Raw genomic sequence first — 230,686 nt, 5'->3', positions numbered from 1 at the left:
TATTTAAGTGGTTTTCCATTACTATCCTTTACTGCGGTAATATTAAATCCACCGTCAAAAGGTTCTGCTAGATATTTATTTAAAAAACCTCCTGGCGTTGTTGCCGGATCAACTCCATTTGATTGAATTAATGGAGTTTTAGAGTCCTTAGCTCGCATATTCTGATCCAATTGCACCCAAAGAAATTCTAAATCATCAGGTGAATTGTTAGTATAAGTAATGGTTTCTTTTCCTGATAGTTTTTTGTTTTTGTCATCAAGTTCAATATCCATTTTATAATCAGCCTGTTGCTGATAATAAGCCGGACCCGGGGCTCCAGAACCTGTTCTGTACATGTTGGGAGTTGCAAACTCGTCATACATTTGTTTGAATTTGTTCTGATTAGTATGCCCTAATTCACGAACATTTTTAGCCTCTTCTTGATTTTGAGCATATGAAATACCCGATATCAAGAAAGTCACCGAAAGGACTAAAAGTATCTTTTTCATTGTAATGGTTTTGAATTTAATGTTATGATTTCGCAAAGTAATTGTTTTTTAAAAGTTTAGTGATTTATTCACTAAACTTTAACATCCCCAAGCCTTTTTCTTTTTCAAGTATAAGGCTTTTGCGTTGATTTCCTTTTTTAACGTGAACAATATTCTGTTGTTCTTCAAAAAGATCCATCAAAACTTGATTTGTGATTTCTATAGTATTTAAAGAAGTAATATTCTCTATTTCTAAATAACAAATAATAAGATCGTCTTCGTATTCTTTTCCTAAAAATGTAAAAGAAACTTCTTCTCCATTCACTACAAATTGTAGTTTCTGACCAAGATATGTTGCTAAATTTTTATCTACTCCCAGGCTTTCTTCATCTTTATCTAAATTAGTAGACTCATCATATCGTTCTTTTAAAAGTTCTTCTATATCATCAACAAAAACTCTGGATACAATTTGTAACGACTGTTGTTTTGCATTATAATCTACCTGAGTTACACTTACATAAAACTTATGTGCAGTTGTAAAAGAACTTAGTGAAACAGATACTACAAAAAGAAAAAGCAGTAAGGTTTTATTCATCATCTAAAATTTGTAAAGCGTTAAATGTAATTAATTTTTAATGGTATGCATTAAAAAATTATGCCAAACTTCTTACCATTAGAAACAAAGAGTTAAAATCTATTCTGTTACTAGTAAAATTTAACTATCCGCAGAAATATATTCATTGTTTGTTTACTACAAACTCTTTTCGTTTATCTAAGAATATTTTTAATACTACATTGTGATTTTCTTTACCAAATTCATATTGAATATCACTAGTTTGAATACATAATAATAAAAAATCATATATTTTCTCTTCGGGAAGGTTGTATACTGAGGACAAAAATTGTTTGCCATAAAAATCATGAATAGCCTCTAAACTATTATTTTCTTTATCCAATTTTCTTGTTGTTTTTAAGGTTTTGTAATACCCGGATAGGTTTTTATAAGTTGCTTCAATATCTAGCCGAAACCCCACTCCATAAAACATAATTGCTTTATGCATTGGTATAATTTCTTCCATCTGAATTCCGTCATAAACAGGTATTCCAACATCTTCAGGGCTAAGCAATTCTTCTGTCTTTATATCCTTAATATCAGTATTCAAATTACCTGATAATTGCACCCCTACAATTACTTCATCTAATTCATTAAGGTTTTCTTTTAGTGTAACATTAAATTCTTTATTGTCATACATATCTTTATTTACCACAATAACCTTTAGATCGTATTGAACAGATGAAATAATAAACACATCTCCTATGGTTGCTTCTATAAAGAAAACTCCTTCTTTGTTCGTAATCGTAAACAGATTGGCTGTTTTATTAATGATATGAATCCCTTCTGAACTATCATTTCCTATTACCCCCTTTATCATTTTTCTTTGGCAAAAAACAGAAAGAAAGAGGAAATGAAATAAAACTACAGTGACGTATTTTTTCTGCACTTATGGTTGTTAAAATTCACTATTAAAGACAAACTATATCCAATCATGTTGCATTCATATAATTTTTTAGAAATCAAGCTTTAGGCCATAACAAAAAGTAGCTAATCCAGCTCTTTGTATTCTTTATAAGATTTTGCCTTTGTCTGAAAAAACTCTAATAGTGTTAACCTTTTAGAATTATCAAGAAGGTTTTTAAAATATTCATCTTTGGCGCAGTAATACATAAAATCGGTTATTAAATCTTCTGGTAATTGCAGTTCATTTACAAAGAAGGTAGTATTAAAAGTAGTTTCTCCTTTTTGTATTAATTTATCAAGATCCTCTAGTGCTTTGATCCTTTTTAGTTTTTTTAATTTTCCACTTAGATAATTAATGGGTCTATCAATTATCCCACTTCTCGCAGTATAGATTCTTCTTTGAGCAACTGTTGGTTGCGGTTTATCGCTAAACGGAAGACCTAATGTCCTATTATCTACAAAAGGTTGTAACTCTACGATACCTACATCTTTATCAAGGTTACCCGAAAGATCTGTAGTACTTATCCTCACTTGTTCTAATTGTTGTACTATGGGATATAATACAATTGTAATCTTTTTATCCTGAAGCTGATCTTGCTTAACTACAATTGATCGTATTTGATATTGAACAGAAGAAAAAACAATCGAATCTCCTGGACTTGCAGGTATTTCAAAAAAACCCTGTTCATCATTTGTTGTTCCTATTTCTTTGGTGAAATTTACAATATTAATGGCATACCCTTGTAGCGAATCGGCAACGATTTTTCCTTGAAGTTTTTCAGATTGACCAAAAGTTTGCAATGAAATAATTAGAGGTAGAAATAGTAGTAATCTTGTCATATAAATATCATCAGAAATGATCTTTATACAATACCACTACACAAAGATCTTCTCTACCAAAGACGATATAACTATGATAAAATTACAAAAGCTCCTTCTTGGCCTACTTTATTTCTTATGATAAAGCTTACTTTGATATGCTAAAAACTGTAAAAGATCGAGTTCTTTTCCAGATTCAAAATACTTTGCATTTAAGCCATTTTCTTCAGCAAAAAAGATAAAATCATTAATTTGATCTATTTCTAATGCCAGATAATCTTTAAAAAACTCATCATTATATAAATCTCTAACCCTAACATCAATATCTGAAGAGTATTTTTTCTTTTTAGAGGTTTTCTTAGTATTATAAAACAATTTAAAAAGGTTGACAAAATTAAGCCCATTAATCATTCTATCTTCTAAGAACACTTTATTTTCTAATGGAGATAACTCATCTGGTCTAAAATCATAATCGGTATCATTAATTCTCGAAGACGTTTCTTCTGCTACATCCCCTATCCCACTTTGACTAAATCCTATTTTTTTCACATCTACAGACACATTACCTGCTAAGTCATATGGGGTAACCACGACTTCTTCTAACTGGTTTACAGATTCATTAAGAAAAATATTTAATCTCTTAGTATCTACTATTCCTTTATCGACAAGTATTACAAAGTTCTGATATTGCATCGCCACAACTTCAATCCTATCATTAATACCAGCACCTATTTTAAACTTTCCGTCTTTGGTAGTAATTGTACCTTTATTAGTACTTCGGTTATAAACCACCACACCTTCTACATCATCTCCAATGGGTGCACTAATTTTCCCATGAATCATAACTCTTGAAGTAATTTGAGCTATAGATGTACTAACTATAAAGCAAACAAAAAGAACAGATAATTTTATCTTCATAACAAACGAGGTTAATTTTATTTTTTAAGATACTACATTTTTTTATTTTCACAGAAGATTTCCGGATAAGAAAACGTTAAACTACTTTTATAAAAAAAATCTAATGGCAAACTGTATTATTGCAAGTACATCTACACTTCACGGAAGTGAACCCTTGGCATATTTACAAGACACTTTAATTAACTTATACTCAGGTATTGAAGAAATACTTTTTATACCTTATGCTCGTCCGGGCGGAATTTCTCATGACGAATATACCATAGGTATCAATAATATTTTTAAAAAAATAAATAAAAGAATAATTAGCATACATATGTTTTCAGATCCTATCGAAGCTATTAAAAATGCTAAAGGTATTTATACTGGTGGTGGAAATACTTTTCTATTGGTAGATCAATTATATCGAAATGAAGTTATAGGGCCATTAAAAGAAGCTGTTCTTTCTGGAGTACCTTATCTGGGAACAAGTGCAGGAAGTAATATTTGTGGTCTTACTATGAAAACTACAAATGATATGCCTATTGTATACCCTCCAAACTTTGCAACATTAGGTATTGTCCCATTTAATATTAATCCACATTATCTTGACCCTGATCCTAATTCGACACATAAAGGAGAAACCCGAGAAACTCGAATTAAAGAATTTCATAATCTAAATTCACAACCCGTGGTAGGTTTAAGAGAAGGAAGTTGGTTAAAAGTTTATGACAATAAAATAACTCTGGAAGGAAATTTAAGTGCTAGAATTTTTGAAAAAGACAAAGAGCCCTACGAAATAGAAACGGGTAGCGCATTATCTGGATTAAATTAAAAATTATACTGTGGATTATCAACAAATACTTAACGAGATAAAATCAGAACTCCCGTCGATACACTATACCGGAAAAGTAGCTTCATATATTCCTGAATTAGCTAAAATTGAGCCTGAAAAATTTGGGATACATCTGTATTGTATTAATTCTGGTCATTATAATTTTGGAGACCATAATGACCGGTTTTCTATTCAAAGTATCTCGAAAGTATTTGCTTTAACTATGGCAATGTCATTATTAGATGATGAATTATTTAAACGTGTAGATGTAGAACCTTCTGGAGATCCTTTTAACTCTTTGGTACAATTAGAATATGAGAATGGAATTCCCAGGAACCCATTTATAAATGCGGGTGCCTTAGTAATCTGTGATGTTTTAATATCTCAATTAAAAAACCCTAAAAAAGATTTTCTCGATTTCATACATAAAATCACTGGCTGTACAGACATTGATATCAACCCAAAAGTTTTTCTATCCGAAAAAACATATAGTTACCGTAATGCAGCAGTATTAAATCTAATGAAATCTTTTGGCAATATTAAAAATGATATTGAAACCGTCCTTGATTTCTATATCTACCAATGTTCTATAGAAATGTCTTGTAAAGAACTATCAACTGCATTTATGATATACGCCAACGGCGGAAAACGATTATTTGATAATGAACAAATATTATCACCTAGAAAGGTGAAACGTATTAATGCAATAATGCAAACCTGTGGTTTTTATGATGAAGCTGGTGAGTTTAGTTATAGAGTAGGTTTACCCGGAAAAAGTGGTGTTGGTGGAGGAATTGTAGCAGTGCACCCAGGGCAATATGCTGTTGCTGTATGGAGCCCCCCTTTGAACCCCAAAGGAAACTCAGAACTGGGGATGCTTGCTTTAGAACGATTAACAACATTAACCGGATTGTCTATTTTTTAATATTATAATTTTCTAATGGTAAGATCCGCTAAAGTAAATTTTAAATAATACAAAACCCCAGATAAAAAATGCAGTATAAAAAGACTCCATAAAAAAACGTTTTTTTTCTTCTAATCTTTAAAAAACTATGGGTTTAATTTACTTTTTGCCCAGTTCAAATTATTTTTTACCAATTGATGATTAGGATCTATTTCTAAGGCTTTATTACAGGCCTCAATTGCTTTTTCATAACCACCTAAGGCAATATATGATGAACATATGTTATTATATGCTACTACACTATTTGGTTCTAATTCTAGTAATTCCATGCTAACCTCTATACATTTATCAAAATATCCTAATTTGTAATAATTATAGCTTAGGCTAAGATATTCTCTTAGGGTTAGTTTTTTGTTTTTTCTTCTGTCAACACCTTTAAGAGATACGCTAAGGTTATTTTTGGTCAAAGATGTTTCAGGTTGAATTGATAACGATTTTTCACAAGCTATTTTAGCTTCATGATACATTAATAAATTATTATAAGCAGAGCATAAATTATTATATGCAATGCTATTATTGGGATCTAATGATACTGCTTTTTTTGAAGCTTCAATACTTTTAAAAAAATCTTTCTTCTTATAATATAATAAACTTAACCCTATATACCCGTTTACCGAAGGAGTTTTAGATACTCTTTGCTCTGTTTCTAATAGATGTTTATCTATTTCATATTTATTTTTTATAATAAAACAAATCGGCGCACCATCCACTTTTATTTCATGTACAGTATTTTCTGGAGACCAATTTGCACTTTTTATATCTTTTTTATACTTCCCTTCGGCCAACATAACAATAGAATAGTCCCAATCTGGAGAATCTCGTCTTGTTAATACATATTCTAAATTTGGGCTTTTATCGAGATGATATGTTACTTTAGTTTGGCTTCCATAATACATTCGTATCCTAGGAGGATTGTCCTTATCTCCAACATTTTTTTCCAACCAATCTAAAGCTGGTTTAATAGCAACACCATAATAGTCTATCTCATAATTTCCATACGCTCCTCCTACACCTCCAATAATCGGACTAAAATATAGTGCTTGCATTGGGTGATATTGTATCATAAAACGCAATGGTTGTAATAGTAATAAGAAAAGAATCGCATAGATTCCTAGTTTTATACTTTTTATTTTCATCAATTGAATTAACCTACCCCATGAAAATGCGCTTAGTACAACGATGGGTAGTACTGAAAACATAAATTGTCTTGAGCCATCATGGCTATTGGGTTTACCAAAAATAACCAGTAACATAGGAAACACTGTAGTAAATAACACTATGGATACATAAAGCATATTCTTATTAGTATTCTTATAATAAAGTAAGGGTATTAGAAAAAAACCAATAAATACATGTAGTGGCATTGTAATAATAAACAAGTTTTTAATTGCATAATACCAGGGCACATTAAAACTACTCTGCCAATTCCCCTCAAATATCTGTAAGTTTTCAAAACCTCTAAACTCACTAGTTTTAAATAACATTTCAACGGGAACTTTTATAGGATTAGTATGTGCATATGGCCAAAAGATACTTACAGCCAAATACGCAAGTATACATACCCCGATAGTTTTACCTGCTAATAACAAGGTATCTTTTAATACAATTTTTTTGAAATTTGATTGATAATTTTCAAGCAACCACCATAATAAAACTGCTAATAAAACATATCCAATAGCAATTAGACCAATTATTCTAATATTAATAAGAATAGAAATATTAAGGATTAAGAAAAAAGCTCTTTTAAGGGATATTCTAGGAAGCTCTTTTAGTAGTTTAACAATATGAAACAGAGAAAACATATAAAATGTAGCTGCAGGAATGTCCTTTGGATTATTCATAGAATATCCAAACATTACAGGAGTTAACACTACAAATATTAATGTAAACAATCCAACTTTCCACCCTCCTAGCTCTTTTCCTAATAAGCCACAAAACAAAAAGAGTAAAAAACCAAAAATAGAATTTATAAAATTTTTAAATTCATATACTCCTACAAAGCTAAAAAATTGATGTAAGAAATTAGATGATAAATCAAAAAAGCCTCCGAAACCATTCATCCCATGATGTTCACTATCAATATCTTTATTTACATCATAATAATTTCCTTGATCATCAATTGGGCTTAAAGCTGCAGTTTCATCTATCCCTTTAAAATAATTAAGAACTCGAACTCCATGATCTTGATGAATTCTAGTATCCTCTAAAGGTCCATAATTTTGACTTAAAAAAGCCATTGTATAGCCTATTAAAACTGCAACTAGAATAAATACGTTACGATAAATGTTTTTTGGAACAACATTCAATTTCATAGGATTTGTTTTTTTGAAAAAAAACTTTTAATCAAATTAATAATTCTGCTTTGATCTTCCATATGTAAATCATAAAACAATGGTAATCTTAATAATTGATTTGCAAAAGTATCACAATTCTTAAGTTCTATATTTGTGTATTTTTCGATATAGAATGGGCTTTTATGAAGTGATACATAATGAAAAACAGAAAAAACATCATTATCTTTTAAAAACGAAATTAATCGACCTCTTTCTTCTACATCTTTACAAACTAAATAAAATAAGTGGCCATTTGAAGTTGCATAATCAGGAATTTCAGGTAATTTTAATAAACCTTCATCCTCAAGTTGTTTTAAGCCATCATAATAATTATTCCATAAAGCCTTTCGTCTGGTTTGAATCTTTTGTAGGTTCTCTAATTGTGCAAACAAAAAAGCTGCCGTGACATCTGAAGGCAAAAAAGAAGAGCCTACATCTACCCAAGAGTATTTATCTACTTCTCCTCTAAAAAAAGCAGAGCGATTAGTCCCCTTTTCCCATATAATCTCTGCTCTCTTATCGAAGCGTTCATCATTAATAACCAACATCCCTCCTTCTCCCGAAATTATATTTTTGGTTTCATGAAAAGAAAATGTAGCCAAATGACCAATACTACCCAAAGGTTGATCTTTATAATATGAATCTATTGCTTGCGCTGCATCTTCTATTACAAATAAATTATTTTCATTTGCAAAGTCCATAATTAAATCCATATCACAAGCGACTCCTGCATAATGAACAACTACAATAGCTTTCGTTTTAGGAGTAATTAGCTTTTTTAAAGAATTGGCATCAATATTTGGATTATTAGTATAACTATCTGCAAAAACAATTTTGGCGCCACGTAAAACAAAAGCGTTAGCAGTAGACACAAATGTATAGGAAGGCATAATTACCTCATCACCAGGTTTGACATCAATCAAAATTGCAGCCATCTCTAAAGCATCAGTACAAGAAGAGGTTAGCAAACAATTCCTAAAACCAACCGTTTTTTTAAAGAAATTATGACATTTTTGAGTGTAATATCCATTACCTGAGATTTTACCTCGATTTACTGCATCCTTGATATAATACAATTCATCACCAGTCATGTAAGGTTTGTTAAAAGGTATCATAGCATCTTGTCTAATTATTAATTATTTAGCATTAGAGTTCCAAAAAAGCTGAGGTATTTTATTTTCCCATATTAAGGTACCCGCTTTTTCCCAAGGAGAATCTATATTTTTATGCAATAAATCTCTTTCCCACTTAAAAGATACTTTAATTCTTTTTTTTACAATTTCAAACTCTTGCTTTTGCGCCAAATCAATAGCATTACGATGTGCCCAAAAGGAAGAATAATCTGTAAAACCTTTTTTCAAAGAATATGCATTCTCTTTAATATTAGGTGCATTTACAACCCACATCCAATTTACATATGTACCTCCTTTTAAATAATCTCCTGGCATACCTTTTTCATCTAAAATAGGTAAAAATTCATCTTTATATTTCAAACCATATACTTGATGATATCCTTTAAAATGATTATCCATAAATACTGGATGTTTACATATTCCAAAATATTTTACTAAAGATTTATCTACAAAATGCGTAGCAGTACTAGAACCAAAAAAACTATAATGTACTTGTACTTGCGAAATAATTGATAAGAAGAAAAATGACACCAGTATACCATTTCTTATTCTATTTCTGTTATAACCACGTGAATTGTCATCTTCATTAAATTTTAATAATTCTATTTTATTAATAATAGAATTTGAATTCGTGTTAAAAGTATTTTCATGTAAATTTATTTTATCAAAAAGTAATATAGGGAAACACATAGGAGAAACTTTTACAATTTTCTTAAGTAAATTTTTCCCTGTATAGCTTACATTATCAACATCTATCCCGTGTATTTTTTCTTCTTTTATTTTTACAGATTCGTTTGTTGATTCCTTACCGTAAACATGACTAATAAATTTTATACGATTAAAAATATCTAAGCTTTGAATTATCATTTTTAATTTATGAGAGCTCAAATTAGAAGCGTCATAATAAATGACAAGGCTTTCTTTTTTAGAAGCTAATTTATTCCAAATTCGATCCCACCACGAAACCGGAACCATCAGAAAATAAATAGAAAGGCAGCCAAAAGCAAAATAAGGTATTGGATATTCTATATATATTCCTAAATGAAGTCCAAGACCAATAATCAAGAATGGTATTCTAAATTTTTTATTCCAAAAAATGAAAATAAATATAAACTCAAATACTATTGTCAAGTGAGATAGAAACTTGATTAAGAATTCCTGATTAAGTATCCATTGAGCATCGGCAATAGAAACATGAGGAAGTGAAGATGGTAACCACATCCCTAATCCCCCAAGCCACATTGGAGATTGCATCTTATAGAAAATAACAGAATCAAGGTAAACTATTCCAAGTCCCATAAAAACGGGTAGTAAATAATTGATTTTTGACACTTTGGAAGGAACGTATACTAAACCTTGATTTAAATATTTTAATTTCTTAAGTATTATATCGATGGATAAAAATCTACTTATAGGTAAAAATATAAGTAGGAAATTGATTCCTATATACACGTAAAACATATGATAAGAATAATTAGTCATACTAGAAATAAATATCAGCGTAAACAAATAATTAATGATTGTTACTGTTCTTGTATATAACCCAATAATCATAAAAACAAGAACTGTCATCCATAACAACATTAACAACTTAGTATCAGGAAAATGAACATCGAGATATGGCAATCTATCGAAATAAAGCTGACGATGATTAAATATTTCGATGATTTCAAACAAAAAATTAAGACAGTATGCTATTCTAAAAATAGCCAAACCTTTTGCAGAAATTTTTTTAGTAAATATAGCAGCCATACTGCACAATTTTAATTATTAAAATGGTTTATATTTGAGTTTCTATACTATCAACACGTAATAAATCTGTTCCCTTGGTAGAATATACACCATTTTTTACAGTATTCTTTTTAATCACTGCTCCACACCCAATAATACAATGTTCTTCAATTGTAACATGATCCCTTATTGTAGCATTAATCCCTATAAAACAATTATTCTTAATTGTTATTTTTCCTGAAACAGCAACAGACGGCGCCAAAAAACAATGATCTCCAATTGTAGAATGGTGGGCGACTACAGTTCCTGACCACAAAACAGTATTAACACCTATTTTGGCACCAGGTTCTATTACACAACCATCAAAAATAAAACTATTTTCTCCTACCATTTTTGGATCCCAAATATTTGCTCTTGGACTAATGTATGTAACAAAATCATAGCCTAAATCTTTTGCTTCAAGATATAAACGTTCTCTCACCGTATTTACTTTATTTGGCCCGATTGCAATTAACAATTCATGTGTTTGAGCTGGAAAAAAATTGGTTATCTCTTCAAAATCAACAACGGGTAGATCACAAAATTTATTTACAGTTTTAAATTTTTTCTCTACAGAAAAGGCAATAACTTTATTATAATTATCTCTTTTTAAATATTGATATGCCATTTCGGCATAATCACCAGTTCCAACAATAACAATAGACTTCATATAACGATTATTTATGTATCACAAGCGTTAGTTCATAAAGATCATAAGAATGGTCAATGATAAAATTTCTCGTCATTTTTTTAACAATAAAAGAGGTTAACTTACCTAAATCTGGATAATACAATCGATCATATTCATAATCTACATGAGGTGTCATTAGATTTAAAATAACTTTCTTATTACTAATCTTAAACATATTTTCGATTGATTCAAAAACATAAATTTCCCAATCGTTTGTTTTTGAATCTAGTTTTGCATTATACGTACCAGAAGCTATAACGTAATCAAAATTTTCGGAAACGTTTTCAACATTTATTAGTTTAGCTTTATCATTACCATAGATACTATTAACCTGATCAATCATATCAGGAACTATATCGATTCCTTTATATATAAAATCAAGTTCTTTTTTTTTACAATACCCCAAATATCCTCCACCGCCACATCCTACATCAAGAACAGAGGGCTTATCAAAAAAATCTATGTATCTATTAATTATTTCAAATCTCAAGTCCTGAGTCTCTTCATTTTTCCAATCCATTCCTTTAGCTCCAAATCCATGCTCTTCTACCTGTTTTTGATAATAGTCAACTATTTTCTTCTTATTTGGTATTGGCTTCATCATAAATTTTTTTAATAATGGTTAACGGTCGTTGTTTAGTCTCTTCAAAAATTTTAGACAAATAAATTCCTAATATACCAACACTCAAAATAATTAAACCACTCAAAAACCAAATAGATAAGATGAGAGATGTCCAACCATCTAAGTAATCCTTATAAAATAAATTGGATATTAAATAATACATGGTAAATACAAAGGATGAAAAACTAATAATTAAACCTAAATAAAAGACATAAATCAACAAATTTTTAGTCGAAGAAGTAATCGCATTAACTAGCAATGCAAGTTTCCTTCTGGTACTGTAGGTTGATGTTCCTTTTCCAAGTTTTTTGACTTCAACAGGCAACTGGGTATACCCAACTAATGCAAAAACGCCTCCAAGAAATAACTCTCTCTCAGAAAAATCCTTTAAAGCTTCTACATACTGTTTATTCATTAATCTAGCCATTAAAATATTTTCCTCAATAGGAACATCTGCTAGATTATTGAATATTTTATAAAATATCTTTCCTGTTATTCGTTCTACAAACCCACCTTTCCTGGTTTTTTGTACTCCAAATACCACATCAACATTTTGCTCACTCATTTTTTTATAAAAAATAGTAAGTAGCTCTGGTTCTTCTTCTAAATCAGAATCTAGCAAAAACATATAATCACCAGTGGCATATCTCAATCCCGTCATTACAGCCTTATGATGCCCAAAATTTCTAGACAATTCTATCAATTTCACTTTATCATCAGAATTTCTTATCGCTAATACTTCTTGATTCGAATTATCCGGGGATCCATCATTTACAAAAATTATTTCATAATTATCTGTAATTTCAAGAACAACCTTCAGAGTACGATCATAAAACTCTTTAACAAAGCGTTCTGACTTATATAATGTTGTAACAATAGATAATTTCATACTTTAAAACTTTTAAGAAATTCTCTCGATTGATCACCTTCATTAAAAATTAAATCCAAAACACTTACCCCATGTTCAAAAGGAGGATGCATTTGTTGGTATTCTTTATACCCAGAATAATCTATCCACTCGATTTCTATATCATTATTTTCAAAAGCTTCTTTATCAATATATTCTTTGGCTGCCGGGCCCGAAACATAAATAAATCCATCCAATTTTTTACAAGCTTGAATTAATCTTTCATTTTTATCTCCATCAAGGTTAAGATCCCGACTATTAACAAACTTGGTTTTTATTTGAAGAATGTCGCAAATTTCATGGATAAATTTCTTGTTGATTTCACTGAGTAATAAAGTATCTGTTTCTAAATATAACTTTTCAAATCGCTCTCTATATTTCTTAAAAAAAGGAGCTTTTCCATATACCGCCTGTAAAGTTTTCCAATGCTTTACATTCCATTTGGGTAAAAAAACTTTAGTTTCATCTACTCTCTGATCAAGATGATTTTGTTTAACAGGAATAGTAATCCATTCTAACCCCTTATTAGTTTTTAAAATATTTCGATTCCGCCAATCATTTTTTGTGTATTGAACTTCATCATATAACACAAATATGTCAACCATATTGATCATGTCAAAATATCCTTTCCAAGGAATATAATTTGATTGAGATATTGCTATTTTTTTTTTCAAATATTATATAATTTAAATGCGGCACACTTATAATCATCTTAAAGACAATATTTAAATCATTGATTTACAAAAATTTACAACTTAAACATATCTTTCAAAACCAATGATCTTTAGTGGTTCTTACTAACACAATCAACTTCTTTTTTTAGTAGTTTACCAAAGTCAAAACGAGTTATTCGTTATTTAACGCCCAAATATAGTACTATTAATTTTCTATCACCACAATCAAAAATGTAGATTACAAAAATAAGAGCATCACCCTTCTTTAACACATTAATAACAAAACATTTACATTTCTCTAATTTTTAAGTTTTTGAAAAAATTATTCCTTCAATAACAAAAACAATATAAAACTATTATATTTAGTCATAATTCTTTAATTTATACTAACATTAACTAATTTCTAAATTAAGATTATAAGTACCAAAATAATTGCACCCTAATCTTATATAATTCAACAGGTATATGTTTAAAAATTTTACTTCAAAAAGCTTTGAGTTTAAATCTTTAGTCATCATACTATTTATTACTCTATTGGTATATCTAAATCATTTTGACAATCCGTTTTTTTTTGATGATTATCATACCATTACCGAAAATGAATCTATACGAAGCTTAGACAATTGGACGAGTTTTTTCTCAAATGCCGATACGTTTAGCTCTCTTCCTGCCAATAGATCATATAGACCTGTAATTACATTGATGAATGCAATTGATTATGCATTCGCAAATGGATTAAACTCTAAATATTATCATTACCATATCTTTTTTTGGTTTTTGGTTCTGATCGTTTTATTATTTCATTTAACTAAACATATTTACAAAAAATCCCTGGGAAAATATCAATGGATTACAGTTACAGCACTTTTTTCTACCGCTTGGTTTGCACTTCATACCGCTAATGCAGAAACTATTAATTATATATGTGCTCGTTCTGATTCTTTTTCCTCATTATGTGTAGTTGCCGCCGTACTTTTATACATTTACCCTTTCGGAAAAAAATGGCATTTATATTTAATTCCTGTAATTATTGGTGTATGGACAAAACAAACCGGAGTTATGGTTTTTCCTATACTATTGGTCTATATTATACTTTTTGAAAATCATTCACTAATTACTGATTTCAAAACAGATACTAAACAGAAAATAAATCAAGTATTAAAAAAAATTGCTCCAACTGCAATTATCACCACTTTCTTTTTTGTTTTCAATCAATATTATTTAACTCCTGAGTCAACAGATTCTACTAATTATGTAGTGACAAGGTTTGAATATATTAGCACCCAATGTTATGTAATCATACACTATCTTGGTAATTTTATTCTTCCAATTAACCTTAGTGCAGATCCAGATATTACGATTATAAAACCTTGGTATAATTTTAAAATACTTTTAGGGATATTGATCATTTTTGGTATGCTTTTTTTAATGGTAAAAACTGCTTTTAAAAAAGAACTGAGACCCATTTCTTTTGGTATTGCCTGGTTTTTTATTGCCTTATTACCAACTTCTTTAAATCCACTATTTCAGACAGCAAATGACCATCGTATGTTCTTCCCTTTTATCGGTCTCTTTATTGCTGTACCATGGGGAATATTGATTACTCTAAAAAAATATAATATACTCGAAAAGGATAAAAATTATACTATCGGTACTGCTGCTTTATTATTAATACTTCTTATCGGTCATGGATATGGCACATTTCAAAGGAGTGAAATATGGAATTCTGAAGAATCATTATGGTTAGATGTTACAAAGAAAAGTCCAAAAAATGGAAGAGGACAAATGAATTATGGTCTGACTCAAATGGAAAAAGGTAAATTTGATGTCGCATTAGAATATTTTAACAAAGCAGACAAATTAATCCCTAAATATTATATTCTGTATATCAATTTAGGCGTTGCATACGGAGCAAAAAAAGAACATTCTACAGCAGAACATTATTTTAAATCTGCAATACAGCTAAATAATAGCTCTCCAGCTCCAGAATTTTATTATGCACGATATCTTTCGGAACAAAAAAAATACAATGAAGCCGAGGTATATTTAAAAAAAGCATTAGTTAAAAGCCCAAATCATATTCTATCTAAGGAATTATTAAAACACATCTCAAATAAAGTTGTAACCTCAGAAGAAGAGATAAAACCCTTATTAGAAAAAATAAAAACAAATCCCGATATTGAATCTTATATCAATCTAAGCCTCATATACTATAAAGACAAAAAATATGAATTAGTAATTTCAACTTGCAACGAATTATTAAAAATAGATCCTAATAATGCTCTTGCCTATAACAATATATGTTCTGCTCATAATCAAATGGGGCAATGGAAACTTGGAGCAGAAGCTTGTAAAAAAGCATTAGAAATTAATCCTGATTATCAATTAGCAAAGAACAACTTAAAGTGGGCAACAGATAACATTAACAATTAATCAAAAAATAAAAACAATAAATAATGCTTAATAACAAAACAATAGGTGTAGTAATTCCTTGTTACAATGAAGCTACTCAAATAACAATGGTTCTTGACAGTATGCCAGACTTTGTTGATCGTATTATCATTGTGGATGATGTATCCAAAGACCAAACAGTAGAGGTTGTTATTAAATATTTAAAAAATAATACTTCAGCTTTAAAACTAACCTCTAATCTTCAAAAAGAAATAGTTCCGACCATATATAATAGAGCTGATATTGAGGTACATCAAAAAAACATAGAAGAATTAAAAAAGTTTCCCCCTATTGAAATTTTAAATAAAAATCCTGACGAAGAAAAAATTATAATTATTAAACATTTAAAAAATGGAGGAGTTGGAGCAGCTGTTGCCACAGGATATAAATGGTGCAAAGATCATGATATCGATTGCGCTGTAGTAATGAATGGTGATGGGCAAATGGATCCAAACGAACTTGAATCTATCTGTAACCCGGTTGTAAATGAAGGAATCGATTATGTAAAAGGAAATCGATTGATTCACAAAAGTGCCTGGGTGATTATTCCAAGAGTTCGCTTTTTAGGAAATTCAGTACTAAGTATCCTAACCAAAGTTGTTTCAGGATATTGGGGAATATCTGATACTCAAAGTGGATATACAGCTATGTCAAATCACGCTTTAAACTCAATTCCATTATATAACATTTATAAAAGATATGGAATGCCTAATGATGTATTAGTAAAACTCAATATTGCCTTCTGTACAATTCGTGAAGTAAAAATAAAACCTGTTTATGGTGTTGGCGAACAATCAAAATTAAATGTTATTAAAGTTTCTTTTCCTATATTATTCTTATTAATTCGCTGCTTCTTTATGCGATTGCATACCAAATATTTGATTAGAAGTTTCCATCCACTATTTTTATTGTATTGGATTTCATTTATTATTGGAATAATCAATATGTATTTCCTATATCATTTACTAGCAAACTTTTTCATCCCAGATTCTAAAACTCCAACCGATTATCTTATAATTTTCATTTTCTTAACCATTTCAGGGTTTCAATCTTTACTATTTGCTATGTGGATGGATATACAGGATAATGAAAGGTTATCTCAATAAACCTACTTTAATTCTCTTAATTGACTTAATTGAATAGGCGAAAGGTAAAACCAAATGGCTCCGGGAATAAAAGATAAAAGCTGTAATAAAAATATTATAAGAGATAGTGCGATAGCATCTTGAGAAGGAAGACCATATAACTGAAAAATTACGACTAGCGAAGTTTCACGTACTCCTATTCCTAAAACAGTAATTGGAAGTAATGTTAGCAACCCTAAAATAAAGACTCCTAAAAACAAACCTAAATGATTAATAGGTATACCCATACTCCATGCTATATAATTAAAAACACCATATATCAATATCATACTTAGACAGGTAATTCCTATAGCAAGTAAGAATCCCTTAATACCAAGAGTATGAGAATTAAAAGCTTCCCACCATGGCAAAATATATTTTTTAATTTTCTTTCGAAATATAAAAAGGACAAAAAACAGTAATAACGACACTATACCTATTAGTAGCACAGACGAATAATTATCAGGGGATTTTAAAACATTAAAATTAATTTGATAATAAAAAAGAGCTATTAAACTAAAAAAAAATAAGCAAATCAAATCAAAAATGCGATCCATAATAAGACTAGTCCATCCAACCTTCTGATTAGGTAACTGATCCTTAATATAAAACAACCTACCAAAGTCGCCTAATTTTCCAGGAGTGATATTAGCAAGAAAAAGACCTATAAAAAAAATCTTAAGTGCCTGGTAGCTATGTAATGGTATTCCAAAAGAATTGGAAATGATTTTCCATCTAACACTTTTCAGATAAAAAGCAATCCAAAAAACAACTATTGCTATGAACAAATGAGCAATCGAAACTTTTTGTATAGATACTAAAGTCTCTTCCCACCCTACCTTATATATCAAAAGGCAAAACAGAATTACACCCAAAAACTTTATCCAAAAACTAAACTTCTTCAAAATAATATATCCATATGGCACAAAATAGTAATATAGAATCTTTCTAAAAATATAAAATTCTTGAAAACTATATTTTAAATAAAAAAGGTTTCACCATTAGTAATGATGAAACCTTAGAGCGGGAGACCAGGTTCGAACTGGCGACATTCAGCTTGGAAGGCTGACGCTCTACCAACTGAGCTACTCCCGCCTTTCGCGGCGACAAATGTATTAGATTTCTTCTAAACTAAAAAACAAATAAATATTTTTTTATGATAATTTCGCGTTAAAATTTAACAAAAGCTGGTCGGAAATATTTTTTTATGTGTATTTTGGCGATAAAAATTGTTTTTTGTCGAAAAAATCATATATTTGCTTAATTGATAACAATTTAAGGAATTATCAATTTATATTTATGCCAAAAAAGAATAATTACTGTTTTAACCATATATTAATTATGGTTAAACCGTAATTTATTTGAGTTTTAATTATAAATAAAACGTAAAATATGAAGATAAAATTACCCCTCATAATCTTATTTTTATCTTTAGCAACTGCTCAGGCTCAGGTCAAAGTTGGTGATAACCCCAATCAAATAGACTCTTTTTCTATTTTAGAATTGGAAAGTACTAATAGGACATTCGTTCTCTCTAGAGTTACAACAACTCAAATGAATGCAATGACTCCATTAAATGGAGCACTAGTTTATAATACAACTGTCAATTGCGTCTTTCAATATAACAACAATAGCTGGTCAAGTCTATGTACCGGCAATGATGATCAACAATTATCTTTTAATCCTACGACAAACATTTTAAGTTTGGAAGATGGAGGAACTGTTGATTTATCTTCTCTAATATCAGCAGGCCCTATAGGACCAACAGGTGCAACTGGAGCACAAGGAACAACGGGTGCCACTGGAGCGACCGGAGCGCAAGGACCTACAGGTGCAACTGGAGCACAAGGAACAACGGGTACCACTGGAGCAACTGGAGCGCAAGGACCTACAGGTGCTACTGGAGCAACCGGAGCACAAGGAACAACCGGAGCAACCGGAGCAACCGGAGCAACCGGAGCACAAGGAACAACAGGTGCAACTGGTGCACAAGGACCTACAGGTAACACTGGAGCAACCGGAGCGCAAGGAACAACGGGTGCCACTGGAGCGACCGGAGCGCAAGGACCTACAGGTGCAACTGGAGCACAAGGAACAACGGGTGCAACTGGAGCAACCGGAGCGCAAGGAACAACAGGTGCTACTGGTGCACAAGGACCTACAGGTGCCACTGGAGCACAAGGAACAACAGGTGCAACCGGAGCACAAGGAACAACAGGTCCCACTGGAGCAACAGGAGCACAAGGAACAACAGGTGCCACTGGAGCAACCGGTGCACAAGGACCTACGGGTGCCACTGGAGCAACTGGAGCACAAGGAACAACAGGTGCTACTGGAGCAACCGGAGCACAAGGAACAACAGGTGCGACCGGAGCAACCGGAGCGCAAGGAACAACAGGTGCTACTGGAGCACAAGGACCTACGGGTGCCACTGGAGCACAAGGAACAACAGGTGCGACCGGAGCACAAGGACCTACTGGTGCTACTGGAGCACAAGGACCTACTGGTGCGACTGGAGCACAAGGAACAACAGGTGCGACCGGAGCAACCGGAGCACAAGGACCTACAGGTGCCACTGGAGCACAAGGAACAACAGGTGCCACTGGAGCAACCGGAGCGCAAGGACCTACAGGTGCCACTGGAGCACAAGGAACAACAGGTGCAACTGGAGCACAAGGACCTACAGGTGCTACTGGAGCAACCGGAGCACAAGGAACAACAGGTGCTACTGGAGCAACGGGTGCACAAGGAACAACGGGTGCCACTGGAGCACAAGGACCTACAGGTGCTACTGGAGCAACCGGAGCACAAGGAACAACAGGTCCCACTGGAGCAACAGGAGCACAAGGAACAACAGGTGCCACTGGAGCAACCGGTGCGCAAGGAACAACAGGAGCTACTGGAGCAACCGGAGCACAAGGAACAACAGGTGCGACTGGAGCAACTGGTGCACAAGGAACAACGGGTGCCACTGGAGCAACCGGAGCACAAGGAACAACAGGAGCCACTGGAGCAACTGGTGCACAAGGAACAACGGGTGCTACTGGAGCAACAGGAGCGCAAGGAACAACAGGTGCTACTGGAGCAACCGGAGCACAAGGAACAACAGGTGCTACTGGAGCAACCGGTGCGCAAGGAACAACTGGAGCACAAGGAACAACAGGTGCCACTGGAGCAACTGGAGCACAAGGAACTACAGGTGCTACTGGAGCAACCGGAGCACAAGGAACAACAGGTGCCACTGGAGCAACCGGAGCACAAGGAACAACAGGTGCCACTGGAGCAACTGGAGCGCAAGGAACAACAGGTGCCACTGGAGCACAAGGACCTACAGGTGCTACTGGAGCAACCGGAGCACAAGGAACAACAGGTGCTACTGGAGCAACGGGTGCACAAGGAACAACGGGTGCCACTGGAGCAACCGGAGCACAAGGAACAACAGGTGCTACTGGAGCAACAGGAGCACAAGGAACAACGGGTGCTACTGGAGCAACCGGAGCGCAAGGAACAACGGGTGCTACTGGAGCAACAGGAGCGCAAGGAACAACGGGTGCCACTGGAGCAACCGGAGCGCAAGGAACAACAGGTGCTACTGGAGCAACCGGAGCGCAAGGAACAACAGGAGCTACTGGAGCAACAGGAGCACAAGGAACAACAGGAGCTACTGGAGCAACCGGAGCACAAGGAACAACAGGTGCCACTGGAGCAACCGGAGCACAAGGAACAACAGGTAACACTGGAGCAACGGGAGCGCAAGGAACAACAGGTGCCACTGGAGCAACCGGAGCACAAGGAACAACAGGTGCTACTGGAGCAACGGGTGCGCAAGGAACAACGGGTGCCACTGGAGCAACCGGAGCACAAGGAACAACAGGTGCCACTGGAGCAACTGGAGCGCAAGGAACAACAGGTGCCACTGGAGCACAAGGACCTACAGGTGCTACTGGAGCAACCGGAGCACAAGGAACAACAGGTGCTACTGGAGCAACAGGAGCACAAGGAACAACAGGTGCCACTGGAGCAACCGGAGCACAAGGAACAACAGGAGCCACTGGAGCAACTGGTGCACAAGGAACAACGGGTGCGACTGGAGCAACCGGAGCACAAGGAACAACAGGTGCGACTGGAGCAACAGGAGCGCAAGGAACAACAGGTGCGACTGGAGCAACCGGAGCACAAGGAACTACAGGTGCTACTGGAGCAACTGGAGCGCAAGGAACAACAGGTGCCACTGGAGCACAAGGACCTACAGGTGCTACTGGAGCAACCGGAGCACAAGGAACAACAGGTGCTACTGGAGCAACAGGAGCACAAGGAACAACAGGTGCCACTGGAGCAACCGGAGCACAAGGAACAACAGGAGCCACTGGAGCAACTGGTGCACAAGGAACAACGGGTGCGACTGGAGCAACCGGAGCACAAGGAACAACAGGTGCGACTGGAGCAACAGGAGCGCAAGGAACAACAGGTGCGACTGGAGCAACCGGAGCACAAGGAACTACAGGTGCGACTGGAGCAACCGGAGCACAAGGAACAACAGGTGCCACTGGAGCACAAGGACCTACAGGTGCTACTGGAGCAACCGGAGCACAAGGAACAACAGGTGCTACTGGAGCAACGGGTGCACAAGGAACAACGGGTGCCACTGGAGCAACCGGAGCACAAGGAACAACAGGTGCGACTGGAGCAACAGGAGCACAAGGAACAACAGGAGCAACTGGTGCACAAGGAACAACGGGTGCCACTGGAGCAACCGGAGCACAAGGAACAACAGGTGCTACTGGAGCAACAGGAGCGCAAGGAACAACAGGTGCTACTGGAGCAACTGGTGCGCAAGGAACAACAGGTGCTACTGGAGCAACTGGTGCGCAAGGAACAACAGGTGCCACTGGAGCAACAGGTGCCACTGGAGCAACCGGAGCACAAGGAACTACAGGTGCCACTGGAGCAACAGGAGCACAAGGAACAACAGGTGCCACTGGAGCAACTGGAGCACAAGGAACTACAGGTGCTACTGGAGCAACCGGAGCACAAGGAACAACAGGTGCTACTGGAGCAACCGGAGCACAAGGAACAACGGGTGCCACTGGAGCAACCGGAGCACAAGGAACAACAGGTGCTACTGGAGCAACCGGAGCACAAGGAACAACAGGAGCAACTGGAGCAACTGGTGCACAAGGAACAACGGGTGCCACTGGAGCAACCGGAGCACAAGGAACAACGGGTGCCACTGGAGCAACCGGAGCACAAGGAACAACAGGTGCAACTGGAGCAACCGGAGCACAAGGAACAACAGGTGCTACTGGAGCAACAGGAGCGCAAGGAACAACAGGTGCGACTGGAGCAACCGGAGCACAAGGAACAACAGGTGCTACAGGAGCACAAGGAACAACAGGTGCTACTGGAGCAACCGGAGCGCAAGGAACAACAGGTGCGACTGGAGCAACCGGAGCACAAGGAACAACAGGTGCCACTGGAGCAACTGGAGCGCAAGGAACAACAGGTGCCACTGGAGCAACCGGAGCACAAGGAACAACAGGTGCTACTGGAGCAACGGGTGCACAAGGAACAACGGGTGCCACTGGAGCAACTGGAGCAACTGGAGCACAAGGAACAACAGGTGCCACTGGAGCAACTGGAGCAACCGGAGCACAAGGAACAACAGGTGCCACTGGAGCAACCGGTGCGCAAGGACCTACAGGTAACACTGGAGCAACCGGAGCACAAGGAACAACAGGTGCCACTGGAGCAACCGGAGCACAAGGAACTACAGGTGCTACTGGAGCAACCGGAGCGCAAGGAACAACGGGTGCCACTGGAGCAACCGGAGCACAAGGAACAACGGGTGCTACTGGAGCAACAGGTGCACAAGGAACTACAGGTGCGACTGGAGCAACTGGAGCGCAAGGAACAACAGGTGCGACTGGAGCAACCGGAGCACAAGGAACAACAGGAGCAACTGGAGCAACCGGAGCACAAGGAACAACGGGTGCAACTGGAGCAACCGGAGCGCAAGGAACAACGGGTGCCACTGGAGCAACCGGAGCACAAGGAACAACGGGTGCTACTGGAGCAACAGGTGCACAAGGAACTACAGGTGCGACTGGAGCAACTGGAGCGCAAGGAACAACAGGTGCGACTGGAGCAACCGGAGCACAAGGAACAACAGGAGCAACTGGAGCAACCGGAGCACAAGGAACAACGGGTGCAACTGGAGCAACCGGAGCACAAGGAACAACAGGTGCTACTGGAGCAACAGGAGCACAAGGAACAACAGGTGCCACTGGAGCAACCGGTGCGCAAGGAACAACAGGTGCCACTGGAGCAACTGGTGCGCAAGGAACAACGGGTGCCACTGGAGCAACTGGTGCGCAAGGAACAACGGGTGCCACTGGAGCAACTGGTGCGCAAGGAACAACGGGTGCCACTGGAGCAACTGGAGCGCAAGGAACAACAGGTGCCACTGGAGCACAAGGACCTACAGGTGCTACTGGAGCAACCGGAGCACAAGGAACAACAGGTGCAACTGGAGCAACGGGTGCACAAGGAACAACGGGTGCCACTGGAGCAACCGGAGCACAAGGAACAACAGGTGCTACTGGAGCAACAGGAGCGCAAGGAACAACAGGTGCTACTGGAGCAACTGGTGCGCAAGGAACAACAGGTGCTACTGGAGCAACTGGTGCGCAAGGAACAACAGGTGCCACTGGAGCAACAGGTGCCACTGGAGCAACCGGAGCACAAGGAACTACAGGTGCCACTGGAGCAACAGGAGCACAAGGAACAACAGGTGCCACTGGAGCAACTGGAGCACAAGGAACTACAGGTGCTACTGGAGCAACCGGAGCACAAGGAACAACAGGTGCCACTGGAGCAACGGGTGCTACTGGAGCAACCGGAGCACAAGGAACAACGGGTGCCACTGGAGCAACAGGAGCACAAGGAACAACAGGTGCTACTGGAGCAACCGGAGCACAAGGAACAACAGGTGCTACTGGAGCAACTGGTGCGCAAGGAACAACAGGTGCAACTGGAGCAACAGGAGCGCAAGGAACAACAGGTGCCACTGGAGCAACAGGAGCACAAGGAACTACAGGTGCTACTGGAGCAACTGGAGCGCAAGGAACAACAGGTGCCACTGGAGCAACCGGAGCGCAAGGAACTACAGGTGCTACTGGAGCAACTGGAGCGCAAGGAACAACGGGTGCCACTGGAGCAACAGGAGCGCAAGGAACAACGGGTGCCACTGGAGCAACAGGAGCGCAAGGAACTACAGGTGCCACTGGAGCAACCGGAGCGCAAGGAACTACAGGTGCCACTGGAGCAACCGGAGCGCAAGGAACAACGGGTGCCACCGGAGCAACGGGTGCGCAAGGAACAACAGGTGCCACTGGAGCAACCGGAGCAACCGGAGCACAAGGAACAACAGGTGCTACTGGAGCAACCGGTGCGCAAGGAACAACAGGTGCAACTGGAGCAACTGGTGCGCAAGGAACAACAGGTGCCACCGGAGCAACCGGAGCGCAAGGAACAACGGGAGCCACTGGAGCACAAGGAACAACAGGTGCTACTGGAGCAACCGGTGCGCAAGGAACAACAGGTGCAACCGGAGCAACCGGAGCACAAGGAACAACAGGTGCCACTGGAGCAACTGGTGCACAAGGAACAACGGGTGCCACTGGAGCAACAGGAGCGCAAGGACCTACAGGTAATACCGGACCTACGGGAGTTCAAGGGCCAACAGGTGCCACTGGAGCAATCGGAGCACAAGGACCTACAGGTGTAACTGGAGCACAAGGACCGACAGGTGCCACTGGAGCAACTGGTGCACAAGGACCAACTGGAGATCCAGCAACAAATATTGTAACCAATTTAACTCAGAATACGGGAACAGGAGTTATAACTTATACTAACGAAAATACTCCTACTGCCGATGTACAAACAGCTAATGTAGTAAGTACGAATACAAACAATCAAATTACGGTTGGAACCGATGGTGGTGCATTCTTTATCAGTCCTGTAAAAGCGATGGGGAAAGTCGCAGGTAATGGTACCGCTGCTAAAATATTGAATGCAACCGTTTCTAGAATAAATGAAGGTGATTATCAAATAACATTTACAACTGCAATGCCAGACGATGACTATATCATTCAATTAGCAATTGTGGATTGTGGAGGTGACTGCCCTGGTAATACCGGAGCAAACTATGATGATCCTGGTATCACATATTATAGTCAAACTACAACTGGATTTAGAGTAAATATAGGAGACAGCGATAATGGAACTAATCAAAAAGATGATATAGATTTAGAATTCATGTTTACTGTACTTGATTTTTAACTTAATTACTTTACTCATCTTTTAAGCAACTAAATTAGATATCTAAAAAATTAAGGTAAGAAAAAGCGTAATACTATTTAAAATGAAAAAAATACTCCTAATAGCTTTGTCATTTATGTTGTCTACTGGCATGTTTGCACAGATTGGTACAGGTGATGCTAGTGCATTAATGGGCTTACCTGCCGCTACTGATTTAGCTGAAATAAATGCAATTATTGGTCCTAGTATCGGTTCTGTAGTTTTTAATTTAGATGATCAGGAAATTTATCGATTTACTAATACAGGATGGCAAAGAAGTACTGATGATCAATTAGATTCTGAAGTAAATCTGGCAACTCCTATTGATGTTGATGAAAGCGGGTCGGCAGCTATTACCAACGAAACAACAGTTCAGGGAGTAATACAAGCCATTGCCCCTATTACTTCTAAAGCAGCAAGGATTTTTTATCCACCATCTATTGCGGTGGATGCTTCTTCGGTAGGTGCCAAACCACCTATTGATCTATATCAGGAATACATTGACCAGTTCGGATCGCCTGTAGCATCAAGTGATGCTGCCAACGCCCCTACTATCCCTACATACGCAAGAAATGAATTATATTACTATGTAACCTTTGCTGATCAAAGTGTTTTCGGAAATCCGACAACAATATCGATAGATGGTAATGGAAACATGAGCTATAGTATTGTTAATACTCCTGCAGATTATAATGCATTAATTAATGTAGTATTTGTTGTTAAATAAATTAATATCATCAAAGCCTTAATGAAAAAACATCTACATATCAGATTACTTATCATACTTTGTATGTTAGTATTTGGTAGTTCTGTTTCTCATGCTCAGGCACTGATAGAAATTGAGGTTAATTGGGCAGCATGGTCATCTGAAAACAGAGTTACTTTTAGAAATCCTTCGAATACTACAATAGCTCCTACTATCTGTAATCCTGGTGATTGTTTTACAGGTTTTTCCAATACTGCTTATAACAACATCGGTACTCCGCAAGCTTATGCCAGTGTTCCATATGGAACCGGGTACACATTACTACTAGAAGATACTTTTGGTGATGGCTGGAATGGATTTGGTAGCTATGTACGAGTCTACCAAGATGGAGTTTTAATTCTAGAGTCATTCCCTAATTTTTTTACAAATACTACACTTACATTCGATATCATCCAACCAATACCTGAAATATCTATAAATGATGTTTCGGTTGATGAAAACGCAGGGACAGCAACATTTACAGTTACACATACAGGAATAGATACTGCAAGTGGTTTTACTGTTGATTTTACAACTGCTAATAACTCTGCTACCGCTGGAGCAGATTACACAACAACTAGTGGAACTTTGTCGTTTTCGGGAACTATTGGTGATACAGAAAGTATAACTGTCCCAATATTGGATGACATTAGCACAGAAGGGGACGAAACTTATTTCATTAATTTTTCTAATGTAAGTGATATTTCAGTTGATATTACAGATCAGGGAATTGGTACTATTGTGGATATTGAAATTGAAAACCCAAGACCATATGAAGAACGCTTTGCAATTAATGTAAGAGGTAATTTTGACATGATTGGTAATACAAATCTTATCTGTGTTGCTAATTGTCCTGGAACTCCTACTACCAATAACCCTCCAGTTGTAATGGGCTATGCCAGTGTTGATGGTACTACTATAAATTCGAGTAGTGCAAATTTCACGCTACCAGCAGGAGCTACAGTTACATGGGCTGGGCTTTATTGGGGAGGTACGTATAACTCTACTTTTGTAGGAATTACAAATCCAAATCCAGCACTAAATCTTCAACAAGTACAATTTAGAGAACCTGGCACAGCTGTTTACACAACAGTAGATGCTAATATTACCAATATAGAGACTACCTCATTTGTAGGATGGAATGTATTTATGTCACATGCTGATGTTACTTCAATTGTTCAGAATTCTGGATCAGGAACATATACAGTTGCCGACATACCTTTGACAACTGGAAGTGCTTTTACTGGTCCATTTGGTGGATGGACTATGGTAATCATATATGAAGATCCTGCCGACATAACACGTAGTGTAAGTATATGGGATGGTTTTGACTTTTTCGGGTTTGGAGCCAATGATGCTTTTACAGTCACTGGTTTACTAACCCCATCTATAGGTGCTTTTGATACTGATGCCGGGTATTTTGGTTTTGATGGTGAAGCAAATCAAACAGGGGATTTCGTATCAATAAATGGAACAGCACTTTCTAACGCCTTAAACCCTGCTAACAATACATTGAATAGTACAATCTCTAAATTTGGAGTAGATATTGGAGGAAGAAATCCCAATTTAAATTTTAACTGGGGAATGGATATTGATATTTTTGATGCCACAGGTTTGGTTCCTAACAATGCAACAACTTTGAATGTTGGGCTCGGAAGCGCCACTGAAGGTATTTGGGGAGGAGTTTTTGCTGTTTCAACAGAAGTTGCTTTTCCTGCAGTAGCAAGTAAAAACTTTTCACCTGATGTTATTGGTTTTAGTGAGGAATCTACGGTTACAATTGTTTTGAACAATCCTTCTACCGGAGTAGATCTTACCAATTTATCATTAACAGATAATTTACCATCTGGGATGACAATTTCAAACTCCCCGAGTGCTACTTCTTCCTGTGGAGGAACAATTAGTGCTATATCTGGATCAAGTATTTTTTCTATTTCAGGAGTAAGTTTACCTGCAGGAAATTCCTGTACTTTTACATTTGATGTAATGGGAACCGAGATAGGATCTTTCGATAATACCGTATCATCTGCTGATATTTCAAATGATCAAAATATTCCTTTAGCCGGTACAACTACTGGAACACTTGATGTAATTGTAAAGACAGTAATAACCAATAGGAGAATTACATATCGAATAAATAACTAATATCCTAAAAATGAGATAATATATATTTTAAAGATTTTGTGTTTTTGTAATATAATTTATTAAGCATAAAATGAATAGATAAAAAATTATAGTATAATTATATTTACCCCTTATTACTATGAAAACAAACACTTCCCTAACTAAACTAACTTGTCTAATGTGCATATTATATTTATTTTCAATTCAAGGTGAGTACCAGTGCTACTTTACGAACTATTAATCTAAACTTTCGTTGGTCACAACAAATCTACAGCTATAATTATTAATTAATATAGTATTTGTTATTATACAACTATATACCACTGACTCCTTAATGAAAAAACATCTACATATCAGATTTATTATCATATTTTGTACGCTAGTATTTGGTAATTTTATTTCTTACTCTCAGGCACTGATAGAAATTGAAGTTAATTGGGTAGCATGGTCATCTGAAAACAGAGTTACTTTTAGAGATCCTTCGAATACGACAATAGCCCCTACAATTTGTAATCCTGGAGATTGTTTTACAGGTTTTTCAAATACTGCTTATAACAACATCGGTACCCCACAAGCTTATGCCAGTGTTCCATATGGAAATGGGTACACGTTACTATTAGAAGATACTTTTGGTGATGGGTGGAATGGGTTTGGTAGCTATGTACGAGTCTACCAAGATGGAGTATTAATTCTAGAGTCGTTTCCAAATTTTTTCACAAATACAACGCTTACATTTAATGTCGTTCAACCACCAGCAGAGCTAAGTATTACTGATATTTTTGTTAATGAAAATGCAGGAACAGCAACTTTTCAAGTTACGCAAATCGGGGCAACTACTGGTCCTTTTTCTGTAGATTATACTACCACTGATAATACTGCAATTGCAGGGTTGGATTATACCACTACTTCATCTACCCTTAATTTCTCTGGTACTACGGGAGAAATTATTAATGTGGTTGTTCCTATTATAGATAATTCTTATGCAGAAGCTAATGAAACTTTTAATCTCATACTTTCTAATCCCAGTGACCCAACTGTTATTTTAGATAATGCCATAGCAACTATCATTGACGATCCTGGTGACACTCCGATACAGGTAAATGCACCTTTAACACTTTTTGATGAATTTAATGGGTATTATGACTATGCCGTTACCGGAGATTCGTTTAGAAATAGCACGGTTAATGAATGTAGTATAATTGGTGCTACCACCGGAACAACATTAACTACTGCTATACCTGTTGGCGCGACTATCGAAAAAGCCTATCTTTTCTGGGCTCATTCTTCGGCTTCGCCAGATGAATCGGTAACTTTTGAAGGACAAACTGTAAACGCAGATATTATTAGAAGTTCTACTTTTGGAGGTGCAAGTCTATACGGAATGACGAGTGATGTTACTACACTAATACAAGGTATACCTAACCTTTCTGCAAATACATTTGATTTTTCTAATCTTACTATTGATAATGGAGAGCCTTATTGCTCTAGCACAGTAGTATTAGGAGGCTGGAGTTTAATGGTATTTTATACGGCTCCTAGCCTACCGGCTGTAAGTATTAATTTATATAATGGTTTTGATGGTCAGCAAAATAATAGTAACAGTTACAATCTAACTGGTTTTTTTGCCATAGGAGCTACGGGTTCTAAAACTACTATACTTTCCTGGGAAGGTGATCAGGGATTAGCAAATAATGAATCTCTCACCGTAACTACAGGTTCGGGTACATTTACATTATCGGGAGATGGAGGACAAACTGGAGGAAATCCGTTTAACTCTACAGTGTATGACAACACTGTTGGTCCGGTTGTTAATAGAACAACTCTGGGACTTGACTTAGATACTTATGATATCTCTGCTTTTATAGGCCCTGGTGAATCTACCGTAACGACTAATGTAGGAGTGGGTCAGGATTTTGTGATCTCTAATGCGGTATTACTAAAAGTCCCAAGTAACCTTATTATAGGTACTGTTTTTGAAGATGTAAATTATGGTGGCGGAAACGGAAGAGATCAAGCAACTTCATCGGGAGCACCAATAGTGGGAGCTACTGTAGAGCTCTATAATAACACCGGAACATTTGTTGAATCTACTACTACCGATACCAATGGGCAATATTCTATTGGAGGTATGCAAAATGGGACTTATAGTCTACGAGTGGTTAACAGTACGGTTAGATCTACCAGAGGTGGTGGGGCTGCTTGTACTACCTGCTACCCTATCCAAACCTATAGAAGAAATTATGCTGCATCTGTCTTTACAGATGTTACTACAGAAATAGGTGGTGCTGCACCATCACAACAGGATGTAGCGGCAGGTACTTTAGCAGGTGCTCAAAGTATATCCTCAATAACTATACTTAGTGAAGGAGTTGTAGGTATGGATTTTGGCTTTAACTTCAATACGGTAGTAAATACTAATGAAAGCGGTCAAGGATCATTGGAGCAGTTTATTGTAAATTCTAATAATTTAGATGAAACAGGATTAGATATTGAAGCTAATAGCCTATTTAATCCTGCTGCCGGAGAAGACACATCTGTATTTATGATCCCTCCTACTGGTGATGCATTAGGTAGAGCTGCGGATATAAATTTTGCTAATGGATATTTCGACATTACTATTAGCAATGGTAGTAACCTTACAACCATTACAGATACCAATACAAATATAGACGGTAGAACACAAACGGCGTATTCTAATACCAATACCGGTACTATTGGAAGTGGAGGAAGTACCGTAGGAGTATCAGGAAACACATTACCTAATTATGATCTTCCTGAGATTCAAGTGCACAGAAACAATGGAGATGTACTTCGTGTACAAGGAAATAATACAGTAATAAGAGGTCTTTCAATTTATGCAGGAAGTAATTCTGGAATTATATTAGAATCGGGTTCTTCTACAGTAGATGGAAATCTTATTGGAGTAAATGCAGACGGTCTATCATCTGGAAACATTGATTATGGAATTGAAATAACAGGAGGAACTTCGACTATCTCCAACAATTATATTGCATCAAATACAGATACAGGACTTTTTGTTAACGGAGGAACTTCGACCACTATACAATACAATGATATTGAAGCTAATGGTACTAATGGATGTGCTGATGGTATTGCTCTGGTAAGTGGCTCTGGAGTTACAATTCAATATAACTTGATCAATAATACCGCTGCAATTGGAATAGAAGGATGGAATTACCCTGGTGGTGTACTAATAAATGAAAATACAATCACGAACTCAGGTCAAAATGGAGGAATATGCTCGGGAGTTACCGAAAATAGCGGGGTACGTTTGTATGGGAATAACTCTTCAATTACATCAAATATCATTGCAAATAATGGAGGCGCAGGTGTCGTAATAACCGGAGGTAATACTTCTGGAAATTTAATTTCTCAAAACTCGATATACAACAATGGTACGTCTAGCCCAGCTCTCGGTATTGATATAGATCAAGCAACTACTGGTAATCCCGTAGGTGATGGAGTTACTATAAACGATACAAACGATAGTGATACCGGACCAAATGGAAGCCTTAATTTTCCTATATTCGAATCTATCGTAATTACGGGAAATAGATTAAGAGTAAGTGGTTGGAGCAGGCCTGGTGCTACATTAGAATTTTTTGTTACAGATATCTCTCAAGGAACAGCTAGTACTGGTGATAATCAATTGGGATTAACCCAAGATTATGGTGAGGGACAAGTATATCTTGGTTCTGCAGTAGAAGGAAGTGGTTCGGATCAGGCTTCGGGGACTTCATCATACTCAGATACCGATGGAAATGCAGATACCACAAATCGTTTCTCCTTTGAAATTACATTAGCTTCACCTTATCCCGCAGGAACATTGATAACCGCAACTGCAACATTATCAAATAGCACATCCGAGTTTTCTAACACCTTTCCTATAGGAGCTAAAACTGTGATAACTAATAGAAGAATTACATATAGAGTAAAACCTAATTAGCAAATTATAAAAATAGAATAAACTAAGTCAAAGATATTTACTCTATAATTGGTTTATTTTAAAATTCAATCTTAATCATTAAATAAGAACCTGATTATTAACTATTTAAATATAAATTTCTTACATAATAACTTAAACACCTTAAAAGAAAAAAATCAAATTTATTATCAATTATTAAAGTAAAACATTGAAAAATTATGATGAATAACAGTATCTCATTTACATTTATTCAATAAAACCCCTATATCAATCTATTTATTTTCTTATGTTTGCTTTGTCAAAATGTTTATTTTTTATGAATATGTAACTTTTCAACAAAACCATACCTTTAATCGAGCCTAAAATGCATTTCACCGATAAATATTTGCATTTTGTCGTGAAAAAGTAGTGTAATTTGCTGAAAAAGAATATATTTGCCATAACATATTTACTGTTAAACCGTAAAAACAGTATTACCCCAATATAACTATGGATAGAATATTTTTTATTGTCGTATGCCTTCTGGCCCAAGTTACTATAGCTCAACAAGCTTTTCATAACTACGGGAATATTCAAATTCACGATCAAGGTGAAGTTGGTTTCCACACTGATTTAATTAACGATGGTACGTTTGACCAAAATTTAGGTCTTGCAGGGTTTTACAATCCTACAGGTAGCCTTAATGTATCTGGTGATAATCGCCCTATTTTTCATAATATGGAAATTGATGTTGAAGACGATTTGCTGTTGGATGTTGCTGTTGGTGTAACAAACTTTCAGGAATTTATAACCGGAAGAGTACAAACTCCCAGAGATAGACGTAATGTTTCTTTAGATTATATAAATGACGCTCCTTATTTAGGTGAAAATGATGATCGATATGTAGATGGATATTCTTCTATTACCGGGGTATTAGATTTTACTTTCCCTATTGGAGATGATTTTAGACTACGTCCTATGCGTATCGAAAATCAGGCAGCGGTTAATACAGCACGAGGTGCGTATTTCTTTGAAAACCCAAACTCTCCTAATTTTTTCTCTACCAGCTTTAATACTGATAATTTTAGTAATGTATTATTTGGTGTTAGCTCTTTTGAATTTTGGGATCTTGACGGAGATGTAGAAACCAGAGTAACTCTTACCTGGGATGACAATAGTAATATACCTACTCTTGTTGATGAGTTAGAAGATCTTAGAGTTGTAGGATGGGATAGAAATTTACAACAGTGGGTAAGTTTAGGGAACTTTGCTGCCTCTGGTGATTTAAATAGTGGAGAAATCACTTCAGAATTAATGATCCCTGATAACTATGTTGTTCTTACGTTTGGTTCTTCTGATATCATATTAGACGGCGATCTGGAAATATTTACAGCAGTTTCTCCTAATGGTGATGGAGTTAATGATACTTTTATCATCCAGGGAATCGAGCAATTTTCAAATAACGAACTAACCATTTTTAATAGATGGGGAGTTGAAGTATACCGTAAAAAAGGATATGACAATTCATGGGGAGGTTACTCTGAAGGTAGAGCTACTATTGCTAAAGATGAACAATTACCAGTAGGTACATATTATTATATCTTGAAAATTGAAGGTCAGAAAGATCGTGCAGGATATCTGTATATCAATGTATAAGATTACATTTCACCAAAAACCATAATTTTGGCTCATTAATACACTATCATTTCTGTCAAATAAGAAAAGACTTATTCTAAAAAATGTAAATTCACGATACTCATAAAATAATAAATAGTTAACTTCAGATTACGTAAAGTCATTTTTTTAGTGACGTTACTAATTAAAAATTAGTATTAAATGAAGAAAACATTACTTATTATCCTGATAATTCTACCTGGAATTATTTTTTCTCAGATCGATGAATTCTCTGTTATGGGTCTTCCGACCGCTGCTACAAATGTAGAGATGAATGGCGTAACTGCCGCCACTACAGGATCAATTCTATATAATCTGGAAGAAAGTAAAATATTTGTTTTTGATGGCACAAATTGGGTAGCTACTACTAATGACAATTGGTTGGTAGATGGTAATACGGGCTTGCCCACCACATCCTTTTTAGGTCACATTGATGATGTGAAAATGGAAATCCGATCCAATAACTTACCATTATTGCAATTTGGAAGAAGACAAACCTTAGGACTAACACAAGCCATTCCTGATTACACAGATAATGATCAACCCTTGGTATATATCAACGGAGATGGTACTACATCGGCACTTCAGTTTGCAGCTGCAGGTGCCTCTCTTTATAAACCAATGTTCTTTACGACAACAAATGGTAGTTTTAGATTAAAAGGAAGTACCGGAGGAACCGACCTATTCGAAATAGGGTCAGCAGGACCTGCAAATGATGGAAAATTAGAATTTATCATTGGTGATGATGGTGATGAACAAATGGTATTTAAACGATACGATTATAGACGTGGTCAGTTTCATCGAGAGTTTTTCAGAGTACAAGGAAGTAATAATACTGCTGATGCTACCACAAGATTTGGTATTAATATAAACCCGCAAGAAGTTGCTGTAGACACTGGCTATGATGACCCTTCCTCTGGATTCAATATTGCAAACTCCACTTTACAACTCGAAGGCTCCTTTTCAACTTCGATAACCAGTACTACCGGAAATCTAACCTTAACCGAAAATCATCATACTATTCATATCACGGGAGTACATAACATAACACTACCAAATGCCAATACTTGTGAGGGTAGAATTTACATCCTGAAAAATAGCACCAATGCCAACAGAACTATTAGCACCTATCGTGATCTTACTAATTCGAATCAAACCACTATCGGAAGTGAATCTGTGTTATGGATAAAAAGTGACGGTACCAATTGGCAGCAAATTAGTAATAATTCATCTGGCTTATCCACAGTGACAGTTGATCAATCCTTTGTTTGGGCAGGACAAGTAAATGATAATGACATACATAGCAACGGAACCCTACAGGTAAATCAAGTTAGATCTGATACTGGGTGGAGTTTTGCTAATCCCAGTACAATAAGTTACACAGGAAGCCCTGATCATGTAAGAATAGATCTAATGGCTGTTGCCAATAATACAGGTAATCATTGGGCTCATCCACATATAAGAGTGTTTAGAAATGGGGCTCAAATAGGTGAAGGTAGTGGCCTTCATATGGATGATAGTGGTACCTATTCTGGTAGAACTACTACTGTTATTAGTATGGTCGATCAAAACCCAGGAACAAACCCGATCTATACTTTTACTACATTAGAGGATGATAACCGTACAATGAACAACGCTACGACTCCTAGTCTTTCTCCGGTTTCTTTAGTTGCCATTCAAAAAGTAACAGTCTCCCAATCTAACTAGAAATACTTTTGTCGTAAAAAAGCGGATGTAACAATTTTGGGGAAATTATAGGTCTTTAAATTCTAAAAGCTATACTAAATATCTAATTTTTCTTCATCAAAAAATTGTTTTTTCATAAAAACATGATCAAATGTTAACTTGACACTCTTCTTTTAAAGATGCATATTTTAATTTTTTGTGAAATGCCAAATTGATATGATGCTTTTCTGCAAAAATAATTATACATTTATCTCAACGGACATAAACAATCCTTGAAAATAAAAAACAGACCAACTTATACCACCGTTTTAATTGACAATTATAAGAATACTTAGAACTGCTACAAATCAATATAAAAAGAATAAAAAATTATAACGATGAAAGAAAAATCAGGAAAAACACAAGATCTGATCGATAAAAAATTTCTAGAGGAACGTAGTGTATTTCTTTGGGGACAGGTAGATGACAAGTCGGCTAAACATGTAATCGACAGACTTATGTACCTAGATATGGTAAGTAACAAAGAAATCAAACTATATATTAATAGTCCCGGAGGATATGTTACATCTGGATTTGCAATGTATGATACTATAAAAAGTTTAAAAAGCCCGGTTTCTACTATTTGCACAGGATTAGCTGCTTCTATGGGGTCAATTCTTCTAAGTGTTGGTGAAAAAGGCCGAAGATTTATACAACCTCATGCAAAAGTGATGATTCATCAACCAAGTGGTGGTGCCAGAGGACAAGCTTCTAACATAGAAATCCAGGCTGCAGAAATTCTTAAGACCAAAGAACTTAGTGCTCAAATACTTGCTGATAACTGCGGACAAGATGTTGAGAAAGTATTGAAGGACTTTAATCGTGATTATTGGATGGATGCTGAAGAATCATTAGAGTACGGAATTATAGACGGAATTCTGGAATAATACATCCGGAAATGATATAAATTGTAATCCGATTATACCTATGGTAAGAAGAGATTTTATTGGTATTAGTACCCTGGGAATGATTGGGGTTTTATCATCATCATTTTCTATGCTTCGATCAGAATTCTCTAAAGATGATCTTATGGGAAAAAGTAATCCATTACTTTTTGGTGATGGATATAAGCTTCGAAAAGATGCTTATGAAGCTTTTCTTAAAATGAAGACTGAAGCATCAAAAAGTGGATTCAAAATAAAAGTTGTTTCCAGCTATAGAAACTATGCGCACCAAAATCGAATCTGGGAACGTAAATACAAAAAGTTTATAAAAGAAGGGTTATCCCCTATTAAAGCAATACAAAAAATTATAGAATATTCTACTATTCCTGGTACCTCAAGACATCATTGGGGTACCGATTTAGATATTGTAGATGGTAATGCTCCACAACCCAAAGGATTACTTCTTGCCAAGAATTTTGAAGGTGATGGCCCGTTTTGCAAGTTTAAAGAATGGATGGATAAACATGCGAACTCTTTTGGTTTCTACCTTGTATATACGGATAAAGAAAACAGAAAAGGTTTTAAATATGAACCCTGGCACTATTCGTATGCCCCACTTTCTATTCCTATGTTAAAATCATATCAAAAACTAGATATTGCCGAAGAGTTAAAAAAGGCAAATTTGCTTGGTAGTAACTTTTTCTCAGAAGATTTTATCACACAATATATTGCAGAGAACATATCAGATATTAATCCCGAATTACTGTAGTTTCATAGAACTCATATTAATTTCATACTCCCTATAAAAATATCTCTTTATATTCAAAATTACCTTTTATTATTCTGCAGCAATGCTATCAGCATAAAAAAATCTTCTTTTTCGATTGAATCAAAAAATCAAAATAAGTTCTATATACTAAAATTGTACTATTTTAGTTATTTATTAAAATAAAGACCCCATACTAATGAAAACTTCTTTAATTAAATACTTTTGTGTTTTTGCACTTTTATGCACTGCTTTTTCTTGTTCTAAGGATGACGACGATAATACCATTACAGAAACTCCAAGTGAAGTTTCGATTACAGACGAAATACTAAAATTGGTAAATGAATATCGACAAACTAAGGGACTAGAGGCATTGGCAAAAAATACAACTGCCGAGCAATTAGCTGCTGATCATACACGGTATATGATTTCTAAAGGTGCTATTAACCATGATAATTTCGATACTAAATTCGATACTTTACGAGAAAAGGAAAATGCCACAGGGATGGCAGAAAATGTAGCTAGTTTTTACCCTGATGCCCAAAGTGTTGTAGACGGATGGATTAATAGCGAAGGGCATCGAAAAAATATTGAGGGTAATTATACTCATACTGGTATTGCTGCAATAAAAGATGCAAGTGGCAGATACTACTATACACAAATTTTTTACCGCTAAACTCTGCAAACTCAACTATGCAAGGTTAGCACTAATCTTGTTTCTTAAAATTAAGAAACGGTACCTCTAGTAGTTGCTTACTAAAAAGTGTTTTTTACATTTTATTAGTAAGCAACTTTTATATTTATTAACTTTAAGCTTTTTGATATTAAAATTTAATTTATAATGAGACGCGGTGGCTTAAAAATCAGAATATTAATAGGCTTAGCAATTATTGCCTTTGCATTTTTTAAAAAATGTAATAATAAAACGCTAAACCCATATACCGATAGGGTACAAAATATTAATATGACAAGTGATCAGGAAATTGCTATTGGATTACAAAGTGCTCCTGAAATGGCCCAACAACATGGAGGATTATACCCTGATCAAAAATTACAAAGCTATATCGATATGGTTGGGAACAAATTAGTCAATTCGAGTATGGCAAAACAAACTCCTTACAAATATGAATTTCATTTGTTAGCCGATCCCAATACCATTAATGCTTTTGCATTACCAGGAGGGCAAATATTTATAACCTATGCTTTATTATCCAAATTACAAAATGAAGACCAGGTTGCTGGTGTATTGGGTCATGAAATTGGTCACGTATTAGGACGACATTCTGCAGAAAGAATAGCAGAACATGAATTCTGGAAAACGATATCTACCGGGGCATCAGTTGGTGCAGATGCTGGAGGGCTTGTAAATGGTATTGGGCAAAATGTTTTATTAAAAAATGGCCGTGGTGATGAATTGGAAAGTGATAAGCTAGGCGTTTTGTTTATGATCAATTCGGGTTATAATCCTGAAGAAATGATTGGCGTAATGAAAATTCTAAAAGCTGCTGCCGGGCCTAACCGTGTTCCCGAATTTCAAAGTTCCCACCCTGATCCTGAAAATCGTATAGAAAAAATCAAAGAGGCAATACGAGAATATAGTAGTGTACAATAAAAAAACCATTGCCTGTTCATATCAACAAGCAATGGCTTCAATACTTATGACAATTTCTCTAAAAGAGCTACTGCATCCTTAGCATTAGATTGCTTTGCAAATTTCATTGCTGTATACCCTTTGCTATTTCTAGCTTTGATATTTGCTCCATTTTTTACAAGCAGTTTAATAATATCTGCACGGTTATATCGTGCAGCATACATAAGCGGTGTCATCCCGTCAGATTTTTCATTAACGTCACTGCCGAATTCAATTAATTTTTTTACCGTTTCTAAATCTCCTTTTACAATTGCCATACAAAACGGACTTGTCTTATATGCCGTAAGATCGTAATTATGACTAGCAGTAGTCACATTTGTTTCTGTAGCTAAACTTACAGAAGTAATACACATAACCAATAAGGTTGCTAAAACTGTTTTTTTCATGATGAAATTGATTTAAGTTTATTTGATTGACTTATATATAGTACGACCTTAGAATCGGCAACATGTTACACCTACTCTTGCCAAATAACAGGATTTTAACTTTCTTGTAACAAAATATTTTGATAAAAACGATACGTTTCTATACAATAAACCCGCCTACCATTATAAAAATGATAGACGGGATTTATATCGGTTTAAAAACTAATTCTGAGTAATTATTTTTTCTTAAGCTCTAATAACAAGACTGCAGCTTCTTTGGCTCCAGATAATTCTGCATATTTTATTGCATTATAGCCTTTCGCATTTTTAATATTGATTTTTGCTCCATTAGCAACCAAAAGTTTTATGATCTCTAATCGATTATAACGAGCAGCATACATAAGAGGTGTCATACCTTCTGAAAATTTATTCACTTCGCTCCCTAATTCGACCATTTTTTTAACCATTTCATAGTCGCCTTTAGCGATTGAAATGCAAAAAGGAGATACATTAATAATTTCTGTTTTTGCAACCTTATATGCATTAAGGTTTTTCACCGGATCGTTTGCTAAGACCAGACCAACCGTCATACACATTACTAAAATTGATAGCTTTTTCATTTTTTTTATCTTTATAAGTTCATTATTGATTTGCGCTATGTCAAAATTTGACGGTGCAAATGAATTACATTATTCTCACAAAAAATATCGTAATTTTAAGAATAACTTACTTTTAACCTTCCCTACATAAATTCGTTAATAATTTCACAAAAACCACGTGTCAGTTAATATTACAAAAAGGTATAAATCACATAGGAATAACATAAGCTTTTTGTGTGCTTGTGGGCGAAGTTGTAACTTTGTTTCTTATTTCATTTTTTTGAGATTTTAGGCTCAAAAAAATAACCAACCAAAAACCTTAATTAAGAATACATTATGAACAAAAAAGTAATCCTGATGATCTTGGATGGATGGGGAACATCACCCGATCCTAAAGTATCTGCAATTGATCATGCAAACACTCCGTATATCGATAGTTTATACACTCACTACCCTAATGCTTCTTTACGTACAGACGGACTTCATGTAGGTTTGCCAAATGGGCAAATGGGAAACAGTGAGGTTGGTCATATGAACCTTGGAGCTGGTAGAGTTGTATATCAGGATTTGGCCAAAATCAATATGGCAGTTAAAAACAACACTTTAAAAGAAGAATCCGTTCTTCTGGATGCTTTTCGCTATGCAAAAAAAGAAAATAAAAATGTTCATTTGCTGGGTCTGGTAAGTGATGGTGGAGTTCACTCTCATATCGATCATATTAAAGGACTACTTGACGCAGCTCACTCTTATGAATTAAAAGATGTTTTCCTTCATGCATTTACCGATGGTCGTGATGTAGATCCGAAGTCTGGTAAAACGCACATCAAAAATATTCAGGATTATATGTCCAAAACCACAGGTAAACTAGCCTCTATCATAGGAAGATATTATGCTATGGATAGAGACAAAAGATGGGAGCGTGTTAAATTAGCCTATGATCTTTTGGTAAATGGTATTGGAGAATCTAGTATTGATGCCCTCGACAGTATTCAGAATAGTTACGACAATGACATTACCGACGAATTTATCAAACCGATTATACTACAAGAAAATGGAGTTTCGGTTGCTACCATAAACGATGATGATGTTGTAATTTTCTTTAATTTCAGAACAGATCGAGGCAGAGAGTTAACCGAAATGCTTTCTCAAAAAGATATGCACGAGTATAATACCCACAAGCTTTCTTTACATTATGTTACAATGACTAACTATGATGAAAACTTTGGCGGTATTAATGTTATTTATAATAAAGATAACATTACAGAAACTCTTGGAGAAATCATTTCTAAAGCCGGTAAAACTCAAATTAGAATTGCAGAAACAGAAAAATATCCCCACGTTACCTTCTTTTTTTCTGGAGGACAAGAAGAACCTTTTGAAGGAGAATCCAGAATATTAAGAAATTCTCCAAAGGTAGCAACATATGATCTTAAACCCGAAATGAGTGCTTTTGAATTAAGAGATGCTCTGGTACCAGAACTACAAAAAGGCGATGTAAATTTTGTATGCTTAAACTTTGCAAATGGTGATATGGTAGGACATACAGGAGTAATGGAAGCTGCAATTAAAGCTTGTGAAGCTGTAGATCAATGTGTAAAAGATATAGTAACCACTGCTCTAGATAATCAATATTCTACCATTCTGATTGCAGATCATGGTAATTGCGAAACTATGATTAATCCAGATGGTACACCACATACAGCACACACAACTAATCCCGTTCCTTTTATCTTAATCGATAATGACCAGGTACAAGTAAATGATGGAGTTTTAGGAGATATCGCTCCAACCATTCTTGATCTTATGGGAATAGAAAAACCTAAGGCTATGACACAAGATTCGTTACTAAAATAATATTCAAAAATACACTAAAGAATAATTTCTTTTTTTGAAACAAGTCGCATAAAAGCACTCTTTTATGCGACTTGTGTTTTTCTGTCTTTTTATTTTTCAAAATTCTTTTGTTACCTTAACATAGATTATATGTTTTTATGTAGATAAAAAAAGTATAATTAGTACGCAGCGAAACCCAATATTCTTGGTTATACATTATATGAGTTAAGCACTAACCCTTATTCATGAATAAAAAAGAACAAGACAGACTAGTAAAAGCCTGTAAAAAGGGTAATCGGGATGCCATGGAAAAAATATACAATACTTTTGCACCGCGAATGATTGCGGTGGGTCTTCGCTATTGTGTAAATCAATCTGATGCAGAAGACATTGTACAAGAAGCTTTTATCAAAGTATTTAAAGGTATTCAAAAATACCGTCATAAAGGAACGTTGGGGAGTTGGATTGAAAGAATTGTTGTGAATTGTGCCATTGATCATTGGCATAAAATGAAAAAAACGATTCATGTAGATCATGAAGATTTCATCAACAAAAATGAGATACAGGAACTAGAAGAACCCGAAAAAGACTATCTATCTAAGGAGATATCGATAGAGAGACTACGAACCTTTATTAGTGATTTACCCGAACAGTATCGCTATGTTCTAAATCTCTATGCCATCGAAGGATATTCTCATAAGGAAATAGGAGAAATGCTTAATATTAAAGAAAGCACATCAAGATCTAACTATACCAGGGCAAGAAAGAAGCTATTAGAGCGTATGAGGAATAATGGAGTTGTAAAGTTTTAACGTTTAAAACCTAAATGAGTAACAAATGAAAGATGATAAAGACCTTTTAAAACCGCTTTTACAAGCAAAATTTAAAAGTGATTCGATTATACCATCGAAGGATAGGTTTGATGACATATACAATGCAGTACAGAAAGAAAAGGTTAAGCGTAATTATATACCTTGGTATGAAATAACTGTTATTGCTATATTACTTTGCGCTATATTCATTCTGTATTATGTAATGAATGACACTACTCCTGAAAATACCGAGATCACTCCATCACACCAAGAAAACATCGATTCTGTCGAACCAAAAAATGTTCAAACTACAATTCAAATAGAAGAGCAACCAAAAATTATTGAAGTCAAACCTGTAGAATCGAATACAGAAAATAAACCTGTAAAAACTTCTAAAACAGAAACTTTTTCTATAGACGTTACCATTTTAGAACCAGACGAAGAAAGTAACGAAAAAGGATTCATTGGGGTATCCTATATCGCTTCAGAAAAATATGCATCAACAAAAAACACCAAGTATATTAAGCTTCCCGATTCGAGTACGATGGTAATGAGAAAAAATAGCAAAGTTAATTTTAATACTTCAATACAAAGCTATAGAAGAGTTGATCTTGTTGGTACTTTATTCTTTTCAATACAGAAAAATGAATCAAAACCATTCGTGATACACGGAAACTATTGTAATGTTCGGGTTAGCGGAAATTCTTTTGCAATATCTGTAGAAAAAGATGCCGATTATATCACGCTTATTGAAGGTTCTGCAGAAATAATTCATCGTACAACTGGTAAAAAACAAAATGTAGTTTCGGGACAAAGTTTTAGTATCAACCCCCAAGGAATTATGCTTCTTAAAAGATCTCCAAATCAATTTGCCTGGAGAACTAGTGTTTTACATTATAAAAATGTTAGTGTGAATCAAATTATAAGTGATTTGGGCGAAAACTTCGATGCCAAAATTAGATTAAAACGCAGTCCTCTACTCGATTGTAAATACACAGGATCTTTTAGCAATGCAACTACCGAAAAAGTATTGAGTGAATTAGCTAAGAAATTCAATGTAAAAATAGAAAAGGAAGGCGAGATTTTTATACTTATAGGAGAAGGTAATTGTGCAAATTAGTAATTTGTATAGCGTAAATATCTTCTTTGTAAACTCTAAAAAGATATTTTAACACATCTGATTCTTTTAGTACTTCTTACTATAAATCCTTATTGTTTATATATAAAAAAACCGGCCTATAAAATATTTTATAGGCCGGTTTTTTAAACTTAATATATATTATTTATAGGTCAAAAGTTATCGTCCCTTCTATTGAAGTAAGTATAACCTCACGATCACAGGTTCCGTCGCCAAAATTAATATTAAAATTAACTCCGAAATTACTAGAATAATCTTGTGATCCCTGCACAGGATATTTAAGAAAACTCAACCCTTCAAAACATGCTGCTTTATATACTATTGGAGATCCATCAACAGATTTTGATTTTATAAAGAAAGGTTTTTGTAGATTTTCTAATGAAGAGGATTCTTTTAAAGTAATAACCTCTTGTTCTGTAAAACGGTTTTGAAAAGAAAAATTTCTATTCGTTGTATACTGATATGTTTCTCCATCAGGAGCTGTAATAACTCCATCTATTTTTACATCAAATACCGGAATATCATCGGTGCTTTGTTCTTCATTTTTTTGAGCTACTCTATACCCATCAAAAATATATCCCCGATCGTATTGCACATTTTTAAACACTGCAGAGTCCTTAAATTTAGATGGTAAATCTTCGGCTACATAGTATTCTAAACTACCTGTCCAATCATCAAATTGGCATTGGTCTCCTGTATCATTTAAAATCAATTTACTGTAATGTTCATATCCCGAAAAACCCGGAATAGGTTTTTCCTGATAAGGAATTAATAATTCGATAGAGAAACAGGTTCCTTTACTACTTTTAGAGGAGTTTTTAAGATCTATAGAAGCCTGTTCTGAAATTTTTCCGAAATCATCCATAGCCAGGTTCACAGTTTTACTCAATTCAAATGTTTCTTTATTATTTTGTTCAGAGACACTATCATCAACATCATTTTTAGTACAACTCACTACTAGGCCAAAAATCAGGGCACAAATCAATAATTTTTTCATGGTTTTCTTTTTTTAAGTGAATATTATCTTTGTTTTCTATCTATTAAACCCCGAAAAAATAAAAACGCTGCGTCGATATTTCATTATTTGTTAAACTAGTATCAAATCATTGGATCAAGCATTAGAATTTATATATATTGGCAGAGCAAACAATTGTAGATCAAAATGAAAAAAATATTTTTTTTAGCTATTACCGGTGTTCTTTTTTCCTGCGGAAGTACTTCTACTGCTACAAATGATAAAAATTCTAATGCTGAACTAACGAAAAATAATCAACAGCAAGTTTCAACTGAAAAGAAAAATAGCTCTAAATCAGATTTTTTGGTAGGCAAACAAGATCGAAAAGCGTTAGAGCAGGAGCCATATGGAAATTGGTTTAATGCCAATTACAAAAATTATACTGTCGATACCAGAACTGTAGAGAAAATATCTCCATACCTAAAAAATATTACGATTAAAGCTTTTATGGGTACCTGGTGTAGTGACAGTAAAAGAGAAACTCCCACAATTTATAAAATACTGGACGCTTCTAATTTTAGTTATAAAAATCTAGAATTAATAACAGTAACAAGATCGAAAGATACTCCCGAAGGTTTTGAAAAAGATTTAGACATTATGCGAGTGCCAACTTTTATCTTTTATAAAAATGGAGAAGAAATAGGGCGTTATGTAGAATTTGCTAGAGAAACCCTCGAAAAAGATATATTAGCGATTGTTTCTGAACACCCCTATAAACATTCTTACGAAGATTAAATAATTCGATGACACCAAAAGAAAAATTGAACGAACTTGGGCTCCAATTACCTGAAATATCTGCTCCAGGAGGGTCATATGTATCTGTAAATACAAGAGGTAATATTGCCTATGTAGCTATCCAATTTCCTATTCAAAATGGTGAATACTTATTTCAAGGCAGATTAGGAGATACCATAACGACGGATCAAGGATATGAAGCTATGAAATTATGTGCTCTTAATGTTCTTGCTCAGATAGATAAAAAAATTGGCTTTGATGCTATTGAAGGGCTCAATCATATTGATGCTTACTTTCAGTCGGGTGCTCATTGGGACGATTCTCCTATTGTAGTAAATGGGGCTTCAGATCTATTTATTAAGGTACTAGAAGAAAAAGGTACACATACAAGAGCAATTTTTGGAGTGGATAAGTTGCCTCGAAGTTTTTGCGTAGGCCTAACTACTTCATTTACATTAAAAACCACTTAAAAGTACTCTAGTCAATAGCGTAAAAAAGTGAAATATCAAAATAGAGGGTGCTGTTGAACAGAACAAGCATTATTCTTTGTAAATTTGCCTTCTTTTATCAAGGAATTGTTTACATATGATTATTACTAAAACACGTGAAGAAATAGAATTAATGCGAGAAAGTGCATTAATTGTATCTAAGACATTAGGGATGTTAGCCTCCCAAGTTAAACCTGGGGTAACTACGCTACAGTTAGATAAACTTGCAGAAGAATTTATTAGAGATCATGGTGCAATTCCTGGTTTTTTGGGATTGTACGATTTTCCAAATACCTTATGTATGAGTCCTAATGCTCAAGTGGTTCATGGAATCCCAAATAACAATCCATTAGAAGAAGGTGATATTATATCTATTGATTGCGGTGCTATTAAAAATGATTTTTATGGAGATCATGCATATACATTTCCTGTAGGTGAAGTATCAAAAGAAGTAGAACGTTTACTTCGCATTACTAAAGAATCTCTATACATTGGGATTGCTGAGTTTAAAGTTGGAAAACGAGTTGGTGATGTTGGGTATGCAATCCAGAAATTCACCGAAGAAGCTGGTTATGGAGTGGTTAGAGAATTAGTAGGTCATGGTTTGGGTCGAAAAATGCATGAAGATCCCGAGATGCCTAATTATGGACGTCGTGGGAAAGGGAAAAAATTTATTGAAGGTATGGTCGTTGCTATTGAACCTATGACGAATATGGGAACCCATCGTATCAAACAACTACAAGACGGCTGGACTATTCTTACTGCGGATGGGAAACCGAGTGCTCATTTTGAACATGATGTGGCTATAATTGATGGAAAACCTGAAATTCTTTCAACTTTTAAATATATCTATCAGGCATTAGGTATCGAATCTAATGAAGAAGATGCCTTTAGACAAGAAGTATTGACTGTATAGCATTCTTTAGTACTCAAAATCTGCATAGTGTGTAGCTTTTCAAAATGAAAAAACTATTTAAATTAGTACTTAATACTATCCCCAGGCCGCTATTGATTCGATTGAGTTATATAGCACGCCCGATATTATCATTATTTTTACGAGGAAACACATATACTGATCCAATTGATGGCAAAAGTTTTTCTCGTTTTTTGCCTTATGGATATGGTAAACAAAGAGATAATGTACTTTCTCCTTCGACTTTATCATTAGAACGACATCGGTTACTCTGGTTATTTCTAACTCATGAAACCGAATTTTTTACTACTCCCACCAAAGTATTACATTTTGCTCCTGAACAAGCATTTTATAAAAGGTTTAGAAATTTAAAACACCTTGATTATACGACTACTGATCTTAATTCTCCGTTAGCCGATGTAAAAGCAGATATCTGTAATTTACCTTTTGCAGATAATGAATATGACGTTATCTTTTGTAATCATGTTTTAGAACATATCCCCGATGATACTACAGCAATGCAAGAAATTTTCAGGGTTTTAAAACCAGGCGGGATGGCAATTCTCCAAATTCCTCAGGACCTAAATAGAGACATAACCTTTGAGGATGATAGCATTACAGATCCACAAGAACGTGCCAGAATATTTGGTCAATATGATCATGTAAGGGTTTATGGCCAGGACTATTTCGAAAAATTAAGAGCTATTGGTTTTAAAGTTGATGAGGTAGATTACACTAATATTTTATCAAAAGAGCGTGTAACAAAATACTGTCTTGCTCCTGGGGAAATCCTTCCTGTTTGTTATAAACCATAACTAAGATCAAAAAGACAGGTAAATTTTTATTACATCTCCTTAAGGATATCAAAAGTTATTTGATGATTCGTTCTAAAAAACTCTAATGAGCTCTATCGGGTATTCATGCTTTTTTATATTGAAATTACACACCTCTTCCTGGCACTGTTTATTATTTAACAAAAAATTAAAAAGGTTCGCAAAAAGTGCTATTAAACATACACTTTTGTTAAATTTTAATATTTCTCTAACATTTAGATTTGTTTGATAACAAAATAAGCGTAATTTTTTAACACAAATTTTAACAAAAATGAAATCAAACAAAAGATTTTTAGCGATTATGGTTGCTGCAACTACCATAATTTCGACATCATGTACTAAAAATGATGAGACTACTCCCGAAGAAATGGAGGAAAAAACATTAGAATATGCCAATTTTGATTATTCTTCATTCAATTTTGGAAATTTAAATTCGAATGATTTAGCTATTTCTAATGCTGATACTCATTTAATATCTTCTACAGGAGAACTTAAAGAAGGGTATATCGGTTCTGAAAAAATTCATTACCAGATTAATGATCAGGGAGATTATGTATTAGGTGGAGACATGTTATTACCAAAAGGTGTGGTTATCACTGACGAAGCAGTACCTACAGCCAAAGGAGCAATCCCATATGGAGTTAGAGGTTGGACTAATGGTGTAATCCCTATTCAATTTACTCCAGGGGTACCTAGTCAGAATAGAAACAGTATTATTCAGGCTGCCGGGGTATGGGCTAATCGTTTAGGTGTACGATTTGTATATTATAATCCTAGTATGCACAGAAACTACATTCGAGTAGTAGCAAATGGTGCAGATTATTCTCGTCTTGGGATGTATGGTGGAGCACAAGATCTTTCTACAAATGATCCGTATGTATCTGTAGCAATTCATGAGTTAGGACATGCTTTGGGACTTGCTCACGAGCATCAAAGATCAGACAGAAACAATCACATCATTGCATATGTAAACAATCCAAATATAAGTATTCAGGGCACTCAAAATTTAACTTCTTTTGATTGGGCATCGATTATGCTTTACCCTTCTAAGTCTATAGGAGGTGGAAGATACGATATGGTAAGAAGGAGTGATAACAGGCCTTTTACTAATGCAATAGAGTACGGTAGAAGAAATGGAACTTCTTACGGCCCCAGTAACTCAGATATACAAGCTTTACGTCAATTTTACTAGAAATAGACAAGTTATTTATTTCACAAAGCAGTTCGAAACATTTCGAACTGTTTTTTTTATCTATCTTAAAGTTTAGAATCACTATCCGGAAAACCATTTACAGATAGTGTTTTTAATTCCTTATTCTGATCTTCATAAATAAAGAATGCTTTGAGTTCTTGGTGTGTTTCTAAGAATTTTTTTGAACCTTCTAATCCCATCGACATTAATGCAGTCGCATATGCATCTGCTTCCATACAGGTATTGGCAATAATAGAAACCGCTAGAAGGTTTGATTTTAATGGGTATCCCGTTTTAGCATTCAAAATATGAATATATCGCTCTCCGTTTTCGTCAGTTTTATACTTTCTATATCCACCAGAAGTCGCCATAGCTTCATCGTGTAACGAAATTACTTTACTATACGATTGTGTGTCATCAAAGTTAGGGTCTTCTACTCCTATTCGCCAGGGTTTTTGTTTAATCACATTACTTCCTTTACCTCTAATCTCCCCTCCTATCTCAACCAGATAATTCTTAAACCCCTTGCTTTCAAAAAATTCAGCAAAAACATCTACTCCATATCCTTTTGCCAATGCATTAAAATCGATATACGTTTTAGGGTCATCTTTTACGATTCTATCTCCTTTCAGTGTTACTTTATGCAAACCAACCGAGAGCAATAAACTATCTATTTTAAGGCTATCTAAAGAGGCTATTTTTCCTTCTGGTCCAAAATCCCATGCATTTACCAAAATCCCAATGGTAGGATCAAAAGCTCCGTTTGTTGCTTTATGTATCTTTTTAGAAGTATCAAACACTTTTACAAAATGTTCATCGATCACTACAGTAGTATCTCCAGAGTTTATCCTGGATATATCAGAATCCTTTATATAAGTAGACATTGACCTATTGATCACATTGATCAAACTGTCATATGATTTTGAAAAATCATACTTTTTATCATCTATAAACTGAACCGAAAACGTGGTCCCAAAAGCTTTACCGTTAGTGTAATTAAGATGTAATTTAGATTCCTTTTTGCATGAGAAAAACAATCCTATTAATACAACTATACCAATTTTTCGAATCATAATTTTAGTTCAGATGAGTTTCAATGGTTTGTAGTCCTGCATATTCCAAAATATATTCTTCGTTTAAAAGTACTGGTTTATTTGGGTTTTCAGGATTTTGTAAACCAACACCTGCGTAGAATACTTTTGCTTCTTGTTCTATAGCATGTTTTTTAAACGACTCCATCCAGATAATATCATAATTATGAGGGTTATCCGGATACGAAACTGCTTTAACAAGCACGAAATATCTTTGATTAGATTTATCAATACACACAAACTGAGGATGTTTTCCCAAAGTGCTATTAATTGCAATAAATTCGAAGCCTTTTTTTTCTAATTCTTCACCTACAATATTCATTGCAAGGTTATGTAATTCTTGTTTAGTAAGTGTTCTGGTCATAGCGTTGCAAAGATATTATTTTGGAAATATAATTTAGAATTATACAACGAGTAAATTTGTAGTCTTAATTCAACCCTTCCTGTTAATCTTTCTTTGCTTACCCAACCGTAAAAAAGAAACAAAACCACTTCTACATTTTGTATTCGTTACTCGATATTCAGCATTCATTCCGGCTTCATTTTTTTACTTTAATATTTTTCATTTTCAAAACCGGTTCTCAATAGTTCTGCTGAGCCTGTCGAAGTACTATTTTTCTCCATGTCATCTCGAACGCAGTCGAGAGGTCATTGCGAGAAATCACTCAAACAGACATATTTATATCATTTACCTACCATATATATTGTAAATAATAGTATAAAATACAGCCATTATTTTATGCATTCAGAGAAATTATTGTATGTTTAATGTGATAATTTGATAGTTCTGAAAAAGTCTATAGAATTATCTTTTTAGTGTATTAAAACTCTTAACGTTTTTTTAATTGTAATAATCGTATTAAACATACCCTATGGATAATAAAATTACTTTGGCCGGATTAGATTTCGTAATTAATTTTTGTAACAAAATAAATACTCAACCTATTCCCCTGGCAGAAGTCCCACAACAATCTTTAGCTAATATATATGCCAATCCCAAAGGAGAAAGGCATTATATTGTTAATATTATTTCGTTTCTACCCGTTAAACTAGATCCCTTAAAAAACACCAGTAGCGGTTTATTTTTAAATGAAGAAAAAACCATATTCTTTAATTACAATGGAGTTACAGATGTAAAGACTACTATACATACCGAAAGTGGCTTGGTCGTGTCACGAGATTTTAATATTGTATATGATTCTACAGATCCTATCCCTTCAGAATTTGATATGTACCATATTCAGATAGATTATAAAATTGTATCGCTGAGAACACAAAGTGTAGAAGCTATTATTGTACATGATAAAAATCTAGATCCCGAAACCGATAGAGGTACTGTGACTACTGTTAGAACAACTCCAGACTAAGATGTATCGATATCGATGGTTTATTATATGGTGCATGCTTTTTGGCTGTAATTCAGCGAATAGTCAATCTCAAAAAACTGGTCTAATAGGTTTATTTTATGATCATCTGGATCAGTATTGCAATGAAAAAACTTTGGCTTCAGATTTTTGTAATGCTGTAGATTTCTATCGTAGCCATCAGCGAGATTCTTGCTATATCTATGCGAGCAGAGCGTTAGAGACTACCAATACTCAAGAGCAGCACGATATTCTAAATTACATACAAGGTGTAAGCGCTATTCATAAAAATCTGTATACCAAAGCGCTCCAGAATATGAACAGTATTTCTGAACATTTTAAATTTTCGGAACTAAAAGATCTTAAACTTGGAGAAATATATTTGATTTTAGAAAATTATGACCAATCTATACAGTATTATAAGAAATGGCTGGAACAAGACAAGGGAGGTAAAGATGATATTTTTTTAAAAGCTGCTTACCACAATCTAGGTGTATCTTATTTACATAAAAAAGAGTATGATCTTACTGAAAAATACTTTTCTAAAGAATTAGCCTTAATCAAAGAAAAAGACACTTTTTCTTTGATTATCACCAAAATGGATTTTGCTAACGCTTATTATAGTCAATATAAAGATGAGGAGGCCATTGCCTTATTTAAAGAATGCTACCAATTAGCTTCCTTATTTCATGATATCAAACTAAAACAAAATACTGCCAAAAATATGGCGGTAGTAGAAAAAAACAGAAAACGGTATCAAGAAAGTGTCGATTACTATATAGAATACGGAAAATGGAAAGATTCTATCTGGAACAGGGATAGAATCTGGGAGCTTACCGAAAAAGACAAGCAACTTGCCATTGCACAAAAGGAACAAGAAATACGGTTACAGGATGAAAAGATAAAACGACAAAAAACGCAACGTAATGGTTTAATTATAGGCAGCTCCCTCTTACTCTTGTTTATTGGTGTTCTGGGCTATTTTTATAAATTATTAATTGGTAAAAAGAAATTGATTACAGAACAGAAAGAACAATTAGATATCGCAAACACAACCAAAGACTATCTATTTTCTGTAGTCTCGCATGATTTACGATCTCCTGTTAATGCACTAAAACGACAACATGAAAAATTGTTGGATCGCATAGCCGAAAAAGATTTATTGGGAATCAAAAAAACCGCGGACACTGCAATTACCTTAACAGAGTCTACCAGTCATTTATTAAACAATGTACTGCACTGGTCATTAGAGCAAAGTGAACAATTATTTTTTGAACCCGAAACATATCCTTTAAAACCTATTCTTGAACATGTTATAAGTGATTATGAGTATTTGGCAACAACCAAAGACATTGTACTCAACACCACATTGGATCCCTCTATTTTGGCTACAGTTGATAAAGAATCCCTAAAAATTGTGCTTCGTAATATTCTTGATAATGCTATTAAATACACCCAAAACGAAGGGAAGATTACAATATCATCTGGTAATCATGCTACAAACGAATGTTTTATTGAGATCAAAGATACAGGTGCAGGTATTCCACCCGAAATTTTAGCAAAAATCAACTCATTACATGACATTACTACCGATAAAATTGATCGATCTAAGGGAGTAGGTCTTGGGTTGCTATTATGCCATACACTTATCAAAAAAAACAATGGGCAAATACTATTTGATAGTGAACCCGGTAAAGGAACAACCATTAAGATTGTATTACCCAAAGGAATTGACTAAAACCTATACGTATGATGCCAAGATTTCAAAGTTCTCCAGAGATAGGATATGATATAAGTACGTATAAAAACGAAACTTTAATTGGTCTTCGACAAGCTACCATTGACGTATTTCATAATGATTTGTTTTTCATAAACTTATATACTCTTAAATTTTATCTAATTTCCTTTGATTTGGCTTTCTGTTCATTTTCTTTGCTTGCCCGGCAGCAAACAGAACCAAAAGAAAAGGCACTTTTTTCAAGGTATTTTTCAGTTTCACTAAAAACCAGATTTATTGTGCTAAAATCTTTCCAAGGCTTCATAGATGTTGCAAACGCAAAACAAATCTTATACTGGTGAAAAAAGATTTCAAAGCTCTGCTTTAAAACGTCAGCTTAAACACTGGATGAAATTTTATTGGATGTCTCAGACTGCCAATGCAAAACTTAACTTAAGGGTATTAGCGCTGGAGCAAAAAAATCCTTTAAAAAAGGAAATTTATAGTTCGTTCTAATACTTTAATTATTTATGTAACTTTATATATGAAAACATTAGGATTATTAGTATTAGAAGACGAAGATGAAGAAGCTAAAGAAATTTCAGAATTTTTGAGCGATCATAATTTTGAAGTTACGAGAGCCTCAACCATACAAGATGCCGAAAAAAAAATACAGGATCATTTTTTTGATATGATCATTTTGGATATTATGATAGACGGGAGACCCGATGGTATTGTTTTGGCACAACAGATTAATGAGCAACAACTCAATATTCCTTTTTTATTTTTGACCAGTACGCAGAGTAAACATTTTTTTGACTTGGCTAAACTCACACAACCTGCAACCTATTTGCTTAAACCTTATAACACCTTAGAGCTTCTATTTTCTATAGAGCTTGCTATCGAAAAGCACTATAAACAATCTAACACCTTAAGTTTTAACTCAGAAAATGCAGTATTGAGTCCTACTTATATTTTTGTAAAAAAGAATAAAAGTGTTATGAAATTAGCTATAGAATCTATTCATTATATTGAGGTAAAAGAAAAATATTGTAATCTGATAAGTAAAGAAGGTAATTTTTTGATTAAGCTGTCCTTAATAAAAGTAAAAGAGCTATTATCGAATCCAGATTTTACGCAAGTGCATCGTAATTTTTTGGTCAATATTAAAAAAATTAAAGAAATCTATTTTGAAGACAATCTTATTATATTAATGAACGATGCCAAAATTCCATTTAGCGAACGTTATAAAGCTTTATTTATAAAGGATAATGATATATTAAACTAACCGAATTGTATTATTAAGATATATACTATTAACACTAATTAAAACAAATACATTATACTTTTAGTAAATATGGCTGCTCCTGCCATAATGGTAAACCCCCATTTCACCATCAACAGAAGCAGCATATTTTCTATAAAAACTAAATGTATGAACGTTTCAATTTTATTTAACTAAACACAAATTCTATTCATGCTATAATCGCAAAACACCAATCTTTATAGTTCATTTTCACACTGCTACTTCCTTCTTTGTGCACTTTTAATTGGTTATCAAATCGGGTTTCATTATCATTTCCACAGTAAAATTAATCAGATTTACGCTACCTCGTAAAAGGAATGTCATAAGCGTTAAAAACTAAAGCATAAGTGTATCTAAATTGGGTATAACATATAAGAAATCATCTCATAAAATGCAATCAAATATTTACTTAAACCTAATGAATTGCGCTTTTTCAAAATAACAACTTGGTGTATAAACAGGTTTGTTTTTGTCAAATTTAACTTTATGAAAGAGCGTATTGACTGTTACTGATTCTATATAACTATATAGATCACATTGCTTACCAAAATCACTTCTCATTTGAAAAACATTATGATTTCATTTTAACATTTATAAACTTTCTGCGGATTTAAATGAAGATAAATGTTCCTTACAATCATTATCTATTTAGAACCAACTTGAGAACTCTAGAAGATTTTGTCCTTTAAAAACATCTATAATTATCTATTGATCTTTATAAAACACAACCAATCGTCCCTAATTCATAAGAATTCGTCACAAACTTCTTATTACTCTGCCATTTAACAAAATATTAGTAAACAAGAGTATAACCCAAAAGGTCTATTACACAAAATCATTAATTACAAAAATCAAAAATATGAGAACAGCATTTTTATTTTTTACACTAGTATTTACATTTTCCGTTACATTCGCTCAAGAGGAATCCGGCTATGGTTTTAATAAGAGTGATTTTTTTGTCTCGGGTACGATGGGTTATAATAATTCTAAATACAGAGGCGATTTTGAGTCAACAGAAAAAGGACATATACTTATCATTGAACCTGAAATTGGATTTTTTATTCACTCTAACATTGCTATTGGCACACGATTAAGTGTGTTAACCAATACATCTAAAAACTCTAATGATTATGAGATTGAAGAATCAGGTTATGGTGTTGGTCTTTTTGGAAAATACTTTTTCACTCCAAAAAAGAAGTTTAGCATATATGCAGAACTCTCAGCTGCTTATCGAACTTCGGAAAGGGAACAAAAAATCACATTATCAGATCAAATTGAGACTCGAAAATCAGAAAATAAAGGGTACAACATTGCAATATCCCCAGGAATGCAGTTTTTTGTTTCAAAAAGATTAGCATTAACCTCAAGAATCGGAAGTATAAGCTATAACAGTTCAGATAACGAAAACACAAGTCAAAACGGTGAAAAATTCAACTCTGATGCAAAGAATTTCTCTATCAATTTAGGGTTAGACAACATTTATTTTGGAGTTTTATATCGATTTTAACTTTTAAATAAAAAACCCGATACATTAATGTATTGGGTTTTTTTAGTATTTTTAAAACACCAGTAAAAGATTATTTTTTTAATTAACTTATGTTGCATAAAAAAACTAATTTCTGAAATACAGGTATCATTATATTTAGCTCCTTTTGAATTTACTTCAATACTCTCGAATTTTATTGCCAACCCAGAATCCAGACTTCCTCCTACCCATACCGTTTTATCATTGTTATCGATAAGGTTTTCTGTAGAATATGTATTTTTTTTGCCCTTTGTAATGTACTTGAAACTTTACACTCATACTCATTAACAGATAATGGTTTTAACGTATACATCTCATAATACAATTCGTTAAATAGAGAAATCATCTCATAAAAATGAAATCAAACATTTATTTAAACCTAATAAACTGCGCTTTTTCAAAATAATAACTTGGCGTATAAACAGGTTGGTTTTCGTCAAACCTATACCATGGGGAGATGGTGGTATCTTCAAAATTTTTTAGCAGGCATACATTCTGAGCTGGTGTATTTCCCTGAGCCAAAAGATACATCTTATCTCCTTGATCATTTATGATTTCGTCTACTATGATTTCGATATGGCCAGGAGAACCAGGTTTGACAAGCATATCACCAATTCGTATATCTTTTACCAGTACTTTTTGTAGTTCATTATGCATTGATAAGGTTCCTGCATAAGTATATATAAGATTTAAATATTTATAGAAATTAGCTTTAGAATCATTGGGTGATGCCGTTTTATGAAATGTTACTTTGTTTCCGTTTATTTTTGGTCGATACCCTTGTGCATATTTGCGCCACGAACAATAATGACCTGAAGTAAAATTAAACCCAATTTCATCTTTTCTGTTTTGCTCCCACAAATATTCTGATCGAATTCTCATCAATGCATCTGCACATTGTTGTAATCCATTTGATGGAACTGGGACTTCTAGAATTGCTTCGTGCCAATGCTGTGCAAAATATTCGCTATCATCATAATTTATAATCTTGCTACCATAAGATTTTAAGGGATAATGACGTAAATATTCCTGAAAAGAGCCTGACATATATTCTGTTCTCTTATACCCATCAGGAATCATAACTCGAGTTGAGATAGAATCTCCTTTACTATTAATATAACTTGGTTTTGCAACTACATCTGTAACGATACCTTTTACATGATTCGTTACCATTTTTCCTTTTGATGTATTCTTAAATACTAAGACTAAAGCAATAATTACAACCAGAGATACTATATATTTCTTCATAAAACCTCATTTACACTCAAAAATAAAAAAACCAGTACAATTGCTTATACCTATTTACAGTGAAATAATTTATTTATCCCGTTGTGTATTTAGAAATTAATAGCATAAAAAAGCGTCAATTCGAGTGTTTTTTTGAAGCATAGCGTAGAAAAAATGTATCGAGAACAGCTTTTTTGATTCGAAATTCTTGTCATCCTGAGTATATCGAAGGGCTCGATACACTTCTTCCTTTGGTCAAAGCACTCGAACTGACGAATTTCAAATCAAAAGATTTCAAATGCACAACGAACGGGTAATTTATTTAAAAAAGGTATATAAATATTTAATGGTAAATATCTGATTATTGTATTCTGGTAAGTTTGGGGTTGTTAACTGCCTGTCTATGTTGTAATCCTGATTATAAACCAGGTATATATCATGACCATCCTTAACATTGTAGCGCAATCGGGCACTTGTAAGAAATTGATCAGAAACCGAATTATATTGGCCTATTACACTACCAGAAAGATGAAGATTATATGCCCAATTAAGTTTTGTCTGTATAACATGTATCCATTCTTCTGTATTTTGTTTATCAAATACGATATGATTTGCTTTCCAGGAAGATTCTATATTGAAGTGTTTTCCAAAATTTATGGTTGGTTTGATTTCTAATTTCAAGTTGGTTCCTTCATAAAACGTACCGTATTCTATAGCGATAGGAAATTGAATATTACGCTGGTTTCCCGGAGAGTAGGAAGCTCCAAAATAATAAAACATATAATCCCCAATAGGAGCTTCGAGCGTATTTGTGAAACGTATAGGTTTTTCTAAATTTTCATACTGTAATTGTCCAAAAACAGTAAAACTATCTCCGTTAAACAATCTTCCTGTCCAAAAACTCCTATTATACCATGTAATAACCTTTGAAAAATCTGTGGTATAATATAAATCCGAATTCATCAGAGTCCATCTTGTATACTGAAACAAAGCTTCATCTTTGTTACTATTGTAATTTCCATAATTTAAACTCCCATAAAAATTATGGTGTTTTTCTCGTAATAAAAACCCCATTCCCGGATTATATTGCTTACCAGAAAACTCATATGCTGCTCTATAAAACAATCCATCTTGTTTACGTTTATCTAATAATAATGAAACTCTGGAATTTTCGGCCAAATCATAATCATTAGTGTCTTTCTCGACAGTAGTCGATACTGATGGAATAAAATATAGACTTTTAGGCAAGCTAAATACACCATCAAAACCTATTGCAGTATTAAAATAATCCTTTCTCAAACGATTGGTAGCCATAAAACCTACAAAAGACTTATCATTAAGCACTTTATTCCTAAATCGTAATACACTAAAGTTCTCTGATGATATACTACCTTCATCACCCAAATTCACTCCTTCAGTTTGTAATGAAAGAAATCCAACATCAGCATTTCTGACCTGTCCCGTTAACCGTACTCCTCCAATTATTGGAGTTAGCCTTCCGCTATTGATACCTATAGTTCTACTATAAAACAATTGTGACAGTACACCGGCATTAAAATCAAACAACCCCGCTTGTTCTTGGAAAAATTTTCGTTTTTCTGGTAAAAAAATATTTACTCTATTATTAATATTAACGATTTGATCATCAATTTCTACTTGAGCAAAATCTGTATTAACGCTAATATCTAAAGTAAGTTTTGGTGTAATACCATACCGTACATCAATACCAGCTTCTATATTATTATCATTTTGTTTTCGATACTCATCACTATCAAAACTATAAGAACTCCCAACAGAACCTAGCGCATAGGGTGTTATTTGCAATTGTTTTCTTGGGTTTAAGCCATCAAAAACTATCGGTTGATATAATGATGGTGTTTCTGTAGCATTTGGAATATTTTGTGGTGGTAATGGTAATATTCTTACACTTCTGTTACGGTGATTTTGCGTTCTAACTACAGATATTCCTGCTTTTATTTGATTTTCTTTTTTTACAAATCTTAAATTTGAAATAGGAATCCTATACTCTGCAGACCAGCCTTTTTCTGTAATTTGAGTTTTCCCCTCCCATATCATATCATAAGATGGATTAAACGTAGAGTCTCCCAAAGGAATTCCATCATTAGAGATAGACATATCATACCGACCCCCAGAAGGATATATACTAAACACCAAAGCATTCTTTTTGGTTTGATTAGGGTCTATCCCAAAAGCAATAAAATCGTCACCATACCATCCATCTCTAAGTAAATTTCTATTAATTATTTTATCTGGCTCTGGTTCTTTGGCATCTACTCCTAGATATATAAAACTGTCATCAAAAGTTATTTGTACTGTCGTTAAACTGTCCTTTTGATTCCAATTTGGAGTAAACTCATGAAATAAAAAAGTATGATTTCCTTTCCATTCTTCATCATTAACATATCCATCTAATATAATTTTGCTATTCGTCTTTTTGATTATGATTTCTGTATTTTCCTGACCAAAAGAATATGAGCAGCATAAAATGCTACAACATATTAATACAATTCTTATCATGCTTGTTTTTTAACAAACATCTGATATGCATATTAGTTTTAAAAAAGAAAAGGGGTAATATGAGGTGATAAAAGGGTAAAAAGAGGAGTTACCTACATCACCAACGATGATCGGTAAGTTCTACTAAGTTTAATTTTTTTATTATCTGTAAGTGTAATAATACCATCTCCGTTTTTATTTTTTTGAATACAGTTAACATATTTAATGTTTACCGCATATGATCGATGTACTCGTTTAAAATCAGTACCATTATACTCGTTCAAAAATGTTTTCAGGCTTTGATATCTAACAAATCTCCCTTCATTAGTATTAAAAACTATACAATTATTCGATGCCTCTATAAATTTTATATCCTCGATCGGAATGATCTTTTTTGTATTTCCATAAGTTAAACTTATAAAATTAGTATTCGAATTAGATGGCGTTGGCACATTACTTTCTCTAGGAGCCTCTTTTTTAAGATTTCTCTGCATACTATAAAACACCAATGAAAAATAACACAGAAGATTTAAAGCTATATTATTGGTTAAGCTTGCATTTATAAAACTGAAGCTTGGCGAAGTACATTGATACACATATAGCATCAGAAACAAAATTAAAGCCTGACTTACCAATATATTTAAAACACTTGTAAAAATTGCCATGCCACTATGGGCCAATATATGCCTAGGAGTTGTAAATAGATTCCAATATCGAATGGTACATTTTATTTGAGGCATGGCTAGGTTCCAAAATATAAAGCTGGAAACTGCAACGGCAATAAGTTCTGAAAAACAAACAATTTGCAGACTTTCCTGAAATAACCTTCCTATTAACAGGTTTACTATTGAAAAAGCCGAAATTAAAGTAATCCTTGACCTCATTATAACTAACATTGAGTGTATAAAAATATTAATAATCTGAGTATCATGATTCAACAAAAGGTTAAAATTATCTTTTGCTATCGAGAGAAATAAATATACATATCCAATTTTTTGACAGGAGGTGTTATGTATTTCTACAAAAAAACCGATACTTAAAAGCATCGGTTTTTTATTTATATTATGAAGTGGTTTAAACTTTTTTCAATATCTGAAAGATTATTTTTATCCTCCAAAATCATCGAACCTAATATGTTCGTCTGGGATACCAAAATCTTCTCCCATTTTCTGTACTGCCTTATTCATTAATGGTGGCCCACAAAAGTATAGTTCTATATCTTCTGGAGATTCATGATGATTTAGGTAGTTATCGATTACACAGTTATGTATAAATCCTACAAATCCATCTCCTTCGGCATCGATATCACTTTTAACTTTCCAATTATCTTCTTCTAATGGTTCTGATAATGCAAGGTAAAATTTAAAGTTAGGAAAGTTTTTCTCTAAGTCATAGAAATGATCTAAGTAGAACAATTCTCGTTTAGAACGACCACCGTACCAATATGTTACTTTACGACCAGTTTCTAAAGTTTTGAATAGATGATACAAGTGAGAACGCATTGGTGCCATACCTGCTCCTCCTCCAACGTAAAGCATCTCTGACTCTGATTCATTGATAAAGAATTCTCCGTAAGGGCCAGAAATAACTACTTTATCACCTGGTTTTTGAGCAAAGATATAAGATGAAGCAACTCCTGGGTTTACATCCATCCATCCATTTTCAGATCGATCCCATGGTGGTGTAGCAATACGTACATTAAGCATAATCTCTCTTCCTTCTGCAGGATAAGAGGCCATAGAATAAGCACGCTCTACAGTTTCATCATTCTTCATTACTAATGGCCATAGACCAAATTTATCCCATTCTGCCTGAAACTTATCTGGAGTTTCATGTTCTTCTGGGTGAGCAGTGATATCTATATCAGAATATTTAATCTCACATTGTGGAATTTCAATCTGAATATATCCTCCTGCTTTATACCCCATATCCTCGGGAATACGAACCACAAATTCTTTGATAAAAGACGCTACGTTATAATTACGTACAACCTCGGCTTCCCATTTCTTAATTCCGAATACTTCTTCCGGAACTTCGATATTCATATTTTGTTTCACCTTAACCTGGCAAGCTAAACGTGCTCCATGTTGTAACTCTTTACGAGAGAAATGCGGAGTTTCTGTTGGCAACGCTTCTCCTCCACCTTCTAGCACGTGACATTCGCACTGAATGCAAGTTCCACCACCACCACATGCAGATGGTAAAAATATTTTTTGAGCTCCTAAAGTAGATAGTAATGTACCTCCCGAAGCTACTTCAATTTCTTTTTCGCCATTAATGGTTATTTTTACTGGTCCAGATGGTAGTAACTTATCTTTTGCAAATAATAAGATTCCAACTAAAACAAGAATCAGCACCAAAAACGAAATAATGGTTATCGCAATTGTTCCACCGGTAGATGCTAAAAATATCATAATTATTTAAGTATTGTAACGTTAGTATTTTCGGCTACTTCTTTTGTAGTCTCTTTTTTTTCAACCTGAACAGCTTTAGGTTCTTTCTTTTCTTCTTCATCCCCTCCTGTTAACATTCCTCCGAAACTCATAAAACCAATTGCCATTAATCCTGTAAGAATAAATGTAATTCCTAATCCTCGTAAAGGAGCTGGTACATTAGAGTATCTAATTTTTTCACGGATTGCTGCGATAGCAAGAATAGCTAAAAACCATCCTATACCAGATCCTATACCATATACGGCTGCATGGGAAATCGTTGCAAATTCTTTTTGTTGCATAAATAATGATCCTCCAAGAATTGCACAGTTTACTGCAATTAATGGTAAAAATATACCTAAAGAATTATATAATGATGGTGAAAATTTCTCAACTATTATCTCTACCAATTGTACCATAGTTGCAATCGTAGCAATAAACAATATAAAGGTTAAAAAACTTAAGTCATAATCTGCATATTCTGGTCCTAACCATACTAGAGCACCTTCTCTAAGAATATACTTATCTAATAAAAAGTTTAATGGGACTGTAATTGCCAATACAAATATTACTGCAGCACCTAGTCCTACTGCAGTAGACACTTTTTTAGATACAGCAAGGTATGAACACATCCCTAAGAAGAATGCAAATACCATATTATCTATGAAGATCGATTTTAAAAATAATTCTAAATATTCCATGTCTCTTTATTTTAATGATCTTCTATTAATGCTTTATTTCTACTTCTTTGAATCCAGATAATGATTCCTACTGTAATTAATGCCATTGGGGCCAATACCATAAATCCATTATTTTCATATCCCAAAGCATATAATCCTGTTTTTTCTATAGGATCTCCTAATACTTTAGCACCAAACAAGGTACCTGATCCTAATAACTCTCTAAAGAAAGCTACTATAATCAATAGCACTCCATAACCGGCTGCATTACCAATTCCATCAAGAAAAGATTTCCAAGGCCCGTTACCCAAAGCAAATGCTTCAAAACGTCCCATGATAATACAATTGGTAATAATCAATCCTATAAATACAGAAAGTTCTTTACTTAAGGTATAGGCAAATGCTTTAAGGACTTGATCTACTATGATCACCAAAGCTGCCACTACTACTAGCTGAACAATAATTCTAATTTTTGAAGGGATGATATTTCTCATCAAAGAAATAACCACATTACCTATTCCTAATACAAAGATTACCGAAATTGCCATTACAATTGAAGGTTTCAATTGTGCAGTAATCGCCAAAGCAGAACATATTCCTAATACCTGAATAGTAATTGGGTTATTATCGGCAAGAGGGTCTGTTAGTAATTTCTTGTTTTTCTTTGAAAACAAAGGCTCTTTAGGCTCTTTTACTTTAACTTTTTCTTCTGTTACTTCAGCCATTTGTTATTTTTTTAAAGTTTCGAAATAAGGTTGATACATCTTTATTCCCTTCTTTACCATTGCTGTAACACCATCTCCTGTTATTGTTGCTCCTGCCATGGCATCTACTTCATTATCACTTTTATCTTCATTTTTAGGATCTGCATTTCCTTTTTTTACAGTAATTCCTTTATAGTTTCCAGATGCATCTAATATACTTTCTCCTATAAAATCATCTCTAAAATACGCTTCTTTAATATTAGCTCCTAATCCTGGAGTTTCTCCTTTATGGTCAAAAAATGCTCCTTTTACGGTTTTAAACTCTTTATCTAAAGAGACATAACCCCAAATTGCATCCCAAAGACCATTACCCCTCATAGGAACTACATAAAACTCTTCTCCGTCTTTCTTACCTATAAACAAAGGAAGTTTTCTTTCATAATTAGGATCCTGCTTTACTTTATCATTTTCCTTTTTCACTTCTATACTAAAAGCATCACTTGTTTTCTCTGCAGAACTACCAGTAATGATATATTGCTCATCACCAACATATTTATCGAACAACTCCTGTGCTTTTTCTGCAGGCACAAATTCATTAGGATCTTCGGTATCTGCAATACCCATTGCAAACAAAATATTCTGCTGTTTTTCTGTACGCTTATTAGCATCTATTCTTCCTTTCAATGAAGATGCAGTAAATGCCAATAATGAACCAACCACAACTACCATTGCAATGGCAAATATGATCGTGTATGAATTTTTATCTGTATTCATCGCCATGATTAAGCCGTTTTTAGTTTTAAACGTTTCATTCTTTTCTTGATATTACCCTGAACCACATAGTGATCAATAGTTGGAGCAAATACGTTCATTAATAGAATTGCTAGCATTACTCCTTCTGGATATGCAGGATTAAACACTCGAATAAGTATTGAGATAAATCCAATCAGGAATCCATAAATCCATTTTCCTTTATTAGTTTGCGATGCTGTTACCGGATCGGTTGCCATAAAAACAACCCCAAAAGCAAATCCACCAATAATTAAATGATGCCAGAATTCTGTACTCATAAGGCTATAAAACTTACTTCCTTCATTAATCCATTCTGCACTTACTACTCCATTAAAGATTAATCCCATTACCAAAGCACCTAATACGGCACTTACCATAATTCTCCAGCTTCCTATCTTTGTAAAGATTAAGAATAACCCGGCTAACAAAATTAATATTGCAGAGGTCTCTCCTACCGAACCTGGTATAAATCCTAAAAACATATCCGAAACTGAATAGGTAAGTTCTTTTCCTTGAGCTAAAGCACCTAGAACAGTTTCTCCAGACATTGCATCAAGTTCTGCTCCTCCTGCTATTTCGTTTGCTCTTTCTACTGCACCATGCACCCATACCTTATCACCCGACATCCAGGTTGGATATGCAAAGAATAAGAATGCTCTAATGGTAAGGGCAGGGTTTAGAATATTCATCCCTGTTCCTCCAAATACTTCTTTACCAATCACAACTCCAAAAATAACTGCAACAGCTAACATCCATAATGGAGTATCTACCGGTACAATTAAAGGAACTAGCATCCCTGTTACAAGATATCCTTCTTCTACTTCATGTTTTTTAATAACTGCAAACAAAACTTCTACAGCAAGTCCTACTCCATAAGAAATAATTACTAGTGGTAATACTTTCCATAATCCTACTGTAAGATTATCCAAAGACCAAAACCCTGAACTAAAAAAACCATTAGTTACGGCTTCTATCTCTCCTGCTGCTAAGTGATGCTGATATCCAGCATTAAACATTCCAAATATCAAACATGGTACTAAAGCCATGATTACAGTATTCATGGTACGTTTCAAATCATCTGCACCACGAACATGAGCACCAGAATGTGTGGTCTCATTAGGTAAATATAAAAACGTATGAATTGCATTAAATGCAGGGGCAATCTTTTTGTCTTTATACTTAAGTTTTAGTTTATGTAATTTATCTTTTAATCCCATAGCACTATCCTATTTCTTTTAACATTAAGTCTAACCCTTCTCTTATAATTTGTTGATGTGGTTGTTTAGAAACACATATAAACTCTGTAAGAGCAAAATCTTCTGGAGCTACCTCATACATTCCTAATTGTTCCATTGCATCTAAGTCATTTACCACACATGCTTTAAGTAATTGTAGCGGATAAATATCTAGTGGAAATACATTTTCATAATTTCCTGTAACTACAAAAGCTCTGTGTTCACCATTTGTATTGGTGGTAAGCTCATACTTTTTGTTAGGAAACAACCAGGAAAAAGTAAGTGCTCTAGAAGGTGAAATCTTATTAAAAATAGGTTTATTCCATCCAAAAAGTTCATAATCATCTCCTTCGGGAATAACTGTTATGGTATTATGATAATATCCAAGGTAACCATCTGGTTTTACATTTTCTCCGGTAAGTACATCTCCGCTAATCACTCTAATATTTCCTTCATCATGTACTCCAGAAGCATATACTACAGACGATACTTCGGCTCCGATTTTAGTTTTAAAATATTTAGGAGTTTTAACAGACGACCCAGCCAAAGCTATGGTTCTTTCTGCATTAAATTTCCCAGTTAATAACAATTCTCCAATAACGACTAGATCTTGTGGATTTACTACCCAAACTGTTTCTCCTTTATTAATAGGATCTATTTTGGCTATTTGTACACTCACATTTCCTGCAGGGTGAGGCCCCGAAACATTATGAATTGTACTATTCTCTAGGCCAGATAGTGGTGAATTTCCATTTTTACCAACAGAAATATGCACTTTACCTTCAGTTAATTTGCTTAAAGCAGTAACTGCAGCTTGAAGTTCTTTTTCTTTTCCTTCTAATACATAATCACTATCTGCTGCCAAAGGAGCAGTTGTATATCCTGAAACAAAAATAGCTTTTGGAGTTATATCAGGATTAGCAATTACATCATATGGGCGTTGTTTAATAAATGGCCAGCAACCTGATGCTAAAAGGTGGGTTTTAATGTCGTCCCCACTCATAGAATTCACATCCTTTGCACCAAAGTCTGCATGTTTCTGTTCTTTGTCTCCAAGAATCTTAAAAGCTAAAATCTTTCTTTTGGCACCACGTACAATCTCTATTACCTCTCCGCTTATAGGAGAAGGAAAAAGCATTTTTTCATTAGATTTTGAATAAAAAAGTGGTTCGCCGGCTTTAACTTCTGTACCTTGTTTAGCAACAACCTTTGGTACTATACCGTGAAAATCGTCAGGCCTAATTGCGTAAACATTACTTCTTATGGCATCTACAGTAACTTTCTCTGCTTCGCCAACAAGCTTAATGTCTAAGCCTTTTCTGATACGAATGTCTTTTGACATATTTGTAGTCTATGTTAATTAACTAAAAAAATCGTGCAAATTTACTAATTAAAACACGTAAGTGAAAGCTGGTTTTGTTATAAGATATTATTTATAATGCTTCTAAATAATGATCTGCGACTCAAAAAAACACTCTTTATTCTTTAGGCACACATTTTGCTTATATTTATACCCGTAATTCTTTATATGATGTCACTAAGATTTAAATCATCCCTACTACTTCTACTACTGCAGATTGTTGCTCCTTACACCTTTTTTGGTCAATCTACTGTAAACGAAGTCAATACTGCCGATCACATTAAAACAATCCAACTACTAACAGGCGCAAAATTCTCTGGAGTACCTATACTTAAACTCGGAGATCCTTTTAGAATCACTTTTGATGATATTAATGGTGATGAATCTGATTATTATTATAGAATAAGTCATTATAACTTTGACTGGACACCTTCTTCTTTATATAAAAATGAATATCTGGACGGTTTTGATGAAATTAGAATTGTAACCTATGAAAATTCTTTTAATACACTACAGATGTATAGCCATTACAGCCTAAGTATTCCTAATGAAGACACCAGAAGGCTTAAAGTAAGCGGAAACTACCTCATAGAAATATACGATGAAGATGATGAAGTTGTATTCTCTAGAAAATTTATTGTCTACGAACCTTTAACATCTGTAAAAGTATATACAAAAAGATCTAGAGATCTCAAACATATAGACACCAAACAATCTGTTCAATTCGAAATAAACTCACCAAATGAAATTTTAAGAAACCCTCGAAAAACAGTAAAAACTTTGGTGATGCAAAATAACGATCTCAAAAATGCGATTACTAATTTGGTTCCTCAATTCACCATTGCTAATAGTCTAGTATACAAATATGATCAGGAGTCTAGTTTTTGGGCAGGAAATGAATTTCTATTTTTTGACAGTAAAGACATTAGAGCATCTACAGTGAGCACACGAAGCATAGAACTAAAAGACATCTATCACAACTACCTGTACTCTAATCGAGTTAGAGCTAATCGAAGATACACATACAATCCCGATATCAATGGTAATTTTGTGATCAGAAACCTGGATGCCGAAAATAATAATGTCGAAGCAGATTATGTATGGATGCACTTTTCATTAGAATGCTACGAACCTCTGGAAGGGGGAGAAATTCACCTTTATGGCAATTTCAACAACTATACTCTTGATAAATCAACACTGCTTCAATACGATAAAGAAAGCGGTGGATACTTCAACAAAAGCATTTTTAAACAGGGGTTTTACAATTACAAATATGTCCTCTTAAGACCAGACGGAACCATAGATCCAGGTTTTATTAGTGGTAATTTTGATGAAACCGAAAATGAATATACCGTAATACCTTATTATAGGGCTCCTGGAGCACGCTACGATAGGGTTATCGGAAAAGGAACAGGGAACTCTGCTACTATTACAAATTAGGATAATTGCATTCATTTTTTAGATTTCTTAGATTCTTTTTACTCTATAACGTCAAAAGAAATCTAATTTATTACTAAGTCAATTTGTCTATAAACTTTATTTTTTCTAAAAGATTCACCAACGCTATATCCCATCTCCTAAAAGACAATTAAAAACAATAGCGGTCTCCTGAACAATTAATCAGAAGCAACATATTTTAGACAGCATCTCCAACAGATTTCACTACTACACATACTAATCCTTGGTCGCACACTAATTCTATGTGATTTATTAAATACAACCAAATTAAACCATACAATAAAATCAGTTTTTTTATTGTTTACATTATTATAACTCTCTTAAAACCACTCATAATGAAAACTTTACTTAAAATTCATCTATTTATTATAATCTTGCTATTTATCTGCGATTATACTCATTCACAAATCACTTACAAATCTATTTTCCCTAACATTAGCTTTGAATTTCCTGTAGAAATTCAATGTATAAACAATGGATCAGATCGAATGTTTGTTGTAGAACAAAACGGAAAAATTAAAGTATTCCCGAAAAATGAAAATGTAACCTCATCGCAGGTAAACACCTTTCTTAACATTACAGATCGTGTTCAATTCTCTAACGGTCAAGAATTAGGCCTTTTAGGTTTTGCTTTTCATCCTAATTATAGTAGTAACGGCTATTTCTATGTATACTATACTAAAAACAGTCCTGTTTCTGGAATTTCTACACGAATGGTACTATCACGTTTTTCAGTTAGAGCAGACAATCCTAATCTTGCAGATCCAAATAGTGAACTCATACTCTTCCAATTTGACAAAAATCAAGACAACAGCAACCATAATGGAGGAAAAATAGGGTTTGGCCCAGATTCTTATCTTTACATCTCTTTTGGAGATGGTGGTGGAGCAAATGATCCTAAACTTAACGGACAAAACAAAAACACTGTATTTGGTAGCATTTGCCGTATTGATGTTGATCTTGACGGAAATAACCCGGTAGAAAGCAACCCAATTTTACCGAATGGTAATTATGAAATTCCAAGCGATAATCCATTTGTAGGAACTGATGGGTTAGATGAAATCTATGCTTATGGGATTAGAAATACCTGGAAATTTTCTTTTGATAAACCTACAGGAAGAATGTGGGGAGCAGATGTAGGGCAAAATGCATTTGAAGAAATTAATATTATCAAAAATGGTAAAAATTATGGCTGGAGTAGATTCGAAGGCACCTCTGTAGCCAATAGCAATGTAATTATCTCAGGCCCAGTAGAGTCTCCCGTATTCAATTATAGCCAAAACCAGGGAGATGTATCAATTACTGGAGGCTATGTCTATAGAGGCTCTAAAATTACTAGTTTAAACCCTGATATCAATTCAAAATATATTTTTGGTGATTATGTAAGTGGTAGAGTTTGGGCATTAAATTATAATCCCTCTACAGGAAATACTTCTAGTGAATTATTATTTAAAACCAATGGATTATACATCTCTTCTTTTGGTCTGGACACAGAAGGAGAATTATATTTTAGTAGTTATGGGAACAATGCTAAAATATACAAACTTGTTGATGGAAATACTTCACCTCCAGGTACTGCAGTAAATGGAATCGGATCTTGGACCCCGCTAAGCCAAGGAGTTAACGGAGTTGTGCAAGCAATAGCATCAGATTCTAATGGAAATATATACCACGGTGGCAATTTTAGTAAAGCAGGAGCCATAAATGCTAATAATATTGCTGTATGGAATAAAAATACAGGTTGGTCTACTCTGGGCAGTGGGGCAAACGGCGGTATTAACACATTAAAAATTGCTCCAAACGGAAATCTTTATGCAGGTGGAGTTTTTACCGAAATTGGTGGAATTAGTGCCAATAATATTGCAGTATGGAACGGGTCACAATGGTCAGCTTTAGGTTCTGGAATTGATGGAACAGTTGCTGCAATAGAAACCAATAACAACAATAATGTTTTTGTTGGTGGAGTATTTAAAACCATTAATGGAACTACAGTAAGAAATATTGCTAAATGGGATGGCAGTCAATGGTCTGCCTTAAAAGATGTAACAAATCAAAAGTCAGGAACTAATAATGAGATTAGGTCCCTAGCAATAGGAAGCGATGGAACTCTATATGCAGGAGGTAATTTTGATGAAGCCGGAGGTAATACGGCCAAAAGAATTGCAACATGGAACGGATCTAATTGGGGAACATTGGGTGATGGAACTAGTGGATTTGTTGAAGCTATAACAACGACCTCAACTGCTGTCTATATTGGTGGAAATTTTGCTCTTGCAGGAAATACAACTGTAAATAGAATTGCCAAATGGAACATTGCATCCAAAAGCTGGTCAAAACTGGGTAATGGAGTTAGCAATAATGTTCGTTCATTACTTCATGACGGAACTCATTTATATGCTGCCGGGGCTTTTACTACAGCTTCTGAAGGAAATACCAACAAGATCGTAAATAACATTGCACAATGGAACGATAATACTGGATGGAAAGCTTTGGGAACAAATACCAATGTTGGCGTAGATATAACTATAAACTCCATTACATTCTCTGCAGATAAAAAAGATATATTTGTGGGTGGTAATTTTTCTAAAGCAGGGGCCATAAATGCTAAAAACACTGCTTCATGGAGCAACTCATCAAGTACCTCATGCACAGCAACTGTACCTACAGGAGTATCTTCTTCGGCTGTAGGAGTAGACACTGCTACTATAGGATGGACTGCTGTAGCTGGTGCAACTTATGATGTAAGATACAGGCAAACCGGAACAACAAACTGGACAACTTCTGCCGAAAACGGAACTTCTAAAGTGATTTCTGGATTAAACCCATCTACTGCCTATGAAGTACAGGTAAGAAGTAAGTGTGCCGATGGAACAACTTCTAATTATAGTGCTTCTGTAAACTTTACAACTACAGATGTACAACTTAACTACTGTCCATCTAATGGCCAAAGTGTAAATGATGAATATATCAGTAATGTAAAATTAGGAACCATCAATAAAACATCAACTGGAGCAAGTGGTGGATATAGTGATTTTACTGCTGAATCTACTAACCTATCTAAAGGTAATGCCAATACCATTACCATTACTCCTACTTGGACAGGAACTAAATATAATGAAGGATACTCTGTATGGATTGATTATAATCAAGATGGAGATTTTGCCGATACAGGAGAACAAGTATGGACCAATGCTGCGTCACAAACAACGCCGGTAAGTGGTAACTTTACTGTACCTTCAAGTGCAAAAGATGGAAGTACAAGAATGAGAGTATCTATGAGATACAATACCATTCCCGGCCCTTGTGAATCATTTAATTATGGTGAAGTAGAAGACTACACAGTAGTGATCGGAGGATCTACTGGTGGCGATACTCAAGCTCCTTCTGCTCCAACTGGATTAGCAGCTTCTAATATGGCACAAACAACTCTTACCCTATCATGGAACGCTGCTACCGATAATGTAGGTGTAACTGGATATGATGTGTATCAAGGATCTACTAATCTTGGATCGGTAACTGCAACTACAAGAAATATTACTGGATTAACCGCTAACACAGCATACCAATTTACGGTAAAAGCTAAAGATGCAGCAGGAAACGAATCTACAGCAAGTAATACTTTAAATGTAACCACTGCAGGAGCATCTGCTACGTATGATGTAAAACTGCGTATTACTTTTGATAACTACCCTGAAGAAACAAGCTGGGAGATTAAAGATAGTAACAATCAGGTAGTACATTCTGGAGGAACATACCCATCTCAACCTGATGGTTCTACCCTTAATATAACCAAAACGCTGGATGCAGGATGTTATACGTTAGTATTTAAAGATACATATGGTGATGGTATTTGCTGTAGTGTTGGTAACGGTTCTTACGAACTAACCAATAGTGCGTCTGGTGCAGTACTAGCTTCTGGAGGATCATTTACTTTTGAAGATACTAAAAACTTCTGTGTAGGTAATGTTGCAATGCATAACTTTAATAGAGATGTGAAAACAGATTTAGAAAGCTCTGACATTGTTATTCACCCAATTCCTGCAAAAGATTTCATTATAATCAAAATGAATAATTTTAATGGGTCTACATACAGAATCGTTAATAAAGCAGGTCAAACAGTAAGGCGCGGTAAAATGTCTGCAAACAAAATAGAATTAAACAATTTACCATCTGGAATGTATTTTGTATCGGTTAAATCAGATACTAAAACCATAACCAAAAAGCTTATTTTAAAATAAATAAAACCCAAGGTTTAAAAAAAATAAATAATCCCTTAAATTTTAAGGGATTATTTATTTTTTTTAAACCATCTTCTTCATCTTACTTCATACATAAAAAGATCATAATAATCCAGAACTTTTATGTTACAACAAAATATTATTACTTTTAGCCTCACAAGGAAAATACTATCAACTAAAAATGAAGGAAACGGGAAGATTCTTAAAAGAGTATCGCGGTAGCGAATGTCTTAATTGCGGTGTACCATTAGATGTTATTGATCGATATTGTCATAATTGTGGGCAAATTAACACCAATAAGAGATTATCACTTAAGGATTTTTTTAATGAGTTTTTTGCCAGTATCTTTTCTTATGATTCTCGTTTAAGACACACTATTATTGCATTACTTTTTAAGCCTGGAAAAATCTCTAAAGAATACACCCAAGGCAAAAGAGTAAAATACGCAAATCCATTTCGGTTTTACCTTAGTGTTTCTATCATCTTTTTTATCATTAACGGTTTATTTATTGATTTTGATGGTTTTAGGACAGAAGTTGAAGATAAAGCCAACTTCGGGAAAGATGCTATTACCGAGATCAAAAAAAGCATCAAAATGGATGATTCATTAACGCAGAAAATTAATGATCAAATATTAGCAACTAAAGGTATTTCTAAATCTGACAAAGAAAAAATTAGTGAAGGAATTCTAAAAGCTGAGGGACTTCCTTTACTAAATGACAGCCTAACCAACCCAGAAGAAGTCACCTATTATTCGCAAGAACAGATTGATAGTATTGGTTTTTTTAAAAGAGGCTTTAAACTATGGTCTATGTATGAAGATTACTATGACAAAACAGAAGAGAAATCTACTTATAGAGCTTTATCAGAGTTAAAACATGAGAAAAACCAATACAACAAATACATCTACCATAGAGTTTTAAAAACCAAATCAATAGAAGAGAATTACGGGCAAGAATTCTTTGAATTCATATTTAATAAATTACCCTTCATTATATTCTTCTTTCTTCCTTTTTTCGCCTTAAGCATTTGGCTCATATACATTAGAAGACCTTTTAATTATATGGAGCATCTTGTATTTATATTTCACACTCAAACCATGTTTTTTATCGTCATAGGGTTATCAATTTTGATTGCGAAAATCACCAACATTAATACTCTTTTTGGGATTGCAATGCTTGTTTTCTTATTTTACCTATATAAAGCTATGCGAAAATTTTATAACCAAGGAAGAGTCAAAACAATTGTTAAATTTCTGCTTGTGAACGTATTATTTTTTATCTTAGCAGGCATAGGTTCTATATTAACTATAATAGGATCGGTGTTTATATTTTGATATGGTACAGCAAATTACCAGAGGAATAAAAATTTCGGTGGATACGACTTTTGAAGGTACGTTCTATAAGAACTATAAGATTCACTTTGCCTTTGGTTATCGAATTACTATAGAAAATCAAAGTAAAGATTCTGTACAACTTACTTCTCGTTTCTGGGAAATCAAAGATGCTTTAAATAATACTGAAATTGTAGAAGGAGAAGGTGTAATTGGTAAAAAACCTGTTTTAAAACCTGGTGAGTCCCATACGTATAATAGCGGCTGCTTACTTAGTTCACCTTTTGGAGCAATGAAAGGGCACTACAATATGGTTAATTTTACATCTACCAGAAAATTTAAAGTCATGATTCCTGGCTTCAAATTAAGCGCACCTTTTGCACTTAATTAACAATTCTTTTTATCAATTCGAACCTGATCTTCTTTCCGTTTTGCTCTACATGGCAGTGCTTACAATTAGAATCATATACAAAACGATATTTCTTTAAGATATTAAAATACCCCTCTACTACAGCAAAGAGTCCCTTAAAATCCTCTTTACCACATTCTGTATATCTCCTAATCTCGAATAGATCTTTTTCTAAAGATTTATTTAATACAAAATACGCACTACTACCAGTACCCGAAAGAAAATGAGCATTTTTCAAAACTTCTTTCGGACTCACTGTATGATTATGTTTGGTTTCGGGTATATTTTTATCAAAATAATTAGTAAGGTTTTCTTTAAAAACAGATCCCGGATACACATGCAACCTCCCTTGTTCTACTTGATAAATCGGATTACCTATGGCTGCTTTTTCTACATTTCCCAGAGGGCTAGGTGTAAATAGTTTATTACGCAATAATGGTTTTCTGATTTTAGCATAATCTGTACTTGCCAAAATCGTATCGGTAACAATTCGGGAACAATTGCTTCCTTCTTTTCCAAAAGCTTTATAAGGAATACTTCCTTTCTCCTGAACAGATAACACATAATCTCTTGCCTCCTCATAATAAATATAGTCACATACCGATGCAACTAATCGGCCATCACCATGTGTTTTATCAGGATTTGCTTCTAACCAAAGTAAAAACTCCTCTATATTACCTAATTTTTTCTCGGGTGTAATAATAGCTTTAAACGGAATAAGCAATTCTACATCGGTAACGGCACTTCTTACCCTGCCATACCCTTGCGGAGTAATATATCTTCCAAAATCATAGTATTCGGCCTGGCCTGTTTTGTTTTCAATTAGAACAAAAGCAGCATGCCCGGCTTTAATATAACTATGTTTTCCTAATCCCAGTGCCAAAAGTACTTTGGTCGAAGGTTCATCTGAGTGTTTTACAAATGTATCAGGATAAGCAAGTGAAATTATTTTACCTGTATAATTCAATTTTGCATAAATTTAGATAGTTTTCTTAAGCTGTTATAGCTTCAAAAACAACAGTGCTTACTTCTTTATTTTGCAGATTTTCGTATCGCATAGAAAGTTCTTCTTCATTCTTTACAACTTGAGTAATGCTTCTGGTTTTCAAGAACCCTCTATCTATTTGAAGATCAACATCCTTATCTCCTACTCCTGCATTCTTATGAAAATCTAAAAGTGTTCTCGGAGATAGTACATTCTGGTTTTCATGAGAAGCAAACCACTTTTTACGTGTTGCTTTCATATCTTTAGTATACAAAGTAGAAGATGACCATATATGGGTTTTCTTTTCTAATCTCCTAAGATGTTTTTGTTGTCCATCCCAAACTAGTTCAAAAAGCAAAAGATCAGATTGCCAATTTGCAGCTACAATTGTAAAAGGCTCTACCCCTTTATAATTATATGCATGAATTGCCTTCTCTAAATCATCGGCTCCCAATAAATCTCTCACAACAACTCCTCTACTCTGTCTATATGACGACGATCTTTCATGAATTTCGAACCCGCCATTAAGCAAGCAAATCATAGTATTTTTATCACTAACACCAATCCAGGTGCCACCAGCAACTGCATCTTTAGGAAACAGCATCCTGGTTTTATTTACCTGATAAAATTCAGGAAATAGTGTTTTTCGATTTACCGCCTCATCACGATTAGAGGTTAGTATAAAATTATTTTCTTGAGTTGGGACTAAGGTAACTGTACACATAAATTTTGGGTCGGCTAAATATCTCACAACTTACAAAAAAAATACATACTCTATATCTTTAGATGTCAAATGAAGAAGTAACTTTTCATATCACCCTTTGATTATTCTAAAATAGCCTGCAATACAAAAGGTGAACATAACCCTAAAAACATGAAGAAGAAAATATGAATTCGAGCATTTTACAGATTTTTTTGGTATAAAAGGTTAAAATAGATTTTAGCCTATATAATTTTCTATCTTTGCTATCTTAAATAACAAATTCATTAGATAAATACATCTTACTAATTTAAATTAACACATTACATCATGGGAAAAGGTTTTTTTCAAGTTCCTACTGCAATAAACGAACCTATAAAGTCATATGCTCCCGGAACACCGGAAAGAGAAGAAGTTCTAGCAGCGTATGCCGCAATGTATAATACTACCGTAGACGTACCTTTATATATTAATGGTGAAGAAATAAGAACAGGTGACACTGCTACGATGTCGCCTCCACACGATCATCAGCATAATCTGGGGACTTATCACAAGGCAGAAAAGCAACATGTGCAAAAAGCAATTGATACCGCACTTGAAGCCAGAAAGCAATGGGCTGACTTAGCGTGGGAACAACGTGCTGCTGTATTTTTAAGAGCTGCAGAACTTATTGCAGGACCATACCGTGCAAAGATTAATGCAGCTACTATGCTTGCGCAGTCTAAAAATATTTTTCAGGCAGAAATTGATGCTGCATGTGAGTTTATAGATTTCTTACGTTTTAACGTAGAATATATGACTCAGATATATGAAGATCAACCAGATTCTACATCTGGTGCTTGGAACAGATTAGAATACAGACCATTAGAAGGATTTGTATATGCAATTACTCCTTTTAACTTCACTGCGATTTCAGGAAATCTTCCTGCCAGTGCCGCACTAATGGGAAATACTGTAGTATGGAAACCAAGTGATAGTCAGATCTATTCTGCAAAAGTTATTGTAGATATTTTTAAAGAAGCTGGTGTACCAGATGGTGTGATCAATGTTGTATATGGAGATCCTGTCATGATTACAGATACTGTTTTAGCTAGTCCTGATTTTGCAGGAATACATTTTACAGGAAGTACTCATGTATTTAAAGATATTTGGGCAAAAATAGGCACTAATATTCATAACTATAAAACCTATCCAAGAATTGTAGGAGAAACAGGTGGTAAAGATTTTATCATGGCACATCCTAGTGCAAATGCAAAACAAGTTGCTACTGGTATTTCTCGTGGAGCATTTGAGTTTCAAGGGCAAAAATGTAGTGCAGCATCCAGAGCTTATATCCCAAAGAGTTTATGGGCAGATGTAGAAAAATATCTAAAAGAAGATGTCAAGTCTTTTAAAATGGGATCCCCAGAGGATATGAGTAACTTTATTACTGCAGTGATACACGAAGGATCATTTGACAAGCTTGCTAAATATATAGATCAGGTAAAAAATGATGCAGATGCAGAAATTATAGCTGGTGGTGGGTATGATAAATCCAAAGGATATTTTATTGAGCCAACTGTAATAGTAGCTAAAGATCCAAAATACACTACAATGTGTACAGAATTATTTGGTCCTGTTATTACAATATATGTTTATGAAGACAATCAATGGGCTGAAACATTAGAACTGGTTGACGGAACCAGTGAATATGCTTTAACTGGAGCAATTTTCTCTACAGATCGCTATGCGGCTGCAGAAGCAACTAAAGCATTAGAAAACTGTGCCGGTAACTTCTATATCAATGATAAATGTACAGGAGCAGTTGTTGGACAACAACCTTTTGGTGGAGCCAGAGCTTCGGGAACAAATGATAAAGCAGGTTCATACCTCAACTTATTACGTTGGGTATCACCTCGCATGATCAAAGAAACATTTGTTTCTCCAGCAGATTACAGATATCCATTTTTGGGAGAATAATCTCAACAAATTATATATAAAAAAAGTGCCAAATGGCACTTTTTTTTGTTTGGGCATACCACTTAAAACCTCTAAATTTACTCAAAATCACACACCAACTTAATATGAAAAAAATAGTAATTGTAGGAGGAGGTATTGCCGGCCTTGCAACTGCAAGAGTACTTCAAAATCAAGGGTATTACATCAAGATAATTGAAAAACAGCCTGAATGGCAAATATCCGGAACCGGATTATATTTACCTTCTAACGGAGTTGTTGCTTTAGACAAAATAGGACTTGCTGCTACCGCAAGAGAGAAAGGGTTTATTATAGATTATCGCAATATAAAGAACGCCAAAGCAGAAGCGATACTCGATTTGGATCTCGAAAAAATATGGGAACGAGAAAAACCGTGTCTGGGCATAAAAAGAAAAGCACTTCATGACATTCTTATTGATGGATTAAATACTATTGATATCTCTTTTAACACTACTATTAAAAATTTAAAAGCAAATCCAAATTCTGTAGCAATAGAACTATCAAATGGCTCTAAAGAAGAGTATGATCTGGTTATCGGCGCAGACGGATTATACTCTAAAACCCGAAACCTGGTTTTGGGAGATATCCCATTAAGAAAAGTAACTACTCAAGTATGTCGTTTTATCATTAAAAAGCCAAAAGATATCAATTCTTGGACTTTATTTATAAGTTCTGTAGGGCAATTTCTTATTATCCCTGTCGATAAGAATTCGGCATATTGTTATGTAAATAGAAAAACAAAAGGTTTTAAAACATATGACAAAAGGCAATATATGGAGCCTTTTAAAAAATTTGCTTCTCCGGTTCCCGAAATTCTTAACGAATGGAATCCTGATGACGCCTATTGGAATGACCTAGAAGAGCTTCCTAAACTACCGGTTATGGGCAGTGGCAGAGTTGTTCTCATAGGAGATGCAGCCCACGGGATGCCTCCTTTTATGGCACAAGGTGGTGCTTTAGCTCTTGAGGATGCTATTGTATTATCTGGCTTATTAAAAAATAACGATTGGAACACCATGGCCTCTACATTTTCAAAAAATAGGAGTAATCGTATAGACTGGACCAGAGCACGCAATCAAAAGCGCGAAAAACTTTCAAAATTACCTTATTGGATTGCTAAACTAGGATTAAAAAAAGTAGGAGAAAAAAACTGGACCGAAGATTACAAACCCCTTGCCAAAATTCCGAATTGGTAGATTTAAATAATACATGTATCTTTTCCTCTAAACAAAAAAACAACATATCGCAACCCAGTATGATTATAAGAACAGCTATAATAGAAGATCTACCTATTCTTTTGGATTTTGAACAAAAAATCATTGAGGCAGAGCGCCCAATGGATCCTACATTGATACAGGATAAAAAAATAAGCTATTATAGTGTTAAGGATTATGTTTTATCTGATCACACAGAGGTTGTTGTTGCCGAGATTGAAGGAGAAATTGTTGGAAGTGGCTATGGGCAAATACGTGACCGAAAAAACTTCTTTAAACAAAAACAATTGGGCTATATCGGTTTTATGTATGTAAAAGATCAACATAGAGGAAAAGGCGTTAGCCAGGAAATTATAAAATACCTATGTGATTGGTTTGCAAGTAAAAATCTAGAAGAAATACGCCTTACCGTTTATGATCAAAATCCAAGAGCTATACGAGCTTATGAAAAAGTTGGTTTTAAAAAGCATCTTATTGAGATGCGAGTTAATCTAAAGGACATAAATTAATGCATATATTTTAAAGATATATACATTATCCTTTCTTCAAAAAAAATGAATGTATAAGGTTTTAACTTACAAATCAAACACTCTTTTTTACTTCAATATTTTTTTCATCTTCTTTACCAGTATTAACCCCAGATCCCCAAACACACAATTGACTTAATATAGGCAACAATTCCTTCCCCCTTTCTGTTAAAGAATATTCGACTCTGGGGGGAACTTCTGCAAATGATTCGCGCTTCACAACCTCTTTTTGTTCTAATTCTTTAAGTTGTTCTGTTAACACTTTTCTGCTAATTCCTTCTACAAAAACCGTTAATTGCCCAAATCTTAACTTACGTTCTCCTAAAACATAAATAATAATAGGTGCCCATTTATTTCCTATAATATTCGTTGCGTGAATCATTGGACAATGATTTGGATTATGAATTAATTTCCTGCTCATAATTCTTAATTTTTGGTTAAACAATCTCCATTAGTTACATCGAGGTTACCATTTTTTAGAATACAAAAATACAAATGTTTCTTTTAGAAACTATTAATAATTACTTTTATAAACTTTTAATACAAAAAATATACAAAATGAAAATTTTTCAACCATATTCCTTAGGCTCAATTACTTTAAAAAACCATATTGTCATGGCTCCTATGACCCGTAATAGAGCAATCAAAAATATCCCAAATGATATTATGGCATTGTATTATGAACAACGTTCTAATGCAGGCTTAATTATAACCGAAGGAACTTCGCCATCTCCTAATGGATTAGGGTACGCAAGAATTCCCGGAGCTTTTACCAATGCTCAAATTGAAGGGTGGAAAAATATTGCTTCAAAAGTACATAACAAAGACAGTAAAATTTTTGTACAATTAATGCATTGCGGAAGAGCTTCTGCGACTCCAAATTTACCAGAAGGCGAAAAGGCTATAGCCCCATCAAGCATACAGTTAAGTGGAGAAATTCACACCGACTTATCAGGAATTAGTCCTTATGCTATTCCTGAAGCTATGTCTATAGAACAAATACAAAAAACTCAAAACGAATACATACAAGCGGCAACCAATTTAGTATCAGCAGGGGTCGACGGAATAGAGCTTCATAGTGCAAATGGTTACTTACTTGATCAATTTTTAAATCCAGCATCTAATGTTCGTAACGACGAGTACGGAGGTTCTTATAAAAACAGAACTCGTTTCTTATTAGAATTAACACAAAGAACCATTGATGCTATTGGCGCAAATAAAATAGGTATACGAATCTCTCCTTATGGTGTTTTTAACGATATGCAAGGTACATATGATGATTTAGTAGAAATGTATAGCTACTTAGCAGCAGAGTTGTCAAAACTTAATATAGCATATATTCACATCGTAGATCATCGCGGTATGGGAGCACCAGATTTCCCTACAGATATTGTTACGACACTTAAGAATATTTTTAAAGGAACAATTATCACAGGAGGAAATATAAATACCGCAGAAGAAGCTCAAGCTGTATTGGACAAAGGAAGTGATCTTGCTTATATAGGAAGACCATACATATCAAATCCTAATCTTATTGAAAAATTAAAAAATAACACTGCTTTAACCCAACCTATTATGGACACTTTCTACACTCCTGGTGAAGTAGGGTATACAGATTATTAATAATAAATAGTTAAAACAATTGTCAAAAAAGGAGTTTTTGATTCGTTTAAAACTCCTTTTTCTTTATACTTTATACTTCAGCGGTAAATACACCACTTTTTTTGTTTCAAAAAATTCCTCTTCAAAATAATCAGAAAGATTGTGTTGTATTGCTTTAGGAAACAAAGCTAGTTCCTCGGTAAGATCACCTCCTTTAAGGTATAAAATTCCGTTTTGCAATTCGTGATTGTTTTTTTTGGCAATATTTTTTCGTACCCACTTTACAAAATCAGGCATATTAGTTACTGCACGACTTACTATAAAATCAAAACGATGATCAAAAGTACCTGCTCTTCGCTGCTCTGCTTTAATATTATGTACATCTAATGCTTTTGCCACTTCATTAACCACTCTGATCTTTTTGGCAATAACATCAACCAAATAAAACTGAGTCTCGGGAAATAAAATCGCTAACGGAATCCCAGGAAAACCACCACCTGTACCCACATCCAGCACATGTGCTCCTGGTTTAAACTCTAGAATTTTCGCGACTCCTAAAGAATGTAAAATATGGCGCTCATACAAAGATTCAATATCTTTACGAGAGATCACATTAATTTTAGCATTCCATTCTGTATATAAATCTCCAAGTTTAGAGAACTGTAATCTTTGTTCTTCAGTTATGTTCTGAAAGTATTTTTGTAGAATATCCATCAAATAGTAATTAAAGCACAAAAATACACCTTAAGATGAGATATTTTACTTCTTTTTAGGAACTTAAAAAAATTTAAATACCTAACTTTACCCAATATAATTATGATCAATATCGTTTGATCATAAACCTCAATGCTCATGACTGCACCAAACATACGTTTTAGTAGAGAAGATTCTGCTAAATTTTTTAAAACATTGAATAAACGTGTAAATCAATATTTTAAAGACAACAATATTAAACGAACAGGAAACTGGCGATTACACATTAAAACCATCGTTATGTTTTCTCTTTTTCTAACTCCTTATTTTTTAATTCTTACCCTTAACATTTCGCAATGGTGGATGCTACTACTCACAATAGTAATGGGAGTAGGAATGGCTGGCGTGGGTATGAATGTAATGCATGACGGTAATCATGGCTCATATTCCTCAAAAAAATGGATCAATAAACTAATGGGAGGCAGTATGTATATTCTGGCAGGCAATGTATACAACTGGCAGGTACAACATAATGTTTTACACCATACATATACGAATATTCATGGCCATGATGAAGATATGGATGCCGGTCGGGTAATTCGTTTTACAAAACATTCAAAATGGAGACGTTTTCATAAGTTTCAGCATTATTACTCTATATTTCTTTATGGTTTACTAACTTTTAACTGGGCGTTGACCACAGATTTTAAGCAAACTAAAAACTATCTTGCTCGTAAGCTTTCTTACGGTAAATTACCTAGCCCATTAAAACAATGGAGTACTGTAGTAATAACCAAAATTATTTATCTTTTGATCTGGATTGTAATTCCTATGATCATTATGTCTATCGCATGGTGGAAAATCTTAATAGGATTTTTTATAATGCATTATGTTGCAGGATTAATATTAAGTGTAGTATTTCAATTAGCACATATGGTAGAAGAAGCACAAATGCCAGTACCCGATAGTACAGGAACCATGAAAAACACCTGGGCCGTACATCAGTTATTTACTACAGTTAATTTTTCTACAAAAAACAGGTTAGTAAATTGGTTTACTGGCGGTTTAAATCATCAGGTAGAACACCACATTTTCCCTCATATAAGCCATATTCATTATACTAAAATCTCTAAAATTGTAAAACAAACAGCTTTAGAGTTTAATTTACCATATAACGAGTACAAAACCACACGCAAAGCTATTATAGCCCATTTTAAACACCTTAAAGAAATGGGGATGAAGCCTGCCATACAATCATAATTTTTATTTACCAGATAAAATGAGCACACAAGTATCAGAAATGAGCATACAATTATCAGACAAAATCAATGCGCTTAAAGCATCAGCTACATTAGCAATGGCTGCAAAAGCACGTGAACTAAGAGCCGAAGGGAAGGATATTATCGGTCTTAGTCTTGGAGAACCAGATTTTAACACTCCGGATTTTATTAAAGAAGCTGCTATACAAGCTGTAAATGACAACTACAATTCATACACACCAGTTGATGGATATGTAGCGTTGAAAGATGCAATTATTACTAAATTTAAACGTGATAATGGTCTTACTTATGATCATTCTCAAATAGTTGTTTCTACCGGAGCAAAACAATCTCTTTATAATGTTGCTCAAGTATACATTAACCCGGGGGATGAAGTAATTCTACCATGTCCTTACTGGGTAAGTTATAGTGATATTGTAAAACTTTCTGGAGGAGTTCCTGTTGAAGTAAAAACTTCTATTGATACGGATTTTAAAATAACCGCCGAACAGCTCGAAAAAGCGATTACACCAAAAACCAAAATGCTATGGTATAGCTCTCCTTGTAACCCAAGTGGATCTATTTATAGTAAAGAAGAACTAAGAGCTCTGGCTGATGTACTACAGAAATACCCTAATATTATAGTAGTAAGTGATGAAATATATGAGCATATTAATTATGTTGGTAGTCATGCTTCTATGGCACAATTTGAGGATATGTACAACAGAACGGTAACTGTTAATGGGGTTGCTAAAGCCTTTGCTATGACAGGATGGCGAATAGGATATATTGGAGCACCTGCTTCTATTGCCCGAGCATGTAATAAAATGCAGGGTCAGGTAACTAGTGGAGCGAATTGTATTGCCCAACGTGCTGTAATTACTGCTCTTGAAGCTCCGGTTAGTAAAATCCAGTATATGGTTGATGAGTTTAAAGAGCGAAGAAAACTAATACTAGGCCTGTTATCTGAGATTCCTGGGTTCGAATGTAATGAACCAGAAGGAGCATTTTATGTTTTTCCTGACATTTCATATTACTTTGGTAAAACATTACAAGGACACGCCATCGAAAATGCTACAGATTTTTCAATGTTCTTATTAGAAGAAGCGAACGTTGCCACAGTAACAGGTATTGCTTTTGGAAATAGCAATTGTATTAGAATATCATATGCTGCTAGTACAGAAGAAATCAAAGAAGCGATCAAAAGAATTAAAGAAGCCGTGAGTTAATAATGTAACGGTTTTAACTTTTTTATAAATATGCCAATGCCTATAAAATAAGGTATTGGCATATTTTTTTAGCAAACGTTAAGTAAATTTTAACCTTATTTTACAATTTTTAAAACTGCCTTCTATACTAAATAAACGAAATTAGAGTTATACTTTTGCCATATCCCGAATATTAGTTTTACAAAAAACAAGTATTCAAAAAGAACCAACTTAAAACCAATTGTTATGGATACTCTAGAAAAGGAACGTATCGTCAAAAAAAATGTCCTTGAAATCTTTAAAGAAAACTTTGACGTCACTCACACAGATGATGAAATCTTAAACATCAAACCCGAAAAAGAGTTTAGCGCTAACTACATTAGATTTTACGAATCAATATTAGATATTTTTCTAATTGAAGATGGAGAGCTAAAAAGCATAAAGGGAACTGTAAAAGACACTATCAAAAAAGTTGCTGAATTATGGCCAATAGTACCAAATTCTTCTGCAACCTGGGAGTGGCAAATGCAATAAGCCAAGTTATTTTATTATCTATTTCGCCAAAAAAACGGAGTAAGAAGTATAAGCACTGTAAAGAGTTCTAACCTTCCTATTAACATAAGGAAGGAGCACCACCATTTTCCAAAGGCTGGTAACACATCGAAGTTATTTACCGGGCTAAGTTTTCCAAAAGCAGGCCCAACATTACCCAGAGAAGAAGCTGCTCCACCAATTGCTGTTTCAAAATCTAATCCTAATGCACCTAAGACCACAGAACCAATAATAAAAGAAAGCATATATAAGATAAAAAATGCCAATATATTAAATACAATTTCCTTAGAAACAGATCTTCTATTATATCTTACCGGTAATATTGCTCTGGGATGCAGTGTTCTTTTAAATTCTAAAACTCCATTTTTAATAGTTATTAAATGTCGCACTACTTTAATACCTCCCGAGGTAGATCCAGCAGAACCGCCCAGGAACATAATTCCGAAGAAAAAAACTGTTAAAAATGATGTCCACATTGTAAAATCTGCACTTACAAAACCTGTAGTAGTAATTACTGCAAGTACTTGAAATAGTGCATGACGAAAAGCACTTTCTGCTTCTCCCCACACCATTGGATGATCAATAGAGGAAATAGACATATCTGCCTTACTATATATTACAAGAGTAGCTATTGCTGTAAATATGATAACAGAAAGGGCATAAAATTTAAATTCTTCATCTCTTATAATTTTTTGAACCTTGCCTTTAAATCCAAAATAGCTAAGCACAAAATTCATTCCTGCCAAAAACATAAACAGTATGATGATATATTGTATTAGCGGTTGATCGTTCCAATAGGCAACACTTGCATTTTTAGTAGAAAACCCTCCTGTAGACAATGTGCTTAATGCATGGTTTATTGCATCAAAGAAACTCATCCCTGCCAGTTTTAAAAGAATAGTTTCTGCAACCGTATATCCAAAATAGATCAGCCATAATCGTTTGGCAGTATCTGTAATTCTAGGGTGTAATTTATCTGCACTTGGCCCAGGTGCCTCTGCAGCAAACAGTTGCATTCCTCCTATCCCTAACAAGGGTAAAATAGCAATGGCCAATACAATAATTCCCATGCCTCCAATCCAATGTGTTAAACTACGCCAAAACAAAACTCCTTTAGGAATAATCTCTATTTCATTAAGAATAGACGCACCTGTGGTAGTATATCCCGACATGGTTTCAAAAAAAGCATTCGTAAAAGATGGTATTGCTCCCGAGAATAAGTAAGGTAAGGTTCCGCTAAGAGACATAAATATCCAGCCAAAAGTTACGACAATATACCCTTCTCGCTTATTGATTTCTTTTTGATGCTCTCTCGTTAAAAACATTAAGATAATCCCAATAAACATCGTAGCTAAAGATGCCATCATGATCTCTAAAGTAACTCCATCTTTATAGATAAAACTAATACCAGTGGCGATTAGCATAAACCCGCCGTTACAGAGTAACAACAGCCCCATGATATGTGAGATAATCTTATAGTTTAATCTGTACATCTTAAAGGAAAAGCTTTTCTATTTTCTTAATAGATTTTGGCAAACAACATACCACTACCCGGTCTCCTGCCTGAATATAAAAATCTCCCAGTGGGATCATTCCTTCTTCATCTCTAATAACTCCAGCAATTATGGCAGAACGTGGAAAATCTAAATCTTTGATTAAATTATCACTTACTTCTGAAGAAGATTTAACAATAAACTCTAACAGCTCGGCATTCATATTATTAAGTTTGGTCATTGCTACAACCTCACCTTTTCTAATAAATCTAAAAATATTGTTTGCAGCCAGAAGTTTCTTATTAATTAAGGTATCTATACCTATAGAATGAGACAGCTGGAAATAATCCATGTTTTCTACTAATGCAATAGTTTTTCTCACTCCCTTAGACTTAGCTACCAGACAAGACATTATATTGGTCTCAGAATTACCTGTCACCGCTATAAAGGCATCCATCCCATCTATACCTTCTTCTTGTAGCAGCTCTACATTTCGCCCATCACCATTAATAATTAAAGCATTAGGTAATTCATCGGCAAGATCAAAAGATTTTTCTCTATCTTTCTCGATAAGTTTTACTCTAAATTTGTGATCACAAAGGTCGCGAGAAGTCTTATATCCAATCTTACTCCCTCCCAGAATCATTACATTCTTGATTTGTTCTTTAACTTTTCCGGTTAACTTATACAACTCTTCTACTCCACCTTTAGAAGTTACAAAATAGACTTGATCTCCTTCTTTAAAAGTAGTATCTCCTCTAGGAATTAATGTATATTGAGTTCCTGAGCGTTGAATTGCGATAGGCATAAAGTGTAATTCTGGAAACACTTCTGCTGCTTCTCTTACCGTTTTACCAACAAATAATGCTTCTTTAGATAAGGTTGTTCCTACCATCGTTAACGCACCATTCTCGAATTCGTAACTACCATGAAATGCGGATTGACTAAGCAATAATTCTATTTCACTAGCTGCCAATGCCTCTGGAGAAATAAGCTCATCAATACCAAATTTAATAAACCCTACTTCTTCTTTATTTTCTATAAACTCTGTATTCGAAATCCTGGCAATAGTACGTTTAGCTCCAAGCTGTTTTGCCAATACACATATTGTAATATTGGTCGTTTCGCTAGAGGTAACACTAATTACCATATCTACATTATCTACTCTTGCTTCTTTTAAGATAGCAATTGAAGTCGAATCTCCTTTAATAACTCTAATATCAAGGTGAGTATCCGCATAGTTAAGGCATTCCTTATCTGTATCTATAAGAGTAATGTCCTGGGATTCAAACGAGAGTAATTTCGCCAAATGAAATCCTACCTCACCAGCTCCGGCGATTATGATTTTCATTGGTTTTGTTTATTGTTTTCCATCTAAAGATAAAATCAAACTAAGACTAAATACTACACTTCAAAATAACAAGAAGTAAGGTCTTAGAATATAAAAGCGTACAAAGATAATGTAAATTGACTAACTGGTAAAATTTGATGATCTCCAACTTCAATTCTGATATTTCTGATCTTGTTTTTTATCATTCTGTAATCAAAAATCATGGCTTACAAAACCTTTATTATGGAACAAAATCACATTTTTTTGCTTAAACAACAAAACTCAGGATTAGTTCAATATCAAAAATGTATATTTGCCTAAATTTTTTTTAATGTCAGAAAAAATAACTCCATATAAAGATAAGACCCGGTCTAAAAAAGAGCAGGTCGCCGAGATGTTTGATACTATTTCAGAGAATTATGACGGGTTAAATCGTGTTATCTCTTTTGGCATTGATGTAAAATGGCGCAAAAAAGTAGTGAAACTTGTTAGTAAAACAAATCCTAAAAGAATTTTGGATGTTGCTACAGGAACTGGTGATCTGGCTATAAATCTATCAAAAACAGGGGCATCAGAAATCATTGGTCTTGATATTTCTACAGGAATGTTAGAAGTTGGAAGGCAAAAGATTGCAATAAAAAAATTAGACACCATTATTAATATGGTACAAGGAGATAGTGAAAACCTTCCTTATGATGAAAATTATTTTGATGCGATAACTGTAGCTTTTGGAGTACGAAATTTTGAAAATTTAGAAAAAGGACTTTCAGAGGTATTTAGAGTTCTTAAACCCGGAGGGATTTTTGTAGTTTTAGAAACTTCTATTCCTACCAAAACCCCATATAAACAAGGATACAAGTTTTATTCGACAACAATACTACCGCTTGTCGGCAGGTTATTCTCAAAGGATAAATCTGCTTATTCCTATCTAAGCGAAAGTGCTGCTGCTTTTCCTTATGGAGAAGCCTTCAACAATATTTTGAAAAAAATCGGGTTTATAGAAGTCAAAGATAACCCACAAACTTTTGGTGTCGCTACAATTTACACAGCTACAAAATAATAGCACCATAATAAATGAGAGGGTTAAACCATTAAAAGGTTAATTTTAATTTAGATGAAAAGAATATTTATCTTAATAGTTGTTTTAATATGTACTCAAAACATGAGTGCACAGTTATTTTCTAAAGAAAAGGTACAAAACCTTCAAAACTTTGATAAGCCAAGATTCAGTTATGGCTATATTCTTGGATTTAATCTTTATGATTTTAATTTTGATTATACGACTGATGCCCCAGAAACCGATATTATACATGATGAATCTATAGGTTTTAGTGTAGGTCTTTTAGGGAATCTAAGGTTAAATGATTATTTTGATCTTAGATTAGAACCTATGGTTACTTTTAACACTCGAAATCTAAGGTTTTCGAATCCTCAATTCACTTCTGATTTTGAATCTGTACGAGAGGTTAAATCAACATATGTACATGTGCCGTTATTGTTAAAAATATCGACCAAAAGAATCAATAATATTAAGCCTTTTATTGTTGGAGGCGTTTCTACCTCTATAAACTTATCTAGTAACGAAGATAATCCCGATGATAATAGTGTAGGACAATTTAGAATGAAAACCAATACTAATTATTATGAAATTGGTTTTGGTATAGATTTATATTTGCAGTATTTCAAATTTACTCCATCTATAAGAGGAGTTTTTGCCATGTCTGATGAATTGATAAAAGATAATGACCCTAATAGTCCCTATACTTCGACTATTGATAAAATGTCGACAAGAGGGATTTTTATAAATTTTACGTTTCAATAATTTTACTTAGTTAAGATCTTCTAAATTCACTAAGCACAATAGCTGTTGCAGTAGCAACATTTAGGCTTTCTGTTTTTTGATCTGATCCAAATTGCGGAATCGTTATCCTATCTTTAACAAGGCTTTGGATATCTTCAGAAATTCCATTTGCTTCATTACCCATTATAACAATAGCATCTTTGGGTAATTTCTCGGTATAAATAGAGTCTCCATTCATAAAAGTGCCAAAAATCCTAGAATTTGGTGTTTCTAAAGTTAAAAATTCCTTTAAATTCACATAACTAATATTTACCCGTGTAATAGATCCCATTGTAGCTTGTATTACCTTGGGGTTATAACAATCTACAGTTTGCAAAGAGCATACCAAATCTTGTATCCCAAACCAGTCACAAAGACGAATTATAGTTCCTAAATTACCAGGGTCTCTAACATCATCTAATGCCAAAATCAAACCACTTGAATTTGTTTTTTTTACTTCCGGGATATGAAATACTGCCAATGCAACTTGTGGGGTAGTTAAAAAACTAATCTGTTTTAACTCCTCCTCTGTAATACCATACTCTAAGGTTGTAGAAACATCAAAGATTCCTACCTCTAATGTAAAGAGAGAATGAAGCTTAAGATTAGCTACAAGTAGCTCTTTAATTACTTTTTTACCTTCTGCAACAAACAATCCATGTTGTTTTCGGTACTTTTTTTGATATAAACTCTTTATTAGTTTCTTTTGGTTTTTGCTAACCATACAAATAGTGTATTTTTGAATCAATGAATGAATACAGGTTGAAACACTTTCTGACAAAAATATTATTAATTACTTTAACTAGCATCTTTTTATTTTCGTGTAATGCGGTAAAGAGAGTTCCCGAGAGTGAATATCTTTTGAAAAAAAATCAAATTTATGTTGATAGTGCCAAAACTAAGAACCCAAAACTATACAATCAATTATATCAAAAACCCAATATTAAACTATTAGGAATCCCTATTAGGCTTCACATATATAATTTAGCCAGTGTAAATCAAGATTCTTTATATCAAGATTGGTTAACAAGAAAACCCAAACGAGAAAAACGAATTACTAAGTTTCTTTCAAAAAAGCAAGTAGATAGATTAGGTGTAGGATTATCACGTATTAATGAATGGCTTAAAAGTACAGGAGAGCCTCCTTCAATTATTGACGAATCAAAAGTAAAACGCTCTATAAAAAGGTTACAAGCTTATTATTGGAATAACGGATGGTTTAATATTGAAGCAGATTATAAAATTAATACAAAAGATAACAAAACTGCAACGGTAGATTATTATGTAAAACCGCACCAACCCTATTTTATTGATTCGCTTAACACTAGAATAGAATCCAAGGTTGCGGACTCTATTTACCAACTTAATACTGAAAAATCTACAATCATTTCAGGAAAACAATACAAAACTCTGGATATAGAGGCAGAACGAGAAAGATTAACATCATTATACCGAAATTCTGGACTCTATCACTTTGAAAAAGAATTTATAAAATTTGATGCCGATACAATTAATACAGGTCACAAGGTAAATCTAAATTTACTCATAAAGAATCGTTCTATTACCTATGGAGATTCTACTGCCAGAATTCCCTTTAAGGTTCATAAAATAAGTAAAGTGAATATTTTTACCGATTATTCATATCAAAATCGAAATCAAAACCCCAAGGATAGCACTTTTTACAAAGGATATAACATCTATGGGTATGACAAAATAAAATACACCCGTAAGGCAATTACAAATTCTGTTCTTATCACCCCTGGCGAAATCTTTAGAGATAAAGACCGTACAAATACTTATAACCAAATTAATAACTTAAGAACATTTAAATACCCTAACATAAATTATGAGATTGATCCCAATGATCCATCTGGAGAAAATCTTATTGCTAGTATTCTATTAACTCCAAGAAAAAAATACAGTACAAATATCGATTTTGATGTATCGACTTCAAATATTCAGGCTTTTGGTATTGGTTTTGGAGGATCTCTTTTGATACGAAATGTTTTTGGAGGTGCCGAAATCTTAGAGATCTCGGCTCGAGGAAGTATTGGTTCTTCTAGTGATGCAGTAGATGGTGGTCAAAAATTCTTTAATATATCAGAAGTAGGAGCAGATATAAAACTATCATTTCCAAAAATACTTTTCCCACTTAGAACCAATAAAATTATTCCAAAACACATGTCACCGACCACCAATCTTATTTTCGGAATGAATGTTCAGCAAAATATTGGTCTTGACAAACAAAATGCTACAGGAGTATTTAATTATCGATGGAAACCCAACAATATCCTAACCAATCAATTTGATCTTATTAATATACAATACGTTAGAAACTTAAACACTAGTAATTACTTTAACATTTATAACACTTCATTTAACAGGCTTAATAATATTGCTACAAGAGTTCTTGAGGTAGATTCACCATTCTTTTCTCAACCAGATACAGATACTCCAAATATAGACAATGCCGTATTACACATACCCAGTGGAGCAAATGGTTTTATAGCACAATCCTTAAGCCCTACCCCCGATCCCGATTTAACACCAGATCAATTACAGGAGATTCGAAATATCAATGAAAGAAAGGTAAGATTAACCGAAGACAACTTAATATTTGCTTCGAGTTACACATACACAAAGAACAATAGAGAAAATCTTTATGATGAAAGTTACTCGAGATTTAGAGCTAAAGTAGAATTAGCAGGTAATGTATTAAGTGCTATTTCGAACATATCGGGATTAAAAGAAAATTCTAATAAACGTTTTGAAGTATTTGGTGTAGAATTTTCTCAATACGCAAAAACAGAACTAGACTATATAAAACATTGGGATTTAGGAAGAAAAAGTGTAGTTGCCTTTAGAGCTTTTGGAGGAATTGCTCTTCCTTATGGTAATTCTAATAGTATTCCTTTTGCACGAAGTTTCTTTGGTGGTGGGCCCAATGACAATAGAGCATGGTTGGTATATGATCTGGGGCCAGGAAGTACTGGCGGAAGAGATGAATTTAATGAAGCTAATATGAAAATTGCGCTAAATGCAGAATACCGATACAAAATTTTGGGATCATTGCATGGAGCATTATTTATTGATGCCGGAAACATTTGGAATGTTCTTGATAATGTAGAAGAAGAAGATGCTACGTTTTCAAAATTAGATGATATACGGGAAATGACCGTAGGAAGCGGTTTCGGGTTTCGATATGACTTTAATTTTTTCGTTTTAAGACTTGATATAGGATTTAAGACTTTTAATCCAGCCAGAGACCAGGATAAACGATGGTTTAAAGGATATAACTTCTCTGAAGCTGTTTATAATTTTGGGATTAATTATCCTTTTTAGTTCATCTATATCCTAGATAATTTAATTAGAACATAAAAACACTCGCATATCTCATTTTTGTAAAAAACCAATAATCGTAATAATTAAAACAACCACAACTCTACCCGTTTTAATGATTATTTTAATCCTATCGGTTTCCGTATAATTTTACTATTTTTGTAGCCTTATAAACCAAAACTAAATTATGAGTCACAACATCAAACCAGGAGTTGCTACAGGAGACGAAGTCCAGGCAATTTTTAAATATGCAAAAGAGAAAGCTTTTGCATTACCTGCAGTTAATGTAATCGGTTCTAATTCGATTAATGCAGTTTTAGAAACTGCTGCAGAGTTAAATTCTCCTGTAATTATTCAATTCTCTAATGGGGGGGCGCAGTTTAATGCTGGAAAAGGCCTTTCTAATGAAGATCAAAAGGCCGCAATAGCAGGAGCAGTTGCAGGTGCCAAACATGTACATTTAATGGCTGAAGCCTATGGAGTACCCGTAATTTTGCATACTGACCACTGTGCAAAAAAACTACTTCCCTGGATCGACGGCCTATTAGATGCCGGAGAAGAATTTTACAGAGAAACCGGAAAACCATTGTACAGCTCACATATGATCGATTTATCTGAAGAACCAATCGAAGAAAATATCGAAATCTGTGCAGCATATTTGGCTCGTATGAGCAAAATGGGTATGACCCTAGAAATCGAGCTAGGAATCACTGGCGGTGAAGAAGATGGTGTAGATAATAGCGATGTAGATGATTCTAAGCTATATACGCAGCCAGAAGAAGTTGCCTATGCCTATGAAGAGTTAAGCAAAGTAAGTGATAAATTTACTGTAGCAGCAGCCTTTGGTAATGTGCACGGTGTATACAAACCAGGTAATGTAAAATTAACACCTAAAATACTTAAAAACTCTCAAGAGTTTATTTCAGAAAAATATAAAGTCGAACATAACCACATCGATTTTGTATTTCACGGAGGAAGTGGCTCTACTATTGAAGAAATAAGAGAAGCAATTGGATACGGAGTTATTAAAATGAATATTGACACTGATCTGCAATTTGCATTTAATGAAGGTATTCGTGATTACATGACCAATAATATTGAATATCTGAAGACACAAATTGGTAATCCTGATGGATCAGAAGAACCCAATAAAAAGTATTACGATCCTAGAAAATGGTTACGAGAAGGAGAAATTACCTTTAAGAACCGTCTTAAAAAGGCATTCGAGGATTTAAATAATGTAAATACATTATAGAAGACTGAAAACTTAAGCTGAAACTCCTTAAATGAGTTTCAGCTTTTTTTAATTATAACAAAACTATATGGCTTGGTTTAAGAGAACACAAAAAGGTATACAAACTGCTACCGAAGACAAAAAGGATGTCCCTAAAGGACTTTGGTACAAATCTCCAACGGGAAAAATTGTAGATGCAGAGCAACTCGAAAAAAACTTCTATGTAAGTCCAGAAGATGGATACCATGTAAGAATAGGTAGTAAAGAATATTTTGAAATCCTATTTGATGATAATAAATTTAAAGAGCTTGATAAAGGTGTTACCTCAAAAGACCCTCTTAAATTCGAAGACAAAAAGAAATATGTTGACCGTCTTAAAGACGCACAAGAAAAAACAAATTTAAAAGATGCGGTAAGAACAGCAGTAGGAAAATCCTATGGTAATGATTTAGTTATTGCATGTATGGATTTTGCATTTATTGGAGGTTCTATGGGTAGTGTAGTAGGTGAAAAAATTGCAAGAGCTGCCGATTATTCCCTAAAACACAAAATTCCATTTATGATTATTTCCAAATCAGGTGGTGCTCGTATGATGGAAGCTGCATTATCACTAATGCAATTGGCAAAAACATCTGCCAAGTTAGCCCAATTAGCAGATGCAGGAATACCCTATATATCATTATGTACAGATCCCACAACTGGGGGTACAACAGCTTCTTTTGCTATGTTAGGTGATATTAATATTGCAGAACCAGGAGCATTAATTGGATTTGCCGGACCACGTATTGTAAGAGACACCACAGGAAAAGAATTACCCGAAGGTTTTCAAACCGCCGAATTCTTAAAAGAACATGGGTTTTTGGATTTTATAACTCCAAGACATGAGCTAAAACAAAAGATAAACTTATATCTAAGTTTAATTTTAAATCGTCCTTTGGCAAATTAAGATATAATATATCTAGTTATATATAAAAGGGCTCGACTTTAAGTCGAGCCCTTTTATATAATCACATCAAAAACTTACAGATCATAGTCGAATCTCACGTTCTTCTCCATTATCATTAGTAAATACAGCCAAATTATCGCATACTCCTTTACCATAATCTAATGAACCACTATAATTTGTTCGTACTAACTCAACAACACCACTCACCAAGAACCTGCAGCTAGCCTCTCGTCGTAATGGTGTTGTAATTGTAGTACTATGTGTGCTTCCGTTCTTGAAATTAGTTTCCCAGGCACCTGTAATTAAGAATACATTATCTCCCCAATTACCATTAAAAGAACCTTCAATCCATTCGCGAACCTTTGATCCTGTCCTAGTTGCCTGCGTTCCATCAGCAAAAGTAATCGCCAAATCAAGATTCATTGTATATTGAGGATTACCGTTATCGTTAGTTTTTTGCCTGGTTACTGTTTTAGATCCAACAAATTGCATATCATCAATAAAAAAGTCCTCGAGCGTATAGTTAATAATTTTTGTCATTGCTTCTGTATCTACCACATATGACATATTAACCTTTCCCTTTACGATACGACCTCCTCTAACTTCGCACCCTTCAGAACCAAAATCTACAGTTACCTCTTTAGAAGTATCTGTAACTTTAATGGTTATAGTTGCACAGTCCGGTATAAAAGGATGTATTGGGCTTTTTACAGCACTTTCCTCATATTCATACACTTGTAAAAATGTATCGCTTATTACCTCGGTTGTATTGTCTACTTTGGCATTAAGTTCGGTTTCTTCGGCAGTAAAAGATGTTACTAACTGATCTTCAGCATCATCTTTATTACATCCAACTAAAATCAAAAAAAATAATGTGATTAAACTAAATTTAGATAAGTTACTTTTCATAATATTTAATTTTAACGTTACCCTACTAAGACTATATATTATGCAAAACGTTTAATTGCATTATGTTTTTTTATATAAAATGCATTTCTAACCCAAAAAATATTATATTTGCACGCTAATAGCAAAGAGCTATTGATACATAAAAATCATTTAAATAATATTGGAATGTATTTAACAAAAGAAGTTAAAGAAGAAATCTTCGCAAAGCACGGTAAAGGAAAGAACGACAGTGGTTCTGCAGAAGGTCAAATTGCATTGTTTACACACAGAATTACTCATCTTACTGAGCACTTAAAAAAGAATCGTAAAGATTATAACACAGAGCGTTCTTTGGTAAAGTTGGTAGGAAAACGTAGAGATCTGTTAGACTATCTTATTAAAAAGGATATCATGAGATACCGTGCAATTGTAAAAGAATTAGGATTAAGAAAGTAATAAAAAGAGGCTGCGTGCCTCTTTTTTTTATATTAAATATATTAAAAAACATTTGTACTTCACTAGAGTACAAATGCATGCCTTAGTTTTTCATTGGTCGCGCAATTACTACAACAACAACACAACCTTGTCCGTCCGAGTAAGACGGAAACCAATGTTTAATTAAACATATCAGGATTATCTATACGATAACGCTGATACGTTAGAATCAAAAAAATTATGATTCCAAAAGTTTATAAAGAGGTCATTGACCTTGGTGACGGTAGAGAAATTTCTATCGAAACCGGAAAATTAGCAAAACAGGCTCATGGTTCTGTTGTTGTACAATCTGGCAAGTGTATGTTATTATGTACAGTTGTTTCAAATTACAAACAAAGTGATGTCGATTTTCTACCATTAACAGTAGATTATAGAGAGAAATTCGCAGCATCTGGTCGTTATCCTGGTGGTTTCTTCAAAAGAGAAGCAAGACCAAGTGATGGCGAAGTACTAACCATGAGATTAGTAGATCGTGTATTACGACCACTATTTCCAAAAGATTATCACGCAGAAACTCAGGTGATGATTCAGTTAATGTCGCATGATGAAAATGTAATGCCAGATGCAATGGCAGGATTAGCAGCATCTGCCGCGATACAATTATCTGATTTCCCTTTTGAATGTGCTATTTCAGAAGCACGTGTAGGACGTGTAAATGGTGAATTTATCATCAACCCTACAAGAGCGCAGTTAGAAGAATCAGATATCGATATGATGATTGGTGCTTCTGCAGATTCTGTAATGATGGTTGAAGGAGAGATGAAAGAAATTAGCGAAGAAGAAATGGTAGAAGCTATCAAATTCGCTCACGATCATATAAAAATACAATGTGCTGCTCAGCTTAAATTAGCAGAAGCCTTTGGAAAAAAAGAAGTTAGAGAATACGACCCAGAAAGAGAAGATGAAGACTTAGCAAAGAAAATTCATGAAATGGCATATGACAAAGTATATGCTGTAGCAAAAGCAGGATCTTCTAAAAAAGAACGTGGTTTAGCTTTTTCTGAAATAAAAGAAGAAATAAAAGCTACGTATTCTGAAGAAGAGCTTGAAGATTTTGGAGATCTAGTATCTAAATATTATTCTAAAGCAGAAAAATCCGCTATTCGTGATCTTACTTTAAACGAAGGGTTACGTCTGGATGGTCGTAAAACCGATGAGATTAGACCAATCTGGTGTGAAGTTGATTATTTACCATCAACTCACGGATCTTCTATATTTACACGAGGAGAAACTCAAGCACTAGCAACAGTAACTTTGGGAACTTCTAGAGAGGCAAATCAAATTGATATGCCATCTTATGAAGGAGAAGAAACATTTTACCTTCACTATAACTTCCCTCCTTTCTGTACTGGTGAAGCAAGACCTATACGAGGAACTTCTCGTAGAGAAGTTGGTCACGGAAACCTGGCACAACGTGCCCTAAAAGGAATGATTCCTGCCGATTGCCCATATACTGTGCGTGTAGTATCAGAAGTACTAGAATCTAATGGTTCGTCTTCTATGGCAACTGTATGTTCTGGAACTATGGCATTGATGGATGCCGGAGTACAAATGGTGAAACCAGTTTCTGGTATTGCAATGGGATTAATTTCTGATGGTGAAACAGGAAAATATGCAGTTTTATCTGATATCTTAGGTGATGAAGATCACTTGGGAGATATGGACTTTAAAGTAACCGGTACTGCCGATGGTATTACTGCTTGCCAAATGGATATTAAAGTAAAAGGTCTTTCTTATGAAATTTTGGTAAACGCATTAAAGCAAGCTGCTGATGGTCGTATACATATTCTAGGAAAATTAACAGATACTATTGCAACACCAAACGCAGATGTAAAAGCTCATGCTCCAAAAATGGTAACCAGAACAATTCCTGGGGATTTTATTGGTGCTTTAATTGGCCCTGGAGGTAAGGTAATTCAAGAATTACAAAAAACTACCGGTACAACTATAGTAATCAACGAAGATCCTGTTACCGAAGAAGGAAATGTAGAGATTCTTGGTACAAGCCAGGAAGGAATTGATGCTGTATTAGCAAAAATCGATTCTATTACTTTTAAGCCTGTGGTTGGTAGTGTATATGAAGTGAAAGTAATCAAAATGTTAGATTTTGGTGCTGTAGTAGAATATATGGAAGCTCCTGGTAATGAAGTTTTACTTCACGTTTCTGAATTAGCATGGGAACGCACAGAGAATGTTAGCGATGTTGTAAATATGGGTGACGTCTTTGATGTAAAATATTTCGGAATTGATTCTAGAACTCGTAAAGAAAAAGTATCTAGAAAAGCATTATTACCAAGACCTCCAAGACCTGAAGGTGATAAACCAAGAGGTGATAGAAAACCTCACAGAGATAAAAAAGAAAATTAATTTTTCTATACTATTAAAAAAACGCCTTCAAAATTCTTGAAGGCGTTTTTTGTTTCATTCAGATGCCTACCTAAACTCTTAATACACTTCTCTCCTACATGTTCCTTTATTATTGACATTGGGATAAATTAGTTAATGTTACGCAACCATTTAAAGTCTACTAGTCTATTAGACAAAGACTTTAAATAATGTAATCATGACAACATTTAAAACCCTACTGCTTAGTGCCCTGCTAATTTCTATGGTTTCCTGCCATAATGAATCCTTTGATTTATTTCCGGATAATGTTCAAAAAATAGAAACAGATTCAGAGCTATTTAACTCGTTAAAAAATATTTCTAAAAATAAGAATGAAGATGATCAAACGATCTGTATCACTTTTGTTTACCCTTTTAATGTATATCTTTTTAATGAAGATTCTGAAATTGTAGATAGTAGAATAGTTTATGATAATATTGATTTTGTAGGACTTCTAGAAGAGTCAGAAGGAAGTAATGACGCAATAGGACTAAGTTATCCTATAACTACCATTCTAGAAGATGGCAGTTCCTTTAGCATACAGGACAATACCGAATTAAAAAAAACAATCGAAGCTTGTATCGAATCAGAGATTATTATCTATTGTAATAGAATATTAGAGAAAAATTGCGTTTGGGAAATCACCTCATTAACCAATAACCAAAATTATAATGAGGCATTATTAGATTTTTATGATGACGGAACCGGTATTTTTTACGATAAAGGTAATGCGTATAGAACCTCGTGGGTATCTTTTTTCCTTGAAGGTAAACTACATATTAATATCCATCTTGAAGGAGATTCTAAAACAGCCAAAGATTGGAATTTTGATTGGAAAGCCTTGATACTAGATGATGAAACTGTAGAAATATCTAGTGAAACCGATACATACATCATCAAAAGACAATGTAATGTCGAAAACTTATGTGATTATGTAGAATTTAAAGAATGTGAATTGAAAAATTTTGAAGATACCGCCAATTTTGTTTTTAATGATTACAAAGACTGTATTCTTTCTTTTCAGGAAAATGTAGATCCTTCTTTATTAACATTATCATTTTATCAAACCTATGAACATGCAGAACAAGAAATAAATATATTAGATTCATCTGCTTATCTAAACACAACTAATCCCCAATTAGTTTTTGTTACAATCAAAAACACAGACACCAACGAATCTAAAATAATTAGAATAGTTTTATTTGCTGAAGCCTGCGATAATAATGATGAGAGTTAATTATTATTTTTAGCAATCTTTCCTTAAAAAAAGGAAAGATTGCTTTATTTATACCATAAAAAGCACGTTCCTGTTATTAATTACATCTTTTCGTCCCATTTACGCAACCATTTAAAACAATTCAGTCTAAAAGAGTAAACTAGTGATAATTTATGTGTTATTTCAAGTATCACATAATGAAAATCGAATTCTTTCTTATTTACAAAAAAAACATTTCAGATTTCGAACCATAATCTTTATTAAGCTTAAAACCAATTGGACACAAGAAAACTAATCAAAAAGTGCCAAAAAAATAACCGGAAAGCACAAAGTGAATTATTTCACCTTTATAAGGACACACTTTTTGCTTTGAGTCTTAAGTATTGCAAAAATTACAATGAAGCAGAAGATAATTTACAAGACTCTTTTATTACAATTTTTAAAAAGATAAATCAATATAATTTTAAGGGTTCTTTTGAAGGGTGGATGAAAAGAATAACGATTAATAAAGCTATCGACAAGTATAAAAAAGCGCCTTTTACTGATATAAATATAAACAAAGAGAACATCGCAGATACTAAAATTGATTCTGAAACACTAAACCTTTCATTAGATGAATTACTAAAATACATACAAGAATTACCGGATAGATATAGATTAGTCTTTAACTTATATGAACTCGATGAGTATTCTCATAAGGAAATAGCCAAAATGCTACATATTTCTGAAGGAACCTCAAAATCGAATCTACATAGAGCAAAAGTTATATTGAAAACCAAAATAACATCTAATAATAATTGTTTAAAAAAAATTGCAATAAGTAATGGCTGACCCAAAAGACATAGGAAAAGCTTTTAAAGAAAAACTTAAAGGTTTTGATCAATCACCTAGTAATTTATCCTGGGAAGATATTGAGCCTAAGTTACCCAAAAAAGAAAATGATACGCTTTCTTATTGGACAAAAGTAGTAGGTGTACTTATATTTCTCTTATTATTAATACTTTTTGCAGCCGATACGTATAATGGTAATATCATCACAAAAAACCCAACTAATACCAATATAAAAATCCCAGTAACTCTAGAAGACTGCAACGAAGTAGATCCAAAAAATAGCAAACTGCAATTACCCGGTAATGAAATTATTACAACGGTATCGGCATCACCCAAATCAAAACCTGATATCAATGACGTCTACAACAGTGCAATAGAAAATAACTGGTCTATATTAAATAGTGAAACTAATAATGGTATTGGTTTGTCATCAAATAAAAATGTCTCGAATTCTAGTTTTATAATAACCAGAAAAATGCCTCTTTCTACTCATAGAACTAGTAAACAAGAGCCCCGGGTAAAAAATAGTGCCAATAAAGGTGTCGAAGAAATAAAAAGTACCCAAAACTCTACTAATTATAATGCAAAAACTAATCTTACAAATAAAAGAACATCAATATCCTCAACTTCAATTACAAACCAAACAAAAAATAAATCGGATAAGATTTTAAACAATAGTCGTAACAGAGCTAAAAACGAAAATCTTAAAGAAAATAAAGGTGATTCCTTAAAAACCCTAATAGCATCCAAAAAGAATACGTTTATCAATAATCGTAAAAAAAAGGATACATTGGTATATATGACCCCTATAGAGAAAAAACCATTTCAGAAATTTAGTATCGGAGTACATGTTACCCCAACATATGCAATAGCCCCTAATGGTTCTTTGGTAAGCAACCACCTTGCGAAAAACACAAATCGTGGGAGAATAAGCTTAAGTTATGGTGTTCTCTTTAAGACATACTACACAGAAAAAATAGCACTAAGGGTTGGATATAATCGATTAAAATTAAGTAATAAAATAAAAAATGTACCAACTGATCAATTACCTATTATACTTAATGATTTGGGAATAATCTTACCAACAAATAATACTATAGAAAATCCTGAAAAGATAGATCTAATACAAAAGACTATTTATAATGAGGTTTTATTTGGGTTACACTATCAAATCTTAGATAATCAAATTAGCACTGCGCTAATAGGAGAATTAGGTTTTCTATTTCTTCATGAAAACAATATTAAAATACATACTACTTCTAATAATTTTAAATTAGGAAGCAATACTAATATTTTGAAAAGAAATTTCAGTATAAATATTGGAGCAAATCTTCGATATAAGCTATCGAAAAAAATATTTTTCAATGTTGAGCCATTACTGAAGTATCAATTAAAAAATGCAAGTCAAAATTCTGAAAGTTATCGACCTTTATACTTTACAATCCAAACAGGAGTTTCTTATGAGTTTTAAACCATATTAATACACCACATTGTTTTCTACATTCTTTATGAAATTCGTTGTTTTTTGAGTCTTTTTAAAAAAAACAACGAATTTCATAAAAAATAACCAAATCGCCTTACAGCCTTTATTAACAATAGATAACAAGCAAATCAAAAGAATATCTCTCATAAAAAAACAATCTTTTTGTAACATTTCTATAACATATTACGTATAATAGATAAAAGGCCCTAAATATTCACAAAATTAAATTTCAAGGAGAACTATAGATGAGACAACTTAAAATTACGAAGCAGGTAACAAATCGTGAGACTGCATCGCTAGATAAGTATTTGCAAGAGATAGGAAAAGTAGACCTTATTACTGCAGATGAAGAGGTGGAATTAGCTCAGCGTATAAAAGCTGGTGATGAGAGAGCTCTTGAAAAACTAACAAAGGCTAACCTTAGATTCGTAGTTTCGGTTGCAAAACAATATCAAAATCAAGGACTTACTCTTCCCGATTTAATTAATGAAGGTAACCTTGGATTAATTAAAGCTGCAAAACGTTTTGATGAAACTCGTGGATTTAAGTTTATATCCTATGCTGTATGGTGGATTCGTCAATCTATCCTACAGGCATTAGCAGAACAATCTCGTATTGTTCGTTTACCATTAAACAAAATTGGTTCGATCAATAAGATCAATAAAACATATGCTTTCTTAGAGCAATCACATGAGCGCCCACCAAGTGCCGAAGAAATTGCAAAAGAATTAGATATGACCATCAACGATGTTAAAGAATCGATGAAAAACTCTGGGCGCCATGTAAGTATGGATGCTCCCCTTGTTGAAGGAGAAGATTCTAATCTCTATGATGTATTAAATTCTGGAGAGTCACCAAACCCTGATAGAACACTATTACACGAGTCTCTTCGTACAGAAATAGAGCGCGCTCTAGAAACACTTACTCCTAGAGAAGCAGACGTAATACGATTATATTTTGGTCTTGGAGATCAACACCCAATGACTCTTGAAGAAATTGGAGAAACTTTTGATCTTACACGTGAACGTGTACGTCAAATCAAAGAAAAAGCAATTCGAAGATTAAAACATACATCTAGAAGTAAAATATTAAAGACTTATTTAGGATAAATTCCTAAATTGCGGTTACAAACAGTTTTATAACATAACTGTTCGTTTTTTGATTGATGAATGACCTCCGGCTGATTACCGGAGGTTTTTTCTTACGGTAATCCGTAAAAACTTTACGGGAACCCATAAAAAAAACATTTTTACACATAAATATTACAAATTCCCCTAACAGAACCCCCAATATTCTAGCAAAAGTATCTCAAAATTCGTATATTTAAGTAGCTACCCCCCTCTTAATATATTATTCGCCATGAGATATATAATAAGTTATGTTAGCACCGTAAATCCAAACATATCAAATTCTGATATGACAGAGCTTATGGATTATGTTAGGCTTAATAATAATGCAATTGGTATTATGGGGATATTGATATATTCTGAAGGAAATTTTTTTCAAATTCTAGAAGGTGAAGAACAAACCGTTAAAATGATGTTCGAAAAGATAAGAAAAGATTATCGACACCATAATATCATTAAGATGCTGGATAAAGAAATCATAAACTCTTCCTTCTCAGAATCTCGCTCTTCATTTACAGTAATATCTGATCATTACAATCAAAGTGAGTTACATCAATTCTTAAAAAAAGAAGAAGAACATAATCCAGAACATTATAAAAGTATTTCATATTTAGCTCAAAAATTCATGAAATTCAATTAACTACAGACTATCATAAGCTTTCAAAATAGAGCTTTCTCTAATTACACAACCTATGCCATTTATCACCTAAATTTATTTATAAAAAGAGAATTCCTCTTTTTATACATTAAATAAGAAAAATTTATGCTCAGCCAAATTAGATATCAAGTATACGAAGAGCTACCGTTTATTCTTTTCTGAAACAGTATAGAAAAAAGAACATTTTATTATAGTAAATTCAAAGGATAAATATATTAAATAGTACTTTTGCCGGAAACAACATAGATTTATGGCTTCAAAACGTATAGCCCCTTCAGTATTAGCTGCAGATTTTGCTAATTTGCAACGTGATGTAGAAATGATTAACAAAAGTGACGCAGATTGGTTTCATATAGATATTATGGATGGCGTTTTTGTTCCCAACATTTCTTTTGGGATGCCTGTTTTGCGAGATATCGTAAAACATGCTACCAAGACAATTGATGTACACCTTATGATTGTTGACCCCGATCGATATATTAAAACTTTTGCAGATCTGGGAAGTAATATTCTTACTGTACATTATGAAGCTTGTACACATCTTCACAGAACATTGCAAGCTATTAAAGCAGAAGGAATGAAAGCGGGCGTTGCTATAAACCCACATACCAATGTAAGTTTACTAGAAGATGTTATTAATGATATAGATCTGGTATGCATAATGAGCGTAAACCCTGGATTTGGCGGTCAATCATTTATCGAAAACACGTATAAAAAGGTAAAACAACTTCGTGAAATTATTGTACGAAATAATGCAAGTACATTAATTGAGATTGATGGAGGAGTAACCAATAAAAATGCAAAACAACTTATAGATGCCGGAGCAGATGTATTAGTTGCCGGTAGTTTTGTTTTTAAAAGTACTGATCCTAACCAAACCATTAAAGAATTAAAAGAGATCATAAACACTTAGTCTATACAAAATGGAACAGAATCCTATTCCGTCTTTTGATACCTGGACATCAATTTTCCTAATCGTAAGTTCACTAGGGTTCTTTTTAAGTATTATTTTAAGTATTCGTAAAACAGGAAGGATCAATAACCTTCCTGTTATTTTACTTATCTTAGGTTTTTCTTTTATCCTACTTCAATACGTATTTTTCTGGACTAACTACGGGTCTGTATATCCTTATTTTTATTTTTTTGACTCTAGCTGGTATCTCGCGTTTGGACCTCTGCTGTATGTGTATATTACAAGATTTTATAGTAAAAATTTCAAAATAAGATGGTATCACTTTGCACCAGCAATCCTATCATTTATTATTAATGGATACTATCTTATTGCATCAGAAGGTTTTCAAAACCTTAAAGATTATAAAGGTGATTTTCTATTTTATCTTTTTTGGTCACTTCGCTCTCCCTGGTTGGTAGCTTTATCGTTAATAATTTATATAATCATCATAAAAGATTTTATCACCTTTCATAAAAGTGATAAAAATTCTCAATACGAAATGATCAGAAAAAAATGGTCTACTTTCCTTATCAATTTATTCTTAGTCTTTATTATTGCCTATATAAGTTATTATGTATTAGTTAAATTCTCTTTTTTCAACATTCATTGGGATTATGCAATTTCTTTCTCAATGTCTATAGCTATCTACGGCATTGGTTATATGGTATATAAAGAACCTTCTATCTTTAACGGAGAATTATTATCTAATCTATTTTTAAAAGAAGAAAATCATCAGGAATTAACCGAGTCTACCAAGGATGAGTTTTACGATATCTTATTATCATATATTAAAACAAATAAACCCTACTTAAACAATGATTTACGTCTAGTGCAATTAGCAGATAATATCGGTTTTTCTAGCCACATACTTTCTAAACTTATCAACGAAAAATCTAAGAAGAACTTTAACCAATTTATAAACGAATATAGATTAGAAGAAGCTAAAAAACTACTTCTAGAAAATTCTGAAGCTAGTATTAAAACGATTTATTTTGATGTTGGATTCAATAACAAAGCTACTTTTAATACTGCTTTCAAAAATAAGTTCAATTGTACTCCATCTGAATATAAAAGAAAAAAATTAGAAGTTCAGAATAATTAATACCGGTTATAGCTTGAACACTATATTAATGGTATAAAAAGGTTAAAAATTATAATTCTAAACCTATTCCCTTTCTGTTTTAATGAACTTTAATCTTATAACTCTTAAAAATCTTGAGCTTATGAGAACTTTAATTTTATTCATTTTTTACAGTTTTACGATTACCACTTTTGCGCAAAAGTTTACACTTATAAAAGATAGTATTAATCCTATAGTATCTGATTCGACTATTCGAGGAACCTATTTTGGCACAGGGTGGACAGATATTGATAATGATAGTAATTTAGATCTATTTTATGCCGGAACCATTTACAAAAATCTTGGGAATGGAAATTTTAAAATTGCAGATGGTAGTACAACAATCCCTACTGCCACATCACTTAACAGTTGTAGCTGGGCAGACTATGAAAATGATGGAGATCTGGATCTAATCTATTCACGGTTTACGGCACCGTCTACCTTACAAACCAGAATTTATGCTAACGATGGTAACGGTAAATTTACAGAAACAAATACAATTTTAAACACAATTAATTCTGCCACCTGGAGTGTACAATGGTGTGATTATAATAATGATAGTAATATTGATTTTATTTTAACCTTTGCCGACTTATTTCTTGGGGCAAATCGATTTCCTAATCGATTATATCGAGGAAATAGTGATGGTACGTTTACCGAAGTAACAGAGCCCTACGACTTTCTAACAGAAAAAGCAGCCTACACGGTATCTAATTGGACTGATTATGATGAAGATGGAGATACAGATCTATTCATTGCCAGTGGTCCTGCCGCTGGTCCAACAGGCATCAAACACGATTTTCTATTTAAAAACCTGCAAGTCGAAACCGGAAGCGAAGGATTTGTAAAATTAACCAATACCGATCTCTCATTTGCAGAAGATCCACAAGATGGGCAATGCTATAATGCAATCGATTATGATAACGATGGTGATCTCGATATTTGCCTTACCAACTATTCTGGAGTCGAAAACAAATTTTATATTAATAATTCTGGTGCATACCAAAGTACCAATACCCCATTTACCGCTGGTAACAATCAAAACCTAGCCAATGCCTGGGGAGATTTTGATAATGATGGTGATTTAGATGTCATCATTACAGCTTCTAGTGTAATGGGTAGTGGATATTTTGTTAATAATGGAGATGGAACTTTTACAGAAAATAATGCTAATCTTATTAACACAGCCACTTCTGGAAATTCTACCGGGGCAACTATTGGGGATTACGACAATGATGGTGATTTGGATTTCTTTGTTGTCGGTCAAGGCGTAAAAGGGCTTTTTAGAAATGATTTAGCAGTAAAAAATCATTTTGTAAATATTAAACTCATTGGTAATCCTTCAAATAAAGCCGCTCTAGGTGCTCGATTAGAGTTAACAACCAAAATCAAAGGAAAATTGGTAACGTTAAAAAGAGAAGTCTCTGCCTCAAATACATTTATGGGGCATAATAGCTTACGAGTTCACTTTGGACTGGGTAAAGCACCAAAAATCGATAAATTAACGATCTATTGGCCATCAGGAAATGTAGATACATATACAAAACTGAGAGTAAATAAATTTTACACCATAGAAGAAGGTAAAAAAAAACCAATTGATCCACCTATAAAAAAGAGAAACGACAATAATCCTAAAATAATCGTATATCCAAATCCTTCTAAAAACATAGTGAAAGTCAAAATTGATACTATAAAAACAAATACTCCAATTACAGTTAAAGTACTAGATGCCTCGGGGTTAAAAGTTTCGGAAACCAATTTTAATATCAATCAGGAAATCATACTAAACACTGCTTCTTTATCGCCAGGAAATTACTTTTTGAACATTATGTTAGAGGAAAAAACAGTTGTGAAAAAATTAGTTATCAAATAGTAGCTAACACGCTACTTAGAACTAGGTGAGGTTCTGTTATGAACCTCATCTTTTTTGCTTTAGAGATTACAAAAATCACTAGTTTTACAAGAGTAGAATAAGGTATCGTTCTAAAAGTTAGAATTAGAACCTTGTCAATATGATTTTTAATGAAACATATAGATTTGATAATTGTTGGCGGTGGACCTATTGGTATAGCCTGTGGTCTCGAAGCAAAGAAAAAAGGACTTGATTATTGTATTATCGAAAAAGGAGTCATCACTAATTCCTTATACAACTACCCTCTTAACATGCAGTTTTTCTCGTCATCAGAAAAACTTGAAATTGATAATATCCCGTTTATCAGTAATGAAGCCAAACCAAAACGCAATGAGGCTCTTGAATACTATCGTAGGATTGTAACTTCTAACCACCTAAACATTAATCTGTTTGAAAAAGTTAGTACCGTACATAAAAAACAGGATGTTTTTCATATCAAAACCGATAAAGAACAATATACTTCTACTTATGTAATCATTGCTACCGGGTTTTATGATCTTCCTAATACTATGGATGTCCCGGGAGAAAATTTAGCTAAAGTTTCTCATTATTATAAAGATCCTCATTTTTTTGCTAAACAAAAACTAGCCGTTATTGGTGCAAGTAATTCTGCAGTAGATGCAGCTTTAGAATGTTATAGAAAAGGTGCAGAAGTAACAATGCTGGTTCGCGGACCAGAAATTGGAAAACGTGTAAAATATTGGGTAAGGCCCGATATCATAAATCGTATTGAAGAAGGGAGTATCAAAGTCTTCTATAATGTTACTATAAAAGAAATAGTACCCAAAAAAATCGATATCCAAACACCGCAGGGAGAATTTAGTATTCAAAATGATTGGGTATTGGCACTAACGGGTTATAAACCAAATTTCGAATTTCTACAAAAAATAGGAATCCAACTCTCTAACGATGCCAAATTACATCCTCAATATAACGAAAAAACAATGGAAACTAATATCAAAAATCTCTATTTGGCAGGAGTAATATGTGGTGGTATGGATACTCATGTTTGGTTTATAGAGAACTCGAGAATTCATGCCAAAACAATATTAAAATCTATTACCGAAGGAAAATAGCAACAAAAAAACCAGACTAAGTCTGGTTTTACTATTTATAATAACTGTTGATTATTCTCTAGAGAGAATACTTAATATATACCAAAACAATAGCATTAACGAGGCAAATAATCCCAATGATGCTCCTACGTATTGGTCTTCAGAATATTTATGTACCATATTAGAGGTTTGATATAAAATCGATCCAGAAGCAAGAATTACCACCCCAACACTATACCAAAGACCAAGATTAAATCCAAATAATATTCCCGCTGCAATCAGTCCTATTGCAATAAAAAAACCAATTGCAAGTATCGATTTTAAAAACGAAAAATCTTTTTTGGTAATTAAAACAACAGCAGAAAGCCCTGTAAATAATGATAGGGTTAAAATTGCTGCTTGATTAAGAATATTAGCGCCTCCACTTTCTGCAATCATCATAGCTATCCCAATAAGCGGAATAAAGATAAAAGCTTCAGCTACGACATATAATAATAATCCAAAATATTGTTGATTAATATTATGATTCTTAAATGCCATTTTTTCTGCATAATTTGTTGCCAGCATAAAACCACCCAGCATAACAAGCCATCTCCATCCTTGTGTCATAGAAAAAGCAAAGTTTACAATAGGTTCTATTTGAAAAAATATCCATTCTACGATTACAAAAAGTAAAACAGCCATAGCAAGATGGGTATAGGTCTTTTTATAAAAAACAACCCTTTTTTCGTCAGTGAGTGAACTAACGGGTAATATTTGCTGAAATTCTTCCATATATGTATCTATAAATTAAAATTATTTATGGTTATAAATATAATTGTTTCTTAAGAATGACATCATAATTAATCCTCAAAATATCTAAAATTAAACATCTGTACTACATAATAATATATCTCAGGGAATTGACTTTTTAACTCTTTGGGCGATTCCATAAAAACTTCAACCAGAACTGCAATAAATTCGAATTTATCGGTATATGCATAGTCTCTCAATATCTTAGAATCCACTATCTTTTTCCTTATTTCTTCAGCACCCAGATACTTTTCTAATAATAAAAAAGTATCATAAAAAATTTCACAACTAATATTATTGTTTTTTATAGAGTTATAATGAATAGCATGTGTTATTTCATGAACTCCCAAACTTTTTCCTTTGTCCAGGTGTAAATTTCCTTTTTGAAAATCTTTCCAAGACAAAGCTAATGCCTTAGATATGGGATTAAACTCTCCTATGTTTTCTGTTTTGTTTAAAATCGAATAGAATGATGTTGGGTATAAAACTATTGTGTTTAAATATTCTAATAGATAATGACGCATCCCAAAAGTAAGCTGCGTAACCATAATAGTGACTTGCATACGCATAAAATCATCGATAACTAACCCATCTCTACCTACAAAACGAGTGTTTTCAAGAAACCTAACTGTTCTATGTGCAAAAAATCGTTTTCTTTTTTTATCGAGAGTAGTATAAAAATCATTCTCATCCAGGAACGCCTGTAAATGCAGTGGTAATTTCTTCGGAGTAAAATAAAGGTGAATGAAATAGGGCTTTTTCTTATACTTTACATAAACTGATTCTAAATATCGTAAAACATAATATATACATATCGAAACAATCCCAACGGTAACAAACACCCCAAGTATATTTTGGAATAATGTGTTAGAAGGCTCTTCTTCAACCAATAATAAAGATACTATATAAAGATTCAAAAAAGGACAATGTAGGTTAAGGTTATTAAAAATAACGTTTTAGAAGCAAAAATGGTATTAAAATAACAATTTAACATAATCAGTCCTATTTTACACACTACCAGTTTCTTATATTTTTATAGTAAATACGGCTAAACATCAATATACTTACTCTTATCAAAAATTTAACTATTTAGCATAGACTTGGGAATGAAATTTGATTCTGTTTAGCAGTTAGTGTCTAATTTTTTAAAACCAGCACCCCCTAACACGATTAAAATTACAGCCAATAATGTTTTCATTTAAGAGGAATCCCCCAGACTCATTAAGGAACTTAGATCAACTTTATAAAAATGTTATCTCAAAGCTCCCCATTGCTAATCGAATTAAATATTGCGAATCCCTAATGTATCGTACAACAGAAGATATATCAAACTCTAATTGTAGATTTACAAAAAGAAAATTAAAAAAACTCCTAAAAGCTACCGAAATGGAACTGCAGGAACTTAATACCAATTAAGTTCTGTTTTTAAGGAACTGGACATTATATCAAAATTACGTATAGGTAGAACGGGGTTATGAAATTTTCTCATACCCTTTAAGATTGGTAATTCCCCAATTTTCTAGTTCTTCTTTGTTCCATAATTCTGGAAAAAATATACGTCTTTGATATCTTGGATGCATATACTTATGCCAATCACTACCCCCGGTTGCTTCTACATTTTCCTTTCCATGATCCAAGTATTTTGCTGCGGCATCATAATGGTGCATTACCCAATTAATGTTTACCGTATGATCATAATGGCGCATAGCATTAATCAACTCGGTATTTTTCTGATATTCTTCAGGGAGCTCTTTAAACTTTGTCCATAAATTAACCGTATTATATTCTTTCATCCATTCAATCAATTCTTTTTTATACTTCGTTTCAAAATTGATCATCAATTTACTCTTCTTACCGGTCTTATGATCCGTGCCTGCTGCCTGCCAGTACATATTATCAAAAGCATACTCATAAGGAGTATTTCTATCTATTGTTTTTCTGAATCTAAAATCGATTAGATTAATGAGCTCTGTAGAAGCAATCTCTATTTTACGATATTGTGCAGATTGAAACCCACTTGCAGGTGTTAATGTATCTCTAAATTTCATATATTGATCAATCTCCATCCCCTCTCCCATAATATCAAATGAATTCGAAAGCATATCAAAATATCGACTCACACGCATAAGATGCATTTCGAATTTCTTAGGTTCTATATTTTCAGTATGAGAAATTTGACTCATTTCCCAAAGAATCATTTTAAACAATAATTCATTGATTTGATGATACATGATAAATACCATCTCATCTGGTAATTGTGTTCGTTGGGTTTGTAGTCCTAACAAGGCATCTACCTGAATAAAATCCCAATACTTCATAGGTTCTGCATACAATAAGCCAGATAGATGTACATCGGGGTCCTGCCCCATTGCTTTATATTTTTTGTCTATTGCTTTTAATAGTTCTTCTCTATTCATAATGTTGATCTGTTTAATACGGATTTAAATATGACCTCGATATAATTCTGTTTTTACTATGCTTAACAAAATCATTCGCGATAGGACAATCATGCCAAATGAGTATTGTTATGAAAAAACTCAAATAGCAGGTAATACACTAATAATCAAATTAAAATTATTATGAAAAAGGAGATTTTATATTAATGTAATTCGCAACATTAAGTACTAGGTAGGTAGACCGATTGTAAATAGAATTTTTAGCCTTACTCATTGTATCGTATTTTTTATGAATCCATCCCTTTTTTAAAAAATAGGTTTCAGGAAACTACACTCATCTTATTGATAACAATAATCATTTTCTAGGGAACACTCAAAGGTAATAAAGTGATCAATAACTCGCTACAAAGTTATTAATAAATATTAATGATACTTTTTATGAAGTATCATTTCTTTACTATATAGACAAAAACCCCAATACATAATTTTTACCGTTTTACCACTCACCAAACCTGGGGTATTAACACTGAAAAAATACAGCCTAAACACCTTTCATTAAGGGTTTTACACACCTTGATATCTATTGATTTCTATTTTATTTTTATAATCTTCATTAATCCATATTAACTAAAAAAAGTATATTATGATTATTTCAATGCAGGGGGATTGGAATGTTAAGGTAAAAGCAAAATCTGCTTCTTATCCTCAAAGATTTATCGTGATCGGAGCTGATACCGGAAACGGAACTCACTCGGGAACTGTAGGAACTACGGTTAATGTAACAGGTGATCAATGGGCAATTGCCATACAAAACGATCCGGGAGGAGGATATCAACAATCTGATACCAAAATTAAATTTCCAAAAACCATCGGAGGCAACCACTCTTTCGAAATTCTATCTAATGACGCTGGAGGTGATTCAGATTTTAACGACTTGGTGCTCGAATGTTCTACACCAGTAAACATTAATGATTTTCTTATTTATGGTCATGTTTCCATGTATAGCGGAAGATGTTTATTTAACCCATGCTGGAGAGGACCTTTTGTAATTGACACCTATGTTGGTTTACTCGAGGCACTAAAGAATACTAAAATCAAAAGGTATATAGAAAAATTATATCCAGAGAGAATTCCTGAGGATATAGGTCCTATTCCACCAGATCCTGCTCCTTTTAAACCTATCGTAATTGATTTAGAAGGACAGGCTACGAAACCAAAAACCGAATTACTATATCAAAGGTTAGAGAATCCTGATTTGATAACTAAGAAAAAAGAAAAAGCTTCTGAATTTGCTGCTACAAACTACAAGCTTATCAGTTCTAGAAAACGAGAAGTTTCGCTGGTTGATGCTTCAAGAGTAAAAGATCTAAGGTTGGTAAAAGCTATTGAGGGGTTATATTTTAGATGTAATACAGAACCCGCAAATAATATTACATTAACTTTTGAGGAATACGACCGTACAGCTGCAGAACTAGCAGGAGATGCCTATACCGGAGAAGGAAACAGAAGATTGTTAGGAGATACTATTACCGATATGAATGGAAACTATATTTTCAGGTTCTCATTCGATATGAGTTTCCCTGGGATTGAAGATTCTAGTGATCAGGCTCCAGGCGAAGACATTAATGTAGTTGCATATCCAGATGTTATCGTAAAAGTTACTAGCCTTGCTCCTAACAATGTTTTATATGAAAGTGCTCCATATTATAATATTCCAAACAAAAAAAGAATAAACCTTTGTTTGCCAAAATCACAAATACAACCTTCGTCTGCATGTTTTAATGGAAACTTGATTGGTAGCTTAGGAAATGTTTTCATTGGAGGGAATCAAAATACAACAGCTTCTTTTTTCCCATCTCAATTGCACCGTAATGGTTTTAATAATGACTTAGAACCAAGCGGTAAAATCTCGGTAAATAGTAGTCTGGCAGGTTTCAAAATAGATTGTGCTGCTTGGGGAGGTACTATAGATATGACTGGTTGTATGTATGATGTGAGTAAGACAGCCACACAAAATAAAATCAAATGGTATACCATTCGTATAAAACGTTCAGGAACTATTCCTTGGGTATTTGTTAGTCAAAATTACAAGCACCCTCGTTATTCTAAACGTAATTTACCTAATTATAACGGTGATGATGTGGGTCCATTTTATAATCAACTCCTAAAAGTTGATGGTGGTCCTGCCGTGAGTGTACCCGCCTACAAGAATATTCAGAGAGAAATGAATGTTGATCATATTGACTGGGTACCAGATAAAATTGGTCGCTACATGCAGCTTAGAACTAGTATTTATGATAAAGTACAAGGTGAAACTAAACCAGGAACATTCTATGTACGTGTAGATGGTTATGACAGTAATGGTAATCCAGTAGCCAATGCCACAGATATGGTTGCATTGTATATTCATAACAAACCATTAAATTTTAATCTATCTGCTCTAACTTTTGCAGACACCTCAATTGTAAATGCAGGTTGCGGATTATATCGATTAGAAGATTATGAACTTAATACCGAGATCAATTTCAATTTTAGAGCAAATGATCCATATGGATTTGTTGATTCTTATGCTCTAACGATGAGCAGATGTCCTGGTCCGATGATTGGGTTACGAGTTAATACGCCTAACCCACCTCTATCTGATACAGTTTCTGGAGATACTATATTTTCTTCGGGAAATGCATCGGGGAACGAACCTCATGCCTGTGTCGGATATAGTGGAACTCTTCAGGAATTTTCGGATGCCGGGTTAATCAATGCAGGAATACAACCAGCATTAACAGAAGGAGGATGGATAAAAGCTAATGAATATTTTACTCGCCTTTCTTTTCATCTCACTGCTCGTAAACGAATTACTAATGGATATAATAGTGGACTTAGTAGTTTATATCAAGCTCACAGAAGTATTTTGATGGAACGTATAAACTTACCAACTCCATAACCAATGGATTGGTTCATATTTATTCTAAAGGGGCTTTGCATCTGGAGAATTACACATTTGTGTAGTGCCGAAGACGGCCCCTTTGATATCATTATTACCATCAGAAAATGGCTAGGGCAAGGACTTTTTGGGTCCTTATTAGATTGTTTTTATTGCCTTAGTATATGGGTAAGCTTACCTTTTGCAATATGGAAAGGAGAAAGCTGGAGTCAAATACTCTTGCTTTGGTTTGCATTATCAGGGTTTGCTTGTTTGTTAGAACAAGCTACATCAAAACAATAATTAAAAAAAGAAAATTATGTCATGTTGTTCACAAAAACGTTTAGAACTAACCAGAGCACTCAATCCTAAAAAAGGGTCAAAAGAAAAACCTTCTTTGCCTCTTCTGAAGAATGTAAATACAAAGTTTAAATACACAGGAAATACTGCATGGTTTTATAGAGGTGTATCAACTCATATTCGATATCATTTTAAGTATCATGGACATATTATTACTATTGATACCAAGGATGTATCTGCAGCCATGGCCGAACCTCTCTTAGAAAATATTGTTTAGGGTTTAACATCATCATCTGTTCTTAAGAACAAAGGGGCAAATCACAAATATTAATAGTTAGTTACTCCCTAATTTTCTTGCTATAAATCTAATCACGGATCCTTTTCCAATATGATATTTACCTTCGTTTAATAAAACTTCTTCTTCCTCTAATACTACTATTTCATAATTTTTGAAGTCGGCTATTATTTCTTCTTTAGAGTATAGCATATCAATATCGTTTGGACCTCCAACCTTAGGATTAAGCTTTCTAAGGTGTATATGATTTTTGCTAAAAGCTTCTAAAATAACGATACCGCCTTCTTTGAGATAGTCGTCTAATTTCTTGTGAAACACTGACTTCTTTTCGGCAGAAAAATGAGCATATACAAGTCCTATCATATCAAATGTTTCTCTTTTAAATTTGAGTTGTTCTAGATCTCCTACAATATACTCAAGAGTTACATGATTCTTTTTTGCCAGTTGTATTGCTTTTGACCGCCCCTCTATACTTAGGTCGAATGAAGTTACTTTCCACCCAAGTTGCGCTGCAAATACTCCGTTACGCCCCTCCCCGTCTGCTGGCATCAATATAGATCCTGGTTCAAATTTCTGAAGCCATTCTTTAAAAAACACATTAGGTTCTTTGCCATAAGCAAATTCTTGATCTTTATACCTATTATCCCATTTCTGATTCATATCGATTCGGTTTACTTTTACTAATACATAAATTACTATTCGTTATTTATGTACAAAAATAATTCTCGTCATCATTCAAAGAATAGGATAGATCTGTAATTTAATAGGACTTACACCAAGTTATATTTTGGACAAACAGTTTATCTAACAAAAAAAACATTTCTATTTTCTCGTAGAAATAATAACCGATTTGATTTCATGAATATTCTCTTCTATATATATACGAAACCACAAGTTATTGCTTTCACAATTTTTATTTAAACAGATAATCCCAAGGTGTTATATAAACTAGCTGTTGTCATAAGTCGTTTAATAAGTAGGATATTTTCTTTTAACTGTATATCGAGTAATTTTTGTTCCCGTGAGTTTATAATAAATAACGAGCTTTCTCCTAAAAAGAATTTGCGTTCTTCTGCTTTAACTAACGCTTCATAATCTATGACGATATTTCTTATTAATTGATTTTGCCTAGTAAGTGAATTAATCTCTGCATAAACAGCATCTATTTTATTTTGAAGAGTGACCGCTGTCGATGCTCGTTCAAGATTGGCATCTTGTAATTTTAAATTAGCCAATCGTAAATCTCCTCTTGCTTTGCGCAAAAATAATGGTAAACTAAAATTCACAAATGCTTTGTAGTTCGTAGTATTAAAAGTGCGTATTTGATCAATTTTTGGTGTTAAGAAATTATACTGAATATTTATTTTAGGCAATAATTTATTTAGTTTTAAAGAACGCTCTACGGTAAGCCCCTCAATTTTGGCATCAAGACTTAATAATTTAGGGTGATTGTTAAGTAATCCCGAAGTATTCGTAATGCCATCTAATAAGAGGGAAGCTTCTAACGTATTTAATTCTGGTACTACCGGTACTACATCCTCTTTAATCTCCATTGGTATATCATTTAGCCACAAATAATTACTAACTATTAGAGCTGTCTTTTTTCTTTTTAAAGAAGCTGCTTCCAGATTAAGTTGTCTGTTCTGTAATGTAATTCTGGCTTCAGTAATGTCAATAACAGCTTTTTCACCTGTTTCAACACTTCGCTCTACGGCTACAAGGCGCATGTTTGCATTTTTCAGAAAAGTTGTATAAAGTAGCTGTTCATTAGTAGCTTTTAACCATTCTAAGTACGCTTTACTAGCTTCGAACAATAACATATTAACAAGTACATCTCTATCGGCTTTTGTTTGCTTCCTAAAAAAACGTGCTTTTTTAAGCGAGGCCATGCGTTCGTTAATTAAAAACCCCTGAGCCAACGAAAATGAAACACCTGCACTATATAACCCTTCATCAGGAACAGTACGATTTGGATTTAGAAATTCGCCTGTATTTTCTTCAAAATTTGCTTTAAACTCAATACCATACCAAGTGGGTATTTTAAAAGTAGCACTTAATTGATCGTAATATTCTGTATTTTTAAATTTCTTTCGATCATAATCTACTTCGATTTTTGGATCAAATCCACCACGTGCTTTTAACAAATTTGCCTCACCTATACTTAGTGTAAGTTCGGCTTGTTTCATTAGTGGGTGATACTTTTTTACATAGCCCAAATATTCTTCAAAAGTAAGTGTTTGTACTAATGAAGTAGTTGTGTTTTGTTCTGTTTCAGCTATGCTACTCTGGCTTAACACAGGTTTTGCAAAAGCGAGCAAAATCAATGCAATGATATATTTAATAGCTATTGTCATTTACTTTTTAGCTTTAGTTAATTCTTTTTTATCCCGGATGTAATAATTAGGTGGAAAACCATTTAATTGGCGCCATAGTTCATACCAAATTGGTACGTTTTCTAATAATGCTATAGTATATGCACCAGAGCCTACACGAATATTTTTAGGCCATGGATTCTCTGCATCATCGGGAGCAATGAGGATTCTAAATTTTCCATTAACGCTTATAAAGGTTTCTATAGCAACAATTTTTCCTGCATAGGTTCCGTAAGATGCATTAGGCCAACCACTAAAGAAAATAGCAGGCCAGCCATCAAATTGAACCCTAACACTCTCTCCAATATGTATTAATGGTAAATCTATAGGGTTTACAAAAGTCTCTACAGCGAGATCATATTCTACAGGCATAATACCTACCAGCTTTTCGCCTTCCTTAAAAGTTTCGCCCAACCCCCCGCGTAGGGCTTTGTTTATATACCCATTTTGAGGTGCTGTGATATAGTACAAAGCATTACGTATCTGATAATTAGTCGACTGATTTTCAAGTTTAGTAACTTGCGCTTCTGCCTCAAACTGGCTTGACTCTGCTGTAAAACGTTCACTACGTGATTTGGCAATTTTATCGGCATACTCGGCAGCAACGCGGTTGATCTCAATATTTGCATTAAACACTTCATTTTGGTTAGCAAGTAATTTGTTTTTCTGTGAGATTAATTTGGCTTGCGTTTCTTGTAGCTTTAGACGTTTTTCCTCTACATCGGTTACCGCTTTTAAACCTTCACTTTGTAGAATTACAGTACGGTCGAACTGACGTTGAGCAATATCAAAATTCATCTTACAAGCCTGTAAATCAACACTATCAATCTTTATTTTTAATCGAGATTGTTTTAGCTTATTTTTAGCTTGCGAAAGTTTTAGTTGTCGCTCATTATTTAATGCGCTTACTTGACTTTCTAATGCCTTAATCTTTTCTTGATAGGATATTACCGATCGATTTTTGGCATCCCGCTGCTGATTAGTACGTTCGACTAAGCGTGGATCTTGATACTCGTTTTTTATTTCAGAAATAAATAAAATGGTATCTCCTTTTTTTACAAAATCACCTTCTTTAACATACCATTTTTCAATACGTCCTGGTATAGGTGATTGTATCGTTTGCGGTCTTTGATCTGGCGTTAAGGTAGTTACATAGCCATTACCATTTACATTTTGCGTCCATGGTAAAAAGAGAATGATAATAACAATGATAGCAAAAACACCTAAAAACCGATTGAATAGTTTATTGTGTCTTGAAGTAAATGCTTTTGAAAAAGCAGTATATCCTTCAAGCGATACTTTCTTGTTTAATTGATTATTAGAGATATTAAGCATTGTTTGCGTTCTTAGAGATTATTCTTCCTTCTGAAATTTTAATGGTTTGATTGCAATAGTTTTCCCATTGCCCATTTTGACTAGAGATTATAAGTACCCAAGGGCGTTCTGGTGCTGTTAAATATTTGATAATTCTAGAGGCCTCATCTATTTCAAAATGTTCTAAAGGATCTTTAAGTAAGAGTAATTTAGGGTTATGGATAATAGCTCTTGCGAGTACTATTCGCTTGGATACTGTAAACGGGATTTGTTGCCCTTCGGGATACAACATTGTATTGATTCCATTAGGTTGCTCTTTTATAAAAGACAGTAGTCCAAGATTTTTGAGTACAGAATGCAAATGTTCTTGTGAAATCTCTTTGTTTCCAAAGGTTATGTTATCTAGGATAGTACCTTCGAATGGGGACTGTACAGGGAGTACTTGTCCTATATATGCACGATATTTATTGAGCCAGAGACCTTTTATAGAAACACCATTAATATACAATGCTCCAGTGGTAGGTGATATAAGGCCAGAAAGGATTTTAATTAAGGTCGTCTTTCCTGCTCCCGAAGCTCCATCAAATAGAATTCTATCGGCTTTTTTTATACTGAAATCAATGCCACTCAGCACTTCTTGACCTTCTTGTGTACTATATTTTAGGTTGTCGATCTCTATATGTAAATCTTGTTCGTTTGTAAATGGATCTTCTCCAGATTGCATCTCTTGTTCTTTATCTACAAACTGTCCTATTTTTTCTAATGAGGTTAGTACATCATAAAATGATTCTAATCCTTTGATCAGTTTTTCGACCGAACCAATAACAAGTAAAATGATAATTTCTGCAGCTACAAACTGCCCTATATTCATTTGCTGATTAAGCACTAATAACCCGCCAACAATTAGTAACCCGGCAGTGACAAGAACTTTAAACCCGATAAGTTGAATAAACTGTAACACTAGTACTCTAAAGTGACTTTCACGAGCTTCAAGGTAGTTTGTGGTTAGGTAATCATTACGTTTCATCGCTAAATCTGTATTCCCAGAAAGCTTAAAGCTAATGAGTGATCTAGCTATTTCTTGCAACCAATGTGCAACCTTATATTTACTTTTTGATTCTACAAGACTCGTTTCAAGTCCTCTTTTTGCTGTAAACTTAAAGACTACATAAATGAGTAAAATCAATAAAAACCCATAAATAATAAAGAAAGAATGATAAAAGGATAGCAATATCAAACCAAATATGATTTGTAGTGTAGCAGCTGGAAAATCTATTAGAATTTTTGATAGCCCTTTTTGTATGGTTAATACATCAAAAAACCGATTGGCCAATTCTGGTGGATAGTAATTATTTAGCTCTTTCATTTTTATTTTAGGAAACCGATACGCAAACTCAAAAGAGGCTCTGGTAAAAATCTTTTGTTGCATGTTTTCTAAAATGCGTATTTGCATCAATTGTAAAACTCCTTGAAATGCTACTCCCATTGTGACAAGAACCACAAGTACAATCCATGAGGTAGATACCTGAGCACCTTGAATAAGGTTTATGATGGCCTGTATTCCCAGTGGTAGAGTGAGCGCTACTAGGCCCGCAAAAATGGCATAGTAGAAAATTTGACGAATATCTTTTTTATCGAGTTCAAGAAGACTTAAAAACCTCTTCCAGGGTGATATTTTATTTTCCATTTAACTTAGAATTGGGTGTTAACAGTTAGGGATCAATAGATATTAATCCTTATTTTGCTATATAATTTGAATGAAATGTTCCCTTAAGAATTAGGAAACTTATATGAAATAATTAGAATGGTTTTATGCCACATCTGGTGGTGGAATAAGAATTTCCATATAAGGGTTACCATACCTATTTGAAGATAAATAGGCAGAAAAATCTATACCATATTCTAGAAGATGATTATGTATTCCTAAAATCTGTAATTCGTTTTTTCCATCTTTCTGTTGCTCTTCTTTTTCTATATTTTCTTCGTCATCTACATGAACTAATTCATAAGAAGAATCTGCAAAAAAGCTTATGGTTTGAGCCAAAGGTTGAATAATAATAGCATGCAATAGCACCAATATTGTGAGGCTTTTAAAAAATGCTAATATGTCCCTTCTGCACAAATTCATTTTATAGTATTTAATACGAGATCGTGATAAAAACGAACACTATTGTTTTTACCTTCTTCAACATCTGCAAATTTTGCATTCTTATCACAAAGATATAATAGTAATACTATTACATAACGAAGTTTAACTATAATTAATAATAGTTTAACAATTAACCGTAATCAGATTGTACTCAAAAACCTGAAGCCTATAATGTGGATGAGTTATGATCTTGTGTTAACCTAGATGGGTTACAATCTTTTTTTCTAATCTAAAAATTCTCGCAAACAACAGATCGATTTTAATTAAATTTTTAAAATATATAAGTGTATTAAAAAGTAGTATCTACTCGATGTTTTTTTAGATACGCAATAGTACCCATTTCTTTAGCTTCTTTTTTGAATATTTTAGGAGTTTTTTTAAAACATTTTTTGAAACATTTCGAAAAATATTTTGGGTCATTAAATCCGGTCATAAAGGATGCTTCAGAAATATTATAACCATATTTTGTAATTAAGACAGCAGCTTTTTTCAAACGAATCAATCTCACAAAATCCACTAGGCTATTTCCTGTTAATGCATGACATTTTCGATAAAGACTAGAATATCCCATATGCAAGGATTCGGCAAGTTCTTCCATTTTAAAATCAGCATCTTCTATTCTTAAATTTATGTTAGACACTAGGTTTTCAAGAAAAATTTCGTCTTGCGACTTTTCTAATTTTACTTTCGGGCTACTAATAATTTCTTTACGATATTTTGATATTATATACTCTTTAGATGAAATAATATTTTTCACCTTCAATAATAATTCATTTGTATTGAATGGTTTATTGATATATTCTATTGCACCAGATTTAAGCCCCGATATTTTAGCTTTCGTAGAGTTTTTAGCAGTAAGCAATATAATAGGTATATGCATAGTTACCTGGTCTTTTTGAAGTTTTTTACACATTTCTATACCATCCAACTTTGGCATGACAATATCACTTAAGATCAGATCGGGAAAATTATTTTTTGCATAATAATAACCTTCTTCACCATTTTCGGCCATGATGATATTATATTTGATATGTAACAGCTCTTTTAAAAAAGTTTGTAGGTCAAAATTATCTTCTACTATTAAAATAGTTTTTTTTGATAGATCTAATTCTTCTTCTCTAATTAAAGGGTTATTTTCTACTAAAGAAAAATTATTAGGTTCTTCAGCATCATCAGTTATGATTCTCTCGGTTTCGGTATAGGCATTTTCTGTAATCGGAAATTTAATAATAAATGTTGTGCCTTCTATAGTGTTAGAGTTAACTTTAATCTTCCCTCTATGTAAATTTATTAGTTCTTTGGTGAGCGCTAACCCTATACCTGCACCTTTATTTTTTTTACCAATATCAGATTGATAAAATAGCTTGAAAATATGCTGTAGTTCTTCATCTGGAATTCCTGGCCCAGAATCTATGACAGATAATTTGATAAATTTTTTATTATTAACCGGCACAATATTTAAAAAAATATTTCCCTCTTTAGGAGTAAATTTAAAAGCATTAGAAAGCAAATTATAAATTACATGTTCTAATTTTTCTTTGTCATACCAGGTTGCAGGCAGATTTTTAGGGCAATTCACGATAAAATCAATCTTTCTTTTTCTGGCTAATTCCTTAAAGGATATAGAGATATTTTCTATGTCTTTATGTAAATCATTTTTGGTTACTGTTAATCTTAAAGCTCCTAATTCTTTATTTCTAACCAGTGTTAATTCTTGTGCAATTTTAGAAAGACGTTTGGTATTATATGACATAATCTCCAAACGTTGTTTTAATAATAAGTTTCCATTCTTTTCGGCTTTTTGTAACATATCATCTATAGGGCCAAGGATCAATGTAATCGGTGTTTGAATTTCATGAGACATTTTTGCAAAGAAATTCATCTTCAAATCATGCAATTCATTTTCTTTTTTATGACTCACCTTTTCTAGAAACAGTTTTTTTCTTAAAGAATACCATCTTCTTATTCCATAAGCAGTCAATATGAGGATAAGCAGATAAAAAACATAAGCCAGAGGTGTATTCCATAGAGGTTGCTGTATGGTTATGGCTATTTTTTTTTCAGGAAGATCCCAAACTCCTTTTTTGGTTCCTGTTTTAATCTCAAAAGTGTAGTTTCCCGAGGGAATATTTGTATAGGTCGCCAAGCGTTCTGATTGGCTAGTTATCCAATTTTCATCAAACCCTTTTAATCTATAAGCATAGTAGTAACTTGGATTTAAAATATTATCTATTGCATAAAATCTAAATGAAAAATGAGATTGATTATGTTTTAATTTTAAAGATTCAATATTGGATATTCCAGTAGTAGTTTTGTGAGGTAATAATGAATAAACGAGTTGATTAAGTATTTCTATACTATTTATATATAATTTAGTTTCAGAAGCCTTTTTATTCAGATGTTTTGGGTCAAAACTATTTAATCCTTTAACACCTCCAAAGTACAAAAGACCCTGTGTATCTTTAAACTTACTTCTGGGTAAAAACATATTATCTTGAAGTCCATCTGTATCATAATACGTTTTTAGAATAAGTTTTTTTACATCTAGATGACTTATACCATTATTTTTAGAGCTCATCCATAAGTCATTATTCTCATCTTTAAGAATTGCTATAAACATTTTTTCACCAATCGATTCTATATCTTCAAATGTAGTATACGTTTTATTCTTAGTATTAAATTTTAATAACTTACCTAATCTGTTAATTAACCATATTTCTCCGGGATCACCTAGAACCATAGATTTAACAGCATGGATTTCGTCTTTGTAGTTTTTGTAGTTTTTGTTTTTTTGTGAATGATCAATAAATGTAGAATGCTGTATTTCTGAGTGGTGTTCATTAAATTGAAATAATCCTCCATTATAAAGTCCTAACCAAATTATACCACTTCTATCTTCTAGAATACTTTCTGTGTTAGTACCTTTTAACCCTTTAGCATTATTATCAAAAACAGCTAAAAGTTTTAAATCAGAAGAGTAGACATTAATAGAAAGATTTGATCCGATCCAAATACGCCCTTTAGAATCAGAAAACACGGTTCTTATATCTGTCGCTTCCTGTTTATTAGAGTTATAAATATTTATCTTTTGAAAAGTGTTTTTACTTGTATTGTGATACCATAAACCATTTTTATAGGTTCCGAACCAAATATTTGATAGATTATCTTCTGTAATGGATTGAATATAAAACCCTCTATTTAGAGATATATCATTAAAGTATCGCTTTTCTTTTGTGGTTCCATCAGTATTATAAGTCACTCTTGTTAATCCAGATCCATCTGTTCCAATCCACAAAACATCTTTAGAGCTTTTAAAAATGCTTAATACTCTAAGAGGAGTGTTGTTATCAGAGCCTTCGTGATAACTAATTTTATTATTTCTGTTGGGAAGAATATTAAGCTTACCATAGTTTGTAGTAATCCATATGTTTTTGTGGTTATCTTCATTAATATCCAAAACGGTATTGCTACTCAAGGAAAATTCATTAGAATATTGCCGTGTAAATAAATCAACCTCTCCGTTGTTTATATTTATTTTGTACAATCCACCTCCATCTGTTCCTCCCCACATATACCCATCCTTACCACAAAATAGAGACAAGAACATCTCCTTGTTGATATTAAACCTCTCCTCTTCAAAAAAAGAATCTTGAATAAACTGCTTGCTGATAGGGTCATAGACAAATAATCCATAAGTTTCGGTTCCTACCCAAAGCTTATTGTTGATATCTGAAGCCAGGATAATATTTCCGGGATAGTTTGTAAATGGCCCTATTAATTCTGTTGTCTGTTCTAACTTTAGAGAATAACTATAAATTGTACCTCTGTTGGTACTAACATATATTTCAGAAGAATTCAATATGTCAATATCCATAATATTTTTGATTTCAGAACCGTTGTCTGAAATTGTAGCTATAAAGTTCATTTTAGAATCGACATATCTGTAAATGTTACCAAGCTTAGAGGCTAACCAAATACTTTTCTTGTTTGCTACGATTGAACTTACTACATCATTTTTAGGTAACAAAATAGTCATATCTTCAAATTTGTTAGCAATCGCTTCATATTTCGATATCAATCCAAATTGAGAGGTTATCCATATATTCTTGTTATAATCAACAAGCATATTGTTTATAAAATCATTATGCTGAATATTCGAAAAAATCATCTCATTTTTAATTAGTTTATAATCATACCCATTGTAAACTAATATTCCATCAGCGCATAACATCCAAATATTGTCAAATGAATCCTGTACAGTTTTAGTAGGGATAACAAATTTATTATCATTTATAGGTGAAAGATGTCTAAAACTTGTATGATTTTGACCATGCAAGAAAAGGGAGCATGACATAAAAATGTTTAGTAAAAGATAGATTTTTAATCTAGACATAAAACACTCATTTTTTAGTAAAATACCTCTTAGTATTCTATTACAATTATTTAACAATATGATTTTCTGTAATTGTACTAATATGAAAATTACACACATGAGATGTTATTCATACAATCTCAAGTTTATACTTTAATATTAAATTTTTAACAACTATGACAAACTATTACTTAAAGTAGTGTTAAATATATTAATAAAAATCACCAAAAACAGCTTTAAAAGATTAGAAGAACGCCTTAAAAAGTAGTCTAATTCGTCAAAAAAGAGGAGAAAATAAGCATTGATGTAATTAAGTCTTAAATAGTACTCCTAAACGCTTAAAATATCATCTTCAATAAGGAATGTATCCGTCATATTTGAATTCTCATAGTTTAACATATAAATAACTTAAATGAATTCTAGACGAAATTTTGTTAAAAAAACCGCACTTGCCAGTGCAGGTATATCACTACTTTCAAACTTATCTTTTGGAGCGACCACTAACCTAACAGATAAGAAGCTTAGATTGGCTTTCATCGGGGTAGGATTAAGAGGAATGAACCATTTTAACAATGCTCTTAATAGAAAAGATATAGATATAACCGCTATCTGTGATATAGATCCTGAGCGAATAAAAATAGCATTAAAGAAAATAGATGAAGCCAATTTTTCAAAGCCTAAAGTTTTTGGAAACAGCGATCTTGATTACAGAAATTTACTAGAATTAGAAGATGTCGATGCAGTAATAATATCTACACCTTGGTTGTGGCACACTAAAATGGCTGTAGATGCTATGAAAGCAGGAAAATATACCGGTCTAGAGGTATCTGCAGCCAATACTATTGAAGAATGTTGGGATTTAGTAAATACTCATGAAGCAACCGGGACTCATTTAATGATCTTAGAAAATGTAAACTATCGGAGAGATGTTCTTGCTATTCTAAACATGGTAAAGCAAAACGTTTTTGGAGAATTGGTTCATTTTAGATGTGGTTATCAACATGATCTTCGTTTTGTAAAATTAAACGATGGGAAATCTGCATATGGTAAAGGTGTTGAATTTGGAGAAAAAGGAATATCAGAATCCAAATGGAGAACCCAACATTCTGTACTAAGAAATGGAGATGTGTACCCTACTCATGGCGTGGGACCAATCGCTACAATGTGCGATGTTAATAGAGGCAATCGTTTTACTTCACTAAGTTCTAATGCAACAAAAGCTATTGGACTACATAATTATATTGTAAAACATGGAGGAAAAGAGCATCCAAATGCAAAAGTAAAATTTAAGCAAGGAGATGTTATTACTACTACAATCGAAACCGCCAAAGGAGAAACAATCATTGTAACACATGATTGTAATCTGCCAAGACCATATTCATTAGGATTTAGAGTACAAGGAGCCGATGGATTATGGGAAGTTGATGGTAACAGAATGTATATAGAAGGACAATCAAAACCACACCAATGGGATAATGCAGATCCATGGCTCAAAAAATATGATCATCCTCTATGGCAGAAGTATGGTGAATTAGCTACTGGTACAGGCCACGGAGGAATGGATTTCTTTGTTCTAAACGCGTTTGTAGAATCTGCAAAAGAAAATATTGCTCCACCTCTTGATGCTTATGATGCAGCAGCTTGGAGTGCAATTACACCATTGTCAGAATTATCTATTGAAAATAATGGAGAACCTCAAGATTTTCCTGATTTCACAAGAGGAATGTGGGTAAAACGTAAACCTTATAATTGGATAAAAAGTAAGTATTAAATCATTAAATCATAATATATGGAAAAATTAAAAATTATTCTATTGGTCGTCATATGTACTCTCACAAGTAGCATATTAGCTCAAGAAAAAACAATAACAGGAACAATTTATGACACGACGGGTAGACCTATCGTTGGAGCTTCTATCTTAATCAAAAACACTACAAAAGGAACATCGTCGGATTTTGATGGAAATTATACCATAGGAGCTAACGAAAAAGATATTCTTGAAATATCATATGTAGGATTTATTTCACAGGAAATAGTGGTAAATGAGCAAACAAAAATAAATGCTACCCTACAAGAAGATGTTAGTCAATTAGAGGAAATTATTGTTGTGGCTTATGGCGCACAAAAGAGAGGAACAATCACCTCATCGATAGTGAATATCAAATCTGAAGAACTAAGAGATATTACAACTCCTGATGTGACGACTATGTTACAAGGAAAAGTTGCAGGGGTGCGTTTGGGAGCTTCCAGTGGTAGTCCGGGATCCGTACCAAATATATTAATAAGAGGTTCTTCATCTTTAGGAGGTAGAGTAACCCCATTATGGGTGATTGATGGTGTAATACAACATAGTATACCTATAGTTAATCCAAATGATGTTCAATCTGTATCGGTACTTAAAGATGCTTCTGCGACGTCACTTTATGGATCTCGTGGAGCAAATGGTGTGGTCATCGTTACTACAAAACGAGGAACTTCAGGTAAGTCAGAAATTAGTGTAAGCTCAAAAGTAGCTATAAACACTTTTAATACCGGAAAATTTGAAGTTATGGACTCGCGACAATTATATGAGTATCATACACAATTTGCAAATTCTCAACCCTGGTTTGCTCCAGAATTATTAGATCGAAATTATGATTGGATCGAAAACGGAACTCAAGATGGTTTTGTTAAGGATGTAAACGTATCGTTTACCTCCGGAACCGAAAAACTAAAATTATATATTAATGGAGGTTACTATAATGAAACAGGAACCTTGCGAGGTAATGAATTAGATAGGTATACATATCGAATGAATTTGGATTATGACATTACAAAACGTTTAAAAGTAAGCCCTAAATTATCGTTTAGCTTTGACAATAGAGATAAAATTGCAGAAGCTCCCTTGTATGAATTGTATTTAAACTTGCCCTGGGATAATCCTTTTGATGCAGAAGGTAAACCAATTAATGCACAAGAAGACTCTAATTGGTTAGGTAGAGACCAAAGAAATTATTTATATGATCAGCAATGGAACTACTCCTCTGATAATACATTTAACCTAAGTTCAAACTTTGATTTTGAGTATCAAGTTGTACCCAATCTGGTTTTTAAATCAGTAAATAATTTCACATATTATCGCTATAAATCAAAAATATACACAGATCCCAGATCAATTTCCGGATTGGCCACAGGAGGTAGTATAAATGATAGAATAGACGAACGATTTACCAAATTAACAACTCAGATATTACAATATTCAAATATATTCGGAGAACACTCTGTAACTGCTTTAGGAGGATATGAGTATAACAACTATGTGTATGAAAATGTAGACGTTACCGGTAATGGTATTGTTGCAGGAACAGAAGTTTTAAATGTTGCGAGTGAAACTGGAGAGATAAGTGGATTCAAGAATGATTACGCATTACAATCATTTTTTCTCTCTGCAAATTATGGGTTTAGCAATCGATATTATGTAAAAGCTTCTATACGTAGAGATGGAGCTTCAAATTTTGGATTAGATGACCAATACGGTAATTTCTTCTCACTGGGGGCAGGATGGAACATACATAATGAAGCGTTTTTTAATAGTAAGGCTATTAATGAGCTTAAATTACGTGCGAGTTATGGATCTGTAGGAAACAGACCATCATCTTTATACCCATATCAAGGCACATATAGATTAAATACACAATATATTGGGACTCCGGGAGCAGTATTAGATCAATTAGGAAACCCAGATTTAAGTTGGGAAAAATCGTATGAAGCAAATATTGCTATTGACACAAGACTTTTTGATAGGGTAAGCGCAACGTTTGAATATTACAACAAAGACACGTCTGACCTGTTGTACTTTGTGAATTTACCTGATGTTACTGGATATAGCGGATTTTGGGAGAATGTAGGAGGACTTACCAATACAGGATACGAAGCTGCGATTTCAGTCGATGTTATACAAAGTGAAAATTTTGAATGGAATTTAGGGTTTAATATAGGGTTTAATAAAAATGAAATTACAGAGTTGTTTGATGGACAAACAGAAATCCCTAGAGGGTCAAAAATATTTAAAATCGGAGAAGACTCTAGTTCATGGTATATAAGAAAATGGTTAGGTGTTGATCCAGACAATGGAAACCCACTGTGGGAAGTCGTTGATCCTAATACTGGAGCACGAACAGAAACCAGTAATTGGAATGATGCTACTCTACAAGTTGTTGATTCATCCTCTCCAGATTTTATAGGAGGATTTGATTCTAGACTAAGCTATAAAAATATATCACTTTCTGCCAATTTTAATTTCTCTAAAGGAGGAAAACTATATAATGGCGCCAGAGAATTGTTTGACTCAGACGGATTCTATACTACTTTCAATCAGCAAGTATTAGCCGATGACTGGAACAGATGGGAAAAGCCAGGAGATATAGCAACACACCCCTTAGTTGTTGAAGGTGGTAACAATAACTCTAATAAGCGTTCATCTCGTTATTTAGAAGACGCTAGTTATTTAAGAATGACAAATGTTACACTATCATATAATTTGCCACAGAATATCTTAAGTAAAATAGGAATAAGCAACTTTAATGTATATGTAGCCGGAGACAATTTGTTAACATTTACAAAGTACAGTGGTGTTGATCCGGCAGTTACAGGTAATCCAAATGACCCTAATAATATTGGTTTATCAGGAAGTCCTGGATTAACGTATCCGATACCAAAACGCTATGTATTAGGTGTTAACGTGTCATTTTAAAAAACATTTAAAAATAATATAGTATGAAAAAATTAATAATACTACTGCCAGTTATTGCATTTATACTGCATTCCTGTGAGTTAGAAAAGAACCCTTATGAGCAGATTTCAGTAGATGAATTATTTTCAGATCCAGAATCGATTGAAACAGCTACAATTGGTAATTATGCCTTGTTAAAAGGTGATAAAGGTTTTGATGGTTGGGTAGACGATCTACATAGAATATCAGAATATGCAGGAGATAATGTAAGCCTTAGTGGAGGTACAACTGATCATTTATTCTTTTTGTATAATTATCAATCTATAAAAACCAATTCTAGAGTAGAACGATTTTGGCGTAATTCTTATAAAATAGTAGTAGGATGTAACGTAATTATTGAAAAAATTATCGAAGGAGAATCTCCTGAAACTGATCAATTATTAGGAGAGAATTATTACCTAAGAGCACTTACATATTTCCAGATGGGAAATGTATTTGGAAGACCTTATAATCAAGGTGCTTCGAATTTGTCGGTACCGCTAAAGTTAACATCAAATATTACAGATAGACCAGACAGACATACAGTAGAGCAAGTGTACGCTCAAGTCATTAAAGATTTAGAAAAAGCAGAATCTTTAATGACAGTAAACAAAGGAGCATCTTTTGCTTCAAAAGAAGCCGCACAAGCATTATTGTCCAGAGTATATCTATATAAAGAAGATAATATAAGAGCAGAAGAATATGCTGATAAGGTTATTGCATCTGGAAATTACTCTTTGCTTTCAACAGATCAATTTTCTAAAATGAATACATTAATACCTGATCAAAATCAAGAAGCTATTTTTGCTGTAACATTAAGTTCTGCTACAGATCTTTTAGGAGGCTTTGATGACTGGTTTACCATAGGATCTTTTTATGCCAATGTCGAAGGTAAAGGTTGGGGAGAGATGTATGCTTCGAGAACATATTTGGACTTAATCGACAAAAACCCTAACGATGCAAGAAAATCATTTATAGAGCCACAGCCAGAAAAAGATGGTGATCAAAACGAAATCCCTGCTGTGTATTGGGTAAACGATGAGTATAAATATGAATTTAGAAATACAACCGAAAGTGGAGGAATAACCACGTTTGAAGACAATGGAAATACATACACTGTAGAGTCTGAAATTGTAGATGGTAAAACCATATATTATTTTAATGGTACCGGTGGTAGACAGGATGTTATTAAAGGGGTTGATCTTAAAAAACGTAATGGTCACCCAAAATTCTATATTCTAAAAGCATCCTTACAAGAAAATGACATACACTTGTGGTCACCAATGGTATCTCGTCTGTCAGAAATGTACTTAAACAAAGCAGAATCCCTAGCAAAAAGAGGTGTGGATCAGTTGGCGTTGGATAATATAAATATCATTAGAGAGAGAGCAGGTATCCCCACATATACATTAGCCAATATCCCAACAGGAAAAACCATATTAGATGTTGTTTTAGAAGAACGTAGATTAGAGTTAGCTTATGAAGGGCATAGAAGGTATGATGTCTATAGAAATGGTCGTACCATGAATAGAAAATATCCCGGTACGCATTTAAATGGAACAAATGCTTTTCTAGAAATACCATCTACACACCCAAGAGTTGTAGAATTCATCCCAGAACAACAGATCATTTTACAACCATCACTAATTCAGAATAATTAATATACAATAGCATAGACTTCTTGTGAAGTCTATGCTGTTTTTACTATATAAAGTATTCTTATATCAAAAACATGAGGATTTATACATATAAAACTTGGATTGTGTTTTTTGCACTTACACTCCTGTATTCTTGTAATAATCAAGTAGATAACTTATCATCAGAAAAATTATTTACAACAGTCCCAACAGAGATTACAGGAGTGACTTTTGAGAACAAAATATTAGAATCCGAACAATTACATTATTATAAATACCTATACATCTATATTGGTGGTGGAGTAGCCGCTGCCGATTTCAATAATGATGGATTAGAAGATCTTTTCTTTACTTCTAACATCTATCATAATAAACTTTTTTTAAATAAAGGAAATTTTCAGTTTGAAGATATTACTGTAAAATCCGGAATAAAAAAAAGAACTGGATTTGATACCGGAGTATCTATTGTTGATATCAATAATGATGGTTTTTTAGATATCTATATCAATAGAGCTGGTTGGTACGAAGGAGACGAGAAACTTGCCAATATGCTATACATAAACAACGGAAACCTCACTTTTACAGAACAAGCAAAACGTCATGGTTTAGCAGATACTAATCGGTCGATTGCATCTACATTCTTTGATTATGATAAAGACGGAGATCTGGATGTTTATATTACTAATGCTCCAGCAGAATTTGATTTATCAGGTAAGATAATAGATATAAATAAAATTCAGAATAGTAAAAAAACACAATTCTTTAAAAGTAGTGATAGGTTGTATAATAATGATGGAAAAGGAAATTTCACAGATGTTTCTGTACAAGCAGGAATTTTACCAGATTTAGGTTTTGGACTTAATGCACAGGTAGGAGATCTTAATAATGATGGTTGGCAGGATATTTATGTATCTAATGATTTTATCGGACCTGATTTTGCATATATAAATAATAAAAACGGAACCTTCTCTGAGAAAAGAAATTCACTTTTTAAACACATTTCATACTATAGTATGGGAAGTGATATAGGAGATATTAATAACGATGGGTTTAATGATTTAATGGTTTTAGATATGAGCCCAGAAGATCATGTACGATCCAAAACAACCATGTCTATGATGTCTATCGATAGATTTAATAAAATGGTTAAAAACGATCATCATCATCAGTACATGCATAATGTAATGCAGTTAAATAACAGAAATGGTTCCTTTAGTGAGATAGCACATATGTCTGGTCTTGCACAAACAGACTGGAGTTGGTCTGTTCTTTTTGCCGATTTTGATTTAGATGGATTTAATGATATTTATGTTACCAATGGTATTTATAGAGATGTAGTCGATCGTGACATGAACATTAAAATCAACAATACGATCAACGATAAAAGGAATACCCTAAAAGAGGAAGACTTTTATCAATTCACCCAAAAATTACCACAACAAAAATTAACTAATTACTTATTTAAGAATAAAGGAAATCTAAAATTTGATAATATAACTGAAGATTGGTCAGATGAAAAACCAACATTTTCAAATGGTGCTGTATATGTTGATTTAGATAATGATGGGGATTTAGACATTGTTACTAATAATTTAGATGAAAATGCAACAATACTAAGAAATAATGCAAGAAAGATCAATACTAACAATTTTTTGCAATTTACTTTTAAAGGACCTAAAGAAAATGTTTTCGGAGTAGGAACAACTATAAAAATATACCAGAATGATGGAAAAATATTAACTCGACAACTCATAAACGCTAGAGGATATCTTTCTTCTATGTCGAATACATTACATTTTGGTTTAGGAAAAGATACTGTTGTTCCCAAAATAGAGATCATTTGGTCTGATGGGAATAGGCAACATCTTACTAATATAAAAGCAAACCAATTATTAAGTATTGACTATAAGAATAATGTTAAAACAGTAAAACCAAGTAACAATACAGCATCTAATACGATTTTTACAGAAACTTTATTAGATTTTGAACATACTGAAACTCCTTTCAATGATTTTGATAAGCAGTTATTGTTACCACATAAATTATCGCAAACAGGACCTGCGATAGCAAAAACAGACCTTAATAATGATGGGCTAGAAGATCTTTTTATAGGAGGGGCTCATAATCAAACTGCACAATTATTAATTGCTTCACAAGATGGAAATTTCAAAAAGATACCTGTACAGAATTTTATAAAAGATAGTTTATATGAAGATGTAAGCGCTACCTTTTTTGATGTAGATAATGATGGAGATCAAGATTTATATGTAGTAAGTGGAAGCTATGAGTTTGATCCAGGTTCACCGCTATTACAAGATAGATTATATATTAATGAAGGGGGGTATAATTTTAATCGATCAAAATCAAAATTACCATCCATTAATACTGCAGGTTCTATTGTAAAAGCATCAGATTTTGATCAGGATGGTGATATTGATCTATTTATAGGAAGTCGCGTAATCCCGGGGAAATACCCATATGCACCAACAAGTTATTTGTTAATTAACAAGGGTGGAAACTTTATAGATAAAACAGATGATTTGGCACCAGAACTAAAAAAGATTGGTATGGTGACTAGTGCAGAATGGAATGACATAGATAACGACAATGATTTGGATCTTATCACGACAGGAGAATGGATGGGTATTGAAGTTTTTATTAATGATAACGGAGCGCTTTCTAAAAAAGAAATGTATAACAATCTATCATCAACCAAGGGATGGTGGAATAAGATTTTAGTAGTTGATATCGATAATGATGGAGATAAGGATATAATAGCAGGAAATCTAGGATTAAACTTCAAACATAAGGCCTCAAAAGAAAAGCCGTTTCATGTGTATACAAATGATTTTGATAACAATGGTACAGAAGATATTATGCTGGCCAAGTATTATAAATCTAAACAAGTCCCTGTAAGAGGTAAACATTGTACTGCAGAACAAATACCATACTTAAAAGAAAGGATAAAAACGTATAGCGATTTTGCGAATAGTGATATTCAGGAAATATTAGGAGAAACTTTTCAATCCGCTATTCACTATCAAGCTACAGAATTCAGGTCAGGTATTTTCATTAATAGCAACGTTGGCTTTGAGTTCACACCATTCCCTTCAGAAGCTCAAATGAGCCCGATTAATAGTATTCTTTATGAAGATTTTGATGGTGATCAGATTAAAGACTTACTCATGGCAGGAAATAATTATCATACAGAGGTAGAAACAACTCGTGCAGATGCAGGTATAGGCGTTTATCTAAAAGGGATTTCAAAAGGAGAATTTAAGCCTGTAAAAAATACTAAAACTGGATTTTATGCAGATAAAGACGTGAGAAATATGTTGCTGATAACTACTCAAAAAAAGAAAGCTGTTATTGTCGTAAATAATAATAGTAAGCATCAATTATATGAAGTTAACTAAATAAAGATGATGAATATAAAACAATGAAGAATTATAAAAAATCAATTCATAAAATCGTACTCTTATTGGTGAGTACTTGCATACTGGCTTGTAGTTCGGATAAAAAACCTCTTCACGCCAGAAGTAATGATAAGTTAGACCTATCAATAACTATCCCTCCAGGAGGTAATAGTTGGGCAATAAATAGTACTAAGCAGGATGCCATTTTAATTCATGATTCGGGTATTCATAATTGGACATCATTAGATGATGTTATTTGCATTTATTTTCATACAAAGTTAACAGGCGAATTACACCTCGGTTTAAATATTAAATCAGAAGTAGGACCATCAACTATTCGAGTAACAGTAGGAGATAAAACAAAAGAAGTAGTTATTGATAATACATCTTATAAAAATGTTGAAATAGGGATGTTTGATATAATTAAATCAGGGTACAACTTTATTGAAATTCAAGGACTTCAAAAAGCAGGTGAATACATAGGTGATATTAACAAAATTCTTATCGGTGGATCTGCTACAGCTAGTGGTGTTTCTTTTGTACCAGAAGACTTTAGTTTTCATTTTGGAAGAAGAGGCCCTTCTGTTCATTTAACTTATGAAATGCCTGAAAATAAGGATATAATGTACTTCTATAATGAGATTACCGTACCCCAGGGAGAAGATGTGGTTGGATCTTATTTTATGGCGAATGGTTTTGGTGAAGGATATTTCGGAATACAAGTTAACTCAGATACAGAAAGAAGAATATTATTTTCTGTATGGAGCCCCTTTGTTACCGATGACCCAAGTACAATTCCAGATGATTATAAAGTAATTCTTTTAGGCAAAGGAGAAGGAGTTACAGATGGAAGTTTTGGAGGAGAAGGCTCTGGAGGACAGAGTTATAAAGTGTTTGATTGGAAACCTGAAAACACATATAAGTTTTTACTAAAAGGAGAACCCTCGGTAAACAACAGTACAGATTATACAGCATACTTCTATGCACCAGAAGAAAGTGAGTGGAAATTAATCGCAAGTTTTAGAAGACCGCATACCAATACATACTTAAAAAGATTTCATTCATTTCTAGAAAACTTCAGCACACATACAGGTTTTATTTCAAGAAAAGGTAGATATACTAATCAATGGGTATATGATACACAAGGTCAATGGCACGAATTAGTTAAGGCTAAATTTACTGCAGATGCTACGGCCAGAAATGAAGCCAGACTTGATTATGCAGGTGGTGTAGAAGGAAATTCATTTTACATGAAAAACTGCGGATTCTTTGATGAAAATACAACTATGAATACCGAGTTTTCCCGAACAGCAAATGGTATAAAACCAAATATAGATTTTTCGCTTTTGCAAAGTTCAGGATCTCTACAAAAAGTAAATGCAACGCATAAAAAAAATAAGTAATAACGGTATAGATTGTAAAAGCTTAGAAGTTTTGTTAGAAGATCACAAATATGAAAAGAAAACATTACAAAGTATATAACGTCACTTTATCCAAAACGAAATTTTAATATAGTTTGTTGAATTAGTTAGTTTTAAAAGCCTTTGATGATTAAACATTATTCAGAGGCTTTATTTTGCTAAAGCAGATAAAATATATGGAATATAATAGCATGATTTTGAACAAAGTTAACAGAAAAAGTAAATTGATTTCATTTGCTCCTGGGAGAACATGTCTTTTTGGAGACCATCAAGATTATTTAGGACTGCCGGTTATAGCATGTGCTATAAACAGACATATTAAATTAACGGCTTTAAAAAATGAAGAAAAAACCTTTAATATCGATACACCAGATATTGGTAAAAAAAGAAGTATTGATATTTACGATGAAATTGGATTTGTAGAAAAAGGAGATCATCTACGATCAGCACTTAAAGTATTAAGAAGATATGGTTGTATTCCTAATATTGGATATGATATTACCATTTCTGGAAACCTACCAATAAATGCAGGTACTTCTAGCTCTTCTGCAGTAGTAGTGTCCTGGGTTCAGTTTTTATTAGACGCTTTTGGAGCAGACGATAAAATCACTCCAGAGTTGATTTCACAAATAGCATATGAAGCCGAAGTTTTAGAACACGGAAACCCCGGAGGGAAAATGGACCAATATAGCATTGGCCTGGGAAATATTATGTATTTGGAAACTGGAAAAAATAATTCATATGAATTATTTGATAGCTCAATACCCGGATTAATTATAGGAGAATCTGGTATCCCAAAAGAAACAATAGGTGTTTTAAATGAATTAAAAGAAAACGCTTGGCAAGCTATACATACATTGGCAATGTGTCATGAAAATTTTAATATAGAAAATGTCGAAAAGAGAGATGTGAAAAAATTATCTCATCATCTCCCGGATAGATTAGAACCTTTTTTTTATGCCGCTGTATCAAACCATGATATTACCAAAAAAGCCCTTTCAGAATTTAAGAAAGATCACTTGGATGTAAAAAAAATAGGTGTATTAATGAATGAACATCACGCTATTCTAAGGGATTTTTTAAAAATAACATTACCCAAAATTGATTGTATGATTGAAGGCGCTTTAAAAGTTGGTGCCTATGGAGCAAAGATTGTTGGCTCGGGTAAAGGAGGTAGTATTGTTGCTATTGCTCCAGAAGGAAAAGAACAACAAGTTATTGATGAAATTATAAACGCCGGCGGAAAAGATGCTTACCAAGTTGAGGTAGACCCCGGAGCAAGAATACTCTAAAAGTAATAAACAAAAAACGAACTATCCCATGCATAAAAACTTAATAATTTTGGCTGGCGGCGCTTCATCCAGAATGAAGAAACAAACTTCATTTAAAGGCTTAAGTGATGAAGAAATTGAGCAAGCAAACAAAAGAAGCAAAGGCCTTATTGGTGTTGGTCCAAATGGACGCCCTCTTATGGATTATCTGTTATATAATGTAAAACTTGCCGGCTATAAAAAGATTTATATTATCATAAGTGAACAAGGTGAATTATTCAAAGAATTTTATGGTAATAGTGATAAGGATAATGATTTTCATGGACTTGATATATCTTTTGCAATTCAAAATATTCCTGAAGGAAGAGTAAAACCATTTGGAACCGCAGATGCATTATTTCAGACTGTTGAGCAATACCCCGAATTAAACAGAAACTATTATACCGTGTGCAATAGTGATAATTTGTATTCCTCAGAAGCATTATTCGCACTAAGAGCTACATCAAGTCAAAATGCGTTTATTAGTTACGATAGAGATACAATGGTATTTCCTTCAGAACGCATTTCACGTTTTGCACTTGCAAAATTGGATAAGGCAAATCATTTGTTAGATATTATTGAAAAACCATCTCAAGAAGAAGCTAATAACTATAAAGATAAAGAAGGTAAATTACGAGTTAGTATGAATGCTTTCAAATTTAATGGTAGTGCTATCTATCCCTATTTAAAAAACTGCCCTGTTCACCCCCAAAGAAATGAAAAAGAATTACCAACGGTTCTTTTAAACATGTTAAAAGAGTATCCAAATGAAGCTATAGGAATACCCTTTTCTGAACATGTACCGGATTTAACGGCTAAAGAAGATATAGTTGCAGTAAAAAAATACTTAAACGAACATTATTCTAAATTAAGCTGGGATTAAAATTAGCTAGTAGAATATTACAATAATTAACTAACTAAAAAAGATATAATGGTATCTCTTAGCACTTTTGATTATGTACTAATAATTGCATTTTTTATGATCACCTTATTTATTGGTATATGGGTATCTAAAAAATCTGGAACGAATTCATCAGAGTTTTTTTTATCAGGAAGAAATATGCCATGGTGGTTACTTGGCTTATCTATGGTAGCTACAACATTTTCTACCGACACTCCTAATTTGGTTACCGATATTGTAAGAACAAATGGAGTATCTGGTAATTGGGTTTGGTGGGTATTTTTAATCACAGGGTTATTAACTGTATTTGTTTATGCCAAATTATGGAGAAAATCAAATGTGAGTACAGACTTAGAATTTTATGAATTAAGATATGGTGGTAAACCCGCAAAGTTTTTACGAAAATTCAGAGCCCTATATCTAGGTGTCATTTTTAATGTTATCACAATGTCTGCAGTAACTTTGGCAGCTATTAAAATAGGAGGTATTATGTTAGGTTTAGAACCCTGGCAAACGGTAATTAGTGCTGGATTGATTACAGTTATATTTAGTGCTATTGGTGGTTTTAAAGGTGTAGTATATACCGATTTTATACTGTTTTTTGTTGCTATGGGTGGTGCAATTGGAGCTGCTTATTATTTGGTTAATTTACCTGAAGTAGGAGGTATAGCATCTTTAATGACAAATGAAAATGTAGTAGATAAACTTTCAATACTTCCCGATCTTAATGATAAACGTGCTATAATCACATTACTAATAATACCATTGGCGGTACAATGGTGGAGTTCTTGGTATCCTGGAGCAGAACCGGGCGGCGGCGGTTATATCGCACAACGAATGTTGGCTGCCAAAAATGAAAACCATGCAATAGGAGCAACTTTCTTTTTTAATATAATGCATTATGCATTACGCCCATGGCCCTGGATTATTGTAGCACTGGCATCATTAGTGGTATTTCCTGATCTCGCAAGTTTACAGGAAGCCTTTCCTGATATTACAAAGGATAAACTAGGTCATGATTTAGCCTATTCTGCAATGCTAACCAAATTACCAAGTGGATTATTAGGTGTAGTATTAGCCTCTTTGGTTGCTGCATATATGAGTACCATTTCTACACAATTAAATTGGGGATCTTCTTATATCGTTTATGATTTCTACAAACAACAAATTAATCCAAATGCATCCGAGAAGCGATTGGTGGCAGTAGGTAGAATTGCAACAGTAGTATTGATGATCTTGAGTGCATTTTTGGCATTGCTTTTACAAAATGCTTTACAGTTATTCGAAGTGTTATTGGTTTTTGGAGCAGGAACAGGTTTGATATTTATTTTACGATGGTTCTGGTGGCGTATTAATGCCTGGAGTGAAATTACAGCGATGTTTACCTCTGGAATCATTTCTTTAGTGCTAAAATTAACACCAGCTGGTATCTACTTCTTTGGTGTCGAAGACGGTATATTTCCAGATTGGTCAGAATTTCCGGTAGTCGTTTTTCTAACCACTATTGCTTGGTTGACAGCCACGTATTTAACCAAGCCAGAAAGTAAAGAAGTATTGTCTAATTTTTATATGAAAGTGCAACCGGGAGGACCTGGGTGGCACCACATAATTGATCAAGAAAAATTAGAAAAAAACACCTCAAAAAGCTGGAGTGTACCTTCTGGAATTACGGCAATGCTACTAGGGTGTATATTGATATATAGCATCATGTTTGCCACAGGATATTGGATATATGGACACATAACATATGCCCTGATACTAACCGAACTAGCCATTGTTTCTGGATATTTACTTCTGAAAATGTGGAGTAGAATTAAAGCTAATGTGTTATAAACTGTAATTAAAAGAAAGATGGATATCAATTATAAACCAGCAGGTCAATTTGAGGAAACACGATTCGAGAAAATACACAACGTAATTTTTAAAAATTCTAATAAAGCCTCTTTAGTAGTGGCAAAGGAAATAGCGAATCTTATAAAAGAGAAATCGCAAAAAAATGAACCCTGCGTTTTAGGATTAGCAACAGGCTCTTCGCCAATTAAGGTATATGAAGAATTGGTGCGAATGCATCATGAAGAAGGCTTAAGTTTTAAAAATGTGATAACCTTTAATTTAGATGAGTATTATCCAATGGATATAGAAAATATACAGAGTTATTACTACTTCATGTATGAACATCTCTTTGATCATATTGATATATCTCCTGAAAACGTTCATATTCCTGATGGGAAAATAAATAGTGATGGTCTCTATCAGTATTGTATAGATTATGAAATGAAAATTAAAGAAGCAGGTGGTTTAGATTTTCAATTATTAGGTATAGGAAGAACAGGCCATATAGGTTTCAACGAACCTGGATCACATTATAACTCGGGCACAAGAATGATTACATTAGATCATATTACCAGAGTAGATGCTGCTCCTTCTTTTTTAGGTATAGAAAATGTTCCCAGAAAAGCTATAACCATGGGAATTGCTACAGTAAGAGCGGCAAAACGTATCGTATTGTTAGGATGGGGACAGCACAAAGCATCAATTATCAAAGAAACAATAGAAGGAGATATTTCTTCTCAAGTACCTGCCTCCTATCTTCAAGATCATCAAAATACAACTTTTGTATTGGATACCGAAGCAGGGTCAGAATTAACTAGAAACAAAACACCTTGGTTGGTCTGTTCATTAACCTGGACAGGTGCATTAAAGAATAAAGCAATTATCTGGCTGTGCGAATTAACCCAAAAAAATATTTTAAGTCTAACTGATAAGGATTACAACGATAATGGAATGTCTGGATTATTAGCACAAAAAGGTTCTGCTTATGATTTAAATATTAAAATGTTTAATAAATTACAACATACTATCACGGGATGGCCCGGAGGTAAACCTAATGCCGATGATACGAATAGGCCAGAACGAGCAAATCCAGCCAAAAAGAGAGTCATTATTTTTAGTCCACATCCCGATGATGATGTGATTTCTATGGGAGGTACTTTTGATAGGTTAGTTGAGCAGGGGCATGATGTTCATGTGGCCTATCAAACATCTGGTAATATAGCCGTATCAAATCAAGAAGCTTTAAAGTTTGCTGAGGTAGGTCAAAAATTAAATTCAGATTCAACGGTTGCCCAAAACATTATTAATACGTTGTCTAATACAAACGAATATGCTGTGGATACTATAGAAATAAGGCAGTTGAAAGGGCTAATCAGAAGAAGTGAATCATTTGCAGCAACACGTTATTTGGGGTTAAACGATACTAATGTTCATTTTTTAGATTTACCGTTTTATGAAACAGGTAAAATAAAAAAAGACAAATTATCAGAGATAGACATTGCTATCATGTGTAAACTAATAGAAGAAATACAACCACATCAGATTTATGCAGCAGGTGACCTGGCAGATCCTCATGGGACTCATAAAGTATGTTTAGATGCTTTATTTAAAGCTTTAGAAGAGTTAAAGACAAAGCCTTATATGAGAAATTGTTGGGTTTGGTTATATCGAGGCGCATGGCACGAATGGGATGTTCATGAAATTGAAATGGCTGTACCTATGAGTCCGGATCAAGTACTAAAAAAACGACATGCTATTTTTTGCCATCAATCACAAAAAGATGGAGTCATGTTTCAGGGAGAAGATTCAAGAGAATTCTGGATGCGAGCAGAAGAACGAAATAGAGATACAGCACAAAAATACAATGCCCTTGGGCTAGCAGATTATGCTGCTATGGAGGCTTTTGTAAGGTATGATAATTGGAGATGATTCCAGCTAACTCTTTAATAACAAATTAAACGAAGAAATATCATTAATAATTTCACCAAATCTGTTACCATAAAATTAAAAAACCTCTAAAGAAAAGAGTTCAAACTTTCTGAAAGAAGAAACCACCTTAACAACATAATTATCAACTACTTTCAAAAACCCTTCTTTTACATAATCTCAAAATTTAATTTATAAGTAACGATAATTCATGAATTTCGACTTTATCAAAGAAAGCTGTCTCATTGAGGAGTGGACAGCTTTCTTAATGAGTATTTGAAGGGGTTATTTGATCAAATAGTTATAAATGGGCTTACCTTTATCTAGTTGCATTTTATATATATAAATACCACTACTTAAGGAAGAACCATCATATTTAACAATATGATTTCCTGCTGGTAGAACTTTGTCAATTATTACATCGATCTCTGCTCCCTTTAAGGAAAATAATTTCAAAGTAACATGAGTTCTTTCTTCTAGGTTAAATGCATAATCTATATTATTTGTAAAAGGGTTTGGATATGCTTTTACATTAATAGCGCTTAATGGTTCTATAGTATTAAGTCCTCTATTTGCAAAGACTCCATAAACTTCAAATTCATATAAAGAATATCCATAAGAAGTTCCTCTGGCTGTGCCATACATTCTGATATATCGTCCAGTTCCGGTAATACTCAAATCATCTATCTTACCATCACCATTTGATGTAGAATATATAGACGTCCATGCTGTGCCGTCGTTTGAAACTTCAATACGATAAGCTGTGGCGTGAGCTACTTCCCAATTTAAAACTATACGCTCAATATTCGCAATTGCCCCCAAATCAATAGAAATCCACTGTGGATCAACTCCTTCGGTAGAAGCCCAACGAGTAGTATCGATACCATCAACTGCAAAAGAAGCTGGGTAACTTGTTGTTTCTAAAGATGAAGCTGCGGCTGTTTTATTAAGAGCTATATTTTCTACAGGAGGAATTCCACCACTCAAAGTGGTTGCTTTAACTGAATTTGAATACGAAGAATTCCCAGTTGTATTCTCTGCTCTTACCCTGTAATAGTAAGTTGTATTCGCCATAAGACCTGTATTTGAGTACGAATTTGCATTTGCCGTAGTGGTAGCAATAGATATCCAACCACTAGTACCATTTACAGAACGTTCAATCCTAAATGAATCTTCATTGTTAGCATTATCAATCCAACTTAAATCAATCTGGCTTTTTGAAGCTGCGGTAGCTGATAAAATACTTGGTGATTCAGGGCCAGTTCCTGCTCCAATAGTACCATAAACTTCAAATTCGTACAATGAATATCCATAGGCAGTTCCTCTGGCTGTGCCATACATTCTGATATATCGTCCAGTTCCGATAATACTCAAATCATCTATTTTACCATTCCCACTTGATGTAGAATATAGCGATGTCCATACTGTGCCGTCGTTTGAAACTTCAATACGATAGGCTTTTGCATAGGCGGCTTCCCAATTTAGAACTACCCGTTCAATATTGGCTACTCCTCCCAGGTCAATAGAAATCCACTCAGGATCAACCTTTTCTTTAGAAGCCCAACGCGTAGCATCATCACCATCAACCGCAAAAGAAGCAGAGAAACTTGATGTTTCTAAAGATGACGCAGTGGCTGTTTTACCAAGAGCTATATTCCCAGCTGTGGTCGTTCCATTCACTATATTAGAATACGCAGAGTTTCCTATAGTATTTTCGGCTCTTACTCTATAGTAATAGGTAGTATTGGATGTAAGGCCTGTATCGGTATATGAACTTGTATTTATAGCAGTGGTCGCCACAGATGTCCAACCACTAGTACCATTTGCAGAACGTTCAATACTAAATAAATCTTCATTATTAGCATTATCAGTCCAACTCAAATCAATCTGAGAACTTATAGTAGTGGTTATAACTAGACTGGTTGGTGCTTCAGGAGCAGTACCACCGTTAAGAGTAGTTGCACTAGCGATATTAGAATATTCAGAACTTCCCCCAGTATTCTTGGCCTTTACCCTGTAATAATAGGTAGTATTTGCAGTTAAACCAGCATCTAAATAGTTGGTTATATTTGCTGAAACGTTTGCTATCGAAACCCAGCCACTGGTTCCATTTGCAGAGCGCTCTACCTCAAATGCTTCTTCATTGCTAGCATTATCTGTCCAGGTGATATTAATCTGACTATTAGAATTAGACGTTGCTGATAAACTACCTGGTGCTACAGGTGCATTAATTGTCTCTATTTGGCTATTATTAGGCGGATTATAATTGTTTGACACATCATTTAATGCTACCGGGTCGCGCACCCAATCAAGGATTTGCTTGGTGTTAACAATTCTAACTTCTGGAAAGGTTAAGGCATAGTTTAAAAAATCTTCAATAACTTTTCTCCTTTCTGCTGGTGTTATATTTGGAGCGTTAACAAAAGTACTTCCATCTGTATAGATTTCGGTATGTCCTCCAAATATCATTGGAGACCTATTACCTTCCATTCGTAAATCAAGCGTATGCTTTAAAGCTCTCAAAAACTGAACAGCATTCATCCCGTTTCGACCTTTCAACAATGAATAGTCTGTAGATGAATACCTAACACCATCGGTATCTATAAGGCCATGTTTAGGCATTCTCCATATTCCGGGATGATTGTTAATAGAGCTTTTTCCTGGTAAACCATTATCCATAGTGTATGGCCAATAATAGTGCTTTCCATCGGCTACTGTATGCTCTGTACTACCACTATATCCGCTACAATCATACATTATCCCAAGCTGTTTTATTACTTTATATGTATTGTTATTGAATTCATATCTTGGTGCTCTGAACCCAAATATACGGGTAAGACCAATACCTTCTAACGGAAAAGGTTTCATAAAATCCGAACTACAATTATTGATTTCATCAAACCATTGAACTTCGGTCATTGTATTACCATTTAAACCTTTCAAATGTGTACGGGTATGATTTCCCACTTCATGCCCTTTTTCCATCAATTCTCTCAAAATCCCACGTATATATTTGGCATCTTCTCCCCATGATCCATTGATAGAAGGATTTGAGGTACTTAAAAAAGTGTTCAAAGCAGGTGTGCCATCATACGTTCTTTTGTTTCCCACTCCCGCGGGATTGGTTTTTGTGGCAAGAAAATCAAGTATCCATCTCACCCCTCCTACTGGATAATTAGGGCCATCTCCCGAAATTGCATTATCATCCCAACCTATAGATACAAACATAGGAACTTCTGATACAGCTAAGCTACCTGGAGGGTTAGTTGATGGAGCAACATTATCAGAATAGTCGTATGGTGGCGTGGTTCCATCTTTCAAAGTAGTTGCATCAGCAATATTAGAATATGCAGAATTACCAGTTGTATTCTCAGCTCTTACTCTGTAATAATAGATTGTATTAACTATAAGGCCTGTATCAGAATATGAAGTTGTATTTGATGCAGGGTTAGCAATAGGTGCCCAACCACTAGTACCATCTCCAGAACGTTCTATTCTGAATGAGTTTTCATTGTTTGAATTATCAGACCAACTAATGTTGATTTGGTTTTTTGAAATAGCTTTTGCGGTTAAACTACTTGGTACAGAAGGAGGGTTTATTGTGTCTGTTTGAAAATCATCAGCAGGGTTTAATATTTTGTCTTTTATCCAGACTCCAGCTTCTTTTAAGTTAGTGTCTATCCAATTTCCACTTGTACATGTTCCCTGATTCCATATAGCGCCAGAGCGATGATCATCAGAATAATTCCAATTTGTCCAACTAATCTTTTTTCTACGTAATAAATCCAGATATTTCTGGGTCATAACAAAATCATTTGGGCCTTCACCAGCATAATTTTGTGTACCAAATTCTGTCACAAATATGGGTAACCTGTCTGATGCCCAATCAAGTTCATTATAATATAGATCTTGATGCGATGCCGCATAAAAATGAAAGGTATACATGATATTTGGGAAATTTAAAGGATTATCTACAATATCCTTAGCACTTTTCCCGTCTGATATACCAAGGGAAGCCCAACCATGTGTTCCTATTAATATTGGTGCATCTGCATCAATGGCACGAATTACAGGAATAATGGTATCTCCATAATTTTTAATCTTTGACCACGGAACTCCTCCATTTTGTTCACTTCCCGATTTGTTTGGTTCATTACAAATATCATAAATGATATTATTGTAGTCTTTAAATTGAGTAGCAATGTCTGTAAAAAAGGCCTTCGCATTCTCGGTGTTGAAATTTGGGTCACCCGGAGTTAGCTGATGCCAATCTACCAGAGCATACATCCCTCGATCAGTGGCCATGCTAATCATCTTTGCAACTTTGGCGGTAAAACCAGCAGGATCTGTTTCATACCCTCCTTCTTGAACATAAAGAGAAATACGAAGAATATCAGCATCCCAATCATTTGCTAAAACATCTAAAGAAGAGTCCGTAACACATTTTCCATACCATTGTATACCATGCGTACTCATTCCTCTTAATTGAATTGGGTGGCCATACTGGTTACATAATTTCAAGCCTTTAACTTGTAGTTGGCCGTTAGTCGAAACAGCATCATTTTTTATCGTTTGTGTATACCCATTCCCAAAAAAGAATAAGAGTAATACCATTGACAAAAAAACTTTTGAAAATAATTTTTTCATGGTTAAAAATTTTGGTTAAAAGATTAATTTTTATCTACAAGCAAACTGTTCGCGAATTTTATTTTTATAAATCAGTTCATCTTGTAGTAAAACCAAAGCAACCAAATTTTAGTCTTTGCCATGTTCAATACTATCCAAATAATGTTTGATTTTGTCCAATATACTTTTAAACCAATAGTATGTGATCAAGTGAAGAAGTTCTTGAAGATATTTTACATCGAATCTTTTATTTTAATTTGCCATTAATCTATACCAACACTTAAAGACTTTTAACATCGGTTAAAAAACTTGTTTTCTTTAATTATTGTACTATTTATTGACAATCAATGATTAAAAATATAAGCTGTCCTTTAAAAATTCTCACCTTTCAATTTCACGATATTGAGTAGGTGTACAATTTTTCATTTCTTTAAAAACTGTACTAAAGTATCGTTGGTTATCAAAACCGACTTTCATGGCTATCTCGTTTACAGGGAGGTTTGTATTTTTTAATAGCTCTGCAGCAAAATCAATTCTAATGAGCTTAATAAATTCATTAACGCCCAAATCAGATATAGTTTTCATTTTTGCATAAAACGTAGATCTACTCATTGCAAACTCAGCATTCAACATATTTACATTGAAATTAGGGTTGTCGAGATTGTTTTCTATAATAGTAATTACCCTTTTAAGAAATACTTCATCAGTATTGTTATAGGTTATCAATGCGGGAACAATTTTTTGTTTTACTCTTACTAATTCTTTTTGATGACTTCGATTTTCAATAATATTCACTAATCGAACAGATAATAAATCTAAACTAAATGGTTTTGACAAATAAGCATCAGCCCCTCCTTTATATCCTAGTAATCGGCTCTCCTCATCATTCTTAGCTGTTAACAGCACAACTACTAAATGGCTTACACGAACATCATTCTTGATTTTTTCACATAATTGAAAACCATTCATTTTTGGCATCATTATATCAGAGATAATAATATCAGGCAAATGAGACAGGGCCAAATGCCAAGCTTCTTCTCCATTAGTAGCTTCAATAACCTTACAATGCTGATCAAGTCCCTTTACAATAAAGGTTCTCAAGTCAATATCATCTTCAACAACCAAAACAACTTTATCTTTCAATAATTCAAAATCATTATTCTGCACAAATTCGCTCTTATCAGAACATATCTTATCAAAAGCTGGTGCATTATCATTTTTTGATAGTACATAATTTATATATGGCAGATAAAATCTAAATTCGGCTCCTCCTTCGGGTCTATTATTTACCCAGATTTTACCCTGCTGAAACTCTATTAGTTTACGAACAAATGTTAATCCAATTCCCGAACCTTCTAAATGATTACTGCCTTGAAAGAAACGATCAAAAATAACTTCTTTTTCTTTTTCTAAAATCCCTGGTCCTTGATCTGCAATAACAAATTCAATTTTATCAACTTTTTTTGTGTAACTTAAAAACACTTGTCCATGCTGAGGAGAATACTTAATGGCATTGATTAATAAATTACTAAGGATTTTATCCAATTTATCTTCATCAAAAGTTACAACTTCTTCTTTTTCTGGTAATTTAACGACAAGAGTTATGCTTTTCGTTTCAAACTCCAGTTCAAACTGCTTTACATAGTTATGTAACCAGTTATTTAAATACAACCTATCCAACTTAATCTCTCCTATCCCTATTTCAAACTTTCGAATATCCAAAACTTGTTCTATTAATCGTTTCATTTTAAGCGTTGCTTCGTGCATTACTTTTATATTCCGAAACACTTCTTCTCTTGTGAAAGCCTGTTGACCTAACAAACGCTTTAATGGTCCATAAACCAAACTTAAGGGAGTTCTTAATTCATGTGAAATATTTGTGAAGAATTCCTGCTTTTTTTTATGAAGCAATTTCTGCTGTTCTTTTCGTTCTCTTTCAATAAATAGTTCGGCCTTTAGCTTTTCTTGTTTTTTAAAATCCAATGACATCTGAATAAAAATAAATAATGTCAGAGAAATAACGCTACCAATAAACCACCAACGTTTCCACCAGGGTAATGGAACAAAAAGCGATATTGATGTATATTCTACGGGCCAACTTCCATCCTTAAGATTGCACCATATTTTTATTTCATAGGTTCCATTTGGAATATGAGTAAAATAAACTTGTGGATTAGTAGTTTCTATTACTTCGTTTAAGTATCCATCGAATTGGATTCTATATATTCTATTACGAAAAATATCTTTTTCATTTACCACCAAATTAAAACGTAAACTTGAATTATTCCAAACTAATTTAATTTCATTGTTTAGCAGATTCCCCTCTTGATTTTCTGTTTTTCGAGCACCATCAGTTATGATATCAACAATAGAAACTACAGGAGTAGTTAATGATTCATTAGTATCTTGATTGGCATTAATTTTCACTAATCCGTCTGCAGCACCAAAATATACATCTCCATTTCTACATTTTAATACTGAACCACTCATATATTCATGGATACGAACTCCCTTAAATCTTCCGTAAAGCTGATAGCTTCCATCAAAAGGATAATAACGATAAAGTCCATTATTGGTCCCCAGCCATAAACTATTGTTCACTCCTTTTGTGACACTATGTACGGCCGAGAAAAATTTGTTTTTATAGTAATCTATTTGTTTGTTTTTATTGTCATAGCAAAATAGTCCTATCGAAGAAGCCATCCATATACTATCCTTTATTTTAATCATCGAATAAATAGAATTATTATATTTTTCACAATTCCATTTTTCATTTGATAATGAAAAAATATTGCTAACCGATTTTTTCGAAGTATTTATTAGATATGCTCCGCCCACTCCACTCGCAATAAACTCTTCCTTATTGATTTCTTGCAGAATATTAATCGTTATAGGTTGTTTCATGTTCCACCCATTATTCTTCGCCAACACATCTATTGCACCATCTTTAGTTTTTAGTTCTACTTTTTCTCTTCCAAAATTCCAGATATTACCATATTTATCGTCAAAAAGATATGTAGGGACATAAGAGTCTGACTCACTCCATTCTTTTAACCAAGTGTTATTCTCTTCCTTTTCAAACGTATTTCTTTTTATATCAAATACCCTGATTTTATCATGATAAAAGCTTACTAAAAGCTTATCCTCTCCATACCCGCATATCGAAACAATTTTTCCTTCTTGAAATTCTTGTATATGTTCAAATGTATTACGTCTTGGATCAAATACATTTAATCCTCCTCCATCAGTTCCTATCCAGATTTTATCATCATTACCTTCAAATAATGTTAAAACAGTTGGGTTAGACAGTCCGAAATGATTACCAAAAGGAACTTCAGAATAAGATTGAGCAGCTACTTCATTGATCCAGATCAAACCTGTACGAACTGTTCCTACAAAAAGATTTCCAAAATGATCAAAATATAAATCAGTAATGGAATTACTTGGCAAAGAGAGTGATGAATTTTCAACTCTTTTTTGATGTTGTAATTTCTGAATCTTTCTTGTTATTTGATCAAATATTATTATGCCTCCTCCATCGGTTGCGATGTATATTTCACTTCCTTTTTCAACAAAATCTGTTACAAAACGGTATTGAGGGTCTATCAACTGATTTATAGTTTCATCAAAAATCTCTTCCCCGTTTTTTTTAAAAAGTTTTATCCCATTTTTATTAGTAACAACCCACAATATTCCTTTTTTGTCGACCAAAACATCATAAACACCATCAATTTCTTTATCATTAATCTGGGTTATATCCGTCGATGACTTATTATATATCCATAGCCCATTCCTAGTTGAACCGATAACAAAGTTTTCACTATCGAAACTAGCTAGTTTAAGGATAGAATTATCTGGGCCTTTTCCTTTAAAAAATCTTATATCGAACTCATTAGTTTTATAGTTAAAGAATGCTAACCCTGTAGAAAACCCAAAGACAAGCTGATTATTTTCCTTACTAAAAGAATGAACTCCTGCAGAATTTTCATCAAATACGATAGTTGAAAATGAATCTTCTTCTCTATTATAACGTGCTAATCCTCGTCGTGTGCCGATCCAGAGGTTTAAAGAATCATCCTCAATGATGAAATTAATATGATTATTTGGTATGGATTTATCATTTTCGTCATCGTAGAAGAATTTTTGCATAGAAAAACCATCAAACTTATGCAATCCCGAAACAGTACCTATCCATAAATATCCTAAATGATCACGACAGATAGAACGTATATTGTTACTAGCCAGGCCATCTTTAACTGTAATTTGCTCAATACTGTATTTTTCATTGGCTAGTGTATTATACTCCCAGCATATTAATACTAAGACTACAATAATTTTGGTATACAATTTTCGCATAGATTCTAATTTCAGATTCAACTTTAAATCTAGATTGGAATTCTTATCATTTTTAAGATTACCTTAAAAAGTCTATAATTCTCACATTTTAACTACTAGTTTTCCCTAAACAAAATGTATTCTATCTTTGTTACACCAAACTTCAATATATCAAAATACAACTAATTCTATTTCATTTTTGTTTGTAAATTGGTTTATTCTCTTTTAGCGAGTACTTTTTGTACTTCAGCTAGAATTATCAATAATTATTAAAACAAAAGATTTTAGAATTTAGTTTATTAATCCCTAAAAATGTAGAGTGTGTAATTTTTTTTGCAAGAAGATTTTAATTTAATTATCAATTTTTATGGTATATATAGGATTAAAGCAGGATTAACAGGTGTTGCCCTTATTATTCTCCTCTTTTTTGATAACGTAATTATTTTATTTTGGCTAAAATATTTTTATAAATCTCTCCAATAGGGATTTCAATAGTACCAATTTCAATATCGTGTTTTGTATAGGCCGTTATTTTGTCTTTATTGATAATAAATGAACGATGAACACGAAGAAAGCGAGCATCCAACACATCTTGAAATGAAGAAATACTAAATTTAACAAGGAGTGATTTATTTTCAGTTCTAATTTTAATATAGTTTTTTACACTTTCTACAAATAGAATATCATCAAACTGTACTTTTACCTGCTTTCTGTCTGCTGTTACAAAAATATAGTTCTTACTCTGTAATGTTTCTGAAGAAGCTTGTATTTCAATTTTATGGTTTTGTGAGGCTAAAAACTTTTCTATTGCCTTGAAAAACCTACCGAATGTTATTGGTTTTACTAAATAATCAATAGCATTTAATTCAAATCCTTCAACAGCATACTCTCTGTAGGCAGTGGTGAAAATTACTTTAGGTTTTTGAAGGAGGTTTTTATAAAAATCTGTTCCCAATAAAACAGGCATTTCAACATCCAAAAAAAGTAAATCTATATGTTCTGAATTTAATATATTAATTGCCTCAATGGCGCTTTTACAAGAAAAAACAACTTCAAAATTATCAATTTTTGCAATATGATTTTCAATGAGTTGTCTTGCTAATTTTTCGTCATCAATTATCAAACATCTGTACATTTTAGTGTTTTTTGAGTTTTAAATTTACTGAAAAACTTTTCGATGTTTCTTCAATTTTTAAATCGTAAGCATCAGGATATAATAAATTAAGTTGTTGTTCTACATTGATTAATCCTATCGATTTTTTTTGAATTAATTTTTCCGCTGTTGATAAAGGTTTAGTATTAAAAATATTGAAAATTACATGCTCTTTTTCAGAAGATAAATCAATTTTTACAGCTGCCATTTTTAGTTCCTGACTTACACCGTGTTTAAAAGCATTTTCTATAAATGTTAATAGTAGTAAAGGTGCTATTTTAATATTTTCGATTATTGAATTTTTAAACGACACCAAAACTCTATCTTCATAACGCACTTGCTCTAAAGCTAAATAATTTTCAATAAGTTCAATTTCTTTTTGAATAGGTACAAATTTTTTATCGCTACCGTATAACATATAATCTAATATATCCGAGAGTTTTTCAATAATTTCTGGTGCTTTATCTGATTTTTCTACAGACAATACATACAGGTTATTTAACGTATTGAATAAAAAATGAGGATTTAACTGGTGTTTTAACGCTTTTAATTCCACTGCATTTTTCTGTTCTCTAATTTTCGAAAGCTTGTACTGGTTTTCATAAAACGTTAACCCAACCAGAAAAAATAATGGTTGTAAATAAAACAGTGGTAAGTGAAAGAAAATAGTTTTTAAATCGAAGACGCGTTCCCAAAACGTAAGATATCCGTTTTTATCTAAAAATACTTTGTAGCAATCAGGATACGCTTTTTCAAGAAAAGACATTCTTATAGAAACATATAAAAAATTAATGAAGAAAAATAACAAGATAATTGAAGCGATAAGTTTAACAACACTCTTATTCTTTTTATAATTAGATACGACAAAATATAATATTGTATAAGCAATTATAATCTGAAAAACAACGTGAAAAAAATAGGTTACAATAATTTCTTCTGTAGTATTAAACCGCTCTCTTGCAGATGTTGTGTAGAATAAGAAAACAACAATCCAAAACAGGATGTGTTTATAAACGGGTATGTTGAATATTTTAAAAAAACGCTTCATTTTCAACTCATAAAAATACAACAAAGCAGCCTATAAATAATGATTTGTGTACCAACAAGTATAATAAGAATACAAACAAGCCTATACGAGTTACAAATACGTTTTGAGGTTTATGTACACTAAAACTCATGCCTTGTCCTCTTTTTAAAATCACATGCTAATTAGATTATAGTTTTGAGCTACAAAATAAATACAATTATGAGAGCTATTTTAGTTTTAGTAGTAATTACTGCTTTTTCGGTACAATTATGTACTTCACAAAAATCAAGTTTTACAAAGTCATTAAAGAATCCAAAATTGATAAAACTGTGGGAAACCGATACTATTTTAAATGATTTAGAATCTGTTATTTATGACAAAAAGAATACTATACTTTATGTTACAAGCATTAACGGACATTGGATGAAGCCTAACAGAAAAGGGTTTATAAGTAAGGTCGATTTAAATGGGAAAATCAAAAACCATAAATGGATTGATAACATCGAAGGACCAACAGGAACAGCTATTTACAAGGATAAGTTATTTGTTGCTGATTTTGATACTATTTTAGAAATCAACATCAATACATCAAAAATAGTTACGAAACATAAAATTGAAGGTACAGAACGCATCAATGATTTAACACCAAGTGAAGATGGTGCTATCTATGGAAGTGGAACAAAAAGCGGAAAATTATTCGTCCTGAAAAATGGAAAAGCAACCATTTTAAAGAATGATTTAGAATGGCCAAACGGAGTGTTATATGAAAAAGGGAATATCCTTATTGGCTTAGGAGACAAGACAATTAAGAGTTACAACTTAAAAACTAAGACCACAAAAATAGTAGCAAAAGACATATCGAACCCTGATGGAATTGTAGCTATTGGTAACGATGATTATTTAATTTCGAGTTGGGAAGGGATGATACATTATGTAACTAAAAACGGTGATAAAACCTTGCTTTTAGATACTACAAAAGAAAAAGTTAATTCTGCCGATATTACCTACATTCCTGAATTAAAAATGGTATTAGTGCCTGCTATGTTACACCATAAATTAATTGCTTATAAACTTACAGATGAAAACTAAGCTATTTACCTTTTCAGTAGTTCTCAGTTTCTATTTCTGCGGATATTCTCAAAATAAAACAATTCCCTTTTCTGTAGAATCTGTAAAAATTGACGGAAAATTGAATGAACCTATCTGGCAAAATGCTCAAATGTTTACTGATTTTAATAATTATTATCCTAACGATGAAGGTAAAGCATTAAATAAAACAGAAGTGAAGGTATTTCATGATGGTAAAAATCTATATATAGGTGTTGCATATTACGACACGACATCACAAAATAAAATTAGCACATTAAAGCGTGATAATCACGGAGATGCTGTTGTAAGCAGCGATGCTTTTGGAATAGTACTTGATCCATTCAATCAAGAAAACAACGGCTATTATTTTACACTGAACACAGGAAATACACAAGTAGATGCGTTGGTAGATTTTAACGGAACAGATTACAATTTTAACGAAAGTTGGAATGCCGTTTGGTATTCGCAAACCTCAATTGAAGGAACTAAAAAAGTATATGAAATAGAAATTCCGTTTAAAGCATTAAACTTTGATGTAAATAACAATATTTGGGGAATTCAATTCTTCTATAGAGATTTTAAAACAAATTTATGGATGACATATACCGATATGCCACGTAACTTTTTTCAGTTTGATTTACGTTTTACAGAAGATGTGATCATTGAAAATTTACCCAAAACCAATACTTCAAAATTTATGTTAGTACCATCTGTAGCGTATAATTACGAAGAAGATGTTCTTAATAACACCGATGAATCTACCTTTAAACCAAGTATAGATGCACAGTATAATATCACGTCTTCATTGCGATTAGATGCGACTATAAATCCTGATTTTTCGCAAGTAGATGTTGACCAACAAGTAGTAAACTTAACCCGTTTTGCAATTAATTTTCCAGAACGAAGAAACTTCTTTTTAGAAAATAGCGACTTGTTTAATAATTTAGGGCCTTTTGGTGTCAATCCGTTTTACTCTCGAATAATTGGTGGAACAACCGATATGCAATTCGGATTAAAACTTTCGGGAAATGTTTCGCCTAATACACGCATCGGAATTTTAAATGCGCAAACCGAAAAAACTGATGGAAACGACGCACAAAATTATGCTGTTGTGGTGGGTCGACAAAAACTATCAAGAGCTTTTACAACCACAGCATATTGGGTAAACAGACAACAAACCGACAGATTTGATTTTAAAAACGATTACAATCGCGTTTTTGGCTTGAATTTAAATTACAAATCAAAAAACAATTTATGGTCAGCACAGACGAACTACGGAAAAAGCTTTAGTAACGATATCAATTCAAATAATAACTTTTTCAATATCGAAGGGCAATACAACACACGAAAAACGTATGTTAAAGGTGCATTTAAAACGGTAGACAAAAACTTTATAACCGATGTTGGCTTTACACCTAGGCTTTACAATTATGATGCTATAAACAACCAGGTAATTCGAGATTCATATTTAGATTCTTATTTCGTTTTTCAGAAAAATTATTATCCCAAAAAATCTAATACTATAGATCGTTTTCGGTATTTCTCGATAGTAAATGATGCATTTTGGAATAGCAAAGGCACACTTACCGAGATGTCTACAGTATTGGGTAATTCAGTTTGGTTTAAGAAGAATTTGTCGTCTTTGTATTTCAATTTGACGCATAATTATTTCAATCTTCAATACGGATTTGATATTTTAAATAATGGTAACCCTATTCAACCAGATATTTACAATACAATTGATGCAAAAATTGGATACGATAACCGTTCAAGTAATAAAAACTTCTATTACGCGACAGAAGTTTTTTACGGTGGATATTTTAACGGAAAAAGAAGTGGTTTTGAAACTATTTTAGGATATCGACTTTTACCTTTTGCACAGTTAAATGTTAATTATTCATTGAATCATATCAATCTTGAAAACTTAGGAAAAAACACCTTTCATTTAGCTCGTTTTACAGGCGAAGTATTTTTTAGCAATCGTTTGAATTGGACAACCTATGTACAATATAATACTCAACAAAATAACTTCAATATTAACAGCCGTTTGCAATGGGAATATAAACCATTATCGTATATCTATTTTGTAGTTACTGATAACTTCAATAAACATATCTCAAGAACTAATTGGGGTGTGGCATTTAAAGCCAATTACCGTTTTGATTTTTAAATTATGAAATGAGCCATAATAATTAGGTTAATACCAACCGATATGATCAATGGCAAATTCCATCTGACATATAAAGAACAATAAAAGAACAGATGAAATCTAGAAAATTAGTAAGTATAAGTATTGCTATAATATTTTTAATATTGAGCGTAACAGGAATTTTAATGTATATAAAACCTTATTACAAAATTACGGCATCGATACATACAGTTTTCGGACTCCTATTTTCAATTTTGGCAGTTTTTCATATCATCAATAATATAAAACCATTAAAAATGTACAGTATAAATTCAAAGAATAACTTTTTGAATGTTCATTTTATCACATTACTTTTTATTGCAGGAATTTTATTCACGGGATTGTTGTTGAATATTTCTGGACTTAACAAAGTTTACGATTTCGGAAATGAATATCGTAATAGCTTACAAGGAAAAGAAACGTTAGAAGACGGAACGCAAAGTATTATTGTAAAAAAAGAAACTAACGAAGTTGCGATAGAGATAGATGTAAAAATAGGGAACGCGTTTCGTTATGCAATGATGGTAATTTGGGTTGAAGATATCGACGGAAATTATATTGAAAGTTTATTTGTCCCAAAATCTATTGCAACAAGCACATATGTAAATGGTAAACCAAACAAAAACGGAATTTGGAAACCTGCTATTGTTCGTCGCCCAGAATCGCTACCATATTGGGCGCACAAAAGAGGCATTAGAGCTTCTGACGGATTATTTATTCCTTTAGGAAAAGCTTATGATATCGATGCTGTTTCTGGTGCAACACCAACCCATGATTTTATCATTAATTCTAAAGCAAAACTTGGAAAATTGAAAAAGTTTAGAGTTTTAATGGAGATCAATCAATCATTTAACTGGAACAAATATTATAGTAAAGGCCGTTTTCCAAATGATAGTATTTATAGTGGTTCAGGTAGAGTTGGTCAACCTGCTATTGTTTATGCAGTTGATGTAGATTTAGATAAATTTGGGCTGTCTAAAAACTTTTTATTCGAGCCAATTGGGCATAGTCATCATTCTGGAAAAACAGATGAGCTGTTTACTGATATGTCTAACATCACAACAGCATTAGATATTATTGATAGAGGAATTGTAAAAATTGTTAAATAATAAAAGTGAAAATATACTAACTTATCTCGATTCTACTTTAAGTTTTCTTGAATCTGAAAAACTTGTTTTTCTTACAAATCTAACATGGGAAGAGTTCAAACTTTTTCATGCTGATTATCAAAACTTCAAAATCTTGTTGATTAGTAGTGACCTCGGCAGGACATATGTCGAGCCCTTTGGAAAATGAATTACTAAAAATCAATGAGTTAGCAGAGTACTTTAAAGTGGCTTAATAAAATTGGATAATTTTTTAAAAGGTAGTTTATATTATTTCTCCTAGAAAATAATTACTTTGAATCATTCTGGTTAATGATTCAAACATTCATTTCCCTCTTGAATTATTAGAGTATAATTGCTTGGACTCTTGACGCGTAACTCATTACGTGATTGTATCAGATTAACATGAGGGTTAATAGAAATATTATTTATAAGAAAATCTTTTTCAATTTTTTTTAAGTCTCTTGTTTCAAATTTCACTCCTGCAAATCCAATAGGTTCATCCTCTATTGTCTGTAGTTTGAACCCCTTTTGGTGCTCACTACCCCAGTAATACTGTAATTCAATAAAAGTACTGTTTTGTTGGTACATCCATTCTCTATTTTCAATTGCATCAATATCAGGGTTTGGTACGACCAGATTATTATCTCCTAAGAAATAAAGCGTAAAACCATTACTTCTGTTTACATACATTCTTACCAGTAATTTCATCCCAAAAAAAGATTCATAAAAGCGTATGCTTTTTATAGGATCTGTTGTACGTAACGTAATCAAACCCATAGTAGGCAATTGATAAAGAGGGTAAGTCTTGCTAGTTTTTAAATATGAAGGAGTGTTTTGCTTAAATGTTTTTTGAATAAATTCTATCTGATAATTCTCAATATCCTTTGCATGCATTAAATACCCTATATCGCCAAATTGAAAAGGTTCGTTTCTTTACTCAGTGCAAAATTAATTTACCCCTCTCAATAATAACTGTGACAAATGTTACAAGTCATTCTTTTAATAATGTGATTTAATATTGGTGTATCTAGAAGATTAACAGATGTATAAAAGTAATAATATCCAACAAAAAAGCCAGACAAAATTGTCTGGCTTTGGACAATTTTGTCCAAAAAGTGACCCCGGAGGGATTAACTAGTGTTGATCCCTACAACGCTCCGCGTTGAAAATCACAAAAAGAATCACTTCACAATTTTCAAAAAAAGAAGCGAGCTTCATTTTTGAAACTCGCTTCATGATTCACTTTTTTGTGATTCATTCGTGACCCCGGAGGGATTCAAACCCCCAACCCTCAGAGCCGAAATCTGATGCGCTATTCAGTTGCGCCACGAGGCCATTTTCTTATATTAAGATAATTTACTTTTTACTATTGTAGAAATTGTTTTTCCATCTGCTTTCCCTGTTAATGCAGCATTTGCCATCCCCATTACTTTACCCATATCTTTCATCCCCTCTGCGCCAGTTTTAGCAATAATATCTATTACTATTTTTTCGATCTCTGCTTCGTCTAATTGTTCTGGTAAAAACTGTTCAATCACTTTTGCTTGTGCCAGTTCGGGCGTTGCCAGATCATCTCTCCCTTGTTCTATAAAAATCGCAGCACTATCTTTACGTTGCTTAACTTGTTTTTGCAATAATTTTAATTCCTGATCTTCGGTAAGTTCTTCTTTTGCCCCACTTTCTGTCTGGGCTAATAGAATAGCTGATTTTACAGCACGCAATGATGTTAATGCATTAGTATCTTTAGCTTTCATAGCTTCTTTCATCGCAGTCATTACTTTTTGCTCTAAACTCATGATAATCGATTTTTATCTTTGGATTGCGAAGATAAAAAATAAACCGATAATCTACTCTTAGATTATCGGTTTAGTTTAAGTATTATGTTTATTTTTTAGATTCTGGCTAAGTCTATACTAAACATAGACGAAGTCCCAGAATTACATATTTATACTTTACAATATTAGTATTCTAATTATTATGCAATTAGTCTACATTATCATGCAAAAAAGAATTGTTTTTACGCAATTGTATATCATCATTACTATCGGTTCCTAAAGAAGTTCTTGATAGTCCAGAATCATCTGGTTTAGTATCGACATCGATTCCTGCTCTTTTATAAGCTGGTTCTTTTTCGATATCATCGATGTTAGAAGAGTTATTTCTAAACTTATAATTAAATTCTTTCATCTTAGCTCTACGTTCTGCTGCTCTGGCTTTTAGGGTTTCAGAAATAGGCTGATTAACTGGATCTGCATCTTCTACTTTTTCTTCTTCTGGAGTTGGAGCGATCGTTTTCTTTTCTAATATAACCTCTTCATCTTCTTCTTCCATAACTTCTGCTGGTTGCGCTTCGGTTAATCGCTTTTCTTCTTCCATATAATCCTCTAAGCTATACTTACGCACTCCTTCAGATGTGGTTTCTCCAACAGGAACCACTTCTATTGCATCATTTACTTCTAAATCGAGAATATCATCACTTAGATCAAAAACAATAGGTTGTTCTTCATCTTCTACTTTTGGCTCATCGAGAGAAGCCATTGGTGCCTTTGTAGATTCTTCTTCGTTTCCTCCTACAGGCATATCAAAAGCTAGTGCAAACTGATCTTCTTTTTCTGTTTCGGCATTAACTTCTTTTTCATCATTAACTTCTATTTGTTTAATGATATCTTGCGCATTAATAATCACAAAATCATTATCTGAAGAAAAAGAATCTACCACTTCGTAGGATACATCAATATCCTTTAGCAGATCTGTTGTAGGGATCAACAAGGAATCCTCATCTACTTCTTCATCTTCAATTAGTTCATGCTTTATAATTGATGGTTCTTCTACTTCTTTTTTCTTTGGTAAAGGAGAACGCACAGGAGTAACATTACCAGTAGATTTAGGAGATAAATCTTGTATTGCAGAACGTTGTTCGTCCTCTAGAGTATGAATTATTTTCTTAGTTTCGGTATTAACAATTTCGTCTTGTTGCTCTACATCAAATCCAGTAGCAATAACAGTTACAGAGATTGCTTCTTCTAGAGATTCATCTTCACCAACTCCCATAATGATATTAGCGCCATGACCAGCTTCCTGTTGTATATGATCATTAATTTCGCCAATCTCATCGATAGTAATCTCTTCTTTACCAGATACGATTAACAGGAGTACATTTTTAGCACCGGTAATTTTATTATCATTAAGCAAAGGAGAATCTAATGCTTTAACAATAGCATCATGAGCACGTTTATTTCCAGAGGCATTAGCAGACCCCATAATAGCTGTACCACTATTGCTTAGTACTGTTTTTGCATCTCGTAAATCTATATTTTGTGTATAGTGATGTGTAATTACTTCTGCTATACCTCGAGATGCGGTGGCAAGAACTTCATCTGCCTTAGAGAATCCAGCTTTAAATCCTAAATTACCATAAACCTCTCTTAGTTTATTATTATTAATAACAACCAAAGAATCTACATGAGCACGAAGTTTCTCTACTCCCAATTGCGCTTGTTCATTACGCATACGGCCTTCGAACTGAAAAGGAATTGTTACAATCCCAACAGTTAAGATATCTAGTTCCTTTGCCATTTTGGCAATAATAGGGGCAGCTCCTGTACCGGTTCCTCCACCCATACCTGCTGTGATAAAGATCATTTTGGTATTGGTATCCAGCATTGTCTTTATCTCCTCATAGCTCTCTACGGCAGATTGCTCACCTACTTCAGGGTTTGCTCCTGCACCCAGTCCTTCGGTTAGTGAAACTCCCAACTGTATTTTATTAGGTATTGGGCTATTTTCTAATGCTTGTGCATCTGTATTACAAATGACAAAATCAACTCCTTTAATTCCTTGCTGGAACATGTGATTAATGGCATTACTACCTCCTCCTCCTACTCCAATAACTTTAATTACATTAGATTGATTTTTTGGTAAATCAAACGAAATGTTTTCGAACTCCTCATTTTTACTCATAATTGCTAATTTTCTGGTTCTCCTACTGTATTTTATATATTTTCACTGTTCAAAAAAATGAACATTACTTAATCTTCGAACTATTCTGCATTATCCAAGAATTCCTTGAATTTCTCTGTCCATTTCTCCAAAATATTCTTTCGCGGTTTTAGATCTACTCTTGGATCTTCTTCTTCAATATTAACATCATTATCTACAGTCGTTGCCTCGTTTTGTCGTGTTGATTGAACACTTGCAACCTCTTCTTTTTTACCTATTTTCTTTTGTTTCTTAATATGTATTAATCCATCCATTACTAATCCTACTGCAGTTGCATACATAGGACTTGTCGTTTCTGAATCGCTATTTCCTGCCAGGTGTTCATTAGGATATCCAATTCGTGTATCCATACCTGTAATATATTCGACAAGTTGCTTAAGGTGTTTAAGCTGTGATCCTCCTCCTGTTAGCACAATTCCTGCAATTAATTTCTTCTTAGGAGATTCATGTCCATAATTTTTGATTTCTAAAAAAACTTGCTCTACAATTTCGACCACTCGTGCATGAATAATTTTAGAGAGATTTTTTAACGTAATTTCTTTAGGTTCTCTTCCTCTTAGTCCGGGAATTGAAACAATCTCATTATCTTTATTTTCACCCGGCCAGGCAGATCCAAATTTTATTTTTAGTAATTCTGCTTGTTTTTCAATGATTGAGCATCCTTCTTTAATATCTTCGGTAATTACATTACCTCCAAAAGGAATTACTGCTGTATGACGAATAATTCCATCTTTAAAAATGGCTAAATCTGTGGTACCTCCCCCTATATCAATTAATGCAACTCCTGCTTCTTTTTCTTCCTGGCTTAGCACTGCATTAGCAGATGCCAATGGTTCTAAAGTCACATCTGACAATTCTAATCCCGCGCTTTTTACACATCGTCCTATATTACGAATAGAAGTCACTTGCCCGACTACTACATGAAAATTAGCCTCTAACCTTCCTCCATACATCCCCACCGGTTCTTTTATTTCGGCTTGACCATCCACTTTATATTCCTGAGGTAGTACATGTAAAATCTCCTCACCAGGTAACATCACTAATTTATGTACCTGATTGCATAATTTGTCTATATCATCTTCATCTATTACAGCATCTGCATTAGGCCTGGTGATATAATCACTATGTTGTAAACTACGAATATGCTGACCTGCAATCCCAACCGTTACATCATTAATTTTTAACCCCGAAACACTTTCTGCTTCCTGAATTGCTTGTTGTATTGATTGAATTGTTTGCGTTATGTTATTAACTACACCACGGTGTACCCCCAGACTTTTGGATTTACCAATTCCCAATACCTCCATCTTTCCGTACTCATTATATTTTCCTACCATGGCAACAATCTTAGTTGTCCCTATGTCTAGTCCTACCGCTATTTCATTTACTTCTCTTTCCATATTGGTATTATTTTATTGTACACACCACTTGATTACTAAATTGCAAACTGACTTTTTTATATTTTTCAAGACTTTTATCTCTTAGTGCTTTTTGATAAAATGCTTTAAAGTTTCTGATTTTATTATCTAAATTTTCTATTTTTCCAAAAACTAATTTAAACGAGTACACTCGCAACTCTAGTTCATAATTTCCTTCGACATTAAGGTAAACCCCTACAACATGTTTTTTTAAAAATTCATCTTCTTGAATTTTTTTTAATAAAGGGAAAACCTGAATAACTTCTCGCTCTGATACATTATGTACTATTGGCACATGAGCCGAATAACTATCAGATAAAGGCATCGTATTTCCTGTAACATCAACATAAAAAGGAGTAACCGCATTAACCCTAGCAATTGGGGTGCGTTGCTTGATTCTTGCCCTAAGTTCTCCATTTACAGTAAGATACACATCAGAATGTTCAATCATTTTATGTGCATCGAGCTTTTGTTCTACAGTATTCAAAACTAAAATTTCTTTACCCACGTTCGTAACTTTGTCCTGATTTTGTATTAACAATTTATTAACCGTCACTTCATCTACATAAGGATCTTGCTCTTCAACAAATTCTATGAGCACTTCATTAATCCTTCGTTGCTCATTACGTTTACTGGCAAAAGCAAAAAGAACTACCATTAAAATGAGCAGGCCGCTAAATTTCAAATATGTCAAAATCCTTCTTTTCATACTAACAAAGCTTCCTTTATACGATATACTTCTTCTCCAATATCTCCTGCCCCAATAGTTAACACTACCTCGGCATTACTACCTACTATTGCTTCAATCAAATTATTTTTTTGTATTAGTTTTTTATCTTTTGCATCTATCATACTTAATAACCAATCCGAGGTTACGCCTTCGATAGGCAATTCTCTTGCCGGATAGATATCCAAAAGCAGTAATTGATCAAACTGACTAAGACTCTGCGCAAAATCTGCTGCAAAATCTCTGGTTCTACTATATAAATGCGGCTGAAAAATAGCGAGTATCTTTTTACCAGGATGCATCTCTCTCACCGCCTGATGCAGCGCATTAATTTCTGTAGGATGATGTGCATAATCATCTACATACACCAGATCATTCGTTTTAATCTGGTAGCTAAATCTTCTTTGCACACCTTTAAAAGAAAATAAAGCCTTTGCCAAAGGTCCGGTCGGGGAGCCGTAAAGCATCGCTATAGCAAAGGCTGTAATAGCATTTAACAAGTTGTGTCTACCTGGCAGGTTTAAATGCAAATCTTTAATATACTTATGTGGTGTTTTTAAATCAAAAACATAGGTTCCATTATCTATTTTTATATTTTGAGCACAGTAATCTGAGTCATCTTCGATTCCAAAAGTGATACCCGAAAGAGGCAATCCATTACGTACTAAAAGATGATCCTTTGCTCTAGAAGAAAATTCAACAAACGACTCTTCTAATGCATTGGCCTTTTCATAAATATCCAGGTGATCTGCATCCATCGAAGTAATTCCTGCTATATCCGGATATAATTGTAAAAACGATCTATCAAATTCGTCTGCCTCTACTACTACTACTTCATTTCCTTCTAATACAAGATTAGAATTATAATTTTCACTTATCCCTCCCAAAAAAGCAGTCACTTTTGCTCCGCTTTCTTTAAGTAAATGCGCGAGAATAGCTGTTGTTGTCGTCTTTCCGTGTGTTCCCGCCACTGCAAGCGTATACGTATCTTTTGTAATAATTCCTAAAACTTCTGCCCTCTTCTTGATCAAAAATCCATTGCTCTGTACATACACATATTCTTTATGATCTTTTGGGATAGCGGGAGTATACACAATTAACGTATTCTCAGTATTCAAAAATGACTTAGGAATATGATCAACACTATCTTCAAAATGAATCGGAATTTCTAATGCTATTAGATCAGAAGTAATCTGACTAGGAGTTTTATCATATCCTGCTACATTTTTACCTAGAAATTTAAAATATCGGGCAAGAGCACTCATACCGATACCACCGATACCGATAAAATATATATTTTGTATGTTCTCTAAACCTTTATTCATTATATGCTTCTAATTTCTTACTGCTTTATTTTGCATTAATTTTTCAATCTCATCTACTATATCCGAAGTAGCATTAGGCAAGGCCAATTCTTTTATTCCTTCAGAAAGTTTGGCTTGTACATTTTCTGAATCTAGTAATTCTGAAATCGTATACTCAAACTTATTATCGAGTTCGCTTTCCTTTAACATTACAGCTCCATTTTTATCAACAATTGCTTTCGCATTTTTGGTTTGATGATCTTCGGCTACATTTGGCGAAGGGATAAATAATGTTGGTTTAGCAACAATACATAATTCTGAAACCGAACTTGCACCAGCTCTTGATATAATAACATCTGCAGCTGCATATGCCAAATCCATAGTCTCTAAAAACTCATGTACTTGCACATCCTTTTGACTTGTATATTGTTTATAATCTGAATAATACAGTTTCCCACATTGCCAAAGTAACTGAATCTCTTTTCCTGCAAAAAAACCAAGTTCTTTTTCGATCAATTGATTAATTCTTCTTGCTCCCAGACTTCCTCCAATAATCAAAATTGTTTTCTTTTCTGGATCAAGGGTATATTTTGTAATGGCCTGATCTCTCTTTTCTTTAGTATTTAGCAAATCCTGACGAACAGGATTTCCTGTTTTTATGATTTTATTCTTCGGAAAAAACTTTTCCATATTATCATAAGCAACACAAATCTTACTGGCTCCTTTCGACAACCATTTATTGGTAATCCCCGGAAACGAATTTTGTTCCTGAAGCACGGTTGGAATCTTTCTTGAGTTTGCCATTTTTAATAATGGCCCACTTGCAAATCCCCCGGTTCCTATAACTACATCTGGATTATATTTTTTTATAATTTTTCTGGATTTCCACAGACTGCTTAATAGTTTTATCGGAAACAACAAATTACTCAACGTTAGCTTTCTTTGAATACCACTAATCCACAATCCCTCAATTTCATATCCAGCTTGCGGTACTTTTTGCATCTCCATACGATCCTTTGCTCCTACAAACAAAATAGAAGTATCTGGGTATCTGTCACGTATTTCATTAGCAATAGCTATTGCAGGATAGATATGTCCTCCTGTGCCTCCTCCAGATAATATGATTCTTAGCTTTTTGCTCATAAAACTTCACTCAAAACCTCTAAAGGGTCCTCTTCTTTTTCTTTTATTCGTTCTTCTTCTATACTAGTTTCTCTTTTACTACTTACACTTAATACAATACCGATTGCCAGGCAGGTCATCCAAATTGATGTTCCCCCACTACTAATAAGTGGTAGCGTTTGCCCCGTTACCGGAAACAACTCTACAGCAACTGCCATATTTATGAACGCCTGAAAAACAATAGGCAAACCAACCCCCATAACTAATAACTTACCAAAAATATCTGCGCTTTTGTGAGCAACAATCACCAACCTCAATAATAACAATATGTATAATAACATTAGAAAAACTCCTCCAACAAACCCCCATTCTTCAATAATAATTGCATAAATAAAATCTGATGATGACTGTGGTAAAAAGTTTCTCTGTACACTTTTACCAGGGCCTGTACCAATAACTCCTCCTCTGGCAATTGCAATTTTTGCACGTTCTATCTGATAATCTTCCTGAGTATCCTTATTGTCTGTAAAATTTTCTATTCTACTTACCCAAGTATCTACCCTATTTGGAAAAACTCCCGGAAATGCCTTTGCAAACAAAATGAAAAAAGTAAGTATCAAAAGTCCGGACCCTAAGATCACCGAAATATATTTTAGCGGATATCCTCCTAGAAATACCAAAACAATTACCATTGAAAATATGATTGCTGCAGTAGAAAAATTGGCAGGCAAAATCAACATTAGTACCAAAAACACAGGTAACCACAATGGCAATAATGTTTCCTTAAAAGTAACTGCTTTATCTTTAATTTTTGAAAGATATCTAGCTACATAAGCCATTAAAACTACTGCTGCCAGAGTAGAAGGCTGAAAACCTACACCAACAAATGGTAAACGAATCCACCTACTTGCGTTTGTTCCTCCGCCTGTTGTATTCTGCGCCAATGTGATTAACAACAGTACAATCACCATTGGTATCATGATAATAGAAAGTCCTTTGAAATAATGGTGAGGTATCTTATGCACACCATACATGATCAAAAAACCTAAAACAAGATGTGCAAAATGTTTAACCAAAAAACTAAAAGTATCCCCATCACCTCCATACAAATATGCCAAATTACTACTAGCACTATATACAGGTAGGAACGAAAACAGTGCCAACAAAGCTGCTACCGCCCAGATCGCCTTATCCCCTTTTATATTTGCTAGTACTTTAGTCATTCTTACTATTAATTTTTTGTATTTTTTATTACAATTCTCTTACTGCTTCTTTAAATTGTCTCCCTCTTTCTTCGTAGTTTTTAAATAAATCAAAACTTGCACACGCTGGAGATAACAGTACATTTTCATTTCTCTCCGCTATTTTATACGCCATATTTACAGCTTCTTTCATCGATTGTGTTTCTATAATATTATCCACACAATTTCCAAATGCATTAATAATCTTGGAGTTGTCTACTCCTAAACAAATAATAGCTTTTACTTTTTCATTAACCAGTGAATACAATTCTGTATAATCATTTCCTTTGTCTACTCCGCCAACAATCCAAACTGTTGCCGATTTCATAGCATCCAAAGCATAAAAAGTAGCATTTACGTTTGTCGCTTTAGAATCATTAATGTATTGTACATTATTAATCTTTAATACATCTTCTAATCTATGTTCTACTCCATGAAAATTCTCCAGGCACTCTCTAATGGTCGCTTTTCTAATTTTTAACAATTGTGATACTGTAGCGGCGGCCATAGCGTTTTTTACATTGTGATTTCCTTTTAATGCTAAATTTGTTGTTGGCATGATTACTTTGTTGTTATCTATTATTATTGTTATATTTTCTTCTTCTAAATATGCTCCATTTTCTACCTTTTTGGTCAATGAAAAAGGCAGTAATCTTGAGCGAACGGGATGTTGTTTTAAATATTCTGTTATTACAGTATCGTCTGCATCATAAATGAAATAATCATTTTCATTTTGATTCATTGCAATTCTGAATTTTGACGCTATATAGTTCTCAAACTTGTATTCGTATCGATCCAAATGATCTGGAGTAATATTTGTAAGAACAGCAATATGCGGAGCAAAATCCTTTATCCCATCTAGTTGAAAACTACTTAGCTCAAGCACATAAAAAGGAGCATCATTTTCTGCTACTTGTTTTGCAAAACTATCTCCTATATTACCAGCCATATTGGCTTTTAATCCACCATGCTGAAGCACATAATGTGTAAGCATTGTGGTGGTAGTTTTTCCATTACTCCCGGTAACACCAACAATCTGAGCGGTTGTATATTTTGCAGCGAATTCTATCTCAGACACTACAGGAATTCCTTTTTTATGCAGCTTTACTATTAATGCTACTGTATCAGGAATTCCAGGGCTTTTCATAACAACATCTGCATTCAGAATTTTAATTTCTGTGTGCTGTTGTTCTTCCCATTCGATTTCAAAATTTCTAAGAACTTCTTTATATTGATCTGTAATTATTCCTTTATCTGAAACAAAAACATCGAACCCTTCTTTTTTACCCAGAATAGCAGTTCCTACTCCACTTTCTCCTGCTCCCAGCACCACCAGCCTTTTCATACTATCTAACTTTTAATGTAATCACTGCTATAATCGCCATGAAAATGCCGACAATCCAGAATCTAGTAACGATCTTACTTTCATGTATTCCTTTTTTTTGATAGTGATGATGCAATGGAGACATTAGAAATATTCTTCTTCCTTCTCCATGTTTCTTTTTGGTATATTTAAACCAACTCACCTGCATCATTACTGATACGGTTTCAATAAAAAAGATGCCACATAAAATTGGGATCAAAAATTCTTTACGTATTGCGATTGCAATTACTGCTATTATTCCTCCTATAGTAAGACTACCTGTATCTCCCATAAAGACCTGAGCCGGAAACGTATTATACCATAGAAACCCTACTAATGCCCCTGCAAATGCAGTAATATAGATGGTCATTTCTCCAGAATTTGGGATATACATCACATTGAGATAGTCTGAAAAAATAATATTACCAGACACCCATGCAAAAAGAGCTAATGTTAATACCATAATTGCAGATGAGCCTGCTGCAAGACCATCAATCCCATCGGTTAGATTCGCTCCATTTGATACGGCCGTAACAATAAAAATGACAATAGGTATAAAAATTAACCAAGCATATTTTTCCATTTCAGGACTAATCCAGGTAATCAAATCTGAATAGTCAAACTCATTATTCTTAAAAAAAGGTATCGTAGTTTTTGTAGATTTTATAGCGGGATTAAAATCGGACACCTCTTCTCCGGTATTTACAACTTGCTCTGTTTCTGATTTTACTTTTTCTTCTTTGATAGTAATATCATTATGAAAGTACATTGTACATCCTACAATAAGCCCAAGTCCAACCTGTCCTATTATCTTAAATTTTCCTGCCAGCCCTTCTTTATCTTTTCTTTTTATTTTTAAGTAATCATCTGTAAAACCAATAACTCCCATCCATAATGTAGTAACGATCAATAAGATTACGTATATATTATCAAGTTTAGCAAACAGCAATACAGGCACCAGAGTTGCCAGAATAATAATAATTCCTCCCATGGTTGGTGTACCAGCTTTTTCGGCTTGACCATCCAGACCAAGCTCACGAATGCTTTCTCCCATCTGTTTTTTTCTAAGAAAATTTATGATTCGTTTACCATAAATTGTAGAGATTAATAGCGACAAAATTATTGCCATTGCTGCCCTAAAAGTGATAAACTGAAACAACGTCGCCCCGGGGAACTGGTATTCGCTTTCCAAATATTCGAATAGATAGTATAGCATAAGTTACTACCTCTACCTCTTTTTTAAGAGAGTCAAGGATTTATTTATTTAGTTTTTTTAGTTCTTGTTTGACAATTTCAAAATCATTAAAATCGGTTCGTTCTCCATTAATTTCCTGATAGGTTTCATGCCCTTTACCAGCAATAAGAATGATATCATCTTTATTTGCTAATTGGCATGCAGTTTTAATAGCTTGTTTTCTATCTGTAATTGATAGTGTTTTTTTATAATCCTGCGGCTCTACTCCTTTCTCGATATCTTCTATAATCTGATCTGGATTTTCTGTCCTGGGATTATCACTCGTAAAAATTGTTTTATTACTAAGTCTTGCTGCAATGTTTCCCATCACAGGTCGCTTCATTTTATCTCTATCTCCACCACATCCTACAACTGTAATCAATGTTTCATTATTGGTTCGAATATCATTAATAGTCTCTAACACATTTTTTAATGCATCGGGTGTATGAGCATAATCAACTATTGCTGTAATTTTTTCATCAGAGATCATATATTGAAATCTACCACTTACACTTTGCAAGTCGCTTAATAGCTGAAGGGTTTCTAAGGTTTCGAGTCCTAATAATTCGGCTGTACCAAAAATTGCCAGTAGATTGTATGCATTAAAACTGCCTATTAATTTTGCCCAGACTTCATGATCATTCAACTTTAGCAATAACCCTTCTAAGCTACTTTCTAAAATTTGACCTCTATAATCGGCATAGGATTTTAAAGCATAAGTATGTTGTTTTGCCTTAGTATTTTGAATCATAAAACTTCCGTTTTTATCATCTTTATTAACCAATGCAAAAGCTTTTGCCGGCAACTCATCAAAAAATGTTTTCTTTACATCACGATATTCTTTGAATGTGTTGTGATAATCTAAATGATCATGAGACAGGTTCGTAAAGATTCCTCCGGCAAAATCTAATCCTTCTGTACGTTTTTGATGTATCCCATGAGAACTAACTTCCATAAAACAATATTCTACCCCTGCATTATTCATTTCTTTTAGGTAGTAGTTAATAGTTAAAGAATCCGGAGTAGTATGTGTCGCATCATAAACTTTGGCATCTACTACAACTTTTACTGTAGACAACAAGCCCACTTTAAATCCCGCTTTCTTAAAAAGCTGATATAATAAAGATGCAATTGTTGTTTTACCATTGGTACCTGTCACTCCAACTAGTTTTAGATTTCCGGAAGGAGAATCATAATAATTAGACGCCATAATTGCCAATGCAGATTGCGTATCTTCGACCTCTACATAGGTTACACCACTAACTGCAATATTCGGAACCTTTTCGCAGATCACAACCAGAGCTCCTCGATCAACGGCTTTTTCTATAAAATCATGACCATCTGAAACAGAGCCTCTAATAGCTACAAACACATCATCTTGCTCGACTTTTCGTGAGTCGAATTCAATCTTATTAATGCTCATTGTTGTATTACCAACTACGGCATTAATCGATACCTTATATAGAATGTCTTTTAACTCTATCACGATAATTCTAATCTCACTGTTTGGTTTATCTTTACTTTAGTTCCTGGTTCTATAGATTGTTTTTTCACTCTTCCTGATCCTTTTAATTCGACTTTCAGTCCCATATTTTCTAAAAGAGAGATCACATCCATAGCTGGCATACCTGTTACATTAGGCATTATAGTCTTGTATTTTTGAGCGTTCTGATAATACTTCTCATAACTATTTACAACTGATTTACTTTCAACAACAGCATAAGAAACCTCATCAATTACTGGTATATCATTATATATTTTTGTAGCAATGGTTTTAAAGACCGGAGCAGCAACTTCACTACCATAATATCCTTTTTTCTTATTTGGTTTATGCACCACTACAATGCAAGAGTAAATAGGTTTATCAGATGGAAAATAGCCGGCAAAGGATGATATATATTCACGTTCTTTGTCTTTCCCATAATTTCCCCAACATGTGCCTGTTTTGCCTGCAATACCAAAATTATTAGTACGGATATTATCTGCTGTTCCTCTCTTAACCACGTTCTTCATCATCTCCTGAACAATTTTTGCAGTTTCTTTAGAACATATTGTTGGATTAAGAATTTCTTTATCAAACCTCTCCCTGGTTTTATCCCATGTTTTGACTTCTTTAATAAATCTAGGTTTTACCATTTCGCCATCATTAGCGATTGCATTATAAAAAACCAATGTTTGTAATGGCGTAATTGCAACACCATAACCATGTGCCATCCACGGCAATGTGGTTCCGTACCAATCTTTATCCCCTGGATAAGGAATTTTAGGTTTTCCTTCTCCTTTAATTGCCAATCCAAGCGTTTCTCCAAGCCCCATATTAATTAATCGATCTACAAACTTTCTGGGATTATCTTTATAATTTTCATTAATCATCTTAGCAAAAGCAGTATTCGATGATAACTCAAATGCTTTTGCTGCAGATATTTTTCCATATCCTCCCCATTTAGAATCTTTTACAATTCTATCATAAAACTTTACACGACCATTTTCTGTATCTACTACATAACTCGAATCAATAACTCTGTCTTCTAAAGCAGCAACCATTGTCATCAATTTAAATGTAGATCCCGGTTCATGAGATTCTCCAACTGCATAATTAAGTTTCTCATAATATTTCCCTGCATTGGTGCGTCCCAGATTAGAAATCGCTTTTATCTCTCCGGTTTTAGTTTCCATTACCACTACAGTGCCATGCTCTGCTTCAAATGTTTCAAGTTGAGCCAGTAATGCGTGATGTGCGATATCCTGTATATTTACATCAATAGTAGAAATAACATCATACCCATCTTGCGGTTCTACTTCGTTAGCATCCCCTATAGGTTTCCATTGGTTTTTTGCTATTTTTTGCTTTTTTCGTTTCCCTTCTTTCCCTCTTAAAAATGGTCCATAAGCCCCTTCTAAGCCTACTCTGGTATAATACCCATGTTCATCCCTTCTTTCATACCCTACTGTACGTTCAGCTATTTTTCCTATAGGATGTTCTCTTACTGTACGTTGCTCTACTATTAATCCTCCTCGATTAGCTCCATATTCGAACAAAGGGAATTTTTTAACTCTCATATACTGAGAATACCCTAAATTTCTTCGTAACAACAAGTATCTATTTCTATTCGCTCTTGCAGTTCTTATAATTTTGTCATAATATGAAACTGGTTTTCCAAATTCTTTGGACAACGCTATGCAAAGTGGTTTAATATGTGCTCTAAAATCCTTATCATTAACTGCCAATGCATCAAATCGTATATCATACTTAGGAACAGATGTTGCTAAGAGGTTTCCTTTACTATCATACAAGTTACCTCGGTTCGCAGGGATATCAAAGGTTTTAAAAACTCGTTCCTGAGCTTTCTTACGATACATATCCCCTTCTACAAACTGTATATTCACTAACTTGACCAATACTGCTATTGCAAAGATGAACATACACGCTGCTATGAAATACAATCGGTTTAATATGTTTTTTTCTTTTATTGCCAACAGTTTACTTTTTTACTATTATTTTTCTAGGAGGTCTTTCGGGGCGTTTTAGCCCTTTTTGCGTCATCTTTTTAATTATTGATGACTCCATCTTCAATCTCATCAATTCGGTTTTTCCATCTACAAAATGTGTCCTTAATTCTCTAACTTCATTATTCAATCTAGCAATCTCATGCACCTTACTCTCTGCATTATGTGAACTTGCAATCATTATTATTGCCAAAAAAGAAAGAAACAATAACATTCTCCAGTTTTTCATTGCATCATCTGCAATAAGAAACTTACCTTTTAATATGTCATAAATTGTCTGCTTCAAATTCTTTCGGCTATTCTCAGTTTAGCACTTCGTGCTCTATTATTTTCTTTAACTTCTTCTTTATCCGGAACTATCAATCCTCCTACTTTTTTAAAAGGTACCGATACGTTACCATATAAATCCTTTTCCGGCTCTCCTTCAAACATCCCGCTACGTATAAATCTCTTTACCAACCTATCTTCTAAAGAATGATAAGAGATCAGGCTAATTCTTCCTTCGACATCCAAGAGCTCTGTTGTTTGTACTAAAAACTCTTTAAGAGCTTCAATCTCCTGATTTACTTCGATTCTAATCGCTTGATATATCTGTGCCAGTATTTTATGTTCTTTATGTTTTGGCAAAAACGGCCTAAGCACTTCTTTTAATTCTACACTGGTTTTTAAACTTTCTTCTTTTCTGGCTCCAACTATCGCTCTTGCTAGCTTAGGAGCACTTCTCAATTCTCCATATTGCAAAAACATCATCCTTAGATCAGACTCATCGTATTCATTGATTACATGATAAGCTGATATTTCTCCGTTTTGATTCATTCTCATATCCAGATCTGCTTCAAACCTAGTAGAAAAGCCCCTATCTGCTACATCAAACTGATGTGAAGAAACCCCAAAATCCCCCAAGATTCCATCTACTTTTCTAACCCCATAGAATCGTAGAAATCGTTTAATAAACCTAAAGTTTTCGTTTATTAAAGTAAATCGATCATCATCAATCGCATTCTCTAAAGCATCCTGATCCTGATCAAAAGCAAACAATTTACCTTCTGGCCCCAATCGCTTCAGAATTTCTCTAGAATGACCTCCTCCACCAAATGTGACATCGACATAGATTCCATTTGGCTTCACTGCTAATCCATCTACCGTTTCTTTAAGTAAAACCGGGTTATGATATTCCATCTCTCTCATCTTTTCTTTTCTAGTTTTAACAGTCTAAATAAAAGCCTAACCTCTACTAATCTTATCAGAATAAGCGCTTTAACTTCTATCAACACTATCAATCATGATCTATTTCGTCATCAAAACCCATTACTTCTTCTGCCAAATCTGCAAAATCAACAGCTGCATCATCAATTGCCTTTTCATATTGATCTTTGTCCCAAATCTCTATAATATTTACAGCAGATGATAACACCAAATCTTTAGTAATCCCTGCAAAGCCAACCAGATCTTTTGGAATCAAAAGTCGACCAGCAGCGTCAATTTCAACTACTTTTACACCAGCAGTAAATTTTCTGATGAAATCATTATTTTTCTTTTTAAAGCGGTTGAGTTTATTAATTTTTTGCATCAAAAGATTCCATTCTGCCATTGGATACAACTCCAAACAAGATTGAAAAACAGCTCTTTTTAATACAAATCCATCTTGTAGCACCGGCGAGAGTTGCTTCTTAAAAGCCACAGGCATCATCAGACGTCCCTTAGCGTCTGCTTTACACTCGTATGTGCCGATTAGATTTACCACTTTTATTTCCCTAAACGTTTAATTAGTCAAATATATTGAAAAAATTACCACTTTTTACCACAATTTACCACATTGTTAATAAATTGTCTTCTAAACAATAAAGCCACAACTACTAAAAACTTTAAGATTTTGTTTATCAGCACACTACGGTAACACTTGTGAATTCTTGGTTTCACCTAATTTGAGATAGAAATAATAGGCCGTAAAAAAAAATATAAAAAATCATTCTGTAGTATTAATAAAAAAACCCAAAACTAATTATGAAAATGCTATATTTGCTTTTAATTCTTGTAAGAAGTATTAATGAAGCACGAATTAAAAAAAGACGGAAAATTTAGTTATCTAGATTTAGGGGAAGGCACACCAATTATCATTCTACACGGATTGATGGGTGGTTTGAGTAATTTTGAAGGTGTTAGTTCTTACTTCCCTGAACACGGATATAAGGTACTGATTCCTGAGCTCCCTGTATACACTTTACCTTTACTAAAAACCAAAGTTAGTACCTATGCCAGGTACCTTAAAGATTTTATAGATCATTTAGGATATGGTGATAAAGAAGTTATACTTCTAGGTAATTCTCTAGGAGGACACATTGCACTTTTATGCACCAAAATGTTTCCCGAAAAAGTAAAAGGCTTGGTTATAACCGGAAGTTCTGGCCTTTATGAAAGTGCCATGGGAGAGAGTTATCCAAAACGAGGTGACTATGAATACATTAAAGTTAAAGCAGAAAATGTATTCTATGACCCCGAAATTGCCACCAAAGAAATTGTAGATGAAGTATACGCTACTGTTAATGATCGAAATAAATTAATTAGAACTCTTGCAATTGCTAAGAGCGCTATTCGGCATAACATGGCAAAAGATTTACCAAACATGAATACCCCAACTTGTATTATTTGGGGGAAAAATGATAATGTTACTCCTCCAGAAGTTGCAGATGATTTTAATCGTTTATTACCTGATTCTGATTTATACTGGATTGACAAGTGTGGTCATGCTGCTATGATGGAGCATCCCGAAGAATTTAACCGTTTACTATACAATTGGTTACAAGAACGTAACTTCTAATCATAATTGATTTGATACTATGAAGATTAGTAGCGCTGAATTTGTAATGAGTAATAGCGATGTTGCCAAATGTCCTAAAGATAAACTCCCTGAATATGCATTCATAGGCAGATCTAATGTTGGCAAGTCCTCATTAATCAACATGCTTACTACTCGCAAAAGTCTTGCTAAAACATCTGGAAGACCGGGAAAAACGCAATTGATTAATCATTTTATTATCAATAAGGCTTGGTTTTTGGTTGATTTACCAGGATACGGATATGCAAGAGTATCTAAGTCTTCAAAAAAAGTATTTCAGAAATTTATTACTGCGTACTTCTCTAAACGCATACAATTGGTTAGCGCTTTTGTTTTAGTGGATTGCCGTCATGAACCACAAAAAATAGATCTTGAGTTTATGCAATGGTTAGGAGAAAATCAAATACCATTTTCTATTATTTTCACAAAAGCCGATAAGCTTTCAAAAAATAAATTACCCGCTCAAATAAATGCTTACACTGAAGAAATGCTCAAATATTGGGAAGAAATGCCTAATTATTTTATCACCTCATCTTCTTCTGGGTTAGGCAAAGAAGATGTTCTTAACTACATAACAGAAATTAATTCGCAGCTAAAAAAATCTTAACTCATTTTCTTTTTCAGAAATTCTATCAATTCTTCTACAGAGTTTAAAGATGATATCTCTTTTGAATCAAATAGTACATCAATCTTTTCTCCTTGCTTTTGAAAAATAATAGGAAATCCAAAATTCTTATCTCCCAAACAGGAATACATTCTCAAAAACTCATCTTTATACATAAAAACGAATTTATAATTTGAATTTTCTCTAAAACTCTTCCATTCCTTTTTTTCAGAAAAATTACCATGAGTAAGACTACAAAGATCACATGAATATGTAGTCGGACTTATAATTTTATGAAGGTTATCAAGATATTTATTCCAAATATCTGATTTTGTATTATATACAAAATACAAGGTTTTTTTCAATGTTTAGATTTTGACATTTAGTCAACAAATTTGATAAAACATTTCAAAAAAGCACAATACTATTTTTGCTTAAGTTCTAGTTTTTCAGCAAAATAATCACAAAAGTCTTTCATAGTTGCCGACATTTTTTCATCTTGCGTAGCTCGATAAAAAGTATCACTCATAGCAACTAATGTTTGATGAAAAAAGATCTTCATTTCATCTACTGGCATATCTTTAGTCCATAAATCAATACGAAGGCTTTCCTTATTTTTGCTATTCCATACAGACAGAAGCATTGCTTTGGTTTCTTCGTTCTCTACTCCACCATCTTTTGCCGTCCATTTTAATTTTTCTGGAATCCTGTTTTCATCTAGCTCTATATCTATTTTTATTTCTGACTTATGATTATTTGCCATTATCTTTCGGGTTTATATTTTGATCTATTAAAAATCGTTTCGGCATCTGCCACTATTAATTGCCGCAAAGATACATTGTTATTTTTCATATACGAAGCTACAATTCTCCATCCTATAAATTGTCCTATTCTATCTGGTGCTTCTTTATCAATTTCTTCTAAATAAAATTTTGAAAAAGGTCCAGGGTACAAAAATCTAGGCATAAGAGTGCTGTCTGTACTGTATAATAGTTGGCGATCTACGAAATACCTCCATATTTCCTCTTCATTAGCTTTTGCCCAGGCATATTGCTCCTCTGTATACCCTATTTTTCTGGCATCACTAAAATCTGGTAAGAGTAAATTTTTAAGATATAGTTCTTTCCCAAAAGAAACAAGATTACCTAAAAACGTTCTATCTCTAATCGGCCCTATCTGGTTTTTAGCATACATAGAGGCTACCTCTGGCACTATATACTGTCTGTCAAAATGTTGTCTTAAGTATTTTTGTATCCCTTCATAAAAATGATGATCCTTACCTAAATATGTATCCAAGGAAATAATAAGTAACCCTTTTGACAGTACCACTTTATTATGATAATCTACATCATTGGTAATTGTAACCACTCTAGGTTCTTTAATTTCTGGGAAATAATATTTAATATGCTGAAAAAGTGAATGTAGTTCATTTTCCTCAGAAGAAAAATCGGGAAAAGCTTTTTCTACTTCTTTGTTTACTTCTTGTTGTATTGTATCTCGAGATCTTTTAATCCATACACTATCTGCATATTTTTCTGAAAATAAGAAAGGATATTCTTTTTTTAGATTAGGTAAGTTTTCCTGAGTCATTTTTGCAAATAATCGATCAAAACGTTCAATTTTAATATCTACAGGGATTTTAGCAACCTCTTTATCTACTTTATTTTTGCTAGAGCAAGAAAATAATATGCAAAAAACAATGGCTAATTTTAAATACTTAATACTATTCATTCCTAAATTATAATATCTCTTTAAATAATTTCTACTATTCCAGAACGCCATCTTTTTTTATTAATTTTATATTCGCAAAGGTAAGATATCAAATTGCCACAGACAAAGATCGAAATACGAAGTATAAAACTGAAATACTCATCGTATTCGGATTTAAATTAACACTAACAAATAACGAAGAATGCAAACAGAAAAAGTAATTGATCATATCGTAAACTGGTTAAAAGAATACGCTACCAATGCAAACATAGAAGGTTTTGTTATTGGTGTAAGCGGGGGGATTGATAGTGCTGTTACTTCTTCTTTATGTGCAAAAACAGGATTAAAAACGCTTTGTGTAGAAATGCCAATTCATCAAGCCCAGAGTCAGGTAACCAGAGCCCAGGAGCATATTACCCAATTAAAAGAAAGGTTTCCTAATGTTTCTGATATCAGAGTTGACCTAACTCCGGTTTTTGAAGAATTAAAATCTGTGGTTCCGGAGACAGCTCCAAGTGCACAACTTGATCTGTCATTAGCAAATACCAGAGCTCGATTAAGGATGTCTACATTATATTATTTTGCTGGTTTATACAAATATCTAGTTGCAGGAACAGGTAATAAGGTTGAAGATTTCGGAGTTGGTTTTTACACCAAGTATGGGGATGGTGGCGTGGATTTAAGCCCAATTGCAAACTTGCTAAAAAGTGAAGTATATGCTATAGGAGAAGCTTTAAAGGTACCTAATTCGATACAAGTTGCTCCTCCAACTGATGGATTATTTGGAGATAGCAGAAGTGACGAAGATCAAATTGGTGCAAGTTACGATGAATTAGAATGGGCTATGAAAATGAAAGATGAAGGTAAAAAAATTGATGATTTTAAAGGAAGAGAACAAGAGGTTTTTAAAATTTTTATCCGTCTAAATACCGTAAACCAACACAAAATGATCCCTATTCCGGTGTGTAAAATACCCGTTAATCTATTATAATCAACATTTTGTCGATAAATACATAAAAAAAAGTTTACGAGGACTAGTTCTTAGTAATTTTGCACAAAGATTTGAAAATTACCCCTAGCCTAAGATGTTACACTCTTAAAATTAAACTAACATTAACAATCGTAAACAAGAATGACAACCGTATTAATCGCAGATCATCATCCAATTACAAGGAAGGGGATCGTTTCCTTATTTCGCAACTCAGAAGATTATGAGATCATTGGCAAAGTAAGTAACGGAAACGAGATGTATGATGTTTTGAAAGCTAATACTCCAGATGTACTCATCATGGAGTTAGATTTACCTCAGATCAATGGAATTATGGCATTGAGAACTATTAAAAAAGAATTTCCCAGAATCAAAGTAATTATTTTTAGTTCTCATCCCGAAGAAATGTATGCTTTAAGTGCTATTAAAGCAGGAGCTTCGGCATACTTATCCAAAACAGTACCAACAAAAACACTTAAAAAAGCAATCGAACGCGTTGCAAGGGGTGGTATATATTTAAATGATAACCTTACACAACAATTAGCAAACGGAAATGCTAATGAAAATAATATGGTTGTAAAATATAAAAAACTATCCTCCAGAGAAATAGAAGTACTCAACCTGCTATCTTCTGGAAAACGCAATAAAGATATAGCTTCTACATTATCTATTAATGAAAAAACGGTAAGTACGTATAAGACACGACTGCTAAAAAAATTAAAAGTGGATAATCTTGCTGATCTAATTCATCAATCCAGATTATTGCATATTAGCTAAACTACTCGGTTTAGCTTCTCAGACAATATTCTTTTTAATGACAGATAATCCATGATATCCTGTATGGTTTCTTGATTATCATCGGCATCAGTATTTGGAGCTTTCACTTCTTGTGAGAGCTCTTTTACTTTTTGACTAATCAGAAATCTTCGTAGATTTAAAATAATATCACTCACATATTGGGCTATTGTAAAATCTTTTTGTTTTACATGAATCTCCATATCTATCCATCTATGCAATGTATATCGCTCTTCATTCATCATGATAGCTGTGATCTCTGAAGCTATCTCGGGAGCCACATGATTAATAAAATTTTCGATTTTAAATTCTTCATTTTGATGTAATTGTTCTATTAAAACAACATATATCTCTTTAAAACTATTGTTAGTAAATTCTATTTCATCATCCTGAAGATCTAGATATATTTTCTCAAATACTTTTGTAGTATGTACTTCTGGCTCTAAAACGAGATCTCCATCATCATTTTCTTTTAAAACAAGATCTTCAAACTCTTCTTCACGATTTCCATAAAGTAATAATATCTCTATGACCTTTCTTTCTAGTTCGTACTGTTCGTCAACTTTTGGAGATTGAGCAGTTTCTTTCTTTACAACTTCTAGTGATTTTTGATGCTGTTTTTGCTGTTTACGATCTTCTTTTACATCAACATTACGAATTTGTGCTAAAGTATCAAACAATACATCTTCAGAAACGTCCATTATTCGAGAGCATTCTTTTACATAAATCTCTCGTTTGATCACATCTGGGATTTTAGAAATACTGGTTACCATATCTCTAACCAATTCTGCTCTTTTAATAGGATCATTCTTAGATTCTTGCTGCAATAGTGATGCCTTAAAGCTAATAAAATCCTGAACATTCTCTTCGAGATACGAGCTTAGTTCTTCTAGCGTATTTTGTTTAGCAAAACTATCTGGATCTTCCCCATCAGGAAAACTACAGACTTTTACATTCATTCCTTGTTCAAGAATCAAATCAATCCCTCTCAAAGAGGCTCGCATCCCAGCAGCATCACTATCAAACAATACCGTGACATTCTTGGTTAGTCTACTAATTAGCCGAATTTGATCTGATGTTAATGCTGTACCTGATGAAGAAACTACATTGGTGACCCCTGTTTGATTAAATTGAATAACATCTGTGTATCCTTCTACAAGGTAACAGTTATCTTCTTTGGCAATAGCTTGTTTTGCATGATAAATGCCATAAAGCACTTTACTCTTATGGTAGATATCACTTTCTGGAGAGTTAAGGTATTTTGCTGCTTTTTTCTCATTGGTTAAGATTCTCCCTCCAAAGCCCAGGACACGACCAGACATTGATTGAATAGGAAACATCACTCTACCTTTGAAACGATCAAATTGTTTTTCTTCTTTTACAATAGTAAGACCTGTTTTCTCTAAATAGTCTAATTGATATCCTTTTTTTATTGCTTCTGCCGTCAATGCATCCCAAACATCAGGAGAGTACCCTAGTCCAAACTTTTTTATAGTTTCTTCGGTAAATCCTCTTTCTTTAAAATAAGTTAGCCCTATGGCTTTACCTTGCTCTGTTTTAAGTAAAGAATTCTGAAAAAAAGTATTAGCAAACTCACTAACCAGATACATACTTTCTCTTTCATCTGCCTGCTGTTTTTGTTCATCGGTTTGCTCGGTTTCTTCAAATTCAATATTATATTTTTTAGCCAAATATTTTATGGCTTCAGGATATGTAAAATGCTCATGTTCCATCAAAAAGGCAACTACATTACCTCCTTTTCCGCTAGAAAAATCTTTCCAAATCTGTTTTACGGGAGACACCATAAAAGAAGGTGTTCTTTCATCACTAAAAGGACTTAATCCCTTAAAATTACTCCCTGCTTTTTTTAATTGCACAAAGTCACCTATTACTTCTTCTAACCGAGCAGTTTCGAATACAGCATCTATAGTGGACTTATTGATCATTATCTGGTATTATATAATTAATATTGAGCAGTAAGCACTTTATTGAGAATCCTACTACAAAAGTTTGTCTTTATCTATATTGACAAGCTCAACGCAAAAATAATATAATTCCTGAGACACTGTCCTCTTCTTTATTTAATAAAAAAAGAGGCTGCCTAAAAAAGACAGCCTCTTAATAATTAGTTTTGTTCAGAAATTATTTTGCTACAATAAAACTTCTTGTAACAATAGTTTCTTTAGCAGTAATTCTTGCAAAATAAGTCCCTGCAGTAAGATTACTTACATCGATTTGCTTAATTCCCTGGTCATCAATGCTACGAACTTTTTGACCAAACATAGAGAAAATCTCTAGTTTTTGGATTGGTGTCTTACCAACTGATATATTTAAAATACCATTAGTTGGGTTTGGATACAACATAAATCGTTTGTCATTTGAGTTAACATCTGTTAATTCATAAGTATCCAGCCTTACACTTGATCCTTGAACACAAAACTCTGTAGCGTCAGAATTTGTGAATTCTCCTCCTGATGCAATTGCACCTGCACTACTTGATAATGTGTAAGAGCCATTACCATAAGAACAGCAAATTCCGTCTCCAAAAGAATCAGAAATTGTAAATGTATAACTTCCTGAAGCTGGTGCACTAATAGTTTCTGTAACGGTAGACCCATCTGGATTTGCCGTAGAATAACTTTTTGAAGCCACGGTTGTACCTCCTGCATCGGTCAATGTCCAAGAAGTTTCTTCTGGATAGTTATCAAATGTTATACTTAATGATAAATCACCAGTAGCACAATTTCCTGCAGTATCACTAGTAAGTGATATTTTATCTATTGCTGCATCGGCTTGCCAGGTATTCCCAGTTACACGATTAAATCGTAATTGTAGTCCAACCCCAAGATACGCTGCCAAATCTATTGTAGCTGTTTGCCATGAGTTCCCCTGGTTTCCGCTTTGGTTCCAAATACTTGTCCAGGTTGCACCATCATCATTACTCGCTTCAACATCTAGTGATCCAAAATTGGTAGCACCATACATATGATATCTAAATGAAAATATAGCCGCTGTAGCACCACTAAGGTCAACACAAGGAGAATTAAGAATTGCTCTCTTGTTTGGGTATCCAGTACCATTTCCAGATGCTTCAACATAAATATAAGTTGATCCATCATCTGCACTTGAAGGTCCTGTATTATTAGAAGGTGTACCACCAGAATCTCTTGACCAGTCCAGATCATCTCCTGATGCTTGTGTCCATCCTCCAAAATCACTTTCAAAACTTTCACTATATGGAACAGCAACTCCATTTAAACACCCTGTTGCAGCTAGAGTAGTTACACTTATTGGTGTACTGGTAGCTGATTCATTTCCGGCAGCATCTTTAGCTAACACCTTAAACTCATATGTAGTCTCAGGAGAAAGTCCAGTTACTATATTAGTTGTAGCGGTTACAGTAGCAACTACTGCTCCGTCTTGTAATACATCATATCCTGCAACACCCACATTATCCGTAGATGCATCCCAGTTTAAGGTTGTTTGACCTGCCGAAGTATTAGATGCTGTTAAATTTGCGGGTACAGTTGGCGCCTGAGTATCTGGTGCAACTGTAGTAACAGTAATTGTTGCGCTTGCAACAGATTCATTTCCTGCTGCATCTTTTGCTTTTACAGAGAAATCATAAGAGGTACTTGCTGTTAACCCAGTAATATCTGCTGTAGTTGTAGCCACAGTTGCCACTACCGTACCATCTTGATATACGTCATATCCAGTAACTCCTATATTATCAGTAGATGCGTCCCAGTTCAATGAAGTAGAAACATCAGTAGTATTAGATGCAGTTAGATTAGCAGGAGCTGTAGGAGCTTCTGTATCTGGAGTATCTGGTTCAATTCTAAAAGCTACAACATGACTCTTTCTCACATTAGGAGCTGGTCCTTTCATATACTCACTAATATGCCAGAAAGTTTTATCATCTAATGGATCAATAGTCATTTGACCATAATCTCCGTAACGACCATCACCTCTATTATTTTGGCTATCTCCATCTGCAGAAACCTGTTCTGCAACAGTCATCGTTCCTACCGGATCACTAGCTAATCGACCAGTGTATCGTAATGAAGTATATACACTAGTGCTTACTACTGTATATGCTAACCCGATATTACCTTGTGAATCCTGAGCAATACTTCCACAAAAAGCACTAAGCCCATCTGGTTGTGTATATGTACCTTCTTGATAAATAGTCCATGGTTGCCCATCTGCAGTTTGGCGAAGTTCATACCAACGAATACCAGCTAAACTATCATTACCATCTAAGTCTACCACAAAATTCATTACCACAGAGTTATGAGTACCAAAACGTCTATAGTTTGTCATATACATCATAGTTGCCTGTAATGCATCTATGTCTGGCCCACTACCTGGTTCATCAAGGTTTTGAAAAGATCCATTATCAAACACACTATCAAAAGGTGTTGTATTGATCGATTGCGGTTGTGAAATTGTAGAATTCGCTGGAGTCGTCCAGTTTACACTGGTTGTCCATACCTTTAAGTGATCTGTTGAAATCCCAGACCAGCTATCATCTTGCATGTACACTATAGAACAACCTACACCTGCCGGAGGAAGTGTTGTACCTGTAGCATTAAATCCACCTGGACTATAAAACCCATTGGTTTCTGCTCCTGGCAATGGAAAACTTACCATTTGGGCGGTTGTTTCTCCTGCAATCATCTTATCTCGTTCTACCACAAATACAACATCATTAGTATCCGGAGCATTTTGATCTTTATTTGCAGTAATGTAGTATCCATCATTCCAGATAGATAATTTTTCATAATCAGGAAATGTTCCCGTATTAAATCTATAGGTAGACCATCCATCATTTACTGGATCTGGTCCTTTACAGACTGCTATTAAAAATCCATTTGGTGAGTTACTAAACTCCATGATAATAAATCTATCGGCGAAGTTATCATATACCACCACTGGATCTCCTAATGTTTCCCCAGGAAACAAGGTTCCTAAAGAGGCTTCAGCCAATAGAACGTTACCCGTTCTATCGAGGATACCAAAACCAGAGTTAAATGCATACACATAATGATTAGGGCCAATTGCCCCTGTTGCATCATTTAATACAGTTCCTACATGAGCATCAAAAGATGCTACTGGAGCTCGAACTGCCATTTTACGAGCACTTTTTTGTTGCTCGATAAGCGGATCATTTCCCCGAGGGAAACCTTTTCCTGGAACGAAAGTATTACTTCCTCTACGTTTACGCGGAGCGACATGGTCAAGCCCTTTAGCAGAAATAATGTTTTTCATTTTAGAAAATGCTGGGATATCCCTTTTGTAAGCTGATTCACTTACAGAGTTAGCTTTTACGGGAGTTCCCTTTTGAGCAAGCAGCCCGAAGCTGCAAAACACAAATAATGTTAGATAAAAAAATTTAGTTTTCATATGAGTGAAATTTGGTTAATTGTTCGGTTTTATACCAATTTCAGCATAAGTAGTAACGATTAACATTTTGAGGCAAAAAATGTAGAATCGTTATTAAAATTTTGGAAAGAATTATTTCAATTATGACTTGGATAAATATAGAATATTTCATCTAGAAACAAAAAAATAAATTGTCATAAAATACTTACATTCAAATGGTTACGTTAAAACCATAATTAATTTAAGGGTAATGCTTTTATTTATATATTTAACAAATATTCATTATTAGTAAATTATTTAACAAAAAAATATAAACGTCTAGCATATCGATTTGATAGGGTAGCTGTTAAATAAAGGTGTGAGAATCATAACTCAAACAGCTTATGAGGTAAAAAAAATAAAAGAGCGATATATTCATATCGCTCTTTTAAAATAATCATTACTTGCTCCTACTTTATTAACAAAAAACTATTTTATCTATTATAGTCCAGTAATTTCACAAAATATACGGGTAACCGCATCAATTTATTCATCGATTAAAAGTCAAAACGTAATCCTAACGACACATTATTTTGTTCAATCTCTGCATTTTTAAAAATTGGAGACAGATCGTACTTAATGTATATAGACATATCTCCAAAGCCAATATATCCACTTAATCCATATATTAGATCACTGGTGTTATAATCTCTTTTAATTTTATCTTTAACGCGATCGCCATTTTCTTTATATTTTAATTTTTGGCGAGTACTTATATTTACTCCGGCATACCCTCCCAAGCCGATTCTAAATCTATTTGTAGTAGAATATCGTATACTCTTTTCTGTCTCTGTTACTTTTGACGGACCAAATTCAAAATGTACAGGAACCACAAGGTTATCCATTCTAAATTTGGATTTATCCAATTCTACTCTAAATTCTTCTAATGTCGTTTGATTACCATTTTCTACAAAATATCTATTATCTGTAGGTTTTAAACCATTAGAAGTATATGAGATCCCATATTTAATTCTTAGGAAGTTGGTATTTTTAAACACTCTTGTTTTCCAGGCCCACCCAATTTCAAAAAACCTACTTCCAGAAATTTTATAATCAGAATCATCCAATGATTGCCCATCTACCATTGCATTGTTAAGTCCAAAAGCAATTACTAAATTTGACGTCGTACGCCTATCATATGGTATTTTTCTGTCTTTATCAGATCCAAAATTAAACCCTAAGAAAGTAAAGTTGTACTCCAGATCTTTTTCTAAAAATTCAATAGCATCCCCCTCATTGCGCTCCAAAAGTGCAATTTTATTTTCTATAATAGCTATCCTATTTTCAATATTAAGAGCATGTAACTTAGCAACTTCTTCTTTAAGTTTTTGCGCATCTTCTTTGGTTATTTCTTCATTTACCAGCTTTTCATTAATTTCTTCTACTTCCTTTTTTAATGCTTCTTTTTCAGCATTAATAACACGTTCTTTCTGCTGTTTCAATTTCTCTATTACATTATTATCACTTACTTCCTGTGCACTTGACAATTGGGCAAAAAGTGCCATGGCCACAAATGTAGCTATTGTAACTATCGTCTTCATTTTTTTGAATTTTATTTGTAATCTCCCTAGTATACCAGGGAGATTACGGATTATTTGATTGATGAATGATTTTAATTATCCCTTTCTACTACCGCTGTTTTAACTTTCTGGAAACCTGTTTTAAGCGCTTCAAAAACACGTTGTTTAAAAGTCTCATCAAGTTCTGCCTCTACATCCTGTAGAAGATTTGATGCACTCACTGTACTAGATTTTAATATTTTTTCTGTTGAAATTTCTCGTTGAGCTTTTAGCAATAACCTATTGATTTCATCATCGGTCACTTGAGTATTGTTTTTTTGAAGCTCTTGAATTTGCGCCACTACTCCCGCTACCTTATCTTCAATAATCAAAGAATCTACAGGTAAAATTTTGTTTTTAATCGTATTGGCATTTTTATCATTTTCTGCTAACTCAGTATCATAGTTCCTATTTCCTAACATCTTTTTGGCAGTCTTATCCTCATGTATTATTTCTGAGGCAACATTTTTCTTTTTAAGATTTTCTTTTTTAAGAGAGGATGTCACAATATTATTCGATATTGGATTTTCTTCAAAAGCTTTAGAATTACTTTTCTCTATAACTTTTTGTTGTGTATCCTTATTTTCAACTACCTCAGTATTTTCATTTTTAATAATCTCATTATTGTTATCAACAAATTGAGTATTATCTTGTTCTGAAATCGGATTTTGGTTCATCAGTATTGAAGTCAGAATCAAAATTCCAACAAAAATTGCTGCGACACCATACCATTGAATTTTTTTACTTTCTTTTTTTTGTTTTCTTGCGCTATCTAACTGCGTTGTTAATCGCTCCCAAGAATCACTTGAAGGCTTTATAGCGCGTTGCTCCAGCTTTTCTTTCATCTTTTCCTCAAATTTCAATGGCGCCATTATTTATCTTATTTTGTTGATTTAACTTTTGTTGTAACGTTTTCCTAGCTTTAAATAGTTGAGATTTTGAAGTACTTTCAGAAATCTCTAGCATTTTAGCTATCTCGCTATGCTTGTATCCTTCTATAGCATATAATACAAATACCATTCTATATCCTTCTGGCAAACTATCTATTAGCTCCTGAATCTGGTCTATTTCTAATTCTGTATTAATATTGTTCCAGGATTCTTCGGTATAGCTTGTTATTTCTTCTGTAAAAAGAACTTGTTTTTCTTTTCTTAAAAAAGAGATCGATTCATTAACCATAATTCTTCGTACCCATCCTTCAAAACTTCCTTCGAATTTAAATTTATTCAAATTCATAAAAACTTTTAAAAACCCGCCAAGCATTACTTCTTCCGCAAAATGAATATCCTTAATATATCGCCTGCACACACTAAGCATTTTGGGCGCATACTTATTGTATAACTGATGCTGTGCATCACGATATTGCTTTGCTGCCCTTTTAATGAGTTGGGTTTCACTTTTATAAAATTGAATAACTTTCAATATAAAATCGATTAATTAGATCTTCTATTTACATAGACGAGAATAAAAATAAAAAGGTTGCCTCGTATTTAAAATAATTAATGTTGTATTATAAATATTTAGAATTAATTGACACCTTTCTTTCTTAAGAAACTCATTATACGCCTATTGCATACCGTTTTTTTAATACTAAAAAGCCTCTAATTATTTTTTTCGGTCAATAACATAATCAACCATAAGTTCTAAAGAAGATTTGTAATCTGAATCCGGATATTCTGATAAGATGGAAAGTGCTTCATTTTTAAATTGATGCATTATTTTAATGGCGTACTCCAATCCTCCACTTATTTTTACAAAGTCTATAACTTCTTTAACTCTTTTTTTATCTTTATTATGATTTTTTACCGAGTTAATAAGCCACTTCTTTTTTTCTTTAGTGCAATGATTTAGTGTGTAGATAAGAGGGAGTGTCATTTTTTGCTCTTTAATATCAATCCCGGTGGGTTTTCCTATGGCTGTATCACCATAATCAAATAAATCATCTTTAATCTGAAAAGCCATTCCGATGAGTTCTCCAAATTTTCTCATTTTTTCAACATCATCAGAATCCGGAGCTACAGAACAAGCTCCCAAGCTACAACAAGCTGCTATTAATGTTGCCGTTTTCTGGCGGATGATCTCATAATATATCTCTTCTGTGATATCAAGATTTCTAGCTTTTTCGATTTGTAACAGTTCTCCTTCACTCATTTCTCTTACTGCTACCGAAATAATTTTTAGAAGATCAAAATCTCCATAATCAATAGAAAGTAACAATCCTTTTGACAATAGATAATCCCCTACCAAAACTGCTATTTTGTTTTTCCATAAGGCATTAATAGAAAAGAAGCCTCGCCTTTGATTAGAGTCATCTACGACATCATCATGAACCAAAGTTGCAGTATGAATCAATTCTATTACCGAAGCTCCCCGATATGTTCGTTCGTTTACTTCTCCTCCAGATACCATTTTAGAGACCAGAAAAACGAACATAGGTCGCATCTGCTTACCTTTTCTATTTACAATATAATGTGTAATTCTATTGAGTAAGGCTACCTTAGAGGTCATTGATTCTGAAAACTTTTGCTCAAAAAGTTCCATTTCATCAATGATCGGTAATTTTATTTGTTCTACAACTTTCAATATGCTGTACTTGATTCTGTTTTCTATAGTAACGCGAAGATAACGTAAAATAGTTTTTCTTTGAAACCGATATTGTTATATATCAAGAATATTACCTTTAATTTAATAAATATAAGGAGTAGTTCTATGATTTGTTAGCTAACTGACCACAAGCTGCGTCTATATCTTTTCCGCGACTGCGACGAACATTAATAACAATACCATGAGATTCTAGCGCATGAATATAGTTTTCAATTGCTTTGTTTGATGCTTGTTGAAATGCTCCATCATCTATTGGGTTATATTCTATTAAATTTACTTTACATGGAACATAAGAACAGAATCGTATCAAAGCTTCTATATCTTCCTTTCTATCATTTATCCCTTTCCAAACCACATACTCATAAGTGATCTTACTTTTTGTTTTTTGGTACCAATATTCTAACGCTTCTTTAAGATCTACAAGTGGAAATGTTTCATTAAAAGGCATTATTGATGTTCTTATTTCATCTATTGCAGAATGTAATGAAACTGCTAATTTAAATTTCACCTCATCATCTGCCATTTTTTTAATCATTTTAGGCACACCAGAAGTAGATAATGTGATTCTTTTTGGAGACATTGCTAACCCATCGGGAGAAGTGATTTTATCAATAGCTTTCAATACGTTATTATAGTTCATTAAAGGCTCTCCCATACCCATAAATACAATATTTGATAAAGGGCGATTATGGTATAGTCGACTTTCTTTATCTATAGCCATTACCTGATCATAAATCTCATCGGGATTAAGGTTTCTCATCCTTTTTAATCGAGCTGTTGCACAGAACTTGCAATCCAAGCTACATCCAACTTGCGAAGACACACAAGCTGTAGTTCTGGTCGGAGTAGGAATTAGTACTGATTCTACTATTAATCCATCATGCAATTTTACTGCATTTTTAATTGTACCATCTGTACTTCGTTGCATTTGATCAACCTGAATATGATTGATTACAAAATTTTCCTCCAGTATTTTTCGAGTGGCTTTAGAAATATTGGTCATGTCATTAAAACTATGAGCCCCTTTACTCCATAGCCATTCATAAACCTGATTTCCTCTAAAAGATTTATCTCCATTTTCTTCAAAGAAAAGCCGTAACTGATCTTTAGTTAAGGTTCTTATGTCTTTTTTCTTCACATTCATAACTTCTGCAAAAGTATAAAGATAAATGGTACTGTAACATAGATCTTCTTTCTTTATTATAGGGATCAAAAAACCCTGGAGAAGTATCCAGGGGTTTTCAGTGTTATTTTAGATCATCCTATTTTTTAATTCTTCTCCATTCATGGACTCCTCCTCCTCCTTTATACTTCACCTTAAGTATATTTGGTTCGTCCTCATCAATCCATATTTGGCATTCTGAAACTCTACCGTTTTTTATATCTGTAAATTTTCCATTTACATACCTATCTCCTTTTAATCTTAATCCTTTTAGAATTACTAATCCTTCTACGTTTTGATTTTTGTCTGCACCTTCACATTCATAACAGATTGCATCTCTTTCTGATATACGCATCATTCTTTGTATTGTTCCATACACTTTATTTTCTATAATATATAACTGAACAATACTAATAGCTACACCTGTTTTTCTATCATATGTTTTCCATCTTCCTAATATGGGGTTAGGTTCATAAGATGCAAGTAAGTCTTCTTTTAAATGTTCATCAACAGGGTTTTCTCCTAACCAAATTTTAAATAAGGCTTTTTTAAACTCTTTACTATTTATTGTTCCTAGTAATTCTTTGTTCTTATAAAGAGTTAATTTCCCTCCTTTGACATACAAAATTTTATAAATATCAAATTTATCTATCTCATTTGGAAGAAGATTAAGAAAATCTCTAATTTGATTTTCTAACAAGTAGCTATTACCATCTGTAGCTCTTTCTAAACCATTTCTTATAATATTCTTGAACTCACTATCGGTAATTGAAGAAATAATTTTAATTGTAATAGCCATAGTAACATCTTTTTCTGCTACCATTACCCCATCCTCTACACCATCTACCTCAAAGTCTAAATATAATGCCATTGCATATAACTTTTCTGTAGATCCAGCACCATTAAGCATTAACTCTGATTCATCAAAAACATCAACATCGTTAAAGCCAATGTTACCAACCTTGGTTTGAGCATAAGAAAAAACAGTACTAAAAAATGCTACGTAATAAATTACTCTTTTCATTCTATAATTAGGTTTAGTTCTTTTTTTATAATTGGAACATACAAAAAAAAACGGTACAAATTTATAAAAAGTACGTTTATAAGCCTCATCTAGCATGTTTTTCGACAAAAACCGATATTAATCGTTTTTTTGGCACTTAAAAGCAATTACGGTTTTACCATAATTTTTTAAGGCCTCGAAAATAGCACTTTTTTTGCAAAAAATGCAATTTAATGAGCTAATTTCTAGAAACATACAAAAAAACCCTACCAAATTTAGGGTTTAGTAGGGTTTTAATAATATTCATTTTTATTTTTAGATAATTAGCATAGCATCACCATAAGAATAAAATTTATATTTTTCTTTTACCGCTTCTTCATATGCTTCTTTAATAAAATCATGTCCTGCAAATGCAGATACCATCATTAATAAAGTAGATTTAGGCGTATGAAAATTCGTAATCATACAATTTGCAATACTAAAATCATAAGGAGGAAAAATAAATTTATTAGTCCATCCTCTAAACTCGTTTAAAGTTCTCTCTGATGATACCGAACTTTCAAGAGCTCTCATTACTGTGGTTCCGACAGCACAAATCCTTCTTTTATTTGTTATCCCGTTATTAATGGTATGAGCAGCATTAGCAGTAACATAAGCTTCTTCACTATCCATCTTATGTTTAGATAAATCTTCAACCTCAACGGGGTTAAATGTTCCTAAGCCTACATGCAATGTGATTTCTGCAAAATCAACTCCTTTGATCTCTAGTCTTTTCATTAAATGCTTAGAAAAATGGAGTCCTGCAGTTGGAGCAGCAACAGCGCCTTCATTTTTAGCATATATAGTTTGATATCTTTCTTCATCTTCTGGTTCTGCATCTCTCTTAATATACTTAGGTAAAGGTGTTTCTCCCAGATCATTAAGTTTTTGTCTAAATTCATCATAGGAACCATCATACAAAAAACGTAATGTACGTCCTCTAGATGTTGTATTATCTATTACTTCTGCCACTAAACTCTCATCATCTCCAAAATACAGTTTATTACCAATACGTATTTTTCTAGCTGGATCAACAAGTACATCCCAAAGTCTTGTTTCAGAATTTAATTCACGTAATAAGAATACTTCAATTCTAGCTCCTGTCTTTTCTTTATTACCGTACAATCTAGCAGGAAAAACTTTAGTATTATTAACAACCATCACATCATTTGGTTCAAAATAATCTATAAGATCTTTAAACTGTTTATGCTCTATGGTTTGATCCTTTCTATTAAGAACCATTAGGCGAGATTCATCTCTGTTTTCAGCTGGATACTCAGCCAATAAATCTTGTGGAAGATTAAAATTGAAATGTGATAGCTTCATTCGTATTTATTTTTTGAAGGTGCAAATATACAATCTTGCGATAGGGGTTGTCAAGTAAATTAGAATATATTTACATTTACAGAGGTACTGTTTTTAAATTATCACATAAAAATCAACTTCAAAATATCTAAATTGGCATCAACTATACTGCTATAGCTCTCTTTACACTTCTGCAATTTTAAACCCTAATTTCTTTAAATCTAACCAAAAATCGGGATAGGATTTAGAAACAACATTAGGATCTTCGACATATAATGATGTTTTAAGCGCAAGAGGTGCAAATGCCATCGCCATACGATGATCATGATATGTTGCTATAGTTACATCTTTTTTTATGGATCCGGAAGGTTCTAACCGAAGAGAATTCTCAGTAATATGAACTTGCCCTCCTAATTTTTCGATTTCATTTTTTAAAGCTTCTAGACGATCTGTTTCTTTTATTTTTAATGTGTGCAAGCCAGTGAGGTAGCATCCAATACCTAATCCAAAACAAGTTACGGCTATTGTTTGAGCGATATCGGGAGAATTAGATAAATCTAATCCATCTTCAAGTTTCTTAAGTTTACCAGAAACCTTTTTTAAGGTAATTGTATTTTGATCAAAAGTAGTTTCTACTCCCAGGCTTTTGTATATTTCTGCAAGTTTAGCATCTCCCTGATAGCTCTGTTTTTTATAACTTCCAATAGTGACAGATGTATTATCAGAAAGCGCAACAATACTATAAAAATAAGAAGCAGAACTCCAATCTGATTCTACTACAATATTTTTTGGAGAAATTTTGTCGCAAGGATTAATAGTAATTTTATTGTCTTTAAAAACACCTTTAATACCAGCATCACTTAACAAACTTAATGTCATATTAATATAAGGCACAGAGGTTACTTTTCCTTCTAATATAATTTCTAACCCATTGGGTAATGAAGGGGCAATTAACATTAATGCCGAAATATACTGACTACTCACATTTGCTTGCAAAGAGACAGAGTTTGTTTCGGGTCTCTTTCCTTGAATACGTATCGGAGGGTAGCCATGTTCGTTTTCATAACTAATCTCACATCCTAATTGTTCTAATGCTTCGACCAATATTTTGATTGGCCTTTCTTTCATTCTTTTACTTCCTGTGAGCACAGTCTCTCTACCGTGTTTAACAGCAAAATATGCGGTAAGAAAACGCATTGCCGTACCTGCATGATGAATATCTACAGTAATTTCATCGCTCTTCAATGCTTTTTGCATTAACTCAGAGTCATCACTATTGGATACATTTTCGATACTTATATTAGGGTATAATGCCTGGAGTATTAGTAATCTATTTGTTTCACTTTTCGATCCCGTAATTTGTAGCGTATTGCTTTCTATATTGGGTATGTGTTCTAATTTCAAATTCATTTTATCGATTTGATTTCCTTTTTCTTAATTCAAAATAATATCCCATGATCATCCCATATATTAATCCTCCTACTATTCGAGATATTATATATCTAATCCATTGTTGATGATTGATTCTTTCTTCAATAAAAATACTCCAAGTAGAACTACTGTATTGCATAAAATACTCAATAACACTAAAAATAATTATAAAGCCAAATCCTATAAAGCATACAGAGGACCAGTACTTTTTTGACGAAAGAATTGATGCAAACATTATTTTAATTTTTCGTTGTTATGATGACGATCGTGATCTCTTTTTGTTTTAATATCCAGCTTTTTATCAAAAGCTTCCTGAAGATTAATTCCTGTTTGATTAGCCAGACATAATACCACAAACAAAACATCGGCTAATTCTTCTCCTAGATCTTTATTTTTATCACTCTCTTTTTCACTTTGTTCACCATAACGTCGCGCTATAATTCTGGCAACTTCTCCTACTTCTTCGGTGAGCTGCGCCATATTGGTTAATTCATTAAAATACCGCACTCCATGATTTTTGATCCAGTTATCTACGGCCTCCTGTGCATTTTTAATATTCATTATTATATTTTTTTAAGAACAACCTGTTCATTTTCTTTTTCAATAATTTGATTATAAAACTCCTTTAGTGCCAAATAATAGTTAGAAGAAAGGAAAGCAACATTAACAGTTTCATTAACAACAATTTGTATCATCCCATTGGTTATATTTGACCTAAATGAAAAAGCCCCTATATTTTCTGGCATTTTAAAAGCGCCGGATTTTGGAAGTTCGACTACTTCATATCCCTCGGGAATTTTTATACTTAACATATAGGCATTGGTAAACCCATAACCAAAATCTATTGGGTATTCTCTATTGCTAGACTTGAATACATTTTCTTTATCTCTTAAAAATAACAACGGAGAAAAATACATCTCATTTTCTATAGATTCTACCTGGTCGTAAGATATAAAATTAAAGCTTTCACTAACTCCTTTCCCAGCTTCATTTACACCTTTAACAGTATATTCTTCAATTTCATCTAAGTCAAACCTTTTTTTAAAACGCTTTACTTTACTTTCATCATCTTTTGCTTCATTTTCTATTCTAAAATCATGTGCAAAATAATCCATATGGCGAACGTTAAACTTACCTTTTACAACTCCATCTTTATCAATTTGACATTGTGCACTATATCTTTTTAAAGAAGGTTTTTTTGGTCTAAAATCTACTCTTTGCGAAGTCCCATTTTTAGAAATTACTCTCCCAAATCCACGAATTACTCGATCTGGTAAAACATTTGGTAAAGCATACCTATCTGTAGCATCCAGGTAAACATGACTACCATCGGCTAATTTTACTCTGGATACCACATAATTAAACCCATTTACAGTAGGAAACAGGGCAATAACTCTGTTACTTGCACTTACTAATACAGGATTAGCATCCAGGCCAACATGTGATAACATAGAAGTAAGCATTAGGTTAATTTCTGCAGAATTACCTGTCTTTTCTTTATATGCTTTTTTGACTCCCACACTTGTACCTACGGCATATGTATCATTCCATCGCATTCTTTTTTTTACATAATCGAATACTTTCATCATCTTGGTTGTCTGATTTTCTGAACGCGATACTATAGCTTTTAAATCTTCTTCATAGTAGCTTTTCTTTTTTAATTCTTCACCAAAATTACCACTTTTATAAATTGTTTTTGTAACATCCTCCCAGGTTGTAGAATAGTATTTAACAGGTGTATTTGGCCAATTAACACTAGATAATTCATAGCTTATACTCGAAATATAATTTTTTACATTTCCGGAAAACGGCTCTATTTTAAAAGCAGAAATATTGGTAGAACTAATTGTGTTTTTAATAACTTTAAAATCAACACCATTGGTTGAAAAATTTGATCTTATTGGGCCACTTGTTAAACTTCCTCCGCCTGTTCTGGTTTTAGATGTTAATATGATCTTACCGCTATAGTTTGACTCTTTAACATCAATTGGAAGATACCCGGATGTAAACTTTTTGAATATAAAATATTCTGGAGACTCGACTACTACGTCTAGTTTTTTAATTGGTATTTCATATTGCAGGTAGACTCTATCTATATTGTATACGAATGGCGAAATGATCTTATATTTATACTCAATTACCGAACCTTCTTGTAAAGCAGGCATTGTAAATTTTACTTGATTGTAATATTTAGAATGCTCATTTTTAAAAATTCCATCCTTTTTAAGTTTGGTTTCTACAATTTTATTATTTACCAAACTGTATGTAACCCCTTTTAAATTTACTATTTTTTCATTTTCGCCATTTTTATGATACAAAAACACCTCATCTGTTGCATAATCAAACCCATCTTTTTTATACAACTTTATTCTTTTATACACCTCGGTAATCAACTGAAATCCATGAGATTGATTATAGCTTATGTGTACATGTTTCTTTTCATAAAGAACGGCAGCATTTGCTGAACTGTCATTATCATATACTGTTTCTAAGAGTTCTTCTTTTGATACTTTTCCAAATTTATATTCCTGTGCAAAACTGCTGGCAGAAATTATAAAAACGAAACCAAGTAGTACTGTATTTATATTTTTCATTGAGATGGTTATTTATTGTTGTTTTAATGCTATTCTTGATTTATCTATTTTCTTAATTTCGGATCTAAAATTTCTGTATTCCTCATATTTTTCTTTCGGAAATGTGCCGTCAACGATTTTCAAAAATCGTCTGAATTTAAGTTGCTTATCATCAATCTTTTCGAGTTCATAGCTATAACTACCAAACACGGTTTCAATAGATTTTTTTTCGGGTAAATTTCCTGCCATATATCCATCAGGTAAATTAATGATGTACTCATCTGTATTTACATATCCTCTTGATATTACCAAAGGGGTTTTTCTGGTATCATATTTAGGTAGATTAATCTGATCTCGACTAAAAAGATTAGGAGATATTAATAGACGGCTTCCTACTTTTTTGGCATAAGAAACACAAGAGATTTCTATATCTTCTGTAAATTTGATATCGTCTTTATTATCATTAAGATTTATCTTACCGATTTCCAGATTATTGATATATCCCCAAAATTCTTTATAATATAATTTTTGATCTTTTGATGTTTCAAACTGAATGTTATAATTCCAGTCATATTCAAGCCCCTGCGATACTCTTTTTACAGTTGCAGACATGGATCTATCTACTTCAAGATTAACTGTAGCCGTAGTATGAAGTATATTTTCTTCAGGTTCGTATTTTTTGGTTCTTTTAATGGTTCCTCCTTCGGGTTTTACAACCAATACATTTCTATCGTCAGTAGTAGAATCATTAAAATCAAATGGAAGTGTCTGACTAGTGCACTCTAACCAGATATCTTTATCTCCATCTGGAATATTCAATATTACATGGTTACCTTCCATCGAAGTAAATTCTGAATCTATATTAATCTTATCAGAATCTCTCCACACAACACAATAATTTGATGAAATACCTTGACTCTTTAATAAAGCTTTTGTATAATTGGTTAACGCTTTACAATCTCCATATCCTAATCGATCTACATCCTCTGCCAACATAGGCATCCAACCTCCTATACCTAATTGTATACCTATATAACGTGTTTTATTCTGAACATAATTATAAATACGTTTTGCTTTTTCTTTAGTTGTAGTAGCATCCGAAACTAGCTCAGTAACTTTCTCAATAGTAGTTTCAGATAATTTATCCCGACCAGAAACCAAATTTTCATATTGCCATTTCCCCATAGACTTCCAATCTTTAGCAAAACCTTTCACCCCTTTTAATGAAAATTCGTTTAATGCCACTTTTATCATTGGGATCATATCATTAAGAGGGAGACTGCACACTTCTGGTAATTTTGCAGGAATATTGAAAACTTTATAGGTAGTTCCCAAATTACTTTTATTAGTTTCGACTGAATACTCATCCAAATTTGTTTCTCTATATCTAATCGAGATTTTTGAAGGGTTTAAAATTTTATATATTGATTTCTCAACACTTAGTCTATATGCCAAAATAGGTTTCCAATATTTTATAAATGCTGTTGTTGAGTTTTCTACCTCACTTTCAAAAGCAAGTGTATAAGGATAGTTCAATGGTGTATATTCAAAATATTTTATTCTATCATCTCTTACCAATGAAGAATTATCGCTAACACTTCTATCTTTAAAGTCTTTCTTTTTGTATTTTTTAACCTCCTTACCAAAAGAATCATAAACTATAGCTTCTAGTTTTTTTATTTTCCTATTCGGATCGTAATATTCACAGCAATCAGCATATCCATCCCCATATTTATTAAGTACGGTAACAATTCTTTTGGTTTTTACAACAACAGAATTTATTGATTTTATCTCAATAGTAACTTCCTCGGATCTTACAATAGCATTAGCATTTTTAGTAAGTGTAGAATCTAAGAGTATAGCTTGTAGTCTTAGATCGTCCTGAGCAGAGTTTTGCTCAACATAGAATAAGGTAAGCACAACTGAAACCAGCAGTATTTTTTGTAACATAAAAAATTATTTTAGGGGGTGGTTTATTCTTTGTTTTTTGTGTCTACAGTTATAGTAACAGGTCCATCATTAAGTAGTGATATTTTCATATCAGCTCCAAATACACCTGTACCTATTTTCTTTCCTAAATCCAACTCTAATCGTTGTACAAAACTCTCATAGAGAGGAATAGCTATTTCTGGCTTGGCTGCTTTAATATAACTGGGTCTATTCCCTTTTTTGATACTGGCATGTAATGTAAATTGACTTACCACTATTGCATCTCCATTTACATCTAATACACTTTTATTCATTACACCAGCTTCATCTCCAAATATCCTAAGGCGAGATATTTTTCCTGATAACCAATCTATATCCTCTTGCGAATCCTTTTCTTCTATTCCTATTAGAATAAGTAATCCTTGATTTATGTTTGAAACAATTTTGCCTTCGACACATACAGATGCCTCAGAAACTCTTTGAATTACGGCCCTCATTTATTTATTATTGATTTTAAAAAACAAAAGATTTTTTATTACTCTATTTATTTGATATAGAACAACGTATTTTGTTTACATGTTTTTCATTCAATTATCACATTAAATAATTCTAAAAATCATTTTAACTAACAACTTTATGGCACAAGTATACAATGTCTGAGTTTCATTTTTCGGAACTGAGAATTTTTTTTTATTTTTTTATTAGCTGATTTAGTACAACTTAGAAATTTAATCTATTTTTCTGCTGTGGATTATAAAAATTATTCGTCGTCGTAATTATTTTTTCTGTAGTGTTCTTCTTCTCCTTCAAGAATTTGTAAATAACTCTTATATCTCGACCAGGCAATTTCTTCGTTATCTAATGCTTTTTTAACAGCACATTTTGGTTCATTAATATGCAAACAGTTATTAAACTTACAATCTGATTTTAACTCAAAGAATTCGGGAAAATAATCTCCTAATTCTTCTTTATCCATATCAACAACTCCAAAACCTTTTATCCCGGGCGTATCGATAATCTTGGCATCAAAATTAAGATCAAACATTTCTGCAAAAGTAGTGGTATGTAAACCTTGTTGATGTTGATCACTTATTTCGGCTGTTTTTAACGACAAACCAGGTGCAATTGTGTTAACTAAAGTAGATTTTCCTACCCCGCTATGACCAGAAAACATACTTACTTTATTTTTCATTATTGCTTTTACTTTGTCTACATTTTTACCATTTTTTGCAGATATTCCTATACATTCATATCCTATTTTTCTATATATCGCTGCCAGATATTTAATCTCCAAAAGTTCCTCTTCATCATAGGTATCTATTTTATTAAAAAGCAAAACTGCTTTAATACCATATGCTTCTGCAGTAACTAAGAATCGATCTATAAATGTTGTAAATGTTGTTGGGTTATTTAGTGTTATTAATAAAAAGACTACATCTACATTTGAGGCTATAATATGTGTCTGTTTAGACAGATTCACAGATTTTCTTATAATATAATTATGCCTCTCATGAATATATTCGATAACTCCTGTTTCCTGATCGTTATTAGTTTCTAATTTAAAATCCACAAGATCTCCTACAGCTACAGGATTGGTACTTTTGATACCCTTAATCCTAAACTTTCCTTTTATACGGCATTCGTATACTTTTCCGTTATTAGTTTTTACGGTATACCAACTTCCTGTAGATTTATAAACGGTACCTGTCATAGACACAAAGATGCAAATATTAATATTTGTAGAGGTCTTATTTCTTTTCTTAATTAAAAAAACATAAAATTTTACGAAGCCTTTTTTCCAAACAATTATTCTTTATCTCTTGTGTATTAATTCAAAAGTTTGTGAAAAACCTGGTAGAATCCATCATAGAAATATCATTATAATAAAGCAGAAACTTTTGACAGTAAAGTCTGATCACAATTAAATCTATATAGTTCGAAAGAAAATATAGCAGCCACTCGTTAGTTACCATGACGAGTGGCTTTCTTATTTCATCCTTTTGCTACTTTTTTCTGATGATTAATAGATTCTTGGTGAATTGCTTTGTAAATACGAAGTATAAATTCTTCACTCAATCCATTTTCTTCTCCTTCAAGAATCATTCTTCCTAGTATTTCATTCCATCGTTTAGATTGTAGAATAGCAACATTTTGCTTGGCTTTTGCTTTTCCTATATCATCAGAAATTTTCATTCTTTTTGATAAAACTTCTAACAATTGATTATCTGCTATATCAATCTTAGCACGTAATTCATCAAGTACTTTTTGATACGCTTCATCTTCTCCAATTTCTTTACGAATTTTTAAATCTTTCATATACTGAACCAATGTTTCTGGTGTAATTTGTTGTTTAGCATCACTCCAAGCGTTATCAGGATCGTAATGTGTTTCTACAATAAGTCCGTCAAAATTAAGATCCAAAGCTGTTTGAGACAGGTCAAAAATCAAATCTCTTCTTCCTGCGATGTGAGAAGGATCTAAGATCAATGGCAAATCTGGGAAACGATTTTGTAAATCAATGGGGATTTGCCATTCTGGGATATTACGATATTTTGTTTTCTCATATGTTGAAAATCCTCTATGAATTACTCCCAGGTTTTTAACGTCTGCAGTATAAAAACGTTCTACAGCTCCTAACCAAAGGGATAAATCAGGGTTAATTGGATTTTTTATTAAGACTGGATTATCGATTCCTTTACAGGCATCTGCAATATCCTGAACAATAAAAGGAGACACTGTACTTCTTGCTCCTATCCATAAAACATCAACTCCATGTTCTAAAGCTAATTCTACGTGATGCGGATTTGCTACTTCTGTAGCAATTTTCATCCCGGTTTCTTCTTTAGCTCTTTGCAACCATTTTAACCCCAAAGCTCCTACTCCTTCAAAATTTCCAGGTCTTGTTCTTGGTTTCCAGATTCCTGCACGCAATACTGTAGCATCAGAATCTTTAAGTTGATGTGCTATTTTTACTACCTGGTCTTCTGTTTCGGCACTACAAGGCCCTCCGATTACCAATGGATGATCCAGGTTGTAATCATCTAGCCAGTTTCTAAGTTCTTTTTTATTCTCCATTTTTATTTTTTATTCTTAATTTATTAAAGTTTGTATTGGTTTTATAGTTTACCCGGATTATGCATTAGTTTAAGCAATTCCTTTTAAAATTGTCTTTATATGATTTGTATCTTCCATTTCTCTATATACAGCTAAAAAATCGTCATTTTCAATCAACTCTTTAAATTGAGCAAGATTAGCAATATATTCTTCTAATGTCTCTATTATATTTTCTTTATTATGCTTAAAAATTGGTGCCCACATAGCGGGAGAACTTTTTGCTAATCGAACAGTCGAAGCAAAACCACTACCTGCCATATCAAAAATATCTCTTTCGTTTTTCTCTTTCTCGATTACAGTTTTACCTAACATAAAAGAACTAATATGTGATAAATGTGAAACATAAGCAATATGCTTATCATGAGAAGAGGGATCCATATAACGAATTCGCATACCTAATCTAGAAAAAATCTCCATCCCTTTTTCTTGTAATTTAAATGCTGTTTTTTCTACCTCACAGATAATATTCGTTTTTCCTCTATATAAATTTGCAATTGCCGCTTGTGGCCCAGAAAACTCTGTCCCTGCAATTGGATGTATTGCCAAATAATTCCTTCTTTTGTCATGATTCTCTACAGCATTACATAATTTCTTCTTGGTCGAACCAGCATCAAAAACTAAACAGTTATCATCTATTTTATCTAAAATAGTGGGCAATATCTCGACGGTTGCATCTACTGGTATGGCGATTATAACTACATCTGCTTTATCCAACTCATCCAAACTAGATGTATAGTCAATAAGACCTAGTGATAATGCTTCGTTCAGATTATCTTCACTTCTATCCACACCATAAATCTTAGCTTCATTAAAAGCTGCTTTAATATCTAAGGCAAAAGAACCTCCGATTAGACCTATCCCTACTACAAATACATTCATCTAGTTACAATTTTGATTTATCATATCCTTTGTCGCCAATGGTAATTCTGTTTTATTAAGTCTTCCTATAGCCTCTTTAATATTCTCTTTCGTTACACAAAGTGAAAAACGTATATATCCTTTTCCATTACTTCCGAAAATATCACCAGGAGCGATGAAGATATCATTCTCATATAAGATAGTGTCTATAAATTCTACTGCATCGGTTCCTTCTGGTAACTTAGCCCAGACAAACATTCCTTTTGCGGTTTTATCATAACGACACCCCAAAAGATCTACCAACTCCCAGATCAACGTTCTTCTTTCCTTATAGATTGCATTCATTTTATCGTACCAACCATTAGAAATACGCAATGCTGCGATAGCTCCTCTTTGGATTCCTTGAAACATACCGCTATCCATATTACTTTTCACTTTTAAAATCGCTTCAATTTTATCAGAACTACCACTAACCATTCCCACACGCCATCCAGCCATATTAAAAGTTTTACTTAAAGAATTTAACTCCAGTGCTACTTCTCTTGCTCCTTCTATTGATAAAATACTTGTAGGACTATCGTTTAAGATAAAACTGTATGGATTATCTTTTACCAATAGAATGCTATGTTTTTTAGCAAAATCAATCATTTTTTTAAATAGCCTCACATTGCCCGAGGCTCCTGTTGGCATATTTGGGTAGTTAATCCACATAATTTTCACCTTGCTCAAATCTTTTTTTGAAAGGCTATGAAAATCTGGCTCCCATCCATTATCTTCAATTAAATCATAAAAAATTGGTTTTGCGCCTACCAAATTAGTCACTGCACTATATGTTGGATATCCAGGGTTAGGAACCAATACTTCATCTCCTTCATTAAGGTACGCCAGAGAAATATGCATGATTCCTTCTTTAGATCCCATTAGTGGTAAGATTTCATCTTTTGGGTTTAAGGAAACCTGGTATTTTGCACTATAAAAATCTGCAATGGCTTCTCTTAATTCTGGCAAGCCTTGGTAACTTTGATATTTATGAGCACCATCTACAAGTACTGCTTCCTGAATGGCCTGTACTACTTCTTTTGGTGGATCCAAGTCTGGGCTACCAATAGCCATATTTAAAACCGGTTTTCCTGAAGCTACAAGCTCTCTAACTTCTCTTAATTTTTTGGAGAAATAGTATTCTTCTACTGTTTCTAATCTTTTTGCCGTTTGAATGCTCATCCATTTTGATTTTTATATTCACCCAATACTTTTAGTTCTAATGCCATGATTTTTAGGATAGACATTGCTTTAGCATAATCATCATAATCCATAAAGGTTACATCGACAAAAAAGGAATATTTCCAAGGCATACTAATAATAGGTAATGATTGGATTTTAGTTAAATTCAATCCACAATCACTCATTACATTAAGTACTGTAGCTAAACTTCCTTTTTTATGATCTGTTAGAAATTTTAAAGATGCTTTATTGATATCTTTCTTTTCTGAGTTAGATTCTTCTTCTGTATTTAAAATAAAAAATCGGGTACTATTTGATTTTATAGTTTGAATCTCTTTGGCTAAAATATTTAATTGATAAATATTTGCAGCGGTTTCTCCTGCTACGGCAGCAACTCCTTCTAGTTGCTGTTCATGAATTCTCTTAGCAACATCGGCTGTATCTGCATCCTCTATCAATTTGATATGTGGTTGTGCTCTAAAAAACTCTTTACATTGTAGCAAAGCCATTGGATGAGAATATACTTCTTTGACATCTGAAATTTCTTGTCCATCTAAAGCCATTAAACAGTGATGAATAGGTAAAAAATATTCTCCTCTAATGGTAAGATCATGCTCATCTATATAAGCATAATTTGGAATAATAGAACCTGCAATAGAGTTTTCGATTGCCATTACTGCATCTGTACTCTTATTATGTTCTAAACTATGCACTACTTCCTGAAAAGACATGCATTCATTTACATCTATATCTTCTCCGAAATATGCCTGAGCAACGCCGTGATGATATGAACCCTTTATTCCTTGTATAGCAACCTTTTGTTTCATATGTTAATTTTATTGCAAAAAAAAATCCCGATTTTTCATCGGGATTCTAGTTTTATAAATTTTGCTGATTTATTTACATAACGATCCCGATCTTGCTTTTAAAATAAAAGAAGAAAAAATAGAATCCGTTCCAAGTAAATAAATTGCTCATTATTGTATCATTATTACGTTGCTAAATTAGCTAAAACTATTACGATTCAAAATAATTTTTGATTTTTTTCATAATCACCAGAGTATTATCATCAAATCTTGATGTTTTAATAGATATTACTGAAAGATTTTAAATAAAACTCTAAGTATTCTATGAATCCTCTACTTTTTAAACCACTAACAAACGTTTGTATTTATATCACATTCAGTTCTTTACCCACTTTAGTGAAAGCTTTTACTGCTTTTTCTAAGTGATTGCGATCATGAGCAGCTGACAATTGCACTCTAATTCTTGCTTTCCCTTTAGGTACAACAGGATAGAAAAATCCAATAACATAAATTCCTTCTTCAAGTAATTTAGCTGCAAATTCTTGTGCAAGTTTTGCTTCGTATAACATTACCGGGACTATAGGATGATCTCCCGGGATAATATCAAATCCTGCTGCGGTCATTTCTGATCTGAAGTATTTTGTATTTTCTTCTAGTTTATCTCGTAGTACTGTAGAGGAACTTAACAAATCTAATACTTTGATCGATGCTCCTACAATTGATGGTGCTACTGTATTAGAGAACAAATAAGGTCTGGATCGTTGTCTTAACATTTCTACAATTTCTTTTCTGGCAGCAGTAAATCCACCAGAAGCACCACCCAAAGCTTTACCATAGGTTCCTGTAATAATATCTATACGCCCCATTACATCACGATACTCATGTGTTCCTCGACCTGTTTTTCCTAAAAAACCTGTAGAATGACATTCGTCTATCATAACCATAGCTTCATATTGATCTGCCAGATCACAGATTTTATCCAACTGGGCAATTGTACCATCCATAGAAAAAGAACCATCTGTCACAATAAGTATACGTCTTGATCCTTCTGCCGATTTTAATTGCTTTTCAAGATCTACCATATTATTATGTTCGTATCTAAAGCGTTTTGCTTTACATAATCTAACTCCATCAATAATAGAGGCATGGTTTAGTGCATCAGAAATAATAGCATCTTCTGGCCCAAGAATAGGTTCAAATATTCCTCCATTAGCATCAAAAGCAGCTGCATATAAAATGCAATCTTCCATTCCCAAAAATTCGGCAGTTTTACGCTCTAGTTCTTTATGAATATCTTGAGTTCCGCAAATAAATCTCACAGATGACAATCCATACCCATGAGAATCTATGGCTTTCTTACCTGCTTCAATTACATCAGGATGTGATGAAAGGCCTAAATAATTATTTGCACAAAAATTTAATACATCTTTGGTATTTGTTGTGTCTATACTGGCTCCTTGTGGGGTAGTAATTATTCTTTCGGTTTTATACAATCCTGCCGATATAATCTCATCCAGCTCTTTTTGTAAATCGTCTTTTATATTTGAAAACATGTTACTTGGTATTTATTCTTTATTGTTATATTTTATTTCATACAAAGATGTAGGCATCAAAGCATTAAAGTTGCCTGATTCTTTGATCCCGTTTTATATTTTTCTTTTAGTTTTTGGATCATTGTACTTGTGATCGACTCAAGATCAAATTCTGGTCTCCATCCCCAATCTTTAATTGCAGCAGAATCGTCTATAGATTTAGGCCATCGTGCAGCAATTTCTTGTCTAAAATCAGGATTATATTTGATTTCAAAATTAGGATATAATGTACGAATTTCTGCCGCTACTTCTGCAGGAGAAAAGCTAATTCCTGCAATATTATACGAAGTTCTTATATTGATATCTTCTTTAGGGGCATCCATTAATTCTAAAGTTGCACGTATGGCATCTTCCATAAAGATCATAGGTAAGGTAGTATCTTCTTCTAAAAAACAACTAAACTCTTCTCCTAAAACTGCTTTGTGATAGATATCTACTGCATAATCTGTAGTTCCTCCTCCTGGTAATGATTGATACCCAATCACACCTGGATAGCGAATCGACCTAACATCAAGTCCGTATCTAAGAAAATAATATTGTGCCCAATTCTCTCCTGCTGCTTTACTAATCCCATATACTGTAGCGGGATCCAGATAGGCATTATTTGGAGTGTGTTCTAAGGGTGCTCCTTCGCCAAAAACGGCTATAGAGCTTGGAAAAAATATCCTATTAATATTGTGCTGCCTAGAGACTTCGAGTACATTAAACAAAGTTTTCATATTAATGTCCCAGGTTTTTAAAGGTGTTTCTTCTCCTTTGGCAGAAAGAATTGCTGCAAGGTGATATATTTGAGTAACGTTATACCGAACAACTACTTCCTCTATTCTATTAATATCTGTTGCATCGATTATTTCAAAAGAGCCTTCATATCCTTCTCTAGACCTTAAATCAGAAGCAATTACATTAGAGCTTCCAAATTTTTGTTTGAGAGATTCTGTTAATACCGATCCTAATTGACCATTCGCTCCTATTACCAAAACAATCGTTTCCATATGTTCTATTTTCACTTTAAAATTCAACTATTTAACAGTGTTATTTACTTGGCAAAGTACAAAATGTAACGTTTCCTGCCATGATTATTAAATAATTAAGCAATAATTACTAATTTTTAATATAATTTCAGCTATATTTACTTCAACATAAGCTTAAATTCTATTTTTGAAGTAACTTTTTTTTGAATTAAAATGGAACAATTAGACCATACAGACATTACTATCCTTAGAATTTTACAGGAAGATTCTAAAAAAACTGCAAAAGAAATTGCCAAAATCCTTAACATTACTGCTTCTCCCGTATATGAGCGAATACGGAGACTAGAAAAACAAGGATTCATCAAAAAGTATGTTGCCATCTTAGACAAGAAATTAATTGATCGTGCTATCACCACAATTTGTCAGGTTTCTATGCGCTATCACAATGAAGCTTTTATAGAAAAATTCGAAAAGCAAATTCAGAACCTGCAAGAAGTACAAGAATGCTACCATATGGCAGGGCAGGTAGATTTTGTTTTAAAAATTCACACCAAAAGTTTGGAAGAATATCATGATTTTGTAAAAACAAAGCTTTCAAAAATCGAAAATATTGGTGTTCTGAATAGCACTTTTGTTCTTAAAGAAATTAAGCATACATCAGAGTTTTATATTTGATAAATATTTTTTTAACCAGAGTGCAGATGTTTTCATTTTGCGTTGCATAGTTTTTCTATCTAAACTTATTATCCCAAACTTGGGAATATATCCTTCTGCCCATTCAAAATTATCTACCAATGTCCAAAGTAAAATTCCTTTAAGATTTATGTTTTTATCCAATACAGTTTTCATTCCTTCGATTACTTTTTGGTAATACTCGATCCTTTTCTGTTCATCTTCATTCTTAGATAGTGCCATTCCGCATTCAGAAAGCCAAAGTGTTTTTTTAGGATTGTATTTAGCAAATCTTTCTAAAAAATACTGTACTCCTTCTGGATATGTTTCCCACCCCATCACCGAAGTTTTCACATTCCTTTTTTCAGGCTTCACCTGAATTGCTCCAAGATATGGGATATACCAAGCTGCTTTAACTACTTCTCTTGCATAAGTTTGAATTCCCAAAAAATCAAAATCAGTTTTTAATGCTTCAATATCTCCTTTTTTATAGTATTTAGATATACGTTTTAAGGTCGGAAAATCATTATCGGGATACCCTAATCCCAAATGAGGTTCTATAAACAGGCGGTTCATTAATGTATCGATCCTAATAGCTGCTTTATGATCAGCAGTCGTATTTCTATAGGGTTCGATTTTGGTACAACTTATTGCTGTACCTACCTGAAGGCCTTCTTTTTTCTTCAAAACTTTAAACCCTTCAGCTTGCGCCAATAAAAGATGGTGTGTACTCGAAATAAAATTACGAATCCCTCTCTTGCCAGGAGCATGTACACCAAGAAAATAACCTCCGCCAATACATACTATTCCTTCATTAATCAATACCCAATGCTTTACTCGATCTGCAAAATGGTTTCTTAGTACAGTTATATATGCTGCATACCAGCTAATACTATCTCGATTTGTCCAACCGCCCTTATCTTGTAATTTTTGTGGCAAATCCCAATGGTATGTTGTAACCCAAGGCTCTATTCCTACTTTTAAACAGTAATTAATTACCTTATTATAAAACTCAATCCCTTTTGGATTCACTATTCCTGTACCGTCCGGAAATATTCTTGACCAGGAAACAGAAAAGCGAAATATCTGTAATCCAATGTCAACAGCAAGATCGATATCTTCTTCGAATCTATGATAAAAATCTGTTGCAATTTTAGCATTAGAACGGTCTTTGATTTTATAGGGTTTTTGAGTAAACGTATCCCAAATAGAAAGGCCTTTTTTATCCTTATCATAAGCTCCTTCAGTTTGATGAGCAGCAATTGCGACTCCCCATTTAAGGCTCTTAATCTTATTCATTATGTTTTAAAAATCTAAAAAAGATAAACATAGCATATCAATGCTTAAACAATCCTTTTTTAAGAAAAAGAGAGACTATAAAAAAGATAATTTGCTGACTTAGACAAACCAGTTTATGAAGAAAATTATAGACTATCTGTTTTAAGTTGGTTAGTGACATATTAAAAATATCTTATCCTATATTATAAAGATAATACATCTTTTATCTTATCATTTTACCTCAATATTATCTTAATGTTACTATCATTATTTCTAAGTTTTTCATACAACACATATATGAATTATGTACTTTTGGATACCAACTTATATTACTAAGAGAGTATTTACACTATAGTTCTACTAAAAAAACCTTAGAAGAATTATAGAAATAAAGGCTATCTATAATGCTATCTAACCAAAAACAAATGGAACAGGAGATAATTCTGCCAAGTATCAAGGTATTAGGCAAGGACTTATTGTATTTGACCAAGGCGCAAAAGGTCTGGACTATTACGAAACCATTTCTGTGTTGTTTCGGATATTTTTATTTTGCTAGTAATGAATTATGGATCTTGGCAATCCTATCTGTTGTTATATTGATGTTTGTTACTTATGTTTCGACATCTCACGACCTTGTACACGGAACTTTAAAATTACATCCTGGTGTAAATAGATTTTTCTTATCAATTATTGAAATGTTAACCTTAAGAAGCGGTCACGCTTTTAAAGTATGTCATATAAACCACCATCGCAATTTTCCTAAAGAAAATGATATTGAAGGTGCTTCTATACATATGAAACCGTACGAATTAATTCTTGAAGGCATTATTTATTTGTACAAACTATTTTTTTGGGCACGAAAACATTCTAAGACTAAAGATAGAATTTGGATACATGCTGAAGGGACCTTATTTCTGATATATATAGTAATAGCAATACTACTATACCAACACTATCCTTTTTTATTATATTATTTTTTATTAGTTCAAATGGGAAGTTGGCTGTATCCGCTATTTACAGTATATATCCCCCATAAAGTAAATTATACGCATCCAATATTTCAAACAAAACTATTTAGAGGTCCGATCATAAGCTTCTTCTTTGCTCACCATAATTATCATTTAGAACATCATTTGTATCCCATGGTTCCTCATCAAAACTGGAGAAAACTTGGAAAAAGATTACTGCCGTATCTTAAAAATTACAATCTCGAAACTATCAAATTATAAAGTAAAAAATTAATGAAATTATATCGCCTATTTATTAAAAATGGAATTATTCCTTTTGTTGTTTTGGGCATTATACTATTGTTTATTGGTGTATTTTTAATAGGGCAATCGCTTTCTGGAAGCTTTTTACCTCATGATATTGATATTATAGGCATGACAGCAAAACAACTTTCTAGCTATAAAAATGGGAAAATTGTAAAGTTCATGTTTCATGATCGTGTTTCTTACGGAGGTGCTTTAATTACGGTTGGTATCTTATATCTTTGGTTAGCATTAGTTCCATTACAGAAAAAAGAGCCCTGGGCATGGTGGGTTCTTTTTATATCAGGCATTTATGGTTTTGCAAGTTTTTTCTCTTATTTGGGATATAATTATTTTGACTCATGGCACGCACTAGGAACAATAGCAATAACTCCATTATTTATATTAGGATTATATCATTCTTATCAGAAAGAACGAAAATATCAATTTAATTCTCTTTTAAAAAAACAGAAAAAATTTCATCTAAGTTCAAGATTGGGTAGAGGAAATTGTTTAATGCTACTAAGTGCTTTAGCACTTTTTCTGGGAGGTGCAATTATAATGATGGTAGGTATGACGTCTGTTTTTGTTCCTCAAGATCTTGCCTTTATGGATATCAAAGTATGTGGGCTTCAGGATATAAACCCTAACCTCATTCCTGTAATAGCACATGATAGAGCTTCATTTGGCGGTAGTTTAGCTACTATCGGTATTATGTTATATTTTATAATTTGGTACGCTAACCCTTCGAAAATCTTATGGGAAACTTTGGCAATTGCAATAACCATAGGATATTCTTCTGCTATTTTAGTTCATTTTGCTATCGGGTATTTAAATTTTGCTCATTTATTTCCTGCGTTTTTAGGAGTATTCATTTTTATTACCGGGCTCTTCTGGATAGAAAATGATTGGTCAAAAAAATAATGAATAGTCTTTTTACTTACATTAATTAACTTAATGTGAATACTGAATAAAGAAAATTTACGTTAAATTATTTTTTCTAAGTTTCTCATACAATACATATATGAATTATGTATTTTTGGGTATAAACAGACTTCATACTTGTTCTATATGTCAATTTCGGTATCTAATATTTCTAAACTTTATAATGATCAAAAAGCACTTAATGCTATTTCTTTTGCAATAAAACAAGGTGAGATTGTTGGTTTTCTTGGTCCTAACGGGGCGGGTAAATCGACTATGATGAAAATTCTAACGACCTATCTTGATCCCTCTGAGGGCTCTGCCGTTGTTAATAATTTTGATATATACTCACAAGCTATTGATGTACAAAAAAGTATAGGGTACCTTCCTGAACATAACCCTTTGTATTTGGAAATGTATGTACGAGAGTATTTAGCATTTAATGCCCGAGTATATAAGATTTCAAAATCCAGAATTGAAGAAGTAATCAAACTAACAGGGTTAACTCCAGAGGCCAATAAAAAAATCAGTCAACTTTCTAAGGGATATCGCCAGCGAGTTGGTTTGGCATGTGCATTACTTCATGATCCTCAAGTTTTAATACTGGATGAACCTACAACAGGTTTAGATCCCAATCAACTAGTAGAGATTAGAGAATTAATAAAAACAATTGGTAAAGAAAAAACAGTTTTTTTATCTACTCACATAATGCAAGAGGTTGAAGCAATGTGTGATCGGGTCATTATTATTAACAAAGGAGAAATTGTTGCAGACAAATATTTACATGAAATAGCAGACGAGATCGATCAGATTATCGAAGTCGAGTTTGATTATCGTATAGAAGAAGCTTTTTTACAAAAACTGTCTAATGTAAGTGATGTAAAAAACATTCATGGGTTTGTTTATCAAATTACTTTTGATACTAAAACGGATATGCGCCCAGTAGTTTTTGACTTTGCCCATGATAATAAGCTAAAGATATTACAGCTATCTCGAAAAAATAAAAACCTGGAAGGTTTGTTTAGAGAACTCACTAACCCTTCTTAAATATAATTCTTACACCTATATTTTAATCCTTTTATTGACAATGACTTGTCTTTTCTATATCATTTAAAATATCTTTGAGTTTTTCTACAGAAATCGGTTTAACGATATAATCGCTTACATACTCAAAAGATTTAGCTCTTAGGATATCTTCTGGATCAACAGATGAGGAAACGACGTAAATAATTATTTTCTTCTTGCATGGTACTTTTACAAATTCTTCCAAAAACTGTATCCCGTCTAGCACTGGCATATTTAAATCCAACAAAATAACATCTGGTAATTTTTCATTTGCCGAAATAATCGCTTTTAGATTATTTAATGCTTCTTCTCCATTTCGGAAGACCATAAAGCCATTGCAAAAATCAACAAGTTCCATTATTTTTTTAATCCCAAATACAAAAATTGGGTCATCATCAATAATACAAGCTATATCAATTTTTTTCATGTTTCATATAAATTTTAAAAGTTGTTCCTTTATTTACTGTGCTTTCTACTTCAATTTTACCGCCCATGGCTTCTACCTGGTTCTTAGTAATAAATAGTCCTATACCTCTGGCTTCTTTATTATTATGAAAAGTCTTATACATCCCAAATAGTTTGGCCTGATGTCTTTTCAGATCAATCCCCAATCCATTATCCTTAATATTTAAGATCACAAATTCACCTTCTATTCTGGTACTTAAATCGATATAACTCTCCCTTTCTTCAGAACTATATTTTATCCCATTAGTTATAAAATTTAGTAAAATACTATCTAAGTATGCCGGGATTCCTAAAATATTTATATCTGGTTGTGTATTATTATTTATAGTCACGATAGTCTCTTTTGCAATAGCAGAAACGCTTTCGGTGACTTTGTTAATTGCTTCATATAAATTCAACCCAACTAAATTCTCATCAACAGAAGTATTCATTAAGACTACTTCATTTAAATGTACTATGGTTTCGGTAAGATTCTCTGATGCTGTTTTAAAAAGTTGAATGATTTCATTATCCTCAATCTCTGGATTCTCCTGAATAAACAGGTCTAGCAACATTTGAAAATTCCCAGAATGTGATTTTAAATTATGCGAAACTATATGCGCAAAATTACGCAGTCTTTTATTTTGATCTTCTGCAACTGTTAACCATGATTTTAAATCCTGCTCTACTTTTTTAATCTCACTAATATCGGTTGCTACCCCAAGATATCCATTAATCACTCCTTTGGTTTTTATAGGAGACAATGTAACCTGAACAGGAAAGCAAATGCCATCCTTTCTTACATGCGTCCACTCTTTTACATCATACTCCTGATTTTCGAGTAATGCTGTAAAAACCTCAAAACCTTTAATTTCTTGATCTAGCTGTAATGATAGTTCTTTCTCTCTCTTTTCTATTTCTTCTTTTTGGTGTAATAGTAAAAGTGATTTTTTTAATATTATTTCCTCTTTGGTATACCCTAACAGGTTTTCTGCCCCTTTATTAAATGTAGTGATCAGACCATTCTTATCTGTACCAATGATACTTACCTGAGTTATATCATCGATTATACTTTTTAATTCACCAACAGTATTCTGCAGCTTTTGCCTGGCAATAATTTTATGGCTTATATCTGCAATTTGAGCAATAAAATAGGTAGGTTTATCACTCTCTCCTTTAATAACCGAAACCGAAAGGTTGATATATACAATATGGCCATCTTTATGAAAGCATCTTTCCTCCATATTGCTATACAACGTTTCTCCTTTAAAAAGTTTTTGAAATAACGTATTACTTATTGCTAAATCATCCGGATGAAGAATATCTTTAAAAGCCAGCTTTGTCAATTCGTTATTAGAATACCCAAGAATCTCACACAGTTTATAATTTACTTTTGTGAAATGACCTTTTTGATCCAACATCACCATTCCTATTGCAGCATTTTCAAAATTTCTCCTAAACATTTCTTCGCTAATGCGTAGACCTATTTCTGCTTTTTTGGTTCTAGTGATATCTGCAGTATGCATTAAGATACCTCCTATTTTATTTTCATCGGTATACCATGGTCTCAACTCCCAGGCAAGCCACTGCACAGATCCATCTAATCTTTCGAAACGATCTTCTTCGCTTTTTAATACTTCTCCATTAAGGCATCTTTTATGATCATCTTTCCATTTTTCTCCTATTTCGGGAAAAACGTCATAATGTGATTTACCTATAATAGTATCATCACTAATATTATAATCTTCATACCATTTTTGAGAAACTGCCAAATAACGCATATCAGTATCGAACATCGCTATAGCACTTGGAGCCTGTTGTATAAATAACTTGTTTTTTTCTAAATCCTTCTTACTCTCCGTGATTTCCTGATGTGAACCAATCATCCATTCTGGATTTCCTTCTGAGTCCCAGCTTACTACTTTTCCACGATCCAACACCCATATCCATTCTCCATTTTTATGTTTCATTCTGGCTTCACATTCATAAAAAGGTGTTTTTCCAGAAAAATGATCTTCTAATAGTTTATTAGATTTTTCCAAATCATCGGGATGCACTGATTCTGCCCATGTATTGATAGAAACTGGTTCTAACTCTAAGAGCGTATACCCAGCTATATTAGCCCACCTCTCATTAAACATAGTTTCTCCTGTTTTTACATTCCATTCCCAAGTCCCCAGGTTTGTCCCTTCAATAATGTGTTGGTAACGATCTACCTGCCTTTGTAGCTGTATTTCTACTTTTTTTAATTTAGTAATGTCGGTATGAGCGCCCAACATTCGTACTGGTTTTCCTTTACTATCGCGTATCGCTAATCCTCTACAATGAATCCATACGGTATGCCCAAATTTATGTTTATACCTTACGATTTGATCATACGGATGTGAAGGATCTTTACAATGTTTTGTAAAATTAAGAAATACTACTTCTAAGTCTTCTTTATTTATAATATCCTGCCATGCAGAAGCATTATGTGGCATCTTATTGGGATCATATCCCAAAGTGGTCCAAAACTTAGAATTCATCCACTCGTTTTCGGGATTATCTAAATCCCAAAACCAAAGCCCATCAAGGCTCGATTTTTGTATAAAATCAAAAATATAATCGTCTTTCTTAATAAGAGCATACAGTTCTTCTTTAAGATAATTTTCTTCTACATTCTCAACATCTTGAGTCTTATCAAACTGATTTTGAATCATTTTTAAATATAAAATTTGGAATAAAATCCTGGTGTCTTATAAAGTTAGACATTAATTTCAATTAGAAAGATTTAAATTCCGCAAACTTTTTATGGTGTTACCTTACTATTGTTTTAAGTAAACTTTGTTGAAATCAGTTCGAAATGGAAACGATACTATAGAAGAAAAAGAAATGTAAAAGCAACACAGGTATTCTATTTATCAATGCTAAGGAGAGGCGTATTGAATAACTATTGAAATATAAGTTTTCCCGTAAAAAATGTTTCTACTTCAACAATTGAAGGTCTGTTCACCGAAATTACATCTCCTGTACTTCGTATCTCTCCTGTAATTGATTGTTGAGGATTTACTATAATTTTATTGGTCCCTCTATGAAAAACCTGAACATTCTCTGCTACTAAATTAGCTCCTTCAAATCTTCCGGTTCCGGAAGCAAAATTGACATCTAATGTCTGTACTGTTCCAGTTATAAAAAATGAAGCAATATTATTTCCTACAACATTAATAGATTCACAATCTACACTCAAATTGAATGTTCCTGTTGTAGTTTCGGTATTTTCACCAAAATCTTCAGATAATAATGTTAATGAAGTATAGTTTAATACCCCATCGGATGAGATATCGAATTGTGTTCCACTCCTTATTTCTGTAATATTAGGAGCAGTAACAAAAATCTTAGTTTGATTAAAATCTCTAAAAAATGCACAATCATTAGTATTACTAAGCACCAGTCGATCATCTTCGACTATTGCCGAAACTTCGTTTAGCAAATTATCTCCCGTTTCAATAATTACTGAAGTAATAGCACCTTCTTTTACGATTAGTTCTATATTTGGATTTACCAAAATACGTGTAAAATCAGTAACTTCAATTTCTTTTCTAACTATTGTTCCTGTTCTTTGAAAACAATCTGAAGCATTTTCAGAATCACAACCAAATAAAAATAATACAACCCATATCCCTATACATCTTACTACTATATATTTTAAAAAAGACTTCGACATGTCAAGTCCAACATTCTGTTTTTTTAAACTTACATTAAGATTCATCTGTTCTTTTTTATTGTTTTTTAGTTGTCAGATGGAATTTGCCATTTAACATCTTGGTTGGTATCCATTCGATTGTTATGGCTCATTTCAGCAGTATTTTTATAATCTATACCCTATCGAAAACTCCATAGCCTCAGCTTTGGCAGCATGAGATCTAACAGTTAGCGAACCAAATATGTTTTTAGTAAAATAATATTGAACTCCTGCTCTAAGATACGTTTGTCCTTCAAAATCATAAGGATAATACACATAATACCCTACCTGTGTAAGTACAGAAATTCTATTTACTCTTAATTCGTGCCCCAGGAACATTCCTACTCGTTTAGCATCTTCATCCCCTGTAGTTCCATCATTAAACCCTCCTGCTGCTCTAAAATCTATATAACGCTCCAAGGTTTTAGAAAAAAACACTTCTGCTCCTAACTGAATGGCACTTTTTTTATTTAATCTCTTATCTACAAAACCTCCAAACGTATAAAAAGGAAATCTTCCCGATCCTACTACATCACTTTCATTAACTCCACTTCTAAAAATAAAACCATAACCTATTGGTTCTCCTCCTTTAAGAGCTCCTTCTTCCTTCTCTATGTATTCTGGGGTTTCCTGATCTAATGTGTAGGTTATTCCTGCATTTAAGAACAATGTATTAGTACTTTTATTTGGCGCCTTAGAATTTCCATTAGAATAATGGACAACTCCTAAACCTGCTTGTAACCCAAAACCCTTAATAAGGTTCTCCTTTTTAGCTTGTAATAAAAAATAAGTTCCGCTGGATAAATGTGTACCATGAGCTACATTTCTATAATTATCATCTTCATCATAAGGGTTTGTGCTATACCCAATTCCTTGGCCTATTCTAAGGTTTAGATACCGTTTTAAGAAATAAAAATTATAATGGACAAACAGACCTAAATGCTTTCCCAAAAACTCATTATCCATATCTTGATATAAAAAAGAAACGCCATAATCAGGATAATTATATAATCGTTGCCATTTTTTATCTCCAAATGTTTTGCGCTGAAAGGAAAGAATCACACCAGATGGATGACCCGTAATTAAATGCGAAATATCGGGATTATGTTTTAGTATGGTGCCATAAAAGTTATTGACATCCAGTGTATAATGTATTTTAGATTCTGTCTGAGCGTACGTACCAAAATGAACGATAAAGATGAGTAAATAAATCCTTTTTATCATGCGGCAAAAGTATGATAGACCTTCGAGGTTTCCAAACACTCATAGGTTTGGTTTTATCTTAGCATTATTTCATCACTACAAATATCTTAAAATCAGCATATTAAAAATATAAAAGTTCAGAAACGTCTGCTTTTACAGTTTTACCTAAGGTCTTATTTTTTTGCAGCATTTGCAGTTTCAGAAGTTAAAGAGTCATCATCACTAGAGCATGATATAACCATTGCTCTAATGAATAGCACAACAAAGAATTTCAAATTTTTCATTTGTTTTAGTTTAAAGTTTTTTAGAGTATTTTTCTATCACTGCAGTAATACAGGTGAAAAAATCCGTTTTGTGCAGGATGAAAAGTTCCCTGTAAACAGTGAATCTGATAAAAAAGCAACTATTTTATGCTGTTTATAGTTCATAAAAAAACCCTGCTAGACCTTAATCTAACAGGGTTACACTAAAATTATATACTTAAAATTGGCAATAATTGCCGTTCTCTTATGTTTAGGAAAGAATGTTTTTTTAAAAGACTCCCTCGGCAATCTTTCTAATATTATCAGATTTACCCATTGAATAATAATGCAATACAGGAACTCCAAACTCCATCAGTTCTTTAGATTGTTGTATTGCAAACTCAATTCCTACCTCTCTGACTTCCTTATTTGTTTTACATTTCTCTACTGCTCTCACCAATTCATCTGGCATATCCAGTTTAAAAACCTGAGGTAATAATTGTAAATGTCTTTTTACTGCTACGGGTTTAATCCCAGGGATTATAGGCACTTTAATTCCTGCTTCTCTAGCTCTTTTCACGAAATCAAAATATCTTTTGTTATCAAAAAACATTTGGGTCACTACATAATCTGCTCCTGCATCTACTTTGTCTTTTAATCTTCTGATATCAGAATCTACAGAAGGAGCTTCCATATGTTTTTCTGGGTAGCCGGCAACTCCAATACAAAAATCGGATTTGTTATCTGTTTCAATCACTTCATGAAGAAATTTTCCTTTATTCATATTCAATATCTGCTCTACCAGCTCATTAGCATAACTATGCCCTCCTTTGGTAGGGGTAAAATATTTTTCTTCCTTCATTGCATCACCACGTAAAGCCATTACATTTTCAATACCCAAATAGTGACAATCTACCAATAAATATTCTGTTTCTTCTTTGGTAAACCCACCGCATAACACATGAGGGATTGTATCTACATTGTATTTATGAGTAATCGAAGCACAAATACCTACAGTACCTGGTCGCATACGGGTTAGTTTTTTATCTAACAACCCTTCTCTATCTATATAAATAAATTCCTCCCGAGACGTAGTCACATCAATAAAAGGAGGATTAAACTCCATTAATGGGTCAATATTATCATATAATTCTTGTATGCTTCTCCCTTTTTGAGGCGGTATTAATTCAAAAGAAAATAATGTTTTTTCTTTAGCTTTTTTTATGTGATCTGTTACTTTCATCTAATCTATAATTCCTGATTCTTCGTTTATCATTTTTGGTATTAGGATAATTATCATTATCTGTATTTTTAGACTTACGTTTTTAATATCTCTGTATCGTATACAAAGTGTTAACATGAAGTCTCTTCTTTACAAAATACCTTATTCTTTATTTTAATTGACTATATACCATATTGATTTGTCCCAAATGATATATATCATGCTGTATCACTCCATTTACCATGTATCCATTTCGATATTGACGGCCAGCTACTTGTTCATTCAGCCATGAATCTGGTTTTGTTAATAGCAATTCGCATATTATATTTTGAGTTTCGACTAATTCTTCAAGAGTTTTTTTCTTTTCTTTTTCATTTCGTATTGAAACATTTTTTCTCCAATCCTTTTCAGAGTTTAAATCAATATCAAAAGCTCTATTTTCTTTTAGTTTTTCGATAACAAACCCTCTCCAATCTATAAGATGATATACTAGTTCTGATATAGAGTGCGACACTTTTTTCGGCTTTTCATTCCAAAAAAGTGCAGGAATATGCTCTAATGATTTTAATATAGAAGTACCAAACCATGGCTCTCCTTCAAAAACCTCATCATACTTTCTAATGCTATCTTTTATACTCATTGGGTTCGTATTTATTTAGTCCACTATATTGGGACTCAACCATTTCTTTGCATACTCAAAATCTATATTCTTTCGTTTTGCAAAATCTTTTACCTGATCTTCTTTCATTTTTCCTAATCCAAAATATCGAGCTTCGGGATTAGCAAAATAATATCCAGATACAGATGCTGCCGGCCACATAGCCAGGCTTTCGGTTAATTCTACTCCGATTTGTTCTTTAACACGAAGTAATTCCCAAATTGTTATCTTTTCGAGATGATCCGGGCAAGCTGGATATCCAGGTGCGGGTCGAATACCTTTATAGGCTTCTTTTATTAATTCTTCATTGGTTAATGATTCATCATTAGCATATCCCCAATCTTCTATACGTACTTTTTTATGTAAATATTCTGCAAAAGCTTCGGCTAAACGATCTGCTAATGCCTTAATCATAATAGAATTATAGTCATCGTGATCAGCTTCAAAAGCTTCTGCAAGTTCCTTCGTTCCAAAACCTGTTGTTACACAAAAACATCCCATATAATCTTGAATTCCGCTTTCTTTTGGTGCTACAAAATCAGACAACGCAAAATTGGGTTTTCCTGCATGTTTTTTTAATTGTTGACGTAGTGTTCTGAATTTAAAAACTCCTTGTTCTGAAGACACCTCAATATCATCATCATCTACCATATTAGCCTCGAACAATCCATATACGGCTTTTGCTCCTAATAATTTTTCATCAAACACTCTTTGCAATAATTCTCGCGCATCTTTAAATAAAGATGTAGCTTGTTCTCCAACCACGGTATCAGTTAAAATAGCAGGGTATTTACCATGTAAGTCCCAGGATCTAAAAAACGGAGACCAATCGATATAAGGTTCTAGTTTTTTCAAATCAAAATCTTCTATAACCTTAACTCCTAGTTTGTTTGGTGTTACAATTTCGGAGGTTTGCCAATCAATTACATATTTATTTTTTCTGGCTTCCTTGATACTCAGATATTCTTTTTGTTTTGTTCTCTTTAGAAATCCATCTCTAAATTTTTCATAATCTTCTTTAAGATTACCTACATATTTTTGGTTGCTTCTTTTATTCAGTAAATCACCAACAACTGTTACCGCTCTTGATGCGTCATTAACGTGCACTACTGCATTTTTATATTGTGGATCGATCTTAACTGCGGTATGAGCTTTTGATGTAGTTGCCCCACCAATCAATAAAGGAATATTGAAATTCTTACGTTCCATTTCTTTAGCTAGATGAACCATTTCATCTAGAGATGGAGTTATCAAGCCACTTAATCCAATGATATCTACTTGTTCATCGATTGCCGTCTGAATAATTTTATCAGGAGGAACCATTACACCAAGGTCTACAATTTCATAATTATTACATCCTAATACTACCGAAACAATATTTTTACCAATATCATGCACATCACCTTTTACCGTTGCCATTAAAATGCGGCCATTAGAATCATTTTCTTTTACGACACCCCCAGAAAGTGCATTCTTTTTCTTTTCTTCTTCAATAAATGGAAGTAAATACGCTACTGCTTTTTTCATTACTCTGGCGGATTTGACTACCTGAGGTAAAAACATTTTACCAGATCCAAAAAGATCACCAACAACATTCATTCCTGTCATCAGATTTCCTTCTATAACTTCTATGGGTTTATCTGCTATTTGCCTTGCTTCTTCTACATCTTCTACTATATATTGATCAATCCCTTTCACAAGGGCTCTTGTAATTCTATCCTGTAATGGTTCTTCTCTCCAGGAAAGATCAACCACCCTCTCTTTACTGGTTCCTTTAACCGTTTCTGCAAAATCCAATAGTCGTTCGGTAGCGTCATCTCTTCGATCCAGAATTACATCTTCTACATGTTCTAAAAGATCTTTAGGAATATCGTCATACACCTCTAACATTGCAGGATTTACAATCCCCATATTCATTCCGGCCTTAATTGCATGATACAAAAAAACGGAATGCATAGCTTCGCGAACTGTATTATTTCCTCTAAAGGAAAATGAAACATTACTTACACCACCACTTACACTACTATGTGGTAGATTTTCTCTTACCCATCGTGTGGCTTCAATAAAATCGATGGCATTTTTACGATGCTCTTCCATTCCGGTTGCAACCGGAAATATATTTAAATCAAATATGATATCTTCTGGTGGAAAACTCAGTCTGTTAACCAATATATCATAAGATCGTTTTGAGATTTCGATACGACGCTCATAATTATCTGCTTGTCCTACCTCATCAAATGCCATTATAATTACAGCAGCACCATATCTTTTTATGGCTTTTGCATGTGATATAAACTCTTCTTCACCTTCTTTAAGGCTTATAGAATTTACCACACATTTTCCTTGCACTACTTGCAATCCAGCTTCGATGATTTCCCATTTAGAGCTATCTATCATAATGGGTACTCGGGCAATATCTGGTTCTGCCATTATAAGATTAAGAAATCTTACCATTGCATCCTTACCATCGATTAAGCCATCATCCATATTGATATCAATGACCTGTGCTCCTCCTTCTACCTGATGCCTTGCTATATCTAAAGCTTCATCAAATTTTTCTTCCTTGACTAAACGTAAAAACTTGCGTGACCCTGCTACATTAGTTCGTTCTCCAACGTTAATAAAATTCGTTTCAGCAGAAACAATCATTGGCTCCAGACCAGAGAGTTTAAGATATTTTCTTTTTTCCTTAGTACTCATATGCTATACTTCTACTCCTACTACTCTTGGTTTATAATCTTTTGCTAAATCTGCTATTGCTTTGATATGTTCTGGAGTGGTCCCACAACAACCGCCTATAATATTTACTAAGTTTTTTTCCATGTATTCTTTAATCTGTTCTGCCATTTGTTCTGGTGTTTCGTCATACTCTCCAAACGCATTTGGCAGTCCGGCATTAGGATGTGCAGATATTCCAAAACTTGCTTTCTGAGCTAAAACTTCTAAATAAGGAGTTAATTGATTTGCTCCCAATGCACAATTAAATCCAACAGATAACATCGGAATATGAGATAGCGAAATTAAAAATGCTTCTGCTGTTTGGCCCGATAATGTTCTACCACTTGCATCTGTTATCGTACCACTTACCATAATTGGAACATCGATATTTTTTTCATCTTTTACCTCTTCAATTGCAAAAAGTGCTGCTTTGGCATTTAATGTATCGAAAATGGTTTCTACCAATAAAATATCTACACCTCCATCTAATAGTGCTTCGACCTGTTGTTTATAAGCGATTCTTAATTCATCAAAAGTTACTGCTCTATATCCTGGGTCATTTACATCGGGAGACATACTTGCTGTTCTGTTTGTTGGGCCAATAGATCCTGCTACAAAACGAGGTTTATGAGGTTCTTTTTCTGTCAACTCATCTGCTACTTCTTTGGCAATTTTTGCCGACTGATAATTTAGTTCATAAACCAAATCTTCCATTTCATAATCAGCCATAGCTATGGTTGTTCCCGAAAAGGTGTTGGTTTCTACAATATCTGCACCTGCTTCAAAATAAAGTCGATGTACTTCTTTTATTGCTTCGGGCTGAGTAATGCTCAACAAATCATTATTACCCTGTACAGGAACAGGCCAATCCTTGAATCGTTCTCCTCTAAAATCTTCTTCTGTAAACTTATGCCTTTGCAGCATGGTTCCCATGGCTCCATCGAGCACAAGGATTCTCTCTTCTAGTATTTTGTATATGTCTTTCATCAATTATCAAATATTATTGTGTATTCCAACCGTAATCTATACTAAGTATAAACCAAACACTGGAAAAACAAAACATTATTTAATTCTTTATTTAAGTAAAGAAAGTGTATCAAGAAAAATAAATGGAAAACATAGCTGAGCTATGAGTTTTGGTTATCTATACCGTTACAACGGATAGAATGTAGCACCTTCTTTACAGGATAAAGGGTTGCTAAGGTTTCATAGGGTCTATTCCCTCCACCTTTCTCGATAACAATTAAAATATATATGAACTAAACAGCAATTGCTGTTAATTTAAGTGCAAATAAAAGACATAGCCTTTTGTTATGCAAGTTTATTTATCAATTTCACCTCGTATTAACAAAAAAAGATTACCCAAAAGGGTAATCTCTATTTTATATGTATATATTTATATTACCTTCGAAGCTCTGAACCTCCAAAACCTCCAGTATTATGCCCTAGAGATATATAATTTGGCCCTTCGACAAATCCTCTTAGAATTCCTCCGTTATTTGTATTCCCTTTAGGAACATCAACCCAATCTAACCATAACTGGCTATAGAAACGACTCCCCCAGGCAACATTGGACCATGTAGGGCGACCATTTACAAAATTACGTTCTCCAAACCAAACTACCATATTACCTATTTGTCTTATATAGTAAATACCTCCATCATCGCCAACCCATCGACCGGTAATATTATTGCTATCATTCACAACTCCAAATCCTGCCTGACGTGGACGAGGGAGATGCGAAGGCCTTACGGTTTTTGTCCAAACTGAACCTCCGAAATTACTCCCGGATATTTTGGTAAAACCACTTCCAAAACAACCTATAGACAATGTTAAATTCCCACTTCCTGCTATTTTACCTTTAGGCACATCATAAAAACTTCCGGTAATTATTTTACCACTAACAGTACCCTTAAAAACATTGGCCCAAATACCTGATGGATGTTCCCCAAACCAGTACACCTTATTTCCAATATGTCTAACATAATAATGCCCTCCATCATTAGCATAATAATACCCAGACAAATTTGGTATAATAGAACACCAATCGATATCTATGATATCAATATTGATTCCGTTTTCCTTCAAATAATTCTCTTTTGCTTTAGTGAGGAATTCTTCTTGTTCTGTATTTAATGTGTTTAATTCTTCGTTTACAATTGATTCTTTTTCACAATTTGTAAATAATAATATACTTGCTAATAAAAGAATGGAAATGCCTAAATTAAATCGATTTTTTTTTGTTCTCATGCCCCTTTGTTTTTTGTGTTTTTTTATACTGTAGTTATGTTAGTTCTCATTAGACAAATACTCCTAACAATGTTTTAAGTCTATTTTCTCAATTCAAAAATACAATCAAAACAGGTCAAAAAACGGGGTCAAAAACCCCATTTTATATAAGTGTAATACATCTATTACAAGAGGAAAACACCTTTTGTCTTTTGTGAGTATTGCAACAAATATATTTAACAAGGGGTCTTTATAAAAAAGAGCTTAACAACAATACTATTCGCTATCATGAACGAATTAATTTCTAAAAAAAGTTGGTGGAATCGAAATTGGAAATGGGTGCTTCCTACAACAGGGATAGTTATTTGTATATTCGTGTTTTTTATGATGACGGGTAATGCTGCATTTAGATACGGATCTGTTTATGTTCAACCCGATCTTACAGGAAATGCTCTTGAAATAGCTAAAAAAAACGATCGTGTTATTGAAAAATTAGGTGAACTATCTCCTATAGATTTCTTTCGGTTACTAGAAGGAGAAGTTGAATATTCAAATCACAATACTTCAATTGCATTAACCGTAGGAATTAGAGGCACCAAAGGAAAAGCTAAACTAGATATCGTAGCCTATAAAAAAGGAGCTAACTGGGAATATCAAAAAATTACCGTTAGAATTAAAAAACCCAAAAAAGAATCTATTAAAATCCTGGGAGAATAATATAATTAAGACTCCGGGGCCAATTCTATTTCTAATCCATCCAACTCGGGAGTAATTGGGATTTGACATCCTAATCTACTATTATCCTCTACATAAAAGGCTTCTGCTAACATCAAATCTTCATCCTGTCCCATTTCTGGTAATTTGTGATCAGATAAAATATAGCATTGACAAGAAGCACACATGGCCATTCCCCCACAGGTTCCTTCTACTGGTAATTCATAAGCTTTACAAACCTCCATTAAATTCATAGCCATATCTGTCGGTGCTTGTATCTCATGTACTACACCTTCTCTATCTTTTATTTTTATGGTAACATCTGACATATCTTTTTATTTCTGTTTACAAATATAATCAAAGACCTTACCGATTTTATTTAAGGTCTTTTGCATTTTATTTTAAATTGTTTAGCGTATTTTATCTAAGAGTCGTATCTCGTTTTTTTAAACCAGTAATTATGAAGATTTTGAAGGATCAAATATACTGAATCTTATAAAAAATCATTCAAATAATAATCATTTATTAACATCTATTTTATAAAAACTAAACCAATAAAAAAAAGTATCTCTTAATGAAAAAAAATAAAATCAATACTATTATCTACCTTTCATCATTATTATGTTAAAGAAATAGGGGAAAAAAAGAAGATATCACAGTTTTAGCTTATATTTTTTTTGTTCTAACCAGCCGGTAAAAACGACTACTAATAAAGAAAAGATAAAAGATATAAACAGCCCTAAGCCAGAAGAGTTCAAAATATCAGGAAATTTAATATCGGTAATGGCATACATTGGATATAAAAAATAAGGGATCATATAACATGTTAATGTTGCTGTACCAGCCGGAGCAATTATCTTTGCCCAGCTAGTTTGTTTTTTCACATCTGTGATGTAATACAATATTGTAAACATAAGAAAACCTATTCCTGTGCAGATAGCTAACCAAGATGGTGTTCCTTGTATTTTAGAAATACCCCAATATGGTCTGGTTGCTATTCCATAAATAACATGTAGTACTCCTAATCCTATTAAACTTATATATCGCCATTTTATGTTTGTTCCTGATAACTTTTTAAATATTAATGTTGCTACAATACCAGCAGTAGTAAATGCGGGAATAGTACCTGTATATAATGTAGAGAAAAAAGTAATATTATCATTTTCGAAAATTAGCTTATCGGTCTGATTCAATATAGAGAGCAGGTTAAAAATCACCCATAAAATAACCATTATCGTAATATTCCTTTTACTATATAGGTAAATTAACCCATTTATGACATAAGCCCAACCAATAAGTCCTAAAATACCCCACCAATGTATTTTCATCCAACTCTCCCCCCTAGAACCTCCATTGTATATAACTGCCAAAAAAATAAGTATAATAATTCCTAAGACATGAAAATAAACATGCCATTTTTTTTGAATTGGACTTTTTTTCCAATTCATCCAAATTAATAATATGGCCAGGGCCATAAGTAAACCCCAAAAATATTTTCCAATAATAATGCTTTCATGGTGAGCTGTTTCATAGTTTACCATAAAAAAACCAATTAACAACAATGAAAAAGATCTTATAATTATATGCTTTGCTATTAAAGTTTTACTTTCTTTTTTAGCAAGTCTATTTTCGATTGCATAAGGAATACTAAGGCCAACAATAAATAAAAACAACGGAAAAATAATATCAGAAAAACCCATATAATCTTCACTAGCAGTCGCATGTTGAAGCCACTTAGGAATATCTGTAAGTGTCCAGAAGTCATTTACCCAGATCATTAAAACCATTGTTAAAGCTCTAAAAATATCTATTGATGCTATTCTCATATTTAAAAATCTTTATTAATTGTTTTTTGCAAGACTTCCCAATGTGCATCTGTCATCCTATTTGGTGTAAATAAACAAATGCCAGTGGCTCCATTTTGAATAGATTCAATAATTGCGGCTTCTAATTCTTCGGGTAATAGCCCATGATTTTCGGGATCTGTTTCATTTGCTTTATTTTTAGGTTTCGGACAAATGAATAAACCACTATAAACAGGTTTCTTACTATTAACAGCAGTTACTTCTTCTTTTGTTAGCTCGCCAATCCATTTTGTATCTTCTAGATAGAAGTCATTATAATTCATAGGGAAAAACGCGTCCAAATTCCATGTATTCCACTCTTGTCTTACTAATTTTTTTGCAATAGAATTTGGTCCTGGAAACACTGCCGCATTAATCACTTTATTTTTGTCATGCACTACATCTGCCAATCTATTCACCATTTTAGTTATCAAATCATAACGAAATTGTTTCCATTCTCCTACTTGCGAAGGATCTTCAACATCTTTAATATCAATACCTGATAATGATTTAAAATCATGAACGCATTTATCGCAGTAACAATAATCAAATTGGGGATATTCTTTATCCATTACCAGGTTATATTTTTCCCATAATCCTTTTGCCAAAATCACATCTGGAAACCGGATATAGTCTAGATGAATTCCATCTACTTCTTCTACATCAGCAACACTTCTGTAAAGGTTTTTAAGGAAATCATACACTTCATCTTTATTAGGGCATAAAAACTGGTAATGCGAAACATATGCCGGTTTATCATATGCAGATTCACCATTTCGATTAATAGCATACCATTCTGGTTTTAATTTTGGATTAGAGTTTTGTATCATGGTCGGTATCCATGCATGAAACTCCATTCCCGTTTGCTTAACAATTTTACCAACTCTTTTATAGATTAAAGGATCATGGCCTGCAGAATACATTAAACCATCTATTCCTTTATTTTTTAATTCCTGAAATTGTTTTTTCAATTCTTCATCTGATGCATTTTCGGGTAAATGTGCCCATGCATAAACAGATATTTTGTTTTTAGTAATTACACTTT

General features: G+C 33.4%; 180 protein-coding genes, 2 tRNA genes and 1 riboswitch (2 of these 183 only partly in view). Of the genes, 79 read left to right on the top strand and 103 right to left on the bottom strand.

Annotation, left to right across the window (positions count from 1 at the left end; all coding sequences use genetic code 11):
• The 5 genes from NNH57_RS05250 to NNH57_RS05230 form a co-directional block, all read right to left on the bottom strand.
• A protein-coding gene (locus NNH57_RS05250) for a M1 family metallopeptidase (protein WP_074408344.1) crosses the window boundary here: on the bottom strand, nucleotides 1-488 show its 5' end (the start). It extends 1,822 nt beyond the left edge of the window; 488 of the gene's 2,310 nt are visible here — the first part of the coding sequence; the start codon lies at nucleotides 486-488; its stop codon lies off the left edge, out of view.
• Between the two features lie 64 nt (nucleotides 489-552).
• On the bottom strand, nucleotides 553-1,065 hold the full coding sequence (locus NNH57_RS05245; RefSeq protein ID WP_243721279.1) for a DUF6702 family protein: 513 nt from the start codon (nucleotides 1,063-1,065) through the stop codon (nucleotides 553-555).
• Nucleotides 1,066-1,204: 139 nt separating this feature from the next.
• Complete coding sequence (locus tag NNH57_RS05240) at nucleotides 1,205-1,900, bottom strand: hypothetical protein (protein WP_074408346.1); 696 nt, start codon at nucleotides 1,898-1,900, stop codon at nucleotides 1,205-1,207.
• A 170-nt stretch (nucleotides 1,901-2,070) separates the two neighbouring features.
• Nucleotides 2,071-2,826, bottom strand: coding sequence for a peptidase associated/transthyretin-like domain-containing protein (locus NNH57_RS05235; RefSeq protein ID WP_074408347.1), 756 nt, complete (start codon nucleotides 2,824-2,826; stop codon nucleotides 2,071-2,073).
• 108 nt (nucleotides 2,827-2,934) lie between these two features.
• Nucleotides 2,935-3,723, bottom strand: coding sequence for a carboxypeptidase-like regulatory domain-containing protein (locus tag NNH57_RS05230; RefSeq protein ID WP_108808394.1), 789 nt, complete (start codon nucleotides 3,721-3,723; stop codon nucleotides 2,935-2,937).
• A gap of 103 nt (nucleotides 3,724-3,826) precedes the next feature.
• On the opposite strand from NNH57_RS05230, the gene pepE reads away from it, so the two are divergent.
• Nucleotides 3,827-4,534: a dipeptidase PepE gene (gene pepE, locus NNH57_RS05225; protein ID WP_108808393.1), complete on the top strand. Its 708-nt coding sequence runs from the start codon at nucleotides 3,827-3,829 to the stop codon at nucleotides 4,532-4,534.
• A gap of 10 nt (nucleotides 4,535-4,544) precedes the next feature.
• Complete coding sequence (locus NNH57_RS05220; RefSeq protein ID WP_074408350.1) at nucleotides 4,545-5,459, top strand: glutaminase; 915 nt, start codon at nucleotides 4,545-4,547, stop codon at nucleotides 5,457-5,459.
• 125 nt (nucleotides 5,460-5,584) lie between these two features.
• Here the strand turns inward: NNH57_RS05220 and NNH57_RS05215 are convergent, their stop codons facing one another.
• Genes NNH57_RS05215 through NNH57_RS05185 form a run of 7 tightly spaced genes read right to left on the bottom strand, consistent with a single transcriptional unit; the run spans nucleotide 5,585 to nucleotide 13,628 of the window.
• Nucleotides 5,585-7,810 (bottom strand): tetratricopeptide repeat protein, encoded by a 2,226-nt coding sequence (locus tag NNH57_RS05215; protein ID WP_108808392.1) that lies wholly within the window; start codon nucleotides 7,808-7,810, stop codon nucleotides 5,585-5,587.
• Nucleotides 7,807-8,946 (bottom strand): dTDP-4-amino-4,6-dideoxygalactose transaminase, encoded by a 1,140-nt coding sequence (gene rffA, locus NNH57_RS05210; protein WP_074408352.1) that lies wholly within the window; start codon nucleotides 8,944-8,946, stop codon nucleotides 7,807-7,809. Before rffA ends, NNH57_RS05215 begins: the two co-directional genes overlap by 4 nt.
• A gap of 21 nt (nucleotides 8,947-8,967) precedes the next feature.
• Complete coding sequence (locus NNH57_RS05205) at nucleotides 8,968-10,716, bottom strand: HTTM domain-containing protein (protein ID WP_074408353.1); 1,749 nt, start codon at nucleotides 10,714-10,716, stop codon at nucleotides 8,968-8,970.
• 28 nt (nucleotides 10,717-10,744) lie between these two features.
• Nucleotides 10,745-11,404 carry an acetyltransferase gene (locus NNH57_RS05200; protein WP_074408354.1) on the bottom strand — a complete coding sequence of 220 codons (660 nt, stop codon included), beginning with the start codon at nucleotides 11,402-11,404 and terminating at the stop codon, nucleotides 10,745-10,747.
• A gap of 7 nt (nucleotides 11,405-11,411) precedes the next feature.
• Entirely contained in the window at nucleotides 11,412-12,026 is a 615-nt protein-coding gene (locus NNH57_RS05195; RefSeq protein WP_074408355.1) for a methyltransferase domain-containing protein, read from the bottom strand.
• Nucleotides 12,007-12,936 (bottom strand): glycosyltransferase family 2 protein, encoded by a 930-nt coding sequence (locus tag NNH57_RS05190; RefSeq protein WP_108808390.1) that lies wholly within the window; start codon nucleotides 12,934-12,936, stop codon nucleotides 12,007-12,009. Before NNH57_RS05190 ends, NNH57_RS05195 begins: the two co-directional genes overlap by 20 nt.
• Nucleotides 12,933-13,628, bottom strand: a complete 696-nt coding sequence (locus tag NNH57_RS05185) for a WbqC family protein (RefSeq protein WP_074408357.1) — start codon at nucleotides 13,626-13,628, stop codon at nucleotides 12,933-12,935. The genes NNH57_RS05190 and NNH57_RS05185 overlap by 4 nt, the downstream gene beginning before the upstream one ends.
• 465 nt (nucleotides 13,629-14,093) lie before the next feature.
• Here NNH57_RS05185 and NNH57_RS05180 point away from each other — a divergent pair, with 465 nt between their 5' ends.
• Both NNH57_RS05180 and NNH57_RS05175 read left to right on the top strand, forming a co-directional pair.
• Nucleotides 14,094-16,061, top strand: coding sequence for a tetratricopeptide repeat protein (locus NNH57_RS05180; RefSeq protein WP_108808389.1), 1,968 nt, complete (start codon nucleotides 14,094-14,096; stop codon nucleotides 16,059-16,061).
• Between the two features lie 23 nt (nucleotides 16,062-16,084).
• Nucleotides 16,085-17,185, top strand: a complete 1,101-nt coding sequence (locus NNH57_RS05175; RefSeq protein ID WP_074408359.1) for a glycosyltransferase family 2 protein — start codon at nucleotides 16,085-16,087, stop codon at nucleotides 17,183-17,185.
• A gap of 2 nt (nucleotides 17,186-17,187) precedes the next feature.
• On the opposite strand, the gene NNH57_RS05170 is transcribed toward NNH57_RS05175, so the two are convergent.
• Both NNH57_RS05170 and NNH57_RS05165 read right to left on the bottom strand, forming a co-directional pair.
• The gene (locus tag NNH57_RS05170) at nucleotides 17,188-18,129 is read right to left on the bottom strand and encodes a lysylphosphatidylglycerol synthase transmembrane domain-containing protein (RefSeq protein ID WP_255412065.1); all 942 of its coding nucleotides are present in this window, start codon (nucleotides 18,127-18,129) and stop codon (nucleotides 17,188-17,190) included.
• 96 nt (nucleotides 18,130-18,225) lie between these two features.
• Nucleotides 18,226-18,298, bottom strand: a tRNA-Gly gene (locus tag NNH57_RS05165).
• A 673-nt stretch (nucleotides 18,299-18,971) separates the two neighbouring features.
• Between NNH57_RS05165 and NNH57_RS05160 the strand changes: the two genes are divergently transcribed.
• The 11 genes from NNH57_RS05160 (at nucleotide 18,972) to NNH57_RS05110 (ending at nucleotide 39,016) form a co-directional block, all read left to right on the top strand.
• Nucleotides 18,972-24,989, top strand: coding sequence for a hypothetical protein (locus tag NNH57_RS05160; RefSeq protein ID WP_254504114.1), 6,018 nt, complete (start codon nucleotides 18,972-18,974; stop codon nucleotides 24,987-24,989).
• A 242-nt stretch (nucleotides 24,990-25,231) separates the two neighbouring features.
• Nucleotides 25,232-25,543, top strand: a complete 312-nt coding sequence (locus NNH57_RS05155; RefSeq protein WP_254504120.1) for a hypothetical protein — start codon at nucleotides 25,232-25,234, stop codon at nucleotides 25,541-25,543.
• Nucleotides 25,544-25,625: 82 nt separating this feature from the next.
• Nucleotides 25,626-26,288, top strand: a complete 663-nt coding sequence (locus NNH57_RS05150) for a hypothetical protein (protein WP_234423396.1) — start codon at nucleotides 25,626-25,628, stop codon at nucleotides 26,286-26,288.
• Nucleotides 26,289-26,309: 21 nt separating this feature from the next.
• Nucleotides 26,310-28,451 carry a DUF7933 domain-containing protein gene (locus NNH57_RS05145; RefSeq protein WP_082994907.1) on the top strand — a complete coding sequence of 714 codons (2,142 nt, stop codon included), beginning with the start codon at nucleotides 26,310-26,312 and terminating at the stop codon, nucleotides 28,449-28,451.
• A 313-nt stretch (nucleotides 28,452-28,764) separates the two neighbouring features.
• Nucleotides 28,765-32,397: a beta strand repeat-containing protein gene (locus tag NNH57_RS05140; protein ID WP_108808388.1), complete on the top strand. Its 3,633-nt coding sequence runs from the start codon at nucleotides 28,765-28,767 to the stop codon at nucleotides 32,395-32,397.
• 468 nt (nucleotides 32,398-32,865) lie between these two features.
• Nucleotides 32,866-34,011, top strand: a complete 1,146-nt coding sequence (locus NNH57_RS05135; protein WP_108808387.1) for a gliding motility-associated C-terminal domain-containing protein — start codon at nucleotides 32,866-32,868, stop codon at nucleotides 34,009-34,011.
• A gap of 180 nt (nucleotides 34,012-34,191) precedes the next feature.
• Nucleotides 34,192-35,736 (top strand): hypothetical protein, encoded by a 1,545-nt coding sequence (locus NNH57_RS05130; RefSeq protein ID WP_108808386.1) that lies wholly within the window; start codon nucleotides 34,192-34,194, stop codon nucleotides 35,734-35,736.
• 356 nt (nucleotides 35,737-36,092) lie between these two features.
• On the top strand, nucleotides 36,093-36,641 hold the full coding sequence (locus NNH57_RS05125) for a ClpP family protease (protein WP_024772780.1): 549 nt from the start codon (nucleotides 36,093-36,095) through the stop codon (nucleotides 36,639-36,641).
• Between the two features lie 40 nt (nucleotides 36,642-36,681).
• Nucleotides 36,682-37,407 (top strand): M15 family metallopeptidase, encoded by a 726-nt coding sequence (locus tag NNH57_RS05120; RefSeq protein WP_108808385.1) that lies wholly within the window; start codon nucleotides 36,682-36,684, stop codon nucleotides 37,405-37,407.
• Nucleotides 37,408-37,603: 196 nt separating this feature from the next.
• Nucleotides 37,604-38,080: a CAP domain-containing protein gene (locus tag NNH57_RS05115; RefSeq protein WP_074408368.1), complete on the top strand. Its 477-nt coding sequence runs from the start codon at nucleotides 37,604-37,606 to the stop codon at nucleotides 38,078-38,080.
• 165 nt (nucleotides 38,081-38,245) lie between these two features.
• Nucleotides 38,246-39,016 carry a M48 family metalloprotease gene (locus NNH57_RS05110; protein ID WP_074408369.1) on the top strand — a complete coding sequence of 257 codons (771 nt, stop codon included), beginning with the start codon at nucleotides 38,246-38,248 and terminating at the stop codon, nucleotides 39,014-39,016.
• A 44-nt stretch (nucleotides 39,017-39,060) separates the two neighbouring features.
• Here the strand turns inward: NNH57_RS05110 and NNH57_RS05105 are convergent, their stop codons facing one another.
• Together NNH57_RS05105 and NNH57_RS05100 are read right to left on the bottom strand one after the other, a co-directional pair.
• Entirely contained in the window at nucleotides 39,061-39,441 is a 381-nt protein-coding gene (locus NNH57_RS05105) for an ankyrin repeat domain-containing protein (protein WP_074408370.1), read from the bottom strand.
• A 215-nt stretch (nucleotides 39,442-39,656) separates the two neighbouring features.
• Nucleotides 39,657-40,040, bottom strand: a complete 384-nt coding sequence (locus NNH57_RS05100; RefSeq protein ID WP_074408371.1) for an ankyrin repeat domain-containing protein — start codon at nucleotides 40,038-40,040, stop codon at nucleotides 39,657-39,659.
• Nucleotides 40,041-40,355: 315 nt separating this feature from the next.
• On the opposite strand from NNH57_RS05100, the gene gpmI reads away from it, so the two are divergent.
• The 3 genes from gpmI (at nucleotide 40,356) to NNH57_RS05085 (ending at nucleotide 43,784) form a co-directional block, all read left to right on the top strand.
• Entirely contained in the window at nucleotides 40,356-41,873 is a 1,518-nt protein-coding gene (gene gpmI, locus NNH57_RS05095) for a 2,3-bisphosphoglycerate-independent phosphoglycerate mutase (protein ID WP_074408372.1), read from the top strand.
• A 224-nt stretch (nucleotides 41,874-42,097) separates the two neighbouring features.
• Complete coding sequence (locus NNH57_RS05090) at nucleotides 42,098-42,664, top strand: RNA polymerase sigma factor (RefSeq protein ID WP_074408373.1); 567 nt, start codon at nucleotides 42,098-42,100, stop codon at nucleotides 42,662-42,664.
• 25 nt (nucleotides 42,665-42,689) lie between these two features.
• Nucleotides 42,690-43,784, top strand: coding sequence for a FecR family protein (locus NNH57_RS05085; RefSeq protein WP_108808384.1), 1,095 nt, complete (start codon nucleotides 42,690-42,692; stop codon nucleotides 43,782-43,784).
• 163 nt (nucleotides 43,785-43,947) lie between these two features.
• On the opposite strand, the gene NNH57_RS05080 is transcribed toward NNH57_RS05085, so the two are convergent.
• Entirely contained in the window at nucleotides 43,948-44,799 is an 852-nt protein-coding gene (locus tag NNH57_RS05080) for a hypothetical protein (RefSeq protein ID WP_108808383.1), read from the bottom strand.
• 165 nt (nucleotides 44,800-44,964) lie between these two features.
• On the opposite strand from NNH57_RS05080, the gene NNH57_RS05075 reads away from it, so the two are divergent.
• The 5 genes from NNH57_RS05075 to NNH57_RS05055 all read left to right on the top strand — a co-directional run bounded on the left by NNH57_RS05075 (nucleotide 44,965) and on the right by NNH57_RS05055 (nucleotide 48,978).
• Nucleotides 44,965-45,552 carry a thioredoxin family protein gene (locus tag NNH57_RS05075; RefSeq protein ID WP_108808382.1) on the top strand — a complete coding sequence of 196 codons (588 nt, stop codon included), beginning with the start codon at nucleotides 44,965-44,967 and terminating at the stop codon, nucleotides 45,550-45,552.
• Nucleotides 45,553-45,560: 8 nt separating this feature from the next.
• Nucleotides 45,561-46,022, top strand: coding sequence for a RidA family protein (locus NNH57_RS05070; RefSeq protein WP_074408377.1), 462 nt, complete (start codon nucleotides 45,561-45,563; stop codon nucleotides 46,020-46,022).
• 115 nt (nucleotides 46,023-46,137) lie between these two features.
• The gene (gene map, locus NNH57_RS05065; RefSeq protein WP_108808381.1) at nucleotides 46,138-46,956 is read left to right on the top strand and encodes a type I methionyl aminopeptidase; all 819 of its coding nucleotides are present in this window, start codon (nucleotides 46,138-46,140) and stop codon (nucleotides 46,954-46,956) included.
• A 44-nt stretch (nucleotides 46,957-47,000) separates the two neighbouring features.
• Nucleotides 47,001-47,768, top strand: coding sequence for a class I SAM-dependent methyltransferase (locus tag NNH57_RS05060; protein ID WP_108808380.1), 768 nt, complete (start codon nucleotides 47,001-47,003; stop codon nucleotides 47,766-47,768).
• Nucleotides 47,769-48,057: 289 nt separating this feature from the next.
• Nucleotides 48,058-48,978: a M12 family metallopeptidase gene (locus NNH57_RS05055; RefSeq protein ID WP_074408380.1), complete on the top strand. Its 921-nt coding sequence runs from the start codon at nucleotides 48,058-48,060 to the stop codon at nucleotides 48,976-48,978.
• A gap of 65 nt (nucleotides 48,979-49,043) precedes the next feature.
• Here the strand turns inward: NNH57_RS05055 and NNH57_RS05050 are convergent, their stop codons facing one another.
• Both NNH57_RS05050 and NNH57_RS05045 read right to left on the bottom strand, forming a co-directional pair.
• A complete protein-coding gene (locus NNH57_RS05050) occupies nucleotides 49,044-50,051 on the bottom strand; it encodes an FAD:protein FMN transferase (protein ID WP_074408381.1) in 1,008 nt (335 codons plus the stop codon).
• Between the two features lie 4 nt (nucleotides 50,052-50,055).
• Nucleotides 50,056-50,433 carry a Na(+)-translocating NADH-quinone reductase subunit F gene (locus NNH57_RS05045; RefSeq protein ID WP_074408382.1) on the bottom strand — a complete coding sequence of 126 codons (378 nt, stop codon included), beginning with the start codon at nucleotides 50,431-50,433 and terminating at the stop codon, nucleotides 50,056-50,058.
• Nucleotides 50,434-50,941: 508 nt separating this feature from the next.
• Between NNH57_RS05045 and NNH57_RS05040 the strand changes: the two genes are divergently transcribed.
• The 5 genes from NNH57_RS05040 to NNH57_RS05020 all read left to right on the top strand — a co-directional run bounded on the left by NNH57_RS05040 (nucleotide 50,942) and on the right by NNH57_RS05020 (nucleotide 55,963).
• Nucleotides 50,942-51,436 (top strand): hypothetical protein, encoded by a 495-nt coding sequence (locus NNH57_RS05040; protein WP_108808379.1) that lies wholly within the window; start codon nucleotides 50,942-50,944, stop codon nucleotides 51,434-51,436.
• A gap of 1 nt (nucleotide 51,437) precedes the next feature.
• Entirely contained in the window at nucleotides 51,438-53,171 is a 1,734-nt protein-coding gene (locus NNH57_RS05035) for a tetratricopeptide repeat-containing sensor histidine kinase (protein WP_108808378.1), read from the top strand.
• Nucleotides 53,172-53,182: 11 nt separating this feature from the next.
• Nucleotides 53,183-53,512, top strand: a complete 330-nt coding sequence (locus NNH57_RS05030) for a hypothetical protein (RefSeq protein WP_132066099.1) — start codon at nucleotides 53,183-53,185, stop codon at nucleotides 53,510-53,512.
• A 182-nt stretch (nucleotides 53,513-53,694) separates the two neighbouring features.
• Complete coding sequence (locus tag NNH57_RS05025; RefSeq protein WP_108808376.1) at nucleotides 53,695-54,438, top strand: LytR/AlgR family response regulator transcription factor; 744 nt, start codon at nucleotides 53,695-53,697, stop codon at nucleotides 54,436-54,438.
• An 877-nt stretch (nucleotides 54,439-55,315) separates the two neighbouring features.
• Nucleotides 55,316-55,963 (top strand): outer membrane beta-barrel protein, encoded by a 648-nt coding sequence (locus NNH57_RS05020; protein ID WP_108808375.1) that lies wholly within the window; start codon nucleotides 55,316-55,318, stop codon nucleotides 55,961-55,963.
• Nucleotides 55,964-56,350: 387 nt separating this feature from the next.
• Here NNH57_RS05020 and NNH57_RS05015 read toward each other — a convergent pair whose 3' ends face one another.
• The 9 genes from NNH57_RS05015 to NNH57_RS04975 form a co-directional block, all read right to left on the bottom strand.
• Nucleotides 56,351-57,229 carry a DUF4846 domain-containing protein gene (locus tag NNH57_RS05015; protein WP_108808373.1) on the bottom strand — a complete coding sequence of 293 codons (879 nt, stop codon included), beginning with the start codon at nucleotides 57,227-57,229 and terminating at the stop codon, nucleotides 56,351-56,353.
• A gap of 297 nt (nucleotides 57,230-57,526) precedes the next feature.
• The gene (locus NNH57_RS05010) at nucleotides 57,527-59,746 is read right to left on the bottom strand and encodes a DUF5916 domain-containing protein (RefSeq protein WP_108808372.1); all 2,220 of its coding nucleotides are present in this window, start codon (nucleotides 59,744-59,746) and stop codon (nucleotides 57,527-57,529) included.
• A gap of 92 nt (nucleotides 59,747-59,838) precedes the next feature.
• Nucleotides 59,839-60,609: a LytR/AlgR family response regulator transcription factor gene (locus NNH57_RS05005; RefSeq protein WP_159099262.1), complete on the bottom strand. Its 771-nt coding sequence runs from the start codon at nucleotides 60,607-60,609 to the stop codon at nucleotides 59,839-59,841.
• A 222-nt stretch (nucleotides 60,610-60,831) separates the two neighbouring features.
• Nucleotides 60,832-62,139 carry an NADH:ubiquinone reductase (Na(+)-transporting) subunit F gene (nqrF, locus tag NNH57_RS05000; protein ID WP_108808370.1) on the bottom strand — a complete coding sequence of 436 codons (1,308 nt, stop codon included), beginning with the start codon at nucleotides 62,137-62,139 and terminating at the stop codon, nucleotides 60,832-60,834.
• 2 nt (nucleotides 62,140-62,141) lie between these two features.
• Nucleotides 62,142-62,858, bottom strand: a complete 717-nt coding sequence (nqrE, locus tag NNH57_RS04995; RefSeq protein ID WP_025664970.1) for an NADH:ubiquinone reductase (Na(+)-transporting) subunit E — start codon at nucleotides 62,856-62,858, stop codon at nucleotides 62,142-62,144.
• A gap of 11 nt (nucleotides 62,859-62,869) precedes the next feature.
• Nucleotides 62,870-63,562, bottom strand: coding sequence for an NADH:ubiquinone reductase (Na(+)-transporting) subunit D (locus NNH57_RS04990; protein ID WP_051476030.1), 693 nt, complete (start codon nucleotides 63,560-63,562; stop codon nucleotides 62,870-62,872).
• Between the two features lie 3 nt (nucleotides 63,563-63,565).
• Nucleotides 63,566-64,321, bottom strand: coding sequence for a Na(+)-translocating NADH-quinone reductase subunit C (locus NNH57_RS04985; protein WP_074408391.1), 756 nt, complete (start codon nucleotides 64,319-64,321; stop codon nucleotides 63,566-63,568).
• 2 nt (nucleotides 64,322-64,323) lie between these two features.
• A complete protein-coding gene (locus NNH57_RS04980) occupies nucleotides 64,324-65,550 on the bottom strand; it encodes an NADH:ubiquinone reductase (Na(+)-transporting) subunit B (RefSeq protein ID WP_074408392.1) in 1,227 nt (408 codons plus the stop codon).
• Nucleotides 65,551-65,554: 4 nt separating this feature from the next.
• On the bottom strand, nucleotides 65,555-66,910 hold the full coding sequence (locus tag NNH57_RS04975; protein ID WP_074408393.1) for a Na(+)-translocating NADH-quinone reductase subunit A: 1,356 nt from the start codon (nucleotides 66,908-66,910) through the stop codon (nucleotides 65,555-65,557).
• A 189-nt stretch (nucleotides 66,911-67,099) separates the two neighbouring features.
• Between NNH57_RS04975 and NNH57_RS04970 the strand changes: the two genes are divergently transcribed.
• From NNH57_RS04970 to apaG, 4 genes are all read left to right on the top strand, one after another.
• Nucleotides 67,100-68,368, top strand: coding sequence for a type IX secretion system plug protein (locus NNH57_RS04970; RefSeq protein WP_074408394.1), 1,269 nt, complete (start codon nucleotides 67,100-67,102; stop codon nucleotides 68,366-68,368).
• A 353-nt stretch (nucleotides 68,369-68,721) separates the two neighbouring features.
• Nucleotides 68,722-72,624, top strand: a complete 3,903-nt coding sequence (locus NNH57_RS04965) for a PQQ-dependent sugar dehydrogenase (protein WP_108808369.1) — start codon at nucleotides 68,722-68,724, stop codon at nucleotides 72,622-72,624.
• A gap of 181 nt (nucleotides 72,625-72,805) precedes the next feature.
• Nucleotides 72,806-73,960, top strand: a complete 1,155-nt coding sequence (locus NNH57_RS04960) for a DUF3667 domain-containing protein (protein WP_108808368.1) — start codon at nucleotides 72,806-72,808, stop codon at nucleotides 73,958-73,960.
• A 1-nt stretch (nucleotide 73,961) separates the two neighbouring features.
• A complete protein-coding gene (apaG, locus tag NNH57_RS04955; RefSeq protein WP_025664977.1) occupies nucleotides 73,962-74,348 on the top strand; it encodes a Co2+/Mg2+ efflux protein ApaG in 387 nt (128 codons plus the stop codon).
• Here the strand turns inward: apaG and NNH57_RS04950 are convergent.
• Together NNH57_RS04950 and NNH57_RS04945 are read right to left on the bottom strand one after the other, a co-directional pair.
• The gene (locus tag NNH57_RS04950) at nucleotides 74,341-75,333 is read right to left on the bottom strand and encodes a DUF6695 family protein (protein WP_108808367.1); all 993 of its coding nucleotides are present in this window, start codon (nucleotides 75,331-75,333) and stop codon (nucleotides 74,341-74,343) included. The genes apaG and NNH57_RS04950 overlap by 8 nt on opposite strands.
• Nucleotides 75,334-75,358: 25 nt before the next feature.
• On the bottom strand, nucleotides 75,359-76,075 hold the full coding sequence (locus tag NNH57_RS04945) for an NRDE family protein (RefSeq protein WP_074408398.1): 717 nt from the start codon (nucleotides 76,073-76,075) through the stop codon (nucleotides 75,359-75,361).
• Between the two features lie 306 nt (nucleotides 76,076-76,381).
• On the opposite strand from NNH57_RS04945, the gene pruA reads away from it, so the two are divergent.
• From pruA to NNH57_RS04930, 3 genes are all read left to right on the top strand, one after another.
• Complete coding sequence (pruA, locus tag NNH57_RS04940) at nucleotides 76,382-78,010, top strand: L-glutamate gamma-semialdehyde dehydrogenase (protein WP_074408399.1); 1,629 nt, start codon at nucleotides 76,382-76,384, stop codon at nucleotides 78,008-78,010.
• 104 nt (nucleotides 78,011-78,114) lie between these two features.
• On the top strand, nucleotides 78,115-79,224 hold the full coding sequence (locus NNH57_RS04935) for an FAD-dependent monooxygenase (protein ID WP_159099261.1): 1,110 nt from the start codon (nucleotides 78,115-78,117) through the stop codon (nucleotides 79,222-79,224).
• Nucleotides 79,225-79,283: 59 nt separating this feature from the next.
• Nucleotides 79,284-79,751: a GNAT family N-acetyltransferase gene (locus NNH57_RS04930; RefSeq protein WP_108808365.1), complete on the top strand. Its 468-nt coding sequence runs from the start codon at nucleotides 79,284-79,286 to the stop codon at nucleotides 79,749-79,751.
• Nucleotides 79,752-79,824: 73 nt separating this feature from the next.
• Here NNH57_RS04930 and NNH57_RS04925 read toward each other — a convergent pair whose 3' ends face one another.
• A complete protein-coding gene (locus NNH57_RS04925) occupies nucleotides 79,825-80,190 on the bottom strand; it encodes a winged helix-turn-helix transcriptional regulator (RefSeq protein ID WP_074408594.1) in 366 nt (121 codons plus the stop codon).
• A 137-nt stretch (nucleotides 80,191-80,327) separates the two neighbouring features.
• On the opposite strand from NNH57_RS04925, the gene NNH57_RS04920 reads away from it, so the two are divergent.
• Entirely contained in the window at nucleotides 80,328-81,392 is a 1,065-nt protein-coding gene (locus tag NNH57_RS04920; protein WP_074408595.1) for an alkene reductase, read from the top strand.
• A gap of 63 nt (nucleotides 81,393-81,455) precedes the next feature.
• Here NNH57_RS04920 and rsmG read toward each other — a convergent pair whose 3' ends face one another.
• On the bottom strand, nucleotides 81,456-82,085 hold the full coding sequence (gene rsmG / locus NNH57_RS04915; RefSeq protein ID WP_108808364.1) for a 16S rRNA (guanine(527)-N(7))-methyltransferase RsmG: 630 nt from the start codon (nucleotides 82,083-82,085) through the stop codon (nucleotides 81,456-81,458).
• Between the two features lie 138 nt (nucleotides 82,086-82,223).
• Here rsmG and NNH57_RS04910 point away from each other — a divergent pair, with 138 nt between their 5' ends.
• The 3 genes from NNH57_RS04910 to NNH57_RS04900 all read left to right on the top strand — a co-directional run bounded on the left by NNH57_RS04910 (nucleotide 82,224) and on the right by NNH57_RS04900 (nucleotide 85,065).
• A complete protein-coding gene (locus NNH57_RS04910) occupies nucleotides 82,224-83,324 on the top strand; it encodes a fatty acid desaturase family protein (protein ID WP_074408403.1) in 1,101 nt (366 codons plus the stop codon).
• Nucleotides 83,325-83,364: 40 nt separating this feature from the next.
• Nucleotides 83,365-84,552 (top strand): pyridoxal phosphate-dependent aminotransferase, encoded by a 1,188-nt coding sequence (locus tag NNH57_RS04905; protein ID WP_074408596.1) that lies wholly within the window; start codon nucleotides 83,365-83,367, stop codon nucleotides 84,550-84,552.
• Nucleotides 84,553-84,777: 225 nt separating this feature from the next.
• Entirely contained in the window at nucleotides 84,778-85,065 is a 288-nt protein-coding gene (locus NNH57_RS04900; RefSeq protein WP_074408404.1) for a hypothetical protein, read from the top strand.
• A gap of 14 nt (nucleotides 85,066-85,079) precedes the next feature.
• Here NNH57_RS04900 and NNH57_RS04895 read toward each other — a convergent pair whose 3' ends face one another.
• Both NNH57_RS04895 and trkA read right to left on the bottom strand, forming a co-directional pair.
• Nucleotides 85,080-86,576, bottom strand: a complete 1,497-nt coding sequence (locus tag NNH57_RS04895) for a TrkH family potassium uptake protein (RefSeq protein WP_074408405.1) — start codon at nucleotides 86,574-86,576, stop codon at nucleotides 85,080-85,082.
• Between the two features lies 1 nt (nucleotide 86,577).
• Complete coding sequence (gene trkA, locus NNH57_RS04890; RefSeq protein WP_074408406.1) at nucleotides 86,578-87,927, bottom strand: Trk system potassium transporter TrkA; 1,350 nt, start codon at nucleotides 87,925-87,927, stop codon at nucleotides 86,578-86,580.
• Between the two features lie 310 nt (nucleotides 87,928-88,237).
• Between trkA and ubiE the strand changes: the two genes are divergently transcribed.
• Both ubiE and porT read left to right on the top strand, forming a co-directional pair.
• Complete coding sequence (gene ubiE, locus NNH57_RS04885) at nucleotides 88,238-88,966, top strand: bifunctional demethylmenaquinone methyltransferase/2-methoxy-6-polyprenyl-1,4-benzoquinol methylase UbiE (RefSeq protein WP_074408407.1); 729 nt, start codon at nucleotides 88,238-88,240, stop codon at nucleotides 88,964-88,966.
• Nucleotides 88,967-89,020: 54 nt separating this feature from the next.
• Nucleotides 89,021-89,728: a type IX secretion/gliding motility protein PorT/SprT gene (gene porT, locus NNH57_RS04880; RefSeq protein ID WP_074408408.1), complete on the top strand. Its 708-nt coding sequence runs from the start codon at nucleotides 89,021-89,023 to the stop codon at nucleotides 89,726-89,728.
• A 10-nt stretch (nucleotides 89,729-89,738) separates the two neighbouring features.
• On the opposite strand, the gene NNH57_RS04875 is transcribed toward porT, so the two are convergent.
• Nucleotides 89,739-90,470 carry a TrmH family RNA methyltransferase gene (locus NNH57_RS04875; RefSeq protein ID WP_108808363.1) on the bottom strand — a complete coding sequence of 244 codons (732 nt, stop codon included), beginning with the start codon at nucleotides 90,468-90,470 and terminating at the stop codon, nucleotides 89,739-89,741.
• A gap of 23 nt (nucleotides 90,471-90,493) precedes the next feature.
• Between NNH57_RS04875 and tamL the strand changes: the two genes are divergently transcribed.
• From tamL to accD, 3 genes are all read left to right on the top strand, one after another.
• Complete coding sequence (tamL, locus tag NNH57_RS04870; RefSeq protein WP_074408410.1) at nucleotides 90,494-93,088, top strand: translocation and assembly module lipoprotein TamL; 2,595 nt, start codon at nucleotides 90,494-90,496, stop codon at nucleotides 93,086-93,088.
• A gap of 184 nt (nucleotides 93,089-93,272) precedes the next feature.
• Entirely contained in the window at nucleotides 93,273-94,340 is a 1,068-nt protein-coding gene (gene fbaA / locus NNH57_RS04865) for a class II fructose-bisphosphate aldolase (protein ID WP_074408411.1), read from the top strand.
• A gap of 67 nt (nucleotides 94,341-94,407) precedes the next feature.
• On the top strand, nucleotides 94,408-95,265 hold the full coding sequence (gene accD, locus NNH57_RS04860; RefSeq protein WP_025664996.1) for an acetyl-CoA carboxylase, carboxyltransferase subunit beta: 858 nt from the start codon (nucleotides 94,408-94,410) through the stop codon (nucleotides 95,263-95,265).
• 81 nt (nucleotides 95,266-95,346) lie between these two features.
• On the opposite strand, the gene NNH57_RS04855 is transcribed toward accD, so the two are convergent.
• Nucleotides 95,347-96,174: a hypothetical protein gene (locus NNH57_RS04855; RefSeq protein WP_108808362.1), complete on the bottom strand. Its 828-nt coding sequence runs from the start codon at nucleotides 96,172-96,174 to the stop codon at nucleotides 95,347-95,349.
• A gap of 165 nt (nucleotides 96,175-96,339) precedes the next feature.
• On the opposite strand from NNH57_RS04855, the gene rpsO reads away from it, so the two are divergent.
• The 11 genes from rpsO (at nucleotide 96,340) to NNH57_RS04800 (ending at nucleotide 109,408) form a co-directional block, all read left to right on the top strand.
• Entirely contained in the window at nucleotides 96,340-96,609 is a 270-nt protein-coding gene (gene rpsO, locus NNH57_RS04850; RefSeq protein ID WP_025664998.1) for a 30S ribosomal protein S15, read from the top strand.
• A 219-nt stretch (nucleotides 96,610-96,828) separates the two neighbouring features.
• A complete protein-coding gene (locus tag NNH57_RS04845) occupies nucleotides 96,829-99,015 on the top strand; it encodes a polyribonucleotide nucleotidyltransferase (protein WP_074408413.1) in 2,187 nt (728 codons plus the stop codon).
• A gap of 196 nt (nucleotides 99,016-99,211) precedes the next feature.
• Nucleotides 99,212-100,270 (top strand): hypothetical protein, encoded by a 1,059-nt coding sequence (locus NNH57_RS04840; RefSeq protein ID WP_108808361.1) that lies wholly within the window; start codon nucleotides 99,212-99,214, stop codon nucleotides 100,268-100,270.
• 255 nt (nucleotides 100,271-100,525) lie between these two features.
• On the top strand, nucleotides 100,526-101,080 hold the full coding sequence (locus NNH57_RS04835; protein ID WP_074408415.1) for an RNA polymerase sigma factor: 555 nt from the start codon (nucleotides 100,526-100,528) through the stop codon (nucleotides 101,078-101,080).
• On the top strand, nucleotides 101,073-102,551 hold the full coding sequence (locus NNH57_RS04830; protein ID WP_108808360.1) for a hypothetical protein: 1,479 nt from the start codon (nucleotides 101,073-101,075) through the stop codon (nucleotides 102,549-102,551). Before NNH57_RS04835 ends, NNH57_RS04830 begins: the two co-directional genes overlap by 8 nt.
• 257 nt (nucleotides 102,552-102,808) lie before the next feature.
• Complete coding sequence (locus NNH57_RS04825; protein ID WP_024772554.1) at nucleotides 102,809-103,672, top strand: sigma-70 family RNA polymerase sigma factor; 864 nt, start codon at nucleotides 102,809-102,811, stop codon at nucleotides 103,670-103,672.
• A 250-nt stretch (nucleotides 103,673-103,922) separates the two neighbouring features.
• On the top strand, nucleotides 103,923-104,330 hold the full coding sequence (locus NNH57_RS04820; protein ID WP_074408417.1) for a BLUF domain-containing protein: 408 nt from the start codon (nucleotides 103,923-103,925) through the stop codon (nucleotides 104,328-104,330).
• Nucleotides 104,331-104,598: 268 nt separating this feature from the next.
• A complete protein-coding gene (rpe, locus tag NNH57_RS04815; RefSeq protein WP_074408418.1) occupies nucleotides 104,599-105,261 on the top strand; it encodes a ribulose-phosphate 3-epimerase in 663 nt (220 codons plus the stop codon).
• Between the two features lie 10 nt (nucleotides 105,262-105,271).
• Nucleotides 105,272-106,402, top strand: a complete 1,131-nt coding sequence (locus tag NNH57_RS04810) for a helix-turn-helix domain-containing protein (RefSeq protein ID WP_074408419.1) — start codon at nucleotides 105,272-105,274, stop codon at nucleotides 106,400-106,402.
• A 121-nt stretch (nucleotides 106,403-106,523) separates the two neighbouring features.
• Nucleotides 106,524-108,293, top strand: a complete 1,770-nt coding sequence (locus tag NNH57_RS04805) for a T9SS type A sorting domain-containing protein (RefSeq protein WP_159099260.1) — start codon at nucleotides 106,524-106,526, stop codon at nucleotides 108,291-108,293.
• A gap of 149 nt (nucleotides 108,294-108,442) precedes the next feature.
• A complete protein-coding gene (locus tag NNH57_RS04800) occupies nucleotides 108,443-109,408 on the top strand; it encodes a YpdA family putative bacillithiol disulfide reductase (protein WP_074408421.1) in 966 nt (321 codons plus the stop codon).
• A gap of 51 nt (nucleotides 109,409-109,459) precedes the next feature.
• Here NNH57_RS04800 and NNH57_RS04795 read toward each other — a convergent pair whose 3' ends face one another.
• From NNH57_RS04795 to NNH57_RS04785, 3 genes are all read right to left on the bottom strand, one after another.
• The gene (locus NNH57_RS04795) at nucleotides 109,460-110,161 is read right to left on the bottom strand and encodes a Bax inhibitor-1/YccA family protein (protein WP_108808358.1); all 702 of its coding nucleotides are present in this window, start codon (nucleotides 110,159-110,161) and stop codon (nucleotides 109,460-109,462) included.
• 68 nt (nucleotides 110,162-110,229) lie between these two features.
• Nucleotides 110,230-111,096, bottom strand: a complete 867-nt coding sequence (locus NNH57_RS04790; protein WP_159099259.1) for a zinc-dependent peptidase — start codon at nucleotides 111,094-111,096, stop codon at nucleotides 110,230-110,232.
• Between the two features lie 555 nt (nucleotides 111,097-111,651).
• On the bottom strand, nucleotides 111,652-112,596 hold the full coding sequence (locus tag NNH57_RS04785; protein WP_074408424.1) for a tryptophan 2,3-dioxygenase family protein: 945 nt from the start codon (nucleotides 112,594-112,596) through the stop codon (nucleotides 111,652-111,654).
• Nucleotides 112,597-113,218: 622 nt separating this feature from the next.
• Here NNH57_RS04785 and NNH57_RS04780 point away from each other — a divergent pair.
• From NNH57_RS04780 to NNH57_RS04770, 3 genes are read left to right on the top strand one after another with little or no spacing between them, the layout of a single operon-like run.
• Nucleotides 113,219-115,516, top strand: a complete 2,298-nt coding sequence (locus tag NNH57_RS04780) for a hypothetical protein (RefSeq protein WP_108808357.1) — start codon at nucleotides 113,219-113,221, stop codon at nucleotides 115,514-115,516.
• Between the two features lie 3 nt (nucleotides 115,517-115,519).
• Nucleotides 115,520-115,798, top strand: a complete 279-nt coding sequence (locus NNH57_RS04775; RefSeq protein WP_108808356.1) for a DUF1360 domain-containing protein — start codon at nucleotides 115,520-115,522, stop codon at nucleotides 115,796-115,798.
• 16 nt (nucleotides 115,799-115,814) lie between these two features.
• On the top strand, nucleotides 115,815-116,072 hold the full coding sequence (locus tag NNH57_RS04770; RefSeq protein ID WP_074408427.1) for a hypothetical protein: 258 nt from the start codon (nucleotides 115,815-115,817) through the stop codon (nucleotides 116,070-116,072).
• 57 nt (nucleotides 116,073-116,129) lie between these two features.
• Here NNH57_RS04770 and NNH57_RS04765 read toward each other — a convergent pair whose 3' ends face one another.
• The 6 genes from NNH57_RS04765 to NNH57_RS04740 form a co-directional block, all read right to left on the bottom strand.
• Entirely contained in the window at nucleotides 116,130-116,750 is a 621-nt protein-coding gene (locus NNH57_RS04765; RefSeq protein WP_108808355.1) for a class I SAM-dependent methyltransferase, read from the bottom strand.
• 257 nt (nucleotides 116,751-117,007) lie between these two features.
• A complete protein-coding gene (locus NNH57_RS04760) occupies nucleotides 117,008-118,444 on the bottom strand; it encodes a TolC family protein (protein WP_074408429.1) in 1,437 nt (478 codons plus the stop codon).
• Nucleotides 118,445-119,797 carry an HlyD family secretion protein gene (locus NNH57_RS04755; RefSeq protein ID WP_074408430.1) on the bottom strand — a complete coding sequence of 451 codons (1,353 nt, stop codon included), beginning with the start codon at nucleotides 119,795-119,797 and terminating at the stop codon, nucleotides 118,445-118,447.
• A complete protein-coding gene (locus tag NNH57_RS04750) occupies nucleotides 119,790-121,463 on the bottom strand; it encodes a peptidase domain-containing ABC transporter (protein ID WP_074408431.1) in 1,674 nt (557 codons plus the stop codon). The genes NNH57_RS04755 and NNH57_RS04750 overlap by 8 nt, the downstream gene beginning before the upstream one ends.
• Before the next feature lie 123 nt (nucleotides 121,464-121,586).
• Nucleotides 121,587-121,904 (bottom strand): hypothetical protein, encoded by a 318-nt coding sequence (locus NNH57_RS04745; RefSeq protein ID WP_132065768.1) that lies wholly within the window; start codon nucleotides 121,902-121,904, stop codon nucleotides 121,587-121,589.
• 310 nt (nucleotides 121,905-122,214) lie between these two features.
• Nucleotides 122,215-126,279, bottom strand: coding sequence for an ATP-binding protein (locus NNH57_RS04740; RefSeq protein WP_159099258.1), 4,065 nt, complete (start codon nucleotides 126,277-126,279; stop codon nucleotides 122,215-122,217).
• A 430-nt stretch (nucleotides 126,280-126,709) separates the two neighbouring features.
• Between NNH57_RS04740 and NNH57_RS04735 the strand changes: the two genes are divergently transcribed.
• From NNH57_RS04735 to nagB, 9 genes are all read left to right on the top strand, one after another.
• Entirely contained in the window at nucleotides 126,710-128,068 is a 1,359-nt protein-coding gene (locus tag NNH57_RS04735) for a Gfo/Idh/MocA family protein (protein WP_108808352.1), read from the top strand.
• Between the two features lie 18 nt (nucleotides 128,069-128,086).
• Complete coding sequence (locus NNH57_RS04730; RefSeq protein WP_074408443.1) at nucleotides 128,087-131,029, top strand: SusC/RagA family TonB-linked outer membrane protein; 2,943 nt, start codon at nucleotides 128,087-128,089, stop codon at nucleotides 131,027-131,029.
• 23 nt (nucleotides 131,030-131,052) lie between these two features.
• On the top strand, nucleotides 131,053-132,708 hold the full coding sequence (locus NNH57_RS04725; RefSeq protein ID WP_074408444.1) for a RagB/SusD family nutrient uptake outer membrane protein: 1,656 nt from the start codon (nucleotides 131,053-131,055) through the stop codon (nucleotides 132,706-132,708).
• Between the two features lie 71 nt (nucleotides 132,709-132,779).
• Entirely contained in the window at nucleotides 132,780-136,100 is a 3,321-nt protein-coding gene (locus tag NNH57_RS04720; RefSeq protein WP_108808351.1) for a VCBS repeat-containing protein, read from the top strand.
• Between the two features lie 23 nt (nucleotides 136,101-136,123).
• On the top strand, nucleotides 136,124-137,503 hold the full coding sequence (locus tag NNH57_RS04715) for a DUF3472 domain-containing protein (protein WP_108808350.1): 1,380 nt from the start codon (nucleotides 136,124-136,126) through the stop codon (nucleotides 137,501-137,503).
• A gap of 209 nt (nucleotides 137,504-137,712) precedes the next feature.
• Nucleotides 137,713-138,813: a mevalonate kinase family protein gene (locus NNH57_RS04710; RefSeq protein WP_108808349.1), complete on the top strand. Its 1,101-nt coding sequence runs from the start codon at nucleotides 137,713-137,715 to the stop codon at nucleotides 138,811-138,813.
• Between the two features lie 28 nt (nucleotides 138,814-138,841).
• Nucleotides 138,842-139,714 (top strand): sugar phosphate nucleotidyltransferase, encoded by an 873-nt coding sequence (locus tag NNH57_RS04705; RefSeq protein WP_074408448.1) that lies wholly within the window; start codon nucleotides 138,842-138,844, stop codon nucleotides 139,712-139,714.
• A 48-nt stretch (nucleotides 139,715-139,762) separates the two neighbouring features.
• Nucleotides 139,763-141,565 carry a sodium:solute symporter family protein gene (locus tag NNH57_RS04700; protein WP_074408449.1) on the top strand — a complete coding sequence of 601 codons (1,803 nt, stop codon included), beginning with the start codon at nucleotides 139,763-139,765 and terminating at the stop codon, nucleotides 141,563-141,565.
• Nucleotides 141,566-141,583: 18 nt separating this feature from the next.
• Nucleotides 141,584-143,494: a glucosamine-6-phosphate deaminase gene (gene nagB / locus NNH57_RS04695; protein ID WP_108808348.1), complete on the top strand. Its 1,911-nt coding sequence runs from the start codon at nucleotides 141,584-141,586 to the stop codon at nucleotides 143,492-143,494.
• A gap of 282 nt (nucleotides 143,495-143,776) precedes the next feature.
• On the opposite strand, the gene NNH57_RS04690 is transcribed toward nagB, so the two are convergent.
• From NNH57_RS04690 to NNH57_RS04675, 4 genes are all read right to left on the bottom strand, one after another.
• The gene (locus NNH57_RS04690; RefSeq protein ID WP_199915426.1) at nucleotides 143,777-148,138 is read right to left on the bottom strand and encodes a cellulase family glycosylhydrolase; all 4,362 of its coding nucleotides are present in this window, start codon (nucleotides 148,136-148,138) and stop codon (nucleotides 143,777-143,779) included.
• A gap of 360 nt (nucleotides 148,139-148,498) precedes the next feature.
• Complete coding sequence (locus tag NNH57_RS04685; RefSeq protein WP_074408452.1) at nucleotides 148,499-152,473, bottom strand: hybrid sensor histidine kinase/response regulator transcription factor; 3,975 nt, start codon at nucleotides 152,471-152,473, stop codon at nucleotides 148,499-148,501.
• A 418-nt stretch (nucleotides 152,474-152,891) separates the two neighbouring features.
• Nucleotides 152,892-153,575, bottom strand: a complete 684-nt coding sequence (locus tag NNH57_RS04680; protein WP_254504112.1) for a LytR/AlgR family response regulator transcription factor — start codon at nucleotides 153,573-153,575, stop codon at nucleotides 152,892-152,894.
• A gap of 13 nt (nucleotides 153,576-153,588) precedes the next feature.
• A complete protein-coding gene (locus NNH57_RS04675; protein WP_254504119.1) occupies nucleotides 153,589-154,371 on the bottom strand; it encodes a sensor histidine kinase in 783 nt (260 codons plus the stop codon).
• 480 nt (nucleotides 154,372-154,851) lie between these two features.
• Here NNH57_RS04675 and NNH57_RS04670 point away from each other — a divergent pair, with 480 nt between their 5' ends.
• From NNH57_RS04670 to NNH57_RS04660, 3 genes are all read left to right on the top strand, one after another.
• On the top strand, nucleotides 154,852-155,721 hold the full coding sequence (locus NNH57_RS04670) for an SMP-30/gluconolactonase/LRE family protein (protein ID WP_108808346.1): 870 nt from the start codon (nucleotides 154,852-154,854) through the stop codon (nucleotides 155,719-155,721).
• Nucleotides 155,711-157,891 (top strand): DUF5916 domain-containing protein, encoded by a 2,181-nt coding sequence (locus tag NNH57_RS04665; protein ID WP_108808345.1) that lies wholly within the window; start codon nucleotides 155,711-155,713, stop codon nucleotides 157,889-157,891. The genes NNH57_RS04670 and NNH57_RS04665 overlap by 11 nt, the downstream gene beginning before the upstream one ends.
• A 92-nt stretch (nucleotides 157,892-157,983) precedes the next feature.
• Nucleotides 157,984-159,018 carry a DUF4405 domain-containing protein gene (locus NNH57_RS04660; RefSeq protein ID WP_074408457.1) on the top strand — a complete coding sequence of 345 codons (1,035 nt, stop codon included), beginning with the start codon at nucleotides 157,984-157,986 and terminating at the stop codon, nucleotides 159,016-159,018.
• Between the two features lie 306 nt (nucleotides 159,019-159,324).
• Here the strand turns inward: NNH57_RS04660 and NNH57_RS04655 are convergent, their stop codons facing one another.
• The 16 genes from NNH57_RS04655 to mraZ form a co-directional block, all read right to left on the bottom strand.
• Nucleotides 159,325-159,912: a VOC family protein gene (locus NNH57_RS04655; RefSeq protein WP_108808344.1), complete on the bottom strand. Its 588-nt coding sequence runs from the start codon at nucleotides 159,910-159,912 to the stop codon at nucleotides 159,325-159,327.
• Between the two features lie 367 nt (nucleotides 159,913-160,279).
• Nucleotides 160,280-160,353 (bottom strand) — tRNA-Arg (locus tag NNH57_RS04650).
• A gap of 11 nt (nucleotides 160,354-160,364) precedes the next feature.
• On the bottom strand, nucleotides 160,365-160,814 hold the full coding sequence (locus NNH57_RS04645) for a GatB/YqeY domain-containing protein (protein WP_074408460.1): 450 nt from the start codon (nucleotides 160,812-160,814) through the stop codon (nucleotides 160,365-160,367).
• Between the two features lie 187 nt (nucleotides 160,815-161,001).
• Entirely contained in the window at nucleotides 161,002-162,978 is a 1,977-nt protein-coding gene (gene ftsZ / locus NNH57_RS04640) for a cell division protein FtsZ (protein WP_074408461.1), read from the bottom strand.
• A gap of 80 nt (nucleotides 162,979-163,058) precedes the next feature.
• Complete coding sequence (ftsA, locus tag NNH57_RS04635; RefSeq protein WP_074408462.1) at nucleotides 163,059-164,417, bottom strand: cell division protein FtsA; 1,359 nt, start codon at nucleotides 164,415-164,417, stop codon at nucleotides 163,059-163,061.
• A 7-nt stretch (nucleotides 164,418-164,424) separates the two neighbouring features.
• On the bottom strand, nucleotides 164,425-165,144 hold the full coding sequence (locus NNH57_RS04630; protein ID WP_108808343.1) for a cell division protein FtsQ/DivIB: 720 nt from the start codon (nucleotides 165,142-165,144) through the stop codon (nucleotides 164,425-164,427).
• On the bottom strand, nucleotides 165,141-166,487 hold the full coding sequence (gene murC / locus NNH57_RS04625) for a UDP-N-acetylmuramate--L-alanine ligase (RefSeq protein ID WP_108808342.1): 1,347 nt from the start codon (nucleotides 166,485-166,487) through the stop codon (nucleotides 165,141-165,143). The genes NNH57_RS04630 and murC overlap by 4 nt, the downstream gene beginning before the upstream one ends.
• Before the next feature lie 9 nt (nucleotides 166,488-166,496).
• Entirely contained in the window at nucleotides 166,497-167,609 is a 1,113-nt protein-coding gene (murG, locus tag NNH57_RS04620) for an undecaprenyldiphospho-muramoylpentapeptide beta-N-acetylglucosaminyltransferase (RefSeq protein ID WP_074408465.1), read from the bottom strand.
• Nucleotides 167,606-168,811, bottom strand: coding sequence for an FtsW/RodA/SpoVE family cell cycle protein (locus NNH57_RS04615; protein WP_074408466.1), 1,206 nt, complete (start codon nucleotides 168,809-168,811; stop codon nucleotides 167,606-167,608). Before NNH57_RS04615 ends, murG begins: the two co-directional genes overlap by 4 nt.
• Before the next feature lie 28 nt (nucleotides 168,812-168,839).
• Nucleotides 168,840-170,174, bottom strand: a complete 1,335-nt coding sequence (gene murD, locus NNH57_RS04610) for a UDP-N-acetylmuramoyl-L-alanine--D-glutamate ligase (RefSeq protein WP_074408467.1) — start codon at nucleotides 170,172-170,174, stop codon at nucleotides 168,840-168,842.
• A 1-nt stretch (nucleotide 170,175) separates the two neighbouring features.
• Nucleotides 170,176-171,408 (bottom strand): phospho-N-acetylmuramoyl-pentapeptide-transferase, encoded by a 1,233-nt coding sequence (mraY, locus tag NNH57_RS04605; protein WP_074408468.1) that lies wholly within the window; start codon nucleotides 171,406-171,408, stop codon nucleotides 170,176-170,178.
• 40 nt (nucleotides 171,409-171,448) lie between these two features.
• Entirely contained in the window at nucleotides 171,449-172,912 is a 1,464-nt protein-coding gene (locus tag NNH57_RS04600; protein ID WP_108808341.1) for a UDP-N-acetylmuramoyl-L-alanyl-D-glutamate--2,6-diaminopimelate ligase, read from the bottom strand.
• The gene (locus NNH57_RS04595; RefSeq protein WP_074408470.1) at nucleotides 172,909-174,903 is read right to left on the bottom strand and encodes a penicillin-binding protein; all 1,995 of its coding nucleotides are present in this window, start codon (nucleotides 174,901-174,903) and stop codon (nucleotides 172,909-172,911) included. Before NNH57_RS04595 ends, NNH57_RS04600 begins: the two co-directional genes overlap by 4 nt.
• A gap of 4 nt (nucleotides 174,904-174,907) precedes the next feature.
• Nucleotides 174,908-175,219: an FtsL-like putative cell division protein gene (locus NNH57_RS04590; protein ID WP_025665065.1), complete on the bottom strand. Its 312-nt coding sequence runs from the start codon at nucleotides 175,217-175,219 to the stop codon at nucleotides 174,908-174,910.
• Nucleotides 175,216-176,112, bottom strand: a complete 897-nt coding sequence (rsmH, locus tag NNH57_RS04585) for a 16S rRNA (cytosine(1402)-N(4))-methyltransferase RsmH (protein ID WP_074408597.1) — start codon at nucleotides 176,110-176,112, stop codon at nucleotides 175,216-175,218. Before rsmH ends, NNH57_RS04590 begins: the two co-directional genes overlap by 4 nt.
• Nucleotides 176,113-176,209: 97 nt before the next feature.
• Nucleotides 176,210-176,677, bottom strand: coding sequence for a division/cell wall cluster transcriptional repressor MraZ (gene mraZ / locus NNH57_RS04580; RefSeq protein ID WP_025665067.1), 468 nt, complete (start codon nucleotides 176,675-176,677; stop codon nucleotides 176,210-176,212).
• A gap of 303 nt (nucleotides 176,678-176,980) precedes the next feature.
• Between mraZ and NNH57_RS04575 the strand changes: the two genes are divergently transcribed.
• Nucleotides 176,981-177,751, top strand: a complete 771-nt coding sequence (locus tag NNH57_RS04575; protein ID WP_074408471.1) for an alpha/beta fold hydrolase — start codon at nucleotides 176,981-176,983, stop codon at nucleotides 177,749-177,751.
• Nucleotides 177,752-177,770: 19 nt separating this feature from the next.
• A complete protein-coding gene (gene yihA / locus NNH57_RS04570; RefSeq protein WP_074408472.1) occupies nucleotides 177,771-178,376 on the top strand; it encodes a ribosome biogenesis GTP-binding protein YihA/YsxC in 606 nt (201 codons plus the stop codon).
• Here the strand turns inward: yihA and NNH57_RS04565 are convergent.
• From NNH57_RS04565 to gldB, 3 genes are read right to left on the bottom strand one after another with little or no spacing between them, the layout of a single operon-like run.
• Nucleotides 178,373-178,738, bottom strand: coding sequence for a hypothetical protein (locus NNH57_RS04565; RefSeq protein ID WP_074408473.1), 366 nt, complete (start codon nucleotides 178,736-178,738; stop codon nucleotides 178,373-178,375). The genes yihA and NNH57_RS04565 overlap by 4 nt on opposite strands.
• A gap of 59 nt (nucleotides 178,739-178,797) precedes the next feature.
• A complete protein-coding gene (gldC, locus tag NNH57_RS04560; protein ID WP_074408474.1) occupies nucleotides 178,798-179,136 on the bottom strand; it encodes a gliding motility protein GldC in 339 nt (112 codons plus the stop codon).
• A complete protein-coding gene (gldB, locus tag NNH57_RS04555) occupies nucleotides 179,136-180,104 on the bottom strand; it encodes a gliding motility lipoprotein GldB (RefSeq protein WP_108808461.1) in 969 nt (322 codons plus the stop codon). The genes gldC and gldB overlap by 1 nt, the downstream gene beginning before the upstream one ends.
• A gap of 181 nt (nucleotides 180,105-180,285) precedes the next feature.
• Here gldB and nadE point away from each other — a divergent pair, with 181 nt between their 5' ends.
• Both nadE and NNH57_RS04545 read left to right on the top strand, forming a co-directional pair.
• Complete coding sequence (nadE, locus tag NNH57_RS04550) at nucleotides 180,286-181,074, top strand: NAD(+) synthase (protein WP_074408475.1); 789 nt, start codon at nucleotides 180,286-180,288, stop codon at nucleotides 181,072-181,074.
• Nucleotides 181,075-181,215: 141 nt separating this feature from the next.
• Nucleotides 181,216-181,848, top strand: coding sequence for a response regulator (locus NNH57_RS04545; protein WP_024770694.1), 633 nt, complete (start codon nucleotides 181,216-181,218; stop codon nucleotides 181,846-181,848).
• On the opposite strand, the gene dnaG is transcribed toward NNH57_RS04545, so the two are convergent.
• From dnaG to NNH57_RS04435, 22 genes are all read right to left on the bottom strand, one after another.
• Nucleotides 181,845-183,812: a DNA primase gene (gene dnaG, locus NNH57_RS04540; RefSeq protein WP_074408476.1), complete on the bottom strand. Its 1,968-nt coding sequence runs from the start codon at nucleotides 183,810-183,812 to the stop codon at nucleotides 181,845-181,847. The two genes, NNH57_RS04545 and dnaG, sit on opposite strands and share 4 nt — an antisense overlap.
• Nucleotides 183,813-184,008: 196 nt before the next feature.
• Nucleotides 184,009-187,272 carry a fibronectin type III domain-containing protein gene (locus NNH57_RS04535; protein WP_108808340.1) on the bottom strand — a complete coding sequence of 1,088 codons (3,264 nt, stop codon included), beginning with the start codon at nucleotides 187,270-187,272 and terminating at the stop codon, nucleotides 184,009-184,011.
• Nucleotides 187,273-187,787: 515 nt separating this feature from the next.
• Nucleotides 187,788-188,831 (bottom strand): hypothetical protein, encoded by a 1,044-nt coding sequence (locus NNH57_RS04530; RefSeq protein ID WP_108808339.1) that lies wholly within the window; start codon nucleotides 188,829-188,831, stop codon nucleotides 187,788-187,790.
• Nucleotides 188,832-188,902: 71 nt separating this feature from the next.
• Nucleotides 188,903-189,694, bottom strand: coding sequence for a hypothetical protein (locus NNH57_RS04525; RefSeq protein ID WP_108808338.1), 792 nt, complete (start codon nucleotides 189,692-189,694; stop codon nucleotides 188,903-188,905).
• A 7-nt stretch (nucleotides 189,695-189,701) separates the two neighbouring features.
• Nucleotides 189,702-190,271, bottom strand: a complete 570-nt coding sequence (locus NNH57_RS04520) for an RNA polymerase sigma factor (RefSeq protein WP_074408479.1) — start codon at nucleotides 190,269-190,271, stop codon at nucleotides 189,702-189,704.
• Nucleotides 190,272-190,454: 183 nt separating this feature from the next.
• Entirely contained in the window at nucleotides 190,455-191,432 is a 978-nt protein-coding gene (locus NNH57_RS04515) for a polyprenyl synthetase family protein (protein ID WP_074408480.1), read from the bottom strand.
• A gap of 124 nt (nucleotides 191,433-191,556) precedes the next feature.
• Nucleotides 191,557-192,597: a dual-specificity RNA methyltransferase RlmN gene (gene rlmN, locus NNH57_RS04510; RefSeq protein WP_108808337.1), complete on the bottom strand. Its 1,041-nt coding sequence runs from the start codon at nucleotides 192,595-192,597 to the stop codon at nucleotides 191,557-191,559.
• Between the two features lie 118 nt (nucleotides 192,598-192,715).
• Nucleotides 192,716-193,639 carry a chalcone isomerase family protein gene (locus tag NNH57_RS04505; RefSeq protein WP_108808336.1) on the bottom strand — a complete coding sequence of 308 codons (924 nt, stop codon included), beginning with the start codon at nucleotides 193,637-193,639 and terminating at the stop codon, nucleotides 192,716-192,718.
• A 294-nt stretch (nucleotides 193,640-193,933) separates the two neighbouring features.
• Nucleotides 193,934-194,983 (bottom strand): tRNA preQ1(34) S-adenosylmethionine ribosyltransferase-isomerase QueA, encoded by a 1,050-nt coding sequence (gene queA, locus NNH57_RS04500; RefSeq protein WP_074408483.1) that lies wholly within the window; start codon nucleotides 194,981-194,983, stop codon nucleotides 193,934-193,936.
• 162 nt (nucleotides 194,984-195,145) lie between these two features.
• Nucleotides 195,146-196,372, bottom strand: a complete 1,227-nt coding sequence (gene aroA / locus NNH57_RS04495) for a 3-phosphoshikimate 1-carboxyvinyltransferase (RefSeq protein ID WP_108808335.1) — start codon at nucleotides 196,370-196,372, stop codon at nucleotides 195,146-195,148.
• A gap of 1 nt (nucleotide 196,373) precedes the next feature.
• Nucleotides 196,374-196,628, bottom strand: coding sequence for a hypothetical protein (locus NNH57_RS04490; protein WP_132065764.1), 255 nt, complete (start codon nucleotides 196,626-196,628; stop codon nucleotides 196,374-196,376).
• A complete protein-coding gene (locus NNH57_RS04485) occupies nucleotides 196,628-196,954 on the bottom strand; it encodes a nucleotide pyrophosphohydrolase (protein WP_074408486.1) in 327 nt (108 codons plus the stop codon). Before NNH57_RS04485 ends, NNH57_RS04490 begins: the two co-directional genes overlap by 1 nt.
• Before the next feature lie 2 nt (nucleotides 196,955-196,956).
• Nucleotides 196,957-198,987 (bottom strand): DUF3857 domain-containing protein, encoded by a 2,031-nt coding sequence (locus NNH57_RS04480; protein ID WP_108808334.1) that lies wholly within the window; start codon nucleotides 198,985-198,987, stop codon nucleotides 196,957-196,959.
• 12 nt (nucleotides 198,988-198,999) lie between these two features.
• Nucleotides 199,000-200,916, bottom strand: coding sequence for a DUF3857 domain-containing protein (locus tag NNH57_RS04475; RefSeq protein WP_108808333.1), 1,917 nt, complete (start codon nucleotides 200,914-200,916; stop codon nucleotides 199,000-199,002).
• Between the two features lie 23 nt (nucleotides 200,917-200,939).
• Nucleotides 200,940-201,392 carry a D-aminoacyl-tRNA deacylase gene (dtd, locus tag NNH57_RS04470; RefSeq protein ID WP_074408489.1) on the bottom strand — a complete coding sequence of 151 codons (453 nt, stop codon included), beginning with the start codon at nucleotides 201,390-201,392 and terminating at the stop codon, nucleotides 200,940-200,942.
• Nucleotides 201,393-201,655: 263 nt separating this feature from the next.
• On the bottom strand, nucleotides 201,656-202,606 hold the full coding sequence (gene rsgA, locus NNH57_RS04465; protein ID WP_074408491.1) for a ribosome small subunit-dependent GTPase A: 951 nt from the start codon (nucleotides 202,604-202,606) through the stop codon (nucleotides 201,656-201,658).
• A 281-nt stretch (nucleotides 202,607-202,887) separates the two neighbouring features.
• Nucleotides 202,888-203,970 (bottom strand): bifunctional 3-deoxy-7-phosphoheptulonate synthase/chorismate mutase type II, encoded by a 1,083-nt coding sequence (locus NNH57_RS04460; protein WP_074408492.1) that lies wholly within the window; start codon nucleotides 203,968-203,970, stop codon nucleotides 202,888-202,890.
• A 69-nt stretch (nucleotides 203,971-204,039) separates the two neighbouring features.
• A complete protein-coding gene (locus NNH57_RS04455) occupies nucleotides 204,040-204,888 on the bottom strand; it encodes a prephenate dehydrogenase (RefSeq protein ID WP_074408493.1) in 849 nt (282 codons plus the stop codon).
• Complete coding sequence (locus tag NNH57_RS04450; protein ID WP_108808332.1) at nucleotides 204,889-206,088, bottom strand: pyridoxal phosphate-dependent aminotransferase; 1,200 nt, start codon at nucleotides 206,086-206,088, stop codon at nucleotides 204,889-204,891.
• Nucleotides 206,085-206,915, bottom strand: coding sequence for a prephenate dehydratase (locus NNH57_RS04445; protein ID WP_074408495.1), 831 nt, complete (start codon nucleotides 206,913-206,915; stop codon nucleotides 206,085-206,087). The genes NNH57_RS04450 and NNH57_RS04445 overlap by 4 nt, the downstream gene beginning before the upstream one ends.
• A gap of 344 nt (nucleotides 206,916-207,259) precedes the next feature.
• Nucleotides 207,260-208,447, bottom strand: coding sequence for a glycine C-acetyltransferase (gene kbl, locus NNH57_RS04440; RefSeq protein ID WP_074408496.1), 1,188 nt, complete (start codon nucleotides 208,445-208,447; stop codon nucleotides 207,260-207,262).
• Between the two features lie 56 nt (nucleotides 208,448-208,503).
• Complete coding sequence (locus tag NNH57_RS04435) at nucleotides 208,504-209,478, bottom strand: NAD-dependent epimerase/dehydratase family protein (protein WP_074408599.1); 975 nt, start codon at nucleotides 209,476-209,478, stop codon at nucleotides 208,504-208,506.
• Nucleotides 209,479-209,670: 192 nt separating this feature from the next.
• On the opposite strand from NNH57_RS04435, the gene NNH57_RS04430 reads away from it, so the two are divergent.
• The gene (locus NNH57_RS04430; protein WP_024770670.1) at nucleotides 209,671-210,132 is read left to right on the top strand and encodes an Lrp/AsnC family transcriptional regulator; all 462 of its coding nucleotides are present in this window, start codon (nucleotides 209,671-209,673) and stop codon (nucleotides 210,130-210,132) included.
• Here NNH57_RS04430 and NNH57_RS04425 read toward each other — a convergent pair.
• Nucleotides 210,115-211,428, bottom strand: coding sequence for a glycoside hydrolase family 1 protein (locus NNH57_RS04425; protein ID WP_108808331.1), 1,314 nt, complete (start codon nucleotides 211,426-211,428; stop codon nucleotides 210,115-210,117). The two genes, NNH57_RS04430 and NNH57_RS04425, sit on opposite strands and share 18 nt — an antisense overlap.
• 404 nt (nucleotides 211,429-211,832) lie before the next feature.
• Here NNH57_RS04425 and NNH57_RS04420 point away from each other — a divergent pair, with 404 nt between their 5' ends.
• The 3 genes from NNH57_RS04420 (at nucleotide 211,833) to gldA (ending at nucleotide 214,628) form a co-directional block, all read left to right on the top strand.
• The gene (locus tag NNH57_RS04420; RefSeq protein WP_159099256.1) at nucleotides 211,833-212,636 is read left to right on the top strand and encodes a fatty acid desaturase family protein; all 804 of its coding nucleotides are present in this window, start codon (nucleotides 211,833-211,835) and stop codon (nucleotides 212,634-212,636) included.
• 12 nt (nucleotides 212,637-212,648) lie between these two features.
• Nucleotides 212,649-213,581: a hypothetical protein gene (locus tag NNH57_RS04415; RefSeq protein WP_074408498.1), complete on the top strand. Its 933-nt coding sequence runs from the start codon at nucleotides 212,649-212,651 to the stop codon at nucleotides 213,579-213,581.
• 147 nt (nucleotides 213,582-213,728) lie between these two features.
• Nucleotides 213,729-214,628: a gliding motility-associated ABC transporter ATP-binding subunit GldA gene (gene gldA, locus NNH57_RS04410; protein WP_108808329.1), complete on the top strand. Its 900-nt coding sequence runs from the start codon at nucleotides 213,729-213,731 to the stop codon at nucleotides 214,626-214,628.
• A 31-nt stretch (nucleotides 214,629-214,659) separates the two neighbouring features.
• On the opposite strand, the gene NNH57_RS04405 is transcribed toward gldA, so the two are convergent.
• The 9 genes from NNH57_RS04405 to NNH57_RS04365 all read right to left on the bottom strand — a co-directional run bounded on the left by NNH57_RS04405 (nucleotide 214,660) and on the right by NNH57_RS04365 (nucleotide 227,104).
• The gene (locus NNH57_RS04405) at nucleotides 214,660-215,073 is read right to left on the bottom strand and encodes a response regulator (RefSeq protein ID WP_108808328.1); all 414 of its coding nucleotides are present in this window, start codon (nucleotides 215,071-215,073) and stop codon (nucleotides 214,660-214,662) included.
• Nucleotides 215,060-217,789 carry a PAS domain S-box protein gene (locus NNH57_RS04400; protein ID WP_108808327.1) on the bottom strand — a complete coding sequence of 910 codons (2,730 nt, stop codon included), beginning with the start codon at nucleotides 217,787-217,789 and terminating at the stop codon, nucleotides 215,060-215,062. Before NNH57_RS04400 ends, NNH57_RS04405 begins: the two co-directional genes overlap by 14 nt.
• 230 nt (nucleotides 217,790-218,019) lie before the next feature.
• On the bottom strand, nucleotides 218,020-218,838 hold the full coding sequence (locus NNH57_RS04395; RefSeq protein ID WP_234423395.1) for a head GIN domain-containing protein: 819 nt from the start codon (nucleotides 218,836-218,838) through the stop codon (nucleotides 218,020-218,022).
• Nucleotides 218,839-218,937: 99 nt separating this feature from the next.
• A complete protein-coding gene (locus tag NNH57_RS04390) occupies nucleotides 218,938-220,035 on the bottom strand; it encodes an acyloxyacyl hydrolase (RefSeq protein WP_108808326.1) in 1,098 nt (365 codons plus the stop codon).
• Nucleotides 220,036-220,545: 510 nt separating this feature from the next.
• A complete protein-coding gene (metF, locus tag NNH57_RS04385) occupies nucleotides 220,546-221,499 on the bottom strand; it encodes a methylenetetrahydrofolate reductase [NAD(P)H] (protein ID WP_108808325.1) in 954 nt (317 codons plus the stop codon).
• A 148-nt stretch (nucleotides 221,500-221,647) separates the two neighbouring features.
• A complete protein-coding gene (locus NNH57_RS04380; RefSeq protein WP_074408505.1) occupies nucleotides 221,648-222,118 on the bottom strand; it encodes a DinB family protein in 471 nt (156 codons plus the stop codon).
• A gap of 15 nt (nucleotides 222,119-222,133) precedes the next feature.
• Complete coding sequence (gene metH, locus NNH57_RS04375; RefSeq protein WP_108808324.1) at nucleotides 222,134-224,836, bottom strand: methionine synthase; 2,703 nt, start codon at nucleotides 224,834-224,836, stop codon at nucleotides 222,134-222,136.
• A 3-nt stretch (nucleotides 224,837-224,839) separates the two neighbouring features.
• Nucleotides 224,840-225,841, bottom strand: a complete 1,002-nt coding sequence (locus NNH57_RS04370) for a homocysteine S-methyltransferase family protein (RefSeq protein ID WP_074408507.1) — start codon at nucleotides 225,839-225,841, stop codon at nucleotides 224,840-224,842.
• Between the two features lie 150 nt (nucleotides 225,842-225,991).
• A riboswitch (SAM riboswitch) is annotated at nucleotides 225,992-226,097 on the bottom strand.
• Nucleotides 226,098-226,255: 158 nt separating this feature from the next.
• Complete coding sequence (locus tag NNH57_RS04365; RefSeq protein ID WP_074408508.1) at nucleotides 226,256-227,104, bottom strand: hypothetical protein; 849 nt, start codon at nucleotides 227,102-227,104, stop codon at nucleotides 226,256-226,258.
• A 267-nt stretch (nucleotides 227,105-227,371) separates the two neighbouring features.
• Here NNH57_RS04365 and NNH57_RS04360 point away from each other — a divergent pair, with 267 nt between their 5' ends.
• Entirely contained in the window at nucleotides 227,372-227,800 is a 429-nt protein-coding gene (locus NNH57_RS04360; protein ID WP_082994920.1) for a cytochrome c oxidase assembly factor Coa1 family protein, read from the top strand.
• A 5-nt stretch (nucleotides 227,801-227,805) separates the two neighbouring features.
• Here the strand turns inward: NNH57_RS04360 and NNH57_RS04355 are convergent, their stop codons facing one another.
• The 3 genes from NNH57_RS04355 to NNH57_RS04345 all read right to left on the bottom strand — a co-directional run.
• Entirely contained in the window at nucleotides 227,806-228,126 is a 321-nt protein-coding gene (locus NNH57_RS04355; RefSeq protein WP_074408510.1) for a 2Fe-2S iron-sulfur cluster-binding protein, read from the bottom strand.
• Nucleotides 228,127-228,450: 324 nt separating this feature from the next.
• Nucleotides 228,451-229,623, bottom strand: a complete 1,173-nt coding sequence (locus NNH57_RS04350) for a heparan-alpha-glucosaminide N-acetyltransferase domain-containing protein (protein WP_108808323.1) — start codon at nucleotides 229,621-229,623, stop codon at nucleotides 228,451-228,453.
• Between the two features lie 2 nt (nucleotides 229,624-229,625).
• Nucleotides 229,626-230,686: the 3' portion of a glycoside hydrolase family protein gene (locus tag NNH57_RS04345; protein WP_108808322.1), read on the bottom strand. 73 nt of this gene lie beyond the right edge of the window; 1,061 of the gene's 1,134 nt are visible here — the last part of the coding sequence; its start codon lies beyond the right edge, outside the window; it ends in the stop codon at nucleotides 229,626-229,628.

The organism is Aquimarina spinulae (assembly GCF_943373825.1).
Classification (GTDB): domain Bacteria; phylum Bacteroidota; class Bacteroidia; order Flavobacteriales; family Flavobacteriaceae; genus Aquimarina; species Aquimarina spinulae.
Note: the sequence above shows the minus strand (reverse complement) of the source record. Positions and strands in the feature narration are given on the sequence as shown.

What these genes read in the sequence shown, in the direction of transcription:
- NNH57_RS05060 (WP_108808380.1), top strand. Translation starts at nt 47,001, where the DNA reads ATGAAAAAACTATTTAAATTAGTACTTAATACTATCCCCAGGCCGCTA.
- rsmH (WP_074408597.1), bottom strand. Translation starts at nt 176,112, where the DNA reads ATGGAATATCATAACCCGGTTTTACTTAAAGAAACGGTAGATGGATTA.
- NNH57_RS05190 (WP_108808390.1), bottom strand. Translation starts at nt 12,936, where the DNA reads ATGAAATTATCTATTGTTACAACATTATATAAGTCAGAACGCTTTGTT.
- NNH57_RS04935 (WP_159099261.1), top strand. Translation starts at nt 78,115, where the DNA reads ATGAAAAAAATAGTAATTGTAGGAGGAGGTATTGCCGGCCTTGCAACT.
- NNH57_RS04360 (WP_082994920.1), top strand. Translation starts at nt 227,372, where the DNA reads ATGAACGAATTAATTTCTAAAAAAAGTTGGTGGAATCGAAATTGGAAA.
- gpmI (WP_074408372.1), top strand. Translation starts at nt 40,356, where the DNA reads ATGAACAAAAAAGTAATCCTGATGATCTTGGATGGATGGGGAACATCA.
- NNH57_RS04780 (WP_108808357.1), top strand. Translation starts at nt 113,219, where the DNA reads ATGATTATTTCAATGCAGGGGGATTGGAATGTTAAGGTAAAAGCAAAA.
- NNH57_RS04660 (WP_074408457.1), top strand. Translation starts at nt 157,984, where the DNA reads ATGAAATCTAGAAAATTAGTAAGTATAAGTATTGCTATAATATTTTTA.
- NNH57_RS05115 (WP_074408368.1), top strand. Translation starts at nt 37,604, where the DNA reads ATGAAAACTTCTTTAATTAAATACTTTTGTGTTTTTGCACTTTTATGC.
- NNH57_RS04430 (WP_024770670.1), top strand. Translation starts at nt 209,671, where the DNA reads ATGGAACAATTAGACCATACAGACATTACTATCCTTAGAATTTTACAG.
- NNH57_RS05085 (WP_108808384.1), top strand. Translation starts at nt 42,690, where the DNA reads ATGAAAGATGATAAAGACCTTTTAAAACCGCTTTTACAAGCAAAATTT.
- NNH57_RS04630 (WP_108808343.1), bottom strand. Translation starts at nt 165,144, where the DNA reads ATGAAAAGAAGGATTTTGACATATTTGAAATTTAGCGGCCTGCTCATT.
- NNH57_RS04795 (WP_108808358.1), bottom strand. Translation starts at nt 110,161, where the DNA reads ATGGAAGAATTTCAGCAAATATTACCCGTTAGTTCACTCACTGACGAA.
- pepE (WP_108808393.1), top strand. Translation starts at nt 3,827, where the DNA reads ATGGCAAACTGTATTATTGCAAGTACATCTACACTTCACGGAAGTGAA.
- NNH57_RS04970 (WP_074408394.1), top strand. Translation starts at nt 67,100, where the DNA reads ATGTCACTAAGATTTAAATCATCCCTACTACTTCTACTACTGCAGATT.
- NNH57_RS05045 (WP_074408382.1), bottom strand. Translation starts at nt 50,433, where the DNA reads ATGACCAGAACACTTACTAAACAAGAATTACATAACCTTGCAATGAAT.
- nqrE (WP_025664970.1), bottom strand. Translation starts at nt 62,858, where the DNA reads ATGGAATATTTAGAATTATTTTTAAAATCGATCTTCATAGATAATATG.
- NNH57_RS04705 (WP_074408448.1), top strand. Translation starts at nt 138,842, where the DNA reads ATGCATAAAAACTTAATAATTTTGGCTGGCGGCGCTTCATCCAGAATG.
- ubiE (WP_074408407.1), top strand. Translation starts at nt 88,238, where the DNA reads ATGTCAGAAAAAATAACTCCATATAAAGATAAGACCCGGTCTAAAAAA.
- ftsA (WP_074408462.1), bottom strand. Translation starts at nt 164,417, where the DNA reads ATGGAAAGAGAAGTAAATGAAATAGCGGTAGGACTAGACATAGGGACA.
- NNH57_RS04975 (WP_074408393.1), bottom strand. Translation starts at nt 66,910, where the DNA reads ATGTCAAAAGACATTCGTATCAGAAAAGGCTTAGACATTAAGCTTGTT.
- NNH57_RS04765 (WP_108808355.1), bottom strand. Translation starts at nt 116,750, where the DNA reads ATGAATCAGAAATGGGATAATAGGTATAAAGATCAAGAATTTGCTTAT.
- dtd (WP_074408489.1), bottom strand. Translation starts at nt 201,392, where the DNA reads ATGAGGGCCGTAATTCAAAGAGTTTCTGAGGCATCTGTATGTGTCGAA.
- tamL (WP_074408410.1), top strand. Translation starts at nt 90,494, where the DNA reads ATGAATGAATACAGGTTGAAACACTTTCTGACAAAAATATTATTAATT.
- nqrF (WP_108808370.1), bottom strand. Translation starts at nt 62,139, where the DNA reads ATGATATTTTTAGCATCTACCGGTGGAACAATTGCGATAACCATTATT.
- NNH57_RS05055 (WP_074408380.1), top strand. Translation starts at nt 48,058, where the DNA reads ATGAAATCAAACAAAAGATTTTTAGCGATTATGGTTGCTGCAACTACC.
- NNH57_RS04745 (WP_132065768.1), bottom strand. Translation starts at nt 121,904, where the DNA reads ATGAATTTGTGCAGAAGGGACATATTAGCATTTTTTAAAAGCCTCACA.
- NNH57_RS05100 (WP_074408371.1), bottom strand. Translation starts at nt 40,040, where the DNA reads ATGAAAAAGCTATCAATTTTAGTAATGTGTATGACGGTTGGTCTGGTC.
- NNH57_RS04350 (WP_108808323.1), bottom strand. Translation starts at nt 229,623, where the DNA reads ATGAGAATAGCATCAATAGATATTTTTAGAGCTTTAACAATGGTTTTA.
- fbaA (WP_074408411.1), top strand. Translation starts at nt 93,273, where the DNA reads ATGAGTCACAACATCAAACCAGGAGTTGCTACAGGAGACGAAGTCCAG.
- NNH57_RS04760 (WP_074408429.1), bottom strand. Translation starts at nt 118,444, where the DNA reads ATGACAATAGCTATTAAATATATCATTGCATTGATTTTGCTCGCTTTT.
- NNH57_RS04945 (WP_074408398.1), bottom strand. Translation starts at nt 76,075, where the DNA reads ATGTGTACAGTTACCTTAGTCCCAACTCAAGAAAATAATTTTATACTA.
- NNH57_RS05215 (WP_108808392.1), bottom strand. Translation starts at nt 7,810, where the DNA reads ATGAAATTGAATGTTGTTCCAAAAAACATTTATCGTAACGTATTTATT.
- NNH57_RS04700 (WP_074408449.1), top strand. Translation starts at nt 139,763, where the DNA reads ATGGTATCTCTTAGCACTTTTGATTATGTACTAATAATTGCATTTTTT.
- NNH57_RS04710 (WP_108808349.1), top strand. Translation starts at nt 137,713, where the DNA reads ATGATTTTGAACAAAGTTAACAGAAAAAGTAAATTGATTTCATTTGCT.
- NNH57_RS04575 (WP_074408471.1), top strand. Translation starts at nt 176,981, where the DNA reads ATGAAGCACGAATTAAAAAAAGACGGAAAATTTAGTTATCTAGATTTA.
- NNH57_RS04750 (WP_074408431.1), bottom strand. Translation starts at nt 121,463, where the DNA reads ATGGAAAATAAAATATCACCCTGGAAGAGGTTTTTAAGTCTTCTTGAA.
- NNH57_RS04460 (WP_074408492.1), bottom strand. Translation starts at nt 203,970, where the DNA reads ATGGAGAATAAAAAAGAACTTAGAAACTGGCTAGATGATTACAACCTG.
- NNH57_RS04785 (WP_074408424.1), bottom strand. Translation starts at nt 112,596, where the DNA reads ATGAATAGAGAAGAACTATTAAAAGCAATAGACAAAAAATATAAAGCA.
- NNH57_RS04480 (WP_108808334.1), bottom strand. Translation starts at nt 198,987, where the DNA reads ATGAAAAATATAAATACAGTACTACTTGGTTTCGTTTTTATAATTTCT.
- NNH57_RS05035 (WP_108808378.1), top strand. Translation starts at nt 51,438, where the DNA reads ATGTATCGATATCGATGGTTTATTATATGGTGCATGCTTTTTGGCTGT.
- gldC (WP_074408474.1), bottom strand. Translation starts at nt 179,136, where the DNA reads ATGGCAAATAATCATAAGTCAGAAATAAAAATAGATATAGAGCTAGAT.
- NNH57_RS04390 (WP_108808326.1), bottom strand. Translation starts at nt 220,035, where the DNA reads ATGATAAAAAGGATTTATTTACTCATCTTTATCGTTCATTTTGGTACG.
- rpe (WP_074408418.1), top strand. Translation starts at nt 104,599, where the DNA reads ATGGCTTCAAAACGTATAGCCCCTTCAGTATTAGCTGCAGATTTTGCT.
- NNH57_RS04715 (WP_108808350.1), top strand. Translation starts at nt 136,124, where the DNA reads ATGAAGAATTATAAAAAATCAATTCATAAAATCGTACTCTTATTGGTG.
- NNH57_RS04770 (WP_074408427.1), top strand. Translation starts at nt 115,815, where the DNA reads ATGTCATGTTGTTCACAAAAACGTTTAGAACTAACCAGAGCACTCAAT.
- NNH57_RS05230 (WP_108808394.1), bottom strand. Translation starts at nt 3,723, where the DNA reads ATGAAGATAAAATTATCTGTTCTTTTTGTTTGCTTTATAGTTAGTACA.
- NNH57_RS05010 (WP_108808372.1), bottom strand. Translation starts at nt 59,746, where the DNA reads ATGATAAGAATTGTATTAATATGTTGTAGCATTTTATGCTGCTCATAT.
- accD (WP_025664996.1), top strand. Translation starts at nt 94,408, where the DNA reads ATGGCTTGGTTTAAGAGAACACAAAAAGGTATACAAACTGCTACCGAA.
- rpsO (WP_025664998.1), top strand. Translation starts at nt 96,340, where the DNA reads ATGTATTTAACAAAAGAAGTTAAAGAAGAAATCTTCGCAAAGCACGGT.
- NNH57_RS05070 (WP_074408377.1), top strand. Translation starts at nt 45,561, where the DNA reads ATGACACCAAAAGAAAAATTGAACGAACTTGGGCTCCAATTACCTGAA.
- NNH57_RS05205 (WP_074408353.1), bottom strand. Translation starts at nt 10,716, where the DNA reads ATGGCTGCTATATTTACTAAAAAAATTTCTGCAAAAGGTTTGGCTATT.
- NNH57_RS04990 (WP_051476030.1), bottom strand. Translation starts at nt 63,562, where the DNA reads ATGGCTGAAGTAACAGAAGAAAAAGTTAAAGTAAAAGAGCCTAAAGAG.
- NNH57_RS04435 (WP_074408599.1), bottom strand. Translation starts at nt 209,478, where the DNA reads ATGGAAACGATTGTTTTGGTAATAGGAGCGAATGGTCAATTAGGATCG.
- NNH57_RS05040 (WP_108808379.1), top strand. Translation starts at nt 50,942, where the DNA reads ATGGATAATAAAATTACTTTGGCCGGATTAGATTTCGTAATTAATTTT.
- NNH57_RS05130 (WP_108808386.1), top strand. Translation starts at nt 34,192, where the DNA reads ATGAAGAAAACATTACTTATTATCCTGATAATTCTACCTGGAATTATT.
- NNH57_RS04425 (WP_108808331.1), bottom strand. Translation starts at nt 211,428, where the DNA reads ATGAATAAGATTAAGAGCCTTAAATGGGGAGTCGCAATTGCTGCTCAT.
- NNH57_RS04740 (WP_159099258.1), bottom strand. Translation starts at nt 126,279, where the DNA reads ATGTCATGCTCCCTTTTCTTGCATGGTCAAAATCATACAAGTTTTAGA.
- NNH57_RS04485 (WP_074408486.1), bottom strand. Translation starts at nt 196,954, where the DNA reads ATGAATATTAAAAATGCACAGGAGGCCGTAGATAACTGGATCAAAAAT.
- NNH57_RS05015 (WP_108808373.1), bottom strand. Translation starts at nt 57,229, where the DNA reads ATGAAGAAATATATAGTATCTCTGGTTGTAATTATTGCTTTAGTCTTA.
- NNH57_RS05105 (WP_074408370.1), bottom strand. Translation starts at nt 39,441, where the DNA reads ATGAAAAAAACAGTTTTAGCAACCTTATTGGTTATGTGTATTACTTCT.
- NNH57_RS04725 (WP_074408444.1), top strand. Translation starts at nt 131,053, where the DNA reads ATGAAAAAATTAATAATACTACTGCCAGTTATTGCATTTATACTGCAT.
- NNH57_RS04735 (WP_108808352.1), top strand. Translation starts at nt 126,710, where the DNA reads ATGAATTCTAGACGAAATTTTGTTAAAAAAACCGCACTTGCCAGTGCA.
- NNH57_RS05020 (WP_108808375.1), top strand. Translation starts at nt 55,316, where the DNA reads ATGAGAACAGCATTTTTATTTTTTACACTAGTATTTACATTTTCCGTT.
- NNH57_RS04370 (WP_074408507.1), bottom strand. Translation starts at nt 225,841, where the DNA reads ATGAAAGACATATACAAAATACTAGAAGAGAGAATCCTTGTGCTCGAT.
- nagB (WP_108808348.1), top strand. Translation starts at nt 141,584, where the DNA reads ATGGATATCAATTATAAACCAGCAGGTCAATTTGAGGAAACACGATTC.
- NNH57_RS05195 (WP_074408355.1), bottom strand. Translation starts at nt 12,026, where the DNA reads ATGAAGCCAATACCAAATAAGAAGAAAATAGTTGACTATTATCAAAAA.
- gldB (WP_108808461.1), bottom strand. Translation starts at nt 180,104, where the DNA reads ATGAATAGTATTAAGTATTTAAAATTAGCCATTGTTTTTTGCATATTA.
- NNH57_RS04845 (WP_074408413.1), top strand. Translation starts at nt 96,829, where the DNA reads ATGATTCCAAAAGTTTATAAAGAGGTCATTGACCTTGGTGACGGTAGA.
- NNH57_RS04965 (WP_108808369.1), top strand. Translation starts at nt 68,722, where the DNA reads ATGAAAACTTTACTTAAAATTCATCTATTTATTATAATCTTGCTATTT.
- rffA (WP_074408352.1), bottom strand. Translation starts at nt 8,946, where the DNA reads ATGATACCTTTTAACAAACCTTACATGACTGGTGATGAATTGTATTAT.
- NNH57_RS05145 (WP_082994907.1), top strand. Translation starts at nt 26,310, where the DNA reads ATGAAAAAACATCTACATATCAGATTACTTATCATACTTTGTATGTTA.
- NNH57_RS04775 (WP_108808356.1), top strand. Translation starts at nt 115,520, where the DNA reads ATGGATTGGTTCATATTTATTCTAAAGGGGCTTTGCATCTGGAGAATT.
- NNH57_RS04805 (WP_159099260.1), top strand. Translation starts at nt 106,524, where the DNA reads ATGAGAACTTTAATTTTATTCATTTTTTACAGTTTTACGATTACCACT.
- NNH57_RS05140 (WP_108808388.1), top strand. Translation starts at nt 28,765, where the DNA reads ATGAAAAAACATCTACATATCAGATTTATTATCATATTTTGTACGCTA.
- NNH57_RS04900 (WP_074408404.1), top strand. Translation starts at nt 84,778, where the DNA reads ATGGATACTCTAGAAAAGGAACGTATCGTCAAAAAAAATGTCCTTGAA.
- rlmN (WP_108808337.1), bottom strand. Translation starts at nt 192,597, where the DNA reads ATGAATGTGAAGAAAAAAGACATAAGAACCTTAACTAAAGATCAGTTA.
- NNH57_RS05175 (WP_074408359.1), top strand. Translation starts at nt 16,085, where the DNA reads ATGCTTAATAACAAAACAATAGGTGTAGTAATTCCTTGTTACAATGAA.
- NNH57_RS04690 (WP_199915426.1), bottom strand. Translation starts at nt 148,138, where the DNA reads ATGAAAAAATTATTTTCAAAAGTTTTTTTGTCAATGGTATTACTCTTA.
- apaG (WP_025664977.1), top strand. Translation starts at nt 73,962, where the DNA reads ATGGTACAGCAAATTACCAGAGGAATAAAAATTTCGGTGGATACGACT.
- NNH57_RS04925 (WP_074408594.1), bottom strand. Translation starts at nt 80,190, where the DNA reads ATGAGCAGGAAATTAATTCATAATCCAAATCATTGTCCAATGATTCAC.
- map (WP_108808381.1), top strand. Translation starts at nt 46,138, where the DNA reads ATGATTATTACTAAAACACGTGAAGAAATAGAATTAATGCGAGAAAGT.
- NNH57_RS04855 (WP_108808362.1), bottom strand. Translation starts at nt 96,174, where the DNA reads ATGAAAAGTAACTTATCTAAATTTAGTTTAATCACATTATTTTTTTTG.
- NNH57_RS04475 (WP_108808333.1), bottom strand. Translation starts at nt 200,916, where the DNA reads ATGTTACAAAAAATACTGCTGGTTTCAGTTGTGCTTACCTTATTCTAT.
- queA (WP_074408483.1), bottom strand. Translation starts at nt 194,983, where the DNA reads ATGAAGCTATCACATTTCAATTTTAATCTTCCACAAGATTTATTGGCT.
- aroA (WP_108808335.1), bottom strand. Translation starts at nt 196,372, where the DNA reads ATGAATTTGAAATTAGAACACATACCCAATATAGAAAGCAATACGCTA.
- NNH57_RS04960 (WP_108808368.1), top strand. Translation starts at nt 72,806, where the DNA reads ATGAAGGAAACGGGAAGATTCTTAAAAGAGTATCGCGGTAGCGAATGT.
- rsmG (WP_108808364.1), bottom strand. Translation starts at nt 82,085, where the DNA reads ATGGATATTCTACAAAAATACTTTCAGAACATAACTGAAGAACAAAGA.
- NNH57_RS04920 (WP_074408595.1), top strand. Translation starts at nt 80,328, where the DNA reads ATGAAAATTTTTCAACCATATTCCTTAGGCTCAATTACTTTAAAAAAC.
- ftsZ (WP_074408461.1), bottom strand. Translation starts at nt 162,978, where the DNA reads ATGAGTAAAAATGAGGAGTTCGAAAACATTTCGTTTGATTTACCAAAA.
- NNH57_RS04530 (WP_108808339.1), bottom strand. Translation starts at nt 188,831, where the DNA reads ATGAAGACGATAGTTACAATAGCTACATTTGTGGCCATGGCACTTTTT.
- NNH57_RS05200 (WP_074408354.1), bottom strand. Translation starts at nt 11,404, where the DNA reads ATGAAGTCTATTGTTATTGTTGGAACTGGTGATTATGCCGAAATGGCA.
- NNH57_RS04895 (WP_074408405.1), bottom strand. Translation starts at nt 86,576, where the DNA reads ATGTACAGATTAAACTATAAGATTATCTCACATATCATGGGGCTGTTG.
- nadE (WP_074408475.1), top strand. Translation starts at nt 180,286, where the DNA reads ATGCAAACAGAAAAAGTAATTGATCATATCGTAAACTGGTTAAAAGAA.
- NNH57_RS04730 (WP_074408443.1), top strand. Translation starts at nt 128,087, where the DNA reads ATGGAAAAATTAAAAATTATTCTATTGGTCGTCATATGTACTCTCACA.
- NNH57_RS05120 (WP_108808385.1), top strand. Translation starts at nt 36,682, where the DNA reads ATGGTAAGAAGAGATTTTATTGGTATTAGTACCCTGGGAATGATTGGG.
- NNH57_RS05025 (WP_108808376.1), top strand. Translation starts at nt 53,695, where the DNA reads ATGAAAACATTAGGATTATTAGTATTAGAAGACGAAGATGAAGAAGCT.
- NNH57_RS04675 (WP_254504119.1), bottom strand. Translation starts at nt 154,371, where the DNA reads ATGTCTTTTCTTGAAAAAGCGTATCCTGATTGCTACAAAGTATTTTTA.
- NNH57_RS04525 (WP_108808338.1), bottom strand. Translation starts at nt 189,694, where the DNA reads ATGAAAGAAAAGCTGGAGCAACGCGCTATAAAGCCTTCAAGTGATTCT.
- NNH57_RS05005 (WP_159099262.1), bottom strand. Translation starts at nt 60,609, where the DNA reads ATGAGGTCAAGGATTACTTTAATTTCGGCTTTTTCAATAGTAAACCTG.
- NNH57_RS05135 (WP_108808387.1), top strand. Translation starts at nt 32,866, where the DNA reads ATGGATAGAATATTTTTTATTGTCGTATGCCTTCTGGCCCAAGTTACT.
- NNH57_RS04655 (WP_108808344.1), bottom strand. Translation starts at nt 159,912, where the DNA reads ATGCATGCAAAGGATATTGAGAATTATCAGATAGAATTTATTCAAAAA.
- metH (WP_108808324.1), bottom strand. Translation starts at nt 224,836, where the DNA reads ATGAGTACTAAGGAAAAAAGAAAATATCTTAAACTCTCTGGTCTGGAG.
- NNH57_RS05150 (WP_234423396.1), top strand. Translation starts at nt 25,626, where the DNA reads ATGAAAAAAATACTCCTAATAGCTTTGTCATTTATGTTGTCTACTGGC.
- NNH57_RS05030 (WP_132066099.1), top strand. Translation starts at nt 53,183, where the DNA reads ATGATGCCAAGATTTCAAAGTTCTCCAGAGATAGGATATGATATAAGT.
- NNH57_RS04445 (WP_074408495.1), bottom strand. Translation starts at nt 206,915, where the DNA reads ATGAAACAAAAGGTTGCTATACAAGGAATAAAGGGTTCATATCATCAC.
- NNH57_RS04685 (WP_074408452.1), bottom strand. Translation starts at nt 152,473, where the DNA reads ATGCGAAAATTGTATACCAAAATTATTGTAGTCTTAGTATTAATATGC.
- NNH57_RS04905 (WP_074408596.1), top strand. Translation starts at nt 83,365, where the DNA reads ATGAGCATACAATTATCAGACAAAATCAATGCGCTTAAAGCATCAGCT.
- NNH57_RS04545 (WP_024770694.1), top strand. Translation starts at nt 181,216, where the DNA reads ATGACAACCGTATTAATCGCAGATCATCATCCAATTACAAGGAAGGGG.
- murG (WP_074408465.1), bottom strand. Translation starts at nt 167,609, where the DNA reads ATGAGCAAAAAGCTAAGAATCATATTATCTGGAGGAGGCACAGGAGGA.
- NNH57_RS04420 (WP_159099256.1), top strand. Translation starts at nt 211,833, where the DNA reads ATGGAACAGGAGATAATTCTGCCAAGTATCAAGGTATTAGGCAAGGAC.
- NNH57_RS05110 (WP_074408369.1), top strand. Translation starts at nt 38,246, where the DNA reads ATGAGACGCGGTGGCTTAAAAATCAGAATATTAATAGGCTTAGCAATT.
- NNH57_RS04800 (WP_074408421.1), top strand. Translation starts at nt 108,443, where the DNA reads ATGAAACATATAGATTTGATAATTGTTGGCGGTGGACCTATTGGTATA.
- NNH57_RS05155 (WP_254504120.1), top strand. Translation starts at nt 25,232, where the DNA reads ATGGGGAAAGTCGCAGGTAATGGTACCGCTGCTAAAATATTGAATGCA.
- NNH57_RS04875 (WP_108808363.1), bottom strand. Translation starts at nt 90,470, where the DNA reads ATGGTTAGCAAAAACCAAAAGAAACTAATAAAGAGTTTATATCAAAAA.
- NNH57_RS04450 (WP_108808332.1), bottom strand. Translation starts at nt 206,088, where the DNA reads ATGAGCATTCAAACGGCAAAAAGATTAGAAACAGTAGAAGAATACTAT.
- murD (WP_074408467.1), bottom strand. Translation starts at nt 170,174, where the DNA reads ATGAAAAGGCTGGTGGTGCTGGGAGCAGGAGAAAGTGGAGTAGGAACT.
- NNH57_RS04980 (WP_074408392.1), bottom strand. Translation starts at nt 65,550, where the DNA reads ATGGGATTAAAAGATAAATTACATAAACTAAAACTTAAGTATAAAGAC.
- NNH57_RS04365 (WP_074408508.1), bottom strand. Translation starts at nt 227,104, where the DNA reads ATGAGAACAAAAAAAAATCGATTTAATTTAGGCATTTCCATTCTTTTA.
- NNH57_RS04665 (WP_108808345.1), top strand. Translation starts at nt 155,711, where the DNA reads ATGAAAACTAAGCTATTTACCTTTTCAGTAGTTCTCAGTTTCTATTTC.
- NNH57_RS04395 (WP_234423395.1), bottom strand. Translation starts at nt 218,838, where the DNA reads ATGAATCTTAATGTAAGTTTAAAAAAACAGAATGTTGGACTTGACATG.
- NNH57_RS05180 (WP_108808389.1), top strand. Translation starts at nt 14,094, where the DNA reads ATGTTTAAAAATTTTACTTCAAAAAGCTTTGAGTTTAAATCTTTAGTC.
- gldA (WP_108808329.1), top strand. Translation starts at nt 213,729, where the DNA reads ATGTCAATTTCGGTATCTAATATTTCTAAACTTTATAATGATCAAAAA.
- dnaG (WP_074408476.1), bottom strand. Translation starts at nt 183,812, where the DNA reads ATGATCAATAAGTCCACTATAGATGCTGTATTCGAAACTGCTCGGTTA.
- NNH57_RS05240 (WP_074408346.1), bottom strand. Translation starts at nt 1,900, where the DNA reads ATGATAAAGGGGGTAATAGGAAATGATAGTTCAGAAGGGATTCATATC.
- yihA (WP_074408472.1), top strand. Translation starts at nt 177,771, where the DNA reads ATGAAGATTAGTAGCGCTGAATTTGTAATGAGTAATAGCGATGTTGCC.
- metF (WP_108808325.1), bottom strand. Translation starts at nt 221,499, where the DNA reads ATGAAAGTAACAGATCACATAAAAAAAGCTAAAGAAAAAACATTATTT.
- NNH57_RS04415 (WP_074408498.1), top strand. Translation starts at nt 212,649, where the DNA reads ATGAAATTATATCGCCTATTTATTAAAAATGGAATTATTCCTTTTGTT.
- NNH57_RS04400 (WP_108808327.1), bottom strand. Translation starts at nt 217,789, where the DNA reads ATGATTCAAAATCAGTTTGATAAGACTCAAGATGTTGAGAATGTAGAA.
- NNH57_RS04830 (WP_108808360.1), top strand. Translation starts at nt 101,073, where the DNA reads ATGGCTGACCCAAAAGACATAGGAAAAGCTTTTAAAGAAAAACTTAAA.
- NNH57_RS04840 (WP_108808361.1), top strand. Translation starts at nt 99,212, where the DNA reads ATGACAACATTTAAAACCCTACTGCTTAGTGCCCTGCTAATTTCTATG.
- NNH57_RS05235 (WP_074408347.1), bottom strand. Translation starts at nt 2,826, where the DNA reads ATGACAAGATTACTACTATTTCTACCTCTAATTATTTCATTGCAAACT.
- NNH57_RS04535 (WP_108808340.1), bottom strand. Translation starts at nt 187,272, where the DNA reads ATGAAAACTAAATTTTTTTATCTAACATTATTTGTGTTTTGCAGCTTC.
- NNH57_RS04720 (WP_108808351.1), top strand. Translation starts at nt 132,780, where the DNA reads ATGAGGATTTATACATATAAAACTTGGATTGTGTTTTTTGCACTTACA.
- NNH57_RS05125 (WP_024772780.1), top strand. Translation starts at nt 36,093, where the DNA reads ATGAAAGAAAAATCAGGAAAAACACAAGATCTGATCGATAAAAAATTT.
- trkA (WP_074408406.1), bottom strand. Translation starts at nt 87,927, where the DNA reads ATGAAAATCATAATCGCCGGAGCTGGTGAGGTAGGATTTCATTTGGCG.
- NNH57_RS04615 (WP_074408466.1), bottom strand. Translation starts at nt 168,811, where the DNA reads ATGACTAAAGTACTAGCAAATATAAAAGGGGATAAGGCGATCTGGGCG.
- pruA (WP_074408399.1), top strand. Translation starts at nt 76,382, where the DNA reads ATGGGAAAAGGTTTTTTTCAAGTTCCTACTGCAATAAACGAACCTATA.
- kbl (WP_074408496.1), bottom strand. Translation starts at nt 208,447, where the DNA reads ATGTTTTCAAATATAAAAGACGATTTACAAAAAGAGCTGGATGAGATT.
- NNH57_RS04455 (WP_074408493.1), bottom strand. Translation starts at nt 204,888, where the DNA reads ATGAATGTATTTGTAGTAGGGATAGGTCTAATCGGAGGTTCTTTTGCC.
- NNH57_RS04755 (WP_074408430.1), bottom strand. Translation starts at nt 119,797, where the DNA reads ATGCTTAATATCTCTAATAATCAATTAAACAAGAAAGTATCGCTTGAA.
- NNH57_RS04985 (WP_074408391.1), bottom strand. Translation starts at nt 64,321, where the DNA reads ATGGCGATGAATACAGATAAAAATTCATACACGATCATATTTGCCATT.
- NNH57_RS04355 (WP_074408510.1), bottom strand. Translation starts at nt 228,126, where the DNA reads ATGTCAGATGTTACCATAAAAATAAAAGATAGAGAAGGTGTAGTACAT.
- NNH57_RS04910 (WP_074408403.1), top strand. Translation starts at nt 82,224, where the DNA reads ATGACTGCACCAAACATACGTTTTAGTAGAGAAGATTCTGCTAAATTT.
- NNH57_RS05050 (WP_074408381.1), bottom strand. Translation starts at nt 50,051, where the DNA reads ATGATTCGAAAAATTGGTATAGTTGTATTAATAGGATTGTTTTTCTCA.
- NNH57_RS04810 (WP_074408419.1), top strand. Translation starts at nt 105,272, where the DNA reads ATGGAACAGAATCCTATTCCGTCTTTTGATACCTGGACATCAATTTTC.
- murC (WP_108808342.1), bottom strand. Translation starts at nt 166,487, where the DNA reads ATGAATAAAGGTTTAGAGAACATACAAAATATATATTTTATCGGTATC.
- NNH57_RS05245 (WP_243721279.1), bottom strand. Translation starts at nt 1,065, where the DNA reads ATGATGAATAAAACCTTACTGCTTTTTCTTTTTGTAGTATCTGTTTCA.
- NNH57_RS04670 (WP_108808346.1), top strand. Translation starts at nt 154,852, where the DNA reads ATGAGAGCTATTTTAGTTTTAGTAGTAATTACTGCTTTTTCGGTACAA.
- NNH57_RS05090 (WP_074408373.1), top strand. Translation starts at nt 42,098, where the DNA reads ATGAATAAAAAAGAACAAGACAGACTAGTAAAAGCCTGTAAAAAGGGT.
- rsgA (WP_074408491.1), bottom strand. Translation starts at nt 202,606, where the DNA reads ATGACAGGTACCGTTTATAAATCTACAGGAAGTTGGTATACCGTAAAA.
- porT (WP_074408408.1), top strand. Translation starts at nt 89,021, where the DNA reads ATGAAAAGAATATTTATCTTAATAGTTGTTTTAATATGTACTCAAAAC.
- NNH57_RS04380 (WP_074408505.1), bottom strand. Translation starts at nt 222,118, where the DNA reads ATGAGTATAAAAGATAGCATTAGAAAGTATGATGAGGTTTTTGAAGGA.
- NNH57_RS04820 (WP_074408417.1), top strand. Translation starts at nt 103,923, where the DNA reads ATGAGATATATAATAAGTTATGTTAGCACCGTAAATCCAAACATATCA.
- mraY (WP_074408468.1), bottom strand. Translation starts at nt 171,408, where the DNA reads ATGCTATACTATCTATTCGAATATTTGGAAAGCGAATACCAGTTCCCC.
- NNH57_RS04490 (WP_132065764.1), bottom strand. Translation starts at nt 196,628, where the DNA reads ATGTTTGCATCAATTCTTTCGTCAAAAAAGTACTGGTCCTCTGTATGC.
- NNH57_RS04930 (WP_108808365.1), top strand. Translation starts at nt 79,284, where the DNA reads ATGATTATAAGAACAGCTATAATAGAAGATCTACCTATTCTTTTGGAT.
- NNH57_RS05080 (WP_108808383.1), bottom strand. Translation starts at nt 44,799, where the DNA reads ATGAAAAAATTATTGATTTGTGCCCTGATTTTTGGCCTAGTAGTGAGT.
- NNH57_RS04645 (WP_074408460.1), bottom strand. Translation starts at nt 160,814, where the DNA reads ATGAGTTTAGAGCAAAAAGTAATGACTGCGATGAAAGAAGCTATGAAA.
- NNH57_RS05075 (WP_108808382.1), top strand. Translation starts at nt 44,965, where the DNA reads ATGAAAAAAATATTTTTTTTAGCTATTACCGGTGTTCTTTTTTCCTGC.
- NNH57_RS04825 (WP_024772554.1), top strand. Translation starts at nt 102,809, where the DNA reads ATGAGACAACTTAAAATTACGAAGCAGGTAACAAATCGTGAGACTGCA.
- NNH57_RS04505 (WP_108808336.1), bottom strand. Translation starts at nt 193,639, where the DNA reads ATGAAAAGAGTAATTTATTACGTAGCATTTTTTAGTACTGTTTTTTCT.
- NNH57_RS04405 (WP_108808328.1), bottom strand. Translation starts at nt 215,073, where the DNA reads ATGAAAAAAATTGATATAGCTTGTATTATTGATGATGACCCAATTTTT.